Source organism: Homoserinibacter gongjuensis, from assembly GCF_030161875.1.
GTDB lineage: Bacteria > Actinomycetota > Actinomycetes > Actinomycetales > Microbacteriaceae > Homoserinibacter > Homoserinibacter gongjuensis.
Genome location: NZ_BSVA01000001.1, coordinates 1,347,494 through 1,574,810 on the forward strand (window position 1 = coordinate 1,347,494; position 227,317 = coordinate 1,574,810).

At 70.5% G+C, this 227,317-nt stretch carries 204 protein-coding genes, 1 tRNA gene and 34 pseudogenes (1 of these 239 only partly in view); 169 read left to right on the top strand and 70 right to left on the bottom strand.

The annotated features are described in order from the left end of the window. Positions 1–105: 105 nt before the first annotated feature. The 5 genes and pseudogenes from QQK29_RS07290 to QQK29_RS07310 all read left to right on the top strand — a co-directional run. A pseudogene (locus QQK29_RS07290) lies at positions 106–434 on the top strand (ABC transporter ATP-binding protein); the annotation flags it as partial. A gap of 440 nt (positions 435–874) precedes the next feature. Next, positions 875–1,087 carry a TOBE domain-containing protein gene (locus QQK29_RS07295; protein WP_284299095.1) on the top strand — a complete coding sequence of 71 codons (213 nt, stop codon included), beginning with the start codon at positions 875–877 and terminating at the stop codon, positions 1,085–1,087. Positions 1,088–1,319: 232 nt separating this feature from the next. After that, positions 1,320–2,327, top strand: a complete 1,008-nt coding sequence (locus QQK29_RS07300) for an extracellular solute-binding protein (RefSeq protein WP_284299097.1) — start codon at positions 1,320–1,322, stop codon at positions 2,325–2,327. Between the two features lie 72 nt (positions 2,328–2,399). After that, a complete protein-coding gene (locus tag QQK29_RS07305) occupies positions 2,400–3,197 on the top strand; it encodes an IclR family transcriptional regulator (protein WP_284299099.1) in 798 nt (265 codons plus the stop codon). Between the two features lie 18 nt (positions 3,198–3,215). Then, complete coding sequence (locus QQK29_RS07310) at positions 3,216–4,142, top strand: cyclase family protein (RefSeq protein ID WP_284299101.1); 927 nt, start codon at positions 3,216–3,218, stop codon at positions 4,140–4,142. Positions 4,143–4,156: 14 nt separating this feature from the next. Here the strand turns inward: QQK29_RS07310 and QQK29_RS18600 are convergent. Beyond that, positions 4,157–5,583 (bottom strand): annotated as a pseudogene (locus tag QQK29_RS18600) (NAD-dependent succinate-semialdehyde dehydrogenase). Beyond that, a complete protein-coding gene (locus QQK29_RS07320) occupies positions 5,580–6,812 on the bottom strand; it encodes an iron-containing alcohol dehydrogenase (RefSeq protein WP_284299103.1) in 1,233 nt (410 codons plus the stop codon). The pseudogene QQK29_RS18600 and the gene QQK29_RS07320 overlap by 4 nt, the downstream one beginning before the upstream one ends. Positions 6,813–6,884: 72 nt before the next feature. On the opposite strand from QQK29_RS07320, the gene QQK29_RS07325 reads away from it, so the two are divergent. After that, a complete protein-coding gene (locus QQK29_RS07325) occupies positions 6,885–7,613 on the top strand; it encodes an IclR family transcriptional regulator (RefSeq protein WP_284299105.1) in 729 nt (242 codons plus the stop codon). A 4-nt stretch (positions 7,614–7,617) separates the two neighbouring features. Here the strand turns inward: QQK29_RS07325 and QQK29_RS07330 are convergent, their stop codons facing one another. Beyond that, the gene (locus QQK29_RS07330) at positions 7,618–7,971 is read right to left on the bottom strand and encodes a hypothetical protein (protein ID WP_284299107.1); all 354 of its coding nucleotides are present in this window, start codon (positions 7,969–7,971) and stop codon (positions 7,618–7,620) included. A gap of 190 nt (positions 7,972–8,161) precedes the next feature. Here QQK29_RS07330 and QQK29_RS07335 point away from each other — a divergent pair, with 190 nt between their 5' ends. Then, positions 8,162–8,632, top strand: coding sequence for an SRPBCC domain-containing protein (locus QQK29_RS07335; protein WP_284299109.1), 471 nt, complete (start codon positions 8,162–8,164; stop codon positions 8,630–8,632). Continuing rightward, positions 8,629–8,943: an ArsR/SmtB family transcription factor gene (locus QQK29_RS07340; RefSeq protein WP_284299111.1), complete on the top strand. Its 315-nt coding sequence runs from the start codon at positions 8,629–8,631 to the stop codon at positions 8,941–8,943. Before QQK29_RS07335 ends, QQK29_RS07340 begins: the two co-directional genes overlap by 4 nt. On the opposite strand, the gene QQK29_RS07345 is transcribed toward QQK29_RS07340, so the two are convergent. Next, positions 8,918–9,850, bottom strand: coding sequence for a cation diffusion facilitator family transporter (locus tag QQK29_RS07345; RefSeq protein WP_284299113.1), 933 nt, complete (start codon positions 9,848–9,850; stop codon positions 8,918–8,920). The two genes, QQK29_RS07340 and QQK29_RS07345, sit on opposite strands and share 26 nt — an antisense overlap. Before the next feature lie 90 nt (positions 9,851–9,940). Between QQK29_RS07345 and QQK29_RS07350 the strand changes: the two genes are divergently transcribed. Then, positions 9,941–10,147: a hypothetical protein gene (locus QQK29_RS07350; protein WP_284299115.1), complete on the top strand. Its 207-nt coding sequence runs from the start codon at positions 9,941–9,943 to the stop codon at positions 10,145–10,147. Positions 10,148–10,152: 5 nt separating this feature from the next. Here QQK29_RS07350 and QQK29_RS07355 read toward each other — a convergent pair whose 3' ends face one another. Both QQK29_RS07355 and QQK29_RS07360 read right to left on the bottom strand, forming a co-directional pair. Continuing rightward, positions 10,153–10,914 carry an ROK family protein gene (locus QQK29_RS07355; RefSeq protein WP_284299116.1) on the bottom strand — a complete coding sequence of 254 codons (762 nt, stop codon included), beginning with the start codon at positions 10,912–10,914 and terminating at the stop codon, positions 10,153–10,155. Next, positions 10,845–11,093, bottom strand: a complete 249-nt coding sequence (locus QQK29_RS07360; RefSeq protein ID WP_284299118.1) for a hypothetical protein — start codon at positions 11,091–11,093, stop codon at positions 10,845–10,847. The genes QQK29_RS07355 and QQK29_RS07360 overlap by 70 nt, the downstream gene beginning before the upstream one ends. A gap of 196 nt (positions 11,094–11,289) precedes the next feature. On the opposite strand from QQK29_RS07360, the gene QQK29_RS07365 reads away from it, so the two are divergent. Further along, positions 11,290–11,469 (top strand): hypothetical protein, encoded by a 180-nt coding sequence (locus QQK29_RS07365; protein WP_284299120.1) that lies wholly within the window; start codon positions 11,290–11,292, stop codon positions 11,467–11,469. A 109-nt stretch (positions 11,470–11,578) separates the two neighbouring features. Here QQK29_RS07365 and QQK29_RS07370 read toward each other — a convergent pair whose 3' ends face one another. From QQK29_RS07370 to QQK29_RS07420, 12 genes and pseudogenes are all read right to left on the bottom strand, one after another. Continuing rightward, on the bottom strand, positions 11,579–13,126 hold the full coding sequence (locus tag QQK29_RS07370; protein ID WP_284299123.1) for an MBL fold metallo-hydrolase: 1,548 nt from the start codon (positions 13,124–13,126) through the stop codon (positions 11,579–11,581). A 295-nt stretch (positions 13,127–13,421) separates the two neighbouring features. Further along, positions 13,422–14,078 (bottom strand): hypothetical protein, encoded by a 657-nt coding sequence (locus tag QQK29_RS07375; RefSeq protein ID WP_284299125.1) that lies wholly within the window; start codon positions 14,076–14,078, stop codon positions 13,422–13,424. After that, on the bottom strand, positions 13,997–15,286 hold the full coding sequence (locus QQK29_RS07380) for a YML083C domain-containing protein (protein WP_284299127.1): 1,290 nt from the start codon (positions 15,284–15,286) through the stop codon (positions 13,997–13,999). The genes QQK29_RS07375 and QQK29_RS07380 overlap by 82 nt, the downstream gene beginning before the upstream one ends. A 71-nt stretch (positions 15,287–15,357) precedes the next feature. Next, positions 15,358–16,380: a LacI family DNA-binding transcriptional regulator gene (locus tag QQK29_RS07385; protein ID WP_284299129.1), complete on the bottom strand. Its 1,023-nt coding sequence runs from the start codon at positions 16,378–16,380 to the stop codon at positions 15,358–15,360. A 186-nt stretch (positions 16,381–16,566) separates the two neighbouring features. Further along, positions 16,567–16,710 carry a hypothetical protein gene (locus QQK29_RS17910; protein WP_348533941.1) on the bottom strand — a complete coding sequence of 48 codons (144 nt, stop codon included), beginning with the start codon at positions 16,708–16,710 and terminating at the stop codon, positions 16,567–16,569. A gap of 135 nt (positions 16,711–16,845) precedes the next feature. Beyond that, positions 16,846–18,344: pseudogene (locus QQK29_RS07390) on the bottom strand (ABC transporter ATP-binding protein); the annotation flags it as partial. After that, entirely contained in the window at positions 18,341–20,221 is a 1,881-nt protein-coding gene (locus QQK29_RS07395) for a YyaL domain-containing protein (RefSeq protein WP_284299131.1), read from the bottom strand. The pseudogene QQK29_RS07390 and the gene QQK29_RS07395, both read right to left, overlap by 4 nt. Beyond that, complete coding sequence (locus tag QQK29_RS07400) at positions 20,221–21,315, bottom strand: glycoside hydrolase family 38 C-terminal domain-containing protein (RefSeq protein WP_284299132.1); 1,095 nt, start codon at positions 21,313–21,315, stop codon at positions 20,221–20,223. The genes QQK29_RS07395 and QQK29_RS07400 overlap by 1 nt, the downstream gene beginning before the upstream one ends. Continuing rightward, positions 21,309–22,016 (bottom strand): alpha-mannosidase, encoded by a 708-nt coding sequence (locus QQK29_RS18605; protein ID WP_431308781.1) that lies wholly within the window; start codon positions 22,014–22,016, stop codon positions 21,309–21,311. Before QQK29_RS18605 ends, QQK29_RS07400 begins: the two co-directional genes overlap by 7 nt. Next, positions 22,011–22,870, bottom strand: a pseudogene (locus QQK29_RS18610) (glycoside hydrolase family 38 N-terminal domain-containing protein); the annotation flags it as partial. The gene QQK29_RS18605 and the pseudogene QQK29_RS18610, both read right to left, overlap by 6 nt. Further along, on the bottom strand, positions 22,836–23,447 hold the full coding sequence (locus tag QQK29_RS07415; protein ID WP_284299136.1) for a D-sedoheptulose-7-phosphate isomerase: 612 nt from the start codon (positions 23,445–23,447) through the stop codon (positions 22,836–22,838). The gene QQK29_RS07415 and the pseudogene QQK29_RS18610, both read right to left, overlap by 35 nt. Then, a complete protein-coding gene (locus tag QQK29_RS07420) occupies positions 23,440–24,411 on the bottom strand; it encodes an ROK family protein (protein WP_284299138.1) in 972 nt (323 codons plus the stop codon). Before QQK29_RS07420 ends, QQK29_RS07415 begins: the two co-directional genes overlap by 8 nt. Positions 24,412–24,535: 124 nt before the next feature. On the opposite strand from QQK29_RS07420, the gene QQK29_RS07425 reads away from it, so the two are divergent. The 5 genes and pseudogenes from QQK29_RS07425 (at position 24,536) to QQK29_RS07445 (ending at position 28,390) form a co-directional block, all read left to right on the top strand. Beyond that, the gene (locus QQK29_RS07425; protein WP_284299140.1) at positions 24,536–26,158 is read left to right on the top strand and encodes a protein O-GlcNAcase; all 1,623 of its coding nucleotides are present in this window, start codon (positions 24,536–24,538) and stop codon (positions 26,156–26,158) included. Between the two features lie 242 nt (positions 26,159–26,400). After that, a pseudogene (locus QQK29_RS07430) lies at positions 26,401–26,664 on the top strand (Gfo/Idh/MocA family oxidoreductase); the annotation flags it as partial. 152 nt (positions 26,665–26,816) lie between these two features. After that, positions 26,817–27,059: pseudogene (locus QQK29_RS07435) on the top strand (Gfo/Idh/MocA family protein); the annotation flags it as partial. Between the two features lie 3 nt (positions 27,060–27,062). Further along, positions 27,063–27,356: a hypothetical protein gene (locus tag QQK29_RS07440; protein WP_284302055.1), complete on the top strand. Its 294-nt coding sequence runs from the start codon at positions 27,063–27,065 to the stop codon at positions 27,354–27,356. Beyond that, positions 27,353–28,390, top strand: a complete 1,038-nt coding sequence (locus QQK29_RS07445) for a Gfo/Idh/MocA family protein (RefSeq protein ID WP_284299142.1) — start codon at positions 27,353–27,355, stop codon at positions 28,388–28,390. The genes QQK29_RS07440 and QQK29_RS07445 overlap by 4 nt, the downstream gene beginning before the upstream one ends. 132 nt (positions 28,391–28,522) lie before the next feature. Here QQK29_RS07445 and QQK29_RS07450 read toward each other — a convergent pair whose 3' ends face one another. The 5 genes and pseudogenes from QQK29_RS07450 to QQK29_RS18615 all read right to left on the bottom strand — a co-directional run. Further along, on the bottom strand, positions 28,523–30,010 hold the full coding sequence (locus QQK29_RS07450; protein WP_284299144.1) for an alpha-amylase family glycosyl hydrolase: 1,488 nt from the start codon (positions 30,008–30,010) through the stop codon (positions 28,523–28,525). A 38-nt stretch (positions 30,011–30,048) separates the two neighbouring features. Then, positions 30,049–30,723, bottom strand: coding sequence for an aspartate/glutamate racemase family protein (locus QQK29_RS07455; RefSeq protein ID WP_284299146.1), 675 nt, complete (start codon positions 30,721–30,723; stop codon positions 30,049–30,051). A 1-nt stretch (position 30,724) separates the two neighbouring features. After that, the gene (locus tag QQK29_RS07460; protein WP_284299148.1) at positions 30,725–31,618 is read right to left on the bottom strand and encodes a hypothetical protein; all 894 of its coding nucleotides are present in this window, start codon (positions 31,616–31,618) and stop codon (positions 30,725–30,727) included. Beyond that, the gene (locus QQK29_RS07465; protein WP_431308666.1) at positions 31,615–32,067 is read right to left on the bottom strand and encodes an FGGY-family carbohydrate kinase; all 453 of its coding nucleotides are present in this window, start codon (positions 32,065–32,067) and stop codon (positions 31,615–31,617) included. The genes QQK29_RS07460 and QQK29_RS07465 overlap by 4 nt, the downstream gene beginning before the upstream one ends. Before the next feature lie 371 nt (positions 32,068–32,438). Beyond that, positions 32,439–33,119: pseudogene (locus QQK29_RS18615) on the bottom strand (FGGY family carbohydrate kinase); the annotation flags it as partial. An 87-nt stretch (positions 33,120–33,206) separates the two neighbouring features. On the opposite strand from QQK29_RS18615, the pseudogene QQK29_RS07475 reads away from it, so the two are divergent. From QQK29_RS07475 to QQK29_RS07485, 3 genes and pseudogenes are all read left to right on the top strand, one after another. After that, positions 33,207–33,785: pseudogene (locus tag QQK29_RS07475) on the top strand (four-carbon acid sugar kinase family protein); the annotation flags it as partial. 125 nt (positions 33,786–33,910) lie between these two features. After that, positions 33,911–34,423, top strand: coding sequence for a nucleotide-binding domain containing protein (locus QQK29_RS07480; protein WP_284299152.1), 513 nt, complete (start codon positions 33,911–33,913; stop codon positions 34,421–34,423). Further along, entirely contained in the window at positions 34,420–35,040 is a 621-nt protein-coding gene (locus QQK29_RS07485) for a class II aldolase/adducin family protein (protein ID WP_284299154.1), read from the top strand. Before QQK29_RS07480 ends, QQK29_RS07485 begins: the two co-directional genes overlap by 4 nt. Positions 35,041–35,818: 778 nt before the next feature. Here the strand turns inward: QQK29_RS07485 and QQK29_RS07490 are convergent. From QQK29_RS07490 to QQK29_RS07505, 4 genes and pseudogenes are all read right to left on the bottom strand, one after another. Further along, positions 35,819–36,811, bottom strand: coding sequence for an FAD-dependent oxidoreductase (locus QQK29_RS07490; RefSeq protein WP_284299156.1), 993 nt, complete (start codon positions 36,809–36,811; stop codon positions 35,819–35,821). 104 nt (positions 36,812–36,915) lie between these two features. Then, positions 36,916–37,347, bottom strand: a pseudogene (locus QQK29_RS07495) (FAD-dependent oxidoreductase); the annotation flags it as partial. Continuing rightward, complete coding sequence (locus QQK29_RS07500; RefSeq protein ID WP_284299158.1) at positions 37,344–38,822, bottom strand: GH1 family beta-glucosidase; 1,479 nt, start codon at positions 38,820–38,822, stop codon at positions 37,344–37,346. The gene QQK29_RS07500 and the pseudogene QQK29_RS07495, both read right to left, overlap by 4 nt. Then, positions 38,755–41,400, bottom strand: a complete 2,646-nt coding sequence (locus QQK29_RS07505; RefSeq protein WP_284299160.1) for a glycosyl hydrolase 2 galactose-binding domain-containing protein — start codon at positions 41,398–41,400, stop codon at positions 38,755–38,757. Before QQK29_RS07505 ends, QQK29_RS07500 begins: the two co-directional genes overlap by 68 nt. A 94-nt stretch (positions 41,401–41,494) precedes the next feature. Here QQK29_RS07505 and QQK29_RS07510 point away from each other — a divergent pair, with 94 nt between their 5' ends. From QQK29_RS07510 to QQK29_RS07530, 5 genes and pseudogenes are all read left to right on the top strand, one after another. Next, on the top strand, positions 41,495–42,445 hold the full coding sequence (locus tag QQK29_RS07510) for a carbohydrate ABC transporter permease (RefSeq protein ID WP_284299162.1): 951 nt from the start codon (positions 41,495–41,497) through the stop codon (positions 42,443–42,445). Further along, a pseudogene (locus tag QQK29_RS07515) lies at positions 42,445–43,367 on the top strand (carbohydrate ABC transporter permease); the annotation flags it as partial. The gene QQK29_RS07510 and the pseudogene QQK29_RS07515, both read left to right, overlap by 1 nt. Positions 43,368–43,628: 261 nt before the next feature. Beyond that, complete coding sequence (locus QQK29_RS07520; RefSeq protein WP_284299164.1) at positions 43,629–45,008, top strand: ABC transporter substrate-binding protein; 1,380 nt, start codon at positions 43,629–43,631, stop codon at positions 45,006–45,008. A 74-nt stretch (positions 45,009–45,082) separates the two neighbouring features. Next, positions 45,083–46,153, top strand: coding sequence for a phosphotransferase (locus QQK29_RS07525; protein WP_284299166.1), 1,071 nt, complete (start codon positions 45,083–45,085; stop codon positions 46,151–46,153). Positions 46,154–46,247: 94 nt separating this feature from the next. Then, positions 46,248–47,582 carry a D-alanyl-D-alanine carboxypeptidase family protein gene (locus tag QQK29_RS07530; protein ID WP_284299169.1) on the top strand — a complete coding sequence of 445 codons (1,335 nt, stop codon included), beginning with the start codon at positions 46,248–46,250 and terminating at the stop codon, positions 47,580–47,582. Between the two features lie 9 nt (positions 47,583–47,591). Here the strand turns inward: QQK29_RS07530 and QQK29_RS07535 are convergent, their stop codons facing one another. After that, positions 47,592–47,918, bottom strand: coding sequence for a DUF7882 family protein (locus QQK29_RS07535; protein ID WP_284299172.1), 327 nt, complete (start codon positions 47,916–47,918; stop codon positions 47,592–47,594). A gap of 146 nt (positions 47,919–48,064) precedes the next feature. Here QQK29_RS07535 and QQK29_RS07540 point away from each other — a divergent pair, with 146 nt between their 5' ends. From QQK29_RS07540 to QQK29_RS07595, 12 genes and pseudogenes are all read left to right on the top strand, one after another. Further along, positions 48,065–48,457 carry a TraR/DksA family transcriptional regulator gene (locus QQK29_RS07540; protein WP_284299174.1) on the top strand — a complete coding sequence of 131 codons (393 nt, stop codon included), beginning with the start codon at positions 48,065–48,067 and terminating at the stop codon, positions 48,455–48,457. A 606-nt stretch (positions 48,458–49,063) separates the two neighbouring features. Then, positions 49,064–50,386, top strand: a pseudogene (locus QQK29_RS18875) (winged helix-turn-helix domain-containing protein); the annotation flags it as partial. Positions 50,387–50,457: 71 nt separating this feature from the next. Beyond that, positions 50,458–51,132 (top strand): LuxR C-terminal-related transcriptional regulator, encoded by a 675-nt coding sequence (locus tag QQK29_RS07550; protein WP_284299177.1) that lies wholly within the window; start codon positions 50,458–50,460, stop codon positions 51,130–51,132. Positions 51,133–51,167: 35 nt separating this feature from the next. Continuing rightward, on the top strand, positions 51,168–52,391 hold the full coding sequence (locus QQK29_RS07555; RefSeq protein ID WP_284299179.1) for an NAD(P)-dependent alcohol dehydrogenase: 1,224 nt from the start codon (positions 51,168–51,170) through the stop codon (positions 52,389–52,391). 29 nt (positions 52,392–52,420) lie between these two features. Then, on the top strand, positions 52,421–52,819 hold the full coding sequence (locus QQK29_RS07560; RefSeq protein WP_284299181.1) for a DUF4389 domain-containing protein: 399 nt from the start codon (positions 52,421–52,423) through the stop codon (positions 52,817–52,819). After that, positions 52,759–52,977, top strand: coding sequence for a hypothetical protein (locus tag QQK29_RS07565; protein WP_284299184.1), 219 nt, complete (start codon positions 52,759–52,761; stop codon positions 52,975–52,977). Before QQK29_RS07560 ends, QQK29_RS07565 begins: the two co-directional genes overlap by 61 nt. Next, a complete protein-coding gene (locus QQK29_RS07570; protein WP_284299186.1) occupies positions 52,977–53,138 on the top strand; it encodes a hypothetical protein in 162 nt (53 codons plus the stop codon). Before QQK29_RS07565 ends, QQK29_RS07570 begins: the two co-directional genes overlap by 1 nt. Beyond that, on the top strand, positions 53,135–53,806 hold the full coding sequence (locus tag QQK29_RS07575) for a DUF2306 domain-containing protein (protein WP_284299188.1): 672 nt from the start codon (positions 53,135–53,137) through the stop codon (positions 53,804–53,806). Before QQK29_RS07570 ends, QQK29_RS07575 begins: the two co-directional genes overlap by 4 nt. Then, positions 53,803–54,069 (top strand): putative antibiotic biosynthesis monooxygenase, encoded by a 267-nt coding sequence (locus QQK29_RS07580; RefSeq protein WP_284299190.1) that lies wholly within the window; start codon positions 53,803–53,805, stop codon positions 54,067–54,069. Before QQK29_RS07575 ends, QQK29_RS07580 begins: the two co-directional genes overlap by 4 nt. A gap of 78 nt (positions 54,070–54,147) precedes the next feature. Next, a complete protein-coding gene (locus tag QQK29_RS07585) occupies positions 54,148–54,402 on the top strand; it encodes a hypothetical protein (RefSeq protein ID WP_284299192.1) in 255 nt (84 codons plus the stop codon). Positions 54,403–54,495: 93 nt separating this feature from the next. Beyond that, on the top strand, positions 54,496–55,092 hold the full coding sequence (locus QQK29_RS07590) for a dihydrofolate reductase family protein (RefSeq protein WP_284301922.1): 597 nt from the start codon (positions 54,496–54,498) through the stop codon (positions 55,090–55,092). A 40-nt stretch (positions 55,093–55,132) separates the two neighbouring features. Then, entirely contained in the window at positions 55,133–55,429 is a 297-nt protein-coding gene (locus tag QQK29_RS07595; protein WP_284299193.1) for a DUF2277 domain-containing protein, read from the top strand. Here QQK29_RS07595 and QQK29_RS07600 read toward each other — a convergent pair. The 3 genes from QQK29_RS07600 to QQK29_RS07610 are packed head-to-tail and all read right to left on the bottom strand — an operon-like array spanning position 55,362 to position 56,534. Next, a complete protein-coding gene (locus QQK29_RS07600) occupies positions 55,362–56,099 on the bottom strand; it encodes a winged helix-turn-helix transcriptional regulator (RefSeq protein ID WP_431308667.1) in 738 nt (245 codons plus the stop codon). The two genes, QQK29_RS07595 and QQK29_RS07600, sit on opposite strands and share 68 nt — an antisense overlap. Before the next feature lie 4 nt (positions 56,100–56,103). Continuing rightward, positions 56,104–56,313 (bottom strand): VOC family protein, encoded by a 210-nt coding sequence (locus QQK29_RS07605; RefSeq protein WP_284299194.1) that lies wholly within the window; start codon positions 56,311–56,313, stop codon positions 56,104–56,106. Then, on the bottom strand, positions 56,310–56,534 hold the full coding sequence (locus QQK29_RS07610) for a VOC family protein (RefSeq protein ID WP_284299195.1): 225 nt from the start codon (positions 56,532–56,534) through the stop codon (positions 56,310–56,312). Before QQK29_RS07610 ends, QQK29_RS07605 begins: the two co-directional genes overlap by 4 nt. 156 nt (positions 56,535–56,690) lie before the next feature. On the opposite strand from QQK29_RS07610, the gene QQK29_RS07615 reads away from it, so the two are divergent. Continuing rightward, positions 56,691–57,845, top strand: coding sequence for a mandelate racemase/muconate lactonizing enzyme family protein (locus tag QQK29_RS07615; protein WP_284299197.1), 1,155 nt, complete (start codon positions 56,691–56,693; stop codon positions 57,843–57,845). 87 nt (positions 57,846–57,932) lie between these two features. Further along, entirely contained in the window at positions 57,933–58,610 is a 678-nt protein-coding gene (locus QQK29_RS07620; protein WP_284299199.1) for a FadR/GntR family transcriptional regulator, read from the top strand. A 9-nt stretch (positions 58,611–58,619) separates the two neighbouring features. On the opposite strand, the gene QQK29_RS07625 is transcribed toward QQK29_RS07620, so the two are convergent. The 8 genes from QQK29_RS07625 to QQK29_RS07660 all read right to left on the bottom strand — a co-directional run bounded on the left by QQK29_RS07625 (position 58,620) and on the right by QQK29_RS07660 (position 65,481). Further along, positions 58,620–58,958, bottom strand: coding sequence for an L-rhamnose mutarotase (locus QQK29_RS07625; RefSeq protein WP_284299201.1), 339 nt, complete (start codon positions 58,956–58,958; stop codon positions 58,620–58,622). Next, on the bottom strand, positions 58,955–59,824 hold the full coding sequence (locus QQK29_RS07630; RefSeq protein WP_284299203.1) for a carbohydrate ABC transporter permease: 870 nt from the start codon (positions 59,822–59,824) through the stop codon (positions 58,955–58,957). The genes QQK29_RS07625 and QQK29_RS07630 overlap by 4 nt, the downstream gene beginning before the upstream one ends. A 31-nt stretch (positions 59,825–59,855) precedes the next feature. Then, the gene (locus tag QQK29_RS07635; protein ID WP_284299205.1) at positions 59,856–60,794 is read right to left on the bottom strand and encodes a carbohydrate ABC transporter permease; all 939 of its coding nucleotides are present in this window, start codon (positions 60,792–60,794) and stop codon (positions 59,856–59,858) included. Between the two features lie 29 nt (positions 60,795–60,823). Beyond that, positions 60,824–62,176, bottom strand: a complete 1,353-nt coding sequence (locus QQK29_RS07640) for an ABC transporter substrate-binding protein (RefSeq protein WP_284299208.1) — start codon at positions 62,174–62,176, stop codon at positions 60,824–60,826. A 299-nt stretch (positions 62,177–62,475) separates the two neighbouring features. Then, a tRNA-Ser gene (locus QQK29_RS07645) sits at positions 62,476–62,562 on the bottom strand. 50 nt (positions 62,563–62,612) lie between these two features. Next, positions 62,613–63,605 carry a hypothetical protein gene (locus QQK29_RS07650; protein ID WP_284299210.1) on the bottom strand — a complete coding sequence of 331 codons (993 nt, stop codon included), beginning with the start codon at positions 63,603–63,605 and terminating at the stop codon, positions 62,613–62,615. Between the two features lie 34 nt (positions 63,606–63,639). Continuing rightward, entirely contained in the window at positions 63,640–64,812 is a 1,173-nt protein-coding gene (locus tag QQK29_RS07655; protein WP_348533834.1) for a class I SAM-dependent methyltransferase, read from the bottom strand. 180 nt (positions 64,813–64,992) lie between these two features. Further along, entirely contained in the window at positions 64,993–65,481 is a 489-nt protein-coding gene (locus QQK29_RS07660) for an FBP domain-containing protein (RefSeq protein WP_284299213.1), read from the bottom strand. Between the two features lie 188 nt (positions 65,482–65,669). On the opposite strand from QQK29_RS07660, the gene QQK29_RS07665 reads away from it, so the two are divergent. Next, positions 65,670–66,539 carry an LLM class flavin-dependent oxidoreductase gene (locus QQK29_RS07665; protein WP_348533835.1) on the top strand — a complete coding sequence of 290 codons (870 nt, stop codon included), beginning with the start codon at positions 65,670–65,672 and terminating at the stop codon, positions 66,537–66,539. A 173-nt stretch (positions 66,540–66,712) separates the two neighbouring features. Here QQK29_RS07665 and QQK29_RS07670 read toward each other — a convergent pair whose 3' ends face one another. Further along, positions 66,713–67,567, bottom strand: a complete 855-nt coding sequence (locus QQK29_RS07670) for an SDR family oxidoreductase (protein WP_284299215.1) — start codon at positions 67,565–67,567, stop codon at positions 66,713–66,715. Positions 67,568–67,680: 113 nt separating this feature from the next. Here QQK29_RS07670 and QQK29_RS18880 point away from each other — a divergent pair. The 4 genes and pseudogenes from QQK29_RS18880 (at position 67,681) to QQK29_RS07695 (ending at position 75,182) form a co-directional block, all read left to right on the top strand. Then, positions 67,681–68,585, top strand: a pseudogene (locus QQK29_RS18880) (LLM class flavin-dependent oxidoreductase). Positions 68,586–68,649: 64 nt separating this feature from the next. Further along, positions 68,650–72,555 (top strand): LuxR C-terminal-related transcriptional regulator, encoded by a 3,906-nt coding sequence (locus QQK29_RS07685; RefSeq protein ID WP_284299217.1) that lies wholly within the window; start codon positions 68,650–68,652, stop codon positions 72,553–72,555. 86 nt (positions 72,556–72,641) lie between these two features. Then, positions 72,642–74,243 carry a DUF7927 domain-containing protein gene (locus QQK29_RS07690; RefSeq protein WP_284299219.1) on the top strand — a complete coding sequence of 534 codons (1,602 nt, stop codon included), beginning with the start codon at positions 72,642–72,644 and terminating at the stop codon, positions 74,241–74,243. A gap of 231 nt (positions 74,244–74,474) precedes the next feature. Beyond that, a complete protein-coding gene (locus tag QQK29_RS07695) occupies positions 74,475–75,182 on the top strand; it encodes a GTP pyrophosphokinase (protein ID WP_431308782.1) in 708 nt (235 codons plus the stop codon). A gap of 15 nt (positions 75,183–75,197) precedes the next feature. Here the strand turns inward: QQK29_RS07695 and QQK29_RS07700 are convergent, their stop codons facing one another. Together QQK29_RS07700 and QQK29_RS07705 are read right to left on the bottom strand one after the other, a co-directional pair. Continuing rightward, positions 75,198–75,809, bottom strand: a complete 612-nt coding sequence (locus QQK29_RS07700) for a flavodoxin family protein (protein ID WP_284299221.1) — start codon at positions 75,807–75,809, stop codon at positions 75,198–75,200. Positions 75,810–75,855: 46 nt separating this feature from the next. Next, complete coding sequence (locus QQK29_RS07705) at positions 75,856–76,755, bottom strand: EamA family transporter (RefSeq protein WP_284299223.1); 900 nt, start codon at positions 76,753–76,755, stop codon at positions 75,856–75,858. An 85-nt stretch (positions 76,756–76,840) separates the two neighbouring features. Here QQK29_RS07705 and QQK29_RS07710 point away from each other — a divergent pair, with 85 nt between their 5' ends. Together QQK29_RS07710 and QQK29_RS07715 are read left to right on the top strand one after the other, a co-directional pair. After that, a complete protein-coding gene (locus QQK29_RS07710; RefSeq protein ID WP_284299225.1) occupies positions 76,841–77,293 on the top strand; it encodes a CinA family protein in 453 nt (150 codons plus the stop codon). Between the two features lie 37 nt (positions 77,294–77,330). After that, positions 77,331–77,885, top strand: coding sequence for a hypothetical protein (locus tag QQK29_RS07715; RefSeq protein WP_284299227.1), 555 nt, complete (start codon positions 77,331–77,333; stop codon positions 77,883–77,885). A gap of 3 nt (positions 77,886–77,888) precedes the next feature. On the opposite strand, the gene QQK29_RS07720 is transcribed toward QQK29_RS07715, so the two are convergent. Further along, complete coding sequence (locus QQK29_RS07720; RefSeq protein WP_284299229.1) at positions 77,889–78,668, bottom strand: DNA-formamidopyrimidine glycosylase family protein; 780 nt, start codon at positions 78,666–78,668, stop codon at positions 77,889–77,891. 87 nt (positions 78,669–78,755) lie between these two features. On the opposite strand from QQK29_RS07720, the gene QQK29_RS07725 reads away from it, so the two are divergent. Then, positions 78,756–79,379: a ClpP family protease gene (locus QQK29_RS07725; RefSeq protein WP_284299232.1), complete on the top strand. Its 624-nt coding sequence runs from the start codon at positions 78,756–78,758 to the stop codon at positions 79,377–79,379. Beyond that, positions 79,376–79,999, top strand: coding sequence for a ClpP family protease (locus QQK29_RS07730; protein WP_284299234.1), 624 nt, complete (start codon positions 79,376–79,378; stop codon positions 79,997–79,999). Before QQK29_RS07725 ends, QQK29_RS07730 begins: the two co-directional genes overlap by 4 nt. Positions 80,000–80,063: 64 nt before the next feature. On the opposite strand, the gene QQK29_RS07735 is transcribed toward QQK29_RS07730, so the two are convergent. Further along, positions 80,064–80,369: a helix-turn-helix domain-containing protein gene (locus QQK29_RS07735; RefSeq protein ID WP_284299236.1), complete on the bottom strand. Its 306-nt coding sequence runs from the start codon at positions 80,367–80,369 to the stop codon at positions 80,064–80,066. Positions 80,370–80,597: 228 nt separating this feature from the next. Next, positions 80,598–85,338: pseudogene (locus QQK29_RS07740) on the bottom strand (Lhr family helicase). Positions 85,339–85,399: 61 nt separating this feature from the next. Here QQK29_RS07740 and QQK29_RS07745 point away from each other — a divergent pair. From QQK29_RS07745 to QQK29_RS07765, 5 genes and pseudogenes are all read left to right on the top strand, one after another. Then, positions 85,400–85,933, top strand: coding sequence for a DUF2510 domain-containing protein (locus tag QQK29_RS07745; protein ID WP_284299239.1), 534 nt, complete (start codon positions 85,400–85,402; stop codon positions 85,931–85,933). Positions 85,934–86,046: 113 nt separating this feature from the next. Next, positions 86,047–86,973 carry an ABC transporter ATP-binding protein gene (locus QQK29_RS07750; protein WP_284299241.1) on the top strand — a complete coding sequence of 309 codons (927 nt, stop codon included), beginning with the start codon at positions 86,047–86,049 and terminating at the stop codon, positions 86,971–86,973. Next, entirely contained in the window at positions 86,970–87,776 is an 807-nt protein-coding gene (locus tag QQK29_RS07755) for an ABC-2 family transporter permease (protein WP_284299244.1), read from the top strand. The genes QQK29_RS07750 and QQK29_RS07755 overlap by 4 nt, the downstream gene beginning before the upstream one ends. 618 nt (positions 87,777–88,394) lie before the next feature. Next, positions 88,395–88,712 (top strand): annotated as a pseudogene (locus QQK29_RS07760) (sensor histidine kinase); the annotation flags it as partial. Positions 88,713–89,142: 430 nt separating this feature from the next. Continuing rightward, a pseudogene (locus QQK29_RS07765) lies at positions 89,143–89,831 on the top strand (response regulator). A gap of 7 nt (positions 89,832–89,838) precedes the next feature. On the opposite strand, the gene QQK29_RS07770 reads toward QQK29_RS07765, so the two are convergent. From QQK29_RS07770 to QQK29_RS07805, 8 genes and pseudogenes are all read right to left on the bottom strand, one after another. Next, complete coding sequence (locus tag QQK29_RS07770) at positions 89,839–90,477, bottom strand: alpha/beta hydrolase (RefSeq protein WP_284299246.1); 639 nt, start codon at positions 90,475–90,477, stop codon at positions 89,839–89,841. Between the two features lie 174 nt (positions 90,478–90,651). Continuing rightward, complete coding sequence (locus QQK29_RS07775) at positions 90,652–91,632, bottom strand: asparaginase (RefSeq protein WP_284299247.1); 981 nt, start codon at positions 91,630–91,632, stop codon at positions 90,652–90,654. A gap of 1 nt (position 91,633) precedes the next feature. Next, complete coding sequence (locus tag QQK29_RS07780; RefSeq protein ID WP_284299248.1) at positions 91,634–92,788, bottom strand: M20/M25/M40 family metallo-hydrolase; 1,155 nt, start codon at positions 92,786–92,788, stop codon at positions 91,634–91,636. Positions 92,789–92,796: 8 nt separating this feature from the next. After that, the gene (locus tag QQK29_RS07785) at positions 92,797–93,714 is read right to left on the bottom strand and encodes an ABC transporter permease (RefSeq protein ID WP_284299249.1); all 918 of its coding nucleotides are present in this window, start codon (positions 93,712–93,714) and stop codon (positions 92,797–92,799) included. Then, entirely contained in the window at positions 93,711–95,948 is a 2,238-nt protein-coding gene (locus tag QQK29_RS07790; RefSeq protein WP_431308783.1) for an ABC transporter permease subunit, read from the bottom strand. Before QQK29_RS07790 ends, QQK29_RS07785 begins: the two co-directional genes overlap by 4 nt. After that, positions 95,934–96,349: pseudogene (locus QQK29_RS07795) on the bottom strand (ATP-binding cassette domain-containing protein); the annotation flags it as partial. The pseudogene QQK29_RS07795 and the gene QQK29_RS07790, both read right to left, overlap by 15 nt. 119 nt (positions 96,350–96,468) lie before the next feature. Then, entirely contained in the window at positions 96,469–97,464 is a 996-nt protein-coding gene (locus QQK29_RS07800; RefSeq protein ID WP_284299252.1) for a BMP family protein, read from the bottom strand. Positions 97,465–97,517: 53 nt separating this feature from the next. Beyond that, positions 97,518–98,861 (bottom strand): amidohydrolase family protein, encoded by a 1,344-nt coding sequence (locus QQK29_RS07805; protein ID WP_284299253.1) that lies wholly within the window; start codon positions 98,859–98,861, stop codon positions 97,518–97,520. A 228-nt stretch (positions 98,862–99,089) separates the two neighbouring features. On the opposite strand from QQK29_RS07805, the gene QQK29_RS07810 reads away from it, so the two are divergent. The 7 genes from QQK29_RS07810 to QQK29_RS07840 all read left to right on the top strand — a co-directional run bounded on the left by QQK29_RS07810 (position 99,090) and on the right by QQK29_RS07840 (position 105,051). Next, positions 99,090–100,460 carry a GntR family transcriptional regulator gene (locus QQK29_RS07810; protein WP_284299254.1) on the top strand — a complete coding sequence of 457 codons (1,371 nt, stop codon included), beginning with the start codon at positions 99,090–99,092 and terminating at the stop codon, positions 100,458–100,460. Beyond that, positions 100,447–101,214: a hypothetical protein gene (locus QQK29_RS07815; RefSeq protein ID WP_284299255.1), complete on the top strand. Its 768-nt coding sequence runs from the start codon at positions 100,447–100,449 to the stop codon at positions 101,212–101,214. Before QQK29_RS07810 ends, QQK29_RS07815 begins: the two co-directional genes overlap by 14 nt. Then, a complete protein-coding gene (locus QQK29_RS07820) occupies positions 101,099–102,028 on the top strand; it encodes a fumarylacetoacetate hydrolase family protein (RefSeq protein ID WP_284299256.1) in 930 nt (309 codons plus the stop codon). Before QQK29_RS07815 ends, QQK29_RS07820 begins: the two co-directional genes overlap by 116 nt. Before the next feature lie 5 nt (positions 102,029–102,033). Beyond that, entirely contained in the window at positions 102,034–102,762 is a 729-nt protein-coding gene (locus QQK29_RS07825; protein ID WP_284299257.1) for an amidohydrolase family protein, read from the top strand. Between the two features lie 40 nt (positions 102,763–102,802). After that, positions 102,803–103,378 carry a dihydroorotase gene (locus QQK29_RS07830; RefSeq protein ID WP_284299258.1) on the top strand — a complete coding sequence of 192 codons (576 nt, stop codon included), beginning with the start codon at positions 102,803–102,805 and terminating at the stop codon, positions 103,376–103,378. Between the two features lie 17 nt (positions 103,379–103,395). Further along, positions 103,396–104,418 carry an amidohydrolase family protein gene (locus QQK29_RS07835; RefSeq protein WP_284299259.1) on the top strand — a complete coding sequence of 341 codons (1,023 nt, stop codon included), beginning with the start codon at positions 103,396–103,398 and terminating at the stop codon, positions 104,416–104,418. A gap of 69 nt (positions 104,419–104,487) precedes the next feature. Then, the gene (locus QQK29_RS07840; protein ID WP_348533836.1) at positions 104,488–105,051 is read left to right on the top strand and encodes an NUDIX hydrolase family protein; all 564 of its coding nucleotides are present in this window, start codon (positions 104,488–104,490) and stop codon (positions 105,049–105,051) included. Positions 105,052–105,824: 773 nt separating this feature from the next. Here QQK29_RS07840 and QQK29_RS17920 read toward each other — a convergent pair. Then, positions 105,825–106,790 (bottom strand): annotated as a pseudogene (locus QQK29_RS17920) (DEAD/DEAH box helicase); the annotation flags it as partial. Positions 106,791–107,022: 232 nt separating this feature from the next. Between QQK29_RS17920 and QQK29_RS07850 the strand changes: the two are divergent. The 4 genes from QQK29_RS07850 to QQK29_RS07865 all read left to right on the top strand — a co-directional run bounded on the left by QQK29_RS07850 (position 107,023) and on the right by QQK29_RS07865 (position 108,399). Continuing rightward, complete coding sequence (locus tag QQK29_RS07850; protein ID WP_284299261.1) at positions 107,023–107,250, top strand: hypothetical protein; 228 nt, start codon at positions 107,023–107,025, stop codon at positions 107,248–107,250. Next, positions 107,247–107,516 carry a hypothetical protein gene (locus QQK29_RS07855; protein WP_284299262.1) on the top strand — a complete coding sequence of 90 codons (270 nt, stop codon included), beginning with the start codon at positions 107,247–107,249 and terminating at the stop codon, positions 107,514–107,516. The genes QQK29_RS07850 and QQK29_RS07855 overlap by 4 nt, the downstream gene beginning before the upstream one ends. Before the next feature lie 167 nt (positions 107,517–107,683). Beyond that, positions 107,684–108,049 carry a dehydrogenase gene (locus tag QQK29_RS07860; RefSeq protein WP_284299263.1) on the top strand — a complete coding sequence of 122 codons (366 nt, stop codon included), beginning with the start codon at positions 107,684–107,686 and terminating at the stop codon, positions 108,047–108,049. A 38-nt stretch (positions 108,050–108,087) separates the two neighbouring features. Further along, positions 108,088–108,399, top strand: a complete 312-nt coding sequence (locus QQK29_RS07865) for a DUF427 domain-containing protein (protein WP_284299264.1) — start codon at positions 108,088–108,090, stop codon at positions 108,397–108,399. A 9-nt stretch (positions 108,400–108,408) separates the two neighbouring features. On the opposite strand, the gene QQK29_RS07870 is transcribed toward QQK29_RS07865, so the two are convergent. From QQK29_RS07870 to QQK29_RS07890, 6 genes and pseudogenes are all read right to left on the bottom strand, one after another. Further along, the gene (locus QQK29_RS07870) at positions 108,409–108,792 is read right to left on the bottom strand and encodes a RidA family protein (RefSeq protein WP_284299265.1); all 384 of its coding nucleotides are present in this window, start codon (positions 108,790–108,792) and stop codon (positions 108,409–108,411) included. After that, a complete protein-coding gene (locus QQK29_RS07875; protein ID WP_284299266.1) occupies positions 108,789–108,911 on the bottom strand; it encodes a CGNR zinc finger domain-containing protein in 123 nt (40 codons plus the stop codon). Before QQK29_RS07875 ends, QQK29_RS07870 begins: the two co-directional genes overlap by 4 nt. 77 nt (positions 108,912–108,988) lie before the next feature. Beyond that, a pseudogene (locus QQK29_RS18620) lies at positions 108,989–109,384 on the bottom strand (ABATE domain-containing protein); the annotation flags it as partial. A gap of 145 nt (positions 109,385–109,529) precedes the next feature. Continuing rightward, on the bottom strand, positions 109,530–110,000 hold the full coding sequence (locus QQK29_RS07880) for a SprT-like domain-containing protein (protein ID WP_284299267.1): 471 nt from the start codon (positions 109,998–110,000) through the stop codon (positions 109,530–109,532). A 2-nt stretch (positions 110,001–110,002) separates the two neighbouring features. After that, entirely contained in the window at positions 110,003–110,995 is a 993-nt protein-coding gene (locus QQK29_RS07885; RefSeq protein ID WP_284299268.1) for a PQQ-dependent sugar dehydrogenase, read from the bottom strand. Positions 110,996–111,170: 175 nt separating this feature from the next. Then, positions 111,171–111,991, bottom strand: a pseudogene (locus QQK29_RS07890) (spermidine synthase). A gap of 166 nt (positions 111,992–112,157) precedes the next feature. Between QQK29_RS07890 and QQK29_RS07895 the strand changes: the two are divergent. The 66 genes and pseudogenes from QQK29_RS07895 (at position 112,158) to QQK29_RS08225 (ending at position 176,823) form a co-directional block, all read left to right on the top strand. Further along, entirely contained in the window at positions 112,158–112,952 is a 795-nt protein-coding gene (locus QQK29_RS07895) for a head GIN domain-containing protein (RefSeq protein ID WP_284299269.1), read from the top strand. 348 nt (positions 112,953–113,300) lie between these two features. Further along, a pseudogene (rpoB, locus tag QQK29_RS07900) lies at positions 113,301–116,779 on the top strand (DNA-directed RNA polymerase subunit beta). 58 nt (positions 116,780–116,837) lie between these two features. Further along, positions 116,838–120,710: a DNA-directed RNA polymerase subunit beta' gene (locus QQK29_RS07905; protein WP_284299270.1), complete on the top strand. Its 3,873-nt coding sequence runs from the start codon at positions 116,838–116,840 to the stop codon at positions 120,708–120,710. 139 nt (positions 120,711–120,849) lie between these two features. After that, positions 120,850–122,145 carry a hypothetical protein gene (locus QQK29_RS07910; protein ID WP_284299271.1) on the top strand — a complete coding sequence of 432 codons (1,296 nt, stop codon included), beginning with the start codon at positions 120,850–120,852 and terminating at the stop codon, positions 122,143–122,145. Positions 122,146–122,331: 186 nt separating this feature from the next. Next, positions 122,332–123,471, top strand: coding sequence for a serine/threonine-protein kinase (locus QQK29_RS07915; RefSeq protein WP_284299272.1), 1,140 nt, complete (start codon positions 122,332–122,334; stop codon positions 123,469–123,471). Next, positions 123,471–123,965: a hypothetical protein gene (locus tag QQK29_RS07920; protein ID WP_284299273.1), complete on the top strand. Its 495-nt coding sequence runs from the start codon at positions 123,471–123,473 to the stop codon at positions 123,963–123,965. The genes QQK29_RS07915 and QQK29_RS07920 overlap by 1 nt, the downstream gene beginning before the upstream one ends. A 205-nt stretch (positions 123,966–124,170) precedes the next feature. Beyond that, entirely contained in the window at positions 124,171–124,590 is a 420-nt protein-coding gene (locus QQK29_RS07925) for a hypothetical protein (protein ID WP_284299274.1), read from the top strand. Beyond that, positions 124,563–125,258, top strand: a complete 696-nt coding sequence (locus QQK29_RS07930; protein ID WP_284299276.1) for an Ig-like domain-containing protein — start codon at positions 124,563–124,565, stop codon at positions 125,256–125,258. Before QQK29_RS07925 ends, QQK29_RS07930 begins: the two co-directional genes overlap by 28 nt. Then, positions 125,198–126,490 carry an Ig-like domain-containing protein gene (locus QQK29_RS07935; RefSeq protein WP_284299278.1) on the top strand — a complete coding sequence of 431 codons (1,293 nt, stop codon included), beginning with the start codon at positions 125,198–125,200 and terminating at the stop codon, positions 126,488–126,490. Before QQK29_RS07930 ends, QQK29_RS07935 begins: the two co-directional genes overlap by 61 nt. After that, positions 126,472–129,438 carry a hypothetical protein gene (locus tag QQK29_RS07940; RefSeq protein ID WP_284299280.1) on the top strand — a complete coding sequence of 989 codons (2,967 nt, stop codon included), beginning with the start codon at positions 126,472–126,474 and terminating at the stop codon, positions 129,436–129,438. Before QQK29_RS07935 ends, QQK29_RS07940 begins: the two co-directional genes overlap by 19 nt. Before the next feature lie 54 nt (positions 129,439–129,492). Beyond that, positions 129,493–130,458, top strand: coding sequence for an AAA family ATPase (locus QQK29_RS07945; RefSeq protein ID WP_284299283.1), 966 nt, complete (start codon positions 129,493–129,495; stop codon positions 130,456–130,458). Between the two features lie 5 nt (positions 130,459–130,463). After that, positions 130,464–130,655, top strand: coding sequence for a hypothetical protein (locus QQK29_RS07950; protein WP_284299285.1), 192 nt, complete (start codon positions 130,464–130,466; stop codon positions 130,653–130,655). Next, positions 130,616–131,830, top strand: coding sequence for a DUF58 domain-containing protein (locus QQK29_RS07955; RefSeq protein WP_284299287.1), 1,215 nt, complete (start codon positions 130,616–130,618; stop codon positions 131,828–131,830). The genes QQK29_RS07950 and QQK29_RS07955 overlap by 40 nt, the downstream gene beginning before the upstream one ends. Before the next feature lie 76 nt (positions 131,831–131,906). Next, positions 131,907–132,611 carry a hypothetical protein gene (locus tag QQK29_RS07960; RefSeq protein WP_284299289.1) on the top strand — a complete coding sequence of 235 codons (705 nt, stop codon included), beginning with the start codon at positions 131,907–131,909 and terminating at the stop codon, positions 132,609–132,611. Next, entirely contained in the window at positions 132,575–134,389 is a 1,815-nt protein-coding gene (locus tag QQK29_RS07965) for a transglutaminase family protein (RefSeq protein WP_284299291.1), read from the top strand. Before QQK29_RS07960 ends, QQK29_RS07965 begins: the two co-directional genes overlap by 37 nt. Further along, entirely contained in the window at positions 134,386–135,360 is a 975-nt protein-coding gene (locus QQK29_RS07970; protein WP_284299293.1) for a DUF5684 domain-containing protein, read from the top strand. Before QQK29_RS07965 ends, QQK29_RS07970 begins: the two co-directional genes overlap by 4 nt. A 61-nt stretch (positions 135,361–135,421) precedes the next feature. Next, positions 135,422–135,736, top strand: a complete 315-nt coding sequence (locus QQK29_RS07975) for an FHA domain-containing protein (protein ID WP_284299296.1) — start codon at positions 135,422–135,424, stop codon at positions 135,734–135,736. A gap of 19 nt (positions 135,737–135,755) precedes the next feature. Then, positions 135,756–135,956: a PP2C family protein-serine/threonine phosphatase gene (locus QQK29_RS07980; RefSeq protein ID WP_284299298.1), complete on the top strand. Its 201-nt coding sequence runs from the start codon at positions 135,756–135,758 to the stop codon at positions 135,954–135,956. After that, entirely contained in the window at positions 135,932–136,543 is a 612-nt protein-coding gene (locus tag QQK29_RS07985) for a PP2C family protein-serine/threonine phosphatase (RefSeq protein WP_284299300.1), read from the top strand. The genes QQK29_RS07980 and QQK29_RS07985 overlap by 25 nt, the downstream gene beginning before the upstream one ends. Positions 136,544–136,548: 5 nt before the next feature. Continuing rightward, positions 136,549–137,274, top strand: coding sequence for a hypothetical protein (locus QQK29_RS07990; protein WP_284299302.1), 726 nt, complete (start codon positions 136,549–136,551; stop codon positions 137,272–137,274). 152 nt (positions 137,275–137,426) lie between these two features. Next, entirely contained in the window at positions 137,427–139,082 is a 1,656-nt protein-coding gene (locus QQK29_RS07995; protein ID WP_284299304.1) for a GspE/PulE family protein, read from the top strand. A gap of 22 nt (positions 139,083–139,104) precedes the next feature. After that, positions 139,105–140,661, top strand: a complete 1,557-nt coding sequence (locus QQK29_RS08000; RefSeq protein WP_284299306.1) for a type IV pilus twitching motility protein PilT — start codon at positions 139,105–139,107, stop codon at positions 140,659–140,661. Beyond that, positions 140,661–141,917, top strand: a complete 1,257-nt coding sequence (locus QQK29_RS08005) for a type II secretion system F family protein (RefSeq protein ID WP_284299308.1) — start codon at positions 140,661–140,663, stop codon at positions 141,915–141,917. The genes QQK29_RS08000 and QQK29_RS08005 overlap by 1 nt, the downstream gene beginning before the upstream one ends. A 121-nt stretch (positions 141,918–142,038) precedes the next feature. Then, positions 142,039–142,479: a type IV pilin protein gene (locus QQK29_RS08010; protein ID WP_284299310.1), complete on the top strand. Its 441-nt coding sequence runs from the start codon at positions 142,039–142,041 to the stop codon at positions 142,477–142,479. A gap of 109 nt (positions 142,480–142,588) precedes the next feature. Next, positions 142,589–144,076 carry a type IV pilus modification PilV family protein gene (locus QQK29_RS08015; RefSeq protein WP_284299312.1) on the top strand — a complete coding sequence of 496 codons (1,488 nt, stop codon included), beginning with the start codon at positions 142,589–142,591 and terminating at the stop codon, positions 144,074–144,076. Between the two features lie 98 nt (positions 144,077–144,174). Then, complete coding sequence (locus tag QQK29_RS08020; RefSeq protein WP_284299314.1) at positions 144,175–144,846, top strand: hypothetical protein; 672 nt, start codon at positions 144,175–144,177, stop codon at positions 144,844–144,846. A gap of 11 nt (positions 144,847–144,857) precedes the next feature. Then, on the top strand, positions 144,858–146,699 hold the full coding sequence (locus tag QQK29_RS08025) for a hypothetical protein (protein ID WP_284299316.1): 1,842 nt from the start codon (positions 144,858–144,860) through the stop codon (positions 146,697–146,699). Then, a complete protein-coding gene (locus QQK29_RS08030) occupies positions 146,696–147,514 on the top strand; it encodes a prepilin peptidase (RefSeq protein WP_284299318.1) in 819 nt (272 codons plus the stop codon). Before QQK29_RS08025 ends, QQK29_RS08030 begins: the two co-directional genes overlap by 4 nt. Positions 147,515–147,582: 68 nt before the next feature. Continuing rightward, positions 147,583–148,428, top strand: a complete 846-nt coding sequence (pilM, locus tag QQK29_RS08035; protein ID WP_284299320.1) for a pilus assembly protein PilM — start codon at positions 147,583–147,585, stop codon at positions 148,426–148,428. A gap of 160 nt (positions 148,429–148,588) precedes the next feature. Continuing rightward, entirely contained in the window at positions 148,589–149,344 is a 756-nt protein-coding gene (locus QQK29_RS08040) for a hypothetical protein (RefSeq protein WP_284299323.1), read from the top strand. Continuing rightward, positions 149,341–149,853 (top strand): type 4a pilus biogenesis protein PilO, encoded by a 513-nt coding sequence (locus QQK29_RS08045; RefSeq protein WP_284299325.1) that lies wholly within the window; start codon positions 149,341–149,343, stop codon positions 149,851–149,853. The genes QQK29_RS08040 and QQK29_RS08045 overlap by 4 nt, the downstream gene beginning before the upstream one ends. Then, positions 149,853–150,002, top strand: coding sequence for a hypothetical protein (locus QQK29_RS08050; protein ID WP_284299327.1), 150 nt, complete (start codon positions 149,853–149,855; stop codon positions 150,000–150,002). The genes QQK29_RS08045 and QQK29_RS08050 overlap by 1 nt, the downstream gene beginning before the upstream one ends. Before the next feature lie 57 nt (positions 150,003–150,059). Next, complete coding sequence (locus QQK29_RS08055) at positions 150,060–151,445, top strand: O-antigen ligase family protein (protein ID WP_284299329.1); 1,386 nt, start codon at positions 150,060–150,062, stop codon at positions 151,443–151,445. Positions 151,446–151,724: 279 nt separating this feature from the next. Further along, a complete protein-coding gene (gene rpsL / locus QQK29_RS08060; RefSeq protein WP_284299331.1) occupies positions 151,725–152,093 on the top strand; it encodes a 30S ribosomal protein S12 in 369 nt (122 codons plus the stop codon). 5 nt (positions 152,094–152,098) lie between these two features. Then, positions 152,099–152,569 (top strand): 30S ribosomal protein S7, encoded by a 471-nt coding sequence (rpsG, locus tag QQK29_RS08065; protein WP_187675406.1) that lies wholly within the window; start codon positions 152,099–152,101, stop codon positions 152,567–152,569. An 87-nt stretch (positions 152,570–152,656) separates the two neighbouring features. Next, positions 152,657–154,771, top strand: a complete 2,115-nt coding sequence (fusA, locus tag QQK29_RS08070) for an elongation factor G (RefSeq protein WP_284299337.1) — start codon at positions 152,657–152,659, stop codon at positions 154,769–154,771. A 135-nt stretch (positions 154,772–154,906) separates the two neighbouring features. Then, complete coding sequence (gene tuf, locus QQK29_RS08075) at positions 154,907–156,100, top strand: elongation factor Tu (RefSeq protein ID WP_284299339.1); 1,194 nt, start codon at positions 154,907–154,909, stop codon at positions 156,098–156,100. A gap of 270 nt (positions 156,101–156,370) precedes the next feature. After that, complete coding sequence (locus QQK29_RS08080; protein WP_284299341.1) at positions 156,371–160,039, top strand: SdrD B-like domain-containing protein; 3,669 nt, start codon at positions 156,371–156,373, stop codon at positions 160,037–160,039. Continuing rightward, positions 160,036–160,443 carry an SdrD B-like domain-containing protein gene (locus QQK29_RS08085; protein ID WP_284299343.1) on the top strand — a complete coding sequence of 136 codons (408 nt, stop codon included), beginning with the start codon at positions 160,036–160,038 and terminating at the stop codon, positions 160,441–160,443. Before QQK29_RS08080 ends, QQK29_RS08085 begins: the two co-directional genes overlap by 4 nt. Further along, on the top strand, positions 160,440–160,913 hold the full coding sequence (locus QQK29_RS08090; protein WP_284299345.1) for an SdrD B-like domain-containing protein: 474 nt from the start codon (positions 160,440–160,442) through the stop codon (positions 160,911–160,913). Before QQK29_RS08085 ends, QQK29_RS08090 begins: the two co-directional genes overlap by 4 nt. A gap of 256 nt (positions 160,914–161,169) precedes the next feature. After that, positions 161,170–161,619, top strand: a pseudogene (locus QQK29_RS18625) (SdrD B-like domain-containing protein); the annotation flags it as partial. Between the two features lie 926 nt (positions 161,620–162,545). Next, positions 162,546–162,671, top strand: coding sequence for a hypothetical protein (locus tag QQK29_RS08105; RefSeq protein ID WP_284299352.1), 126 nt, complete (start codon positions 162,546–162,548; stop codon positions 162,669–162,671). 50 nt (positions 162,672–162,721) lie between these two features. Continuing rightward, positions 162,722–163,765, top strand: a complete 1,044-nt coding sequence (locus tag QQK29_RS08110) for a DNA topoisomerase IB (RefSeq protein ID WP_284299355.1) — start codon at positions 162,722–162,724, stop codon at positions 163,763–163,765. Between the two features lie 2 nt (positions 163,766–163,767). Then, entirely contained in the window at positions 163,768–164,676 is a 909-nt protein-coding gene (locus QQK29_RS08115) for a DMT family transporter (RefSeq protein WP_284299357.1), read from the top strand. Positions 164,677–165,003: 327 nt separating this feature from the next. Further along, a complete protein-coding gene (rpsJ, locus tag QQK29_RS08120) occupies positions 165,004–165,312 on the top strand; it encodes a 30S ribosomal protein S10 (RefSeq protein WP_120761912.1) in 309 nt (102 codons plus the stop codon). A 32-nt stretch (positions 165,313–165,344) separates the two neighbouring features. Then, on the top strand, positions 165,345–165,995 hold the full coding sequence (rplC, locus tag QQK29_RS08125; protein ID WP_284299359.1) for a 50S ribosomal protein L3: 651 nt from the start codon (positions 165,345–165,347) through the stop codon (positions 165,993–165,995). A gap of 2 nt (positions 165,996–165,997) precedes the next feature. After that, positions 165,998–166,669: a 50S ribosomal protein L4 gene (gene rplD, locus QQK29_RS08130; RefSeq protein WP_284299361.1), complete on the top strand. Its 672-nt coding sequence runs from the start codon at positions 165,998–166,000 to the stop codon at positions 166,667–166,669. Beyond that, entirely contained in the window at positions 166,666–166,965 is a 300-nt protein-coding gene (rplW, locus tag QQK29_RS08135) for a 50S ribosomal protein L23 (RefSeq protein ID WP_284299363.1), read from the top strand. The genes rplD and rplW overlap by 4 nt, the downstream gene beginning before the upstream one ends. A 15-nt stretch (positions 166,966–166,980) precedes the next feature. Then, positions 166,981–167,820 carry a 50S ribosomal protein L2 gene (gene rplB / locus QQK29_RS08140; protein WP_284299366.1) on the top strand — a complete coding sequence of 280 codons (840 nt, stop codon included), beginning with the start codon at positions 166,981–166,983 and terminating at the stop codon, positions 167,818–167,820. A gap of 12 nt (positions 167,821–167,832) precedes the next feature. Then, on the top strand, positions 167,833–168,114 hold the full coding sequence (gene rpsS / locus QQK29_RS08145) for a 30S ribosomal protein S19 (protein ID WP_187675414.1): 282 nt from the start codon (positions 167,833–167,835) through the stop codon (positions 168,112–168,114). A gap of 25 nt (positions 168,115–168,139) precedes the next feature. Further along, entirely contained in the window at positions 168,140–168,568 is a 429-nt protein-coding gene (rplV, locus tag QQK29_RS08150) for a 50S ribosomal protein L22 (protein ID WP_284299372.1), read from the top strand. Next, positions 168,568–169,314 carry a 30S ribosomal protein S3 gene (rpsC, locus tag QQK29_RS08155; RefSeq protein ID WP_284299374.1) on the top strand — a complete coding sequence of 249 codons (747 nt, stop codon included), beginning with the start codon at positions 168,568–168,570 and terminating at the stop codon, positions 169,312–169,314. The genes rplV and rpsC overlap by 1 nt, the downstream gene beginning before the upstream one ends. Before the next feature lie 2 nt (positions 169,315–169,316). Next, positions 169,317–169,736 carry a 50S ribosomal protein L16 gene (gene rplP, locus QQK29_RS08160; protein WP_284299376.1) on the top strand — a complete coding sequence of 140 codons (420 nt, stop codon included), beginning with the start codon at positions 169,317–169,319 and terminating at the stop codon, positions 169,734–169,736. Beyond that, the gene (rpmC, locus tag QQK29_RS08165) at positions 169,736–170,062 is read left to right on the top strand and encodes a 50S ribosomal protein L29 (RefSeq protein WP_284299378.1); all 327 of its coding nucleotides are present in this window, start codon (positions 169,736–169,738) and stop codon (positions 170,060–170,062) included. Before rplP ends, rpmC begins: the two co-directional genes overlap by 1 nt. Then, on the top strand, positions 170,062–170,394 hold the full coding sequence (gene rpsQ, locus QQK29_RS08170) for a 30S ribosomal protein S17 (RefSeq protein ID WP_284299380.1): 333 nt from the start codon (positions 170,062–170,064) through the stop codon (positions 170,392–170,394). The genes rpmC and rpsQ overlap by 1 nt, the downstream gene beginning before the upstream one ends. 3 nt (positions 170,395–170,397) lie before the next feature. Next, entirely contained in the window at positions 170,398–170,766 is a 369-nt protein-coding gene (gene rplN, locus QQK29_RS08175; RefSeq protein WP_130488199.1) for a 50S ribosomal protein L14, read from the top strand. Positions 170,767–170,768: 2 nt separating this feature from the next. Further along, positions 170,769–171,128, top strand: coding sequence for a 50S ribosomal protein L24 (rplX, locus tag QQK29_RS08180; RefSeq protein ID WP_284299387.1), 360 nt, complete (start codon positions 170,769–170,771; stop codon positions 171,126–171,128). Then, entirely contained in the window at positions 171,128–171,706 is a 579-nt protein-coding gene (rplE, locus tag QQK29_RS08185; protein ID WP_284299389.1) for a 50S ribosomal protein L5, read from the top strand. Before rplX ends, rplE begins: the two co-directional genes overlap by 1 nt. Positions 171,707–171,804: 98 nt before the next feature. After that, positions 171,805–172,203 carry a 30S ribosomal protein S8 gene (gene rpsH / locus QQK29_RS08190; RefSeq protein ID WP_284299392.1) on the top strand — a complete coding sequence of 133 codons (399 nt, stop codon included), beginning with the start codon at positions 171,805–171,807 and terminating at the stop codon, positions 172,201–172,203. A gap of 6 nt (positions 172,204–172,209) precedes the next feature. Further along, positions 172,210–172,746 (top strand): 50S ribosomal protein L6, encoded by a 537-nt coding sequence (rplF, locus tag QQK29_RS08195; RefSeq protein ID WP_284299394.1) that lies wholly within the window; start codon positions 172,210–172,212, stop codon positions 172,744–172,746. A 2-nt stretch (positions 172,747–172,748) separates the two neighbouring features. Further along, positions 172,749–173,096 (top strand): annotated as a pseudogene (rplR, locus tag QQK29_RS08200) (50S ribosomal protein L18); the annotation flags it as partial. A 76-nt stretch (positions 173,097–173,172) separates the two neighbouring features. Further along, positions 173,173–173,835, top strand: a complete 663-nt coding sequence (gene rpsE, locus QQK29_RS08205) for a 30S ribosomal protein S5 (RefSeq protein ID WP_284301929.1) — start codon at positions 173,173–173,175, stop codon at positions 173,833–173,835. Further along, positions 173,835–174,020 (top strand): 50S ribosomal protein L30, encoded by a 186-nt coding sequence (rpmD, locus tag QQK29_RS08210; RefSeq protein ID WP_187675426.1) that lies wholly within the window; start codon positions 173,835–173,837, stop codon positions 174,018–174,020. The genes rpsE and rpmD overlap by 1 nt, the downstream gene beginning before the upstream one ends. 128 nt (positions 174,021–174,148) lie before the next feature. Next, positions 174,149–174,810, top strand: a pseudogene (gene rplO, locus QQK29_RS08215) (50S ribosomal protein L15); the annotation flags it as partial. 88 nt (positions 174,811–174,898) lie between these two features. Next, complete coding sequence (gene secY, locus QQK29_RS08220) at positions 174,899–176,227, top strand: preprotein translocase subunit SecY (protein ID WP_284299396.1); 1,329 nt, start codon at positions 174,899–174,901, stop codon at positions 176,225–176,227. Further along, positions 176,224–176,823: an adenylate kinase gene (locus QQK29_RS08225; protein ID WP_284299398.1), complete on the top strand. Its 600-nt coding sequence runs from the start codon at positions 176,224–176,226 to the stop codon at positions 176,821–176,823. The genes secY and QQK29_RS08225 overlap by 4 nt, the downstream gene beginning before the upstream one ends. A 29-nt stretch (positions 176,824–176,852) precedes the next feature. On the opposite strand, the gene QQK29_RS08230 is transcribed toward QQK29_RS08225, so the two are convergent. After that, positions 176,853–178,739, bottom strand: coding sequence for a BglG family transcription antiterminator (locus QQK29_RS08230; protein WP_284299400.1), 1,887 nt, complete (start codon positions 178,737–178,739; stop codon positions 176,853–176,855). Positions 178,740–178,992: 253 nt separating this feature from the next. Here QQK29_RS08230 and QQK29_RS08235 point away from each other — a divergent pair. From QQK29_RS08235 to rplQ, 12 genes and pseudogenes are all read left to right on the top strand, one after another. Beyond that, positions 178,993–179,247 (top strand): annotated as a pseudogene (locus tag QQK29_RS08235) (PTS sugar transporter subunit IIB); the annotation flags it as partial. A gap of 52 nt (positions 179,248–179,299) precedes the next feature. Next, positions 179,300–179,574: pseudogene (locus QQK29_RS08240) on the top strand (HPr family phosphocarrier protein). After that, positions 179,571–181,253, top strand: a pseudogene (ptsP, locus tag QQK29_RS08245) (phosphoenolpyruvate--protein phosphotransferase). The pseudogenes QQK29_RS08240 and ptsP overlap by 4 nt, the downstream one beginning before the upstream one ends. 28 nt (positions 181,254–181,281) lie before the next feature. Next, positions 181,282–182,797, top strand: a pseudogene (locus QQK29_RS18630) (PTS mannitol transporter subunit IIBC). A 35-nt stretch (positions 182,798–182,832) separates the two neighbouring features. After that, entirely contained in the window at positions 182,833–183,273 is a 441-nt protein-coding gene (locus QQK29_RS08255) for a PTS mannitol transporter subunit IIA (RefSeq protein ID WP_284299402.1), read from the top strand. A gap of 89 nt (positions 183,274–183,362) precedes the next feature. Next, positions 183,363–184,616, top strand: coding sequence for an ATP-binding protein (locus tag QQK29_RS08260; protein WP_284299404.1), 1,254 nt, complete (start codon positions 183,363–183,365; stop codon positions 184,614–184,616). Positions 184,617–184,766: 150 nt separating this feature from the next. Continuing rightward, complete coding sequence (gene infA / locus QQK29_RS08265; RefSeq protein ID WP_087004899.1) at positions 184,767–184,988, top strand: translation initiation factor IF-1; 222 nt, start codon at positions 184,767–184,769, stop codon at positions 184,986–184,988. 62 nt (positions 184,989–185,050) lie between these two features. Beyond that, entirely contained in the window at positions 185,051–185,167 is a 117-nt protein-coding gene (gene rpmJ / locus QQK29_RS08270) for a 50S ribosomal protein L36 (RefSeq protein WP_055821300.1), read from the top strand. A gap of 206 nt (positions 185,168–185,373) precedes the next feature. Next, complete coding sequence (rpsM, locus tag QQK29_RS08275; RefSeq protein ID WP_284299412.1) at positions 185,374–185,754, top strand: 30S ribosomal protein S13; 381 nt, start codon at positions 185,374–185,376, stop codon at positions 185,752–185,754. Next, a pseudogene (gene rpsK / locus QQK29_RS08280) lies at positions 185,754–186,151 on the top strand (30S ribosomal protein S11). The gene rpsM and the pseudogene rpsK overlap by 1 nt, the downstream one beginning before the upstream one ends. Before the next feature lie 149 nt (positions 186,152–186,300). Beyond that, entirely contained in the window at positions 186,301–187,290 is a 990-nt protein-coding gene (locus tag QQK29_RS08285; RefSeq protein ID WP_284299414.1) for a DNA-directed RNA polymerase subunit alpha, read from the top strand. Between the two features lie 43 nt (positions 187,291–187,333). Next, on the top strand, positions 187,334–187,879 hold the full coding sequence (rplQ, locus tag QQK29_RS08290; protein ID WP_284299416.1) for a 50S ribosomal protein L17: 546 nt from the start codon (positions 187,334–187,336) through the stop codon (positions 187,877–187,879). Positions 187,880–188,534: 655 nt separating this feature from the next. Here rplQ and QQK29_RS08295 read toward each other — a convergent pair. Both QQK29_RS08295 and QQK29_RS08300 read right to left on the bottom strand, forming a co-directional pair. Next, positions 188,535–189,557, bottom strand: a complete 1,023-nt coding sequence (locus QQK29_RS08295) for an acyltransferase family protein (protein ID WP_284301930.1) — start codon at positions 189,555–189,557, stop codon at positions 188,535–188,537. Then, the gene (locus QQK29_RS08300) at positions 189,499–189,897 is read right to left on the bottom strand and encodes an acyltransferase family protein (RefSeq protein WP_284299418.1); all 399 of its coding nucleotides are present in this window, start codon (positions 189,895–189,897) and stop codon (positions 189,499–189,501) included. Before QQK29_RS08300 ends, QQK29_RS08295 begins: the two co-directional genes overlap by 59 nt. Before the next feature lie 29 nt (positions 189,898–189,926). Here QQK29_RS08300 and QQK29_RS08305 point away from each other — a divergent pair. The 5 genes and pseudogenes from QQK29_RS08305 (at position 189,927) to QQK29_RS08325 (ending at position 193,942) form a co-directional block, all read left to right on the top strand. Continuing rightward, a pseudogene (locus tag QQK29_RS08305) lies at positions 189,927–190,832 on the top strand (tRNA pseudouridine synthase A). A 133-nt stretch (positions 190,833–190,965) separates the two neighbouring features. Beyond that, entirely contained in the window at positions 190,966–191,412 is a 447-nt protein-coding gene (gene rplM / locus QQK29_RS08310) for a 50S ribosomal protein L13 (RefSeq protein WP_284299421.1), read from the top strand. Positions 191,413–191,441: 29 nt separating this feature from the next. Beyond that, a complete protein-coding gene (rpsI, locus tag QQK29_RS08315) occupies positions 191,442–191,930 on the top strand; it encodes a 30S ribosomal protein S9 (protein ID WP_284299423.1) in 489 nt (162 codons plus the stop codon). Between the two features lie 21 nt (positions 191,931–191,951). After that, complete coding sequence (glmM, locus tag QQK29_RS08320; RefSeq protein WP_284299425.1) at positions 191,952–193,319, top strand: phosphoglucosamine mutase; 1,368 nt, start codon at positions 191,952–191,954, stop codon at positions 193,317–193,319. 182 nt (positions 193,320–193,501) lie between these two features. After that, positions 193,502–193,942 (top strand): nitroreductase family deazaflavin-dependent oxidoreductase, encoded by a 441-nt coding sequence (locus tag QQK29_RS08325; RefSeq protein WP_284299427.1) that lies wholly within the window; start codon positions 193,502–193,504, stop codon positions 193,940–193,942. A gap of 82 nt (positions 193,943–194,024) precedes the next feature. Here the strand turns inward: QQK29_RS08325 and coaA are convergent. Further along, positions 194,025–194,923 (bottom strand): annotated as a pseudogene (gene coaA, locus QQK29_RS08330) (type I pantothenate kinase). 106 nt (positions 194,924–195,029) lie between these two features. Here coaA and glmS point away from each other — a divergent pair. From glmS to QQK29_RS08370, 8 genes are all read left to right on the top strand, one after another. Then, on the top strand, positions 195,030–196,880 hold the full coding sequence (gene glmS, locus QQK29_RS08335) for a glutamine--fructose-6-phosphate transaminase (isomerizing) (RefSeq protein ID WP_284299429.1): 1,851 nt from the start codon (positions 195,030–195,032) through the stop codon (positions 196,878–196,880). 2 nt (positions 196,881–196,882) lie between these two features. Then, complete coding sequence (locus QQK29_RS08340) at positions 196,883–197,239, top strand: holo-ACP synthase (RefSeq protein ID WP_284299431.1); 357 nt, start codon at positions 196,883–196,885, stop codon at positions 197,237–197,239. Continuing rightward, on the top strand, positions 197,236–198,321 hold the full coding sequence (gene alr / locus QQK29_RS08345) for an alanine racemase (protein ID WP_284299433.1): 1,086 nt from the start codon (positions 197,236–197,238) through the stop codon (positions 198,319–198,321). Before QQK29_RS08340 ends, alr begins: the two co-directional genes overlap by 4 nt. Further along, positions 198,318–198,767, top strand: coding sequence for a tRNA (adenosine(37)-N6)-threonylcarbamoyltransferase complex ATPase subunit type 1 TsaE (gene tsaE / locus QQK29_RS08350; RefSeq protein WP_431308670.1), 450 nt, complete (start codon positions 198,318–198,320; stop codon positions 198,765–198,767). The genes alr and tsaE overlap by 4 nt, the downstream gene beginning before the upstream one ends. 124 nt (positions 198,768–198,891) lie before the next feature. Then, positions 198,892–199,503, top strand: a complete 612-nt coding sequence (gene tsaB / locus QQK29_RS08355) for a tRNA (adenosine(37)-N6)-threonylcarbamoyltransferase complex dimerization subunit type 1 TsaB (RefSeq protein ID WP_284299435.1) — start codon at positions 198,892–198,894, stop codon at positions 199,501–199,503. After that, on the top strand, positions 199,500–201,062 hold the full coding sequence (gene tsaD, locus QQK29_RS08360; RefSeq protein WP_284299437.1) for a tRNA (adenosine(37)-N6)-threonylcarbamoyltransferase complex transferase subunit TsaD: 1,563 nt from the start codon (positions 199,500–199,502) through the stop codon (positions 201,060–201,062). Before tsaB ends, tsaD begins: the two co-directional genes overlap by 4 nt. An 87-nt stretch (positions 201,063–201,149) precedes the next feature. Next, complete coding sequence (locus QQK29_RS08365) at positions 201,150–202,007, top strand: DUF4190 domain-containing protein (protein ID WP_284299439.1); 858 nt, start codon at positions 201,150–201,152, stop codon at positions 202,005–202,007. A gap of 79 nt (positions 202,008–202,086) precedes the next feature. Further along, on the top strand, positions 202,087–202,647 hold the full coding sequence (locus tag QQK29_RS08370) for a DUF4190 domain-containing protein (protein WP_284299441.1): 561 nt from the start codon (positions 202,087–202,089) through the stop codon (positions 202,645–202,647). 6 nt (positions 202,648–202,653) lie between these two features. On the opposite strand, the pseudogene QQK29_RS08375 reads toward QQK29_RS08370, so the two are convergent. Next, a pseudogene (locus QQK29_RS08375) lies at positions 202,654–203,830 on the bottom strand (THUMP-like domain-containing protein). 209 nt (positions 203,831–204,039) lie between these two features. Between QQK29_RS08375 and groES the strand changes: the two are divergent. The 4 genes from groES to QQK29_RS08395 all read left to right on the top strand — a co-directional run bounded on the left by groES (position 204,040) and on the right by QQK29_RS08395 (position 208,194). After that, complete coding sequence (gene groES / locus QQK29_RS08380) at positions 204,040–204,336, top strand: co-chaperone GroES (RefSeq protein WP_284299443.1); 297 nt, start codon at positions 204,040–204,042, stop codon at positions 204,334–204,336. Positions 204,337–204,473: 137 nt separating this feature from the next. Next, positions 204,474–205,403: an EamA family transporter RarD gene (gene rarD / locus QQK29_RS08385; RefSeq protein ID WP_284299445.1), complete on the top strand. Its 930-nt coding sequence runs from the start codon at positions 204,474–204,476 to the stop codon at positions 205,401–205,403. A 10-nt stretch (positions 205,404–205,413) separates the two neighbouring features. Beyond that, positions 205,414–206,679, top strand: coding sequence for an ABC transporter substrate-binding protein (locus tag QQK29_RS08390; protein WP_284299446.1), 1,266 nt, complete (start codon positions 205,414–205,416; stop codon positions 206,677–206,679). Between the two features lie 165 nt (positions 206,680–206,844). Next, a complete protein-coding gene (locus QQK29_RS08395; protein WP_284299448.1) occupies positions 206,845–208,194 on the top strand; it encodes an ABC transporter substrate-binding protein in 1,350 nt (449 codons plus the stop codon). A 72-nt stretch (positions 208,195–208,266) separates the two neighbouring features. Here the strand turns inward: QQK29_RS08395 and QQK29_RS08400 are convergent, their stop codons facing one another. The 5 genes and pseudogenes from QQK29_RS08400 to QQK29_RS08420 form a co-directional block, all read right to left on the bottom strand. Further along, positions 208,267–209,271: a hypothetical protein gene (locus QQK29_RS08400; RefSeq protein WP_284299450.1), complete on the bottom strand. Its 1,005-nt coding sequence runs from the start codon at positions 209,269–209,271 to the stop codon at positions 208,267–208,269. Between the two features lie 148 nt (positions 209,272–209,419). Further along, on the bottom strand, positions 209,420–210,187 hold the full coding sequence (locus QQK29_RS08405; RefSeq protein ID WP_284299452.1) for an ABC transporter ATP-binding protein: 768 nt from the start codon (positions 210,185–210,187) through the stop codon (positions 209,420–209,422). 106 nt (positions 210,188–210,293) lie between these two features. Continuing rightward, a pseudogene (locus QQK29_RS08410) lies at positions 210,294–211,118 on the bottom strand (ABC transporter ATP-binding protein); the annotation flags it as partial. Between the two features lie 37 nt (positions 211,119–211,155). After that, positions 211,156–212,135, bottom strand: a pseudogene (locus tag QQK29_RS08415) (branched-chain amino acid ABC transporter permease). A gap of 5 nt (positions 212,136–212,140) precedes the next feature. Next, entirely contained in the window at positions 212,141–213,409 is a 1,269-nt protein-coding gene (locus tag QQK29_RS08420) for an ABC transporter permease subunit (protein WP_431308784.1), read from the bottom strand. Positions 213,410–213,708: 299 nt separating this feature from the next. On the opposite strand from QQK29_RS08420, the pseudogene guaB reads away from it, so the two are divergent. The 12 genes and pseudogenes from guaB to QQK29_RS08480 all read left to right on the top strand — a co-directional run. Continuing rightward, positions 213,709–215,210, top strand: a pseudogene (gene guaB / locus QQK29_RS08425) (IMP dehydrogenase). Between the two features lie 296 nt (positions 215,211–215,506). Next, positions 215,507–216,448 carry a type IV toxin-antitoxin system AbiEi family antitoxin domain-containing protein gene (locus QQK29_RS08430; protein ID WP_284299454.1) on the top strand — a complete coding sequence of 314 codons (942 nt, stop codon included), beginning with the start codon at positions 215,507–215,509 and terminating at the stop codon, positions 216,446–216,448. Positions 216,449–216,606: 158 nt separating this feature from the next. Beyond that, on the top strand, positions 216,607–217,728 hold the full coding sequence (locus QQK29_RS08435) for a GuaB3 family IMP dehydrogenase-related protein (protein ID WP_284299456.1): 1,122 nt from the start codon (positions 216,607–216,609) through the stop codon (positions 217,726–217,728). Positions 217,729–217,784: 56 nt separating this feature from the next. After that, the gene (locus tag QQK29_RS08440; RefSeq protein ID WP_284299458.1) at positions 217,785–219,473 is read left to right on the top strand and encodes a glycerol-3-phosphate dehydrogenase/oxidase; all 1,689 of its coding nucleotides are present in this window, start codon (positions 217,785–217,787) and stop codon (positions 219,471–219,473) included. An 85-nt stretch (positions 219,474–219,558) separates the two neighbouring features. Next, positions 219,559–220,887: a hypothetical protein gene (locus QQK29_RS08445; protein ID WP_284299460.1), complete on the top strand. Its 1,329-nt coding sequence runs from the start codon at positions 219,559–219,561 to the stop codon at positions 220,885–220,887. Positions 220,888–220,954: 67 nt separating this feature from the next. Further along, entirely contained in the window at positions 220,955–221,479 is a 525-nt protein-coding gene (locus QQK29_RS08450) for a cation:proton antiporter regulatory subunit (protein WP_284299461.1), read from the top strand. A 3-nt stretch (positions 221,480–221,482) separates the two neighbouring features. Then, complete coding sequence (locus QQK29_RS08455) at positions 221,483–222,970, top strand: cation:proton antiporter (protein ID WP_284299464.1); 1,488 nt, start codon at positions 221,483–221,485, stop codon at positions 222,968–222,970. Between the two features lie 68 nt (positions 222,971–223,038). Beyond that, positions 223,039–223,404 carry an SURF1 family cytochrome oxidase biogenesis protein gene (locus QQK29_RS08460; protein WP_284299466.1) on the top strand — a complete coding sequence of 122 codons (366 nt, stop codon included), beginning with the start codon at positions 223,039–223,041 and terminating at the stop codon, positions 223,402–223,404. Then, the gene (locus tag QQK29_RS08465; RefSeq protein ID WP_284299468.1) at positions 223,401–223,700 is read left to right on the top strand and encodes a hypothetical protein; all 300 of its coding nucleotides are present in this window, start codon (positions 223,401–223,403) and stop codon (positions 223,698–223,700) included. Before QQK29_RS08460 ends, QQK29_RS08465 begins: the two co-directional genes overlap by 4 nt. A 207-nt stretch (positions 223,701–223,907) precedes the next feature. After that, positions 223,908–224,354 carry a DUF3817 domain-containing protein gene (locus QQK29_RS08470; protein WP_284299470.1) on the top strand — a complete coding sequence of 149 codons (447 nt, stop codon included), beginning with the start codon at positions 223,908–223,910 and terminating at the stop codon, positions 224,352–224,354. Next, positions 224,351–225,931, top strand: coding sequence for a glutamine-hydrolyzing GMP synthase (gene guaA / locus QQK29_RS08475; protein ID WP_284299472.1), 1,581 nt, complete (start codon positions 224,351–224,353; stop codon positions 225,929–225,931). The genes QQK29_RS08470 and guaA overlap by 4 nt, the downstream gene beginning before the upstream one ends. 315 nt (positions 225,932–226,246) lie before the next feature. Further along, positions 226,247–227,317: the 5' portion of an MFS transporter gene (locus tag QQK29_RS08480; RefSeq protein ID WP_284299474.1), read on the top strand. It continues 231 nt past the right edge of the window; only the first 1,071 of its 1,302 coding nucleotides appear in the window; it begins with the start codon at positions 226,247–226,249; the stop codon falls past the right edge of the window.

Consider the following 227,317-nt stretch of genomic DNA (forward strand, 5'->3'; position numbering starts at 1 on the left):
GCGACGGGCGGCACCCGCATCCATCTCGAGCACGTCACGAAGGACTACGGCCTCGCCGTGCCCGCCGTCGACGACATCACGCTCACGATCGAGCCGGGCGAGTTCATGACGCTGCTCGGCCCCTCGGGCTCGGGCAAGACCACGACCCTCAACCTCATCGCCGGCTTCGAGAGCCTCACCGAGGAAGGATCGCCCTCAACGGCGCCGACGTCGGCAAGCTGCCGCCGCACAAGCGCGATCTGGGCATGCTGTTCCAGAACTACGCGCTCTTCCCGCACATGACCGTCGCGCAGAACGTCGCGTACCCGTTGCGGGAACGCCGGATGTCGAAGGAGCTGATCGCGCAGAAGGTCGCCGCCGTGCTCGAGCTCGTGCAGCTGACCGGTCGCGACGACCACTACCCCACGCAGCTCTCGGGCGGACAGCAGCAGCGCGTGGCGCTCGCGCGCGCGATCGTGTTCGACCCCAAGGCGCTGCTGCTCGATGAGCCGCTCGGGGCACTCGACCGCAACCTGCGCGGCGCGCTGCAGGCCGAGATCCGCCGCATCCACCGCGAGGTGGGATCGACGTTCGTGTTCGTGACGCACGACCAGGAAGAGGCCATGAACCTCTCCGACCGCATCGCCCTGTTCAACCAGGGCCACATCGAGCAGGTCGGCAGCCCCGAGGAGCTCTACCGCCGGCCCGAGACGCTCTTCACCGCGCGGTTCCTCGGCGACTCGAACGTCTTCGAGCTCGCCGGGGAGCGGATGGCGCACGCGTGGGCTGGGAGGACCGCGAGTGGGCCGTCGATCCCGCCACCATCGCGACGCATCCCGGCGTGCGGCGCCAGGCGGCGGTCGTGGTGCGACCCGAGGACATCGGGATCGCGACCGTGGGTGCCGCGCTGCCGGCGGATGCGAACTCGGTCGGCGCACGCGTGGTCGACCTCGAATACATGGGCGCGTACCGCACCGCCATGCTCGCCTTCGGCGCGGCAGGCGTGACGGGCCGCGCGCGGATCGACGCCTTCGACGCGTCGGTCGCGATCGGAGACGAGGTGATCGCGCACTGGCGCCCCGAGCGCCAGCGCCTCGTCGCTGCATGAGACGTCGCGGCCGACCTCGGTGGGCCGCGATCCCGACGGCTGGGACTCCGTCGAACATCCGCTTCCGCGGATGCCAACTCCAGAGAACACGTACACCCGAGTCCGGCGACCGCCGGACTCTCGACCCGGAGGAACAGACAACGATGTCCCGAATCACATTCCGAACCCGAGCCGGACGGCGCGCCGTCGTCTCCGGCGTGGGCCTCGTCGCGGCCGTAGGGCTGCTGGCCGGTTGCGCGGGCACCCCGCGCCCGCCGGCAGCGGCGGAGCCGACGACCCCGTCACCATCACCTACGTCGGCTACGGCGGCGCCGGGCAGGACGCACAGATCCAGGCCTGGCAGGTGCCCTACACCGAGGCGCACCCGAACGTGACCTTCGTCAACACCTCGCCGCCCGACGTGGCGCAGGTCAAAGCGCAGGTCGAGGCCGGCGCCGTGCAGTGGGACGTCATCGCGACGGCCCCCTACGCGGCCGAGCAGAACTGCGACACGCTCTTCGAGCCGCTCGACATCGAGCTCACCGTGCCAGAGGAAGACCTCATCCCGGGCTCGGTCGGCAAGTGCTACACGGCCAACTGGATCAACGCGACCCCGATGGCCTACCGCACCGACGCGTTCCCGAACGGCGGACCGAAGACCGTCGAGGACTTCTTCGACGTCGACAAGTTCCCGGGCCAGCGCGGCTTCGTCACCAACCTGCAGAACGGCATCCTGGAGTACGCCTCGATCGCCGCGGGAGCCGACCCGGAGAACCTCTACCCGCTCGACGTCGACAAGGCGCTCGACGAGCTCGAGAAGATCCGCGCGGTGACGACCTTCGCCCCGAACGTCGGGGCCCTGCAGCAGGCCGTCGCGGCCGACCAGGTTGACATGTTCTTCCTGCCCGACTCGCGCATCGTGCCGCAGCTGGCCGAGGGCGATGACCTCACCATCGTGTGGGATGTCACGGTCGCCTCGATCAACGCGTTCGCCGTGCCGAAGGGCTCGACGAAGAAGGCCGCCGTCGAGAAGTTCCTCGCGAGCGTCATGGAGCCGGGCCCCGTGGCCAAGATCTCGGAGCTGCTTGGTGTCGCACCCATCAACATGGCCGCGAAGCTCAACCTCAACGAGTACGCGAGCCAGGTCGAGGTCTACAACCCCAAGACCAACCCGGGGATCACGGTGCTGCAGGACATCCCCTGGTACGCCGAGAACTTCAACGACGCGTCGACGAAATTGACCAACTGGTTGGCCGGCTGAGTCCGCCAGAGAGTCGAGTCGAATCATGACGACCGCCGGGGAGGTGTTCCCCATGTGAACTACGATCAGGCGATGGCGAACACTGAACCCGGCGGCGAGACCTCGAACTTCGACATCCAGTCGGTGTCGCGGGTCGGGCAGATCCTCAGTCTGTTCGGCCCGCGGACCGTCGAGCTCACGGCGGCGGACATCGCCGAGCGTGTCGGCCTGAACCGCACCACGGCGTACCGCTACGCCATGTCGATGGTGACCGCCGGCATCCTGGAGCGCGGAACCCGCAAGGGCGCGTTCACGCTCGGAGGCCTCCTGCTGCAGCTCGGCATCCACGCCCTCCACCGGAAGCGGGTCGTCGACATCGCTCCCGGGTACCTCGACGAACTCGCCCGCACCTCCGGCGCGACGGCCGTCCTGAGCCTGTGGGGGATCGACGCTCCGGTCGTCGCCCTCGTGCAGGAGGACCCGGCCCGCACGGTCCACGTGACCGTGCGCCCGGGCACTCAGCTCGACCTCTCGGCGTCGCAGACGCGCGTCTTCCTCGCCCACCTCACCGACCATCTGACGGTCGAGAGGACGATGGAACCACTTCCGGCGCCTCAGCGCGCCGAGCTCGAAGCGGCGATCTACACCGCCCGCCGCACCGGCTACTACGTCTCCAAGCTCCCCGACGGGATCTACGGGGCGGCGGCGCCGGTGTTCGACGAGCACGGGATCTGCGCCACCGTGGCGCTGCTCGGCTCGGAGCTCGGCGCCGACCTCTCGCCCGGTTCCCCGCTCCTCTCGGCCCTCACCTCGACTGCGGCCGCGCTCGGCGCCGAGCTCGCCGGCCGCGAGGGAGCTCCGAATGCCCAGCTACGACGAGTTGCTGAATGAGCAGCCACCCGGCTCCAGTTGGAGCACCTTCGGTGCGGGCGACCAGCTCGGCACCGTCAACTTCCTGACGCCCGAGCGGGTCGCATCCGCCGCGCGGCTCATCCGCACGGGAAAGCGGTTCAGCCTCGACCATCCGCTCACCGCGTTCGAGCCGTACCCGACGGGAACCCGGCGCCCCATCGAGCACCATGTGTTCGCCAACAACGAGTTCCACCGCGACGACTGGATCGACTCCTTCTATCTGCAGTCGTCGTCGCAGCTCGACGCCTTGCGCCACATCGGCCATCCGCTGCACGGCTTCTACGGGGGCTCGCCCCCGATGACAACGCCGAGGGCTCGACCGCGCTCGGCATCCAGAACTACGCGGATGCCGGCATCGCCGGTCGCGGCGTGCTGCTGGACGTGCCGCGGTTCTTCGCCGATCGCGGCCTCGACTACGACACGGAGCGCACCATCCGCATCGACGCGCGCATGCTCGACGAGCTCGCGGCCTTCCACGACGTCGAGTTCCACGGGGGCGAGCTGCTGCTGCTGCGCACCGCCTGGGCCGAGCGCTACCTCGCGAAGTCCCCCGAGGAACGCGCCGTGACGCCGTGGCGGCTCTCCCCGGGCCTCGCGCAGGAGGAGGGCGTGCTGCGCTGGCTGTGGGAGCGCGAGATCGCGCTCGTGGCCGCCGACAACCTCGCGGTCGAGGCCGACCCGGTGCTCGAGAGCGACTTCCGCTACCCCGGTGAGACGCCTCCCGAGCGGGGCGTCGACCACTCGGGCATGCTGCATCGTCCGCTCATCGCGCTGCTCGGCATGGCGCTCGGTGAGCTCTGGAAGCTCGACGAGCTCGCCGCCGACTGCGCCGACGACGGCGTCTGGGAGTTCTTCCTCACGGTGAAGCCGCTCAACCTGCCCGGTGCCGCGGGCTCACCGCCCAACGCGCTCGCCATCAAATGACCACCGGTGCGCGCTCAGGCGGTGAGGGCGATGTACTTCTCCTCGAGGTACTCCAGGATGCCCTCGGAGGAGCCCTCGCGCCCGAGGCCGCTCTGCTTGACACCGCCGAAAGGCGCGGCGGGATCGCTCACGACGCCGCGGTTGACGGCCACCATGCCCGCCTCGAGGCGCCTCGCCACGGCGATCGCCTCGCGCTCCTCGCCGAAGACGTACGCCATGAGGCCGTAGATCGTGTCGTTGGCCATGCGCACGGCCTCGTCGACCTCGCTGAAGCGCACCACGCTCGTGACCGGGCCGAAGATCTCGGTCTCGGTGATGCGCGATCCGTGCTGCACACCGGTGAGCAGGGTGGGCGCGTAGAAGGCGCCGGTCTCGGATGCGGTTCCGCCGGTCACGACGACGGCACCCTCCGCGCGCGCGGCGTCGACGAGGGCGGCGACCTTGTCGCGCTCGGTCGTCGACACGAGCGCGCCGAGCTGGTTCTCGCGGTCGAGCCCCGACCCCACCCGGTAGGCGGCGAGCTCGGCTGCCATCCGCTCGACGAAGGCGTCATGCAGCGAGTCGTGCACGTAGAAGCGGTTCGCGGCGGTGCAGGCGGAGCCGCCGTTGCGCATCTTGGCCTGGAGGGCCCCGCGACCGCGGTCTCGAGGTCGGCGCCCGGCAGCACGACGACCGGCGCGTTGCCACCGAGCTCCATCGAGGCGCTCACGACGCGGTCGGCGCACGCGTGCAGCAGTTCGCGTCCCACCTCGGTCGAGCCGGTGAACGAGAGCTTGCGCACCTCGGGGCGCGCGAGCATGGCCGCCACGAGCGGGCCGGTCGGCACGGGGGTCACGAGGTTCACGACGCCGCGCGGCACGCCCACGCGGTGCAGCACGTCGACGACGTAGGCGGCCGTCAGCGGGGTCTCGCGAGCGGGCTTGAGGATCGTCGTGCAGCCCGCGGCGAGCGCGGGGCCGAGCTTGCGGGTGGCCATCGCGGCCGGGAAGTTCCACGGCGTGATGAGCAACGAGACGCCGATCGGCTGTCGATCCACGACGATGCGCTTGTCGCCGCCGGGCGAGAGCCGGTAGTCGCCCGAGATGCGCACGGCCTCCTCCGAGAACCAGCGGAAGAACTCGGTGGCGTAGCCGGCCTCGCCCATCGCGTCGCTCCACGACTTGCCGTTCTCGCGCACCATGATCTCGGCGAAGAGCTCGGCCTCCTCGACGAGCACCTCGTAGGCGGCTCGCAACAGTTCCCCGCGCGCGCGAGGGGCGGTGGCCGCCCAGGACTCCTGCGCGGCGGAGGCCGCGTCGACGGCCGCCATGCAGTCGGCCTCCGTCGCGATCGCGAAGCGCTCGATCACCGAGAGGTCGGACGGGTCGACCACGTCGAAGCGCTCGTCGCCGCCCCCGGCGCGCCACTGCCCGTCGATGTAGAGGTCGGCTCGCAAGGTCATCGGGTGCTCCGTTTCGTGAGGGTGCCCGCGTGGGCGCGGTGGAGGATCTCGAGCAGAAGCTCGGCGTCGGCACGCAGCGGCGACATCGAGACGAGACGCGCGGATGCCATGCCCAGTTCGGCGACGCGCGGCAGCTCGGCGGCGTCGAGGCCGAGCGCCGCGAGCGAGGGCGGCAACCCGATGCGCTGTCCCAGCTCGGCGGTCAGCGCGACCGCGTCGTCGATGCGGGCGGCCTCGGAGGTCGCCGTCGAGCCGAGCGCGCGCCCGAGCTCGGCGATGCGGGCGGCGGCGTCCGCATCCACGCGCACGGCGTCGAGCACATACGGCAGCAGCAGCCCGGTGCCCACGCCGTGGGCGGTGTGCGTGAGCGCCCCGATCGGGTATTGGAGGGCGTGGGAGAGATGAGTGCCGGTCGCACCGAACGACATGCCGCCCACGAGGCTGGCGTAGGCGAGGTGGCGCCGGGCCTCGCGGTGGTCGGGCTCGGCCACGGCGACGGGCAACCACCGGCCGATGCGGCCGGCCGCGTCGAGCGCGATCACGTCGGAGAAGACGTTGCGGCCCGTGAAGACGGGCAAGGCGGCATCCCAGTGAGCCCCGAGGGGCGCGGCGGTGTACGACTCGGCGAGGTGCACGAGGGCGTCGATCCCCGAGGCGGCGGTCACCCCGGCCGGCGCTCCCAGGGTCAGCTCGGCGTCGACGATCGCCGCGGCGGGCACGAGGTACGGACTCGAGACGCCCACCTTGAGCTCGCGGTCGGGGTCGGTGACGACGGCGACGGGCGTGGCCTCCGACCCGGTGCCCGCGGTGGTGGGCACGGCGACCAGCGGCGTGACGGGGCCGGGCACGAGGTTCTCGCCGTAGTAGCGGCTGAGGGGTCCGCCATGGGCGGCGAGCAGGGCCACCACCTTCGCGGCATCGAGCGCGCTGCCGCCGCCGATCGCGAGGATGACATCCGGGTGGGCCGCGCGCGCCCGCTCGGCGAGCGCGTCGAGCGAGGCGACCGGCAGCTCGGGCAGCACCTCGGTGGCGACGGTCAGCTGGGCGCCCTCGGCCTCGATCGCGTGCCGGATGCCGGCGAAGGCGGGCGTCGTGGCGACGAACGGGTCGACGATCGCGAAGACGCGCCGGCCGAACTCGGCCAGGAGCAGGGGCAGCTGGGCGCGGGCACCCTCGCCCACGTGGATACGGGGCGGCAGACGCAGGGTGCCAGAGGTCGTGTCGGTCACATCCCCGATCCTGGGCGGGGCGAGGCGGATGCTGCCAGAGGGCGTCCCGCGGACCGGGACGGATCGCTGTCGATGCTCGCGCGTGCCTTCCGCCTGCTCGACGCCTTCACGCCCGACCGCCCCGAGCTCAGCGTGCGGGAGCTCGCTGCTCGCGCCGGCGTGCCGCGTTCCACGACGCATCGCCTCGTCGGCGAGCTGCTCGCATGGGGCGCGCTCGAGCGGGGCGGACGCGGCGTGCGGCTCGGCGTGAAGCTCTTCGAGTTGGGGGCGATGGCGCCGACTCCGAACCGGCTCGTGGAGAGCGCATCGGCGCACCTGCACACCCTGCGCGAGGTGACGGGCCTCACCGCGAACCTCGCCATCCGCGAGGGCGACCACGTCGTGTACCTCGAGAAGATCGGGGCGCGCGATCTTCGGGTTCCGCACTCGCGACTGGGAGGCCGCGGGCTGCTGCATGCGACGGGACTCGGCAAGGCGATCCTCGCCTTCTCGCCGCAGGCCGACGTCGACACGTATCTCGAGCGGCCCCTCCTCTCCCTCACCCGGGCCACGATCACCGACCCGGATGCGTTGCGCACCGAACTCGCGCGCGTGCGGCGAGCGGGCGCCGCCTTCGATCTCGCGGAGTCGTTCGACGGACTGTTCTGCGTCGCGGCACCCGTGCGCGACCGGCGCGGGTTCGCCATCGCGGCGCTCTCGGTGACGGGCGCGACCGCGCGATCGCAGGCTGAGCGTTTCGCCCCGGCGGTGATCGCGACCGCACGGGCGCTCGAGCGCGCGCTCTCCTCGGCGGCGTCCTGAGCAGCTAGTCGGCCTTCTTGTCGATCTGCTCGAGGAGCTCCTTGAGTGCCTTCTCGATGCTCGTGTGGTCATACTGCCCGGCACGGCTCTCGCCCGAGATCACGGCGCAGCGATGCACCTTGGTGAAGTCGCCGTAGGGGAACAGGTAGCGGCCCTTGGTGCCCTCTGTCGCATCCGTGTCCTCGCCGAGGAACCAGCGGGCGTACTCGGCCATGCCGTGCTTCTCGATGAACGCATTGCCGTCGTCGGCTGAGGGCGCGTGCTCGCTCCAATCGTCGCGCTCGTCGGCCTCGAAGTCGCCGCCGCGGATGAGTCCGCGAGCGTGGGAGAGCGCGTCGTTGTTGAGTCGGATCGTCATGGGGTCTCCTTCCCTGTGCTCAGGTCTACGCCCGCCGTCCGCATGCCTCACACCCCTTGACAGCGGCCGGCGGGGGTTCGGCATGTGCAATCACAGGGTTGCGGATGCCGACCGTCAATGCAACTATGGGGTTGCAGTAAGCGCAACCAAAGAGTTGCATGAACAGCCTGAGGAGGCCACCATCATGAGCATGACCATCAACGCGCCCGCCGTCTCCGACGAGGAGACCTTCGCGGTGCGCCGCACCATCCGGATCGCCGCACCTCGCGAGAAGGTGTGGCAGGCAATCACCGAGCCGGCGCACATCTCGCGGTGGTTCGGTCGCACGGTGCTCGAGGGGCACGGGGTCGGCGCCACCGGCACGATGACCTTCGAGGGCTACGGAACGATTCCCATCCGGGTCGAGGCGATCGATGCGCCGCACTCGATCAGCTACCGCTGGTGCAACGACGATGCCGGTGAGCTGCCCGACCACCTCGTCGAGGAGACTTCGACCGTGTTCACCTTCAGCCTCACGGAGGTCGACGAGGGCACGCAGCTCACGGTGGTCGAGACCGGGTTCGAGGTCACGAGCGACCCGATCGCCAACATCGCCGCGCATCGCACCGGCTGGACCGACGAACTCGACAAGCTCGTCGCGTTGCTCGAAGGCGGCGCATGACCGACACTCTCGTCACGGTGTTCGCGGCGCTCGGCGACGAGACGCGGTGGAGCATCCTGACCGCGCTCGGCGAGGGCGACGCGTCGGCGTCCGCCCTCGCCGGCCGTCTGCCGGTGAGTCGGCAGGCCATCGCCAAGCACCTCGCGGTATTGCACGAGGTCGGGCTCGTCGAGCCCGTGCGCGCGGGGCGCGAGGTGCGCTATCGCGTGGTCGGCGCGGAGCTTGCCGCTGTCGCGCGCCGCCTCGAGGTCGTCGGGGTCGCGTGGGACCGCCGTCTCGCCGCGATCAAGGAGATCGCGGAGGGGTTGTAGCCACCTCGAGCGAAGGCTCGTCGGGAAGCGCGAGCGTGAGGGCGGCGATCGCGATGTGCTCCTCGCGCTCGAGGTCATCGGACACCTGCCGCAAGCGCACCGCCACGACCGACTCCGCCTCGTCGTCGACGAGGTCGACGGCGGCGATGAGCAGCAGGCGGCCGGGCCCGACGAACTCGAGGTGCAGGAAGGTGATGCGCGAGATCGCGACGTGCAGCTGCACCTGCCGCAGCACCTCCTGGCGCACCGAGTCGGGCGGCGTCATGCCGACGAGGAAACGGTGGTTGCGCTGGATGAGCAGCACGGCGACGACCGCGAGCAGCACGCCGATGAGGATCGATCCGACCCCGTCGAACGCCGCGATGCCCGTGACCTCGTGCAGCGCGAGCGCGAGGGCCGCGATCGCGAGCCCGATGAGCGCCGCGATGTCTTCGAACACGATCGCGCGCAACGTGGAATTCGAGCCGTTGAGCACGTACTCGACGGGCGCCGTGCTGAGCCGCGACGTCTCGCGTCGCACCTGGCGCAGCGACTGCACGAGCGAGCCGCCTTCGAGCAGCGCCGCGACGCCCAGCACGATGTAACCGATCAGATAGTCGGTCGCCTCCTCCGGGGCGAACAGCTCGCGCACTCCCGTGACGATCGACAGCACCGCCCCGATCGTGAACAGCCCGAACGCGGCGAAGAGCGACCAGAAGTAGACGTCGCGGCCGAAGCCCAGCGGATGCGCGCGGTCGCGTTGCCGCCGCCCCGCGCGTTCCGCGATCAGCAGGAACACCTCGTTGCCGGCATCCGCCCAGCTGTGCAGCGCCTCGGCCACGAGCGAGGCCGAGCCCGTGATGAGCGCCGCCGCGGTCTTGGCGATCGCGACGGCGATGTTGGCGAGGAACGCGATGACGACCGCCATGGCCCCATTCTGCTCCGGCGTCAACCCCGTGGCCCAGGCGCGGATGCCGACCTAGCGTGGCAGCACATCGACACCGCGAAGGAGACCGTCATGTCGAACAACCATCTCCCGCCCGTGCCCCTCGTGCCCGGTTCCGACGACGATGCGGACTCGGCCGAGATGGAGGTCAGTGACGAGACCACGCTCGACCCCGACGTCGATCCCGACCAGGTCAACAGCGCCGAGGCCGACCGTCTGGCCTCGGGTGCCGAGGAGCGCGACAGCCTGCTCGGCGACGACCCGCTCGAGCTGCCGTAGCGAGCTCAGCCGGCGTCGAGCGCGAGCACGCCCGCGCCGACGACGCACACCGCGTCGCCGAGGGCCGCGAGCTCGACGCGCACGGCGCGCGCGGCGGGCTCCATGGCGCCGTCGGCGACGATGCGGCGAACCGGATCGAGCACCTGCGCGCCGGAGCGGGTGACGCCCCCGCCGAGCACGACGACATCCGGCTCGACGATGTTCACGAGGTCGGTAACGGCCTGCCCGAGCAGTTCGACCGTCTCGGTCCAGATGGCCTGCGCGAGCGGGTCGCCGTCGGCGGCGGCGCGTGCGACCTGTTCGGCCGTCGCGGGCGCCACGAGTCGCGTCTCGAGATCGCCGACCGCGATGCGCTCGTCGGCGCGGCGGCCGATGAAGGTTCCGGAGGCGTAGGCCTCGAGGCAGCCGCGGCGGCCGCACAGGCACTCGCGTCCGCCGCGCACCACCGTGATGTGGCCGAACTCGCCGCCGTTGCCGGCGGCTCCGCGGTGCAGGCGGCCGTCGAAGACGGCTCCGCCGCCGATGCCCGTCGAGATCGTGAGGTAGATCGAGGAGCGGCTGCCGCGCGCGGCGCCGTGCCGGTACTCGGCGAGCGCCGCGAGCGTCGCGTCGTTCTCGAGATAGGCCGGCAGCCCGTACGCCTCGGTGGCGAGCTGAACGATCGGGATGTCGATCCAGCCCGGCAGGTGCAGCGGGTTCACGAGCACCCCCGCGGCAGCATCGAGGGGACCACCGCACGAGATGCCGACCGCCTCGACCCGACCCACGGCATCCGTCGCCTGGGCCATCGCGCGGCGCCCGAGCTCGAACAACCGGGGAGGATGACGTCCGGCCCCTGGTCGCGGTGGGTCGGCTCGACGGTGAAGCCGTGCACGGCGCCGTCGGAGGTCACGACTCCCGCTGCGAGCTTCGTGCCGCCGATGTCGAGGGCGAGCGCGGCGTCCATGGGTCTCTCCTCGCTCGGCCGTCTGGGCAGCAATGTGGTAACGATGCCACACGATGATAAGCGACCGCGGGCCGACGGTGCAATGAGACCGCTTGCATGTTGCGTCGTGTCACGCAAGTGGGTCGCGGGAAGTGTTCCGGCATCCGATGCTCGGTGTGCAGCCTCACGGATCTGCAGCGTCATGAAGGAGACTCCCATGCGGAATGCGCGCACTCCCCTCGCCGTCGGCATCGCACTCGCCGTCGCCGTGCCCGCGACCGTGCTCGTCACGAACATGCTCGACCGCCGACGTTCGCACGCGGGCGGAGGGCTGCCCGCACGGAGCGTGCCGACGTGGTCGCCCTCCCCGTGCCGCCGGAGCACCCTCATGCGCTGACGTAGGGGCGCGCTGATGTACGGCGCGCTGGGGCGGCGCGACGGCGGGGTTTCGAGACGCGTATCGCTGCGCGATGCGCTCCTCAACCACCTGGGTGCTGCGGCGGGCATCACCCCGCGACGTCGACGAGCGCCTCCACGTGCTGACCGAGGCGCAGCTCGCCGATCGTGACATCGAGCGCGACCCGCATCCGCCGGCCCGCCTCACCCGCCGTGACGGAGAACGTCACCTCGCGCTCCTCGCCGGCCGCGAGGGGCACGCTCGCAGTCGCGGGGGACGCCGTCCAGCCGTCGGGCACCACCGGGGTGAGCACGGCCTCCGCGTCGTACGCGTGCGGATTGCGCACCGTCGCGCGGTAGTCGAGGACAGCGCCGGTAGCCGCAGTCGCCCGATACGGCGCGAGCCGGCACAGCACGCCGTCGGCACCGAGGTCGAGCTCGTCGAGCGGAAGCAGGTCATGGTGCAGCTCGTCGAGGTTGGCGCCCGCCTGCAGCAGGTACTCGAGGTAGCCTGCGTCGGTCGTACGCGGCTCCCAGTGACCGCTGAGCAACAACCCGGGCGCGACGCGCTGGTAGAGCTTCGCGCTCGCGACGTAGTCGCCGAGCCGGAATCGGTTGCGGTACTGGTAGTTCAGGATCTCGCGGCGCTCGCCCGGCACGCCGAGGTTCTCCTGCTGGTCACCGGTGAACATGACGGTCACCCCGTCGACGCGCACCTCGAAGGCCGCCGCGAAGAGCGTGTGGCCCGGCTGGTCGTGCACGGTGATCTCGTACTCGTTCCAGCGCACCGTCTCGCCGAGCGGCAGCGAGCGGTCGACCACGATCGGCTCGTACCACTGACACGGCAGGTCGTGCTCCCAGGGGTCGGCGAGTACGGGCGCGACGTGCTCCGGCGCCCAGATCTCGGTTCCCTCGACATCGCGCAAGAGCGGCATCCCCGCGACGTGATCGTCGTGGTAGTGGGTCGCGAGCACGGCCGAGATGCGGGTCACGCCGAACTGCTGCTTGAGCGCGGGCAGCGAGGCGAGCCACGGCCGTCGGCTCGCGCGGTCCTGCCCGGTCGGCAGGCCCGTCGTCATGTCGTAGCCGTAGTCGATCAGCAGCGCCTCGCCGGTCTGCGAGAGCAGCACGTAGCTGCACGACAGGCTCGAGCGGTTGAGCAGCAGGTGGTCGGTGAGCTGCACGTACGGATGCCGCAGCCGGTCGACGAGGTCCCAGTCGTGCCAGCGGCGTGAGTCGACGTAGGCGTTCATGCGTTCGGCCAGCAGCGACAGCGCGCCGTCCGCATCCGCCATGGGCGCGCCGTGCGAGGGCAGCAGGCGGTCGGGATGCTCGTCGCCGAGCAGGTGGCAGCTGAGCACGGCCATCGCGGGGCCCTCGGTCGCGGTGTAGCTCCACTGCGTCGCCGCAAGCGACCACACCTTGCCGGGCGCGTAGATGAGGTCGCCCGTGAAGGCGAGACGCTCGCCGTCGCGGTCGAGCAGATAGCTCACCGAGCCGACGGTGTGGCCCGGGGTCGGGATGGCGCACAGCGTGATGCCGCCCGCGTGGAACCAGCGGTACTCGGGCACCGTCGCGTAGACCGGCACCGGCTCGAGCAGCGAGAAGCGGTCCTGCCGCAGGTTGTAGTCGTTGTCGAGCTGCCGGGTGGCCCACATCTCGTCGACGTGGGCGAACAGGTCGACCTCGACGGGGGCACGTGGATGTGCGCGCCGTGCTCGACCGCGCGCGGTAGGCCCTGCCCCTGATCGCGGTGATGGTGGGTCATGACGACGTCGGTGATGCGGTCGACGCCGAGCTCGGCCAGGTGATCGAGCACCGCTCCCGCGCCGAAATCGATCGTGATCGCGGTGCGCGCCCCGTCATCCGCCGGCTCGTCGGCGATCACCAGGTAGACGTTGCAGGTGTCGGGCACGAGCCAGACGCCCCGGGCGATCTCGCGTGGTGCCGTGCTCATGCTCGCGCCTCCCGGTAGGCCTGCCAGCTCGCGGCGACGGCGTCGAGGTCCGCGCCCTGGATGCGCTCGCCGCTGTTGTCGATCGCCTCGACGTAGTAGAGGGCGGGCACACCGTAGCGCGGCTGGGCGGCGATGTAGGCGAGCCACGACGCGCGATCCGGCATCGGCCACTGGTCGGTGTCGATGAGGTGGTCGGGCAGCACGCGTGAGGCGATGCCGTGGCGCAACTCGAGCTGATCGGTCACCGGCACCGGTTCGCGGTGCACGTCGCGCTCGGTCACGTCGTTGAGGCGCACCATATCGCACACATCGCCGAACGAGGGATGCACGGCGTGCGCCACGAGCAGCGCGTCGGGTTTGGTCTCGCGTGCGGCGGTGGCGATCGTCTCGAGCAGCAGATGAACGGCCGCGATGCCCCACACGCCATCGGTTCCGGTCAGGCTCGCGCCGCTCGGGCCGCGCTGGGTGAAGTCGATCTTGAAGCCGTCGGCGTCGAGCCCGTCGGGGCCGAGCAGGTGCCGCACGATGCCCGCGAGGCGGGCGCGGTATCCCGGATGCCCGGCATCCACCGTCACCGGGTCCCCCACCGCGTTGCGCACGCATTCCTCGGCGGGGATGCCCTCGGCATCCCACGCCTTCCACCACAGCAGCACCTTGCGACCTGCCGCGTGCTGCGCGTCGATCCAGCCACGCAGGTCGGGCCACTTCTCGGTGTCGACCTCACCCGTGCCGTACGCCGCCTGCCAGCGGTCGTCGATGACGATCGTGCCGGGGTCGACGGCGTGGGCATCGAGCCGGGCCAGGAAGGCGTCGTAGACCTCCTGCCGGGCGAAGTCGGGTGCGGCGCGCACCGTGGCCACGTCGTCCTCGACGGACATGAGGGCGCCGGTCGCGGCATCCGGATCGTCGTGGTGCAGTCGGTGCGCGGCGCGCGCGCACTGGGCGCCCCAGCCGCAGAACAGGGGCTCGTGCCACCAGTCGGCGGCGGCCCGAGGCGCGGGTGCGAAGCCGTGGGATGCCAGATCGTCGCGGTAGGCCTCGAGCACCCCCAACCCGTCTCGGCGGGGCGCAGCACGACGGTCGGCGAGACCCACTCGCCCCAGACGGGCGTGTGCCCCTCGTAGTCGAGCTGCAGCAGGAAGCCGCCGTCGAGCGGGGAGTAGCGCATGGCCGTCATGGTGAGCTCGTCCACCGGCGCGCGCAGCCACATGCCGAGCCAGTCGCCGCCCGGCGCGCGCGTGGCCCCGGTCGGCGCCTCGCGTGAGAGGCCGAAGGCGAGAGGCGGAGGCGAGAAGACCGCGTTCAGGCGTCCGGCATCCGCGTCGCCCACGACACCGAGCACGGCGGGGGAGCTCGACGGGCGCACGAACTGCACGGGCTCGGTCGCGGCCGGGGCGAGCACGCCGGCGAAGCGGATGTCGGAGCGGAACACGCCGCTCGCCGCGTTGGGCATGGCGCCGGTTCCCCCGAAGAGCGTGACATCGGCGAGAGACCCGGTGCCCTCGAGTTCGAGGCGCACCTCGATCGCATCCGCCGTGCACCGCAGAACAAGATCGCGCCGCAACCAGACGCTGCTGCGCGCGACCACGCGGAGTTCGACCGCCTCGTCCTGCTCGTCGGCGTCGATGCGCTCGATGTGCACGGTGTCGTCGGACGCGAGGCGGGTGTGCGCGGATGCGAGCAGGCTCAGGTACGACCAGGGCTCGCCGTCGGGGTCACTGAGGATCGCGACCGGGGCACGGAAGAGGGCGGCGGTCGTGTCGGGGATCTCGAGCCGGTAGCCGGCGGCGCGCACGGCGAGGCGCGTTCCGGACCGCTCGACATCGACGGCCCGCGCCGTCGTCGGGTCGGCGTAAGGCATGGGCCCATCGTATCTGAGATCGTTCCCAGAAAGGAGTACCACCCGGGATCCAGGCCCGGGTGCCGGATGGGTCAGTGGGCGGGGCGTGCCGTCGAGTCACGGCGGGCGAAGCCGGCCGACAGGGTCACGGTCTTGGGCGCAGCCTCCGGTGCTGCGAGTCGCGCGAGCAGCTGGTCGACGGCCGTGCGGCCCAACTCGGCGGCATCCTGGGTGACCGCCGTCACGCCGGGCGTCACCATGCTCATCCACGGGGCGTCGTCGAAGGCCACGAGGCTGAGGTCGTCGGGGATCGTGAGGCCGAGCCGCGTCGCCGCACGCCAGACGCCTTCGGCCAGCAGGTTGTTCGCCGCGAAAACCGCTGTCGGGCGATCGTCGGCCGAGAGGAGCTTCGTCGCGACCCGCTGGGCGGCCTCGGCGTCCCATCCCGCGGCGACGACGAGGCTCGGGTCGACGGCGACGCCGGCCGCGTTCAACGCGTCCGCGAAACCGGCGCGGCGCTCCTGTCCGGTCGTCCAGTCAGTCTCGTCGATCGCGAGGGCGATGCGGCGGTGGCCGAGGCTCAACAGGTGCTCGGTCGTGGTGCGTGCGGCGTGGCGGTTGTCGATGACCACGGCATCCGTGCTGCCGAACACGCGGTCGACCTCCACCACGGGAACGCGCTGGCGCTGCAGGAAGGCGACGGCGTCGCCCGCGACCGGCGTGAGCACGACGCCCGCGACCCGGGACGCGACGAACGCGCGCGCGGCCTCCAGCTCATCCTCGGGGCTGCCCCCGTCGTCGACGAGCAGCATCGTGTAACCGGCGCGGCGGGCGCGCTCGCCGGCGCCGAAGGCCAGGTCGGCGTAGAAGGCGTTGCGCAGGTCGGAGACGATGACGCCGATCACCCGGCTCGAGCGCTGCTTGAGGCTGCGCGCTGTCGCATCGACGACGTAGCCGAGATCGTCGGCTGCCTTGCGCACGCGCTGACGCACCGGTTCGGCGACATATCCGGTGCCCGCGAGGGCGCGCGATGCGGTCGAGCGCGACACCCCGGCCCGTTCCGCGACCTCTTTGATCGTCACGCGTCCGGGGATCGGGTGCTCGGATGCGCCCATGCGCTGCTCCCTCCCGTGTGGCGCCCGCGGCGGACGGGCTGGGACGCCAGCCTAGCGGGCGATCCCCGCGGCGCCGGTTTCGAGACGCGCCGCCGCTGCGCGCCGCCGCTCCTCAACCCGCTGAGTGGCAGGTGGTTGAGGAGCGCCGCGCAGCGCCGCGTCTCGAAACCGCCTGCAGCAGCGCCCTCACAACTGCTGCGCCCGCACGAGCCGGGCGTACAGGCCGTCCGCGTGCACGAGCTCCTCGTGCGGACCGACCTCCACCACGCGCCCGTGCTCGAGCACGACGATGCGGTCGGCCGAGCGGATGGTGCTCAGCCGATGCGCCACGACGAGCGTCGTGCGCCCTGCCCGCAGGCGCTCGAGCGCCTCCTGCACGGCCGATTCCGACTCCGAATCGAGCGCCGAGGTCGCTTCATCCAGCAGCAGCACGCGGGGGTCTCGGATGAGGGCGCGCGCGATCGCGAGCCGCTGGCGCTGGCCCCCGACATCCGGGCGCCGCGCTGGCCGACCACCGTGTCCCACCCGTCGGGCAGCGACTCGATGAGCTCCCACGCGTTCGCGTCACGCAGCGCCTGCTCGAGCTGCTCGTCGGGCACCGCGGGCAGACCGTAGGTGACGTTCTCGCGGATCGACCCCTCGAACATCACCGACTCCTGCGGCACGACCGAGAAGAAGCTCCGCACCTGGCGAAGGTCGAGCCCCGCCATGTCGCGCCCGTCGAGCAGGATGCGGCCGCGCGTCGGGCGCACGAAGCCGAGCACGAGGTTGAGCATCGTCGACTTGCCCGAGCCGCTCGGGCCGACGAACGCGACCGTCTCGCCGCGCTCGATCTGCAGGTCGACGTCGTCGAGGGCGAGGAGGCGATCGCCGGGATACGCGAAGCCCACGTGTTCGAGGCGGATGACGCCCTCCACAGCCTCCACCGTCGCCTTGCCCTGGTTGAGCTCGAGGTCGGGATCCTCGAGCACCTCGGCGATCGAGCGCACCGACTCACGGCCGCGGGCGAGTGTGGGAGCCAGGTTCAACAGCATGACGATGGCATTGGTGAGGATCGTGAAGTACGAGCTCAGCAGCACGACCTGCCCCGGCGTGATGTCGAGCAGCCCCGAGAGCGAGGCGAAGGCGGCGGCGCACAGGCAGAACATCGTGAGCAGCTGGAACATGAGCCACGAGACGGCGCCGAAGCGGCCGTTGAGCTGATCGAGCAGGTGGGCGGCGTCACGCACGTCCTCGACGCTGTCGACGACCCGTCGGGCGGCGACCTGCTCGAGACCGTGCGCGCGCGTCACCGGCATGAGCGTGGCCATCTCGCCGACGCGCGCCGAGAAGCCCTCCATACGGTGCCGGAACGCCTCGTTGCGCCGATGCGAGACGCGGCGCACCGCGACGACCAGCCCGACGCCGACCGGGATCGTGAGGGCGAAGACGGCGATAAAGGCGGGCACCTGGATGGCGGTCATGGTGACCGCGCCGATGAGGATGCAGATGCCCGACATGATCGGGGCGAACGAGCCCTGCAGCATCTGCTCGATGTTCTCGACGTCGCGCACGACCTTGGTCTGGATGACGGCCGAGCTCTTGCGGGTGTGGAAGCCGATCGAGAGGTTCTGCAGCCGCTCGACGAGGGCGTTGCGCAGGTCGGCGCCCACCTGGCGGAAGACGTGACTCCACTGGTCGTTGTAGAAGATGCCGACGGGGTAGTTCTGGCCGAGCACGAGCGCCGCGGCGAGGGCGTAGAGGCCGAGCGTCTGCACCGAGCCGCGGCTCGCGACGACGTCGATGACGGCACCCGTGATGACCGGCAGCAGCCACTGCGGGCTGTCCTTGATGACATACGCCGGGATGATCAACAGCATCCGCCGCCGGTGCCGGAGCACGAGGCTCAGCAGGCTGCGCATCGGCGGCCGCTGCGTCGGCAGGGTGATCGGCGCGGTGTGGTCCTCGGGTGGGCGTGCGGTCATCCCGCGTCCGCCTCCCGCGCGATCAGGTCCTCGGCGGCCAGCAGCAGCACGCCCGCCGACCAGGCGTGCGAGAGGGTCAGCATCATGCCCTTCGGTTGGAAGCACTCGGTCTGGTAGTAGCGCTCGGTGATCATGCCGCGGTAGGCGTTCAGCTCGCCGTCGTGCCGCGGCAGCAGCTGCCGGAAGCACGCGAAGCTCTCCTCGGCCCGAGTGCGGTACCAGTCGTCGCCCGTCCACTCGCTCAGCTGCAGCAGCTCCTCGGTGCAGATGAGGCCGTACGCGTGCAGGTGCTGGTTGGAGCTGGATGCCTGGTCGGCGCCGCGGGTGCGGAAGCCGTACGCCGCGAGAGGCGTGAGCGCCGGGAAGGCGACGTCGTAGGAGTAACGGAAGGTGAAGGTCCACTCGGCGGCGCGGCGGGCGAGGTCGAGCCAGCGCTCGGCGCCTGTCGCGCGGTAGAGGGCGCAATAGGCCATCACGGCGACGTAGCCGTCTTCGCTCGTCGGGGCGAGGTCGACGTCTTCCGGCGCGCCGTGCAGGTACTCGCGGCGCACGGCATCCGCGTAGTGGTCGCCCGCGCGCTCCGCGGCGGGCAGGTAGCGCGCATCCCAGTCGCGCGCGGCGACGAGCGCCGGCACCCAGGCGAGGGCGGCGGTGCCCTCCCACGAGAGCACCTCGCCTGTCGTCGCGTCGTGGATGAGCCCGAGCGCCCCGTCGGCGCGCTGCCGGGCGACCATGGCATCCAGGTTGGAGCGGGCGGCCTCGCGCCACTGCGGCCGATCCTCGAGGGCGATCGCCCGGATGAGGAAGTCGGTCGCCTCGCCGAGCGTGCGGGCGTGCAGGCCGTTGGGGATGCGGGTCCAGCTCTGGCTCCAGCCGCGGCCGCGATACCAGGTGCCCCAGAACGTGCCCGATGGCGAGAGCTCCGCGGTGCAGAAGTCGATCACGCGGCGGGCGGCGTCTGCTGCGGTCTCGTCACCGACGCGGATGCCGTGGCGCAGCAGCGCGGACGCCCACGGAATGCCGCTCACCCAGCCCACGTGCATCGCCTGCCGGTCGACGGGCCGGCCGTCGCCGCCCGAGATCTCGCGGTCGAAGCCGACCGTCTCGAGCAGCACGCCCGGGTCGGGGTCGAAGTGCCAACGCACGAGCCCCTCGGCGGCGATCGCGGCGGCCTCGCGCGCGTCCACCCAGGGATGCTGCGGGAAGCGCTCGCGGGATGCGGCGTGCAGCTCGCGCAGCACGCGGTCGTAGTCGTGCCGGTCGGCGGTGAGCGGCAGCACGCGCAGCTGCAGTCGTACGACCTCGCCCGGCTCGAACCGGTGCGTCTGCACCTCGGCGCGTCGGGGCTCACCGTCGCCGTAGTACGAGACGGGGTACTCGCGCGCAGGTGCCGTGAGGGCGAGCGTCGCGCGCGCGTCACGCACCGCGAAGCCGATCGACTGCTCGCCCAGCTCTCCGGTCTCCTCGGCGACGAGTGCAACGCCCGGAAGGCCCTCGCCCGCCCAGCAGAACACGGCGGGCGTCGCGGCGCGATCGGCGCGCAGGTGCCACTCGTCGCTCACCATCGCGGCGTGCTGCTCGGCGCTCGTCGCCCCGCGCTCGAAGCGTGGGAACACGCGGTCGTTGGCGGCGGGCCGGTTCTCGCCGTAGAACGCGCCCGGGATGAGCACCGAGGCGTCGGGGGCGGCCAGTTCGACCAGGACGCGGACCGCGGCGTGCACCGGGTGCGCACCTCGGTAGGCGACCTCGACCTCGTAGGCGGTGCCCGATCCGCTCGCCTCGGCGCGTACCTCGATCGCGAACGCCGCAGCATCCGCGTCGCGCACCTCGACGCGTGGCGGCGTCGCGGTGCCGGGTGTCGCACCGGGGGCGGACATCAGGCGTCGAGCGGCAGCTCGAGCAGGTCGAGCTCGACGATGTCGCCCTCGCGCGGCACGCGGAAGGTGCGGATGCGGTACGGCTCGAACGTGGCCTCGATCGTGCGGCCCACGAGCGGCAGCTCGATCGTGACGTCGACGCTCTCGCCACGTGTCTCGACCGCACGCACGATGAGCTCGGCACCGCCGGGTGCGTCGACCGCATCCTCGGAGCCCTTGATCGCGGTCACGAGCACCGAGCCGTGCCCGTCGTCGGCGAACGAGCCCTCGGGCCCGAGCGGCCCCTCGTGGAACGACTCGAGCATGGCGCGCACGCGCTGGCCGAGTTCGATCGCCCGGCGCGCGGGCTGCGCGGCGCGGTGGTCGCCCGCATGCGGCACGAGCTCGTAGCGGAAGCGCTGGATGCCCTGATCCTGGAAGGAGTAGATGCCCGACTCGTCGAGCAGGCGCGGGTCGTGCCACGAGTACACGGGGCTGCGCACCGCGGTGATGCCGATGCTCGGCCCTATGTCGCCGGCAGAGTCGCCCGGCGACACGTCCCAGCCGTGCTTGTCGGTCGCGACGACCGTGAGGCCCGCCGGGACGCCGTCGATCGTGCCCGTGAGGTCGACCCACGACTGGGCCGGCTCCTCCGCGCCGTCGACGGGACGCTCGAGCTCGCCGTAGGGGATCTCGTAGGTGGCCTTCGGATCCGTCAGCGCCGTGGGGAAGCGGAGCTTGAGCAGGTGCGCCTGCTCGCGCCAGTCGAGCGTCACCTCGACGCGCAGCGCCCGGGCGTCGTGACCGAGGATGAACTCCTCCACGAGCATCGAGCGCCCCCAGGAGCGTTCGATGCGGATGCTGGCCCGCAGCGCGCCGGACTGGCGCACGGCGATGCGGTCCACCGCCATCGGCGCGCCCTCCCACGCGTAGGAGATCACACGGTGACCCCAGGTGTCGGTCGGGTCGTCGCAGATCTGGGTGTGCGTGTCGCCGGCCGCGCCTGCGACGACGTCGACGCCGGTCTCCTTGTTGACCAGCGAGCGGAGCCACCCGGTGGCCGGGTCGAACTCGGCGCGCAGGAACTCGTTCTCGAGCGCGGTCTCGCTCACCACGAGGCCGCGCGAGGGCGCGGGGTCGAGGGCCGGCCCCGGGCGCAGGCGGTAGAGGCGATAGCCGAAGGGGGCAGGCTGGCACGGAAGGCGACAGCGCCGCGGCCCTTGTCATCCGTGGTGGCGACCGACTGCACGCGCTGCGAGACGGCCGTGACGCCCGTGCCGTCGACGACGTGCACGCCGGTGGGCTGCACGCCGTACTGCAGCTCGACGTCCTCCTCGACCGCCCAGGGGTGCGGGTTGAAGACGACGACCGGCTGGGTCGCGGCCTCGAAGGGGATGTCGATGCGCGCCGCGATGAGGTTGTGCGCGCGGGTGATGATGCGCTTCGAGATCGCGACGGCCTCGCCGAGCTGATCGCGCGCGTCGTCGTAGGACTGCTCGATCGCCGAGCCCGGCAGGATGTCGTGGAACTGGTTGAAGAGCACCTGCTTCCAGGCGCGCTCCAGATCCTCGCGGGGGTACTCGACGCCGGAGTCGAGGGCCGACACCGCCGCCCAGCGCTCCGCGTTCAGCACGTTGAACTGCGCGCGCCGCTGCCAGGCCTTGATGCCGGAGTGCGCGGAATAGCATCCGGGCGCGTGGTGCTGCAGATCGTCGCGGCGCACCCCGAGGTTCTCGAGGAAGGCCGGCCCACGGGCGAGCATCTCGTCGAAGTACTCACGCGGACTTGACATCTTCATCCTTCCGAAGGTGCCCATGCGGTCGTAGCGGTGGATCGAGTCGATGTTGGCCTTGGTCGGCCCGCCGCCGTGGTTGCCGACACCGTAGAACACCATGCCCTCCCCGAGCGAGGAGTCGAGCTGGGCGATCGACTTCTCGGTCTGCCAGGCGACGTCGCCCGGCGGGGAGCAGTACTCGAAGGGGATGCGGTAGGCCAGCACGCGGGAGCCGTCGGGCGCCTCCCACCAGAACAGCGAGTCGTCGAGGTCGGACTCGTGCTTGCCGGGCCGCAGGAACATGTAGGAATCCAGGCGCTGGCCGCGCAGGATCTGCGGCAGCATCCCGTTGTGGCCGAAGGGGTCGACGTTCATGCCGACCGAGGCCGCCGTGCCGAAGCGGCTCAGCAGGTAGCGCTGGCCGTAGAGGCCCTGCCGTGCGAACGACTCGCCCATCGGCATGTTGTTGTCGGGCTCGACCCACCAGCCCCCGCGTTGACCCAGCGGCCCTCGGCGACGCGCTCCTGGATGCGGGCGAAGAGCTCCGGGTCCTGCTCCTCCACCCACGACAGCAGCACGATCTGATCGCACGTGAAGATGAAGTCGGGGTACTCGTCCATGCGGTCGAGCACCGAACGGAACGTCGCGCGTGCCTCCTGGTAGCCCTCCTGCCAGGGCCACAGCCACACCGGGTCGAGGTGGGCGTTGCCGATCATGTGCAGCACGCGGTTCGGCGTCGCCGTCGGGCGCGGGGCCGCCGGTACCGTCTCGGGGCGGAAGCCCGAGGGGGCGTTCGAGAGGGGGCCTTCTGGGGTGCTCCGGATGTCGGCGGCTGCGTCGTCTGCGGCTGCTTCTTCGGGGTCACAGATACTCCTGGTCGTCGTCGGCCCACGCATCGATCATCTCGCTGATCGCGTGGAGCATGAAGGTGTGCATCTCCTGGATGCGGGGTGTCGTCGAGCTCGGCACGACGAGCGCGATGTCGGCGTGCTCGAGCGCGGGGCCGCCGTCGCCGCCGCCGAAGAGCAGGGTCGTCGCCCCGGCGGCGCGTGCGGCCGCGAGCGCGGTGACCACGTTCGCGCTGCGACCGCTCGTCGTGAAGGCGGCCACGACATCCGCGGGGCGCGCGAGCGCCTGCACCTGGCGGGCGAAGACGTCGTCGAAGGAGTAGTCGTTCGCGATGCACGTCATGGTGGTCGTGTCGGTCGAGAGCGTCACGGCAGGCAGCGGGCGGCGATCGCGCTTGTAGTGGCCGATGAGCTCGCCCGTGAAGTGCTGGGCGTCGGCCGCGCTGCCGCCGTTGCCGAAGGTGTAGAGGATGCCGCCCGCCGTGAACGCGGAGACGAGGGCGTCGGCGGCGCGGCGCACCTCGGGCAGCAAGGCCGCGGCGCGCTCGGCCACGTCGCGGTGGTCGGCGAGCTGCTCGCGCATCCACTGCGGCACGGTGGGCTCGGGGCGGGTCGATTCAGGCATGACTGGGCTCCTGACTGCGATCGGATGCGTGCACGGCGGCGCCCACGACGCACACGGCCTCGCCGAGCGCCGCGAACTCGATGCGCACGGCGGCCGCAGCGGGCGGCATCGCCCAGCGCGCGACATGCGCGCGCACCGGGTCGAGCAGCATCGCGCCGGCCCGCGTCACGCCGCCTCCCAGCACGACGACCTCGGGTTCGAAGGTGTTGACGAGGTCGGTGACGGCCTGGCCGATCACCTCCACGGTCTCCGCCCACAGCTGCCGGGCGAGCTCGTCGCCGGATTCCGCCGCGGCGACGACGTCTTCGGCGCGCACGGTCGCGAGGGCCGAGAGCAGGGTCGGGGTGCCCGCGGCGGCGACGGCCTCTCGCGCGCGGAGCGCGATCGAGGTGCCGGATGCGTAGCCCTCGAGGCAGCCGCGGCGCCCGCAGGTGCAGACGCGACCTCCGGGCCGCACCATGATGTGGCCGAACTCGCCGCCGTTGGCGGCGGCTCCGCGGTGCAGGTGGCCGTCGACGATGGCTCCGCCGCCGACCCCGGTCGAGAGCGTGAGATAGAGGGCGTCGCGTGTGCCACGGGCCACGCCGTGCCGGTGCTCGGCGATCATGCCCGCCGTCGCGTCGTTGACGAGATGTGCGGGCACGCCGAACTCCTCCGCAGCGAGCGGGCCGATCGGCACGGCATCCCAGTCGGGGAGGTTGAGGGGGCGGTGCACGATGCCGGCCTCGGCGTCGAGGGGGCCGCCGCAGCTGATGCCGACGGCGTCGATCTCGGGGTTGCCGACAGCGGCGAGGGAGGCGTGGGCGAGGTCGAAAAGCCGGCGCACGACGGCCGCGTGGCCGTCTTCCTTGCGCGTGGGCGTGATCCGCAGGCCGGTGACGACCCCGTGCTGATCGACGACGCCGACGGCGAGCTTCGTGCCCCCGATGTCGAGCGCGAGCGTCGAGCGCGTCGATGCGGTCATTCAGTGTCCTGCCTCGAATGGTGCGGATGCTCCGCGCGGTGGGCGGATTCTGACATCGTTCCCATATCCTATGGACGGTCGCCACGTCGGGTCAAGACACCCCGAACGGGTATCGTTGCCACACATGTCCACTGGGTTGTCGCTCTTCGTGCCCCGCAGTGGTGCTCTCGACGGAGCACGCATCGTGCCGCCAACCGTCTCGGTCATCGACGAGACCGACGCCCTCCGGGTGCCGCGCGACGCCTCCGGGCGGGTGCGCCCCGAGAGCTTCGCGATCACCGTGGAACCGTCCGCCGTGCGCATCGTCGCCGCCGATCGCATCGGCGAGCGTCACGCCCGCGCCCTCGTGGCCGCACTCGCCGCAGCAGGCGAGCTGCGCACCGGCGAGATCTCCGACTGGCCCGAGCTCGCCGACCGCGGCGTCATCGAGGGCTTCTACGGCGCACCCTGGACCCACGCGGAGCGCCTGCGCCTCGTCGAGGAGCTCGGACGCCTGCGCATGAACCGCTACGTCTACGCCCCCAAAGACGATCCCTACCACCGCCGACTCTGGCGCGAGAGCTATCCCGAGACCGAGGCGGCACAGCTCGCCGAGCTCGTGGCGGCGGCACACGAGGCGGGTGTCGAGATCGTCTACGCGCTGCACCCGGGCCTCGACATGGTGCACGCCGACGAGGCCGACCACGCGGCGCTGGCACGCAAGGCGCGCGAACTGCACGCCCTCGGCATCCGGCGCTTCGCCCTGCTCTTCGACGACATCGAGGAGGGGCTTCCGGATGCGCGCGACCGTGAGCGGTTCGGCGACGGTGTCGCGGGTGCGGGCCGCGCCCACGGCGAGAGTTGCACGCGGTTCGAGACCGAGGTGCTGTGGCCGCTCGGGCTCGGTGGGCAGCTGCTCATGGTGCCCACCGACTACGCGGGGTCGGATGCGAGCCCCTATCGGGAGGCGCTCGCGGCCTCGCTCGGTGAGGGCATCGGCGTGTGCTGGACGGGTGACGACATCGTGGTGGGCGCCGTCACCGATGACCAGGTGCGGCGCGCCTTCCGGGCGTTCGGGCAGCATCCGCTCGTCTTGTGGGACAACTTCCCGGTCAACGACTTCGATCGCTCGCGGGCGTTCCTGGGGCCGCTGCTGGGGCGGGATGCCGGCCTGGGCCGAGCGGGCCTGCACGGGATCGTCGCCAACCCGATGGTCGAGTTCGAGCCGAGCCGCTTCGCGATCCACACGGTCGCGGCGTGGGCATGGAATCCCGACGCCTACGACGCGGCGGTGGCGGCCGAGGCGGCCCTGCATGCGGTCGCGGGTGCGGATGCCGAGCTGCTGCGGCCGCTCGTCGCGGCTGCCTCGAGCTGGCCGCCGTCGGCACCGCAGCACCCGGAGCTCGCGGCGGAGGTGGACGCCGCGTTCGCCGACGGCGGCGTCGCCGGGCCGCGGCTGCGCGCGATGCTCGCCGAGCTCGATGCGCTCGCAGGGCTCGAGGAGTCGACGCCGCTGCGCGCCGCGCTGCGCCCGTGGGCCGACGCCGCGCCGGCCACGACCGCCGTCATCCGCGCCGCACTCGCTTACGCGCGGGGCGAGGGCGACGCGGATGCCGTGTCGGTTGCCTGGGAGACCGCGCGCACCGCGCGCCACGGCCTCGCGCGTGACGTGGCCCGTGCCGCCGCCGAGCGCGCCCTCGGCCGCACGCTGCCCGACCGCATCCGCCCCGAGGGTGAACCAGCCGCAGCGGAGGCGGCGGGCGACTAGGGGCCAACGGCCGGGGGCTTCGAGACGCGTGCCGCCTGCGGCGACGCGCTCCTCAGCCACCTCACACCGCGGCACGCAGGTGGTTGAGGAGCCGCGAAGCGGCGTCTCGAAACCGCCGCCGCCAGCGCGTACCCTGCGTGTGGTAACGTTGCCACATTTCTGGGCGGAACAGCGCGGATCGAGACACGAGGGAGTGCGGCGTGACGGAGCAGATCGGTGTCGGGATCGTGGGGTTCTGGCACGTGCATGCCGATGACTACGCACGCCAGGCCGCCGAGCATCAGCGCACCCGCGTCGTGGCCGGATGGGACGCCGACCCCGAGTTGCGCGCCGAGGGCACGGCCCGCCTCGGCATCGACGCCGCCGAGTCGCTCGACGAGCTGCTCGCTCGCCCCGACGTTGCCGCCATCACGGTGACGACCGCCACCGCCGATCACAGCGACGTCATCCGGCGCGCCATCCGCGCCGGCGTGCACGTCTTCACCGAGAAGCTGCTCGCGCCGACGGTCGCCGAGTGCGAGGCGCTCGTCGCCGAGGCCCAGGCGGCGGGTGTGGCGCTCGTCGTGTCGCTGCCGCGGCTCGCCGACCCCGCGGTCGCGACCGCGGCATCCTCATCGACGCGGGCGCGCTCGGCACGGTCACCTACGCGCGTGTGCGGATGGCGCACGACGGCTGGCTCGGCGGCTGGCTGCCCGAGCGGTTCGCGGATCCGGTGGCCGCCATCGGCGGTGCGTTCGCCGACCTCGGATGCCACCCCGCCTACCTCGTGCAGCGCTTCCTGGGTGCGCGGCCGGTGCGCATCACGGCCGCCTACGGCAGCGTCACCGCGCACGCCGTCGAGGACAACGCCGTGGTCGTGGCCGCATACGCGAACGGTGCCCTCGGTGTGGCGGAGGCGAGCTTCGTGACGACGCCCGGCGCATCCGCGTTCGAGGTGCGCGGCACGGAGGGCTCGCTCCTCTTCGGCTTCGGTCGCGAGGAGCTCATGGGCAAGGGCGGCGCGCTCGGCGAGGACTGGGCGGTCGTGCCGCTCGTCGACGCACCCGCCGCGCCGTTCGGCCTCTGGGTCGACGCCATGGCGGGCGGCGCCGACGTCGCAACCAACCAGCGCACAGCGGTGGAGCTCACGCGCTTCGTCGTGGCCGCGAACGAGGCGGCCGCCACCGGCCGCGCCATCGACATCGAGAGGGAACAGTGACCAGCACAGACAGCGCGAAGGTGCGCATCGGCCTCATCGGCGCGGGCGGCATCGCCGGCGCCCACGTGGCGGGCTACCGTCGCAACCCCGACACGGTCGTCTTCGCGGCGGTCGCCGACCCGGTGCGCGAGAGCGCCGAGAAGCGGCGCGGCGACGACGAGGGGGTCGCCATCTTCTCCGACTACCGCGACATGATCGCCGCGGGCGGTCTCGACGCCGTCGACATCTGCCTGCCGCACCATCTGCACGCGGATGCCGTGATCGCCGCCGCCGACGCGGGCCTGCACGTGCTGTGCGAGAAGCCGCTGTGCCTCACCCTCGAGCAGGCGGACGCCATCACGGCCGCCGCCGAGCGCAACGGGGTCACGATCATGTGCGCTCACAACCAGCTCTTCCAGCCGGCCGTCGCGGCCGCGAAGGAGCTCATCGACTCGGGCGTGCTCGGGCGGGTGTACGAGGTGCGCACGACCGACAGCTTCTTCAACGACTTCAGTCCCGAGAGCATGGGATGGCGCGCGCGCTCGGCGACGTCCGGCGGCGGCGAGCTGATCGACACCGGCTACCACCCGCTCTACCTGCTGCGGCACCTGGCCGGCGGCTCGCCCGTCGAGGTCGCGGCGATGCTCTCGCGGCACCGGCTCGCGTTCATGGAGGGCGAGGACTCGGCCCAGGTGCTCGTGCGCTACGACAACGGTGTGGTCGGCCACGTCACCACGAGCTGGGCGTACGAGCCGGCCGTCGGCACGGAGAAGTTCTCGCTCGTCGGCGAGAAGGGCTCGCTCAGCTCGGACGGCACTACGCTCGTCTCCCGCATCCGCGGTGAGGAGCCCGTGGTCACGGCGTTCGAGCCCGTGCACGAGTTCGGCGCCGAGGTGGCGCACTTCGCCGAATGCCTGCTCACGGGTGCCCGCCCGATCCAGACGCACCGCGAGGGCATCGACGTGCTCGGGGTGATCCTCGCGGCCTACGAGTCGGCGCGCACGGGCGCGATCGCGCGCGTGGGGGCCACGGATGCGGAGGAGCCCGCGGCGTAGCGAGCAGGCGTCATAGGGGCAAGCGTCGCAGATACAGGCTGGATCGAGCTGTTCAGGCGCGAACACTGCCCGCGGTGACGGTTCGGCCTGTATCTGCGACCCCGGGTCGGTAGCGCCGACATGGCCTCGCAGTCAGCTGTCGGCGAGTTCCTCCACCCCGCGCAGCACCCGCACGACCCCGTCGCGCTCGTCCGTGAGCACCGCGACGCGCGCACCCGGCGCGAGGTCCGCATCGAGCGTGAGCCGCGCATCCGGAGTCGCCCACTCCAGGCGCAGCGCGTGCTCCCCGGTGCGTACGAACGAGAACGCGCCGTCGAACGCCGGGTGGTCGCGTCGCAGCCGCGCGAGCGCGAGGATCGCGCGCGGCACGGGACGAGCGAGCGCGTCGTGCAGCTCCTCGGGCGGATACGCGTGCCGGTTCACCTCGCGGCCCTGCCCCGTGGCGAGGAACCGAGCCCGGTCGTCGCGCCCGTCGAGCAGGCCCACGTAGTAGACCTGCGGCTCTCCCGGCAGCAGCACCTGGATGGCCCGACACAGCACGTACGCCTCGTCGTCGGCCACCACGCTCGGGAAGGTCGCGTTGATCTGGTGCGGCATCGTGGCCCACTGCGGCACGACGGAGGCGAGCTCGGAGTGCCCGTCGGTGGCCACGGCCGCACGGTCGAAGATGGCGCGCATCTGGCCCTCGTCGATGAGCCCCGGCCGGTCGCCCGCGGGCCCGGCGTCGATGATGCCGATGCCGTCGTGCGTGTCGAGCACGGTCACGGCGTTCACCGGCCGGATGTCGAGCCAGCGCAGCAGCGGATCGATGTCGCCGTCGCCGAGCGCATGCAGCAGCGTGGGCGCGAGCGCGAAGTCGTAGACGAGATCCACGAGCGGCGCGATCGCGAGCTGCAGGCTGTGGTGGGCGTGCACCTCGACGAGCACGCGCATGCCGGCCGCACGCAGGCGCGCGGTGAGCTCCTCGACGAAGGCAAGGGTGGCATCCGTCATGAACGAGTCGCTGCTGGGGGTCTTCACGGCGTAGCCGACGGCGTCGAGCCGCACGACCTCGACGCCCGCCTTGGCGAGGGCGCCGACGATGCGGTCGAGGTAGGCGAGCGCCGCGGGATGCGTCACGTCGAGGTCGACCTGGCTCGGCATGAAGGTGGTCCAGATGAGCCGCCGCGTGCCCGCGACCGCGTAGGGCGTGAAGGGGAGCCCCGGGCGCGGGCGGTAGAACGCGGTGATGCCCGCCTCGTCGGCGCCGTCGGGGAACACGCGGTCGAAGGTCAGGAACATGCCCGCGTGCGGCGAGGCGTCGCCGTTCTCGACCCAGTCGAGGAACTCGGGCGAGGAGGCGGAGGTGTGGTTGACGATCACGTCGGCGGTCACCTCGCGCCGCGCGGCGATCGCGGCGAGGTCGTTCCAGTCGCCCAGGCGCGGGTCGACAGCCGTATGGTCCACCGGGTCGAAGCCCGCGTCGTCGCCGTCGTAGGGCGTGTAGAAGGGCAGGATGTGCACGCCCGCGAGGTCGGAGAGTGGCCCGTCGAGCACCTCGCCGAGGTGCCGCAGGTCGCCCCCGAGGCGATCGGCGTAGCAGAGCAGCCGTACGCCGCGCGTGGTGAGGGGTCGCAACATGCCCCCATGAGGGCCGTTTGAGCGCACTGTGCGACCCCTCACCGCGGGACCGCAGAGCCCGCGCCCTCGGCGGCGTCGAGCACAGCGCGGAGAGCGGATGCGGGTGAGGTCAGCACGGGCACGTCGACGTGCGCCTCGTCGGCAGCGGCAGCCATCGACGCCTGGGCGAGCACGATGACGTCGGCCTCGGCCGCCGCCTCGCGCACGGCCTCGGCGACGAGCCGATCGTGCCGCTCGACGTCGCCCGCCGACCGTGCCGCCGCGGCGTCGGGCACGACGTGCGCCCGCACGCTCGGCGGTTCGGCGGCATCCGCCGCGGCGCGCTCGAGCAGGCGCCCGGTGGGGCCGAGGGTGGCCTCGAGCGTCGCGAGCACGACGATGCGCCCACCCGCGCCCGCCGTCTCGATCGCGTCGGCCGCCATCCGGGTGTCGACCCGCACGACGGGCACCCGGGCAGCGGCTGCCGCCTTCTCGACCGACTCGCCGATCGACGAGCACGTGACGAGCACGGCATCCGCCCCCTCCGAGGCGAGGTGGGCGATGTGCTCGGCGACCGCCGCGTCGACGTGGGCGTCGACCCCCGAGCGGATCGCGGTGGCGAGCAACTCGGCGTCGACGACGTGCACCGCCGTGGCGTCAGGAACTGCGGATGCCAGGTCGGCGTCGAAGCGCGGCGCGAGCGCCGGCACGGTGTGTAGGAATCCGATGCGCATCTCAGGCCTCCGTCCAGGGGCGTGCGTGGGTGTCGACGATCTCGACCAGACGCTCGAGCCGGGGGCGCGAGCGCTCGCGCAGGGCGGCGGGCACATCGCCCGCGCCGACGACGTCGCTCCACAGCGCGCGCCCGGCGAGGAAGCCGCTGGCCCCCGCGCGGCAGGCGGCCTCGACGGCATCCGGGAACCGATCGAGCGCGACCCCCTGCGAGAGCACGACCCAGGGCCCGGTGATGTCGCGCGCCAGCTGCTCGCTCGCCGCGAGCTGCTCGGCCGCGTTCCCCGTGCCCGCAAGTGGCACCTGCACCTTGTAGAGCGACGAGCCGAGCGGCGACAGCTCGCGCGCGGCCTCGCGGATCGCGGCCTCGGCATCCCAGCTGCCGTCGGCGAGTTCCTCCGGGGTCGCTCGCACGACGGGCTCGAGCACCGAGAGCACCCCGCGCTCGCGCGCCTCGGCCACGAAGCGCTCGGCGAGCGCGATGCGTGCCTCGCGGTGGGCATCCCGTCGCCAGATGATGAGCAGCTTGATGGCCGCGACGCCGTCGGTGCGGGCGTCGTCGAGGGCCGCGTCGTCGAGGCCCGTCTCCTCGACGGGGCCGCCGGGCTCCTGCGTCAACGCGTCGGCGGCCAGGATGAAGCCGCAGTGGGGCGGCACGAGGCCGTCGCCGAGGATGCCGAGGCCGCCGAAATCGCGGTCGACGAGGAAGCCGCTCGCGAGGTGCGACAACTCGCTCGCGACGGCGCGCTTGAAGTCGATGAGCACCTCGTCGGCGGGCCGGCCGGCGCCCGCCAGGTCGAACATGTGGCGCAGGCTCTCGCGCTGGTCCATGGCGATCATCGCGAAGCCGCCGCTGGGGCGAGCGATGGCCGAGAGGGTCGGTTGGGGGATGGTCACGATGCTCCTTCGGGGATGGATGCGGCTGCGCGCGGTGCGGAGTCCGCTGACGATTCGGCGAGGGCGCGGGCGAAGCGCGCACGCAGCACGGGTGCCGCGAGGTGCGCCGCCGGCACGGTTCGGACGGGTGCCTCGCAGTGCGCGGTGAGCCCCTCGCGTTCGGCGGCGAGCGCGGCGGCGCCCGCGGCCACGGGCGCGTCGAGGTCGACGACCGGGAGGGGGCTTCCGGCCAGGGAGGCCATGAGCGCCGCGAGTCGGTCGTTGCGGCGCACCGGCGCGCCGGTCGCGACGATCCGTGCGGGCGGCGCGCCCGTGAGCTCGACGACGGTGTCGCGCATCCACGCGCCGTGGGCCGCGAGTCCGCGGAGGATGCCGCCCAGCTCCGTCGCGGGGTCGTGCGTGTCGGCGTCCACGAGCCGGTAGCCGGCACGGGGATCGGGGAGGGGCACTGCCGGCCTGCCGGGTAGGGCAGGGCGAGGGCGGATCCGCGTTCGTCCGGCTCTGCGGCGAGCAGCGCATCCGCATCCGCTCCCGCCGCGATCGCGCGTCGCCGCCAGTCGGCGATGAGCGCTCCACCGGCCGGGCTGCCGGCGAGCACGCCCTCCCGGTCGCCGTCGACGCCGCGCACGACGCTGATGCCGTGGGCGCCCGCGGCCGCGCGATCGACCGCGCGCCCGTCGGCCGCGAGGGCGAGCACCGCCTCGGTCGTGCCGAGCGAGTGCACGACGACGCCGGGTACCGTGGCGCCTGCCGCACGGGCGGCGACGGCGTGATCGTGCCCGGCGATCCGCACGACCGCGCCGCGGGCGTCGGGCAGGCCACGGTCGACGACGCCGACCGGCTCGTCAGGCGCGAGCACCGCACCGAGCAAGGTGCGGGGGATCCCGACGGCCGCGAGCAGTTCCTCATCCCAGTCGCCGGGGAGCGGCTCGCCGGGTGCGGGCAGGCGATAGGCGCCGCTGCGCCCCGCGAGCGTGTGGTCGGTCGCGAGGCGCCCGGTGAGGGCGGCGGCGACGAGGTCGGCGGTGAAGGCCCAGCGAGCGCCGTCGGGCAGGCCCTCTCGCACGAGCTCGGCCCAGCTCAGCAGGGGCAGCTTGGGGGTGAGGGGTGCACCTGTGCGTGCGTGCAGCCACGCGGGGTCGAGGTCACCCGCGAGCGCGAGACGAGCGCCTGCGTCGCCGCCGCGATCCCACCGGATGAGGGGTCCGCTCGGGCGGCCGCTCGCGTCGACGAGGGCGCCGGTCTCGGCCATGGAGGCGATGCCGATCAGGGCGACCGGGCCCGCGCAGGCGGCGAGGGCGTCCGCTGCCGCGGCGAGTGCGGTCGCGACGAGGGCCGCGGCGTCGAGGCCGGTGACGCTGCGACGCGCCACGGCCAGCTCGCGCACGCGACCTCCGTCGAGCGTGATGATCGCCGCCTTGACGTTGCTGCTGCCGACGTCGATCCCCATCGCCCGAACGGATGAGGTAACGTTCCCACATCCGGACATGCCGTCGAGCATGACACCGCCGACGGGTCGACGTCAAAGGGAGCGCACGTGACGGATCGCTGGGGCGTGATCGCCGACGACGTGACGGGCGCGTGCGACGTGGCCGCCGAGCTGCGCGAGCTCGGCCTCGAGGTCGCCGTCGTGCTCGGGGTTCCGGATGCCGCCGACATTCCGCGCGACGTCGATGCGGTCGTCGTGGGGCTCGGCACCCGCACGGCACCGCGTGAGGTCGCGGTCGCCGACAGCCTCGCCGCCGCGGCCGCGCTGCAGGAGGCGGGTGCCGGGCGCTGGTACCAGAAGTACTGCTCGACGTTCGACTCCACCGACGAAGGCATGATCGGTCCGGTGGCCGACGCGCTCGTCGACGCGGGCGGCTATCGCGCGAGTGCCGGAACGCCCGCGACCCCGCACTCCGACCGCACCGTCTACCGCGGCCATCTCTTCGTGGGCGACCGTCTGCTGAGCGAGAGCCCGCTCGCCCACCACCCGCTCACCCCGATGACCGACCCCGATCTCGTGCGGGTGCTCGGGCGGCAGACGCCGCGGCCCGTGACGCTCGTGGATCGCCGCGCGCTCGACGAGGGGGCGGATGCCGTGGCCGCCCGCCTCGCGAACGCGCGAGGCCACGTACTTGCCGACGCCCTCGACGACGGCGACCTCGACGTGCTCGCCGCAGCCATCGACCGGCCGGCGCTCGACGTGCTGCCGGGCGGCGGCGCGGGACTCATCACGGCGCTCGGGCGGCGCATCCGTGCCGCTCACACGGGGGCGACCCCGAGACCCCGGATGCGGGAGCGCGCCTCGTGCTCGCGGGCAGCGCGAGCGCCCGCACGCGCGAGCAGCTCGCGGCGGCGGGTGGGCCGACGGTGGTCGTCGACGCGGTGCGCGCCGCCCACGATCGAGCCGGGGCGGTCGCCGAGACGCTCGACGGCATCCGCGCCGACCTCGCGGCGGGGCGGCTGCCGATCGTGAGCGCGGGACACGATGCCGAGGCGATCGCGGCGGCGCAGACAGCGCTCGGCGTGGGTGCTGCCGCGGACGCAGTGGAGGCCGTGCTCGCCGAGGTGGCGCTCGCGGCCGTCGCGGAGCTCGGCGTGCGGGGGCTGCTCGTCGCGGGCGGCGAGACGAGCGGCGCGGTCACCCGGGCGCTCGGCGTGCGCGCCCTGCGGCTGACCCGCCGCGTCGACCCGGGTGTCGCCTGGGCCAGCGGCCGTGCCACGGCGGTCGCGGGCGAGCCTGTGCTGGGGGTGCTGCTCAAGTCGGGTAACTTCGGCGGCGTCGACCTGCTGACCCGCGCGTGGGAGGAGGCCCCATGACCCCGGATGCGCTCATCGCGGCGGCGCGCCACCTGGCGTCTCGCGGACTGTCGCCCGGCTCCTCGGGCAACCTCAGCATCCGTCTCGGCGACCGCGTGCTGCTCACCCCTACCGGTTCCTCGCTGTCGCGCGTCGAGGCGGGCGAGCTCGCCGAACTCGACCTCGACGGCACGCACCTCGGCGGCGGGGCGCCGACGAAGGAGTGGGCGGTGCACCTCGGTGCCTACGCCGCGGATGCCACGCTCGCGGCCGTCGTGCACCTGCACGCGCCCGCATCCACGGCGATCGCGTGCCTGCCGTCGGAGCGTGGGCTCGCGGCACTGCCCGCCTACACGCCGTATCGGGTGATGAGCCTCGGCGAGGTGCCGCTCGTGCCGTATGCGGCGCCCGGGGATGCCGCACTCGGCGCGGAGGTCGGCGCGCGGATCGCCGATGGTCACCGCGTGATGCTGCTCTCGCACCACGGCAGCGTCGCGGCTGCGGCCACCCTCGACCGGGCCGTCGACCTCGCCGAGGAGCTCGAGGCGAGCGCCGCGCTCGCCCTCACCCTCGCGGGCCGCGGCGCCCACGAGCTGACCCCCGCCCAGCAGGCCGCCCTCCGCCACCCACGCGCCTGACGAGCGGCCTGTCGAGGTGGCTGAGGAGCGCCGGAGGCGCGTCTCGAAGCCCGCCGCCGCAGCTGTTGGTGGTGACTCGACGAACGACGCTCGCGCAGTATCGCGTGCTGGGGGTTTCGATACGCAGCGCGCCCGGTGCGCGCTGCTACTCAACCCGCGGTGAGGGCCGCGCGTCTCGTCGAGGTGGCCTGCCGAGGTGGCTGAGGAGCGCCGGAGGCGCGTCTCGAAGCCGCCGCCGCGAGGGTCGCGACGTGGCGGCGATGACTCAGCGCACTTGGCCTCGCGCAGTATCGCGTGCTGGGGGTTTCGATACGCAGCGCGCCCGGCGCGCGCTGCTACTCAACCCGCGGTGGGGGCCGCGCGTCTCGTCGAGGTGGCCTGCCGAGGTGGCTGAGGAGCGCCGGAGGCGCGTCTCGAAGCCCGCCGCCGCAGCTGTTGGTGGTGACTCGACGAACGACGCTCGCGCAGTATCGCGTGCTGGGGGTTTCGTTACGCCGCGCGCCCAGCGCGCGCGGCTACTCAACCCGCGGTGGGGGCCGCGCGCCCGGTGCGCGCTGCTCCTCAACCCGCGGTGGGCCGCCCGCCCACGATCGTCGAGCGCAGCGGGGGTGGGGATCCGGTTTCGGGACGCTGGCATCGGGACTGGCGGGAGCGCATCGCCGCCAGGCGATACGCGGGGGCATGCGTCCCGAAACCGGATCCCCTCCCCGCAAAGCGTCGCGAGGAAGCGGGAGTTTCGAGACGCCGCTGCGCGGCTCCTCAACCACCGGCAGGGCCGCTACGGCCGCACCAGCACCGCCCCGTCGCCCACGAGCACCTCGCGCAGCACGCCCGCAGGCACCGCATGCACCTCGCCCGCACCCCGCACGGCGAGCGCCGCCGCCGTGCCCGCGGCCTGCCCGAGCATCTGGTACTGCGGCTCCATGCGGATCGACGAGAACGCCACGTGCGACGCCGACACGCACACCGCCGCGAGCAGGTTCGACGCCTCCGCGGCCCGCGGCAGCAGCGCCCGGTACGGGATGCCGTAGGCCGGCACCGCGACCGAGAGGTACCCCTCGTTCACGACGTGCGACTGCGCATCCGGGTGCTCCCACGCGGTGATCCAGCTGCGCTGCACCTCGCGGATGTCGAGGTGGTACGAACCGAGCGCGATCGTGTCATCCGGTACCAGGCCCGCCACGAGGTCGTGTTCCGTCAGCACCGTCTCGCCCACCATGCGCCGCGCCTCGCGCACGTAGAGCTGGTGCGGCAGGTGGTCGGTGTCGGCGAACTCGTCGGGCGCGAAGCCCCAGCGGCCGAGCTCCTCGCGGATGCCGCGTGGCACCGCCGGATCGCTCGACAGGAACCACAGGAACGAGAGCGCGTGCCGTGCGTGGTGCGCCGCGATCTCCGCGCGCTGGGCCGTCGAGCCCTCCGCCCATCCGAGCGCCGTGCCGTCGAGCACGCTGAGCGAGACGGGTCCGAGCGAGTTGGCGTCGCACTTGTCACCGGGCAGGTTCGGCTCGAGCCCGAGCCAGCGCCCCGCCGGTTCGTCGGCCCCGCCGACGGCGAGGTAACGGCGCCCGAGCTCCCAGTAGGCGGGGTCGTAGCCGTCCGGTTCGGTGAACGGGATGCGGTTGGCCGCGTTCGTGAGGCACAGCCGGTAGCCGTACGACATGACGTTGCCGTCGCCGGCCCCGACCTCGGCCATCGGCGCGGGCGCGAGCTGCGCGATGAGCGGCCCTCGCGCTCGCCGCTCGGGTCGTCGCGGAACGGCGAGACGCCCCACGGCATCGAGTGGCGCCCGGGTGCGATCTCGCGGCGTCCCGCGAAGCGCTCGCCGTAGAGCGCACGGTCCTCGCGCCCCACGCGCGTGGCGACGCCCGCGAGCGCGAGCACGTCGCCCTCGTACGTCGCGTCGACGACGACGCCCGCGCCCACGACGGGCCCGGATGCGAGCCGCAGCCCCGTCAGGCGCGTTCCGGACTTCTCGACCGACGCCACCGCCGCATCCAGCACCACCTCGACGCCGGCATCCTCGAGCCAGCGCCGCAGGATGCCCTCGGCGACGTGCGGCTCGGGCCCCGCGTAGTGGCCGACGGACACGCCATAATGCTCTGCCACGTCGCGCCGAAAGCGCGCCGCGAGCCCGCCCAGCACCCGCACGTCGCCGACATCGGTGTAGCCGAGCCCGCCCGACACCATGCCGCCGAGGTGCCGCCCGGCTTCGAGCAGCACGACCTGCGCGCCGTGCTCGGCCGCCGCGACGGCTGCTGCGACGCCCGCGGCGGTCCCGCCGACCACCACGACCTCGGCCGCGCTCATCCGAACGCCCCGAGCGAGTCGACGGCGCTCTCGGCCGCGGCGTGCTCGGGCACCGCCGCGAGGTCGCCGCCCGCCGCGACGAGAGCGGCATAGTGCCGGGCACTGTGCTTCACGATGCGCTCGCCCGTCGGGTAGTCGACGTAGACGAGCCCGAAGCGCGGGCGGTAGCCGAGCGACCACTCGAAGTTGTCGAAGAGCGACCAGTGCGTGTAGCCCACGAGCGGCACCCCCGCCGCCACGGCATCCGCCATCGCCGCCACGTGCTGGCGCAGGTAGCGGATGCGGCGCACGTCGTGCACCTCGCCGTCGTGCTGCGGCGTCTCGTTCGAGACGAGCCCGTTCTCGGTGATCATGAGGGGCACGCCGGGGTACTCGCGGTGCAGGCGCAGCAACAGCTCGCGCAGCGCATCCGGCACGATCTCGGTGCCCTCATCCGAGAGCCGAGACTCCTCGGGCGCGCGCACGACCTGCCACGGGAACGGCCGGTCGGGCCCCACTTCGGCGGCCTGCATGACGCGCCGCGTGTAGTAGTTCACCCCGAGGAAGTCGCTGCGCCCGCGGATGGCCGCCTCGTCGCCGTCGCGGATGACATCGAGCGGGCCGCCGGTCGCGCGCTCCCAGTGCTCGCGCATGTCGTCGGGGTAGCCCTGCCCGAGCAGCGGCTCGAGGAACCAGCGGTTGACGTAGCCGTCGCTGGCCCACGCCGCCGCCCGGTCCGCGTCGGAATCGGATGCCGGCACGCACGGCAGCAGGTTGGGCGCCGCCCCGATGCGGCCCGCCACGAGCGGCCGCATGGCGTCGTAGGCCGCGCCGTGCGCGAGCAGCACGTGGTGCCCGGCCGCGACGGCGGCGCCCAGGTCGGCGATGCCGGGCGCGTGGATGCCGAGCTGGTAGCCCAGCAGCTGGATGATCCACGGCTCGTTCTGGGTGATCCACCACGGCACACGGTCGCCGAGGCGCCCGGCCACGGCCTCCGCGTAGTGCACGAACGCGTCGACGCTCGAGCGGTCGACCCAGCCGCGACGGTCCATGAGGGCCTCGGGCATGTCCCAGTGGTTGAGGGTGACGACGGGCGCGATGCCGCGCTCGAGCAGGGCGTCGACGATGCGCTCGTAGTGGTCGAGAGCGCGCTCCTCGATGCGCCCGCGGCCGTCGGGCACGACACGCGACCAGCCGATCGAGAACCGGTAGGCGCGCATGCCGAGTTCGGCGAGCAGCTCGACATCGTCACGCCAGCGCCGGTAGGAGTCGACGGCGATCGACGCGTCGCCGCCGCCCTCGATCGCGCCAGGGCGCCGCACGAAGGCGTCCCACACGGAGGGGCCGCGACCGTCGGCCTCGAGCGAGCCCTCGATCTGGTACGCGCTCGTCGCGGCACCCCAGAGGAAGTCGGCGGGGAAGGGGTGGTCATGATGCTCCTCGGTTCTCGGATGCGGGGTCGGGGTTTCGAGACGCCGCCTTCGGCGGCTCCTCAACCACCTCGGTGGGGTTGGTGGTTTCAACCACCTCGGTGGGCGGTGGCAGCGGCACGGGGTCGGCGTTCCACGCGTCGACGACGAGCTCGCCCTCGCGTGGGGACCCGCTCACGAGTGGCAGGTCGCGCACCTCGTTCGGCAGCAGCGGCCGGGGGTCGGCGAGCGCCGCGATGAGGCGCGCGTCGTCGGGGGTGCGCACGTCGCGCGGGCCCCACGCGACGGCGGCGACCGGTCCCGTGTTGCGGATGCGCCATCCGCTCTCCGTCGCCTCGGCTGCGAGCGCCGTGCGGGGCAGGTGCCGCAGCGCGGCGAGGTCGGCGTCGCCGGTCTGCAGCACGGTCTCGTCGTCGACCGTCGCGCCGTCTGCGGCGAGCCAGCGTGCGCGCCACAGGAATGGGCCGTCGGGCGTTGGAGCGCTCAGCTCGCCCCGCGCACCCGGGTTCTCGACGGCGTCGAGGGCGACACTCGTCGCCGCGAGCTCCCGGCCCGTGAGGTCGAGCACCGACAGCTCGAGCCGTCCACCGGTGGGCCGCCCGGGCCGACTCCAGAGCCACGCCGAGGCTGACACCGACGCGTGCCCGCCCCACGCCGTGCGCTCTGTCACGAAGGTGACGCGCTCGCCGGCGAAGGCCCGTGCCAATACGCCGAGCGCGGGCTTCGGTTCCCCGTCGAAGCCGACGAGCGCGGTGCCCCAGGCGTTCGGATACGACTCCGCGAGCTGCCAGGGCAGCACCATCGAGGTGCGCGGCCAGCGGCGGCGGTCGGCCTCGAGCGCGATCGCGAGCCCCGAGACCTGCAGCCACTGGCTCGCGCGGCGCAGCTCGTCGAGCGCCATCCCCTCGCCGAAGAGCTGCTCGACCTGGGCCGCGTTGTTCCACCACTCGCCGAGGTGTCGCATGAGCGGGTTCGTGCGGTCGGCCGGCTCACGCGCCTCGCGCGGCACGAGGTGCTCGAAGAGCCGACGGTTGGCCATGCCCTCCACGCCGAACTCGGTGTGGGCGAGCGCCGTGCCCGCCGCCGCGAGGGTGTGCTGCGCCTCGGTGCCCTGGTACTCCCACGGGCCGTGCACGTCGTGTTGCGCCTCGGGGTCGCGTGTGATCACGTCGATCCGGTGATGGAACTCGGGGCCGCTCGGCGAGGTGGGCAGCCAGCCGCGCTCCGGGTCGAGCTCGTGCACGACGTCGGCGAGCGCGCGCAGCACGGCGCTGTCGTCGGTGCCGAGCGGGCCCTGCGCGCCTTGCAGCTCGTTGCCGCCTCCCCACAGCACGAGCGAGGGGTGATGGCGGCGCGCGGGAACGAGCAGCCGAGCGTCGGCCACGAACCCGGCCACGACATCCGGGTCGTCGCTCGGCGCGCTCTGGATGCCCGACGACGACTGCGAGAACTCCTGCCACACGAGCAGCCCGCGTTCGTCGCACGCCTCGAAGAACTCGGGGGTCTCCACGAGCCCTCCGCCCCAGACGCGCAGCATCCGGGCTCCGGATGCCTGAGCCAGGTCGAGCAGGTGCGCGAGCCGCTCGCGCGTCACCTCGCCGAACTGCGCATCGGCGGGCGCCCAGTTGACGCCCGTGAGCGGCACCGGCACGCCGTTGACCCGGAGGCCGTAGGGCAGCGCGTTGACGGGCGAGCCGGGCGTGCGCTCCCACGCGAGGTGCCGGAAGCCGATCCGCCGCACCTCCTCGTGGCTGCCGACCTGCACCCGCAGCTCGGCGAGGTGGGCGCCGCCCACGGGCCACCACAGCGGCGGGTGCGCCACCTCGATCGTGAGCGTCGCCGCGCCGTCCGCATCGATCGGCCCGGTCGCGTGCAGCTCCCGCCCGTCGCCGAGGTCGAGGCGCGCCGTCACCTCGCACCCGGATGCCGCCTCCGTTCCCACGCGCACGGTCACCGTGGCGCGCGCGAGCTCGGCGGTGGTCGCGCTCGCGACCTCGAGGGATGCGAACCGTGCCCCGCGCCGCAACCGCACCGGACGCCAGATGCCCTGGTGCGGGAAGGGCGGGCAGAAGTCCCAGCCGTAGCCGAGGCGGGGTGCGTGCCGGCGCACCGCATCCGTGCGGCCGACTTGTGGCACTCCGGCCGGCACCGGGTCGACGACGACGGCGAGCACATGGGTGCCCGGGGTGACCCGCAGCGGCAGGCGCAGCGGGCGGTAGAGCCCGTCGACGCGGCCGAGTTCCTCGCCATCCCAGAACACCCGACCGCCCGGGTCGATCCCGTCGAATTCGAGCACCGCATCCGCGTCGCGCCAGCTCTCGTCGAGCCCGACGAGCCGCCGCAGCACCCAGGAGCGGGCGCCGGTCCATTCGGCTGACCGGCTGCCCCAGCCGCGTCGCGGGTCGGAGATCGCGCCGGTGCCGGCAAGGGCGTCGACGACACTCCCGGGCACGCGGATCGGCGACCAGCCAGGCGCCCCGCTGTCGGGTGCGACGCTGTTGAGCGCGTCGGGCGGGGGTGCGGCCACGTACCAACGCCACGTTTCGCCGATCGACTCCCGCAGCTGCCAGGTCCCCTCGAGGGGCAGTTCGTCAATCCCTTGCAGCGGGAGCCCCGCGCGACCTATAGTCCTCACGACGCCCATGTGGAATCGTTACCACATTTCGGTGCCGGAGTCGATGTCGCCTCAGAGAGGAAGCCCCCGTGAAACCCACCCGCAGCAGCGTGGAGGTCACCTGATGGCCAACACCATGACGGTCGAGACCACCGCAGGAACCCGCGTGTTCAAGACCAGCAAGTACAACCGCCGAGAGGCCCTCGCGGGCTATCTGTTCATCTCGCCTTGGATCGTGGGATTCCTGATCTTCACGCTCGGCGCGATGATCTACAGCCTGGTGATCTCGTTCACCTACTACCAGCTCGCCACCAACACGGCGCGGCCGGCCGGACTCGCCAACTACGAGGCGCTGTTCGACGACCCGAAGGTGATGATGTCGCTCGGCAACACGCTCTTCTACGCCGTGCTCGCCGTGCCGCTCGAGATCATCTTCGCGCTCTTCCTCGCGATGCTGCTCAACAACGTCCGTCGCGGAGCCGGTGTGTTCCGCACCCTCTACTACCTGCCGAAGATGACCCCGGCGGTGGCGACGGCATCCGTGTTCTTCCTGCTGCTCAACGGCAACCAGGGCGCCATCAACAAGGGCCTCGCCGCGATCGGCATCCAGGGCCCGCAATGGCTGCTCGACCCCAACTGGGTCAAGCCGTCGATCGTGCTCATGACGCTGTGGGGCGTCAGCGGCACGATGGTGATCTTCCTCGCAGCACTCAAGACCGTGCCGCGTGATCTCTACGAGGTCGCCCAGATCGACGGCGCGGGGCCCGTGCGCCGCTTCTTCTCGATCACGCTGCCGATGATCTCGGGCGCGATGTTCTTCAACGTCATCGTGCTCACGATCGCCGCGCTGCAGACCTTCGACCAGGCGTACCTGCTGTTCTATCGCGATACAGGAACCGGGGCGCCGGATGCGTCGCTGTTCTACGCGATCTACCTGTTCCAGCAGGCGTTCCGGCAGTTCAACTTCGGCTTCGCCGCGGCCATGGCCTGGTTGCTGTTCCTGATCATCATGATCATCTCGCTCGTGCAGGTGAAGCTCGGCAACCGGTTCGTCTACTACGAGAGCGAGCGCTGATGTCCGTCGACACCTCCGCCCTGGCCCCGACCATCTCGAGCGCGGGCAAGGAGCGCCCCGCCATCGTCAAGCCGCGTCGCAGCATCGGCTCGATCCTCGGGCAGGTCATCCACTGGATCGTGCTGGTGTTCTTCGCGGCGCTGTTCCTGTATCCGTTCGCATGGCTGCTCGCCGCGAGCTTCAAGCCGCGCGGGCAGGTCTTCGACAACCTGCTGATTCCGAAGACATTCCAGCCCGAGAACTTCGTGCAGGTGTGGAACGAGCTGCCCCTGCTGGCGTGGGTCGGCAACAGCATCCTCATCGCCGTGCTCGCGGCCGGCTTCGTCACGGTGTCGAGCTCGCTCGTCGCCTGGGGGTTCGCCTACTTCCGCTTCCCGGGCCGCGGGATCCTGTTCGGCCTCGTGCTGGCCACGATGATGCTGCCCGGCGCGGTGACGCTCGTGCCGCAGTACCTGATCTGGAACAACATCGGGCTGGTGGGCACCAACATCCCGCTGTGGGGCATGAACCTCTTCGGCTCGGCCTTCTACATCTTCCTGCAACGCCAGTTCTTCCTGGGGCTGCCACGGGAGATCTTCGAGGCGGCTCGCGTCGACGGCGTGAGCTACTGGGGGATGTTCTGGAGGATGGCGTTCCCGCTGTCGATCCCGTCGTTCATCATCGTGTTCCTGTTCGAGTTCCAGGCGAGCTGGAACAACCTGCAGGCGGCGCTCATCTACCTGAACGCCGGCAGCGCCGAGGGCTACACGGTGCCGCTCGGTATCGCGTCGGCGATGACGAAGTACAGCCCCACGAACGGTGGTCACGGCGACTACCAGTACGTCATGGTGGCGGCGCTCCTCGTGACGTTGCCCATGCTCATCCTGTTCGCGTTCGGGCAGCGCTACTTCATCGAGGGGTGGCGACCCAGGGTCGCAAGGGCTGAGCGCGCATCGCGCGTCGCATCCGCCGCGGGCGGGTCGCACTGGGAACGATTCCAGCGCGACCCGCCCGCTTGCGTGCCGAGTGCAGCGCACTCAGCGGGCATGAATTCGCTGCACTTTCGCGAATGCTCGTCAACCCCTTGTCGCGGCGGCGTCTCTGAGGTACGGTCGCCGTGTGGGATGGTTCCCACATCTGGATCACGTTCCGAGTGCTCGATGGCGAGGACGCCGCGAGCTCGCAGCTCCGAGAGGACATTTCGATGAAGAGAACCAAGCAGATGCTGCTGGCCGCCACGGCCGGTGCGGCACTGTTCGCGCTCACCGCGTGCGGTGGCGGCGGAGGAGGTGGCGGCGGCACCGCCGCCGACTTCAGCAAGGACTACTCCGGCAGCCTCAACGTCTGGGGCTTCGAGAACGCGGATGAGGTCGGCACCTCGCGCGTCGACGTCGCCGACAAGACGGTCGGTGGCAACGACGTCAAGGTCAAGCTCGAGGCCGCGGCGTTCGACGCCCAGAAGTTCACCACGCGTGCGGCGAGCGGCAACGTGCCCGACGTCGTGCAGATGGACCGTCAGTTCGTCGCGACCTATGCCGCCCAGGGCCTGGTCATGCCGGTCGACAAGTGCTTCGCGCTCTACGACGTCGAGCCACGCGAGTACTGGTACCCGCAGGTGATCGACGACGTCGCGTACGGCGGCGACATCTACGCGGTGCCGCAGTTCTACCAGCCGCCGGCCATCCTGCTGAACACGCGGGTCATGGACGAGGTCGGGGTCACGATCGACGACATGAACACCTCCGATCAGGCTGCGTTCCTCGACGCCGTGAAGAAGATGACCGTCATGGACGGCGCCAACCCCAGCCGCATGGGCTTCGACCCGCAGGGCGTGTCGAAGGCCGGTCTCTGGATGCTGAGCTTCGGCGGCCAGACGATCGACAAGGACGGCAAGCCGGCGCTCGACAACGAGAACAACGTCAAGGCCATCGAGTTCCTCAAGGAGATCTACGACGCGCAGGGCGGCTACGCCAACGCGAAGAGCTTCGTGGACTCGTTCGACGTGTTCGGTGACAACAACTCCTACGTCGCCGACCAGGTCGGTGGCGCGGTGTTCGACCAGTGGTACCCGAACGTGCTCACCTCCTACGCCGACCAGGTGCAGCTGGGTGCGACTCCGGTCATGACCCAGGACGGCAAGCCGTTCACGGTCGCGAGCGGGTCGTCGTTCGTGATCCCCACCGCGGCGAAGAACCCGTCGGCCGCGTGCGCGTGGCTCATCTCGCTCACCTCGCCCGAGGCGTGGCAGGCGGCCGGTGAGGCGCGTGCCGAGACCACGGCGAACGACCCGGGCCGTCACGGCATCAACACCGGTCTGTTCACGGGTTCGCCCGAGTCCGACCAGGCGATCCGCGACGCCTACGTCAAGCCGAGCGACTACCCGGGCTTCGACCAGGTCATCGACACCTACTACACGGTGGCGGCGAACGGCCAGTCCTTCGGCTCCTCGCCGGCCGGTCAGCAGATCCAGACCGAGCTGCAGAACGCCGTGACCTCGGCGCTGCTGGGTGAGAAGGCGCCTGCCGACGCACTCAAGGACGCGCAGGACGCGGCCATGCGTGCCTACAACCAGGTCGCCGGCTGATCCTCAGTCGACCCGACGAGGGCGGGCGGTCCGATGGGCCGCCCGCCCTTCGGCGTGCGGGGGAGGATGAGGAGGTGGCCGCTGTAGACACCCTCGAGGCCGCCATCGCCTCCGCGATCGGAGCGGGCCGGGGTGCCCACGTGGCGATCGAGCAGGTGCAGCGCGGCGACATCGACTACGACGCCTTCCTCGCCCACCGCTCGGTGCACCGCATCCGCGGCACCGCCCGCCTCGACGGCGACCCGATCGAGTGGTCGCTCGTGGAGAAGGTGACCGAGGGGCAGGCGTTCGCCTCCGCGTATCTCGCCGACAACGCGCGACGGGAGTTGGCCGCCTACACCTCGGGGGTGCTCGTGCGTCTCGCCCCGCGCGTGCGCGCGCCGCGGCTGCATGGCTGGCTAGTCGAGGCAGACGGGCGCACCACGCTGTGGCTCGAAGACATCCCCTCTCCGTCGCGGCCGCTCGACGCGGATGCCCTGCTGCGCGCCGCCCGTGATCTCGGCGGACTCGCCGCTGCCTGGGTCGGGCGGGTGCCCGACGCGGAGTGGATCTTCGCCGGCTGGATCGAGCGACACGGCCAGCCCGGTGCGATCGACGCGGGCCTCGCCGCGCTGCGGCGACGGCATCCGACCGTCGTCGCGCGGATGGGCAGGCGGCTCGATGAGGCCGAGCGCCTGCTGCGCGCTCAGCCTCGGTTGCGCCGCGTGCTCGAGTCGCTGCCGCAGACGCTGTGCCACCACGACGCCGTGGGGGCCAACGTGTTCCCGACGCCCGGCGGCACCGTGCTCATCGACTGGGAGTCGGTGGGCTCGGGCACGGTAGGGGCCGACCTGGCCTCGCTGTTGTTCGCGTCCGTGCGGCGCGGTGATGCCTCGGTGCGCACGGTGCGGCAGGTGATGGATGCGGCGGTCGCCGCATACGCGGATGCTTGCGCCGGCGTCGTGTCGGCCGATGAGGTGCGCCGGGGCCTCGACGCCGCGATCGCGCTGCGGTGGAAGCTCGCGGTCGATGTCGCGGTGACCCTCGAGCGCGGCGAGCCGGCTCGCCGGGGAAGCGCTCCCGCGGAGTCGCCCGAGCAGGCTCTCGACGAGCTCGTGGCGCTCGTCGATCTGCTGCTCGATGCCGCGAGGCGGGCTCTCGACTGACCTGGCGGCAGCCGCGAGCGCCCATGAGTGGCAGAATGAGCGGCACTCAGACCGGGGAGGGCGTATGGCGCCGCACAACGGGTCGCCCGACGGCGTGACCCAGCTCAGCGCGATGTTGCGTGAGGCCGAGTACTCCGAGCCGCACGCGGACCACGAGCCGGTCGACCCGATCCGACGACGTCAGCAGCGCCGCCGCCGCGGGCTCATCGTCGGCCTCTCGGCGCTCGTGGTCGTGGGGATCGTCGGCGGATACGTCGGGGTGAGCCTCTCAGCACCGCTTCCCGCCCTTGCCGTCGAGACCACCGCGCTGCGCGCGCCCGAGCCGCCGGCTCCCGCGACGATCCTCACGCCGCCCGAGGGCGCGTGGGCGATCAGCGTCGCGGGGGCGGAGGAGTACCTCGGCGCGGATGCGGCCGGCATCTGGGCCACCTCGGGCGCCGACGAGTCGCGGCCCATCGCGAGCATCACCAAGCTCATCACCGCGCTCATGATCCTCGACGCGAAGCCGCTCGCGGCATCCGACGACCCGGGCCCCACGCTCACCTTCGATAAGGCCGATCACGACCTCTATGACAAGTACTACGTGCTCGGCGCGACGATCGCGAAGATGCCCACCGGCAGCTCGCTGAGCCTGCACGACGTGCTCGAGACGATGCTCGTGGTATCGGCGTGCAACTACGCCGAGGCCGCGGCCGGATGGGCCTTCGGCTCGCAGTCCGGGTTCCTCGCCGCCGCACGCAGCTGGCTCGCCGCCAACGGGCTGGAGCACACGACGATCGTCGAGCCCACCGGCATCGACGCGCGCAACGTGTCGACGCCCCGCGATCTGCTCGCGCTCGGCCGCCTCGCCATGGCGAACCCCGCGATCGCCGACATCGTCGCATCCGAGACACTCGACGTGCCGGGGCTCGAGTTCCGGTCGAACACCAACACCCTGCTGGGGGTGAGCGGCGTGTACGGCGTCAAGACCGGCACGCTCGAGGGCTCGGGGTCGAACCTGCTGTTCGCCGCCCGTCTCGCGACGGGAGCCGGCCAGCTCGACATCCTGGGTGTGCTGCTCGGCGGCACCTCACACGACGCGGTCGACCGCGAGATCCGGGCGTGGCTCGAGAGCATCGCGGCGGGCTTCCAGCGGGTAACCGTCGGGGAAGCCGGGCGCACGGTCGGAACCGTGTCGTCGGCATGGGGCGAGCAGGCCCGGATGGTGCTCGAATCGGGCGGATCGCTGGAACTCTGGTCGGATACCGAGATCGCCGTCTCGATGACGGCGCCCACGGTGACGAGCGCTGTCGCGGGCCAGCAGGTGGCGTCGGTCACCTGGACGGCGGGCCCGGAGGCCGCGACGGTGCCGGTGGTGCTCGATACGACGATCAGCGAGCCGGACGCGTGGTGGCGTCTCACCCACCCCGCTGAGCTGTTCGGCTGGTAGGCCGGCGACTCAGACGCTCGTGAGTTGCGGCACCTGACCCGTTGTCATGCTCTCGGCCGTCAGCTGGATGCCGCCGGTGGAGTTCGACGAGCGCAGGATGCTCTCGATCCATTCGCGGTGCAGCAGGGGAGCCTCGGGCTCCTCGAACTCGAACCGCAGCGGGATGGAGGGGTGCATCCAGATCGTCGTGCGCCCCGCGACCTCGTCGGGCGCGTGCGCCCACGACAACGTGAAGCTCTCGCCGCGGCGCAACTTGGTGACGGCCGCGACCTTGAGATGTGCGAGGGTGCGATCGTCGATCGCGATCGCCTGGTCGGCGTAATACAGAACGCCCATGATGGCCCCGTTTGGTGATGGCTCGTGATCGGCTCAGAACACCAAGGCGCTACGAGTTGCGAACATTCGCGGTGAATACTGCTCTTCCGCTGAGCGTATGTGATGATCCTGTATTTCGCGGGTGAAAAGTGAAAACGGTTCTCGACATGGGGCTCGATCTCCGCCCCCGGATGGGTGACGATGGGCACATGACGTCACCGGATGCTGCACTCGGCTGGATCGCCGCCCGGCGAGCGGTGGTCGCCGAGCGCCTCGCGGGCGTCGAGGCGCGACTCGACGCCGTGCGCACCGCCCGCGGCGACTGGATCGATGAGGAGCACGACCCGGAGGGCTTCGCCCTGACGTTCGAGTGGCAGCAGGCAGAGGGCTCGCGCACCGACTACCTGGCCGAGCTGGCCGAGCTGGATGCCGCCGAGGCACGCGTGCACGCCGGCACCTTCGGCGTGTGCGAGGTGTGCGGGCGGCCGATTCCCGAGGGTCAGCTCGAGCTGCGGCCCGCGCGCACGACGTGTGTCGCCTGCGCCGATGGGCGCCGGTGACGCGAGATGGACGGCCCCCTCCTCGCGACCAAGCTGCACCCGCCTGCGCGGCGGGCTGCCGTGGTGCCGCGACCCCGTCTCACGGAGCGACTCGGGGAACCCGCCCGCCTGGTGGTCGTGGTCGCCCCCGCCGGGTTCGGCAAGACGAGCGTGCTCGCCGAGTGGCTCGCCGATTCCGACGGCGGGCAGACCGCGTGGCTCTCGCTCGACGATCGTGACAACGACGCGACGCAGTTCTGGCGCTACGCGCTGACCGCGCTCGAACGTGCACATCCGGGTGTCGCATCCGCCGCCCTCGCCGTGCTGGATGCCGCGCCGCACTCGATCGAGACGGTGCTCGCCACGCTCGCGAACGCGTGGGAGAACGTGGACACCGAGGTGGCCCTCGTGCTCGACGACTACCACCTGATCGGGTCGTCGGCGGTGCACGAGAGCGTGACCTTCCTCGTCGAGAGCCTGCCGCGCACGGCGCGCCTCGTGATCGCGAGCCGGATCGACCCGCCGCTGCCTCTTGCGCGCTGGCGCGCTCGCGGGGAGCTGCGTGAGCTGCGCGCTGACCAGCTGCGGTTCACGCCGGACGAGACGTCGGTCTATCTCACCGAGACGATGGGCCTCGAGCTCGCCCCCGCCGATGCGGAGACCCTGGCAGATCGCACCGAGGGCTGGATCGCCGCCCTCCAACTTGCTGCGCTCTCGCTCGAGGGGCGCGATCAGCCGAGCGCCTTCATCGCCGATTTCGCGGGCGATGACCGCTACATCGTCGACTACCTCGTCGAGGAGGTACTGGGTCGCCAGTCGGATGCCGTGCGCGCCTTCCTGGTGCAGACTTCGGTGCTGGGGCGGCTGAACGGCGACCTCTGCGATGCGGTCACGGGAGTGGCGGGGTCTGCGGCGATGCTCGAGCAGCTGGAGCGCGCGAATCTGTTCCTGATGCCGCTCGACGCGCATCGCAGTTGGTATCGCTACCACCACCTCTTCGCCGAGATGCTGCGGGCGCGACTGCTCGCAGAGGCCCGCGACCGCATGCCCGGGCTGCACCGCCGCGCGAGCGACTGGTTCGCCGAGCACGAGCAGTTGCCGGATGCCGTCGATCACGCGATCGAGGCGGGCGCGTTCGATCGGGCGGCGGAGCTCATCAAGGCGGCGATGCCGGGGATGCAGCAGCAGCGGCAGGAGGTGGCGCTCGCCGCGTGGTTCGCCCGCCTGCCGGCCGAGTTCGTGCGGGCGGATCCGGACCTCGGGGTGGGTTTCGCGGGGGTACTGCTCTCCTCCGGACGCACCGAGGGCGTCGAACGGCTGCTCACCGAGGCGGAGGCGGCGCCCGGCAGCAGTCCCGACAGCATCCGGGCGGTGCGCAGCGGGATCGCGCTCTACCGGGCGGCCCACGCGCTCGCGAACGGCGAGCTCGCGACGGCCGACGAGCAGACCGAGATCGCGATGGGACTCGCGCAGGAGGGCACCCACCTCGACCGGGGTTCGGCGTACGGGCTTCACGGGCTCGTGCTGTGGGCGCGCGGCGACCTCGAGAACGCGCGACGCGCATGGCTGGTGTCTCTCGACGGGCTCGAGCGGGCCGGTCACCGTTCGGACGTGCTGGGCGGTTCGATCGCGGTCGGCGACATCCTGCTCGCGCAGGGTCGGCTGCACGACGCCGAGCAGCTCTACCGGCGTGGACTCGCGCTCGCCCAGACGAGCGCGCCGCCCCTGCGCGGGGCCGCCGACATGCACACGGGCCTTGCCGAGGTGCTGCGCGAGCGGGGCGACCTCGAGGGCGCGCGCGAGCAGCTGCGTGCCGCGGAGACACTCGGCGAGCATGCCGGCCTGCCACAGAATCGGCATCGGCGCCGGATGGCCACCGCGCGCCTCCTGCAGGCCGAGGGGCGCGCCGTCGACGCCATCCCTTTGCTCGACGAGGCCGAGGCGCTGTACACCCCCGACTTCTTCCCCGAGGTGCAGCCGATCGCCGCGCTGCGGGCCCGCCTGCTGCTCGCGGGGGTCGGGTGGCCGAGGCGCGCGACGCTCTGCGCGCTCGGCGGCTCGACCCCGACGACGAGCTCGACTACCTGCACGAATACGACCACATCACGCTCGCGCGGTTGCTCCTGGCCGAAGCCGACGGTGCCGACGACCTGGCCGGTGTGCTGCGGTTGCTCGACAGGCTGCTTGCCGCGGCGCAGGCCGGCGGTCGCCGCGGAGTGGTCATCGAGGTGCTCGTGCTGCGGGCGCTCGCCGCGCAGCGCGCGGGGCACACCGCCGAGGCACTCGAAGCCCTCGTAGGTGCGGTCGCGCTCGCCGAGCCCGAGGGCTACCTGCACGTCTTCGCCGACGAGGGCGAGCCGCTCGCGCACCTGGTCGCGGCACTCGCCAAGCGGTCGGGGGCCACCCGCTACCTCCGTCGACTGCAGGCCGCCGCGGGTGCCGCAACATCCGTGCCGCCGACCGCCGACGGACTCGTCGATCCGCTGAGCGAGCGGGAGCTGGAGGTGCTGCGGTTGCTCGCGACCGAGCTGTCGGGGCCCGACATCGCGCGTCACCTCGTAGTGTCGCTCAACACCGTGCGCACGCATACCAAGAACATCTACGCGAAGCTGGGGCCACCTCCCGCCGCGAGGCAGTGCGGCGTGCGGGGGAGCTCGGGTTGCTGGACTCACCCCGATGATCACCAGATGTGGTGATGACGACTCACCACATCCGTTTCTAGTTTGCGGGGGTGACCACATCTCCTGACCTTGATTCGCGGCTCTACGAGATCCGCGTCGCCTCGCACCTCGACGACCGCTGGGCCGCCTCCTTCGACGGCATGAGCCTCGTTCGCGAGCCCGGCGGCACCACGCTGCTGCGCGGCTACCTGCCCGATCAGTCCGCGTTGCACGGGCTGTTGGCCCGCTTGCGCGACGCCGGCGTGCCCCTGCTGTCGGTCGGAGCGGCATCTGCGCAATCCGCCGCCGAGATGCGCGCGGCCGTGCATCACCGCTTCGGCGAGCCTGAGGTCGTCGCCATCGAGACGATCCAGCGACCCGAACCCGCACCGGGCGAGTTGCTCATCCGGGTGCACGCGACGACGGTGAGCGCCGCAGACCATCGGGCGCGAGCACGCGACATCCCCGCCGGGCTCCTGCTGCCCAGTTCGCTCGTGCTCGGGTTCGTGCGTCCGCGACGCCCCGTGCTCGGGATGGATGCCGCGGGCGTCGTGGTCGCGGTCGGCCCCGGTGAGACCCGGGTCGCCGTCGGCGGCGAGGTCGTCGCGATGCTCGGCAGCCGATTCGGCGGGCACGCGGAGTACGCGATCGTCGATGCTGCGGGCGCCGTGGCCGTGAAACCGCCGGCCCTGTCGTTCGAGGCGGCGGCGGCGCTCGTTTTCGGCGGGATCACCGCTCGCGCCTACCTGCGGCAGGCCGACATCCGTCCCGGCATGCGCGTGCTGGTCAACGGTGCATCGGGCGCTGTCGGCACGGCAGCCGTGCAGCTCGCGCACGCGCTCGGTGCCCGGGTGACCGGGGTGACGAGCGCGCGCAATCGCGACCTCGTGCTCTCGCTCGGAGCCGAGCGGGTCATCGACCACGAGGCCGAGGATCTCGCCGCCGGCGCCGAGCGTTACGACGTCATCGTCGACTGCGTCGGAAACGCACCGCTCGCACGCGTGCGGGACCGCCTCGCCCCGCACGGCTCGTTGCTGCTGGTCGCGGCCGGGCTGCGCTCACTGCTCAGCGCGCGCCGTCAGGCGCGGCGCGAGGAGATCCGCATCGTCACCGGTCCGGGGCGGCTGCGCTCCGAGGACCTCGCGCACGTCATGGGGCTCGCGGAGGCGGGCAGGGTGCGGCCCGTCATCGACCGCATCTTCCCGTTCGAGCAGATCGCCGACGCGCACCACCTCGTCGATACCGGTCGCAAGCGCGGCAGCGTCGTCGTCGCCGTCGACGTCATCCCCGCCTGACATCCGCTTCCACAGAGAAGGAGACCACCATGCCCTCCCCCGTCGCCCTCACCGGGCACCCCGACGCGACGCCGTCGCGCTGGCTCTGGCTCGTGAAGATGCTGCTGGCCATCCCGCATTTCGTGGTGCTCGCAGCGCTCGCCGTGGTGTTCGTCGTGCTCACGTTCGCCGCGGGCGCCGCGATCCTCGTCTCGGGGCGCTACCCGCGGCCGATCTTCGCGCTGACACTCGGCATCCTGCGCTGGAACTGGCGGGTTGGCTTCTACGTGTACGCGGCCCTCGGCACCGACCGCTACCCCCATTCACGCTCGGCGAGGCGGACTATCCGGCCACACTCGACATCCGCTACCCCGAGCACCCCTCACGCGTGCTCGTGCTCGTCAGGTGGCTGCTCGCGGTGCCGCACCTGCTCATCGTGGGGCTCGTGACGGCCGACATCATGCTGTACCCGGTTCCCGCGCTCAACACGCTCGCGGGTCAGGCGGCGTTCGCCGGCGGGTACTCGGTGCTCAACCTGCTCGTCGTGATCGCGGGCTTCTTCCTGCTCGTGACGGGGCCTACCCGGCCGGTCTGTTCGACGTCCTGATGGGCATCAACCGCTGGAGCTATCGGGTGCTCGCGTATCTCGCGTTCCTGACGGATGAGTACCCGCCCTTCCGGCTCGACGCGGGTGCCGCCGAGCCGGACGCTTCGGATGCGGCGGCCGCGCCCGTGGTGCATCGCGGTGCCGAGGCGGTGCGGTCGTGAGGGGGTCGAGCCGGGCCTCGCGCGGCGGCGCGTGGGTCGCCGTCGGCCTCATCCTGCTCAATCTCATCCCGATCGTGTCGGGCTCGCTGCGGCTCACCCAGTTGGGTGGCGGACCGGAGCTGCTGCCCGAGGCCGCCCGGTTCACGAGCTTTCCGCTGCCGGTCGTGACGCACATCGTCGCGGCGACGCTCTTCAGTGTGCTCGGGGCGTTCCAGTTCCTGCCGGGTCTGCGGCGGGGCCGCCGCAGCTGGCACAAGCTCGTCGGTCGCGTGCTCATCCCCGCCGGATTCCTCGTGGCGCTCAGCGGCATGTGGATGGGCGCCCTCTCCGACCTGCCAGCCGGTGACGGGCCGGCGCTCCTGGTGCTGCGGCTCGGCTTCGGCGGCTACATGCTCGCGAGCCTCGCGCTCGGCATCCGCGCCATCGTGCGTCGACGGTTCGCGGTGCACGGCGCCTGGATGACCCGCGCCTACGCGATCGGCGTCGCCGCCGGCACGCAGGCGATCTTCCTCATCCCGGTCTCGATGCTGCTCGAGCCATCCCACCAGGCCGGTCGCGCCATCGCGATGGGACTCGCCTGGGTCGCCAACCTGGCCGTCGCGGAGGTGGCGATCCGCCGGCGCGGCGTCGCCGCATCCGCTCCTCGCCCCGTCGCCGACGGGGTGTGACCGCGCTCGATGCGCACCCCTACAGAAAGCAGAACCCTCATGGCACAGCCCCCTCGACCCACGTCCGCGCGATCATCACCTGGCTGGCGATCTTCCCGCTCGTCGCGATCGGCATGATGGCGATCGCGCCCATCTCGGCCGACTGGCATCCGATCCTGCGTGCGCTCGTGCTGACGCTCGTCGTCGTGCCCGTCGCGGTGTACCTCGTCGTGCCGCAGCTCTTCCGCGGGTATGCCGCCCTCCGCAGGCGCGGCACCGAGTAGGCGCGTGGACGTGTGTCGGCGACGCAGGCTACCGTCGTCGGCATACGCGGCTGCGACTCCGGCGAGAGGAACGACGACATGACGATTCGGATCATCGAGCAGTCCGAGCTCGAGCACGGCAATCTCGAGGGGTATCTCTTCGGCTCGAGCGTCTCGGTCATCTTCGAGCGCGTCACGCGGGAGGGCGTCGGACCGCGGTTGCACCGGCATCCCTACGACGAGACCTTCGTCGTCTACGAGGGGCGGCGCACTTCACGGTCGGTGACGACATCGCCGAGGTCACCGCGGGCCAGATCCTCGTGGCGCCGGCGCTCGTGCCGCACAAGTTCGTGACGCTCGGTGCGTACCGCGCGCACCACATCCACGCGAACGATCGTTTCGTCACCGAGTGGCTCGAGTAGGCGCAGACAGGCGAGGGAGATGCTCATGGGCAAGGTGTTCAGCGACCTCTCGGTCTCGGCCGACGGCTTCGCCACGGGCGTGGGCCAGCGCGAGGATGCGCCGTTCGGCGACATCGACGAGACGTGGTTGCACGGGTGGATGTTCGAGGCCGGTGAGGAGAACCGCGCCGAGGTCGACGCGATCGTCGACTCGGGAGCCACCATCATGGGGCGCAACATGTTCGGGCCCGTGCGGGGAGAGTGGAACCGCGACTGGCGGGGCTGGTGGGGGCCCAACCCGCCGTACCACAACGACGTCTTCGTGCTCACCCACTACCCGCGTGACTCTCTCGAGATGGAGGGCGGCACGACCTTCCACTTCGTGACCGACGGGATCCATGCGGCACTCGAACGGGCGCGCGCCGTCGCCGGCGACCGTGACATCTCGGTGGCCGGCGGAGCGCGCACCGTCAACCAGTTCCTCGCCGAAGGACTCATCGACGAGCTGCGACTGCACGTGACGGCCTGCGTGCTCGGGGCGGGAGAGCGCATCTTCGACGGGGTGCCGCCGCAGCGACTCGAGCGCGTCTCCGTGCGTGCGACGTCGCTCGTGACGCACGTCACCTATCGCCCGTTGCGCTGAGGCCTGGGCCGCGCGGACGATCCGGGCTACCGTCGTCGGCATGTGCCGCAACATCCGCTGCCTTCACAACTTCGACCCGCCCACGACCGACGACGAGGTGCGGGAGGCCGCGCTGCAGTTCGTGCGCAAGGTGAGCGGCTCGACCCACCCCTCGCGCGCCAACACGCCGGCCTTCGAGCAGGCGATCGACGAGATCGCCGAGGCCACCCGCCGGATGCTGGATCAGCTCGTCACGAATGCCCCACCGAAGAGCCGCGAGGCCGAGGCGCTCAAGGGACGTGCGCGGCACGAGAAGCGCATGGAACGCGAGGTGCGCATCCGCACAGCGTCGGCGTAGGGCGGCGGGCGGCCGACGGCCCGGGTACCTCAGGCGGCGAGGCGGAAGGTGCGCGCGAAGCGCTCGAGCAGGTCGTGGCGGCCCCCAGCACCTCGACAGCCCCGGTCGCGATCGCGCGCGGGGCGTCGAGCTCGCCCGCGATGAGCCGGTGGATGCCGGGACCCGCCGCGAACGACAGGTCAGCCGGGCCTGCACCACGGTTCACCTCGAGGCGCGGGCCGTCCACGCGGATGAGCAACTCATCCGCGTCGAGTCGCGCCGCGTAGGCGGTGGGCGGCAGCTCGAGCGCGACGTTCGCGCGGAACGCGCTGCGCAGGTCGATCGTCATCGAGTCGGGCGTGATCACCTGTTCGTCGCGCGGGTGCTCGAGGGCGCCGAGGCCCCAGGCGGCGAGGCCCAGCACGATCGGCTCGAGCTCGCGACCGTAGGGCGTCAGCTCGTAGATGACGATGCGCGAGCGCGGCGCGCGACGGATGATGCCCGCCGCCTGCAGCTCCTTGAGCCGTGTGGCGAGGATGTTGCTCGGGATGCGCGGCAGCCCGGCCGCGAGCTCGCCGTAGCGCCGCGGCCCGACCAGCAGGTCGCGCACGATGAGCAGCGCCCAGCGTTCGCCGACGAGCTCGACGGCGCGCGCGACGCCCCCGTACTGCCCGTAGTCGCGAGCCGCCACCGCGTCAGGCCTGCTCGGCGGCGGTCTCGACTTCTGCGTTCGCGGCCTCGGGATCCATCCAGCCGAACTCGAGCACGTGACCGTCGGGGTCGGTGAGCTGCCGCTGGTACATGAAGCCGTAGTCCGACGGCTCCTGCGTCTCGCGGCCGCCCGCGGCCAACCCATCCGCGATCCGCGCATCGACCGCGTCGCGGCTCTCGAGGTAGACGATCATGGCCCCCAGACCTGGCCGGCGAGTTCGACGATCGGCCGCTCGGTGAAGGTCTGGAAGAACTCGCGGGCGACGACCATGAAGTAGCTGTGCCCGTCTTCGATGACGAAGCAGGTGCCGTTGTGGTCGCTCATCGCGGGGTTGATGGAGAAGCCGAGTGCGGAGTAGTAGGCGTTCGAGCGCTCCAGATCGGCGACCGGGAGGCTGATGAACAGTTGGGTCATGATGCCCTCTTCTCGTGTGGTGCGCTAACACTTGCAAAAAACAAGTGGTGCCGTCAATACCCCCGTTTTCTCGCGCCGGGATCCCCTGATCCATATGACGTGTGATGTATGCTCTTTCGTGTGCGGGACAGGCCGCCGCGAACCTCGAGGACGACCATGAAGATCACTGGTTACCGCGCACTGACCACGCATCACGACTGGGGTCGCCCCATCGGTGACGTCAACGGTGTGGTCGCGGCGGGCGTTACGCCGGTGCCGGTCGTCATCCTCGAGACCGACGAGGGTCTCACCGGCGTGGGCCTCGGCTCCGTGCACGACATCGAGAGCGTCTTCCCGGCCATCGAGGGCGAAGACCCGCGCTCGGTCAGTGCGCTCTACGACCGGATGCTGGCACGCGTCTTCAAGGCGGGTCACGCGGGCGCCACCTTCGGCGCGATCGGCACGCTCGACTCGGCCCTCTGGGACCTCAAGGCCAAGCTCGCCGGAGAACCGCTCTGGCGTCTGCTCGGAGCACGCGAGCGGCATGTCGAGGGGTACGCCTCCGGGCTCGACATCGGACTGAGCGACGAGGAGCTCGCGGCCTTCTATGCGCGCATGGCCGAGCGCGGTTTCGTCGCGGGCAAGCTCAAGGGCGGGCGGAGCGTCACCGACGACGTGCGCCGGCTGCGCATCCTCGACGAGGCGTTGCGGGCCAATGCCGAGGAGCCCGCCCTCATGCTCGACGCCAACGAGTCGTGGAACCTCAAGCAGGCCACCCGCTTCGTGAGCGCCGTCGAGCGAGAGCTCGACCTGGCCTGGATCGAGGAGCCGCTGCGCCGCTGGGATGCTCGGGGTCACGCCCGCCTGAGCGCGGGCGTGCGTGCGGCGGTCGCGGGCGGCGAGAACCTGACCGGACTCGAGCAGTTCACGCCGCACTTCGACGCCGGCAGCCTCGACGTCGTGCAGGTGGGTGCCGTGTGGGGCGTCACCCACTTCCTGCGGGTCGCGATGGCGGCCCACAGCCGCGACCTGCCGGTGAGCCCCGTCGGCCTCACCGCGAACCCGGCGGTGGCCGCCGCGGCCGCCGCGGTGCCCAACCACCTCACCTCCGAAGTGCAGGATCTGGGCTCGCCGTTCGGGATCACGATCGACCAGGAGACGGTCGACGGGGGCGTGCTGCTGGGAGATCGCGCCGGTGCAGGCATCGAGGTCGATGAGGACGCGATCGCGCGGGCGTCGGTGAGCAGCGAGTGGATCATTCCCGCCGGTCCTCACGTGCGACCCACCCGAGCCGGGCTCTCGCTCGTGCCCGGAGCGAAAGACCTAAACTAACCGCATGGTCGATGTGGTCGAGCCGGCGCGGGCTGTCTTCGCTCCTCATCGGCTCGCACGCCCGCCGCGCGCCTCGGCGTCGCCGTCGTGCAGGATCTGGTCACGGCGATCGTCACCGGCGAGGTGCAGCCCGGTGACGCGCTGCCGACCGAGGCGCTCCTCAGCCAGCAGTTCGGCGTGAGCCGCACCGTCATCCGCGAATCGGTCAAGCGCGTCGAGGAGAAGGGTCTCGTGACCGTCGTGCAGGGCCGCGGCACCACCGTGAACCCGCCGAGCACGTGGAACGTGATCGACCCCGTCGTGCTGTCGGCCCTCGTCGACCACGACGACGACCTGGGTGTGCTGGATGACCTCACCGTCGTGCGCGCCTCGCTCGAGGCGTCGATGGCTCGGGCCGCCGCCGAACGGCGCACCGAGCAGCGTCAGCAGGAACTGCGCGATGCCTACGACCGCATGATCGCCACCATCGACGACGTCGACGCCTACAACGAGGCCGACCTCGATTTCCACTTCGTGGTCATGGAGCAATCGGGCAACCGGCTCGCTGCGAGCATCACCCAGATCCTCTTTCAGAGAGCACGCGGCAGCAGCCGCTTCACCGGCACCCCGGATGCCGAGGCGCTGCACCTCACCCTCGACGAGCACCGTGCGGTGCTCGAGGCGATCGAGCAGGGCGACCCGGATGCGGCTGACCGGGCGATGCACGATCACATCACGATCGCGTGGGAGCGTCGCCGCCCCGCCCGCGCTCCGCGCGAACCCTGACGCGCGTCGTCAGTCCTGGTGCCAGACCTCGGTGAACTCCTGCCAGGCGGCGCGTGAGCCCGCGTCGCCCTCGTCGACGAATGGCAGCTGGCACGGGTCGGTGCGCGCCCACCACTCACGCGTGACCGGGTCGTCCGCCATGCGGCGCTGGTCGGCCTCGTAGTCGTCGCCGACGTACTCGTAGTACCCGAAGAGCACACCGTCGCGTTCGAAGATCGAGAAGTTGCGGATGCCGCACTCGGTGATCGTCTGAGCCACCCCTGGCCAGACGGCCGAGTGGAGGCGCAGGTACTCCTCGCGCAGTTCGGGAACGAGTCGGCACGCCATGCCGAAGCGGCGGACGCTCACTCCTTCGTTCCGCCCGCCGTCATCCCGGTCACCAGGAAGCGCTGCGAGAACAGGAAGATGATGAGCACCGGCGCGACCGAGAACAGCGTCCCGAGCGCGAGGGCAGGCAGGTCGATCGTCGTCGAGGCGGCATTGGTCGGATTGAACTGCGGCACGTTGCTGAGCAGCTCGGCGAGCCCGACCTGGATCGGCGCCTTACGACCCGGCACCATCACGAACGGGAGGAAGTAGTTGTTCCAGTTGCCCGTGAAGGAGAAGAATCCGACGAGCGCGATCACCGGTGTCGCGAGCGGCATCGCCACTCGGGTGAACACGCGCAGTTCGCTCGCCCCGTCGATCCGGGCGGCATCCAGCAGATCGCGCGACACCGCGGTCGAGAAGTAGATGTAGGTGAGGTACACCCCGAACGGGAAGAACGAGAACGGCAGGATCACCGAGAGCGGCGAACCGACGAGTCGTACGGCGCTCAGTTCGAGGAAGATCGGCAGCACGAGCGCGGTGTTCGGAATCAGCATCACGACGAGGGTCGTGGCGAGCAGCGTGCGCCGTCCGCGGAAGTCGGTGAGGGCGAGTGCGTAACCCGCCGGGATGCTGATGGCGAGCGTCACGATGAGGGCCAGCCCCGAGTACATCGCCGAGTTGCCGAGCCAGGTCCAGATGAGCCCGTTCTGGTAGCTCGTCAGGTCCATCCAGTTCTGCAGCAGGCCGTCGAAGCTCCCCACCGTGAACGGGCCGTCGAGCAGCAGCTGACGAAGGGTCTTGGTCGGCGCCAGCAGCAGCCACACGATCGGCAGGGCGAAGAACACCACGAACGCCGCCATGACCACCCAGATGAGGGCTCGCCCGAGCCAGCGTCCGGGATCCACGGCGCCGCGCGCTGTGCGTGCGGTGCGGGCATCAATCGCGCTCAAACAGACCACCCCGGAAGACGAAGAACACGCTCAGCCCGAGCGCGACGACGAGCAGCAGGAGCGAGATCGCGGCGGAGCCGTTGAAATCGTTCTGCTTGAAGGCGAAGAGGAAGGCCAGCTGGTTCAGCGAGTAGTCCTGCGGCACGACGCCGCGACTGGCCTGGGAGAGCACGCGCGGCTCGACGAAGAGCTGCGTGCCCGCGGCGAGCGAGAGGATCACCATGTACGAGATCCACTTGCGCAGCAGCGGGATCTGCACGAACAGGGCCGTCTTGATCGGGCCGGCGCCGTCGATGCGCGCCGCCTCCATGACCTCGTTCGGGATGTTGTTGAGCGCGCCGTACATGATCACGATCCAGCCGCCCGCCCCGGTCCAGAAGGCGATGATGGCGAGCACGACCGGCAGTCGATCGATCTGGATGGTGTTCACGAAGCTGTCACTGCCGAGCAGGTTCAGCAGCCCCGAGACGGGGCTCACCGAGGGGTCGAGCACGAAGAGCCAGAGCAGCACGCTCGAGGCCCCCGCGAGCGCCCCGGGGATGTAGTAGATGAACCGCACCGAGGTCGAGAGTCGGCGGCTGCGCACGCCGTGCACGGCGAGCGCGAGCAGCACGACCAGCACGATCAGACTGATGAGCCACACGATGAGGTAGAGACCGACGTGGCCGACGGCCGGCATGAAGCGGTAGTCCTGCACGACGCGCACGAAGTTGTCGAGGCCGACGAAGGCGTTGTTCTTCGTGAAGGCGAGGTAGATCGCGTAGAGCGTCGGGAGCGCGCCGAAGGCGAGCAGGAAGAGCGTGTACGGAGTGACGAAGGCCACCCCCATCCGCGACTGACTGCGCGAGGGCAGCGGTGCGCGAACGGGGCGGGGCCGCCGCCCGCCCAGGGCGGTACGGGCGGCGGCCTCGGTGTGAGAACTCACGGATGTTGCTTTCTGTCGGGAACGGACGGTCAGCCGATGGTGTAACCCTGGGCCTGCGCCTCGTTCTGCATCTCCTTCTGCCAGTCGGCCGAGAGCTCCTTGATCGTCTTGCCCGAGGCGATACCCGGGATGATGATCTTGGTCCACGACGTCTCGGGCGAGAAGTTCGGGTAACCCCAACCGTTCCAGACCGAGCCGGCGGCCGTCGACACGGCGCCCGCGAAGTCACCGTCGTAGAAGCCGCTGCTGGCCTGGTCGCTGAGCCAGGCATCCGCTGCCGACTGGTACGCGGGGAGACCACCGGTGCCGGCAGTGCTCGGATCGCTCACGATGAACTCGAGGAAGGTCTTGACCGCCTCGAGGTTCTTCGAGTGGCTCGAGGCGTACCACATGCCGCCACCGACGTTGCCCGTGACGTCGCCGCCGTTCTCCCAGGTGAGCGGGTTGGCCGCGCCCCACTGGCCGGCAGCGGCGTTGACGCTGTCGGGGTTCTGGAACAGGGCGCCCGAGTACCAGGCGGGACCGGGGATCGCGACCAGGTGGTCGGCCTTGGCCACGAAGTCGGCGCCGAAGACGCTGTCCTGGGTGAGGGTGCCGTTGGCGACCATGTGGTCGAGCATCTCGGTGACCTTCATCGAGTTCGCGTCAGAGGTGTCCGAGTGGAACGTGTCGCCGTCGACTTGGTAGATCGGGGCCTCACCCGACCAGTAGAAGACGTAGGGTCCCGCGAAGCTGTCGCCCACCGTGCCGAGGAAGTAGTCGGGGTGATCGGATGCGAGCTTGTCGCCGAGCTCCTGGTACTCCTCCCACGTGGTCGGCACGTCGTACCCGAACTCGTCGAGCAGGGTCTTGTTGTACCAGAACAGCACGGGGGCGAGGTCGTTGCGGAGGCCGTAGACCGTGTCGTCGATCGTGACCGGGTCGAGGGCGCCGGGGGTGAACCCGCTCAGGAAGTCCTCGTCGAAGTAGCCCTTGTCGAGCGGCGCGGCGAAGGCCTGCACGCCGTTGGTCTCCTTAGCGGCCCACGAGGCGTCGTTGGTCTGCGTGGAGAACGCCACGTCGGGCCAGCCCTCGCCGGCCTGGTCGGCCAGGGCGATCTTGGTCTGCAGGGTCGCCGAGCCGTTGGCGGACCCGTCGTCGACCACGAGGTTGACCTTGACCTCCGGGTGCGCCTTCTGGAAGGCCTCGACCGCGGGCTGGCGGGTGGCATCCGCCCAGATCGTGATCTCGCTGTCGGGATTCTGCTCCGCCACGACGAAGCCGTAGTTCTCGTCGATCTCGCCCGCCGGACCCGAGCACGCGGTCAGCGCGGCGAGCCCCGCGATGGCGGTTGCGGTGATGAGCAGGCGGGAGACGGAGGTGCGATGGTGCTGTGGTGCCATGTCAGAACCTTTCTGGTCGACGTCGTTGACGACAGGGGTACGGCGGGGAGCCCGTCGCAATCGTAGTAGATCATACATATGACCTATCGCGCAAACGATGGAGTTCGAAGGGGGTGGGGTCGGCGGGGTGGGGGAATGGGAACGGGCGGCGCGGGGCCGGTGGGGAGACGGGGGTCGGGGAGCGGGGGTACCGGTGGCTTCGCGGTGCGGCGCCTGCGGCGCGCGCACGCTTCGTGCCACGTTGCCTGGCGGATAGTACGAAACGCCCGCCCCGAGGGGCGAGCGTTTCGTACTAGACGCGGTACCGGTGGGATTTGAACCCACGGATGGCGTGAACCATCACATGTTTTCGAGACATGCTCCTTCGGCCGCTCGGACACGGTACCGCCGAGAAGTCTAACGGACGTCGCGCGGTGGTCCAGACACGGATGCGCGGTCACCGCGGCGGCAGCAGGTGTGGCGGATCGTCCTCCCGCCACCATTGGATCGTCTGCGCGATCCAGAAGGCTGCGAACAGGGCGAGCGCCACCGCCTCGCATACGAGCACCCCGATTCCGGGCGCATCCGCCTTCACGATCGCCACCATCACGACCAGGTCGATCACGATGAGCGCCGGCACGAGCACGTAGACGACGGCATAGCGGGTCGGGATGCGGGTGTCGCCGCGTCGCCGCGCGGCCAGATACCGGATGACGTTGATCACCGGCACCGCCGCGAACGCGCCGAAGAACAGGATCGTCGCCGCGAAGTGCACGCTGATGCCGAGCCACGGGTTGAACGGGAACCCCGTTGAGATCGGGGGCACGAACGCCGCGAGGTTGAGCACGACCGCCACGAGCACGGCGACAGCGGGGGCGGTGAACGTCGACCACAGAGCCCAGGCACGGCCGGCGACCGCGGCATCCGCGCGTGTGCGCCACAGCATCCGCACGGTGTCGCGGCGGATCCAGAGGCTCAGCACCACGACGCACGCGAGCACGACCGTGTAGGTGATGACGCCCGTGTAGACGGCCTCCATGTTCTCGAGCGGCACGCAGTCCTCGTTCGGGGAGCACGGGCCGAGCGGGATGTCGTCTCGCGCGGTGATGCGTGCCAGCTGCGCGGCCGAGATGCCCGTGGGCACGAGCGCGATGAGCGGAGCGAACACTGCCGCGACATCCAGCAGCACCGTCTCGAGATCGCGGCCCGCGAGCGCGATGAGCGCGAGCGATGCCGCCACGAGCGAGGCGACGAACACGCCGCCGGCCGGCGTGTAGACGTAGTGGCTGATCGCCGGCAGCCACACGCCGCTGCGCGCGATCTGCACCCCGACGCCGACGAACAGCGCGAGCACCGCCACGGCGAGCGAGAGTCGCAGGTAGCGGTGCGAACGATGACCGGTCGCGGCCCGGTCGACCGTCACGAACGACGCGGATGCGGTCTCGGCCATGCTCGATTCTCACCCGGGCGGCGCGGAAGGCGGCTCAACGGCGCCGGGACGCCGTGACCGTGAACTTGCGGCCCCGCGCGAGCTGCCGCGTGGGACCGACCAGCCGCTCGAGCACCGGACGGTAGCCGAGGTGCGAGTTCCACACGACGCGCAGCTCGCCTCCGGGGCGCAGCACGCGGGCGGCATCCGCGAACAGTCGGTGCGCGATCTCGGTGGTCACGGCGGCGCCTGTGTGGAATGGCGGGTTGAGCACCACGAGGTCGGCGCTCGCGGCGGGCTCGGCCGAGAGGCCGTCGTCGTGCCGCGTCTCGACCGTGACGCCGTTCGCCTCGGCGGTGAGGCGCGCCGACTCCACCGCGATCGCCGAGACGTCGGTCGCGAGCACGCGGGCCCGGGGGTGTGCGCGCGCGAGGGCGACCGCGAGGATGCCGGTGCCGCACGCGAGGTCGATCGCGCGCTCGAAGGGCGGCAGCTCGTGGAAGGTCGCGAGCAGCTCGCGCGTGCCGATGTCGAGGTTCGCGCCCGCGAAGACGCCCGGCACGGCGACGACCGTGAGGGCGGCACTCGTGGCGGGGAAAACGACCTCGCGGCGGGAGTCGTCTCCCCCGCCACCCGGTTGCGGCTCCAGCCGCGCCATGACCGGGGCGGGCGGCGCGACGCCGGCGCGGGGGTCGCGGCCGACGATGATGCGCGACTTCGCGCGGGCATGGGTCACGTCCACGCGCGCGAAGCTCGCGGCGAGCACCTCGTTCTGGGTCGGCGTCATGTGCTTCACGCGGTTGCCCGCCAGCAGCACGAGTTGTGGCCCGGCCACGGCGGCGACCGCCCGCGCGACCGCATCGAGGCGATCGAGCGAGCGCGGCATCCGCAGCAGCACGAGCGAGGTGGCGGGGGTGACGACCGAGGAGAGCGGATGCTGTGCCGGCTCCGCGAGGCCCGTGCGGTGGGCGTTCCCCACGAGCGCGCGCTGCCCGACGATCGAGTCCTGATGCACCCGCACGGCCTCCGCGCCGAGCAGCTCGGCGCCGAGCGCGAGCGCCCCGTGCGTGTCGTCGATCACGGCGACCTCGCCGGCCAGCGCCTCCGGCCACGCGGCGGCCGCGTGCTCCAGCAGGTAGCGGTCGGCCGCATCCCACGCGCGCAGCTCGGCGCCACCGACATCCGGCTCCCGCGAGAGCGCGGCGAGCATCGCATCCAGGTCGGCCACGTGTCGACGGTACCGGTGCCCCGGTTCTCGCAACTCAGGACTGCGCCGGGAAACCGGCGGCATCCGGGCCGATTCGCCCGAGCGCTCCTGGGTCGCGGCAACAGACGGAGGCCGTGGCCGGGCCGGGCGGGGGCCGGGCCGCACTGCCCGGGGTCGCAGTGGGCGCGCAGCCCCCGCCGCCTACTCCTCGAGCACCCGAAGGGCGAACAGGGTCACCCGTTCACGCAGCGCCGCGATGCGTCGCTCGCGCTCGGCCTCGAGGTCGAAGCCGACGTAGGCGAGGGTGGGCCGGCGCCGCACGTTCGTCGAGCACTCGAAGTTCTCGCACACGAGGGCTCCGAGCGAGTCGCCCTTTCGGCCGGCCGCGCCGGCGCGCCGGGTGGAGAGCAGCACGACGTCGTTCGGCAGCTGCACGTCTTCGCACCACGAGCATTGTGCGCGCGCTCGCGGGCGCGCCTCGGCCTGGCGGGTGAGCATGCCGACGGGCTCGCCGTCGAGGTCGACGACGACGTAGCCGAGCTGCGGCGACTTCGGGTCGCGCCAGCCGAGGTAGTCGAGGCGCTCCCAGTCGATCTCGTCGATCGGGGCGGGCAGCTGCAGGTTCTTTCGCTCGCGGAGCGAAGCGTTGACGAAGGAGCCGCGGATCGCGGACTCGCTGAAGGCGTGCATGAAGGTGTCTTTCGTAGGTCGTCTCGCCGAGGCGAGGAATTCAGGGTCGGATGTCGTGCGCAGTTGCGCGACTACCTCGCGTCGGCGAAGTGAACGCCGACGACCTCCTGACGCCCAGTGGGCTGCGACGAGACGAAATGCACCCGCCGAGCCTACGCCCCGCGCGCCTTCGGGTGCAGGATCGAGGCATGACCGACTACGGCCACGACATCGAGTTCGGCACCTTCATCACCCCGGTGAACCGGCCACCGCGGCAGGCGGTCGAGCGCGCGCAGCTCGCCGAGCGCCTCGGTTTCGACCTCGCCACCTTCCAAGACCACCCGTATCAGCCGGCCTTCCACGACACCTGGACCCTCATCTCCTTCGTGGCCGCGAGCACCTCGCGCATCCGCCTCGCCGGCAACGTGCACAATCTGCCGCTGCGTCAGCCGGCGGTACTCGCGCGCTCGATCGCGAGCCTCGACCTGCTCACCGAGGGTCGCGTCGAGTTCGGTCTCGGCGCGGGCGGGTTCTGGGATGCCATCGAGGCCATGGGCGGACGCCGCCTCGCGCCCGCCGATGCGGTCACGGCGCTCTCGCAGGCCATCGACGTCATCCGCGGCGTCTGGGACGTCGACGGCGAGGGCCGCCTCGTCGCGGGCGGCGAGTTCCATCACGTCGACGGCGCCAAGCGCGGTCCGCGCCCCGCGCACGACGTGCCCATCTGGATCGGCGCCTACAAGCCGCGGATGCTGCGCCTCGTGGGCGAGAAGGCCGACGGGTGGCTGCCCTCGCTCGGCTACCTGCAGCCGGGCGACCTCGAGGCGGGCAACGCCCGCATCGACGAGGCCGCGCAGGCCGCCGGACGCGAACCGGGCTCGGTGCGTCGGCTCGTCAACACGGGGGCGCTCGGCGACACCGCGCAGCAGGTCGAGATCCTCACGACGCTCGCGCTCGACCACGGCTTCTCGGTCTTCATCGTGCCGGGCGACGACCCGTCCGCCCTCGAGGCCTTCGCCGCCGAGGTGGCGCCGCGGGTGCGCGAGGCGGTCGCCGCCGCCCGCCGCCCAGCGGGTTGAGGAGCCGCGCAGCGGCCACCCGAGTTGGTTGAGGAGCCGCGGAGCGGCGTCTCGAAACCGCCGACGTGCCCTGGGGTTTCGAGACGCGCCGCTTCGCGTCGCTCCTCAACCAGCTCGGGTGGCCGCTTCGCGTCGCTCCTCAACCAACTCGGGTGGCCGCTTCGCGCCGCTCCTCAACCAGCTGACCGCAACACCTCGACGAGCGGCGTCGTCGGTCGCCCGATGAGGCGCGACAGCTCGCCCGTGACCTCGCCGAGCAACCCCTCGCGGATGTTGCCGTCGAGCCCCACGAGGAAGCCGACCGTTCCCGCATCCAGCCCCGCCGCTGTGAGCGCCGCCGTCTGCTCCTCGGGCGTCTGCGCCACGTATGCGACGTCGCGCCCGAGCACCTCGCCGATCGCGTCCGCGAGCTCGGCGTGAGTCCACGCGACGTCGCCGCCGAGCTCGTACGTGGCACCCGCGTGTCCGTCGGTCGTCAGCACGACTGCCGCCGCCTCGGCGAAGTCGCGACGTGAGGCGCTCGCCACCCGTCCGTCGCCCGTGCTCGACGCCACGACGCCGGTCTCGCGTGCCTGCGCGAGCGTGCCGAGGTAGTTCTCGGTGTACCAGTTGTTGCGCAGGATCGTCGCGTCGAGTCCGGACGCCGCGATCGCCTCCTCCGTGGCCTTGTGCTCCGGCGCGAGCAACAGCGCCGAGGTCGTCGCGCGGGGCGCGCTCGTGTACACGAGCTGAGCGATGCCCGCAGCGACGGCGGCGTCGATCACCGTGCGGTGCTGCGCGACGCGCCTGCCCACCTCCGACCCCGAGATCAGCAGCACGCGCTCCACGCCGACCATCGCATCCGCCGCCGACGCCGGCTCGTCGTAGTCGAGCCGAACCGTCTGCACGCCGCGGGCCGCGAGGTCGGCGATGCGCCCGGTGTCGCGCGCGCCCGCTCGGATGTCGGATGCGGCGACGCCGCGATCGAGCAGGGCGCTGATGACGAGACGTCCGAGGTGGCCGGAGGCTCCGGTGACGAGCAGGGGCATGAGGATCCTTTCCATCGATACGCATGGAACAACGGTGCGTGCGCGCGGGCATTCCCGCTCATCCGGAATGACGCAGGGCTGCGGATGTCGCCCGCCTACGGCACGATCGAGCCATGGCTGAGATCGGTGTCGTCTTCCACCCCGAGGTCGAGCCCGAGGCGCTCCCCGGCTACGCGCAGGATGCGGAGGCCGCGGGCATCGACGAGCTCTGGCTGTGGGAGGACTGCTTCCGCGAGGGCGGGCTGGCCACCGCGACGGCCGCGCTCGCGCTCACCAGCAGCATCCGGGTGGCCACGGGCGTGCTTCCGATGCCGCTGCGCAACGTGGCGCTCACGGCGATGGAGGCCGCGACGATCTCGCGCCTGTTCCCGGGGCGCTTCATCCTCGGTGTCGGGCACGGCGTGCAGAGCTGGATGGGTCAAGCCGGCGTGCGCCCCGCGTCGCCGCTGACCCTCATGCGCGAGTACGTGCCGGCGCTCCGGGCCTTGCTCGCGGGTGAGCGCGTCACCACCTCGGGCCGCTATGTGAACCTCGACGACGTCGCACTCGACTGGCCCCCATCGCCCCGCCGCCGGTCTGGGCTGCGGGCGAGGGCGCGAAGACGCTCGCGCTCACGGGCGAGCTCGCCGAGGGCACGGTGCTCACCGGCGGCACCTCGGCCGACGTCGCGCGGGAGGCGGTCGCCGTCATCGGCGAGGGCCGGAGTGCGGCGGGGCACACGGGAGCGCACCCGGTCGCCGAGTTCATCATGGCCGTCTTCGCAGATGCCCCGGATGCCGTTCCCGCCGCCCGCGCGCGTCTGGAAGCCGCGTGGGATCACTGGGACATCGCACCCGAGCGCCGCGGCGGCGTCGTCGGCACGCCCGCCGAGGTCGCGCAGCAGCTGCAGCCGTGGCTCGACGCCGGCGTCACCCACCTCGTGCTCCAGCCGATGGAGGATGCCGACCGCACGGCGTTCGTGCGCGGCGCGGGAGAGGTGGCCGCTCTGCTACGCGCCAGCACCACCCCACGTGGCTGAGTAGTCTCATCCATGTGGGGGACTCGGGGAAACTCACGGGAGGCACAGCGCGGCGTGCGATCCCGTGCGTCGCATCATCCGCGAGGGCGACCTCGGCGAGATCGCGCGCCTGAGCGACGAGTTCTGGTATCACCTGCCCGACCGCTACGGGCCCGAACTGCTCGAGCGAGTTGCCCGCACACCGGCCGCCGAGCTCGAGCGGCGCCCGCGGGTGTTGTACGCCTCCCGTCTGGCGGCGGAGTTCAGCGAGGACTCGCGCGATCCGACGCTCCGTCGGGTGATCGACTTCCACCGTTCGGTCGGCGCCCGCTACGCGAGCCGGTTCGAGATCTTCACGGATCCCGGCGACGTGCTCATCGCCGGCACCACGGCATCCATCGGGGCGCGACTGGAGGGCGACCTCGACGAGGCCGAGCGCATCGCCGCCCGGGTGCAGGCGCGCCTCGACGAGCTCGAGGTGACCGAGGCGACCTCGTGGCATGCCACCATCGCGGGCGGCCGACCGGGATGGCTGCCGCACCAGCGCTCGCTCACGCTCATGCTCGCGGGCGACTACGACGGCGCCATCCGGCACGCGACGGCGGCGTTCGTGCAGTCGGGCCCGGCCCCGCACCACAACTGGAGCGCCTCGGGCGCCGCAGCGCACCTCGCCCTGCTCGCCGCCATCCGGGGTCATCGCACGCTCGCCGAGGAATGGCTGGACCGCCTGTTCGAGAAAGGTCCCGTGCACCCGCGGGTCGAGCATCTGACGACGCTCGGCGCGAAGCTCGCGCGCGCCCACCTCGCCATGGACCGCCTCGACGCGGATGCGGCGGCCGGCGAACTGGAGGCCGCGGGGTCCGCGACCGAGCCCGTCGAGCTGTGGCCCTTCGTCGCCCATGCCGAGGCGCGGTACGGCAAGCTCTTCGGCGACCCGCACGCCGCGCTCGTGCGACTCGACGCGGCGCGATTCGCGCATGGCATCGACGACCGCCATTGGGCGCGCGGCGGATACGTGCTGGCACGCGCCCGTGCCGACCTGCTCGCGGAGCTGGGTGACGTCGCGCGCGTCACCGCCATCGTGCAGCAGCATCCCGAGATCGCGACCCTGCTCGTCGCTCTTGCCAGAGCGCACCTGCTCGCCGGCCGGTGGAGCGCTGCGGCCGAGGTGGCTGAACGCGGGCTGCGCGGTGCCTCGGTACGCGACGCCGTCGACCTGCGCGTCATCATGGCGGCGGCGCTCCTGCATCTGCACGACCCGGATGCGGCTCGCGAGCACTTCGCGATCGCACTCGCGACTCGCGCAGGTGACGACCATCGTGCACCGTTCGCGAGTGTCGATGTCGCGGATGCCACCGAGCTCTTCCGGCAGGCGGGGCTCACCGGGCCCTTCGTCGGCGACCCACCCGCGCGCGCTGTGCGGCGGGTCACGCACGACGCCGCCGCAGAGGCGCCGTACGTGACGGATGCCGTGGCTCGGCCGCGTCTCCTGCGCGTGCTCGACGAGGGCGGCCGGCTCGTGGTGCTCCGCGCGGGCGCGGGGTCAGGCAAGACCGCAGTCGCCTCCGAGTGGGTCGCCGAGCGACGACGGCACGGACGCCAGACGGTGTGGCTCCAGGTGGATGCCGTCACGGCGCCGCGCGTCGGCTTCTGGCGCCGCGCCGTGGCGGTGCTCGAGGAGCACGGCCGGTTGCGCGCCGATGGCGATCTCGCGCGTTTCGTGGCGGGCGACGTTCCCGTCGAGGCTGTGCCGGGACTCGTCGTGGAGCTGCTCTATCAGTACAACGGCGCGGTGCGCGTGGTCGTCGATGACATCCACCTGCTGGCGCCCGAAGCGGTGCGCGACATCATCTGGGTGCTCGAACGGGCGCCGCAGCTCATCCTCGTCGCCACGAGCCGGGGCGGCACGCTCGTCGACGACCCGCACGTGTTGGCTCGCTTCGGCGGCAGCGTCATCGACGCGGGGGAGCTGGCTCTGACTCCTCGTGAACTGCGGGAGCTCGCGGGCCGTGAGGGACTCACGCTCGACGGGCGCGAACTCGAGGTCCTGTCGATGCTGACGCGCGGCAATCCGCTCACGGCGCGACTCGCGGTCGCGGCGGTGGCCCGGGCCGAGAGCACCCGTCCGATCGACGCCGAGCGGCTCGCCGACACCCTCGCGGTGGCGGTTTCGAGTGAGGTGCTCGCCGAGTTCCCGCACGCAGACGAGAGGGTCGCGGCCGTGCGGCTTGCCGTCGTGCCTGCTGTCGATCTCGAGCTGGCCGCGGAGCTCGCGGAGCTCACCGACGTCGCCGCGGCCCGGCACCTGCTCCGCTCCTTCCGTGACCGCGGACTCGGCGAGCTCGACGAGAGTGACGGCAACACACGCTTCGGCTTCCACGTGCTCGTGCGCCATGTGCTGCGTCGGGAGAGTGAGCGCCGGCTGGGGGCGGCGGAGCGCGAGCTGTTGCTTCGCCGAGCGGCGACGCATGCCGAGGAGCGGGGCGACCCGGTGACGGCGATGGGCCTGCTCGTCGAGGCACACGCCTATGACGTGGTGTGGGCCGTCTTCGTGCGGAACTTCTCGGAGCTGGCGACCAACCGTGTCGACGACATGATCGCGGTGCTCGGTCGCATCCCCGCCGCCGACCTCACGGAACACGGCACGCTGGGCATCGCGTTGGCCATCATGCTGAGCGAGCGCGAGTCGACGCCGTCTGGTCGCGTGCGGCGGCTCGTCGCGACAGGTCTACGTGCGTTGCATCGCCTGCCGCCTCCGCGCGACGAGACGGAACGTCACGAGAGACTGCTCGCCGAGTTCGGCGCGCTGCGGGCCGCGCGGCAATATGAGCGCGCGGCGGGCGTGGGCGAGGCGATCGCTGCTCAGCAGCGCGCAATGGGCGGCGCCGATGAGCAGGTGCGCGAGATGTTCGCCGTGGGGATGATGCAGGTCGTCGTCACGGATGTGCTGGCGGGTGCCTTCCCTGCGGCAGTCTCGCACGCGGCGGAGCTCGCGCACGACGATCACCCGGGACGCTCCACGCACCGCCGCTCCGTGCTCGCCGAGGCGCATGCCATCGAGGGTGATGTGGACCGTGCGACGCCCTTGGCTCGGTCGCTCAGCGAAGAGGCCACCGCGGAGTGGGCGTCCTCGCTCTACGCGAAAGGCTGGCACGTCGCTCGCGCTCTGCTCGCGATCGAGGCAGGCGATCCGCGTGCCGCGCTCAGCGCTCTCGAACCGGTGGAGCGCACGGAGTTCACCGAGCACTGGGCTTACGGCCTGTGGGTGAGCGGGCTCGCGCACCTTCTCGCGGGCACGCCACAGCAGGGCCTCGACGCCTTCGAGTTGAGTTTCCGGAGCCAACGGGGTCGCGGGATGAGTCGCTATGCCGCCGACCTGCTGACGGCAGTGCGGGCCGATCTCGCACTCGCCGCGGGCGACGTCGCGCGTGCCGACGCGGTGCTGTCGGGTCGCGGCGCCAGCGCACCGCTCGCGCTGGCGCGCGCGCGAGCGGCCCTCGCCCGCGACAACTCCGGCCACGCACTGCGCGCGCTGGAGGAGGTCGACTGGTCCACTGCGACCCGCAGGCACTTGGGTGAGAGCCTGCTGCTCGCCGCGGTCGTGCATCTCCGCGAAGACAACCGCAGCTCGGCGGAGTTCGCTCTCGCGCGCGCCGTCGGCATCCTCGGCCGCTCGCACCTGACGTCGCCCTTCGCACTCGTCCCGCGCCGCGCCCTCGAACAGCTCGGCGCGGAGCTGCCTGTCGCACTCGCGGGGCTCGCCGATCCGTTCGCGGCGCTCGGTGGCCGCGTGGCGCTCAGCCCTCGCGAGCGGGCGGTGCTGGCGCAACTCGTGACCGCGGGCTCGGTGGTGGGCATCGCCGAAGCGCTCTTCGTGTCGCAGAACACGGTCAAGACGCAACTGAGGAGCATCTACCGGAAGCTCGGCGTCTCGTCGCGTGACGAGGCTGTGCGGGAGGCCCGACGACAGGGGCTGCTCGGCGAGCGTTGAGCGCTCGGTGGCCATGGCACCTGCGGGTGAACGGCCGGGGTGAAAAACGGCCTCGTCCCCTCGTCCTCCGGCCATGATCAGCGTGAGTGCATCCCGAAGCACCACTCGGCGCGAGCGATACGACGCTCGTCGAAGACATTCTGCTGCCCGCGGGCGGCTCGCACAGCTACAGCGTGCGTGTCGTGGCCGACTCCGGCTCGCTGCGCGGCAGCGACACGGCGGCCGACTGCGTGATCGACGGCGCCGAGACGGGCACGGGGTTCCTCAACCGGGCGATCGTCGGCAGCACCGTGGCGCAGACGGATGCCGAGGCCTGTGCACGCATCTTCGACCCGGCGGTCACGAAGCTGGTCTCCGGCCAGCCGACGCAGCAGGCCGACGGCTCGTGGCTCGTGAGCTACACGATGACGGTGAGCAACCCGTCGACGATCGACCTCAGCTATGGCCTCGAAGATGAGCTCGACTACCCGGCCGGAGCGGTCGTCACTGTCGAGTCGGCGGCCTCGCGTGCGGGTGGTCCGGCGGTCGTCGCCGGATGGAACGGCGGCACCCAGCTGCAGCTCGTGGCCGAGGGCACCCCGCTCCCGGCCTCCGCGGTGCACGTCTTCGACGTCACGCTGCGCGTGGTCTTCCCGGTGGGCCAGGGCTCTGTCGCCAACGCGTTCAGCAACACGGCGACCGTTGAATCCGGTGCGGGCGGCGTGATCCGCACCGACGCCGACGCGACGGCCGACCTGCTCGTGCCGTCGCTCGAGATCGAGAAGAACGTCACGGCCGACGTCGTGTCGCGCATCGGCGCGACGGTGAGCTACGAGATCGTGGTGAGCAACGTCGGTCAGGGCGCCTACACGGCGCTCTACCCCGCGGTCGTCTGGGACGACCTCGCGGGCGTGGTCGACGACGCCACCGTCGACGGCCCCATGACGGCGACGCCGAACGTGGGAGCCGTCGTCGCGGATGCCGAGCGCACCTCGTGGCGCGGGCCGCTCACGTCGGGAGCCACGGTGACCCTGGAATACACGGTGACCGTGACCGGTGGCGGCGACGCCGTGCTGAACAACATCGCCTTCGGCGCACCGGCATCCATGACCGACCCGGCCACGCCGGACGGGATCAATTGCGATGCAGCTGACGACTGCGCGTCGACGCGCACGGCTCTCCCTGCCGTGCACATCGCGAAGTCGGCGAGCGTGAGCTCGACGACGGCGGGCGGCATCGTCGAGTACACGGTGCTCGTCACGAACACCGGCGAGGTCGATCTGCCGTCGGGTGACCCGGCGACATTCACCGACGACCTGAGCGGCGTGCTCGACGACGCCCGCTACCAGGGCGACGCGAGCGCCGACACGGGCACCGTCGACGTCACCGGCACGACGCTTGCCTGGACGGGCGCCCTCGCTGCAGGCGACACGGCCACCGTGCGCTACTCGGTGCGGGTCGCCGACCCGATGTCGGGCGACGCGTTGCTCGTGAACCTCGCCGTTGTCGATCCGACCCTGCCGACGCTCGCGCTCAGCCTCGACGGTCCGTCCGACCGCAGAGTCTCCACGCGGACCCCGGTGCTCACGATGGCCTCGACCGGGCTCGAGCCGGGCACCTGGATGGTCGGGCTCGCGGCCCTCCTGCTGATCGTGGCGGGAGCCGTCGGAATGATCGTCGCGCGACGTCTGCGTCGCCGACGGGCCTGAGGGCCGGGGGCCCTCGGCCAGCCGTCCCTCCGCGGCCGCACCGCGGAGGGACGGCGTTCCGAGCGCGCGCACAGCATCCCCCCAGCGCATGACAGGCGCAGGGGATAGCGTCGCAGGGTGACCGACACCGCCGTCCCCGCCACCACCGCCGCATCCGTCGCCGCGACCGCCGCATCCGCCACGACCCCTTCGACCGCCGACTTGGCGGTGTACCGCGGGCTGTTCCAGTCGATGACGGGCTACGACGACACGATGGCGGATGCCGACGGCGCGGTGCCGCTGCAGACCATCAAGACGCTGCAGAAGCGCGTCGCCGCCTTCCACCTCTCCTACAAGTTCGCGATCGACGAGCTCACCACCAAGATCGAGATCCTGCAGGAGGAGTTCGAGCACACCCACGACTACAGCCCCATCGAGCACGTACGTACACGGCTGAAGTCGATGGACTCGATCATCGAGAAGGTGCAGCGCATCGGGTGCCCACCCGACGTCGAGAGCGTGCGCGCCCGCATCCGCGACATCGCCGGGGTGCGCATCACGTGCGCCTTCGTGGCCGACGCCTACTGGGTCGCCGACATGCTCACGGCGCAGGCCGACCTCGAGGTGCTCGAGATCAAGGACTACATCGCGCATCCGAAGCCCAACGGCTACCAGAGCCTGCACCTCATCGTGACAGTGCCGGTGTTCCTCAGCGATCACACCGAGCTCGTGCCGGTCGAGATCCAACTGCGCACGATCGCCATGGACTTCTGGGCGAGCCTCGAGCACAAGATCTACTACAAGTACGACCGCGACGTTCCGGCCGCGCTCGTCGCCGAGCTCACTGAGGCGGCGGATGCGGCGCGTGCGCTCGACGCGAAGATGGCGCGCCTGCGCGAGCAGATCCGGGGCGCCGAGGGCGCGCCTCCCGCGCCGATCGTGCACTCGGCGCCGGCCTGAGCCGCTGCCCGCGCGCTAGTTCCCGGGAACGGGATAGGCGGATGCCGCGAGCAGCCCCGCGAGGTGTGCCGCGTTCGCCGCCGAGACGGCGGTGGCGGAGTCGGTCTCCGTCACGGGGGACGTCAACTCGACGTAGTCGGTCGTGTGCATCGCCTCGCCGTTCCAGTAGGTGACACCCTGCGCCGGGATCGTGTAGCCGACGTCGTCGAGCGCCTGGAACACGTCGGCGCTGATCTTGTGTGCGCCGTCCTCGTTGCCCACGACGGCCACGATCGCGACCTTGCCGAACAGCGTGGGGCGACCCGCGGCATCCGTCTCCGAGAGCTCGGCGTCGAGACGCTCGAGCACCCGCTGCGCGACGCTCGTCGCGTGGCCCATCCAGGTGGGCGTGGCGAACACGAGGATGTCGGCCGCGAGCACGCGCTCACGCAGCGCGGGCCAGGCGTCGCCCTCGCCCATATCGGTCTGCACCCCGGGTCGGACGTCGTGGTCGACGACCCGTACGAGGTCGCCCGTCACGCCGTGCCGAGCGAGTTCGCCGAGCACCTCGCGCGCGAGCTTCTCCGTGCTCGAGGTCGCCGGGCTCGGCTTGAGGGTGCAGTTCAGAGCAAGTGCTGTCAGTGCCATGCTTCGACGCTAGGCACCGCATCCGCGCCCGACGAGGGGGTTGACACTAGGTGAGCCCCTCGGCCGTCTGCTCGAGGTCCGACACCGGCGCCGGCCGCTGCGTGGCGATCGCGACGCCCGCCGCGACGCACACGAGCAGGATCGCGAGAAGCTGCACCCAACCGAGACGCTCACCCAACACGATCCAGCCGAAGACGGCCGCGACGACCGGCCCGAACGAGGTGATGATCGCGTACAGCCGCGCGGTGATGCGGCGCAGGATGAAGGTATCGAGCGCGTAGGGCAGGGCCGACGAGAGGATGCCGATGCCCACGAGCAGCGCGACGACCGGCCACGAGAACGCGGCGCCCGGCAGCGTGAACGCGGCGATCGGGAGGATGAGCGCGAGGCTCACGATGCTCGCCACCGTGAGTCCCTCGAGTCCCGGCAGCCCGAGGGCCACGCGGCGGGTCAGCAGGATGTAGGCGGCCCACGCCGCCGCCGCGATGAGGGCCAGCGCGACGCCCCACACGTCGATCTGCCCCTCGAGGCCCGTCAGCAGCACGACTCCGGCGCCGGCGACCACGACGCATCCGACGTCGAGCAGTCGCCTGGAGGTCGCGAGCGCGAGCAGCAGCGGACCGAGGAACTCGATCGTCGCCGCGATCCCGAGCCCCAACAGGTGCACCGACTCGTAGAAGGTCAGGTTCATCACCGCGAGCGTGACCCCGAGGGCCACCGCGGGCCAGAGCCGGCGCCAGGTGAGCAGCGTCCGCCGCGGGCGGTAGAACGGCAGCAGCACGGCGACCATCACGAGCTGCCGCGCCGCTACGACGATGGGCGAGCCCACGAAGGGGATCGCAACCCCCGCGAGCGCCGAACCGAGGTTGATCGACACCTCCGTGCCGACCTGCGTGCTCGCGCCGACGAGCGTGCGTCGCCTGCCTGTCCCGATCCCCTCGCTCACCTCCCCATTCTGAGGCGTCGCTTCGTGTCGCGCGCGCGCCCTGGCGGGCCACCCGAAATGACGCCTCACGCGGCAGACTGTGACCATGACGACCGACGCCGAGGCCATCGCCCGCACCGCTCTTCGTCGCGGCATCACCGTCGCGGTCGCGGAGTCGCTCACCGGAGGCGGGCTCGCCCAGGCGCTCGCCGCGGCCCCGGATGCGAGCGAATGGTTCGCCGGGGGCGTCGTCGCCTACACGGTGCGCACCAAGGCGCGCGTGCTCGGCGTGCCGGAGGGGCCGGTCGTGACCGCCCCGACCGCGCGACAGATGGCGGAGGGTGTGCGCGAGCTGCTCGGCGCCGACATCGCCGCCGCCGTCACGGGCGTCGGCGGCCCGAGCGACGAGGAGGGGCGGCCGCCCGGAACCGTGTTCCTCGCGATCGTGACGGCCGATTCCGCCCGCATCACCGAGTTCGCCTTCGACGGCGACCCGGCATCCGTGGTCGCCCAGACGATTGACGCGACGCTGCACGAACTGCGGGTCGACCTGGGCTGACGAGACATGGGCGCGGACGCGCCCCTATGCTCGACGCATGGCAGAGCAGCCCGAGATCGACCCGAGGTACGACCCCGCCTTCCAGCGCGGGTACGACGGCACGGTCGCCACCGGCAGCCGGTCCGAGGCCGCCGTGCGTCGCACCACTCCGCACGTGACGAGCGCCTTGCAGCGCCCGCCCGCCCCACCTCGTGCCGAACGGCCCGCAGAGGGATCATTCGACCATGTGGTCGGCCCGCCGCCCGGCGCATCCGCAACGCCCGAGACGGATGCCGCCTCCGCCGCATCCGCACCTCCCGTCGTGCAGGTGGCCGGTCCCGCGCTGCGGGCCCCGTGGACGAACCCGTTCGCGATCATCGTGACGATCGTCGGCATCGGGGTGCTCGGCGTCGGCGTGTGGCTGCTGCAGGAGACGTTCCAGATGACGCAGTCGGAGACCGGCTTCCAGACGCAGGCCGACTACTGGTTCATGCAGTGGGGCATGATCGCGGCGCCCATCTTCGTGGGACTCGGCGTCGCGATCCTCGTCGCGGTGCTCATCATGTGCGCCGTGTACTGGGGTCGCCGCCCCGAGCCCGGCGCGACCGACTGACGCCTAGCGCTGGCACCGGGGGCACCAGCTCACCACCCGCTCCTCCCCGGGCACGCGCCCCAGCTCGCCGCCCTCGAGCGGCGTACCGCAGCGCAGGCACGGCTGGCCGGTGCGTCCATACACCCAGGTGCGCCGGCCGGGCCGCAGGTCGCCCGTCGTCGTGCGGGTCCAGCGTCCGCGGTTGGCCATGAGCATCCGCTGGGCGAGCGACACGAGCGCCGACACGTCATCGACCTCGCTCATCGGCCGAGTGGGCAGCAGGCCGCGCACGAAGCACAGCTCGTTGGCGTAGACGTTGCCGATGCCCGCGAGATTGCGCTGGTCGAGCAGGGCCGTGAAGACCGGCACGCCGGGATCGCTCGCGATGCGCCGGGCCGCCTCTGCAGCATCCCAATCCGCCCCGAGCAGATCGGGACCGAGGTGCCCCACCACCCGCTCCTCCTCGGCGGTCGGCAGCACCTCGAGCACGCCGAGCTCGAAGCCCACCGACTGCGTGTCATCGGCGGTGAGCACGGCGCGCGCCTGGAAGGCGGGGCGCGTCCAGCGCTCGCCGCGACGGAAGATGCGCCAGGCGCCCTCCATCTTGAGGTGCGAGTGAACGGTCCACTCGCCCACGCGATGCAGCAGATGCTTGCCGCGCGACACCACCTCGCGCACCGTCTCGCCCGCGAGGTCGACGGTCGCGAACTCCGGAACACGGAAGTCGCTCGCGGTGAGCACACGTCCGGCGAGCGCGTCGTGCTGTTGACGCGCCGTGCGGTACACGGTGTCACCCTCGGGCACCTTCGCAACGTACCCCATCCGCCTGCGGCAGAACCGCCCTCAGCGGATACCCGCCCGCAGCTCGCAGCCGCGTCACAGGCTGGCTGCATGAGTGATGAAACCCGCCCCACCCGATTCACCGACACCGTGCGCCGTGAGCTGTACGAGCAGCGCGTGCTCGTGCTCGACGGTGTGCTCGACGACGACAACGGCACGCTGCTCGCCTCGCAACTCGTGGCGCTCGCGGCGGCGGATGCGACATCCGACATCGCGCTGTGGATCCACTCGCCGGGCGGCTCGGTTCCGGCGATGCTCGCCATCCGCGACCTCATGCGCCTCGTGCCGTGCGACGTCTCGACGCTCGCGATCGGACTCGCGTGCAGCGCGGGGCAGTTCCTGCTGTCGTCGGGCACGCCCGGCAAGCGACGGGCGCTGCCGCATGCGCGCATCCTGATGCACCAGGGCTCGGCGGGCATCGGCGGCACCGCCGTCGACGTCGAGCTGCAGGCCGCCGACCTGCGCTACACGCGCGACGTCGTGCTCGGGCTCATCGCATCCGACACGGGGCAACCGTTGGAGCGCGTCTTCGACGACTCGCTGCACGACCGCTGGTACTCGGCAAAGGAGGCGCTCGCCTACGGCTTCATCGACGAGATCGTCGACGACTTCGCCCGGATCGCGCCGCCGCGCCACACCCGCGGCACCGGCTTCACGGTGGGGAGCGTGGCATGAGCAGCTACACGATCCCCAACGTCATCGCGCAGCATCCGCGCGGCGAACGCATCATGGACGTCTACTCGCAGCTGCTCACCGAGCGCGTCGTCTACCTCGGCACACCCATCGATGCGGGCGTCGCGAACGTGCTCGTGGCGCAGCTGCTGCACCTCGAGGCCGACAACCCCGACCGCGACATCCAGCTCTACATCAACTGCGAGGGCGGCGACCCGAGCGCGATGCTGGCGGTGTACGACACGATGCGCTACATCCGTCCGCAGGTCGCGACGACGGTCGTCGGCCAGGCGGTCGCCGTCGGGGCCGTGCTGCTGGCGGCCGGCGCGGAGGGCAAGCGGGCGGCGCTGCCGCACGCGCGCGTGGTGCTGCACCAGCCCGTGTCGCAGGGGCGCGGGGCGATCCCCGACCTCATCCTGCAGGCGGACGAGGTGGTGCGTGTGCGCGCCGACATCGAGGGGATCCTCGCGCGGCACACAGGGCAGACCCTCGAGCGGCTGCGGGCCGACACCGACCACGACCGCGTGTTCACCGCATCCGGCGCGCGCGACTACGGCCTCGTCGACGTCGTGATGACTGAGCGAGGGTCAAACGCTGTAGCGGTTGGCCGAGAGCGCCCGTGATTCCTGTGGCGCCCGGTCGAACGCTGCAGCGTTTGTGACGGGAGGAAGGGAGGTCGGGCGCGGCTCAGGCGGCGAGGGCCAGGGTGGCGCGCACGCTCGCCTGGGCCTGCTGGGCGGGGGCGAGTTCGCGCAAGCGTTCGGAGACGCCGAGGGTGAGATCGACGAGGCTCGTGTCGAGGGCGCCGGCGACGGCCGCGATCATCTCGCTCGACGGCTCCTTGAGGCCGCGCTCCATCTCCGAGAGGTACTGCGGCGAGACGCCCGCGCGTCTGGCCGTCTCGGTGAGGGTCTGGCCGCGGTCCTGTCGGATGCCACGCAGCTCGTCGCCGAGAAGGTGCCGCCACAGCGGCTCAGGTCCGGTGCTCGCCATGGCCTCACCCTAGGTGCGAGCCCGCCGCGGTGTCGCGCCCGTCCGCTCACAGCAGACGCCGCATCCGGTGTCTGCAATGTCGAAAATGCAGGAGTCTCGACGGCGACTTCCCGCCATTTCGGGGTTGAGGTGGCCGACACACCCGGACTTTCCTGCATTTTCGACATTGAGTTGTGGACGGATGCGGCGGGGCGGATGCGGCGGCGGGCGGCGGCAGGGCGCGGCCGGCTAGCGCAGGCGGAGCCCCTGCGGAGTGGGCGCGAAGCCGGCGCGCTGCAGGGCGTCGCCGAGCGGGGTGCCCACGGCGAAGGCGCCGTCGATGCGCTCCACCCGCAGCCGACCGTCGGCAGCGCGCACCGTGGAGGCGAGGGATGCCGCGGCCGCCTCGCGAGCCGCCTCGGCATCCGCGTCGAGGAAGTCGAGCACCGTCTTGCCGCCCTTCTCGACGTAGAGGCCGAGCGCGCCGTCTACGAGCACGACGAGTGCGCCCGCCTTGCGCCCGGGGCGGTGCGTGCGCGCGCGCTCACCGTCGTCGGAAACCGACGGCCACGAGAGCGCGGCACCGTACGGGTTCGCCGGGTCGGTCGCCCCGAGGGTCACCGCGACGAGCGGCGCCTCGTCGCCACGGTCGGTGTGGAACGCGCGCAACCGGTCGACAGTCGCGGGCGTCGCGAACTGGGCCGCGCCGAGCTGCTCCACGAAGTACCCGCGTCGCACGCGCCCGGTCTCCTCCAGGCTCGAGAGCACCTTGTAGACGAGCGCGAACCCGCCCTCGACCCCCTCGGCCTGCACCGCGCCGCGCGTCACGACGCCGTAGCGCTCGAGCAGCTGCTCCGCGAGCGCCGTCGCGCGGGCGGTCGGCACGGCATCCGGAGCCGGCAGCAGGCTCCAGCGCCCCGCGACGGTCGGGGGAGCGGATGCGGCAAGCGAGGCCGCCACGCGAGCGCGCGCCCGGTGCGCCCGGCTGCGCGGCGTCGCTCGAGCCCGCGTTGTGGTGGCGCCGAGCCGCGCGCGCAGGGCGGTGAAGGTGTCGCCCGTGACCCGCCCCGCCCACACCAGATCCCACAGGGCTCGCGCGACGTCCGTGTCGGTCAGCGGCTCCGCATCCGGCTCCGCAACGGCCGTCGCGAGCTGCCGGAAGAAGTACCCACCGCCGCCCGCGAGCGCGGCGAGCAGGCGGTCGCGCAGTGCATCCGGCTCGAGCGCGAGCGGCTCGGGCAGGGTCAGCGGTGCGGCCTCGGCGAGGTGCAAGCTCACCCAGCCGTCGCCGCCGGGCAGTTCGCCGCGCCCCGCCCAGAGCACCTCGCCGGACGCCATGAGCTCATCGAGCATCGCGGGGCTGTAGTCGCGCACGCGGCTCGGCAGCACGAGGCTCTCCCAGCTGGTGGCGGGCAGCGGCAGGCCGGCGAGCTGGTCGATGGCGGAGACGAGGCCGTCGATCCCCCTGAGGCCACCGCGCTCGGATGCCACATGCTGCCAGTCGGGAAGGAACCGCCCGAGCGCCGCTTGCGGCACCGGCTCCACCTCGCGTCGCAAAGCCGCGAGGGAACGCGCCCGCAGCCGCCGCAGCACCTCGGGGTCGACCCACTCCGTGCCCGAGGCCCCGGGCCGGAACTCGCCCTCGACGGCGCGCCGGTCGGCCGCGAGACGCCGCAGCGCATCCGTCACGACCGCGACGCCGAGACCGAGCCGGGATGCCGCATCCGTCGCCGTGAAGGGACCGTGCGTGCGCAGGTAGCGGCTCACGAGGTCGCCGACCGGATCGGCGACGGGCTCGAGGAAGGCGGTCGGCACCCCGATGGGCAGCGGGACCCCGAGCGCGTCGCGGAGGCGCGCGGCGTCTTCGATGACCGCCCAGCGCTCGACGCCCGCGATCTGCACCCGCAGCACGCGGTTCGCACGCGCGAGCTCCTGCAGCAGGTCAGCTGGGCGAGGAGCGCCGCCCGCAGGGCGACGCGTCTCGAAACCAGCGTCCTCGTGGGCGGGGTCTCGAGACGCGTCCGGCTCCGCCGGTCGCTCCTCGACCGACTGATGAGCGAACCGCGCTGCCACCTCCTCCACCGACAGCGGCCCCAGCACCCGCAGCAGGTCGACGATCCCCTCGGCATCGCGCGCGCGCCGCTCGGGGTCGATCCGTTGCAGCTCTCTCTCGACCTGCGCGATCACCTCGGGGTCGAGCAGCTCGCGCAACTCGGCGCGACCCAGCAGTTCCGCGAGCAGGGCCGGGTCGAGCGAGAGGGCGGCCGCGCGGCGCTCGGCGAGCGGGGAGTCGCCCTCGTAGAGGAACGCGGCCACGTAACCGAACAGCAGCGTGCGCGCGAAGGGCGACGGCGCATCCGTCTCGACCTCGACGAGCCGCACCTGCCTGCCGGCGATCGACGAGGTGAGCTCGCGCAGCGACGGCAGGTCGTAGACGTCCTGCAGCACCTCGCGCACCGTCTCGAGGATGATCGGGAAGCTCGGGTACTTGCGCGCCACCTCGAGCAGCTGCGCCGAACGCTGCCGCTGCTGCCAGAGCGGCGAGCGCTTGCCGGGGTTGCGGCGTGGCAGCAGCAGGGCGCGCGCCGCCGACTCGCGGAAGCGCGCGGCGAAGAGCGCCGAGCCGCCGACCTCCTCGGTCACGAGCGTCTCGAGCTCGTCGGGCTCGAAGGCGAACAGCTCGGCGCCGGGCGGGTCGGCATCCGTCTCGGGCAACCGCACGACGATGCCGTCGTCGCCCGCCATCGCCGAGCCGTCGACGCCGAGACGCTCGCGGATGCGGGCCGCCACCGCGAGCGCCCACGGCGCGTGCACGGGGGTGCCGAACGGGGAGTGCAGCACGAGCCGCCAGTCGCCGAGCTCGTCGCGGAAGCGCTCGACGAGCAGCGTGCGGTCGCTCGGCACGACACCCGTCGCGGCCTTCTGCTCGGCCACGAACGCGAGCAGGTTGCGGGCCGCGCGCTCATCCAGCCCGTCCGACTCCAGCCGCGACGCGCTCACGGTTCCGGATGCCAGCTCGGCCTGGAACGCCCCGATCGCCCGCCCCAGCTCGGCCGGCCGCCCGAGCCCGTCGCCCTTCCAGAACGGCACGCGCCCCGGCTGGCCGAACGCAGGGCTCACGAGCACGCGATCCGAGGTGATCTCCTCGATGCGCCAGCTCGTGGCCCCGAGCGCGAACACGTCGCCGACGCGCGACTCGTAGACCATCTCCTCGTCGAGCTCGCCCACGCGACGCGCGCCGTCATCCGTGCCCACGATGAACACCCCGAACATGCCGCGATCCGGGATCGTGCCGCCGCTCGTCACCGCGAGCCGCTGCGCACCGGGGCGGCCCGAGATGGTGCCCGCCACGCGATCCCACACGATGCGCGGCCGCAGCTCCGCGAACTCGTCGGATGGATACCGCCCGGCGAGCAGGTCGAGCGTCGCCTCGTAGGCACTGCGTGGCAGCGTCGCGAACGGCGCCGAGCGCCGCACGGTCTCGAACCACTCCTCCACATCCACGCTGTCGAGCGCGACGGCGGCGACCGTCTGCTGGGCGAGGATGTCGAGCGGGTTCTGCGGAACGGAGATGGCCTCGATGAGGCCCTCCCGCATCCGCTCGGTCGCGATCGCGGTGTGCAGGAGGTCGGCGCGGTGCTTGGGGAACAGCACGCCCTTCGAGATCTCGCCCACCTGGTGGCCCGCACGGCCGACGCGCTGCAGGCCGCTCGCGACGCTCGGCGGCGACTCCACCTGGATCACGAGGTCGACGGCGCCCATGTCGATGCCGAGTTCGAGCGAGCTCGTCGCCACGACGCAGCGCAGGCGGCCCGACTTGAGGTCGTCCTCGATCTGGGCACGCTGCTCCTTCGACACGGAGCCGTGGTGGGCGCGCGCGAGCACGGGTTCGGCACCCGAGGTGGAGCCGGATGCGCCCATGAGCTGTGCGGGAATGCGTGGTGGCTGAGGAGCGCCGCCGGAGGCGACGCGTTTCGAAGCCTGCGGATCGCTCCTCAACCCGCTCGCACTGTCAGCTGGTTGAGGAGCTGCCGCAGGCGGCGTCTCGAAACCATCGCCGAGCGTCTCGAGGTAGATCTCGTTCATCGACGCCGTGATGCGCTCGGCGAGCCGTCGCGAGTTGGCGAACACGATCGTCGAGCGGTGCCGCAGCACCTCTTCGACGATGGCCCGGTCGACGTGCGGCCAGATCGAGCCGCCGGAGGCGAGGGCCTTCTCGTCTCCCTCGAGCGCCTCATCCGTCGCGCGCGCCCCGAGTTCGGTCATGTCCTCCACAGGCACGACGACCCGCAGCTCGAAGGTCTTCTCGATGGGCGGCGACACGACCTCGACCGCCTCGCGCCCCCGAGGAACCGCGCCACCTCCTCGAGCGGACGCACGGTCGCCGACAGGCCGATGCGCTGTGCCGGCTTCGGCAGCAGCGCGTCGAGCCGCTCGAGCGACACCGCCAGGTGCGCCCCGCGCTTGGTCGCCGCGACCGCGTGGATCTCGTCGACGATGATCGTCTCGACCCCCGCGAGCGTCGAGCGTGCGGCGCTCGTGAGCATGAGGTAGAGCGACTCGGGCGTCGTGATGAGGATGTCGGGCGGCTCGCGCAGCAGCAGGCGCCGGTCGGCCGCGGTGGTATCGCCGGACCGCACGCCGACCGTGATACCGGGGGCGTCATCCCGAGCCGCTTCGCCGTCTGGGTGATGCCCACGAGCGGCGAGCGCAGGTTGCGCTCGACGTCGACGCCGAGCGCCTTGAGCGGCGAGATGTAGAGCACGCGGGTTCTGCGAGCGGGGTCGGCAGCGGATGCGGTGAGCAGCCGGTCGAGCGACCACAGGAACGCCGAGAGTGTCTTGCCCGACCCCGTGGGGGCCACCACGAGTGCATGCCGCCCCGACGAGATCGCCTCCCACGCTCCGGCCTGCGCGGCGGTCGGCTGCGGGAACGCGCCGTCGAACCACTCCCGCGTGGCCGGGGAGAAGCGCTCGAGGGCAGCATCCATCCCCCATCTTCGCGCCCACCCCCGACCTCCGGCAGCGCGAGGCCGTCGCTAGCATGGCGGCGTGGACGAGGGGTGGTACCCGGACCCGGAGCGCGAGGGCATGGAGCGCTGGTGGGACGGCCTGGCGTGGGCCGAGTTCCGCCGCCATGCGGTGTCGCCCGCGGCCCGGCGCGTGGTGGAACGCGAGCCGCTCGTGCATCGGCCCGACGACGCCACCCGGGCGCTCTCGGTGATCGTCGGCTCGCCCGTGTGGGTGGGAGGCCTCTACTGGCTCGTCTCGATGATGTCGGTGCCGCTGCTCCTGCGGATGCCGGAAGCGCAGCGTCCGCTCGTGAAGCTCGGCTTCCTCGCCGTGATGCTGCTCGTGCTCACCGCCGTCGCCGTGTTCGACGCACGCGCCCTGCGCGAGCGGGGGTTCGCATCCGTTCCGAGCCCGCTGTGGAGCCTCGCGACCCCGATCGCCTACCTCGCCCGCCGTGCCCGTGTCGACGGCGCCGACCGCGGGCCGCTCCTCATCCACCTCGTGCTGCTGGGTGTCTCGTTCTTTGGCATCCTGCTCGGCATCGCGCTGGGCATCGGGCACCTCGCGATGTAGCACCGGCGTCATCCTTCCGAGGTACACACTCCCGCACAGATACCTCCGCTGGGGGCCGAGCCGACCCGGCCGCTCTTCCTACCGTCGAGACGTACCCCGACGAAGGAGGAACCATGATCGAGGCACGAGGCCTCAGCAAGAGGTACGGCGACCGGGTCGCCGTCGACGACATCAGTTTCACGATCGAACCCGGGCACGTCACCGGCTTCCTCGGCCCGAACGGCGCCGGCAAGTCCACGACGATGCGCATGATCGTCGGCCTCACCCGCCCCACCAGCGGCAGCGTGACGATCGCCGGACGGCGCTACGCCGAGCTGCGCTCGCCGCTCACCACGGTCGGCGCCCTGCTGGATGCCAAGGCCGTGCACAGCGGCCGCACCGCCTACCACCACCTGCTGGGACTCGCCGCGACCCACGGCATCCCGACCGCTCGTGTGCGCGAGGTGATCGAGCTGACGGGGTTGGATGCCGTGGCCGGCAAGCGCGTCAAGGGCTTCTCGCTCGGCATGGGGCAGCGCCTCGGCATCGCCGCGGCCCTGCTGGGCGACCCGCAGGTGCTGCTCTTCGACGAACCCGTCAACGGGCTCGACCCGGAGGGCGTGCGCTGGGTGCGCAACTTCGCGCGCTATCTGGCGAGCGAGGGCCGCACGGTGTTCCTCTCCAGCCACCTCATGAGCGAGGTCGCGCTCACCGCCGACCACGTGATCGTCATCGGCAAGGGCCGCATCCTCGCGGATGCCCCGGTCGCCGACTTCGTGGCGGGCGCCGGTCGTCAGGCGGTGCGGGTGCGCACCGATCGGGCCTCGGAGCTCGCGGAGCTGCTCGCCCGCAGCGGCGCCACCATCGCATCCGAGCAGACGGGTGTGCTCGAGATCTCGGGGCTCGAGGCCGGCGACATCGCCGCGTCCGCGGTCGCTGCCGGTATCGTCCTGTCCGAGCTCACCCCGCTCACGACGTCTTTGGAGGACGCGTACATGGCACTCACCGACGATGCGGTCGAATACCGCACGAGCGCGGTTCCCGCGGGGGTGGCCCGATGAGCGCGACGACCGCGACGCGGCCCGAGACGGGCCTGCGCCCCACCTTCCCGCGCCTGGTGCGCGCGGAGTGGATCAAGCTGCGCTCGCTGCGCTCCACCCTGTGGACCTCGATCGCGACGATCCTCATCATGACGGCCTTCGGCGCCCTCTTCGCGTGGGCGATGACGACCTTCCCCGAGAGCCCATCGCGCGACATCTCGTCGGCGATCGTCGGCTATCCGATCGCGCAGCTCACGATCGCCGTGCTCGGTGCGCTCATCATCACGGGTGAGTTCACGACGGGCGCCTACCGCTCCACCCTCGCCGCCGAGCCGCGGCGGCTGCGGGTCGTCGGTGCCAAGGGCCTCATCGTGCTGCTCACCGGCCTCGTCGTGGGCACTCTCGCCGTGGCGGCGGCGATCGGGGCCGCGGTGCCGATCCTGCTCGGCGCCGGCGCGGGCATCGATGTGCCGGCCGAGGCGCTGGAGGCGATCATCGGCACGGTGCTCTACCTCACGGTGTCGGCACTGTTCGCCTACGGCATCGGGCTCATCGTGCGCAACTCGGCCGGTGCCATCACCGCGACCGTCGGTGTGCTGTTCGTGCTGCCGGTCATCGTGCAGATCGCGGCGGCGATGACGAACGCGGACTGGCTCTGGAAGACCTACGAGTACCTGCCCTCGACCGCCGGCTCGGCCATCACCGGGTTCGGCATGGGCGGCGCCAGCTCGCTCGAGCCGTGGGCCGGCTTCGCCGTGTTCGGCGGCTACACGGTGGTCGCGCTCCTCATCGGCGCGTTCTCCTTCGCGAGACGGGACGACTGATTCCCGAGTCCCAGCGCCCGGCGGCGCCACGTTCGATTCCGGATGTGGCGCCGCCGTCGCGCGTGCTCGCGCGGCTGAAGAGGTGGGTGCGTCCGGTTTCCGCGGCAAGTGCCGACGGACCGTTCACCGAGCTCGACGCCCGACGGCTGGGGCCGTCCGCCGCTACTTCGTGCGGCATCCGGTGGTCATGGATGTCGTCGTCGCCCTCTGGTACGCGATTCCCGCGACCGTCACGGCCCTCCTTGTGGCGGCGGGGGAGCGAACGCGACCGCGGGCCCGCAGCCCGCGCTCGGCATGGTGCAGCTCGCGGCCGCGGTGCTCGGCGGCCTCGTGCTGCTGCGCCGACGGCACGAGCCCGTGCTGACCGTCGCCGCGCTCGCCGTGCTCGCGGTCGTCTCGCTCGTGCTCGTGCACGAGGCCAACGGGCTCGAGTTCGCGCTCGCCCTCGGGATGTATGCGGTCGCGGCCGGACGCACACCCGCGGTCACCTGGATCGTCGAGCTCGCGATGGTGCTCGTGGTGGGCGCCGCGAACATCCTGTGGCTGCGCGCCGCGGTGGGGGAACCGATCGAGCAGAGTGCGGAGATCGTCGTGCCGGCGATCGCGTTGCTCGTCGTCATGAGCGTCGTCGCGATCGCGATCGGTGTGAGCGTGCGGGGGCGGCGCCAGCACATCGACGCACTCATCCAACGCGCCAACGCCCTCGCGCACGATCGCGAGCAGCAGGCGGCGCTCGCCGTCGCCGAGGAGCGCACGCGCATCGCGCGCGAGCTGCACGACGTGGTCGCCCACTCGCTCACGGTCATGGTGGCCCTCGCCGACGGAGCCCGGGCGGCATCCGGAAGCGATCCGGCGGGCGCCGAGCGCGCGCTCGACGCCCTCACCGAGACGGGCCGCTCGGCGCTCGCCGACATGCGCCGCGTGCTCGGCGTGCTGCGGGATCCGTCCGATGACGCGCCGCTCGAACCGGAGCCCGACGTCGGGCTCGAGGAGCTCATCGAGCGGTTCCGCACGGCGGGGCTTCCCACCCGCCTCGTGCGCAGGGGTGCGCTCGATCAGCTGCCGATCGCGGTGCGCCGTTCGATGTGGCGCATCGTGCAGGAGTCGCTCACCAACGTGCTGCGCCACGCGCCCGGGTCGCCTTTCGTGCTCGTGGAGCTCGAGCGGCTCATCGACGAGCGTGGTGACCGCGTCGAGGTGCGCATCACGAACGAGCTCGGGCCTGTCGCCGTGGACGCGGCCGCGGGCACGGGCCGCGGCATCCTCGGCATGCGTGAACGGGCCGCCTCGCTCGGCGGTAGCGTCGAGGCGGGCGCGCACGAGCGCGGCTGGCAGGTGCGGGCGGTGCTGCCGCTCGCGGAACCGGATGCGAACGTGGGGGCGGCAGGTGACCGACGACATCCGCGTGCTGCTCGTCGACGACCAGTCGATGCTGCGGCTCGGCTTCCGCATGGTGCTGTCGGCCGAGGAGGGCATCGAGGTCGTCGGCGAGGCGGGCGACGGCGCGGCCGGGCTCGCGATGACGAAGGCGCTGCAGCCGGACGTCGTGCTCATGGATGTGCGCATGCCGGGCGTCGACGGCATCGAGGCCACCCGCCGCATCATCGCGGAGGCACCGGGCGCCCGAGTCATCATCCTCACGACCTTCGACCTCGACGAGTACGCCTTCGCTGCCCTGCGGGCGGGCGCGAGCGGGTTCCTGCTGAAAGATGCGCGCCCCGCCGAGCTCGTGGCCGCGATCCGCTCCGTGGCCGCGGGGGACGCCGCGGTCGCGCCGCGCATCACCCGCCGGATGCTCGAGCTGTTCGCCGAACGACTGCCGGATGCCGGGGCGGCGCCCGCTGCCGACGCACGTCTCGCACCCTCACCCCGCGCGAGCACGAGATCTTCGCGGCGCTCGGTGAGGGGCTCAGCAACGCCGAGATCGCCGAGCGGTTCGTGCTCTCGGAGGCGACCGTCAAGACGCACGTCGCGCGCGTGCTCGGCAAGCTGGGCCTGCGCGACCGCGTGCAGGCCGTCGTGCTCGCCTATGAGACGGGCGTCGCCGGCCGCTGACGCTGCGTCAGCGCCGCGCGCGGAGGAACTCGGCGACGTCGCGCAGCATCTCGTCGCTCACCGAGTGACCGAGGCCCGGGTAGACAGCCCCCGTGAGGCTCGTGTGGTGCGGCAGCCACTGCTCGGCGCGGTGGATGAGCTCGGGGGTGAAGAACGGGTCGACGGCGCCGCGACCCCAGTAGGCCGGTGGGCGCGCAATCGCGAGTGCCGCATCCGCGGGGTGCGAACCGCCCACGACGAAGCCTGACATGTTCACGGCGAACGACACGATGCCGTGGCCTTGCCGCAGCAGGTGGGTCGCGAGGGCACCGCCCTGCGAGAAGCCGAGGGTGCCCACGGTCGTCGGGCGCCACGGAAGTCGACGCAGCCATGCGAGCACGGCATCCGCCATGGCATCGGCCGAGGCCAGGCGCGGGTCGCCCGGCGGCTCTGCGTCGTCGTCGAACCACGCGAAGCCCGGCCCGTACTCGTACGGGGCCCGCAGCGAGGCGTAGGTGAACCCCGATGGCAGCAGGCTGAACAGCGAGGCGAGGTCGCGCTCGTCGGAGCCGCGTCCGTGCATCACGATCACAAGCGGATGCTGGTCACGCCCTTCGGGCTCGGTGCTCCAGACCACCAGTTCGGGATCGATCGCGATGTCGGCCACGCCTCCATCCTGCCCCCTTTGTCGAAAATGCAGGAGAGCCCCCGTGTCGAAAATGCAGGAGAGTTGGCGCCCGGATGCTGTGGTTGCGGGCGTCGACGGGCCGACACGCCCGAGGTCTCCTGCATTTTCGACACGGCGGTCGGGGGCGCCGCACGCGCGGATGCCGGGCAGGCGTCAGCGACCGCCCCCGAAGGCGTGGAACACCGCGGCGAGCTCGCCCGGCGTGAGCCCGCACGCGAGGGCCAGGGTGAGCAGCACGCGCGCCTTGAGCGGCGTGAGGGTGCCCGCATACAGTGCCCCCGCCGCGCGCCAGGTGCTGCTGCCGCCGTCGAATCCGTAGCCGGAGGTCACGGCCCCCGAGGCGCAGCGGCTCGCGAGCACGACGGGTCGCCCCGCCGCCATCCACTCGCGTGCGGCGGCCAGGATGCGCGCGTCGGTGTTGCCGGCGCCCATCGCCGCCACGACGAAGCCGGCCGCGTGCTCCGGGCCCGGGATGTCGTCGTCGTGCAGCGAGAGCGCCGCGGTCACGAGTGCGACACGCGCGTCCGCCGCCACGGGGATGCTGCCCAGCCGCACCGGCGTGCGCCTGCGGGCAAGGTGCACACCATCGGTTCCGACGTGGCCGAGAGCGCCGTGGTTCGGGCTCTGGAAGGTGGCGTAGGCCGTCGTGTGGGTCTTGGTCACGTCATCCGCGCCGAGCAGCTGGCCGCTCATCGCGACGAGCACGCCGAGTCCGCGCAGACGCGGATCGGCCGCCGCCAGAATCGCGTCGCGCAGGTTCTGCGGTCCGTCGAAGCCGGGCTGGCTCGCGTTGCGCATCGCGCCCACGACGATGACGGGCACCTCGGTCAGAACGAGCAGATCCCAGGCGAAGGCCGTCTCATCGAGGCTGTCGGTGCCCTGCACCACGACGACGCCGTCGACCTCCGGGTCGTCGGCTTCACGCTGCACGAGGCGCGCGATCTCGAGCACGTGCGACATCCGGAAATGGGATGCGGGCAGCTTTCCCCAGTCGATCGTGCGGGTCGGAGGCAGTTCGTCGGCGATGGCCGCGAGCAGTGCATCCCCCGCGAGCGACGGCGAGGCGGCGCCGGTCTCGGGGTCGATCGTCATGGAGATGGTGCCGCCCGTGAAGATGAGCGAGATCACGCCCATCTCAGCGCGCGCCGAGCATGAGGTCGACCGCCGTGAGAGCGAGGATCTTGGAGGCATCCGCGAACGCGCGATCCCCATCCGGCGACCCCGCCGCCTCGCGGAACTCGTGGCTGTGCTCGCCGAGCGGGGGCGTGCCGATCGAGAGCGACAGCGGGGCGGTGGGCACCCGCTGGCTGATGCGCCCCGAGTCATTCGAGGCCCACAGGATCGGCTCGTCCTCGACGAGCTCGACGCCCACATAGGCGGCCGCATCGCGCATCAGCTCGCACACCTCGGGGTCGGGGCGCACCGACTCGTAGGGCAGCCGCTCCGGTTCGGGGAAGGTGACCTCGCAGTTCGCCGCCTCGGCAGCAGCGCGCGCCGCCTTCTTCACCATCTCCACGAGCTCCTCGGCATAGGAGCGCTCGACCGCGCGGCACACGTACTCACTGCGCACGTAATCCGGGATGTTGGCGGGCGTGTCGCCGCCGTGCGTCACGATCCCGTGGATGCGCGCGTCGTCGTGCAGCTGCTGACGCATCGTGCTGATCGAGACGTACATGTTCACAAAGGCGTCGAGCGCGTTGCGTCCGCGGTAGGGGAACGCCGCGGCGTGCACGGCGTGCCCATGGAACTCGATCACGAGCGGCAGCAGGGTGAGCGAGCGCTGGCCGACGGTGTTGATGTCCTTGGGGTGGAACATCAGCAGGGCGTCGAGGCCCTCGAACAGTCCCGCATCCTCCATGTACATCTTGCCGCCCGCGGTCTCCTCCGCGGGCGTTCCGAACACCGTGAAGCGGCCCGTGAGCTCGTCGGCGCACGCCAGCAGCCCGGTGAGCGCCCCGATCGTCGAGGTCGAGATGAGGTTGTGCCCACACGCCTGGCCGAGCCCCGCGACCGCGTCGTACTCCGCCATGGTGGCCACGTGGGGTCCCGGGCGACCGGTGTCGAGCGTGATGCTGAAGGCGGTCTCGAAGCCGCCGATGCCCTCCGCGATGCTGACCCGGTCGCCGAGGTGCCGCGCGTGCTCGAGGATCGCCGCGACGGCGCGGTGCTCCTGCCAGCCGAGATCGTCGCACTCCCATACGGCGTGGCTCAGCTCGCGGAGCCAGGCGTGGCGCTCGTCGATCGTGGCGACGGCGGTCTCGCGCAGTCGCGTGCGCACGGTGTCGTCCATGGTCACTCCTATTTCTCGAAGTTGATGGCGAGCGCTGCCGGCGGCCGCATCTTCGACACGAAGAGCGCGAGCGCGAGCAGTGTCACGACGTACGGCAGCGCGACGAGCAGCTGGTAGGGCACGGGCAGGCCGAGCGCCTGGGCGCGGATCTGGAAGGCGTCCACGAGGCTGAACAGCATCACGGCCCCGAACGCGCCGACGGGCTTCCACCGGCCGAAGATGACCGCCGCGAGGGCGATGAAACCGATGCCCTTCGTGATGTTGGGCGTGAACACGCCGAGCCCGCCGAGGGTCAACAGCCCTCCGCCGATCCCCGCGAGCGCCCCGCAGAGCAGCAGCGCGATCCAGCGCGTCCGCACGACGTCGACGCCCATCGCCTCGGCTGCCGCGGGCTTCTCGCCGACCGACTTGAGGGTCAGCCCGAAGCGCGTCTTCGCGATGAGGTACCAGACGACAGGCACCGCGAGGTAGGCGAGGTAGACGACGATGTTCTGCGAGAACAGCGCCTTCCCGATGAGGGGGATGTCCGACAGCAGCGGGATCGGCAGCGGCGTCAGCGTCACGACCGCGCGGGTCACGTCGGCGCCGAGTGCCGAGACGAGCAGGAACGTCGTCGCGCCGAGGGCGAGGATGTTGAGCACGATGCCCGCGACCACCTGGTTGGCGCCGAAGATGAAGCACGCGACGCCCTGCAGTGTGGCGACGAGCACGCCGCCCACCAGGGCCGCCGTGAACGCCACGATCAGGTCGCCCGACATCAGGGCACCCGCGACGCCGGTGAACGCGCCCACGAGCATCATGCCCTCGAGCTCGATGTTGATGACGCCCGCCGTCTCGGAGATCACCTCGCCGAGGGCCGCGAACAACAGCGGTGCTGCGAGCGGCACCGCGGCCGCCAGCAGGAGGGCGAACCATTCGATCGTCATCGTGCGTCAACTCCCGTCGAGACCTGCTGGGCGCTCGCCGCTGCTGCGGCGTTCACGAGGGCGCGTCTCGCCGCCCGGCGCTTGGCGCGCTTGTCCATGTAGCCCATGCCGACGAGCACGTAGCCGACGCTGAGGCCGGCCGCGACCATCACGATCGCGGAGCTCACGCCGCGCGCGCTCGTCTGCAGTCCGGCGCCACCCGCATCGAGGGCACCGAACAGCAGCGCCGCCGCGACGATGCCCGCCGGGTGCAGGCGTCCGAGCAGGGCGATGGCGATGGCCTCGAAGCCGAACCCCGGCGAGAAGCCCTCGATGAGGCGACCGCGGATGCCGATCGTCTCCACGGCTCCCGCGACACCGGCGAAGGCACCGCTCACCGCCATCGTGGCGATGATCATGAACTTCACCTTGATGCCGAGGAACCCGGATGCGATCTCGTTCCCGCCGAGCGAGCGCAGTTCCAGCCCGAACCGCGTGCGATCCACGAGGAACCAGCTGAGTGCGACGCCGACGAGCACCACGAAGATGCCGGCGTTGAGCACCGTGCCGGGGATCAGCACGGGCAGCTTGGCGTGCGCCTCGAACGGTGCCGTCGCCGGGAACGTCGACATCGGCACCGCCCACGGCCCCTCGAGCAGGTACTGCGTGATCTGGATGCCGACGTACACGAGCATGAGCGAGGTGATGACCTCGTTGATGCCGCGGTGCGCCCGCAGGAAGCCCGGGATCGCGCCCCACGCGGCGCCCGCGAGCCCACCGGCCACGATCGCGACGATCGGCACGAGGGGCTGAGGCAGTGCAGGCAGGGCGAGCACCATGCCGGCGGCGGCGGTTCCGCCGATGTAGATCTGGCCCTCCGCGCCGATGTTCCAGAGGTTGGCGCGAATGGCGATCGCGATGCCGAGCGCCGCGAGGAGCCGCGGCATCGCCTTGATGATCGTCGCGCTCACGGCGTAGGGGCTGCCGAACGCGGCGTTGATCATGCTCGCGTAGGCGGTGAGCGGGTTCGCACCGACGATGAGCAGGATGATCGCGACCGTCGCGAGCGCCAGCAGCACCGAGATGAGCGGCACGAGCAGCCCCTCGGCGATCCGCCTGCGGCTGCCGAGCGATTGACTGACGGTACGCAGCGCGTCCGTGATCCGGGCCATCATGCTGCCTCCTCCTCCCATGAGCAGCCCGAGCTTCTCGCTCGTGGCCTCGCGAGCGTCGAGGATGCCCGCGACGCGACCCTGATACAGAACGAGGATCCTGTCGGACAGCGTGAGCAGTTCGTCGAGGTCCACGGATGCGAACGCGATCGCCGCGCCCTTCGCGCGCATCGTGCGCACGCGGTCGTGCACGGCGGCGATCGACGCGAAGTCGAGCCCGCGGGTGGCGAAGCACGACAGGATGACGGACGGGTTCCGCGAGAACTCGCGCGCCACGACGACGCGCTGCTGGTTGCCGCCCGAGAGCGTGCCGGCCAGGACATCCGGCCCCGCCACCCGGATGTCGTACTGCTCGATGAGCTGCGTCACGTGCTGGCGGATCGCCGCGCGACGCAGCACCCCGCCTCGGCTGAACTCCGGCTCGTTGGCGACCGGCAGGATGAGATTGTCGGCGACCGAGAGCGTCGCCACGAACCCGGCGGCGTGCCGATCGGCGGCGATGTGGGCGATGCCGCGACGTTGCCGCTCGCGCACGCTCAGCCGGGAGATGTTCTCGGAATCGAGGTGCACCGAGCCGCCCGACAGCGGGCGAACCCCGGCGAGTGCCTCGATGAGTTCCACCTGGCCGCTGCCTTCGACGCCGGCGATCCCGAGCACCTCGCCCGGGTAGAGCTCGAGCGAGACGTCGTGCACGTCACCGCGCATGCCTTCGGCGCGCGTCGAGATGGCCTCCGCACGCAGGCGGGGCGTCTCGCCGCGCGGTGCGTGCTCGTGGCGCTCGGTGTCGATGATGCTGAGCGTGCCGACCATCATCTCGGCGAGCTGCGCCTGGGTGGTGCCTGCGGCATCCAGGGTGGCGACGAGCCTGCCGCGACGCAGCACGGTCACGCGGTCGACGAGGCGCAGCACCTCTTCGAGCTTGTGGGAGATCAGGAAGATGCCCATCCCGTCGGCGGCGAGCTGCGCGAGCAGCCCGATGAGCTCCTGCGCCTCCTGCGGGGTGAGTACCGAGGTCGGCTCGTCGAGGATGAGCACGCGTGCGTCGCGCGCGAGGGCCTTCAGCAGCTCGGCACGCTGCTGCATGCCGACGCTGAGCGAGCCCACGACCGCGTTCGGCGGCACGCCGAGTCCGTAGCGCTCCGAGAGGGCGCGCACGCGCTCGGCCCCTGACCGAGCGAGATCTTCTCGCCGGAGTTGCTGAGCGAGAGCACCATGTTCTCGGCGACCGTGAGGGTCGGGATGAGCGAGAAGTGCTGCTGCACGAAACCGATCCCGTGCGCGAGGGCCTCCTTCGGGCTGCCGAGCGCGATGGGCGCGCCGTCGAGTTCGATGGTGCCCGCGTCGGGAGTGGTGAGGCCGTAGATGATCGCCATGAGCGTCGTCTTGCCCGCGCCGTTCTCTCCGAGGACGCCGTGGATCTCGCCGGATCGCAGATCGATCGAGACGTCGTGGTTCGCGACGACGCCGGGGTAGGTCTTGGTGATCCTCGGGCGGCGAGGAGCGGGGTGCTCTCGGTCATCGGGTCTTTCCGTTCAGTTGGCGGATGGAGGTCGAGGGTCCCGCCCTGCCGCACGCGCGGATGCGGCAGAGCGGGACGAGGGGATCAACCGGGGCAGGTCTCGTCGCGCACCACGTCGAGCTCGCCGCTGGCGATCTTGGCCTGCACGTCGAGAGCGTCCTGGTAGACGTCATCCGGGATGTCCGCGGTCTTGAAGATCGCGGGGCCCCAGTCCTCGGGAAGGAAGAACCGCTCGTGCTCGCCCTTCCAGGTGCCGTCGAGGATCTGCTGCACCTTGACGCCGACGAATCGCGCGTACGACTTGTCGACGCCCGAGAGGATGACACCGGGCGCGTCGGCGCTGTTGTCGAGCCACTCGGTCACGACGCCGACGCCCGGGCTGGCCTTGGCCGCCTGCACTACGCCGTAGACGCCCTGGTTGAGGTTGGTGGCGAGCATGTCGGCGCCCTGGTCGATCATCGCCTGGGCGGCCTGCTGGGCCTTGGTCGGGTCTTCGAAGTCACCCGTGTACGTCGCGAGCCACTCGATGTCGGGGTTGGCGTACTTGGCACCGTCGCGCGTGCCGTTCTGCCCGGATGCCGTGCTTGCGAAGCACTGACCGCTCACCTGACCGACGACGCCGGTCTTCGAGAGGCGACCCATGAGGTAGCCGCCCACGAAGTGCCAGTCCTCGAGCGCGGTGTCGTACGACGCGAGGTTGCTGCCGTTCTCGACGGCACTGCTCACGACGAGGAACTTCGTGTCGGGGAACTCCTCAGCGGCCGCGACAGCACCATCGCTGAACTGGCCACCCCATCCGACGACGAGGTCGTAGCCCTGCTGGGCGTACTGCCGATAGACGTCCACCTGCTGGGCCGGGTTGACGCTCTCGGTGAGGGTCGCCTCGGCACCGAACTCCTTCTCGAGCAGTTCGACGGTCTGCTCACCGGTCTTGTTGAAGCCCTTGTCGGTGGTCTCGCCGGGAAGGATGACCGCGACCCGCAGTGTGGGTTCGTCTCCGTTGTCGCCTCCTTGCGGCGCTCCGTCGGACGTGCACGCGGTGAGCGCGAGCAGTGCCGAGAGAGCGAGGACCGGAAGCATTTTTCGTGTTCGCATTGCCTCTCCTGGGTGTGTGTTCTTTCTGGTGTGGGATGTCAGCGTCGCCAGTGCTCGGAGACCCGGCGGCGGATCCCGGCACGGTCGATCGCTTCAGACGCGCGAGCGCGCGCCTCCGCGCGAATCGCCCGCTCATCGAGCGGTACGAGTAGTTCGCCCTCGCGCAACAGCAACTTGCCGTTGACCATCACGGTGTCGACGTCGGTGCCGTGGGCCGAGAAGACGAGGGCCGATACGGCGCGGTTGGGCACCGTGATGTGCGTGCGATCGAGGTCGAAGGCGACGATGTCGGCGCGCTTGCCGACCTCGAGCGAGCCGATGAGGTGGTCGAGGCCGAGTGCCTGGGCGCTGCCGATCGTGGCCATCTCGATCACGCGCTCGGCGGTCATGAAGGCCGGGTCGAGATGCGTGACGTTCTGGATGAGGGCGGCGAACTTCATCTGCTCGACCATGTCGGGGGAGCAGTTGACGTAGGTGCCGTCGGTGCCGAGCCCGACCGTGAGCCCCGCCTGGAACATCTTCGCGAGCGGCGTGATGCCGTCGGCGCTGTAGGCGTTGCTCACCGGGTTGGTCACGACGCTCACGTTCTCGCGCGCCATGTGGTCGATCTCGCGATCGGTGAGCCAGAGGCAGTGGATCATCACCCAGTTGGAGGTCAGCGCGCCGAGGCGCACGAGGTAGTCGATGTCGCCGCCGCCGGTCATGTCGCGCAGCTCCTTGATGGAGAGCCACGAGCTGCCGGCGGAGCAGTGGTTGGTGATGCGCAGGTTGTGGCGCTGGGCGAGTTCGACGCCGTCGAGGATGATCTCGTTCGAGGTCGAGTTGTGCAGCAGCCACATGGCGCCCGTCTCGATCGCGAGGCCCATGTGGATGATGCCGCCGGCGCCGTCCCACTGCGTCACGAGGCTCTCGGCGAGCGCGATCTCCTCGGCGCGCGAGCGCGGGTAGTGGTGCGGCGGATGCTGAGTCGAGAACACCGGATCGGGTGCGTCGCGCAGCTCCTTGGCCACCAGCTGGCGCACGCCCACCTCGAGCACGGGCTCGATCGTGGCGCGGATGGTCTCCTCGTCGTTCTCGTTGTTGAGGTGGTTGAGCGAGGTGGTCGTGCCGGTGCGCAGCTGCTCGAGGGCGCCGAGATAGGCGGCGATCCGGAGGTCTTCGGTGCGCAGCGCGCCCTTGAGCGGGAACGTGACCTCGTCGATCCATTCCTCGAGCAGCAGGCCGTCGCCTGTGTTCTTGAACAGCGAGCCCCAGAAGTGGTTGTGCCCGTTGATGAGGCCGGGCATCACGAGCATGCCGTGCATGTCGAGCACCTGGTCGGCCTCGGGCAGCGGGTCGTCCGCGGAGCCGATCGCGGCGATCGTGTCGTCGCGGGTGAGCACCCAGCCCCCGGCAGAACACGGCGATCGGCGTCGACGGTCACCACGTAACCGTTGCTGAAGAGAACTGTCGGCACTGCTTCGGGCCTTTCCGTCGTTGGATGCTGTATACCGTAGGTGACCGGCAGGGGACTGTCAACATCCCCGTATTTACAGGGATTTTTGCGAGGATCGGCGCCCCGCCGTCGCGAGTACTCGACAGCCAGAGGCAATTTCGGATACCGTACAAGCGTGACAGAGACAGACCACGATCGCGTCGCAGAGGCGCCGCGTCTTGCGGTGGCACCCGTGTCGCGACCGCCCTTGCTCGCCGAGCAGGCGTTCGACCGACTGCGCGAGGGACTCCTGCCCGGAGGCGACCTCTGGGTGCTCGAGCAGCTCGTCGAGGAGGATCTCGCCGAGCGGCTCCAGATGAGCCGCACGCCGATCCGCGAGGCGCTCAACCGCCTCTCGATCGTCGGCATGATCGAAGACAACCGCGCGGGTGGGTATGTGCCCCGCCGGTTCACGACGAAGGAGATCGTCGACCACTACGAGGCACGCCTCGCCCTCGAGCCGCTCGCCGTCGAGTGGGCGTGCCGTCGTGATGCGGAATCCCGCCGGCTGGCCCTCGCCGATCCCGACCTGGCCCCGAGTCATGCGTCGGCCGCCGCCGACCGCGCGTTCCACAAGGCGGTCGGGCACGCCGCCGGCAGCCGCCCGCTCTCGCGGCTCATCACGCAGTTCGTCGACCGCCTCGCTCGCGAGGGCATCCACGCCTCGGGCGACCACGACGACGAGCAGCGGCTCGCCGTGGGCCACGAGCTCGTCGTCGCCGCGATCCGCGCAGGCGACGTCGCGAGCGGCGTCGAGGCGATGCGCGAGCACATGAGCCTGCTCGTTCGCCTCATCCCGCGCGGTCGTACCCCCGCGCACGGCGCCGATGCCCGTCGCCCAGCGGCGCGCCTCTCGCTCGCCGACCAGTCCTACCACGCGCTCAAGCGCGCGATTCTGGCGGGTGAGATCGCGGTGGGCACCTCGCTCACCGAGGCCGTCACGGCCAAGTCGCTCGAGGTGAGCCGCACGACCGCTCGTCAGGCCATGCATCGTCTCGAGCTCGAGGAGTACCTCGATCGCGACGCGCGCGGGCGGCTCACCGTGCACCGCACGACCCGGGCCGAATTCGATCAGGAGTGCGCCATCCGTTCCGCTCTCGACACCATGGCGGTGCGGCTCGCCGCGGAGCGCATCTCGGACGACGAGCTCGACCGCCTCGAGGGCCTCGTGGCCGAAGACGCCGAGGCGCTGCGAGAGGGCGACGACGGCCGGCGCGCCGCGGTCAACACCCGCATCCACCGGGCGATCTCCGTCGCATCCCGCAACCGGGTGCTCGTGGAGGCGAGCGAAGACCTGCGCGAGCGCACCTTCGGCTTCGGCCGGGTGCCGTTCGCCGTGGGCACCCGCCGGGACCGCAAGGAGTTCGCGACGGAGCACGCCGAGATCGTGGCGAGCCTGCGCTCGGGCGACGGCGACCACGCCGCCGAGGTCGTGGCGGCCCACATCGAGCGGTCGCACCGGCTATTGCGGGAGCGCATGGACGAGGACGGCAATGTCGACAACTGAGATCAGCGCGGTCGTCGCCCCCGGCCCGCTGCTGCCCGCAGGCGATGCGCACGCACGCCGCTATCGCGAGTTCCACGTCAAGCCCGCCTCGGTCATCGATGGGAGTCGGACGGTCGACGTGCGCGGGCTCGGAGGTGTCGGCTATCGCGTGCAACTCGGGCTGACCTTCGCGGGTACGCCCATCGGTACGCCCGCCGATCGCATCCTCGACACGCTCGCGAGCTGTCGCCTCGTGATCGAGCTCATCGCGGCGGACCGTCTCACGATCGGGTGGGAGGGGCCGCGGTGGCACGTGCGCTATGCGGAGGGTGTCGCCTTCGACGGCGCGTGCCGCGTGGGAGAGCCCGGCGACGCACACGCCCGTCCCGGCGACGAACTCGAGCTCCGGCACTCCGAAGGGCGAGAGGTCATCTCGTGGGCGGAGGTCGCCGACTTCGCCGCCTTCGTCAACCGCGGCCTGGAACTCGACCGCAGCATCCTGCTGCTCGCCGGAAGCCTCAGGGGCCCGCCCTCGAGTTCGACGGGCGCCCGGAACTGCGGCACATCGGCCGCGTCGACCACACCGCGGGCCAGACCCTGTGGGCCGAAGCGGACGGTCTCGGACGCGTCGAAGCGCAGCTCGTGGACGGACTCGTCTCATGAGCGGATTCCTGCGCTATCGGCACGGCGGACGCGAGGTGCTCGGTTGGGGAGACGAGGCCGGCGTCACCCCCGTCGCGCCTGTTCTCGATGCCGCGGGGTTGCCACCGGTTGAGGATCTCGGCGAGCTCATCGCGCAGGGCCCGGTATACCGTGCCGCAGCGGTGCGCGTCCTCGGGGCATCCGCGCGACGTCATGCCCTCGCGGAGGTCGAGCTGCGGGCGCCTCTCGCGCCGAGCGCGATCATCTGCGCGGGAGCCAACTTCGACGACCACCTGCGTGAGACCAGCCGCGAGCGCGCGACGGAGGTCGAGTTCTTCTTCGTGACGCCGAGCTCCGTCGTCGGACCCGGCGCGGACGTGCGCATGGTCGAGGGGTTCACGAAGTACGACTACGAGGTCGAGCTCGCGATCGTGATCGGCTCGCCCGCACGGAACGTCTCGCTCGACGACGCCCTCGCGCACGTCTTCGGCTACACGATCCTCAACGACGTCTCGGCGCGCGACCACCAGATCCTGCTCGACGACGACGGCACCTCGCAGGGCCGATTCGGAGCCGGCAAGTCGTTCCGCGACTCCAGCCCGATCGGCCCGTGGGTCGTGCCCGTCGAGCAGCTCCCCGACCCTGACCGGCTCGCGCTGCGCACCACCGTCGACGGGGAGCTGCGCCAGAACAACACCATGGAGTCGGCGATCTGGGGTGTCGCCGAGCTCGTCTCGTACTACTCGCGCTGGGTCACTCTGCAGCCCGGATGGGTCATCGCGTGCGGCACCCCCGGCGGGCCCGCGCTCGGCTCGGACCCCGAGCTGCGCGCCGACCCCTACAAGCGCGACGACGGCGTGCGCAGAGGCGCGTACGTCCAGCCAGGCCAACTGGTCGAGTGCACGATCGAGTCGATCGGCACACTCGCCAACCGATACGTGAGGTGACAGAGATGTTCGATCTGGGAATCGAGGGCGGAACGCTCGTGACGGGCGCGGGGCGGATGCCGGCGCACCTGTACGTGAGCGGCGGCCGGATCGCCGCGGTCTCGGCGGAGCGCCTCGAGGCGCGCGAGCGCGTGGACGCGAGCGGCCTGCTCGTCATGCCGGGCATGATCGACACGCACGTGCACCTCATGGACCCGGGCGACGAGACGCGCGAGGACTTCCCGAGCGGCACCGCGGCCGCGGCCCGTGCAGGCGTCACGACGATCATCGAGCACACGCACTCCGGTGCGGTGCGCGAGGTAGCGGATCTGCAGGCCAAGGTCGCCCACCTCGCCGACCGCTCGCGGGTGGACTTCGGGCTCGCCGCTCACGCGTTCCCCGACCGCATCGATCAGGTCGAGCCCTCTGGCGCGCCGGGGCGACGTTCTTCAAGGCGTTCACGTGCACGACCCACGGCATCCCGGGCTTCGACGCCGCGCGGCTGCGTGCCCTCTTCACCGAACTCGCGCGGGTGGGCGCGCCGGCCCTCGTGCACGGCGAGGACGACTCCATCACTGCGGAGCTCGAAGCCGAGCTGCGCGCTGCGGGTCGCGACGACAACGGCGTCATCCCCGAGTGGCGGCATCCGGATGCCGAGCTCGTCGCGCTCTCGGTGGTGGCGACGCTCGCCAAGACGAGCGGCGCACGCATCATCTCCGCCCACCTCAGTCGCCCGGATGCGATCGAGACCGTGAGCGCCGCCCGCGCGACGGGGGCCGCGATGTGGGCCGAGTCGTGCCCGCAGTACTTGACCCTGCTCGCCGAGGAGGTGCTGCGCGAAGGCGCCCTGCGCAAGTTCACGCCCCCGCCCGTGCGGGCGACGAGAGCGACCTCGAGCACATGTGGGCGGCGCTCGCCGCGGGCGAGATCACCCATATCTCCTCCGACCACGCCCCCTCCACGCGCGAGCAGAAGGCCGACGGGTCGATCTGGGACGTGCACTTCGGGCTGCCCGGCATCGACACGACGATGCCGATCCTGCTCGACGCCGCCGCCCGTGGCCTCATCAGCTACGAGCGTCTCGTGGCCTGCTACTCCGAGGAGCCCGCGCGCATCTACGGCATCGCCGGCAAGGGACGCCTCGAGCCCGGCGCGGATGCCGACGTCATCCTCGTCGACCCCGCGCACCGCTGGACGGTGACGGCATCCGAGCTCTCGTCGAAGGCCGGGTGGTCGCCGTTCGAGGGGCGCGAGCTGACGGGGCGCACGGTGCGCAGCTACCTGCGGGGCGAACTGATCGCCGGAGACGGCTTCCTCGCGGAGCCCGGGGTGGGGCGGTTCCTGCCCGGCGCCGGTGCCCGCTCCGAATGAACACGACAGGAGACCTCATGGCGACGCCCGAGCTCATCGACGCCCACACGCACATTTATCCCCGCAGCTACATCGAGCGGCTGCGCGCGCGGCCGACGATCCCGCGGGTCAAGGAGCACGAAGGCAAGGAGTACTTCGTGATCTTCGCCCACGAAGACGCGCCGGGCCCCGTGCCTGGGCGGGAGTTCGGGGTCGAGTACACGAGCCTCGACGCCAAGCTCGCGCACATGGACCGCAACGGCATCGACCGCAGCGTCGTGAGTCTCGGCAACCCCTGGCTCGATCCCTTCGACGGCGACGACAGCCCGCAGATCGCCCGCGAGCTCAACGCCGAGCTCGCCGGCTACGGCGAGGCCACCGGCGGACGCGTCGTGGGCATGGGCGTGCTGCCGAGCAACAGCGTCGCGGATGCCGTGGCGATCGCTGCCGAGATCGCCGCGACCCCCGGGCTGCACGGGGTGATCGTCGGCTCGCGGATCTGCGGACGCACCCTCGACGACGTCGAGCTCGAGCCGCTCTGGGCGGAACTGGCCCGCACCCGCCTGCCGGTGTTCCTGCACCCGCACTACTCGGCGGCCCCCACCGAGCTCACCGGCTTCGGCCACGCGGTGCCCGTGAGCGTCGGCTTCCCCTTCGAGACCACGATCGCGCTCACGCGCTTCATCTTCTCGGGCGCGCTGCACCGGCATCCGGAGCTGCGGCTCATGGCGGCGCACGGAGGCGCAGGCGTGCCGGTGCTCGCGGGGCGCATGGATGCCGCCTGGCGCTCGGACCCCACGACCCACGAGCGGCTCCCGGTGCCGCCGAGCGAGTGCATCGCCCGCCTGCATCTGGACCTCGTGCTGTACCACGAGCACGCGATGCACCTCGCGCGCGACACCGTCGGGCTCGACCGCCTCGCCTACGGCACCGACAACCCGTTCTCGGTGTCGGACCCGGTGGTCAACGGCGCCGCCCTCGTGCGCGCCTTCACCCCCGACGAGCGCGAGACGATCGCGGCGGGCACCCGCACGCTGTTCGACCTGCCCGAACGCCCGTAGCGGGCAGCGCTTTCCGGGGCGCCGAGGGCGTCGCCGGGGTCGGACGTGCGTCGTGAGCCACAATGGAGCATGAGCACCGTCGGCGCCGGCATCCCCGAACCTCCCCGCGAGGAACCCAACTCGGCCTGGCTCACCGATCAGGAGCTCGAGTGGGCGCGCGGTCGCATCCCGCTGCTCTATGTTGAGGCGGTGCCCGTGCGGGTCGACGGTCTCGGCGTCGTGACCCAGGTGGGCGTGCTGTTGCGCGCCAACGCCGCGGGCGAGATCACCCGCACGCTCGTGTCGGGGCGCGTGATGTACGGCGAGACGATCCGGGATGCGCTCTTCCGCCACCTCGAGAAGGACCTCGGTGCGATGGCGTTCCCGCTGCTTCCCGCGAGCCCCGTGCCGTTCCAGGTGGCGGAGTACTTCCCGATCCCGGGGCTCTCGGCGTACCTCGATGAACGCCAGCACGCCGTGTCGCTCGCCTTCGTGGTGCCCGTGACGGGCACGTGCGAACCACGTCAGGATGCGCTCGAGATCACCTGGGTGACCCCGGCCGAGGCGTCATCCGCGGCCTTCCACGCCGAGCTGGAGGGCGGCCGCGGCACCCTCCTGCGCGCCGCGCTCGCCTCGGTCGGCGTGCTCGGCTGACTTCGCGGCACCCGACTCCGCGCCGCCCGGGTCCCCGCTCTGCCCAACTCAAGGAGCGTCCTGCCCAAATCAAGGAACGGATGTGACTCACGTCGGTTTCTGGGGCGGATGGGGCCACCAGCAGCCCCGCGTTCCTTGATTTGGGAGCGATGTTCCTTGACTTGGGAGCCGCGTTCCTTGATTTGGGCGACGGGCCGCGCCGCGTCAGGGCCGCCGGATGCCTCAGCCGGCGGGGCGGTTCGCCCGGCGTCCGCCGCGGCGGGGTTGCCCTGCGGCGCCGAGCTCGACGAGGTGTAGACGGGCGTGCTGCCGCTGCGCGGAGCCGCCGAGCGACCCGAGCCCGAGCCCGAGCGGCCGGAGCTCGAGCGAGCCTGGCCTCCCGCGTTCGAGCGCTGGCCCGAGGCGGCGGGGCGACCCGAGCGGTCGCGACGGGGACGGTCCGCGTGCTGCAGCTGTGCGGCATCCCGCTCACCGCGCGCCGCGCGCTTGCGTTGTGCGTTGGCGCCCTGGCTGCGTCCGCCGCCGCCCTGCTGCTGCTTGGGCGCGCGCGGCTCGGGCTTCACGTACGCCGCGATCTCGCCGACGAGCGTGGCGACCGGCGCGGCATCCGCGGTGACCTTGCGGATGGTGGCCTCGATGCCGGCCTTGCGCATGAGCTGTGCCACGTCCTTCTCCTGCGCGGGCAGCACGAGGGTCACGACGTCACCCTCGGAGCCGGCGCGGGCCGTGCGCCCCGAACGGTGCAGGTATGCCTTGTGCTCGGTCGGCGGGTCGACGTGCACGACGAGATCGACGTCGTCGACGTGCACCCCGCGCGCTGCGACATCCGTGGCCACGAGCACGCGCACCGAGCCGTCGGAGAACGCCGCCAGGTTGCGGTCGCGCTGCGGCTGCGAGAGGTTGCCGTGCAGGTCGACCGCCGGGATGCCGGAGGCCGTGAGCTGCTGCGCGAGCTTCTTCGCGTGGTGCTTGGTGCGCATGAAGAGGATGCGACGCCCGGTGCCCGAGGCGAGTCGCTGCACGAGCTCCTTCTTCGCCTCGACGCCCTCGACGCCGAACACGTGGTGGGTCATCTTCACGGGCGGCTCGTCGATCTCGTTGACCGAGTGCATGACGGGGTTGTGCAGGAAGCGCTTCACGAGCTTGTCGACCCCGTTGTCGAGGGTCGCCGAGAACAGCAGCCGCTGGCCACCGGCGGGGGTCGCCGCGAGGATGCGCGTGACGCCCGGCAGGAAGCCGAGGTCGGCCATGTGGTCGGCCTCGTCGATGACGGTGATCTCGATGGCGTCGAGGCTGATGAGCCGCTGCCCCATGAGGTCCTCGAGCCGGCCCGGGCAGGCCACCACGATGTCGACGCCCGCCTTGAGCGCCGCCACCTGGCGGTTCTGCGAGACGCCGCCGTAGATCGTGGTCACGGTGAGGTCGTAGGCGTCCGCGAGCGGCGTGACGACGGCCGCGATCTGGGTCGCGAGCTCGCGCGTCGGGGCCAGGATGAGGGCGAGCGGCAGGCCCGGACGGCGCGCGCCGCCGGCGAGGCCGGTGCCGAGCCGCGCCACGAGCGGAAGCGAGAATGCGAGAGTCTTGCCCGAGCCGGTGCGGCCGCGGCCGAGCACGTCGCGTCCGGCGAGCGTGTCGGGCAGGGTGTCGATCTGGATCGGGAACGGAGTCGTCTTGCCGTCGGCCGCGAGGGTCGCGACGAGCGGGGCGGGCACGCCGAGCGTGCCGAAGTCGGTGGTCATGTGGTGCTTTCGAGTGATCCGCGCGCGAGCATGCGCAAGCGGGAAAGGGCGAGCGTGCCGGTCGGCACGTCGGTTCGCCGTGAAGGAATGTCATCGCGCGGGGCGTGAGAGCACCGGGCGGGAGGAAGCGTTCGACGACGCAGGCGCATGAGCGCCTCGGCAACCCTAGCCCATGTCGGGATGTGACACCTCGTTTCGAGGCGGATGCCCAGCCGTCGCTACCCTCGGGGGCATGACGTCGCCGCGCACGCAGAGCTACTACCAGGTCCGGTTCGAGTGGGGTGCCGAGGGTGCGCGCGCCGTCGCCGACGGAGTGCACGCGATCGTCTGGGTCGACGAGCTGGGCTCCGAGGAGGTGCCCGAACTCGGCGTCGAGGTGGTTGCGGGCGCGCTGCGCAGCGCGGATGCCGTGGCCCGCTGGTCCCTGGAGCGGCAGGCCGAGCTGGGGGTCGATTCGTGATCGCGGTCGTGGCTGCGGGTGCGCGCCAGAGCGACGGCTCGCTGCGGTTCACGGTCGAGGACCTGCTGGCATCCGGGGCCATCATCGAGGCGATCTCCGACCTCGGCATCGACCACACCTCGCCGGAGGCTGCGGCGGCCATCGCCGCCTACGCGGGGCTGCGCGGCGCGACCCGCCATCTGCTCACGGCATCCGTGTCGGCGCGCGAGCTCGGTGTGACCCAGCTCGACCTCGAACCGGCGACCGAGGTCGAGCGGCTGCGCTGAGCCGACGACCCGCGACCACCGCCCGCGACCACCGCCCAGGGCCGTCGCCGAACTGCGACAATGGAAGCTGATCGGAACAGGCGGTGATCGGTGTGGACGCGACGAGAGACGGTGTCGCGCCGGCGGGCGCGCACGAACACACGCTGGGCAGCTGCCCGGAGTGCTTCGTGGAGTTGCAGCGCGACGGCGAGTGGTGGCGTGCGCGGCCCGAGGGCGCGCGGCTCGTAGGGCTTGTCGTGGCGCGCGACGACCTGCCGCCGATCGTCGAGCAGCGCGCCGACCTCGCGCGGTTCGGCGTTTCGATTCACGACTTCCGGCATCCGGCTCCCGAGACGCACGAGACCTGGGAGCAGCGGCTCGAGCGCTCCTTCGGGCGCCTCGAGCGCGGCGATGTGCTCGTCGTGGCGAACCGCCACGCCCTCGGTCGGGGGCTCGACGAGGAGGCCCGCACGATCGCCTCGTTGCGCTCGCGCGGCGTGGTCGTGAAGGTGCTGCGGCACGGGGCGAACCACCTCGCCGACGTCGAGGTCTGATCCAGCGCGAGCCGCGTGGCGGGGCGTAGCCTCGAGCCATGTTCCAGGCGAAGCTCGGAGACCAGGTGATCGCGGAGGCCGACGAGGCCGACGTCGTGCACATCGAAGGCAATGTGTACTTCCCACCATCGTCGGTGGCGGAGGGCGTGCTGCGGGACAGCCCGACCCCGTACACCTGCCCGTGGAAGGGCGAGTGCCAGTACTACAGTGTGCGTTCCGGGGATGACTGGCTCACCGACCGCGCCTGGGCCTACCCCGAGCCGTATCCCACGGCCATCGACAAGGTCGGGCGTGACTTCAGCGGCTTCGTGGCGTTCTGGAAGGACGTGCAGGTCTCCCAGACCGCGTAGCGCCCGAGCTCAGCCGAGCGCGGCGATCGCCTCGACGCCGACGAGCGCTTCCGGCCGCCCGAGCGAGGCGACCTTGAGCACAGTCACGGCGGTGGGGTTCATGCCCCACACCTCGGCGGATGCGCGATAGGCCTCGTTGGGGTCGACCGACTCCGCGAGGTAGATCGTGAGCTTCACGACATCCGTGACGCTCGCGCCGCCTTCTTCGAGCACGGCCAGCACGTTGCGCAGCGCCTGAGCGGTCTGCTCTTCGAGACCGCCCCTGATCTGGCCGGTGGCGTCCGTGCCGTTCTGCTCGCCGACGTACAGTGTGCGGCCGGCGGGCGCGATGGTGCCCTGCGAGAAGGCGGGGTTGCGGTGCAGCGCGGCGGGGTTGAGGTGGGTGACGGTCATCGTTCCTCCTTCTGGGCGTGGGTGCGCGCTCGGTGCGCGCGCACCTTGGCTCGGTTGCCGCAGCGCTGCATGGAGCACCAGCGGCGGTTGTTGGTGCGTGATTCGTCGCGATAGACCATGCGGCAGTCGTCGGCGTCGCAGCGTCGGATGCGACCCTCGGGCGCTCCGAGATTCGCGACGGCCTCACGGGCGAGGGTCGAGAGAGCCTGGGCGACGCGGATGCGACCCGCGCCGGCCTGTCGGCGCCCGCCGTCGAGCGCGGGTGGGATGTCGGGTGTCGCCGCGAAGAGGTTGAGGGTGTCGATGTCGTCGGGAGCGGGGGCTCGCCGTCGGCAGCGGCGACGTAGAGCCGCGTGAGGGCGCCGCGCAGGATGAGCGCGTCGGCGAGGTCGCGTTCGTTCGCGTCGTCGGCCTGGATGTGCCCGACGTGTTCCGCGAGCCAGGCGCCGAGGTCGTGCGGGGTGCGCATCCGCTCCCACTCGGGCACGCCGCGGCCCATGTCTCCGGTGTACGCGAAGTCGAGGCTCTCGGCACCCGCGTCGAAGAACCACGGGGAACCGTGCGCGGGGTGCATCCACTGACCGGTGCTCATGTAACTAGCATAGGGGTTTCTGGGCCGCGGAGGCTTCGAGACGCGTCGTGCTGCGCACGGCGCTCCTCAGCCACCTCGGCAGGCCTCCCGCTCGGAGCGGCCACGTCGGCGAGGCCTCCCGCTCCGAGCCGGCGCATCGACAGCCCTACCGCCGCACCCAGTTGATCTTCAGCGCGGGGTCGAAACGTCGCGAGCACTTGCCGCACGAGGTCACCCGGGTCGGGCGTCGGTACCGGTAGGCGACGTGCCCGTTGGGACACGTGCCGACCCACGGCGCGAGCTCGTGCGGCACGGGGCCGTCGTGCGTGCGCCCGCCGACGTAGCCGAGTTCGGCCGCCATGCGCTTCCACTCGGGACCGTGCCCGGCCTTCGGGCCGACGATCGCGTGCGCCACCTCGTGCAGCAGCGTCTGGTGCACCTCGTCGTCGTCGGAACGCAACGCGATGTGCCGGGAGACCGAGATGCGCTTGGCGGTGTAGTTGCAGAGCCCCGCGCGGGTCTTCGCGTGATCGAAGGAGAACGTCCAGCTGTCGTCGAGGTGCATGCGGATGAGCGCGTCGGCCCACACCCGCACGCGCGCCAGGCGCTGCGCCGGATTCTCGGAGCTGTCGGCCATGCTCAGCCCTCGACCAGCTGGGTGAGCCGCACCGAGAGGATGCGATCGTCGTCCGCGGCCGGATCACCGCGCCCGTCGGTGTTGTTCGTCACGAACCAGAGCGATCCGTCGGCGGCCGGCAGCACCTCGCGGATACGCCCGAACTCGCCCGTGAACCAGGCGACGGGATCGAGCCCGCCGTCCATGGTCGGATAGAGCGCCCAGACGCGCGCGCCCCGCAACGCCGCAAGGAAGAAGGTGCCGTCGACGTACGTCAGCGCGCTCGGGCTCGCCTCGCTCGTGGGCCACTGCACCACGGGATCGACATAGCCCGCGACGCCACCCTGGCCCTCCACGATGGGCCAGCCGTAGTTGCCGCCCGCCTCGATGCGGTTGACCTCGTCCCAGGTGTTCTGCCCGAACTCGGCCGCCCACAGCTGGCCCGCACCATCCCATGCCAGCCCCTGCGGGTTGCGGTGCCCGAGCGAGTAGACGAGCGACCCGGCGAAGGGGTTGTCAGCGGGCACCGCGCCCTCGGGCGTCATGCGCAGGATCTTGCCATTGAGGTTCGACGGGTCTTGCGCGCGATCCGGCACCGCCGCGTCGCCGACCGTCGCGTAGAGCATGCCGTCAGGCCCGAAGGCGATGCGCCCTCCGTCGTGGTTGCCGGCCTTCGCGAGCCCCGTCAACACGTCGTTCGGTGCCCCGAGCGCGAGGTCGTCGCCGAGCGGCATCCGCACGATGCGGTTGTCGGATGCCGTGGTCAGATACGCGTACAGCCAACGGCTCCCGGCCTCGTCGAGCAGCGCGAGTCCGAGCAGGCCGCCTTCGCCCTGGTGCACGACGCCCGGCACGGTGCCGATCGGTGCGAGCGACCCGTCGGCGGAGAGGTGCTGCACGACGCCCGTGTCGCGCTCGCTCACGAGGGCCTCACCCGGCGCCTCGGGAAGCAGCACGACCGACCACGGGCTCGTCAGCCCGGACGCGATCACGACCGGATCGCCCGCGGGCTGCACGGGCCCCGCGGATCCTTCCGGCGGCGTCGCCAGACCCCACCCGATGTCGCGCCCGGCGGAGGTGGGGCGACGCACCCGGACACCAGCGCCACGGCCAGGACGGCGGCCGCGGCAAGCGGAGTGCGGGAGGTCATGCCCCCATTCCAGCACCGCGCGCCGACACCCGCGCGGTGCGTCATCGTTTCGGGGGAATCTGGAACACCCCGCGCCCCGGGGGAGGAGAGGCCACGGCCGTCGCGTCCGTCACGACCGGAGCTCCCGCGATCCAGGCGCGCAGGGTCGACCCGTGCACGAGCTGGGCCGGATGCGGTCCCCCGCGAGCAGCCGCGGCATCCAGTCCAGCGGCAGTCCGGTCGCGGAGGCGGCGAGCACGAAGTTGCCGAAACGCCGCCCCTTGATCACCTGCGCCTCGCCCAGCACCGCGACATCCGCGAACACCATGCCGAGCGTGGCGGCCTGTCCGCGAGCGAAGACCGCGCCCTGCCCGTCGGCGATGTTGGCGAGCAGCACGCCATCGGGGGCGAGCAGGGCCGCGCATTCGGTATAGAACTCGACGCTCGTCACGTGCGCGGGCGTGCGCGCGCCCGAGAACACGTCGACGACGAGAAGATCGACGGCACCGCGCAGCCCCGCGGGCAGCCGACCGAGCACCTCGCGCGCATCGCCGTAGCGCACGCGGATCGATGCGTCACGCGGCAGCGGCAGTTCGGCCCGCACGAGCTCCACGAGCGCGGGTTCGAGCTCGACCACCTGCTGACGTGAGCCCGGTCGCGTCGCCGCGATGTAGCGCGGGATCGTCAGGGCACCCGCCCCGAGATGAACGGCCGTGATCGGCTCACCCGGATCGCGCAGCTCGTCGATGACGTGCCCCATGCGCGCGATGTACTCATAGAAGAGGTGTGTGGGGTCGTCGAGATCCACGTGCGACTGCGGCGTTCCGTCGACCACGAGCTCGAAACCCGAGGTGTACCGGTCGGGGCGCACCACGGCGCGCATCCCGTTCGACAGACGTGCGCTCGGCAGCTCCTCCACGCGCCCATTCTCTCCCGCGTCGACGACCCGAGGGCGGATGCGGGGGTCAACCCCACCCGCGCGGGGGTCTGCCGCATGTCGCGCGGCGACGCCACCGGCGAGGCTCGAGGAGGAACGAGAGGAGACCCCCATGAACACCACCACCCAGAACGAGACCCCTGCCCCGACCCCCGACCAGGACCCCCGCAGCGCCCACCCCGCATCCGGCCGCCGCCGCCGCGCGCTCGTCGGCATCGCCGCGGTCGCCGTCGCGGGCCTCGCTCTCGCGGGCTGCGTGCGCCTGCCGGGCGTCGCATCCGGCCCCCGCGTCGAGACGGAGCACGAGGTGTCGGATGCCGTGCACGCCTTGCGCCTGGAGACCGCCGGCGACGTCACCGTCGAGCTCGGCGACGAGCCGGGCCTGACCGTCCGCGCGCCGAAGTCGGTGAGCGACCGCCTGACCGTCGACGAGGAGGACGGCACGCTCGTGCTCGGAATCCGCGGCCCCGGCTGGACCTCCGGCAAGGTCAGCTACACGCTCACGGTGCGATCCTTCGACGAGCTCGACCTTCAGGGTGCGGGTGATGTCACCGCCGACTTCTCGGATGCCGACGAGGTCGAGATCACCGTCTCCGGCGCCGGAGACGTGCGCGCCACGGGTGTCGACGCGGCGCGCGTCGAGGTCGAGATCAGCGGTGCGGGCGATGTGCGCATCGAGGGCACCGCGGATGAGGGCGAGCTGAAGGTCGGCGGAGCCGGCACCATCCGCGCGTCGAAGCTCGTGCTCACGCGCGCCGAGGCCGAGGTCTCGGGCGCGGGCGACATCCACGTGCACGCGACGGCGACGCTCGACGCCGAGGTCTCGGGCCTGGGCGACATCCACGTCTCGGGCGATCCGCGCATCACGCGCGAGGTCTCGGGTCTCGGCGACATCGTCGAGGGCTGACGCGCCACCGGGCGGCGCAGCGGTCACGCGGCGGGGGCAGTTGCTCCCGCCGCGTGCTGCATCCCCGCCCGCGCGTGCGGCTGCTCCCGCCGACCGGATGACGTCGGCCGCCGGGCTTTATAGACCCGACGGGAAGCGATGTCAAGGAATAAGTAGACACGGCGCGTCGTTTCGACCTATAGTTGTTCTTTGCGCTCCCCTACACCTGTGCCCTCATATTGCGGTCGGCCGATGTGTGCCCGGAGGCGGATCCCGAAAATGGCGGCGGGATCGCCCACCTGTTGCGGAGCGCCTCCTCACTGACCGACACGAACTGAGACCGACGGGTCTCACGGAGGTTATTTTCCCTTGGCTGCTGCGCGCTCCGCATCCACCCAGAACTCCCCGAAGAACGGTCGCGGCGCATCCCGCCTCTCGTTCGCCAAGATCACGGACACCCTGACGGTTCCTGATCTGCTCGCCCTCCAGACCGAGAGCTTCGACTGGCTCGTCGGCAACGACGCCTGGAAGGCCCGCATCGCGGGGACCCCACGGCGTCGACGACGACCGGCCTCGACGAGATCTTCGAGGAGATCTCCCCGATCGAAGACCTCGGCGAGACGATGCAGCTCAGCTTCTCGAACCCCGAGCTCGAGGAGCCCAAGTACTCCATCGAGGAGTGCAAGGAGCGCGGCAAGACCTTCGCCGCTCCGCTGTACGTCAACGCCGAGTTCATGAACCACATGACGGGCGAGATCAAGACCCAGACGGTCTTCATGGGCGACTTCCCGCTCATGACCGAGAAGGGCACCTTCATCATCAACGGCACCGAGCGTGTCGTGGTGTCGCAGCTCGTGCGCAGCCCGGGCGTGTACTTCGAGCGCACGCCGGAGAAGACCTCCGACAAGGATGTCTTCTCGGCTCGCGTGATCCCGAGCCGCGGTGCGTGGCTCGAGTTCGAGATCGACAAGCGCGACCAGGTCGGCGTGCGCATCGACCGCAAGCGCAAGCAGTCGGTCACCGTCTTCCTCAAGGCGCTCGGCATGACGAGCGAGGAGATCCTCGAGGCCTTCGCCGGCTACGAGTCGATCGCCTCGACGCTCGAGAAGGACGCCATCCTCACCAAGGAGGAGGCGCTCAAGGACATCTACCGCAAGCTCCGTCCGGGCGAGCAGGTGGCCGCCGAGGCCGCGCGCGCGCTGCTGGACAACTTCTACTTCAACCCGAAGCGCTACGACCTGGCGAAGGTGGGTCGCTACAAGATCAACCGCAAGCTCGGCCTCGACGCGCCGCTGTCCGACTCGGTGCTCACGATCGACGACATCGTCGCCACGATCAAGTACCTCGTCGCGCTGCACGCCGGTGAGACGACGCTTCCGGGCGTGCGCGACGGCAAGAGCATCGAGCTGCGTCTCGACACCGACGACATCGACCACTTCGGCAACCGCCGCATCCGTGCCGTCGGCGAGCTCATCCAGAACCAGGTGCGCACCGGCCTCAGCCGGATGGAGCGCGTCGTGCGCGAGCGCATGACGACGCAGGACATCGAGGCGATCACGCCCCAGACGCTCATCAACGTGCGTCCGGTCGTCGCCGCGATCAAGGAGTTCTTCGGAACGAGCCAGCTCTCGCAGTTCATGGACCAGAACAACCCGCTCGCCGGTCTCACGCACAAGCGTCGCCTGAGCGCTCTCGGCCCCGGTGGTCTGAGCCGTGAGCGGGCCGGCGTCGAGGTGCGCGACGTGCACCCCAGCCACTACGGCCGCATGTGCCCGATCGAGACCCCGGAAGGCCCGAACATCGGCCTCATCGGCTCGCTCGCGACGTTCGGACGCATCAACGCGTTCGGCTTCATCGAGACGCCGTACCGCAAGGTCGTGAACGGCAAGGTCACCGACCAGATCGACTACCTCACCGCATCCGAGGAGGACGAGTACCTCGTCGCCCAGGCCAACGCGCCGCTGGATGCGAACGGCAAGTTCGTCGAGGACAAGGTGCTCGTGCGCCCCAAGGGCTCCGACGTCGTGCTCGTCGACCCGAGTGACGTGCAGTACATGGACGTCTCGCCGCGCCAGATGGTGTCGGTGGCGACCTCGCTCATCCCCTTCCTCGAGCACGACGACGCGAACCGCGCCCTCATGGGTGCGAACATGCAGCGTCAGGCCGTGCCGCTGCTGCGCTCGGACTCGCCGCTCGTCGGCACCGGCATGGAGGGCTACGCCGCGGTCGACGCGGGCGACGTCATCTCGGCGCAGAAGGCCGGCGTCGTGACCGAGGTCTCGGCGGATGTCGTGACCGTCCAGCTGGACGAGGGCGGCACGCAGGAGTACTTCCTGCGCAAGTTCGACCGCAGCAACCAGGGCACGAGCTACAACCACCGTGTCGTGGTCTCGGCCGGTGATCGCGTCGAGGTCGGCGAGGTCATCGCCGATGGCCCCGCGACCGAGAACGGCGAGCTCGCGCTCGGCAAGAACCTGCTCGTGGCGTTCATGCCGTGGGAGGGTCACAACTTCGAGGACGCGATCATCCTCAGCCAGCGTCTCGTGGCCGACGACGTGCTCAGCTCGATCCACATCGAGGAGTACGAGGTCGACGCGCGCGACACGAAGCTCGGCAAGGAGGAGATCACGCGTGATCTCCCGAACGTGAGCCCCGAGCTGCTGGCCGACCTCGACGAGCGCGGCATCATCCGCATCGGCGCCGAGGTGCGCCCCGGCGACATCCTCGTCGGCAAGGTCACGCCGAAGGGCGAGACCGAGCTGAGCGCCGAGGAGCGCCTGCTGCGCGCGATCTTCAACGAGAAGAGCCGCGAGGTGCGCGACACCTCGCTCAAGGTTCCGCACGGTGAAGAGGGAACCGTCATCGGCGTCAAGGTTTTCGACGCCCAGGACGGCGACGACGAACTCGGCTCGGGCGTCAACCAGCGGGTCGTGGTGTTCATCGCGCAGAAGCGCAAGATCACCGAGGGCGACAAGCTCGCGGGCCGTCACGGCAACAAGGGCGTCATCTCGAAGATCCTGCCGGTGGAGGACATGCCGTTCCTCGCCGACGGAACGCCGGTCGACGTCATCCTGAACCCGCTCGGCATCCCCGGCCGCATGAACTTCGGCCAGGTGCTCGAGACCCACCTCGGGTGGATCGCGAAGCAGGGCTGGAAGGTCGAGGGCAAGCCCGAGTGGGCCGCTCACCTGCCGAAGGGAGCCCTCGAGGCCGCCCCCGGCACCAAGGTCGCGACCCCGGTGTTCGACGGCGCGGCAGAGGAGGAGATCGAGGGTCTGCTCGACTCGACCCTGCCGAACCGCGACGGCGTGCGCATGATCGACTCCTCCGGCAAGACGCGTCTGTTCGACGGCCGGTCCGGCGAGCCGTTCCCGCAGCCGGTCTCGGTCGGGTACATGTACATCCTCAAGCTGCACCACCTCGTGGACGACAAGATCCACGCCCGCAGCACGGGCCCCTACTCGATGATCACCCAGCAGCCGCTCGGTGGTAAGGCGCAGTTCGGCGGCCAGCGCTTCGGTGAGATGGAGGTGTGGGCGCTCGAGGCCTACGGTGCCGCGTACGCGCTGCAGGAGCTGCTCACGATCAAGTCCGACGACATCCTCGGCCGCGTCAAGGTGTACGAGGCGATCGTCAAGGGCGAGAACATCCAGGAGCCCGGCATCCCCGAGAGCTTCAAGGTGCTGATCAAGGAGATGCAGTCGCTCTGCCTGAACGTCGAGGTGCTCGGCGCGGATGGCTCGGCGCTCAGCCTGAAGGACACGGATGACGAGGTCTTCCGTGCCGCGGAGGAGCTCGGCATCAACATCTCCACCCGCTTCGAGTCGTCGTCGATCGACGACATCTGAGCCGGGCCCACAGGATTCACAGCTTTAGAGACATAGAGAAGAAGCGAGAGAGAACTCAGTGATCGACGCAACCACTTTCGATCAGCTCCGCATCGGCCTTGCCACCAGCAAGGACATCCGCGAGTGGTCGTACGGCGAGGTCAAGAAGCCCGAGACCATCAACTACCGCACCCTCAAGCCCGAGAAGGACGGTCTGTTCGGCGAGCAGATCTTCGGACCGAGCCGCGACTGGGAGTGCTCGTGCGGCAAGTACAAGCGCGTGCGCTTCAAGGGCATCGTCTGCGAGCGCTGCGGCGTGGAGGTCACCAAGAGCTCCGTCCGTCGTGAGCGCATGGGCCACATCGAGCTCGCCGCCCCGGTGACGCACATCTGGTACTTCAAGGGTGTGCCGAGCCGCCTCGGCTACCTGCTCGACATGGCGCCGAAGGACCTCGAGAAGGTCATCTACTTCGCCGCGTACATGGTGATCGACGTCGACGAGGAGGGCCGCCACGCCGACCTCCCCGGACTCGAGAACGAGCTGCGCCTCGAGATCAAGAACCTCGAGCAGCAGCGCGACGACCGCATCAACGCGCGTCTCGTGCAGCTCGAGGGCGACCTCGCCGCGCTCGAGGAGGAAGGCGCCAAGGCCGACCAGAAGCGCAAGGTGAAGGACGCCGGCGAGAAGGAGATGGCTCAGGTCCGCAAGTCGTTCGACGAGCAGATCCGCCAGCTCGAGGAGGTGTGGGACCAGTTCCGCAACCTCAAGGTCGGCGACCTCAAGCCCGAGGACTCGGTCTTCCACGAGCTGCAGGACCGCTTCGGTCTGTACTTCGAGGCCCACATGGGTGCCGAGGCGATCAAGCGTCGCCTCGAGTCGTTCGATCTCGAGGCCGAGGCCGAGCTGCTCCACGAGCAGATCTCGGGCGGCAAGGGTCAGAAGAAGATCCGCGCCATCAAGCGCCTCAAGGTCGTCAACTCCTTCCTGCAGACGGGCAACTCGCCCGCAGCGATGGTGCTCGAGGTCGTGCCGGTGATCCCGCCGGAGCTGCGCCCCATGGTGCAGCTCGACGGCGGCCGCTTCGCGACCTCCGACCTCAACGACCTCTACCGTCGTGTGATCAACCGCAACAACCGTCTGCGTCGTCTGCTCGACCTCGGGGCCCCCGAGATCATCGTGAACAACGAGAAGCGGATGCTGCAGGAGGCCGTCGACGCGCTGTTCGACAACGGTCGTCGTGGTCGTCCCGTCACGGGCACCGGCAACCGCGCGCTCAAGTCGCTCTCCGACATGCTCAAGGGCAAGCAGGGCCGGTTCCGCCAGAACCTGCTCGGCAAGCGCGTGGACTACTCGGGTCGTTCGGTCATCATCGTGGGCCCGCAGCTCAAGCTGCACCAGTGCGGTCTTCCGAAGCAGATGGCGCTCGAGCTGTTCAAGCCGTTCGTCATCAAGCGCCTCATCGACCTGAGCCACGCGCAGAACATCAAGGCCGCCAAGCGCATGGTGGAGCGTTCGCGTCCGCAGGTGTGGGATGTGCTCGAGGAGATCATCCGCGAGCGCCCCGTGCTGCTGAACCGTGCGCCCACGCTGCACCGTCTCGGCATCCAGGCGTTCGAGCCGCAGCTCGTGGAGGGCAAGGCGATCCAGCTGCACCCGCTCGTATGTGCCGCGTTCAACGCCGACTTCGACGGTGACCAGATGGCCGTGCACCTTCCCCTCTCGGTGGAGGCGCAGGCCGAGGCACGCATCCTCATGCTCGCCTCGAACAACATCCTGAAGCCGTCGGACGGCCGCCCGGTGACCCTGCCCAGCCAGGACATGATCATCGGTCTGCACCACCTGACGACCCTCACCGAGGGCGCCGTCGGCGAGGGCCGCGCGTTCTCGTCGATCGCCGAGGCGATCCTGGCGAAGGACGAGGGCACCCTCGACCTCAACGCCAAGGTGCGCATCCGTCTCGAGGGCGTGTACCTCGAGGATGCCCCGGAGGGCTTCGTGCAGGGCTCGAGCAAGCTCGTCGAGACCACGCTCGGCCGCGCGCTGTTCAACCAGGCGCTTCCGGCCGACTACTGGTACGTCGAGGCGCTCGCCGACAAGGGCAAGATCTCGGCGATCGTCAACGATCTCGCCGAGCGCTACCCCAAGGTGGAGGTCGCGGCCGCGCTCGACCGCATCAAGGACGCGGGCTTCCACTGGGCCACGCGTTCGGGTGTGACCGTCGCGCTCTCGGACATCGTCACGCCGAAGGACAAGCCGGCGATCGTGGCGAAGCACGAGAAGCAGGCCGCCAAGATCCAGTCCGAGTACGACAAGGGTCTCATCGACGACGCGACGCGCCGCAAGGAGCTCATCGACATCTGGACCGACGCGACCAACGAGATCGCCCGGTCCATGCAGGCGAGCTACCCGAAGGACAACAACATCTACCGGATGGTGTCGTCGGGCGCCCGTGGTAACTGGCTGCAGATCCGAAACATCTCGGGTATCCGTGGCCTGGTCGCCAACCCGAAGGGTGAGACGATCGCTCGTCCGATCATCTCCTCGTACCGCGAGGGTCTGAGTGTGGCGGAGTACTTCATCGCCACGCACGGTGCCCGTAAGGGTCTCGCCGACACCGCTCTGCGTACCGCGGACTCGGGCTACCTCACGCGTCGTCTCGTCGACGTCTCGCAGGATGTCATCATCCGTGAGGACGACTGCGGCACGACGAAGGGTCTCGAGATCCGGATCGCGGCGAAGGTCGGCGACGAGCTGGTGCGCGACGAGAACGTCGAGAACTCGGTGTTCGCGCGCGCCCTCGCCGAGGACGCGGTCGACGCCAAGGGCACCGTGGTGGCCGCGGCCGGCACCGACGTGGGCGACGTGCTGATCAACACGCTCATCAAGGCCGGCATCGAGACCGTCAAGGTGCGCTCGGTGCTCACCTGTGAGTCGGCGGTCGGCGTCTGCGCCGCCTGCTACGGCCGTTCGCTCGCGACCGGAAAGCTCGTCGACATCGGTGAGGCGGTCGGCATCATCGCCGCCCAGTCGATCGGTGAGCCCGGAACGCAGCTCACGATGCGTACCTTCCACCAGGGTGGTACCGCCGGTGCGGACGACATCACGCAGGGTCTGCCGCGTGTCACCGAGCTCTTCGAGGCTCGCACTCCGAAGGGCGCGAGCCCGATCGCGGAGGCCGCGGGCCGCATCGAGATCAAGGACACCGACAAGCGCCGCGAGATCATCCTCACGCCCGACAACGGCGAGGAGCCGCAGATCTACCCCGTGCTCAAGCGCGCCACCCTCCTCGTGGAGGACGGCCAGCACGTGGAGCTGGGTCAGCAGTTCGTGGTCGGCAACCTCGACCCGAAGGAGGTGCTGCGCGTGCAGGGCGTCCGCGCCGTGCAGCAGCACCTGGTCGACGGCGTGCAGGGCGTCTACCGCAGCCAGGGTGTGCCGATCCACGACAAGCACATCGAGGTCATCGTGCGGCAGATGCTGCGCAAGGTGACCGTCGTGGAGCACGGCGACACGGATCTGCTGCCGGGTGAGCTCGTGGACCGTTCGCGGTACACCGAGATCAACCGCGCGACGATCCTCGAGGGCAAGAAGCCCGCGTCGGCGCGTCAGGAGGTCATGGGAATCACCAAGGCCTCGCTCGCGACCGAGTCGTGGCTGTCGGCGGCCTCCTTCCAGGAGACCACCCGCGTGCTCACGCAGGCCGCCATGGAGGGTCGCTCCGACCCGCTCATGGGCCTCAAGGAGAACGTCATCATCGGTCAGCTCATCCCCGCCGGAACCGGACTCTCGAAGTACCGGAACGTGTCGGTGGATGCGACCGAGGAGGCGAAGGCGGAGCGGTATCCCAACCGCATCTTCGCCGACGACTCGGCGTTCTCGGAGGCCGACCTGAGCTTCGTCGACTTCGACAGCTTCAGCTCGGACGACTTCCAGCCCGGCACCTACAGCTGAGTCGAAACCCGGTGGGTTGAGCAGCCGCACAGCGGCGTGTCGAAACCACAGCGAAGGCCCCCGTGTCAACGGGGCCTTCGTCGTTCCCGCCGCGCGGTCGGCTCGCTAGGCTGGGAAGCCCCACGCGAAGGAGCACGCCATGGCCCAGCCCACTGAGCCCACCGACTCGTCCGAGCCCGTGGAGGCCGAGACCGTCGAGCCCACGGCTCCCGTCTCCGCCGCCGAGCACGTGGGCGTCGACCCGGTCGTGCCCGAGGTGGATGACGACGGGGTCGTCGACGACGTCGAGCGTCCCGTGACGGTCGAGCCGGTCGTCGCGGAACCGGTCGCGGAGCCGGTCGTCGCGGAGCCGGTCGTCGCGCAGCCCGCCGAGCCGTTCGTGGCCGAGCCGATCGTGACCGCGCCCGCCCCTGCGGCCGCGCCCGTCGCATCCGCTGCATCCGTCGCCGACGCGCGCGAGGTCGTCTACGTGCAGGCGCCCACGCCGCCCGCACCGCGGCACAACCGTGGCTTCGGTGTGCTGATCTCGCTGCTCGGCACTGTCGCCTTCGCGCTGTTGTACATGGGTGCCGCCGCGATCGTCTTCGCGGTGACGCCCGGCACGCGCCTCGAGTCGACCTTCAGCGGCTTCCTCGCGAGCGACGCCTTCTGGGTGCCGGTGGCGGCATATGCGGTCTTCTCGATCGTGTTCGCCCTCATCGTGAACCGGGCCGCATGGTGGGCGCATGTCGTCGGCAGTCTGTTCGTCGCCGTGCTCACCTACGCCGTGTCGCTCGGCGTGATCGCGCTGCTGCACAACGTGGTCGCCATGACACCGGATGAGGCGGCGGTGTTCTTCCGCTCGCTCGCCGGCAATGCGCTCATGCTCGCGGTGCTCGTGATCGCGCGCGAGGCCGCCCTGTGGTTCGGGCTCGCGATCTCGGCGCGCGGCCGGCGGGTGAAGGCACGCAACGCCGCCGACCGTGCCGCCTTCGAGCAGAGCGTCGCGGATCGCCGGGCCGAGTATGAGCGAGCCCACCCTCCGTCTGAGCGACCGCGGCATCCGGAACGCGTCGCCGGGCTCTTCGTCGCCGTCGTCTGGGGCGCGCTCGCCTTCGCCGTATTCGGCGCGCTCGCCGTGCTGCTCGATCGCGACCCCGTCGAGCAGCAGGTCAGCCCGTTCTTCGGACTCGCCGCGATCCTGCTCGCGCTCGTGGTGGTCTATCTCGGCATCGTCTTCACCGTGCCCGCCCGCACGCCCTGGCTCGGTGCGGTCGCGACGGCTGCCGGGGTGTACCTCGTGGTCGTCGGCGCGGCGTTCGTGGTCGACACGGGGCTCACGCTCGAGCAGGCCGTGAGCCCGTTCGTGCTCGCGGCGGCGCTGCTGGCCCTCGCGCCCCCGATCGCCTGCTGGGTGTGGTTCCAGCGAGCGGATGCGGCGCGCCGGCCGCGCTGACCGCATCCGTCCGCCGGCCCGCATGGGCACCCCTCCACCATTGGGGGATACGACCCGCCCGCGCACAGCGGTTACCCTCGATGCGGGAAGGCTCCTCACCATCGTCGCCGTCGAGCGGCGCGGGAGCCACGCATTCGGAGCGGCAGGGCTGGGCCATGTCGCCGGGGGAAGGAAGAGGTCGCGACCGTGGCCCGACGCACGACCGCGCCGCCGCCCGTGCTGCCCGGCTACAGCTACATCCGGCCGCTCGGCTCCGGCGGCTTCGCGGATGTCTTCCTCTACGAGCAGGACATGCCGCGCCGCGTCGTGGCCGTCAAGGTGCTGCTCGACGACGCGATCAACCCCGAGGTGCAGCGCACCTTCAACGCCGAGGCCGACATCCTCGCGCGGCTGAGCGCCCATCCCTCGATCGTCACGATCTACCAGGCGAGCATCTCGGCCGACGGGCGCCCGTACTTCGTCATGGAGTACTGCCCCGACAACATGAGCGCGCGCTACAAGAAGGCGCCGCTGCCGGTCGGCGAGGTGTTGGATGCCGGGGTGCGTATCGCGGCGGCGCTCGAGACCGCGCACCGCAGCGGCGTGCTGCACCGCGACATCAAGCCGTCGAACGTGCTCGTCTCGAGCCTCGGCACCCCCGTGCTCGCCGACTTCGGCATCGCGGCGGCCCTGGCGCGCGCCGACGAGGACCCCGAGGTGTTCGCGATGTCGATCCCGTGGAGCTCTCCCGAGGTGCTGCAGGAGAAGGTCTCGGGCTCGGTCGCGAGCGAGATCTGGAGCCTCGGCGCGACTCTCTACACGCTGCTGGCCTCGCGCAGCCCGTTCGAACCGGCCACCGGCGAACGGATTCCGCGCGACCAGCTGCAGAGCCGCATCATCCGGGGCAAGCTCGTGCCGACGGGTCGCGACGACGTCTCGGAGCGGGTCGAGGCGGCGCTCGCCCTCGCGATGGCGCCCGAGCCGGGGAACCGCTACGACTCGATGTACGCGTTCGCCGAGGAGCTGCGCTGGGCGCAGTACGACCTCGGCCTGCCGCCGACGGCGCTCGAGGTGGCCGCCCCCGAGTGGGCCGGGGCCGCGGCGGCCGTCGACTTCTCGACCTCCGCGCCGCGCGGACCGGTGATCTCGACCGTGCGGCAGGACTCCCGCCGCGCCGCCCGCGCCGAGACCCTCGCCTCGGCCCAGCGCCGTCGCGATGAGCTCGCCGCCGTGACACCGAAGAAGAGGCTCTCGCCGCTCGCGGCCGCCGTGATCGGCGCGGGCGCCGGAATCGTCGTGGTCGGAGGCGGCGTGGTCGCGATCCTCGCGGCCGCGGGGGTGCTGTAGTGGCGGGTCGCACCGAGCCGCGCCGGCGACCGTGGGGGCCTGTCGGCAAGGTCGTGGCGGGCGCGACGGTCGCCGCCACGGTCATCACGCTCGCGATCGTGGCTCAGGGCTATGACGCGCAGGAGATTCCGCGGCTCGAGACCTCGGTGTGGGTGACGCGAGCCGACGGGCAGTACGGCCGCGTCAACACCGACCTCGCCGAACTCGATACCGTGCGCGCCGTGGCCGATCCGAGCGGCGTCGTGCAGGCCGGCGACTCGGGTGTGGTGTTCACGCAGGGCTTCGGGCAGGCCTGGGCGATCGATCCGGCCGCGCCGGTCGACCTGGGGGCGGGCGATGACGAGCAGGGGCGGGGCCGGCGGGCGCGGCGACCCCGGCCGGAACGCGGGAGATCGCGACAGCGGGAGACCGCATCCTGTATCTCACGAGCACGGGCGAGCTGTACCTCGGCGGCTTCTCGGTCGACGGTGTGCTCGAGAGCCCCGCGCAGCTGAACCCCTTCGCCGGCGCGGAGGTCGAGCAGGGCGAGGAGCCGCCGCGCTACGTCGCCACGGCTGCGGCGCTGGATGACACCGGACGGGTCGTCGTGTACTCCGCGCTCGAACATGGCGTGCGCAGCTACGACGCCGCATCCGGCCGCTTCTCGGGGAGCTCGTCGCGGTTCCCGACCCGCCCGACGACGACGCCCAGCTCGAGCTCGTGCTCGCCGGCGGACGCTGGGCCCTCTCCGACGCGAGCGAGGGGCTGCTCTGGATCGAGGGGCTCCCCGCGCCCGTGCAGACCGGCCGCGGCGCCGACGCGCGGCTGCAGGCGGGTGCGTCGGCCGACCCCCGCGTGCTGCTGGCCGACTCCGATGCACTCGTCGCGGTCGCCACCGGCGACGGCTCGGTGACCACGCTCGCCGAGGGTGCGGGCAACCCTGCCGCGCCCATCGTCGTGGGAGGTGTCGCCTACGCCGCCTGGCTCTCGACGGCCGGGGGACGCTCTGGTCGAGCGAGGCGGATGCGCCCATCGCCCTCGCCCTCGACGGTGACGAGCTCGACGACGCGCGCACGATCGAGCCGATCTTCCGCAGCAACGGCGACCGGGCCGTGCTCGTGGAGAACTCCACCGGCATGATCTGGACGGTGCCCGACGGCCGCCTCGTGCCCGTCGAGGAGTGGACCCCGCTCGACGACAGCACGCAGCAGGAGGGAACCGTCGACGTCGACGACGTCATCGAGCAGGAGCCGCCGATCGCGGAACCGGATGCCTTCGGCGTGCGTCGCGGCGCTCTCGTGAGCCTGCCCGTGCTGCTCAACGACCACGATCCCAACAAGAAGGACGTGCTCACGATCGACCCGGCGTCGCTCACAGCGCTGAGCGACGCGAGTTTCGGACAACTGGGGCTCGTCGCCGACGATCAGGCGGTCGTGGTGCGGGTGAGCGCCGCGTCGGGATCGGCGACCTTCAGCTACGCGGTGACCGACGGAGCAGCCGTCTCGGCGACGGCCACGGTGACGCTCACCGTCGTGCCCGAGGGGCAGAACACGGCCCCCGTCTGGTGCGGCGTCGAGGGCTGTCTGCAGGAATGGCCGACGCCCCAGGTGGCGCCCGGCGGGTTCGTCTCGGTGCCCGTGCTCGCCGGCTGGGTCGACCCGGAGGGCGACTCCGTCTCCTCGCCGCGGCGCGCGCCGACGACCCGAACGCCCCCGTCACGGTCGTTCCCACCGCCGACGGACGCGTCGTGGTGCGACACCAGGATCCGAACGCGGCCGACGCCGTCATCCCGATCACGGTCACCGTGAGCGACGCCTCCGGGGCCACCGCGACGCTGCCGCTCGAATTGCGGGTGACACCCTCGCCCGCCCTCCGCGCCTCGCCGGCGGCGCTCGCGGCGGGCGCAGGGGAGAAGCGTCAGCTCGCGATCGCCGATTCGGTGGTCGGCGGCTCGGGGTCGTACCGACTCGCGGATGCGGTGGCCGTGACGGGTGCGGCCGACGGGTTCACCGTGGCTCCGAGCTCGGCCACGGGCACGATCGAACTCACGGCCGATCGCCCGGGGCGCTACCTCGCGAGCTACACCGTGCAGGACACCGTGACCCTCGCGCGGCAGACCGCCGTCATCCGCTTCACGGTCTCGGAGGGGGACCGGGCGCTCGCCCTGCCGCCGCTCACGGCCTTCGTGCGCCCAGGGGAGGACGCGACCGTCGACGTGCTCGCCGCCGCGCAGAACACCACCGGGCGCGTGCTCATGGTGTCGCAGGTGACGAGCTCGGGGCCGGGCCTCAGCGCGAGTGTCATCGGCCAGTCGTACGTGCGGGTGAGCGGCAGCACCGACGACGGACTGCCCGGCCGGGTGGGTGTCGTCGAGGTGCAGGTCGCCGACGGCACGGGCGCGACGGCGACGACGCAGCTCACGGTGTTCCTGCTCGCCCCCAGTCACGGCGTCGGGCCGATCGCGGTTCCGGATGCCATCTCGGCGCGCGCGGGGGCGCAGGTCGACATCCCCGTGCTCGCGAACGATGTGAGCCCGCGCGGCGAACGCGCCCAGCTGCATCCGGAGGTCGAGGGCTCGGGAACCGAGGGCGAGCTCGCCTTCGCCTCGGGAGACCTCGTGCGCTATCTGGCTCCTGAGACGCCCGGCGTCTACACGGTGCGCTACTCGAGCTACCTCGAGAACGACCCGGGCCGGCTCGACTCCGCCGCCGTCACGATCACGGTGCTGGGACCGGGCTCGAACCGCGCGCCGCAGCCGCCCATCCTGACCGCACGCGTTCTCGCGGGGCAATCGGTCGCGGTTCCCGTTCCCGCCACCGGGCTCGATCCCGACGGCGATGCGGTCGTGCTCGCCGACGTCGACCAGCCGCGCGCCGGTGCGGGCGTCGCCTCGATCGACGCGGCGGGATCGACGATCCTCTACCGTGCTCCCGCGGGCGGGGTGCCCGGTGGCCAGGTCTCGTTCGCCTATTCCGTGCGGGATGCGGGGGCGAGCAGGCATCGGGCATCGTGCGCGTCGGGGTGCTCTCCGGCGAACTGAGCGACGTGGCGCCCGTGACCTACAGCGACTACGTGGCGGCGCAGCTCGGTTCGACCTCGCCCGTCACCGTGAGCCCGCTGCGCAACGACCGCGACCCCAAGCAGGGCGAGCTCACGATTATCGACATCGTGCCGAACGCGCCCGCGGGCTCCGCCGACTACGAACGCCTCGCCGCCCTGCTCGACGACGCCGCGAGCTCGTTCGCCGACGGCACGATCGTGCTGCGCCCGGGCGATGTCGAGGGCACCCACTCCTACGTGTACACGGTGCAGTCGTCGGCGACCTTCAGCACGGCCGAGGGCCTCATCGTGGTCGGGGTGAGCGACACCCCCGCCCCCGACCACCCCGTCGTGAGCGACACGGTCGTGACGGCGCAGACGCGGCACGAGCTCGCATCCGGCATCGATGTCGTCACGGGCAAGGTGCAGTGGCCGACGGGCGACCTCGACACCCTGCAGCTCAGTCTGTGGGGCGACACCCCGGGCTTCACCGTCGACGGCCGGCGGATCTCGGGCGAGGCACCCGCGGCGGGGATCATCGTGCCCTTCACGCTCACGGGAACGGATGCGGCGGGTGCCGCCGTCACGAGCTACGGGTTCCTGCGGGTTCCCGCCTTCGACGACATGCGCGTGCAGCTGCGTTCGGGCATCGACCCCGTGGAGGTCGGCGAGGAGAAGACCGTCGAGGTCGCCGTCGGCGAACTGCTCGACCTCGACGCCGCCGACCGCGTCGAGGTGCGTGCCGACGATGCGCTCGCGGTGCAGCGCGCGAACGCGTCGTGCGCGACCACCGGGGGCGGCCATGTGAGCTACACGGCGGGCCGCGAGGCGCCGTGGAGCGACACCTGCAGCGTCTCGGTGCGCCTCGCCGGGCAGAAGCGCTGGAGCGTCGTGGCGGTGCCGTTCGCGATCCTGCCGAAGGACCCGCAGGCGATCCTCAACCCGATCAGCCGCACCGTGCCGCCCGGCGAGACGCAGACGATCGACCTGCTCGGCGAGACCGTCGGCTGGGAGGGCGGCCGCGTCGGCGACGTCAGCGTGCTCGACTTCGCCTCCGCCTACGGCGGCGGCTCGTTCCTCGTGACGCTCGCGGGTGATTCCCTCACGGTCGAGGCGCGGGCGGATGCGCGTCCCGGCACGCGTGAGACGGTGCGCCTCTCGGTGAGCTCCTACGGCGGCCTCACGAGCACGATCACCCTCGTCGTGGGCATCGCGGCACCGGATGCGCCCCGCGGCGCCACCTTCGGCTTCACGTGCGACGTGTCGAAGGGCGCGACGTGCCTCATCCCGGCGGTCGGGCGCGTGGGGGAGTACGACCCGTTCGCGGGCAAGCCGGGCTCGGGCCTGACGATCGTCTCGGTCGGCACCGCGGGCTCGGTCGTGTGCCCCGTGACGACCGTGACGCTCGCGGGCCCCACCCAGCTCGCGGCGAGCTGGCCCGCCGGGCAGAAGCCCGTCGGCGGCGAGTGCGTCGTCGTGTTCACCGTGCAGGATGCGCAGGGTCGCACGGGCCAGGGGCAGCTGACCCTCGACGTGCTCGGCTACCCGCAGACGCCCGCGAGCATCACGACGCAGAGCTACACGGCGTCGTCGGTGCGGGTGCTCGTGACGCTCGGCAACGCCGCCCAGGCCCACCCCGCCGTGACGGGCGTGACGATCCTCGAGAACGGGGCGCCGATCGCCGCCGATTGCACGCGCGGTGCCGTCGGCTTCGGATGCGTCATCGCGGGCCTCGTGAACGGCGAGAAGCACAGCTACACGGCCCGCGCCGTGAACAGCGTCGGCGAATCGCTCGACACCACCGCCGTGACGAGCTGGGCGTATCAGCCGCCGGTGGCCTCCGGGCTCACCGCGACACCCGTCTTCGACGCGGCGACCACCTCGGATGTCAAGGGCGCCGTCGAGGTCTCGGTCGACTCCGCCGCCGACACGGCCGGTTTCCGCGTGCTCAACACGGGGCAGTACGTGGCCCGCTCGGGCGCCACGACCGTGTTCGACATCCAGCTCGACGTCGGTCCCCGCACCGTGCAGCTCGTTCCGGTGAGCCGGTTCCAGCCGCCGACGACGGGCGGGTCCGACGGCGACCAGCTCTCGGTGGGCGTACAGGTCGCGGGACGCCCGCGCTACGACGCCCCGGGTGCTGCCACGGCATCCGCGGAGCAGGCGACGCTCACGGGGGCGGCCTTCAACGCCAACTTCAGCACCAAGCCCGCCTCGCAGGTCTGGGGCGCCTGGCTGAGCGGCACTCCGACGTGCAGCATGACGCCCGCAGGCGAGGCGACGCTCACGGGTGCGGGGGTCGTCACCTCGACCTCGAACGTCATCGACGGGCTCACGCAGTACAAGCAGTACAAGGTCGCGGTGTGCGGCGCGGCGGGCTTCGGCGCGGCGCTCTCGAGCCCGCAGGAGGTCATCACCTGGGGGGCGACGGGTGCGCCGGGCGGCACGCTCACGTACACGATCGCGACGACGCCGACGCATCCGCAGGCCAACGTCGACTTCTTCGGCATCGCGAGCGCACCGTCGCCGACGGTCGGCCCCGCATTCACGCCGAGCTACTTCGCCAACGGCTTCGGCTGGACGAGCGACTTCCAGCTCGACGAGAACCTCACGCCCGGCGCCATGGTCAGGGGGTGCCTGGCCTTCAACTCCACGTACTGCACCGAGACGGCGCCCCTCACCGCGACGACCGCTCCGAACATCGTGCGCGTCACGTTCCCGGTGGCCGAATGCGTCGCGTTGGACGCGCTGCCCGCGGCCAACGTCAGCAACGGCGTCGGCACGGTGACCCCCGACACCGTCTCGGTGCCCGGATCGGTCGTCTACCGGGTCGTCTGGGGTGCCGGGTACGACATGCTCAGCACGTCCGAACGGGTGTACCCCGTCTGCACCCCCGAGCCCGACCCGGGTGGTGGCGACCCGCCGCCCGACCCGCCGCCCGGCGGCTGAACGCCGACCCGGCCACCGCATCCGACTTCATCCGCCCCTCGAGAGGACAACCCCATGACGATCTCGCCCGAACAGACGGCGTGGTTCACCGAGACCTTCGGCCTGCTCGCCGACAACGTGGAGCAGGCGATCCTGGGCAAGCGCCACGTGATCGAGCTCGTGCTCGCCACGGCGCTCACGGGCGGCCACGTGCTGCTCGAAGACGTGCCGGGCACGGGCAAGACCGCGCTTGCGCGCACCCTCGCCCAGACGGTCAAGGGCAGCTCGTCGCGCATCCAGTTCACGCCCGACCTGCTGCCGGGGGACGTCACGGGCATCACGATCTACGACCAGAAGCGCGGCGAGTTCGAGTTCCACGCGGGGCCGATCTTCGCCAACATCGTGCTCGCCGACGAGATCAACCGCGCGAGCCCCAAGACCCAGTCGGCGCTGCTCGAGGTCATGGAGGAGGGCAACGTGACCGTCGACGGCGTGACGCGCCCGGTCGGCAGCCCGTTCCTCGTGATCGCCACCCAGAACCCCGTCGAGCAGGCCGGCACCTACCGCCTGCCCGAGGCGCAGCTCGACCGCTTCATGATCAAGACCTCGATCGGCTACCCCGACGACGGCGCGACGCTGCGCATCCTGCAGGGGGTGACCGAGCCCGCGCGGCAGGTGGCGAGCATCGTCACCCCCGACACGCTCGTGACGATGCAGCAGCTCGCGCGCACCGTGCACGTGAACCCGCTCGTGTCGGACTACATCCTGCGGCTCGTGGACGCCACCCGCCGGGCCTCGGAGGTGCGGCTCGGGGTGTCGGTGCGCGGCGCCATCGCGATCGCCCGGCTCGTCATGACGTGGGCCGCGGCGCACGGGCGCAGCTACGTGACGCCCGACGACGTGCGCGACCTCGCGGTGCCAGCGCTCTCGCACCGCATCATCCTGCATCCCGAGGCCGAGTTCGACGGCGTCACGGCGGCGGATGTCGTGGGCCAGGTGCTGCTCGACGTCGTGCCTCCGGCTGAGAACGGGGCCGCGTGAGCTAGGTGAACGACAGCACCGAGGTCCGGTACGGCCGCACGGCGACCGTCACCGGCACCCGCACCCGCGGATCGACGGTCACCCGGTACGCCACCGAGCGCACCGGGTTCGCCGCGAGCGTGGAGGAGGACGACGCGCCGCGACGCGCGTCGGCACGGTGCTGCGCGCGGGCGGTCGCTGGCTCGCCGAGACGGTGAGCCCGGCCGGGTGGCTGCTGCTGGGGGCCGCGGTCCTGGGCCTGACCGCCGCCCTCCTCTGGGGTTGGGCGGAGGCGTGGGTCGCCGCCGCCATCGCGACCGCTCTGCTCGTGGTCTGCGTGCCGTTCCTGCTCGGACGCCACGACTACGCCATCCGGCTCACCCTCGACCGCGACCGGGTGATCGCGGGCTCCGAGGTCACGGGCGAGCTCGACGTGACCAACCGCGGCGGCCGGGCCGCCCTGCCGGTGCTGCTCGACATCCCGGTGGGCGAAGGCCTCGTCGAGGCCCACATCCCCCTGCTGCGCGCGGATGCGGAGCACCGTGAGCACATCACGATCGCCGCGACTCGGCGCGGGGTGATCCCGGTGGGACCCATGACGATCTCGCGCGGTGATCCGCTCGGCATCCTGCGGCGCGAGCAGGCGTGGCCCGAGGTGCAGACCATCTACGTGCATCCCGTGACGACGCCCATCCCCTCGACGAGCGCGGGGCTCATGCGGGATCTGGAGGGCGCGGCCACCTCGAAGATCGTCGACTCCGACCTCGCGTTCCACGCCATCCGCGACTACCTGCCGGGCGATTCGCGGCGGCACGTGCACTGGAAGTCCACGGCCAAGACCGGCCAGCTGATGGTGCGCCAGTACGAGGAGACGCGCCGCTCGCGCATCGCCGTCGTGCTCGACCTCGATGCCGCGCGCTACACGAGCGACGACGAGTTCGAGCTCGCCGTAAGTGCTGCCGCATCCCTCGCCCTGCAGGCGGTGCGTGATGGGCGCGAGGTGCTGATCACCACGAGCGCCGAGATCCCCGAGCACTCGCTCGGCATCGTGCACTCGATCCGCGAGCTGCCCACCCTCACCCCGCGCGCGATGCTCGACGGCATGAGCGAGCTCGACGCGAGCGTGCTCGTGATGCCGCTCGAGCAGGTGGCCCGGATGACGGCGCAGTCCTCGCCGCACGTCTCGATGGTGTTCGCCGTGACCGGCAGCCTGCAGCCCGTCGAGCGCCTGCGTGCGACCGCCGTGGCCTTCCCGAGCGACGTGGCGGTGATCGCGGTGCGCTGCGAGCCGGGTGCCGAGCCGACCCTGCGTTCCGCGCGTGAGCTGCGCGTCATCACGATCGGGATGCTGCACGACCTCGGGCAGCTCATGGCGCGCGGGGCGGCGTCGTGAGCGGCCAGCTCGGCGGCGGCACCGGCATGGCCGCAGCCACGGGCATCGGTGCGGCCCGGCGGTCGACGGTGCAGCTGTGGTGGGGGTCGGCGCCGTCGTGCTCTCGGCGGCGCTCGCGGCGCTCGCGGCCTGGCCGGTCTACGAGAACGGGCGCGTCGCGCTCGTCATGGGCGTCGGCGTGCTGCTGGGGGCCGGGTCCGTGCTGCTCGGGTGGTTCCTGCGGCTGCGCTGGGGCTGGACGGCGGGCATCGCGGCGCTCGGCTACCTGCTCGCCGTCGTGCCCGTCGCGATCCCCTCCGCACTCGGCGACACGGGCCGGATCGTGCGCGGCGTCATCGACGGGGTGCTCGGGATCGCGATCGGCTGGAAGCAACTGCTCACGGTCGACCTGCCGGCATCGGACTATCAGGCGGTGTTCGTGCCCCTGCTCGTCGTGATCGGAGGCGGAACGCTCGCGGCGACCGCGCTCATCGTGCACGGCGGACGCTGGGCACCGCTCGCGGTCGTGCCGCTGCTCGCGATGCCGCTGTTCGGCGCGGCGTTCGGTTCGCGCGAGACGGGCGCGGATGTCGTGCTCGGCCCGGTGCGCATCCCCGCCCCGCTGCACGTGCTGCTCGGCGTCGCCGCGCTCGCCGTCTGCGTCGTCTGGCTCGTGGGCCGCGCGCGCATCACCCGCATCCGGGCGTTGCGCGCCGTGCGCGATCAGGCCGCGACGGTGCGGCAGGGCGGCGAGTCGCTCGCGGGGTGCTGCGGCGCCAGGTGCTCGCCGCGGGTCTCGTGATCGTGGCGCTCGCGGCAGGCGCCCTGGCCGCGCCGCTCGCGAGCGGCTTCGGACCGCGTGAGGTGCTGCGGCAAGGGGTCGACCCGCTGCTCGTGCTCGCGCGCCAGCCGAGCCCGCTCGCGGCCTACCGTGGATGGTTCGCGGGCGACGCCTATGGCGCCGAGCTGTTCCGCGTCTCGGGAGCCGGGGAACTCGACCGGCTGCGCATCGCGACGCTCGATGACTATGACGGCGAGACCTTCCGCGTCTCCACGGGCCAGGAGGGCACGGATGCCGCGCGCTTCACGCGCGTGCCCCGCACCGCAGGCGAGGAGGCGAGCGCGACCATCACGATCGGCGCCGGCTACTCGGGGGTGTGGGTGCCGCTCGCGGAGGCGGGCGATGTCGCCCCCGTCTTCACGGGCCCGAACGCCGAAGCGCTCGCCGACGGCTACTACGCGGACGCCGCCCTCGACGCCGCGGTCGTCGTCACCGACGCCGTCGGCGGCGGGCTGCAGGAGGGCGACAGCTACCGCATCCCGGCGACGCGGTCGAACTCGACCTCCGGCTTCGCCGCGACCGTCGGGGGCGACCCGAAGCTCGACGAGGATGCCCACCCCGCGCTCGCCGCCTGGGTCGAGCAGCAGGATGTCGGACGCAGCGGTGCCGATCTGATCGAGCTCGTGGAGCGGCTGCGCGCGCGGGGCTACCTGAGCCACGCGCTTCGTGCCGGCGACGCGGCGTCCGACTGGATCGCGGCGCTCCAGGCGCGCGCCGACTACGAGTTCACCGCGAGCCGGGCGGGGCACTCGACCTCGCGCATCGAGGAGCTCTTCACCTCGCTCGTCGAGCAGCAGCGTCGGGCCGGCGACGACGCGCCCGAGCCCCTGCTCATCGCCGGCATCGGCGACGACGAGCAGTTCGCCACCGCCGCGGCCCTGCTCGCGCGCTCCCTCGGCTTCGAGTCGCGCGTCGTCGTGGGGGTGCGCCTCGGCGACACCGGGTCCGACACGGGCGTCGAGCCGTGCGCGGAGGTGTGCACGGGTGCCAACGTGACCGCGTGGGCGGAGGCGCGGGCGGCATCCGGCGGCTGGGTCGTGTTGGATGCGACGCCCCAGTTCGCCGAGGCCCCGTCGACCGTGAGCCCGAGCGAGGAGCCGCCGCAGAACCCCACGGTGCCGCGTGAACCCGCCGCCGGGGTGCTCGACCCGCCCGCCGCTGCGAGCGACGACCGCTCCTCGTCGGAGACCGCCGAGACCGCCGAGGCGAACTGGCTCGACGCCGTGCTGCCCATCGTGGTGACGGTCGCGGTGTCGGTGCTCGCGCTCGCCCTGCTCGCGCTTCCGTTGCTGGTCTTCCCGATCGCCAAGGCCGCTCGCCGGCGCTGGCGCCGCTCGGCGAGTTCCGAGGTCGCCGTCGTCGGGGCCTGGCACGAGCTGCTCGACCACTACATCGACTACCGGCAACCGGTGCCCCGCGGACTCACGCGCACCGAGACCGCCGACGCGGTGCGGCATCCGAGCGCGCTCGCGCTCGCCGAACTCGTCGATCGGGCGGTGTTCGGCGAGCACGCTCCCGCCGCATCCGACGGGGATGCGAGCTGGCGCCTCGTCGACGAGGAACGCCGCCGCCTCGCGCGAGAGGGCGGGTTCTGGGTGCGGCTGCGCGCCGTGCTGACCCCGGCATCCGTGCTCGGACGGATGCCCGCCGCGCGTTCCACGGCCGGCGCCCCCGGCCGCCGCCCACCCCTGACTCGACAGCGACCCCTGATCCGACAGCAACAGAAGGACCACCGATGACCCCACTGAGCGATGCCGGCCCCGCGATCGCGGCGGTGATCGGCCTGCTGATCTGGCTGCTCGTCGCGGTCGGGCTGTACCTCTGGTACGCGTTCGCGCTCGCGAAGCTCTTCCCGAAGCTCGGCGCGGAGAGCTGGAAGGGCTGGGTGCCCGTGCTGAACGACATGGAGATCCTGGTGCGCGGGGGAGTGCCGGGATGGTCGATCGTGTTCGCCTTCATCCCCTTCGTGAGCTTCTACTACCTGTACCTGCGGATCGTCGCGGCCCACCGCATCGGCGTGCGCTTCGGCCGGGGCGCTGGCACCACCGTGTTCGCCGTTGTGCTGCCGCCGCTGTGGGCCACGCTGCTCGCATCCGCGCAGCCCGTGACGGGCGAGCCGCTCGAGCATCGGGTGGCGGGGTACGCGGGGATGCCGGCGGAGCCGGTGTCAGCGCCCGCCGCGCCGCCCGTCGTGGCCGCGCCGCCTGTGCCTCCCGTGGTCGCTGCGCCTCCGGCTCCGCCTGCGCCTCGGGTGCCACCTGCGCCGCCTGCACCGCCTGCACCGCCGGTGGTCGCGGCGCCGCCCGCCCCGCCGGCGCCCCCCGTGCCGCCCGTCGTCGCCACGCTGCCCGCGCTGCCCACCCCGCCGGCGCTGCCCACCGCCCCGGTCGCGTCCGCGGCACCCGCGCCCGTCGCCCCGCCGATCGGCGAGCCGCCCGCTCTCATCGAGCCGCAGGCTCCCGCGCCGTCCGCGGTTCCCGTCGTGCGGCCCGCGCCCCCGGCGCCCGCCGCGCCCGCGGCACCCGCCGCATCCGCACCGCCCGCGCCTGCGCCGGTCGTGCGGCCCGCCCCCGAGGTGCCGATCACCACTCCGGTGGAGCAGGCGCCATCCGCGGCTCCGGCGCCGGTGACGGTGCGCCCCGTTCCCCGAGTCCCGCTGTCGGTGCGCCCTCCGCGGCACCGACGGCATCCCCGCCGAGAGCGCGGATGACGACGAGTTCGGCGAGACGATCGTCGTCGACCGGCGGCCCCGCATCCGGGCGCTGCTGCAGGTGGAGGGCGGTCCGGCGATCCCGCTCACGGCCGACCGGGTCGTGCTGGGCCGAAAGCCCGCCGGCGGCGCGCCGGGCACGCAGGACGTCGCGGTGCCCGACACGACGCGTACGCTCTCGAAGGTGCACGCACGCGTCGAGCGCGGCGAGGAGGGCTGGATCATCACCGATCTGGAATCGACGAACGGCGTCGTCGTGGTGGCATCCGACGGCACCGAGACGCTGCTCGACCGCGGGGCGAGCTCGCCCGTGACGGGGCGTTTCATCCTGGGCAAGGTCGCGATGTCGATCGTCGAGGAGGGCGCGTCGGCATGACGACGATCCCCTCGGTGCGGTGACGCTCAACGTCGCCGCGGTGACCGACCGCGGACTTCGACGCGAGGCGAACGAGGACTCCTTCTTCGCCGAGGGTCCGGCGTTCATCGTCGCCGACGGGATGGGAGGATACGAGTCGGGCGACCGCGCGAGCGCGGCGGTCGTGGATGCCTTCCGCGAGCGTTTCGGGGTCTCGTGCTCGGCGAGTTCGCCGGGGTGAGCGACGCCTTGCTGGATGCCGATGACCGGGTCGCCGAGGTCGCCGCGGCCACCACGCGTGGTGCCGGCAGTACCGCGACGGGCGTCGTGCTCGTGTCGCACGAGGGCGTGCCGTTCTGGCTCGTGTTCAACGTCGGTGACTCCCGCGTGTACCGGCAGGCGGGTGGCACGCTCGAGCAGCTCACGACCGACCATTCGCTGGGGCGCGAACTCGTCTCGCGCGGCCAGTTGCGCGAGGACGAGCTCGCGACGTTCGCGAACCGCAACGTCATCACGCGCGCGATCGGGGCCGTCGACAGCCTGGCCGACAGCTGGCTCGTGCCGGTCGTCGACGGCGACCGGCTGTTGCTGTGCTCGGACGGGCTGTACGGCGAGCTCGACGACGAGGCGATCCGGGCGATCCTTACGATGAACGGACAGCCGGAGGTGGCCGCACGCGTGCTCGTGGAGCGCGCGAACGCGAACGGCGGGCGTGACAACATCACGGTCGTGGTGATCGACGTGCTGGCCGGCGGCGGCGTGATGCCGGGCGACGACACCACGGGCGGCGCGGCCGCTCTGCTCGAAGACACGCTGCCGGTGAGGTGAGACCCATGGAGCACGCGGATTCGGAGCTCGACGACACGATCGTCGTGGAGCGCACCGAAGACGCCGACCTCGATCGCACGATCGTGCGCCCGCGTCGCCGTGCCCGCGCCGCCGCGGAGCCGCTGACCGCTGAGGCCGACGCCGACGCTGACGCCGACGCGGTCGACGAGACGATCGTCGTCGACCGCTCGGACTCGGGAGACGAGCAGACCATCGTCGTCGATCGTCGGCCCCGGCTGCTCGGCATCGAGGATGATGACGACGACGACACCGACCGCAGCGCGACACGTCCGCCCCTCGAGGCGGAGGACGACACCGATCGCACGGTGGCGAGGCCGCGCGACGACGACGCCGACGACGACGAGACCATCACGGTCGACCGAGCCGCGCCATCCGTGAAGCTGCCTCCCGTGCCGAGCCTGCGCCCGGCGCGCGTGCAGCGGCGTCGGGGCATCGCTCCGCCGCCCGTGCCGGTCGGGTTCGCGCCCGCCGCCCGAGCGGCGGTCGGGCCGGGGGCGGTCGACCACTACCGTCGCCGCGAACTCGCGGTGCCGCCCGCGGTGCGCGCGGCTCCGGACGGCGGGATCGAGTCGACGCGCGTGATCGACCCGGACCTGCCGTCGGTCGCCCGGCGCGCCCGGCGTACCGCCGTCGTCGCGCTCGCGGCGTTCGTGGGGGCCTGCATCGTCTCGGTGACCGGCCTCACCCTCATCCTGCTCTGGGTGTTCTGACGCCCCCATTGCGCCTATCCCCCGGATGCGGGGGTCGTTTCCGGCATCCCCAGCGGTTAGCCTGACGATCTCAGGGATGTGGGGTCTCTGATCGTGGTGTCGCTCGGGGGGAACGACGCCGCGGAACACCGTGCAGACACCTAGGGGGTGGCATGGCCTCCCTGTCTGAGATTCTGATCATCCGCGGCCAGCTTCCGATCACGTCCATCGATGCCGCCGCGAGCGACGACGAGACGCAGATCCGCGAGCTCGTCTCGCAGGGCCTGCTGAGCGAGAGCCAGGTGGCCTCGGCTCGCGCCGCGCAGCTCAACCTTCCGTTCGTGGATCTGACCGAGTACCCGGTCGATCACTCGGCGGTGGCCCTCGTTCCGATCGGCCTGCTGCGCCGACACGAGGTGCTTCCGATCGGCCGCGACGGCGACCGCCTGCTCGTGGCGATGGCCGACCCGAACAATGTCGTCGCCCTCGACGACATCCGCGCCGCCGTGCGGTTCTCGGTGCGCGCCGTCGTGGCCGAGCGGCAGGACCTGCTCAACGCGATCGCCCGCTTCGTGCGTGCCGACAGCGAGCTCAACGACCTCTCGAGCGAGATCGAGAGCGACGCCGAGCCGACCGGCACCGAGCTCGAACGCGCCGAGGTCGAAGACGACGCGCCGATCGTGCGCTTCGTCAACCTGCTCATCAGCCAGGCGATCCAGGACCACGCATCCGACATCCACCTCGAGCCCGGCGAGCACGAGATGCAGGTGCGCTACCGCATCGACGGCGTGCTGCACGAGATGCAGCGAGCGCCGAAGTCGATCCAGAACGGCGTGATCAGCCGTCTCAAGATCATGAGCGACATCGACATCGCCGAGCGCCGCAAGCCGCAGGACGGCCGCCTCTCGGTCATGCACGGTGGCCGCAAGATCGACCTCCGTGTCGCGACCCTGCCGACGGTGTACGGCGAGAAGGTCGTCATGCGTATCCTCGACAACTCGGCGACGCAGCTCGGCATCCAGCAGATGGCGATGCTCGATCACAACCTCGAGCGCTTCAAGCGGTCGTACTCGAAGCCGTACGGCATGATCCTCGTGACCGGGCCGACGGGTTCCGGTAAGTCGACCACGCTCTACACGACCCTCAACGAGGTCGCGAAGCCTGAGATCAACGTCATCACCGTCGAGGACCCGGTCGAGTACCGCATCGCGGGCATCAACCAGGTGCAGGTGAACGTGAAGGCGGGGCTGACCTTCGCGAGCGCGCTGCGCAGCATCCTGCGTTCCGACCCGGATGTCGTGCTGATCGGTGAGATCCGTGACCAGGAGACGGCGCAGATCGCCATCGAGGCCTCGCTCACCGGTCACCTCGTGCTGAGCACGCTGCACACCAACGACGCCCCGAGCGCGGTGACGCGTCTCATCGAGATGGACATCGAGCCGTTCCTGGTCGGTTCCGCGCTCGACTGCGTGGTCGCCCAGCGTCTCGCGCGCCGACTGTGCGACAAGTGCAAGCAGCCGTACCACGCGAATCCCGACGAGTTGCAGGCTCTCGGCTTCGCGGTCGACCCGCGGATGGGCGTGCCCACGCTGCACCGGCCGATCGGATGCCAGCACTGCTCGAACACGGGCTACCGCGGCCGGATGGCGTTGCACGAGGTCATGTCGGTCACCGAAGACATCGAGCGCCTCGCCGTCTCGCGCGCCTCGAGCGCCGAGATCGGTCGGGCAGCCGTGCAGCAGGGCATGTACACCCTGCGCCAGGACGGGTGGGGCAAGGCCCTGCTCGGCATGACGAGCATCGAGGAGATCCTGCGCGTCGTCGCGTGACGATGCGTTTCGGAGGTTCCGCATGGAGGAGGACCAGAGCGTGAACAACATCTACGAGATCCCGTTGACGGATCCCGCAGCACCGCCGTTCGGCGTGCCGGGCACGGCGGGCACGATGCCGCCGCCTGCCGGCGTGCTGCCACCGGACGCCGAACCCACCGTCGACTTCTCGCAACTGCCTCCGCCGGTGGCTCCGGGCACCGAGACGATGCCGGATGTCACGCCTGCCGCGGCGCCCTCGGCACCGCCCGCAGGCCCCACCTCCGACAGCCCGGTCTTCGCCGACCCGGACTTCTCCGGTCAGGGCTTCCCGCCACCCGCCGCGGTGCCCGGCTTCACGCCGCCTCCCGCGCCCGACCTGCGGGTGCCGAGCTTCGATGCACCCGCCGTGGGGGCGCCGACACCCGTCGCGCCGCCCGCCGTCGCGAGTGCCGAGTCGGTGCTCGATGACGAGTTCGCGCGCGCGGCTCGTGCCAACGCCGACCCCGACCTGCTGCACTGCCTCAACGAGGTGCTGCTGGCCGGGGCGTCCGACCTCCACATCTCCACCGGCACCTCGCCGCTGCTGCGCGTCGACGGCACGCTCACACCGGTGCACGAGCAGCCCGTCTGGGATCGCGAGAAGACCGCGACCGCGCTCTACAGCATCCTGTCGCCGTCGCAGCGGGCGAAGTTCGACGAGGTGCTCGAGCTCGACTTCGCCTTCACCCTCTCGGCGAACGCCCGTTTCCGCGTGAACTTCTACCAGCAACGCGGCGCGATCGGCGGGGCGTTCCGTATCATCCCGACCGAGATCAAGAACCTCGGGCAACTCGGCGTGCCGAGCCAGGTCGGCGAGTTCGCGAAGCTCCCGCGTGGGCTCGTGCTCGTGACGGGCCCGACCGGTTCCGGTAAGTCGACGACGCTCGCGGCCCTCATCGACCTCGTCAACTCGACGCGTCGCGACCACATCGTGACGGTCGAGGACCCGATCGAGTTCCTGCACACCAACAAGAAGTCGCTCGTGAACCAGCGCGAGGTCGGGGCCGACACGCACAGCTTCGGCAACGCGCTCAAGCACGTTCTACGTCAGGACCCGGATGTGATCCTCATCGGCGAGCTCCGCGACCTCGAGACGATCTCGGTGGCCCTGACCGCGGCCGAGACCGGCCACCTCGTGTTCGCGACTCTGCACACCCAGAGCGCCGGCTCGACGATCGACCGTGTCATCGACGTGTTCCCACCGCATCAGCAGGACCAGATCCGCGTGCAGCTCGCGGCCACCCTGCAGGGCGTGGTCTGTCAGACGCTCGTGAAGCGCGCGAACGGCCGCGGCCGTGCGGTGGCCACGGAGGTGATGTTCATCACGCCGGCCATCGCGAACCTCGTGCGCGAGGGCAAGACGTACCAGGTGACTTCGGCGCTGCAGTCGGGAGCGGCGGCGGGAATGCACACCATGGACCAGCACCTCGCCGAGCTCGTCAACGGCGGCGATGTGCCCTACGACGCCGCGATGGAGAAGGTGCAGGACCCGGAGACCTTCAACCGGCTCGTGACGCGGCGTGACCTTGCCGGGTCTGGCGCTGGAAGGAGCATCTGATGGCAGCGGGCAGTGCAGCGGTCGCGGCTGGTCCGCGCAACTGGGAGTATCGCGGGCGCAACAACGCCGGCAAAGTCGTCAAGGGGCGGCTCGACGCACCCACAGAGAGCGCAGCGATCGACCGCATGCGCACGATGGGCCTCGCGCCCATCAAGGTCACCGAGGCGGCCGCGGGCACCGGTCTCAACAAGGAGATCGAGTTCGGCATCGGGGGAGGGGTCAAGCTCAAAGATCTCGCTGTGCTGTCGCGGCAGGCCGCGACGATGGTCGCGGCAGGCCTCTCGTTGCTCAAGACGCTCAACATCCTTGCCGAGCAGACCGAGAACAAGAAGCTCCGCGAAACGCTCGGCATAGTTGCGCGTGACGTCGAGGTGGGGGCGGCCCTGTCTGATGCGCTCGGAAAACACCCCCGCGTCTTTCCACCGCTCATGGTGAACATGATCCGCGCGGGCGAGATCGGCGGCTTCCTCGACGGCGCGCTCAACACGATCGCGGTGAACTACGAGAAGGAAGCCAAGCTCCGCGATCAGATCAAGTCCGCGATGACCTATCCCGTGATGGTGCTCATCATGTCGCTCGTCGCCGTGGTGATCATGCTGACCTTCATCGTGCCGATCTTCCAGGAGATGTTCGCCGGAATGGGGGCGGACCTGCCGCTTCCCACGCAGATGCTCGTCTGGTTGAGCCAATCCATGGTGGTGGTCGTTCCCGTCGGAGTTATCGCGGGAATCGCTTTCGCTGTCTGGTGGAACGGCAACAAGAACACCGAGCGGGTGCGCAAGTTCGTCGATCCCATCAAGCTCAAGCTGCCGATCTTCGGCAAACTCATCGGGAAGATCGCGATCACGCGTTTCTGTCGCAACCTCGCCGACATGGTCAACGCCGGTGTGCCCATCCTGCAGGCGCTCAGCATCGTGGGAGAGGCGTCGGGAAACTGGGTGATCGAGAACGCCTCGCACAACATCGCCAATTCTGTGCGGGTCGGAAAGTCGCTCTCGGGCCCGCTCTCGGAAGAGCCCGTCTTCCCGCCGATGGCCGCGCAGATGATCTCGGTCGGCGAAGACGCAGGAGCCCTCGACACCATGCTCTCCAAGGTCGCCGACTTCTACGACGACGAGGTGAAGGCCACCACCGAATCCCTCACCTCGATCATCGAGCCGCTGCTCATCGCCTTCCTCGGTGTTGTCGTCGGCGGCATGGTGATCGCGCTCTACATGCCCATCTTCAGCATGATCAGCGTCGTCAACGGCGGCTGATCCGTGGCCCCCTCTCGCGGGATACCGCGAGAGGAATTCTCGGGCCAGCATCGAAACGTCGAGTCATCACCGTTGGGGGGACGGCTCGCGACCATAACAATCAAGTGGAAACGGAAAAATAATGACTCGCATCATGAAGGCCCTCGGGGCCAAGCGTGAGCAGCTCGCCAAGAAGGACGAGGGCTTCACCCTCATCGAGCTTCTCGTCGTCGTCATCATCATCGGCATCCTCGCCGCGATCGCGATCCCGGTGTACATCGGGGTGCAGAACTCCGCGAAGGACTCCGCGGTCAAGTCGGACCTGGGCAACGCCAAGACGGCTGTCGTGGCCTACTTCACGCAGAACAGCGGTGCCTACCCGACCATCCCCACCGATGACAGCGGTACCCTGGCCGACTCCGGCTACCCCGGGCCCAGCCTTGACTACGGCAGCGGCTCGGCTCCGGCCTACGACGCGGCTCCGACCGCCAACGACAGCGAGTTCTGCATCCAGGCGACGAGCCCGACCGGTGCTGAGTTCCACGTCGGCCAGTCCGGTGGCGTCGAGGACGGCCTCTGCTAAGTAGTACCTGCGGCCTCAGGCCGTAGCGGTGGGGCACCGCACGACAGCGGTGCCCCACCACCACACTTTCAACCGTGGGGGCGGTTTCGTGAATCGACGCAGTGGGGTCTTGCGCCATCTCAGGCGCGCGCGACTTGACGACTCCGGCATCTCCATCGTCGAGGTGCTCGCCGCGACCCTCATCTTCATGCTCCTCTTCGTGGGCATCGCCCAGGGCCTCGTCACGGTTATCCGGCTGGCCGGCGATCAGAAGAACCGCATCACAGCGCTCAGTCTCGCCGCCGGCGAAATCGACCAGGTACGCGCCTACCAGAGCGTCTTCGACGTCAAGGACGACGAGCGCGACGTCACGCCCGACACCGCCGATGGCACGGTCTTCACTGTCCACCGCACGACTGCCTGGGTCGATTCGGCAGGAAATGACGTCTCGTGCAGCGGCGGGAGCGGCACAAACCTCGTGATGCTCCGCATCAACATCACCGTTACATGGCGGGGTCAGATGACGCCGCTCAAGACCGTTCAGACCGACACCTTGCTCGCTCCCAACGGCTCCCTCAACGACCCCAATCGGGGCGTGCTCATCCTCGCCGTCAAGGGCGCTGACGGGTTCGGCGTCCAGGGTGTCTCCGTCGACCTCACGCCGTCCGGCAGCGTCGACGGCACCGTGCCCGTGCCGAGTGTGACCGATGGCAACGGTTGTTCCTTCGCGATCGGCGTGCCGGTCGGCGATTACAAGATCACTCTTTCCAAGGACGGCACCTACGTCGACCTCGAGGGCAACCCCGAGCCGATCCTGCTGGCCGGTGAGGACACCGCCGCGCACACGTACAAGTTCACGGCAGGCACGACGAAGTCGCTCACCGCGTTCATGGCGAAGGGCGCGCTCTACAGCGTCTGGTGGGATACCGGTGATCCCGCCCTGAGCGCCGACCTCAACTCGTCCTCGCCGACCCGGCAATGGGTGTGGCCCGGGACCAAGTCGATCACGCTCTTGCCCCTCAGCTCCACGACATCGAAGACCCGCACGTTCACCGGCAACCCGCTACGCGTGTTCCCGGATTCGGCCGGGTACTCGGTCGTCTACGGCAATTACTCGGAGCCCAACCAGGCCGGCAGCGGAGGCTGCCTGGCACCCAACCCTGCGAAGTGGCAAGCGGGGTCGGGCCTGCAGGCGGGCGTGCTGGACGCCGTGCCGGGCTCGAGTGACACCGCGTCTTCGATGCGTGTCGGCGTCGGCGTCGTGCATGTGAAGCTCGAAGCGTCGCGAAGTGGGAACGGTTCGAGCAACTCGGGTGCGCCTGCGCAGAGGGTCGGCATCAGGGCCACGATGCTCGGCTCCGGCGGCGGTGAGAATCCCGGATGCGTCATCACGACATCGGTGACGACCGCGGATTTGGCGATGGGCGAGTTCGACCTGGTGTTGCCGTTCGGCGCTTGGGACCTGACAGTGACCGATGAGTGGAGCAGTCAGTGGACCTGCGGTGGCAACTGGTGGTCGCCGCAGTACTGCGCCTGGAAGTACTCCGCCAACTTCTCGAAGGTGACGGAGGGGTCGATGAGCGGCGCCACCGTCGTGCTCGATCCGAGGCGATCATGAGTGCCCGCCGCGTCGCTCGCGCTCTGAACGCTGAGAAAAGAGACGAGGGCGTCAGCCTCATCGAGCTCCTGGTGGTCATGCTGCTCAGCGCCCTCATCGTGAGCGTCGTGGTCACGCTTTTCGTGAATGTCGCACGCAAGACCACGGAGGGGATCGACCTGCGCAGCAGCACGGCCGATGCGAGCAACATCATGAACGCTGTGTCGACAACCGTGCGCGGCTCGATTCCCATCGACGTGCAGCCGCAGAGCAACGGCACACCGAATCCGCCGAAACCCGCCATCAAGACGGCCGAAGCCAACACGCTCGTCGTCTACAGCTACACCGATGCCGGCCCGAGTTTCCCCGTGCCGTTGCAGGTGCGCTATCGGGTCGATTCGCAGGGACGCATGGTCGAGGATCGCTGGGCCGCTAGTGGATGCTCGTTGTCGAACCCGTCGGCCTGTGTAGCGACGTACCCGACCTATGCGGCCACCACGACGACGCCGCAGGCGAGCCGCATCCTCGGCAACATCGTGGTGAACGTCACCCAGTGTGCGAGCGGTGACACGACGTGTCAGCTGGAACCGCTCTTCCGCTACTACGACATTTGCGGCACGCAGCTCGGAAGCGATAGCGCAGGCGCGCAGAGCCGTATCGACGACATCGCCTGGATCGAGTTCAACGTCCGCGTGCGGGCGTCCGATTCGCAGGAAGACGTACGCCTGGTGAACCGCATCGGACTGGGTAACTCGGGTGACCGCATTCCCGTAGGAGGGTGCCCCACATGAAGCGGATGACGATGCGCCTTGAACGAATCCGAGAGCGTGAATCGGGCTACGCGCTGCTCGTCGTGATCGGGCTCGGCGCGGTGATGGCATTGATGATCTCGACGGCCCTCGTCTTCACAGTGAGCGGCACCCAGAAGGCGCAGACGGAGGTCGACTGGACCGGGGCGCTGGCCGCCGCGAACGCAGGGGTCGAGGACTACCGAAGCCGTATCCAGAACGACATCCGCTATGTGAAGTACGGCAACAAGAATGCCCCGTTCACGAAGAACACGGTGCCGGCTCCCGGACGTCCTGACCTGAACGACAAGCTCGAGCTCGATCCCGCGAACCCCGCGTGGGGCATCGGCGCCGACGGCACGTGGGCAACAGTGCCGGGGTCGAACGGCACCGCCCAGTTCCGTTACGCGGTGAGCGTTCAGAACTACGGCGGCACCGGCGTTGTGCAGCTGCAGGCGACTGGCAAGGTGGGCGACGCCACCCGCTCGATCGTCGTCGAGCTCAAGCAGCAGGGTCTCACCCAGTTCGTCTACTTCTCCGACTACGAGGTCTCGGATCCGTCGATCAATGGCGACCCGGATTGCAACTCGTACCGTTGGCAGTCGCCGCGCAGGAACCAATCGGCCAACTCCTGCGACATCACCTTCACAGGAGACCCGAGTAATCCGACGTCGGGCGACCAGATTCTCGGGATGATCCACAGCAATGACCAGATCGTGGTCTGTGGTGCGACGTTCGGCGAGGTCGTTGAGGCCTGGGCCGATGACACTCGGGACCCCACCGTGACGACATGCGGGACGAACGGTGTCTACAAGGGCGGGGTCGTGCACGGGCCGAAGTATGAGCTCAAGCAGTCGACCGCCGAGATGAAGGCGGAGACGACGCTCAACGACCCAGCTGCGGTGCCTTCGCCTGGCTGTCTTTACACAGGACCTACGACTGTCAAGCTTGAGAACGACGGCTGGATGCGTGTGTGGTCGCCGCTCAGCAAGGAGACGCAGGTTTACACCGACGCGGACGGCAAGGCGACGGGTGGCGCCGGCGCTGCCGACGACACTTTGTGCGGAGCCGCCGGCGACCTCCAATCATCGGCGGGCGCCCACATCAAGGTGCTCGACATGAACCTCATGTATGTGCAGGCGGTTCCGGGAAGCTCAACGGACGTCAACTACTGGTCGACCTCGGCGATTCGCACGAAGATCAATTGCAACTCGAGCGGAACGAGCTGGAGCTTCGCGACCGACCAGGTGCAGCCGAACCCGGCCGGTTGGACGACGAGTCAGAAGCGGGTCATCCAGCATCCGCTCACAACGAGCACCGAGAGCATGTCGACCGGTATGACGCCGGGCTACTCGTGCAGTCAGGGTGATGTGTTCGTGAGCGGCACCCTGTCAGGCCGCATGACGATTGCGGCCGACCGCTACTTCTGGGTGACGGGCAACATCACCTACACCAACCCCAACGCCGATCTGCTCGGCATCGTGGGACAACAGGGTGTTGTCATCTGGAATCCGATCGACCGTTACAGCAACAATCTGGTCAACACCAACACGGGTCGTGAGGTGTATGGCGCGCTCACCTCGAACCAGCACACCATCCAGGTGCAGAACTACAACAGGGGCGACAAGCTGGGCAAGCTGCACATCTACGGTTCGATGGCGATGAAGTACCGAGGGCCCGTCGCGACTGGCTCGGCGACCTCGATCTCCACCGGATACGTCAAGTACTACGAGTACGACGCGAAACTCATCGCGACCAACCCGCCGAAGTACAAGGTATCGACGGTGTCGACATTCCTGGTGACCCGTACGGCTGCGGTTCCCGCTGCCTACAACGCGGACGGTTCGCCGCGATGACAGCGCTCGTCGTCGGCTTCGCAGCGGTGCTCGGCCTCGTGATCGGCTCGTTCCTGAACGTCGTCATCTACCGAGTCCCCGCCGGGGTGTCGCTCGTCGCGCCGGCATCCGCGTGTCCGCAGTGCGGGCACGGCATCCGCGCGCGAGACAACGTGCCGGTGCTCTCGTGGCTCCTGCTGGGGGCCCGCTGCCGCGATTGCCGCACGCGCATCCCGGTGCGGTATCCGGCGGTGGAGCTGGGCACCGCGCTGGCCTTCGCCGTGATCGCGTGGGCAGTCGCGGGGCAGATGCAGTTCGTCTCGATTGACGCGGTACACCTGCTCGAGCTCGTGGCGTTCCTCTATCTCGCCGCGATCAGCATCGCGCTCGCGGTGATCGACCTCGACGTGCGCAGGCTTCCGAACGCGATCGTGCTTCCCGCGTACTTCGTCGGAGCAGCGATGCTCACGCTCGCAGCGCTGTTCGCAGGTGACCCGCAGCGGCTCGTGGTGGCGGGCGTCGGAGCGGTCGCGTCGGTCGTGTTCTACGGCCTTCTGTGGTTCGCCAAGCCCGGAGGCATGGGCCTCGGCGACGTCAAGCTCGCGGGAGTGCTCGGCATGTATCTCGGCTACCTCGGGTGGGCGCAGCTCGCAGTCGGGGTCGCCGGTGCCTTCCTTCTCGGGGGAGTGTTCGGCATTGCGCTGATGCTCCTCGGGCGGGCGGGCCGCAAGACAGCTGTTCCGTTCGGGCCCTGGATGTTGACGGGCGCCTGGATCGGAATCGCGGCCGGGGCCCCCGTGGCCGCCGGCTACCTCGACATGGTCGGCCTCGGCTGATCGATCGAGGACAACGGGAGGAGATAGGAAATGGCATCGACCATTGTGGGGCTCGACTTCGGTCGGGGGTGATCAGAGCCGCCGAGGTGATGGGGGCGGGAACCGCTCGGCCCACGCTCGTGCGCTACCACCAGATCGCCGTGCCCACTTCTGCGCTCGATCGCGGCGAGGTCACCGAGAAGGAGACCATCGTCGCGGCTCTCAAGCAGTTGTGGGTACAGGGCAAGTTCAAGACGAGGAAGGTGATCGTCGGCGTCGGCAACGCCCGTGTGCTCGTGCGCGAGCTGTCGGTGCCGCGGATGCCGATGAACCGCATCCGCGAGACGCTTCCGTTCCAGGTGCAGGACATTCTTCCTGTGCCGGTCAACGAGGCGCTGCTCGACTTCTATCCGGTGTCGGAGGCGGACGAGGAAGGCAAGCCGGTCGTTCAGGGTCTTCTGGTCGCCGCCATCAAGTCGGGTGTGCTGGCGACCGTGGAGGCCGTCGAGGCGGCGAAGCTCGAGCCGGTCGATGTCGACCTCGTGCCATTCGCGTTGAGCCGCGCACTTCTGTCCGGGCCGATCGCCCACGGCAACGTCGCGCTCATCCACATCGGTGCAGAGACCACCATCGTGACGATCGCCGTCGACGGGGTTCCCCGGTTCGTACGCATCGTGCAGAACGGCAGCGATGACGTCAACAAGGCTCTCACCTCGCGTCTCGGAATGGACGAGTACCAGGCCGAACAGATCAAGCGCCGCTTCGGGTTGTCGACCCAGGGTGCCGGGGCCGAGCTTCGGCCGGCGTTCGAGGTGATCTACGAAGTGACGGGAGACCTCGTGGTCGCCATCCGCAACACGCTCAGCTTCTATCTGTCGAGCCGTGGAGGCGCCGCGATCGAACGCGTGATCCTGTCGGGGGCGGAGCCGAGTTGAACGGCTTCGCGACCGCGCTCGCCGATGCGACACGGTTGCCGGTGCGCGCACCCGCGGCACTCGAGAGCGTCTCGATTGCGCGATCGGTCGAACCCGACCAGTTGGCGGCAGGCGCTTCCGGCCTCCCGGTCACGGTCGGGCTGACGCTCGGGAGCAAGGCATGACCGCCACGACGACGGCGCCGGCCGTGAGCAAGCGCGACGCAGCCGCAGCGCGCAAGTCGGTACCGCTCGGGGCCTCACCCCGAGTCTCTCTGCTGCCTCCCGAACTGGGTCTGCGCAACAAGGCACTGGGAACTCAGCGAGCCCTGCGCTTGCTCATGTTCGGCGTCGTACTCCTGACCGTTGCGGCGATCGGTGGCGCCTGGTACCTCGCGTTCTCCAGCCAGCTCGCACTCAGCAATGAGCAGCAGCGCACCCAGGACCTGCTCGCCGAACAGCAGCAGTACGCGGATGTGCAATTCGCCGTCAACATGGTCGACGTCGGCGAAGCCGCCCTTCGCGTCGGAGGGTCGACGGAGATCGACTGGCAGGACTACCTCGGGCGCGTGCAGGCATCGCTTCCTGCGGGAGTGGTGCTCAACACGTTCTCTGTCGATGCGTCCACCGTGACATCGCAGTACCCGCAATCGGGCATCCCGCTGCAGGGCGCCCGCATCGCGACACTGCAGTTCACCGCGACGAGCGCGACCCTTCCTGAGATCCCCGACTGGCTCAACCGTTTGCGCGATCTGCCCGGATTCGTCGATGCCAACCCGGGCAGCGTGTCGCTCGACGACGCCAGCGGGTACGTGGCGAGCATCACGATGCACATCGATGCGCAGGCCTACTCGAACCGATTGACCGCAGACGAGAAGGCGGCTGACGCAACTTCGGGTCAGGATGACGCCGCGGACGGCGAGGAGACGGCACAATGAAGCTCGGAACCCAGGTATGGGGCCTCATCGCATTCGTGGTGAGCGCCGCCGTTCTCGCGGCGGGATGGTTCCTCGGAGCCTCACCGCTTCTCGATGCCCGAGCGCAGGCAGACCAGCAGCTCGCGGATGCCGTCTCCCAGAACGAGGGAATCGCCGTCAAGATCTCCACGCTCAAGCAGCAGAAGGAGAAGCTCGAGGACTATCAGAAGCGGGCCGAGGAGCTCGAGGTGATGATCCCCAGCGGCATCAAGGCGGCTGACTTCATCCGTTCGCTCAACGACCTGGCCGGTGCGAGCGGGGTGCAGATCGAGTCGATCACGCTGAGCGACCCGCTGAAGTACGCAGCGCCGGCGGGAGAGCCCGCGGATGCAGAATTCGCACCCAACCCGCTGACCGATTCCCGCATCACTCCGGACAACTTCCTTCTGGTGCCGGTCACCGTGGGAGTCAAGGGGGCTGGAACGAGGTGCTCGCGTTCACCCACGGGGTGCAGACCAGCGCTCGACTGATGCTCGTCACGACGGTGAACACGAGCGAGGACCAGGGCGTCTTCACCACCACGCTCGCCGGAACGATGTATGTGCTCGTCCGCCCCGAGGCGCCGGCCTCTGCCGCCGACGACACCGCATCCGACTCGGACGCGCCCGCTGAGGGCTGACGAGACCGCCGGCGGCCGCGTCCCTCCCGTCGCGGTCGCCGGCCCTTCGAGGGCATCATGTCTGACGTCAGCGCGCGCTCGCGCGGCCTTCAGGTGGCCGAGGTCGTCAGCGTTCTCGTCGCGTTCGTCGGAGCCGCCCTCGTCGCGCGATTCGACGCCGGGCTGTCCGGTGCCTGGGTGCTGATCGGGGTCGCCAGCGCGATCCCGCTCTATGTCGTCGCACGCGGATGGCGGCTTCCCTGGTGGCTGCATCTCGGGGCCGCGTGGCTGCCGGCCGCCGTGGTCATCGCCTCGGCGATCCACGGATACGGCGACGGTGCATCGCGCGCGTCGCGCTACGCCTACGGAGCGATGATCCTGCTCGCGATCATCGCGTGGGCGCGCGATCCCGCGCGACGTCTGGTCGCCGCGTCCGGTGTCATCCTGCTCACCGCCGATACCTACCTCACGGCGTGGTGGCCGTGGTGGGGGTCGAACGACGCGATCAAGTCGATGTTCGGCAACTACTACACCCAGAACGTGTTCGCGATGGCACTCGTCATCGGGGCGGCCGTCGCGATCGGCATCGTCGTGGCCGGAAGCAGGCTGTTCGTGTTCGCCGGCTTCATCGTCACCTGTCTTGCGGGCGCAGGTGTGCTCGCATCGGGCTCCCGTGCCGGGCTCATCCTGCTGGGTGTCGCCCTTCTCGCCGGCCTCGCCCTCGGCATCATCGCGCGCGGCTGGCGCGGTGCGGTCCGCGCAGCGGTGCTCGCGATCGCCATTCCCGCGACGGCGTGGTTCATGACGAGTCCCATCTTCTTCTCCAACAGCGGCAGCTTCTTCGGCGTCACCCGCCGCATCGAGGACGCCGGTGCATCGATCGCGGGTCGGATCAGTTTCTGGAACGACGCCATCCGTCTGGGCGCCGAGGCGCCGCTCACCGGACACGGACTCAAGTCGTTCGGCCCACTCGTGCAATGCCTCGGCTCGGCGCGATACTCCTCGAACGCGCACAACGAGACCCTGCTCGCCTGGGCGGAGACGGGGATCATCGGGGTGATCCCCTTCCTCGCACTCATCGGGGGAGTGGTGCTCGTGGTCGTCAGGTCACTCCGGCCTGCACCGGTGACAGAGCGTCGCCTCCGGTGGGTACCCTCACGGGCGGAGGTTCTGGACGACCCGGCGCGGTGGGGTGCGCTCGTCGCGCTCGTGCTCGCGCTCGTCCACCTTCACTTCGACTTCGATTGGGCCTACCCCGCGATCATCGGCCTCACGGGGTTCGTCGCAGGCATCGCGGCGGCGCCGGTCGTGCCATCGCGGTCGGCCACGCGTCTCCGCGCGACGCTCGCCGTGGCCCTCGGCGTCGTGCTGGTCGCCTCGGCGGTGGCCGGCTTCGCCATCGACCCGTATCCGGGCGACCCGCTCCTCCCGATCAGTCTCGAGCGTGCGGGGTGCCGCCCCTAGCCGACCCCGCCCCGACATTGCGGCGGATTACGCACTTCGCTACACTTGGACCTCGTGTGTGCATTCGCACGCGTCTCCCCTGCCATCGTGAGTTCCCTCTCGGGGTGCCCGCAGGCTCGAAGGCGTAGCGGATGCGGCGCTGGGCCAGGCCCCGACACCCGTCGCGGCTGACCCCCACGGCATATCCGCCGGCAGTCCTCGCGGGGATCCTCTCGAGGCGGCGGGTACCGATGGATCCACCATCACGCTGTCACCGTGCAGCATGAGCAAGGAGCACTTTTGCCCACCATTCAGCAGCTGGTCCGCAAGGGCCGGCAGTCCAAGGCTGCCAAGACCAAGGCGCCGGCCCTCAAGGCCAACCCGCAGCAGCGCGGCGTGTGCACCCGTGTGTACACGACCACCCCGAAGAAGCCGAACTCGGCTCTCCGCAAGGTCGCCCGCGTGAAGCTCTCCAACGGCACCGAGGTCACCGCCTACATCCCCGGCGAGGGCCACAACCTGCAGGAGCACTCGATGGTGCTCGTGCGCGGTGGTCGTGTGAAGGACCTGCCCGGCGTGCGCTACAAGATCGTCCGCGGCGCCCTCGACACTCAGGCCGTCAAGAACCGCAAGCAGGCCCGTAGCCGCTACGGCGCGAAGAAGGGTTGAGTTAGATGCCTCGCAAGGGACCCGCCGCCAAGCGGCCTGTCGTCGCCGACCCGGTCTACAGCTCGCCGGTCGTCAGCCAGCTCGTCAACAAGATCCTCCTCGACGGCAAGAAGGACCTCGCCCAGCGCATCGTCTACGGCGCGCTCGACGGCGTGGCCACCAAGTCCGGTCAGGATGCGGTCGTCGTTCTCAAGAAGGCGCTCGACAACGTGCGCCCCACCCTCGAGGTCAAGAGCCGCCGCGTCGGTGGCTCGACCTACCAGGTGCCCGTCGAGGTCAAGCCGCACCGCGCGAACACCCTCGCGCTGCGCTGGCTCGTGAGCTACTCGAAGTCGCGTCGTGAGAAGACCATGACCGAGCGCCTGCAGAACGAGATCCTCGACGCCTCGAACGGCCTGGGTGCCGCGGTCAAGCGCCGCGAAGACACCCACAAGATGGCCGAGTCGAACAAGGCGTTCGCCCACTACCGCTGGTAAGCATCCGGGTCGTCCGGATGTTGTACCCCCTGAGGGTCCGCATCCGGACGACCTGAACTCTCCGATTCCCGAAAGAAGGAACACCCCGTGGCACAAGACGTGCTCACCGACCTCACGAAGGTCCGCAACATCGGCATCATGGCGCACATCGATGCCGGCAAGACGACGACGACCGAGCGCATCCTCTTCTACACGGGCGTGAACCACAAGCTCGGCGAGACGCACGACGGCGCCTCGACGACCGACTGGATGGAGCAGGAGAAGGAGCGTGGCATCACGATCACCTCCGCTGCCGTCACCTGTTTCTGGAACAAGAACCAGATCAACATCATCGACACGCCCGGACACGTGGACTTCACGGTCGAGGTGGAGCGCAGCCTCCGCATCCTCGACGGCGCGGTCGCCGTCTTCGACGGCAAGGAGGGCGTCGAGCCCCAGTCCGAGACGGTGTGGCGCCAGGCCGACAAGTACAACGTGCCGCGCATCTGCTTCGTCAACAAGATGGACAAGCTCGGTGCCGACTTCTACTTCACGGTCGACACCATCATCAACCGCCTCGGCGCCAAGCCGCTCGTGGTGCAGCTCCCGATCGGTGCCGAGTCCGACTTCGTCGGCGTCGTCGACCTCGTCGAGATGCGCGCGCTCGTCTGGGAGGGTGACTCCAAGGGCGACGTGACCATGGGCGCCAAGTACGAGGTGCAGGAGATCCCGGCCGACCTCGTCGAGAAGGCCAACGAGTATCGCGCGGCGCTGCTCGAGACCGTCGCCGAGACCGACGACGCGCTGCTCGAGAAGTACTTCGGCGGCGAGGAGCTCACGGTCGCCGAGATCAAGGGCGCGATCCGCAAGCTCACCATCGCCTCCGAGGTCTACCCCGTGCTCTGCGGCTCGGCGTTCAAGAACCGCGGCGTGCAGCCGATGCTCGACGCCGTCGTGGACTACCTCCCCAGCCCGCTCGACGTGCCGGCCGTCCAGGGCCACGACGTCAAGGACCCCGAGGTCATCCTCGAGCGTCACGCGGATGCCACAGAGCCGTTCTCGGCGCTCGTCTCGAAGATCGCGGTGCACCCGTTCTTCGGTCGACTCACCTACATCCGCGTCTACTCGGGCTCGCTCGAGTCGGGCGCGCAGGTGATCAACTCGACCAAGGGCAAGAAGGAGCGCATCGGGAAGATCTTCCAGATGCACGCCAACAAGGAGATCCCGGTGCCCTCGGTCACCGCCGGCCACATCTACGCCGTCATCGGCCTCAAGGACACCACGACCGGTGACACCCTGAGCGACGCGGCCAACCCGATCATCCTCGAGTCGATGACCTTCCCGGAGCCCGTCATCGAGGTCGCGATCGAGCCCAAGACCAAGGCCGACCAGGAGAAGCTCGGCACGGCGATCCAGAAGCTCGCCGAAGAGGACCCGACGTTCCGCACCGAGCAGAACATCGAGACCGGCCAGACGGTCATCAAGGGCATGGGCGAGCTGCACCTCGACATCCTCGTCGACCGCATGAAGCGCGAGTTCAACGTCGAGGCCAACGTCGGCAAGCCCCAGGTGGCGTACCGCGAGACCATCCGCAAGACGGTCGAGAAGTACGACTACACCCACAAGAAGCAGACGGGTGGCTCCGGCCAGTTCGCCAAGGTGCAGATCACCCTCGAGCCTCTCGAGGTGACCGCCGAGGTCTCGTACGAGTTCGTGAACGCCGTCACCGGTGGTCGCGTGCCGCGCGAGTACATCCCGTCGGTCGATGCGGGCATCAAGGATGCGATGCAGGTCGGTGTGCTCGCCGGCTTCCCGACGGTGGGCGTCAAGGCGACGCTCGTCGACGGTGCTGCTCACGACGTCGACTCCTCGGAGATGGCGTTCAAGATCGCCGGCTCGATGGCCTACAAGGAGGCCGCGCGCAAGGCGAGTCCCGTTCTGCTCGAGCCGCTCATGGCGGTCGAGGTGCGTACGCCCGAGGAGTACATGGGCGATGTCATCGGCGACCTCAACTCGCGGCGCGGTCAGATCCAGGCCATGGAGGATGCGACCGGCGTCAAGGTCGTTCGCGCCCTCGTGCCGCTGTCCGAGATGTTCGGCTACGTCGGTGACCTGCGCTCGAAGACCTCGGGTCGTGCGGTCTACTCGATGTCGTTCGACAGCTACTCGGAGGTCCCGAAGGCTGTTGCCGAAGAGATCGTCCAGAAGAGCAAGGGCGAGTGAGCTAGCTCACTCCTCCGCGGTCGAGAAGCGCCGAGAGGCGCGCATCGAGACCACCAACTAAAGTAAATCGAAACCACGCAATCGCATCCGGAATCCATCCGGATGCCTGCACACGAGTCCTGAGGAGGACACCAAGTGGCCAAGGCCAAGTTCGAGCGGACCAAGCCGCACGTCAACATCGGAACGATCGGTCACGTCGACCACGGCAAGACCACGCTTACCGCCGCGATCTCGAAGGTGCTCGCCGACAAGTACCCGTCGGCCACCAACGTTCAGCGCGACTTCGCGTCGATCGACTCCGCTCCCGAGGAGCGCCAGCGCGGTATCACGATCAACATCTCGCACGTCGAGTACGAGACGCCGAAGCGCCACTACGCGCACGTCGACGCCCCTGGTCACGCTGACTACATCAAGAACATGATCACCGGTGCCGCTCAGATGGACGGCGCGATCCTCGTGGTCGCGGCGACCGACGGCCCGATGGCGCAGACGCGTGAGCACGTGCTGCTCGCCAAGCAGGTCGGCGTGCCCTACCTGCTCGTCGCGCTCAACAAGTCCGACATGGTCGACGACGAGGAGATCCTCGAGCTCGTCGAGCTCGAGGTGCGCGAGCTGCTCTCCTCGCAGGACTTCGATGGTGACAACGCCCCCGTCGTGCGCGTCTCGGGCCTCAAGGCTCTCGAGGGCGACGAGAAGTGGGTGCAGTCGGTTCTCGACCTCATGCAGGCCGTCGACGACAACATCCCCGACCCGGTGCGTGACAAGGACAAGCCGTTCCTCATGCCCATCGAGGACGTCTTCACCATCACCGGTCGTGGAACGGTCGTCACCGGCCGCGCCGAGCGTGGCACCCTCGCCATCAACTCCGAGGTCGAGATCGTCGGCATCCGCCCGACGCAGAAGACCACGGTCACGGGTATCGAGATGTTCCACAAGCAGCTCGACGAGGCCTGGGCCGGCGAGAACTGTGGTCTGCTCCTCCGCGGCACCAAGCGCGAGGACGTGGAGCGCGGTCAGGTCGTCGTCAAGCCGGGTTCGGTCACGCCGCACACCCAGTTCGAGGGCACCGCGTACATCCTCTCCAAGGACGAGGGTGGGCGTCACAACCTGTTCTACGCGAACTACCGTCCGCAGTTCTACTTCCGCACCACCGACGTCACCGGCGTCATCACGCTGCCCGAGGGCACCGAGATGGTCATGCCCGGCGACACCACCGACATGACGGTCGAGCTCATCCAGCCGATCGCCATGGAGGAGGGCCTCGGCTTCGCCATCCGTGAGGGTGGCCGCACCGTGGGCGCCGGCAAGGTGACCAAGATCCTCAAGTAACACCTCTTCCTTCGGGATCCTCGACGGGGTCGGGCCTTCGGGTCCGGCCCCGTCGTCGTATCTGCGCGGCCCGCGCCCGAGGGTGAATGCCGAGGGTGATATTCGACGTCGGCGGTGACCCCGCTCGATATAGTCCGAAGTGGAGCCCTCCGCATCGCCCGATGGTGAGCGGATACGAGGGGCTGGATGTGATTCCGGGGGAGTCCTGTGGGCGAGTTGTCCGTTGCAGGTGGTCAGTTGTCGACGAGGGGCGTACGACGTCGGGCGGGGATGATCGCAGCAGCGATCACGGCGCTCGCGCTCGTCGTCACGGGCGTGATCATGCCGACCGGCGAGGCTCAGGCGGCGACGTTCACGCTCACCGCGACGCGCGCCAGCTCCGGCACGGTGGCCGCGGACGCGGCATCCATGTGTCCGACGCAGGGTTCGCCCGCCACCGAGCACTGCGCGGGCTACGACGTCTCGCTCGCGGCGACCGACCAGATCCTCCGCACCGGCGACACGGCCGACGTGCGCTTCGACTTCGCCTTCGACGCAGCGGACACCGGTGTCGTGTTGCGGGCGACCTTGCCCGAGGCGAACGGGGGAGCGGCGGCCATCTGGATGTCGATCCCCGCCGCGTGCGCCGCGGGCTCGACCCGAACCGATGGCAACCGCACGCTCAACTGCCTCATCGCGAACCCGCAGGGTCCCGGTGACGGCTCGGTGACGGCGACCCTGCGCCTCGAGGCCTACGCCTACGACGGCTATACCTTCACGGTGCCCGCCACGATCACCTCGGCGACGAGCGGCGACATCGCAGCGACGTCGACCGCGACGTTCACGTCCTCGAGCGCGCCGCTGTGGAACCTCCGCAAGAACGTGAGCTCCAACACGCTGCCGGGGCCCTTCTTCTACCGGTCGGCCAGCGGCGAGCCCGGATTCGCGATCCCCACCTCCACCGGCGTGGCCGCGCAGAAGGTCGGCGGCTACTCGCCGATCGTGGGCCCCGTCACCTGGACCGAGACGATGACCTCCGCCGAGGTCGGGACGTCCGACTACCGGCTGCTCAACTGGGGAAACTACGGCGACGGCTGCGCGAGCCAGGGCCAGGCCGCGACCCCCGCGAACCCCGGCTACACGAACCTCGTCGTGGGCATCAGCAACCAGGTCGGACCGGTCGCCGCGAGCAATTATGACTGCGCCCAGCCCGGCGGACCCGGTACCCCGGTCGAGGTGACGTGGCAGAACCCGCCCATCGCGGCCGCGGGGTACGCCGCGAACATGTGGATCCTGCTCTGGGTGCCCGTCGACGACATCCCGATCGGAACCACGACGGCGCCGACCATGACGGTCTCCGACTTCGACCCGCTCGACATCAACGGCGTCAGCAACTACTTCGCCGACGTCGATCCGACGGCCGACAACGCTCGTGCTCACGGGCGGATCATCAACGCCGACAACCGGAGCGTCGTCAAGCGGCCCATCAGCGACGTGGCGAACCCGTACGCCAGCTTCGCGCCGGGCGCCGACAACAGCACCCTCCGCGAGGAGTCGTTCGCCTCGCTGGTTACCTTCAGCAACATCGGCACGGTGTCCCAGAGCCCGGTGCAGCTGTGCGACGTGATCGACGTCACGACGCAACGATTCACGCCGTTCACGGCCAACGCGAACGTGCCGGCGGGCAGCTACGTGGTCGCGACGACCCGGGGACCGCTCGGGGATCCGATCCTCGCGCCGCCGTACCACCCGGCCGCGAGCTACAACAACACCAACTCCTTCGGCATCGACCCCTCGGCGTACATCGTCGAGTTCGCCGCCGGTGAGCTCGGGGGCGCCGTGCCCACCGAGGCTCCCGCTGCGGACTCCGCCTACGCGGGCCTCGGCTGCGGCGATGCCGACACGGCCACCGGCTGGCACAGCGACCCGAACGACGCCGCGTTCACGAGCTACGCCGCGAGCCTCGGGCTGTCCGACCCGTTCGACGTCATCAACCGCGTGCGGGTCACCTTCGTCGGCGGCGCCATCGAACCGGATGTCGAGGTCGCCATCAAGGTGCATGCCACGACGCGTGCCACCTACCGCGCAGCGACCTCGCAGGCCGGCCAGATGATCTACGCGACCACGCGCATCCGCGACGTCGCGGTCTACGACTACCCGCAGATCTCGATCGACCACTGGACGCAGACCGGCATCACGGGCCCGACGGTGGCCGGCCGCATCAACGTCGACACCAACGTCTCGATCGTGAGCGCCACCCCCACGACGGTGCAGGCGGGTGCCCCGGGCCAGAACCGCACGACGTTCGTGCTGCGCGGTTCCGTGGCCTTCGGTGAGAACGTCGCCACGACGCAGCCGTTGCGGGTGATCCACTACCTGCCATACGGCCTGCGCTATGTCGCGGGCTCGGCGAGCATCGAACCCGATCATGTGCTTCCGCAGCCCGACGGCTCGACGGCGATCGTCTGGGATCTGGGTGAGATCAGCGGCACCACGAACGGCATGACGATCACGCCCGACTGGTCGTTCACCGCCGAGGCCGATCCCCTCGCTCCCACTCCGAGCGTCAACTACAGCACCGCGGTCGCAGAATCCGTCTCGCCGACGGGTGAGCAGATCGACCCCGACCTCCCGATCGTGTCGTGCACGGTCGCGATGCAGCTCACGATCCCGCCGACGCCGAACGTGCCCGTCGAGTCGGTCTCGCTCGTGCCGCCGCCCGCCAACTACAGCGGATGCTTCGGCCAGGGCCGCGCGCGTCGCATGGACTACCAGCCCATCACGATCGGCAACGCCTTCCTGTCGCTCGCCGCACTGAAGACGGCCCTCCAGCCGCTCGTCGAGTCGGGTGCGGATGACGGGGTCGCCGGCGCCGAGGTCGGATGGGAGCTCGTGTACCGCAACACGACGAGCAACGACTTCCCGGGCGTGGACATCGTCGACGTGCTGCCCTATCCGGGTGACGGGCGCGACCCCGAGTCCGACTTCTCGGGCACCATCCAGCTCAGCAGCATCGCGACCACGGACGCTCTCTCGGTGACTCCGAATGCACTCCCCGTCTCGGCGACCGTGCAGGGTCCCCGCACCGGCACGACCTTCTACGTGACCGATGTGCCCGCCGCCTCCGTCGAGCGCGACCCGTACGCGGCGAGCAACCTCCAGGGCGGCTCGACCACCTGGTGCCTGCTCGCCGACCTCGGCGACCCCGGCTGCCCGGTGGATCTCGCGGGCGTCACGGCGATCCGCGCGATCTCCGGCGAGCTGCCCACGGGCGACGAGGAGACCATCCGTATCGGACTGGCGACCGAGGGCGCCACAGCCGGTGACCTCATCACGAACTCCGCCACCGCACGCGTGATCAGCGTGCTCACCCCCGTCGAGATCGCGGGCGACAGCATCAGCTTCGCCGCCTCGAGCATCGCCGGCACGCTCTGGCAGGACGACAGCGCGGACGGCGTGATCGACGCGGGCGAGACCGTGCGGCTGGGAGGGGTCACCCTGAACCTCACGGGCACGGCCACGACGAGCGGGGCGACCGTCAGCCGCACCGTGACGACGGAACCCGACGGCAGCTACCTGTTCGCGGGTCTCCCGGCGGGCGCTTACACCGTGACCGTCGACCAGGCCAGTGCACGCGCGATCGACGCCGCCTACGGCGTCACGTCGGATCCAGATGGGGCGGGATCCGCCGACGGCGTGTTCACCGCGACGCTCACGCTCGGAACGGATGTGATGGGTCGCAACATCGGATTCGCGACGTCCTCGCTCGCGGGAACGGTGTTCGGTGACGACGACAACGACGGCTCGATCGACGCCACCGAGGCCGGCATCGCGGGCGTCACCGTCACGCTCACGGGAACCGACGACCTCGGGGCGACGGTGTCGCGCACGACGACGAGCGACGGCTCGGGCGGCTACGCCTTCCCGGCCTGCGCCCGGGCGACTACGAGCTCACCGTGACACCCCCGACCGGACGGTTCGGCGGGCAGAACGTTCCCGGAAGCGCCGGGGGGACCGGTGGCGCGGTCGGCACGAACGCCACTTCCGACATCGCGCTCGTGGCCGGACGGAACGGCGTCGGCTACCTGTTCGGACTCCTCGAGCCCGAGATCATCGAAGGCGTCGTCTACGAGGACACGAACGGCAACGGCACGCGCGACGTCGGCGAACCGGGCATCGCGGGCGTGACCATCACGCTGAGCGGTGACGCCGACCTCGTGACGCAGACGCTGCCCGACGGGCGGTTCGTGTTCGCGGGCCTCGCACCGGGCGAGTACACGATCACCGAGACGCAGCCCTCGGGTTACGCGGATGGCGTCGTGGCGACCGGGGATCCTCCGGCGCCGTCTCCGGCGACAGCGTGACGGGCATCGTCGTCGGCGACCCCGACCCGACCGACTCCTACAGCTTCGGGGAGGTGCCGCTCGCGGCGATCGCGGGCGTCGTCTACGACGACCTCGACGGTGACGGAACGCGGGACCCCGGCGAGCCCGGCATCGCGGGAGCTCAGGTGTCGCTGTCGGGCGACGCGACGCAGGGACCGCAGACGACGGGCGCTGACGGAGTCTTCCGCTTCGACGGCCTCGAGCCCGGCGAATACGTGCTGACCCAGTCGGAGGCCACCGGCTTCATCGACGCCAGGGAGACTCTCGGATCCGCCGGCGGCACCCTCGTGGCGCCGAACCGCATCGAGAGCATCGTCGTCGCGGCGGGCGAGCTCGCCGACGGCTACCTCTTCGGCGACGTGCGTGCGGCATCCTCTCCGGTGTCGTCTTCGTCGACACCGACGACGACGGCACCCAGGATGCGGGCGAGGCTGGAATCCCCGGCGTGACCGTGACCCTCACCGGCACCGACCTGTTCGAGCAGCCGTCTCGCTCGTCGAGACGAGCGGCCTGGACGGCGCCTACTCCTTCACCGATCTGCTCCCCGGCACCTACACGGTCACCGAGACGCAGCCGGGCGGGTATTTCGACGGCACCGACGCGGCGGGCAGCGCGGGCGGCACGGTCGCCGATGATGTCATCTCCGGCATCGTCCTCGGGTCGGGAACGTCGGCCACGGGATACCTCTTCGGCGAGCTCGCGGCGGTGTCGATCGGCGGCACGGTCTTCGCCGATCTCGACGGCGACGGCATCCAGGACGCCGGGGAGTCCGGCATCTCGGGCGTGACGATCGACGTCACCGGTCCCGGCGGGACCGTCTCGGCTGTCACGGGCGCGGACGGCTCGTGGTCGATCTCGGGGCTGGTGCCCGGCACCTACTCCGTCACCGAGACCGGCCAGCCGCTTGCGGGCTACGCCGACGGAGCCTCCATCGCCGGCACCGCCGGAGGAACGGCGGCACTCAACACCATCACGGGCATCGTGCTCGTCGGGGCGGCCGACGGCTACGACTTCGCCGAGATCCCGCTGTCGATCATCCGCGGCATCGTCTGGCATGACGCGAACGACGACGGTGTCGTCGATCCCGGTGAGACACCGCTGCCCGGCGTCGAGGTCGTACTGGGCGGCAGCGCCTCGCGCACGACGGTGACGGATGCGACGGGTGCGTTCGTGTTCGGAGGCCTGTCGGCCGGAACGTACACGCTCACCGAGAGCGACCTCGCGAGCTGGTCCGATGGCGCGACGCTCGTCGGACCGAACGGCGGCACGGCGGGTGTCAACACGGTCACCGACATCGTGCTGGGTGCAGGCGTCGACGCATCGGGCTACGGCTTCGGCGAGCGCGCCGCGGAGCTGCAGCTCACGGTGAGCGCGCAGACGCTCGACGCTCAGCTCGAGACCGGTCCGTACGTCGGCGTCGGCGACCCGGTGCGCTTCGTCTACACCGTGACCAACAACGGCGACACCTCGATCGACGGCATCGAGATCGTCGACGACGTGCTCGGTCCGGTCGTCTGTGCGAGCGACGTGCTCGCCCCGCACAGTTCGATGGACTGCGAGCTGCAGGCGCCGGCCGAGGCGGGTCAGCAGGCCCACACGGGCAGTGTGACCGCATCCGTCGTGCCGAGCACGGCGGGCGGTGCGGGCGGCTTGGCCGTGACCACGCTCAGCGCCTCGGACGTCGCGCACTACTTCGGCGCATTGACGAGTGTCGAGCTGAGCGCCGAGGTCAACGGGGATGCGTCGACGACCTCTCCGGGACCGGTGTTCCTGAGCGGCGCGTCGCTCGCGATCGTCATCACCGTCACCAACACGGGCAACGTGCCGCTCGACCTCGGCACTCTCGACAGCGGCGGGCTCGGGCCCATCGATTGCGGCACGACCGCGCAGCTGCTGCCGGGGGAGTCGGTGGACTGCACGGCGACCCGCGCACCGGCGGCCGGCAACTACGCGTTCCCGCTCGCCATGACCCTCACGGGTCCCGAGGCGACGGATATCGACGGCGCGCCCGCGGCGATGTCGGCGACCGCTGCGGCGACGCTCTTCTTCCAGGTGCTGGAGCCCGGCGTACAGCCCCCGAGGTGGCGCTCACGGGTGCGTCGCTCGATGCGGCGACGATCATGTTCGCGTTGCTGGCCCTGCTGCTGGGAGCGGGTCTCGTGGCCGTCATCGCGATCGTGCGCCGTCGCTCGGCCCGAGAAGGGTGACGTCAGCGGAAGCACGGAAGGGACGGAGCCGCACGGCGTAGGGTCGCACCATGGTGCGGCTGAAGCGCTCGAACCCCGGGAGCGGGGGCATCCGTCGGGTGCGTCGCGGGCGCGGGTTCGCGTACCTCGACGAGCGGGGACAGGCGATCACGGATGCCGCGCTGCGGGAGCGCATCGAGGCGCTCGTGATCCCTCCCGCGTGGACCGAGGTGTGGATCTGCGCGTATCCCAACGGCCACATCCAGGCGACCGGCATCGACGCGGCAGGCCGCACGCAGTACCTCTACCATCCGCAGTGGCGCGAACAGCGCGATCGGCTCAAGTTCGATCGCGCCCTCGCCCTCGCCGAGTCGCTGCCCGCCGCTCGGCGCGGCGTCACGATCGATCTGCGGCGCGAGGGGCTGCCGCGCGAACGGGTGCTCGCCGCGGCCTTCCGCATGCTCGACGCCGCCCACTTGCGCGTCGGATCCGAGCAGTACGCGCTCGAGCACGGCTCGGTCGGCCTCTCGACCCTGCTCGGCGCCCACGCCCGTGTCGAGGGCGGCACCGCGGTGCGCCTCGAGTTCCCCGGCAAGAGCGGCAAGGAGTGGGCGTCCGAGGTGACGGATGTCGACCTCGCCGCCGTCGTGGCCGCACTGAAGCGCCGCGGGCCGCGTGCTCGCCTGCTCGCCTGGCGCGATGAGCGGGGAGCGCATCCGCTGCGTCCCGCCGAGATCAACGCCGACATCCGCGAACGCACGGGCGGCGACTTCACCGCGAAGGACTTCCGCACCCTGCACGGCACCGCGGCCGCCGCCATCGCTCTCGCGCGTTCCGGGCCGAAGCGCTCGCCGTCCGCTCAGGACCGCGCCATCGCGGCGGCCGTGCGTCACACGGCCGAACTGCTCGGCAACACGCCCGCGGTCGCACGGTCGAGCTACATCGACCCTCGGCTGCTCGACCTGTACCGCGCGGGCGTGACGATCGACCCGGCGCGCACGGCCTCGGTCGAGTCCGAGCTGCGGGGCTGTTGTTCAGCTAGCCCACGTACGGCGTCGGCGGCACCCGGCACGCCGTGTCAGCCACGGATGTCCGCGGTTTCCGCCAGGATGTAGCGGTGAGAACGCGCGGCTGGGTGCTGTTCGCGGCGATGTCGCTGCTGTGGGGTATCCCGTACCTCTTCATCAAGGAGACGGTCGAGACCTTCACGCCGTTCGCCATGGTCGCCGGCCGCACCCTCGGCGGTGCCCTCATCCTGCTGCCCTTCGCGCTGCACCGGCGGGCGCTGCGTCCCGCGCTTGCGAAGTGGCCCTGGGTGCTCGCGTTCGGGGCGATCGAGATGGCCGGCCCGTTCCTGCTGCTGGGGCACGCCGAGCAGTCGCTGCCGTCGGGCACCACGGGACTGCTCGTGGCGACCGTGCCGCTCGTGGCCGCGATCATCGCCGTGCTGCGGGGCGATCGCACGGTGCTGAAGCCGCTGCGGATCCTCGGGCTCGTCGTCGGCTTCGGTGGCGTGGCCGTGATCGTCGGCGGGCACGGTTTCGCCGCCGACCCGGGCGACCTGCTCGCCGTCGGCGAGGTGCTCCTCGTCGCCGTGCTGTACGCGATCGCGCCGTTCATCGTCGCTACCAAGCTCGTCGACGTGCCATCCCTCGGGTCGATCACGCTCGCGCTCACCGCCGTGGGCCTCTTCTACCTGCCCTTCGCGCTGCTCGTGCCCGGCGAGCCGCCGACGCTGCGCAGCACGCTCTCACTGGCCGGGCTCGCGGTGCTGTGCACGGCACTCGCGTTCATCGTCTTCTTCGCCCTCATCGACGAGGTGGGCCCCGCGCGCGCACCGCTGTTCACCTACGTCAACCCGGTCGTCGCCATCGCGCTCGGGGTGCTGCTGCTGGGCGAAGAGCTCAGCCTCGGACTGCTGGTGGGCTTCCCGCTCGTGATCGTGGGATGCTGGCTCGCCGCCACCGGCGGACGCCTGCGTCAGCGGCGCGACGTGGGCATCCCGGAGGCCGTTCCACCCCTGTGATCAGGCGCGACACGCCCGGGTTGCAGCAAATGCCGTCGTGTGGCAGACTTTCATGGTTCAACACGCCGCGCATTCGTGTGCGGCTCACTGTCCTGGCAGTGCACAGCCCCCGGCTGAATCCCGCAAGGGATGGATCGGAAGCGGCTGGGCCGCGGACAGCAGGACGAAGCTTCAATCGAATCCCGAAAACCCTCCGGGGTGACGTGTGCCCTGCGCGCGTTACGCCGGGGTCCAGGTGATTGACAGAAGAACAGCGGTGCGCGTCGAAGGGCGCGCGGATGTGCGGGCCGAGACGGTGCCGTACGGGAACAAGGAAGAGAGCTGACCATGGCGGGACAGAAGATCCGCATCCGGCTGAAGTCGTACGACCACGCCGGCCTCGATGCATCGGCGCGCAAGATCGTCGACACCGTGACCCGTGCGGGCGCGACCGTCGTCGGCCCCGTGCCGCTCCCGACGGAGAAGAACGTGGTCGTCGTGATCCGTTCGCCGCACAAGTACAAGGACAGCCGCGAGCACTTCGAGAAGCGCACCCACAAGCGCCTCATCGACATCATCGACCCGACGCCCAAGGCCGTCGACTCGCTCATGCGTCTCGACCTGCCCGCCGACGTCAACATCGAGATCAAGCTCTAGTCCGAGCTGAACCCGGAAGCCAAAGGAAACCCATGTCTGCAGTGAAGACGACCAAGGGTCTGCTGGGCACCAAGCTCGGCATGACCCAGGTCTGGGACGAGAACAACAAGCTCGTGCCCGTGACCGTGGTCCAGATCACCCCCAACGTCGTGACCCAGGTGCGCACGGCCGAGAAGGACGGCTACGAGGCCGTCCAGATCGCCTACGGCGCCATCGACCCGCGCAAGGTCAACAAGCCCGCCGCCGGTCACTTCGACAAGGCGGGCGTCACGCCTCGCCGGCACCTCACCGAGGTGCGCACCGCGGATGCCGCCGACTACACGCTCGGTCAGGAGCTCGCGGTCGACATCTTCGAGGCCGGCCAGCTCGTCGACGTCGTCGGCACCAGCAAGGGCAAGGGCTTCGCGGGTGTCATGAAGCGCCACAACTTCGCCGGCGTCTCCGCCTCGCACGGTGCCCACCGCAACCACCGCAAGCCCGGCTCGATCGGTGCCTCCTCGACCCCCAGCCGCGTGTTCAAGGGCATGCGCATGGCGGGCCGCATGGGTGGCGAGCGCGTCACCGTGCAGGGCCTCAAGGTCCACTCGGTCGACGTCGAGAAGGGCCTCCTGCTGGTCAAGGGCGCCGTCCCCGGCGCGCGTGGCCGCATCGTCTTCGTCCGCAACGCCGTGAAGGGTGCCTGATCATGGCCGCTACCACTCTCGACGTCGTCGACACCACGGGTAAGAAGGCCGGTTCGGTCGAGCTGCCCGGTGCGATCTTCGACGTGCAGACCAACGTCCCGCTCATCCACCAGGTCGTGACAGCCCAGCTCGCTGCGGCGCGTCAGGGAACCCACTCGACCAAGGGTCGCGGTGAGGTCTCCGGCTCCGGTGCCAAGCCGTTCAAGCAGAAGGGCACCGGCCGCGCCCGTCAGGGTTCGGTGCGGATGCCGCAGCACACCGGCGGTGGCATCGTGCACGGGCCGACCCCGCGCGACTACGGCCAGCGCACCCCGAAGAAGATGATCGCCGCAGCCCTGCTCGGCGTGCTCTCCGACCGGGCCCGCGGCGAGCGCATCCACGTCGTGGAGTCGTTCGGCGTCGACGCCCCGTCGACGAAGGCCGCCTCCGAGGTGCTCTCCGCTCTCGGCGCCACCAAGAACGTGCTCGTCGTGCTCGACCGCGCCGACGAGAACGGCGCGCTGAGCGTCCGCAACCTCGAGCACGTGCACGTGATCTACGCCGACCAGCTCAACGCGTACGACGTCGTCGTCTCCGACGACATCGTCTTCACCAAGGCCGCGTTCGAGGCCTTCGTGTCGAGCAAGGCCTCGGTCGACTCGACCACCGCTTCTGATGAGGAGGCTGCCAAGTGAGCGGCTACAGCAAGGACCCCCGCGACATCATCATCGCGCCGGTCGTGAGCGAGAAGAGCTACGGGCTCATCGATGAGGGCAAGTACACCTTCGTCGTCGACCCGCGCGCCAACAAGACCGAGATCAAGCTGGCCGTCGAGAAGATCTTCGGCGTCAAGGTCGCCTCGGTGAACACGATCAACCGCGTCGGCAAGACCCGCCGCACCCGGTTCGGCATCGGCAAGCGCAAGGACACCAAGCGCGCCATCGTCACGCTCAAGTCCGGCTCGATCGACATCTTCACGGCTGTCGGCTAAGGACCAGGGAGAAACATGTCCATTCGCAAGTACAAGCCGACGACCCCGGGTCGTCGCGGCTCGTCGGTCGCCGACTTCGCGGAGATCACGCGCTCGACGCCCGAGAAGTCGCTCGTCAAGCCGCTTCCGAAGTCCGGCGGACGCAACAACACCGGTCGCATCACGACCCGCCACATCGGTGGTGGGCACAAGCGCCAGTACCGCGTCATCGACTTCCGTCGCAACGACAAGGACGGCGTCAACGCCAAGGTCGCGCACATCGAGTACGACCCCAACCGCACCGCGCGCATCGCGCTCCTGCACTACATCGACGGCACGAAGCGCTACATCCTCGCGCCGGAGAAGCTCAAGCAGGGCGACATCGTCGAGAACGGCGCAGGCGCCGACATCAAGGTGGGCAACAACCTGCCGCTGAAGAACATCCCGGTCGGTACCGTCGTGCACGCGATCGAGCTCAAGCCCGGTGGAGGCGCCAAGCTCGCCCGCTCGGCCGGCTCATCCGTGCGCCTCGTCGCCAAGGACGGCCCCTACGCCCAGCTGCGACTGCCCTCGGGCGAGATCCGCAACGTCGATCTGCGCTGCCGCGCCACGATCGGCGAGGTCGGCAACGCCGAGCAGTCGAACATCAACTGGGGCAAGGCCGGCCGCAAGCGTTGGAAGGGCGTCCGCCCGACCGTCCGCGGTGTCGCGATGAACCCCATCGACCACCCGCACGGTGGTGGTGAGGGCAAGACCTCCGGTGGTCGCCACCCGGTCAGCCCGTGGGGTCAGCCCGAGGGCCGTACCCGTCGCCCCAACAAGGAAAGCGACAAGCTCATCGTCCGTCGTCGCACCGTCGGCAAGAAGCGCAAGTAGAGGTAGTAGAAGATGCCGCGCAGTCTCAAGAAGGGGCCCTTCGTCGACGAGCACCTGTTCCGCAAGGTTCAGGCTCAGAACGAGGCGGGTTCGAAGAACGTCATCAAGACGTGGTCACGTCGCTCGATGATCGTGCCCGCCATGCTGGGTCACACGATCGCCGTGCACGACGGCCGCAAGCACATCCCGGTCTTCGTGACCGAGACCATGGTGGGTCACAAGCTCGGCGAGTTCGCGCCGACGCGCACCTTCCGTGGACACGAGAAGGACGACAAGAAGGGTCGTCGCCGCTGACGCGGTGACGCGAGGAGGAAGAGAAATGGTGGAGTCGATCGCCCGCGTGCGACACATCCGCGTGACGCCTCAGAAGGCCCGTCGTGTCGTGGACCTCATCCGCGGCAAGCAGGCCCAGGAGGCGCTTGCCATCCTGAAGTTCGCGCCGCAGGGTGCGAGCGAGCCGGTGTACAAGCTCGTGGCGGCCGCAATCGCGAACGCCCGCGTGAAGGCGGATGCCTCGAACACGTTCCTCGACGAGTCGGACCTCGTCGTCGCCCGCGCGTTCGTCGATGAGGGCACCACGCTCAAGCGGTTCCAGCCGCGTGCCCAGGGCCGCGCGTTCCGCATCAACAAGCGCACGAGCCACATCACCGTCGTGCTCGCTACGCCCGACGAGCTCACGGCAGCGGCTCCGGCCGCCAAGCCGGCGAAGGTTTCGTCAAGCTCAACCCAGCGGAAGGCAGGTAAGTAATGGGCCAGAAGGTCAACCCGTACGGCTTCCGTCTGGGCATCACCACCGACCACACGTCGCGGTGGTTCTCGGACTCGACCAAGGCCGGTCAGCGTTACGCCGACTTCGTGGCCGAGGACGTCAAGATCCGCGAGATGCTGAAGACGAAGCTCGACCGCGCCGGTGTGGCGAAGATCGAGATCGAGCGCACCCGTGACCGCGTCCGCGTGGACATCCACACGGCACGCCCCGGCATCGTCATCGGCCGCCGTGGTGCCGAGGCCGAGCGCATCCGCTCCGACCTCGAGAAGCTCACCGGCAAGCAGATCCAGCTCAACATCCTCGAGGTGAAGAACCCCGAGGCCGAGGCCCAGCTCGTCGCGCAGGGCATCGCGGAGCAGCTCAGCGCCCGTGTCGCGTTCCGTCGCGCCATGCGCAAGGGCCTCCAGGGTGCCCAGCGCGCCGGCGCCAAGGGCGTCCGGATCCAGGTCTCGGGCCGCCTCGGCGGCGCGGAGATGAGCCGCTCGGAGTTCTACCGTGAGGGTCGCGTGCCGCTGCACACGCTCCGCGCGAACATCGACTACGGCTTCTACGAGGCCAAGACCACCTTCGGTCGCATCGGCGTGAAGGTCTGGATCTACAAGGGCGACATCACCAACAAGGAACTCGCTCGCGAGCAGGCGGCTCAGAAGTCGTCGCGCCCCGAGCGTCGTGACGGCGCGCGTCGTGGCCCCCGGGCCGAGGCCGCCGCAGGAGTTGAGGCGTAACCATGCTCATCCCCCGTAAGGTCAAGCACCGCAAGCAGCACCACCCGGGTCGTTCCGGGCAGGCCACCGGCGGCACGAAGGTCACCTTCGGCGAGTGGGGCATCCAGGCCCTCACCCCCGCCTACGTGACCAACCGCCAGATCGAGTCGGCGCGTATCGCGATGACCCGTCACATCAAGCGTGGCGGAAAGGTGTGGATCAACATCTACCCCGACCGTCCGCTCACCAAGAAGCCCGCCGAAACCCGCATGGGTTCGGGTAAGGGCTCGCCGGAGTGGTGGGTCGCGAACGTCAAGCCCGGCCGGGTCCTCTTCGAGGTCTCCGGCGTCAGCGAGGAGCTCGCCCGCGGCGCGCTCACCCGGGCGATCCACAAGCTGCCGCTCAAGGCACGCATCATCAAGCGCGAGGAGGGCGACGCATAATGGCCGTCGGATCCAAGGAGCTCGCCCCGGCGGAGCTCGACACCTTCGAGGACGACCGTCTGATCGACGAGCTGAAGAAGGCCAAGGAGGAGCTGTTCAACCTGCGCTTCCAGGCCGCGACCGGTCAGCTCGAGAGCCACGGCCGCCTGCGTGCCGTGAAGCGCGACATCGCGCGCATCTACACCGTCATCCGTGAGCGCGAGCTCGGCATCCGAGCCACCCCGGCTCCGGTCGAGGTGCCCGCGAAGACAACCAAGAAGTCCACCAAGAAGACGGATGCCGCTGAGGCTCCCGCCGAAGACACCGCTGAGGAGGCGAACAAGTAATGGCCGAGACCAAGAAGGCCGCCGCGAAGCCGGCGAAGGCGGGTCATGAGTCCGCCGCTCACGACGTCAAGGACGCCGGCGCCCGCGGGTACCGCAAGGTGCGTCGCGGTTATGTGACGAGCGACAAGATGGACAAGACCATCGTCGTCGAGGTCGAGGACCGCGTGAAGCACCCGCTGTACGGCAAGGTCATCCGCACGAGCTCGAAGGTCAAGGCACACGACGAGAACAACTCCGCCGGCATCGGCGACCTCGTCACGATCACGGAGACTCGCCCGCTGAGCGCCACCAAGCGCTGGCGCCTGGTCGAGATCAACGAGAAGGCGAAGTAAGCCATGCTGCAGCAGGAATCCCGCCTCAAGGTCGCCGACAACACCGGCGCCAAGGAGCTGCTCACGATCCGCGTGCTCGGGGGCTCCGGTCGTCGTTACGCCGGACTCGGCGACGTCATCGTGGCCACCGTCAAGGACGCGATCCCCGGCGGCAACGTCAAGAAGGGCGACGTCGTCAAGGCGGTCATCGTCCGCACCAAGAAGCAGACGCGCCGCCCCGACGGCTCGTACATCAAGTTCGACGAGAACGCCGCCGTCATCCTGAAGAACGACGGGGACCCCCGTGGCACCCGCATCTTCGGACCGGTCGGCCGTGAGCTTCGTGACAAGAAGTTCATGAAGATCATCTCGCTGGCCCCGGAGGTCATTTAGTCATGGCAAAGATCAAGAAGGGCGACCTGGTCCAGGTGATCAGCGGTCCCTCGCAGGCGCGCGGTGGAGACCGCGGCAAGCAGGGTCGCGTCATCGAGGTGCTCGTCGACCAGAACCGCGTCGTGGTGGAGGGCGTCAACTACGTCACCAAGCACGTGCGCGTGGGTCAGACGCAGCGCGGCACCAAGACCGGCGGCATCGAGACCCACGAGGCCCCGATCCACGTGTCGAACGTGGCGGTCGTCGACCCCAAGACCAAGAAGCCGACCCGCGTCGGTCACCGCGAGGAGACCGTCGAGAAGGACGGCGTGAAGAAGACCGTTCGCGTGCGTTACGCGAAGAAGTCCGGAGAGAAGCTGTAATGGCGAACGCGACTGCCGCGCAGACTGGTCGGAACCAGCCGCGCCTCAAGCAGAAGTACCGCGAGGAGATCACGAAGACCCTCACCGAGCAGTTCGGGTACACCAACCCGATGCAGGTGCCGGGGCTCGTGAAGATCGTCGTCAACACCGGTGTCGGCGAGGCCGCCCGTGATTCGAAGGTCATCGACGGTGCCATCAAGGACCTGACCCTCATCACCGGTCAGAAGCCGCAGGTCACCAAGGCCCGCAAGTCGATCGCGCAGTTCAAGCTGCGTGAGGGCATGCCGATCGGCGCGCACGTCACCCTCCGTGGTGACCGTGCCTGGGAGTTCCTCGACCGCCTGCTGTCGCTCGCGCTCCCGCGCATCCGCGACTTCCGCGGCCTCAACCCGAACCAGTTCGACGGCAACGGCAACTACACCTTCGGTGTGCAGGAGCAGTCGATCTTCCACGAGATCAACCAGGACCAGATCGACCGCGTCCGCGGCTTCGACATCACGGTCGTGACCACCGCCAAGACGGATGACGAGGGCCGGGCGCTGCTCCGCGCCTTCGGCTTCCCGTTCAAGGCGGAGTAAGCCCGCAACCGCGGGGACATCAACCAGGTCGACATCCGGTCCGTGCTCTTGAGGAGCTAGCGGATGCCGAAACCGATTGAGATAAGGAAAACCAAGAAATGACGATGACAGATCCGGTCGCAGACATGCTGACCCGTCTGCGCAACGCGAACCGGGCGTACCACGACTCGGTCTCGCTCCCGAGCAGCAAGCTCAAGACCCACATCGCCGAGATCCTCAAGCGCGAGGGCTACATCGCCTCGTGGAAGGTCGAGGACGCGCGCGTCGGTCAGACGCTCACGATCGACCTCAAGTACGGGCCGAACCGCGAGCGCTCGATCGCCGGCATCAAGCGCGTCTCGAAGCCGGGTCTGCGCGTCTACGCACGCTCGACCGAGATCCCCACGGTTCTCGGCGGACTGGGCGTGGCGATCCTGTCCACCTCCTCGGGCCTCCTCACGGACCGCGAGGCGAGCAAGAAGGGCGTCGGCGGGGAAGTCCTCGCCTACGTGTGGTGACCTGAGATGTCTCGTATCGGACGCCTTCCCATCGACGTTCCCGCGAACGTCACCGTGACGATCGACGGACAGAACGTCGCCGTCAAGGGCCCCAAGGGCGAGCTCGCGCTCACCGTGGCGAGCCCCATCGAGGTCAAGCTCGAGGACGCCCAGGTGCTCGTCACCCGTCCCGACGACGAGCGCGAGTCGCGCTCGCTGCACGGCCTCACCCGCACCCTGATCGCGAACCAGATCATCGGCGTGACCGAGGGCTACTCCAAGAGCCTCGAGGTCGTCGGCACCGGTTACCGCGTGGCAGCGAAGGGCAGCTCGGTCGAGTTCGCCCTCGGCTTCTCCCACTCCATCACCGTCGACCCGCCCGCCGGCATCACCTTCGAGGTCGAGGGCAACAACAAGCTCCACGTCCGCGGCATCGACAAGCAGGCCGTGGGCGAGGTGGCCGCCAACATCCGCAAGCTGCGCAAGCCCGAGCCCTACAAGGGCAAGGGTGTGCGGTACGCGGGCGAGGTCGTCCGCCGCAAGGCCGGAAAGGCTGGTAAGTGATCATGGCTGGCATCAGCAAGTCGGCGCAGCGCAACCGTCGTCACGCGCGCCTGCGCAAGCGCATCGTCGGCACCGCCGAGCGTCCGCGTCTCGTCGTCACCCGTTCGGCCCGCCACGTCTTCGTGCAGGTCGTCGACGACGCCAAGGGCCACACCGTGGCATCCGCGTCGACGCTCGAGGTGGACCTGCGCACCTTCGACGGTGACAAGACCGCCAAGGCGAAGAAGGTCGGCGAGCTCGTCGCCGAGCGCGCCAAGAAGGCGGGCATCGACGCGGTCGTGTTCGACCGCGGCGGCAACAAGTACGCCGGGCGCGTCGCGGCTATCGCCGAAGGCGCCCGCGAGGAGGGCTGGAGCTGTGAGCGACGCCACCGAAGCGCCTACGGGCGCCGAGAACAAGGAGAACCAGGACGTGCAGTCCGAGGAGATCGCCGAGGGGCAGGTCGTGGAGACCGCCGCGGGCACCCAGCAGGCTCAGGAGCCTCGCGAGGCCCGTCGCGGCAGCCGCGAGCGCAACCCGCGCAACGACCGCGGTTCGCGTAACCGCGAGGAGAGCCAGTTCCTCGAGCGCGTCGTGACCATCAACCGCGTGTCGAAGGTCGTCAAGGGCGGCCGTCGCTTCAGCTTCACGGCGCTCGTCGTCGTGGGCGATGGCAACGGCATGGTCGGCGTCGGCTACGGCAAGGCCCGCGAGGTGCCGCTGGCGATCTCGAAGGGCGTCGAGGAGGCGAAGAAGAACTTCTTCCGCGTGCCCCGCGTCGCTGCCACCATCCCGCACCCCGTGCAGGGTGAGGCCGCCGCCGGTGTCGTGCTGCTTCGCCCGGCCGCTGCCGGTACCGGTGTCATCGCCGGTGGTCCGGTGCGTGCCGTGCTCGAGTGCGCCGGTATCCACGACGTGCTGTCGAAGTCGCTCGGCTCGTCGAACACGATCAACATCGTCCACGCGACGGTCGAGGCCCTCAAGCAGCTCGAGGAGCCCCGTGCCGTCGCCGCCCGCCGCGGCCTCGAGTTCGAGGACGTCGCCCCGGAGCGCCTGATCCGCGCCGAGGAAGAGGCACGGCAGGCCGCTACCGCGAAGGTTGGTGCCTGATGGCCGCCCGTCTCAAGGTGACCCAGATCAAGTCCGTTATCAGCGAGAAGCAGAACCAGCGCGACACCCTGCGCAGCCTGGGCCTCAAGCGCATCGGCGATGTCGTCGTGCGCGAGGACACCCCGGCGAACCGCGGGTACGTGCGCACGGTTGCTCACCTCGTGAAGGTCGAGGAGATTGACTAATGGCTGACGAGAAGAAGCCGGCCGAGAAGGCCGCCGAGAAGAAGGCTCCTGCCAAGGCTGCCGCCCCGAAGGCTGCTGCCGAGAAGAAGCCGGCCGCTGAGAAGAAGCCCGCGACTTCGAAGGCTGCCGCCGAGAAGAAGCCCGCCGCCGAGAAGGCCGCCCCCAAGGCGACCGCTTCGAAGGCCGCTGCCGACAAGCCGGCCGCCGAGAAGAAGGCGCCCGCCAAGGCTGCAGCCCCCAAGGCTGCTGCTGCGGCGAAGGCGGATGACGCGGTCGCCGAGAAGAAGCCGGCTGCCAAGAAGTCGGCCGCCAAGAAGTCGGCCGCCAAGAAGTCGGCCGACGTCGCAGCGCGCCCGCAGGTGCTCAAGGCCCACCACCTCCGCCCCGCCGAGGGTGCGAAGAAGGCCAAGACCCGCGTCGGACGCGGTGAGGGCTCCAAGGGCAAGACCGCCGGCCGCGGCACCAAGGGCACCAAGGCCCGCTACCAGGTGCGCGTCGGGCTCGAGGGCGGCAACCTGAACCAGGTCATGCGCGCTCCCAAGCTCCGCGGATTCAAGAACCCGTTCCGGGTCGAATACCAGGTCGTGAACCTGGATCGCCTCGCCGAGCTCTACCCCAAGGGGGCGACGTCACCATCGGTGATCTGGTCGCCAAGGGCGCCGTTCGCAAGAACGAAAAGGTCAAGGTTCTCGGCACAGGCGAGATTGCGGTTAAGCTGAACGTCGCGGTCGACAAGGTCTCGAGCTCTGCGGAGCAGAAGATCGTCGCCGCCGGCGGCTCCGTCAAGTAGCCATCGGGAAGGTGGCCCCACCCGGGGCCACCTCCTCGCCGCACCGACCCGTGTGCGGCTTGCGTCACAATCTCACCCGGGAGGCGTCGTGTTCAGAGCCGTCGCGCGGATCTTCCGCACGCCGGACCTCCGCCGCAAGATCGCGTTCACGCTGGGCATCATCGCCCTGTTCCGGCTCGGGTCGTTCGTACCCGCGCCCTTCGTCGATTTCGGCAACGTCCAGCTGTGTCTCGCGGGTAACGCGAACGCCGGAGGTCTCTACGACCTCGTCAACCTGTTCTCCGGCGGCGCCCTGCTGCAGCTCTCGATCTTCGCGCTCGGCATCATGCCGTACATCACCGCGTCGATCATCGTGCAGCTGCTGCGTGTGGTCATCCCCCACTTCGACACCCTCTACAAGGAGGGTCAGGCGGGTCAGGCCAAGCTCACGCAGTACACGCGCTATCTGACGATCGCGCTCGGCGTGCTGCAGTCGACCACGCTCATCACCGTCGCCCGCTCCGGCGCGCTCTTCGGCACGAGCGGCGTCGCGGAGTGCTCGCAGCTCATCGTCGAAGGCGGCGACACCTGGTACGGCATCCTGCTCATGGTCGTCACCATGACGGCCGGCACCGGCGTCATCATGTGGATGGGCGAGCTCATCACCGAGCGCGGCGTCGGCAACGGCATGTCGCTGCTGATCTTCACCTCGATCACCGCGACCTTCCCCAACGCGCTCGGCCAGATCGCCGCCCAGCACAGCATCGAGACGCTGTTGATGGTGATCGTCATCGGGATCGGCATCGTGTTCGCCGTGGTCTTCGTCGAGCAATCGCAGAGACGCGTGCCCGTGCAGTACGCCAAACGCATGGTCGGGCGGCGTACCTACGGCGGCAACAGCACCTACATCCCGATCAAGGTCAACATGGCCGGCGTCATCCCGATCATCTTCGCGTCGTCGCTGCTGTACCTGCCCGCGCTCATCGCGCAGTTCAACCAGCCGCGGCAGGGCGAGACGATGCAGCCGTGGGTGCAGTGGATCTCGACCTACCTCACGCGTGGCGATCACCCGATCTACATGGTGCTGTACTTCCTGCTCATCATCGGGTTCACGTACTTCTACGTGGCGATCACCTTCAACCCGGATGAGGTGGCCGACAACATGAAGAAGTACGGCGGCTTCATCCCCGGCATCCGTGCCGGGCGACCGACGGCCGAGTACCTCGACTACGTGCTCACGCGCGTGACCCTCCCCGGGTCGCTCTACCTGGGCATCATCTCGCTCATCCCGCTCATCGCCCTCGTGCTCGTCGGAGCGAACCAGAACTTCCCGTTCGGCGGCGCGTCGCTGCTCATCATGGTGGGGGTCGGCCTCGAGACGGTGAAGCAGATCGACTCGCAGTTGCAGCAGCGCCACTACGAGGGCCTGCTGCGATGACCGTCCGGTTGCTCATCGTCGGCCCTCCGGGGGCGGGCAAGGGAACTCAGGCGGCACGGATCGCCGAGCGCTTCGGCATCCCCACGATCTCGACCGGTGACATCTTCCGCGCGAACATCGCGAACGAGACCGAGCTGGGCAAGCGCGTCAAGGAGATCGTCGACGCGGGAGACTACGTGCCCGACTCGCTCACCAACGAGCTCGTGAGCGATCGTCTCTCGGAGGCGGACGCCACGACCGGCTTCCTGCTCGACGGGTACCCGCGCACACCCGACCAGGTGCGGTTCCTCGACGAACTGCTCGCCTCTCGGGGGCACTCGCTCGACGCCGTGCTCCGGTTGAAGGCCGACCAGGACGAGATCGTGCGGCGGCTCACCAAGCGCGCCGTCGAGCAGGGCCGTGCGGATGACTCGGAGGACGCCATCCGGCACCGCCAGGAGGTCTACCGTCGTGAGACGGCCCCCGTGCTCGAGATGTTCCGAGACAAGGGCCTGCTCATCGAGGTCGACGGTCTCGGCACGGTCGACGAGGTGACCGAGCGCATCTGGAACGCCTTCGACGACGCCGGCATCGGCGCCGTGGAGACCTCGGCCTGAGGCACGTCCCCGACGGCGTCAGTCGTCGATCAGGCGCGTGAGCTCGGCGACGAGCGACGGCACGTCGGTCGCGCGGGCGACCAGACTGCGCACGTTCTCGCGATCGGAGAACACCTCCACGAGCTGGTCGAAGACCTCCTGGAACGAGGCCCGACCGGATTCGCTGAAGGCGATGAACGCGACGACCTCGACCCGCGCATCCCCCACGGCATCGAGGTGGAGTTGAGCACGAGCGCGATCGTCGTACGCTCGGCCGTCATCTCCATCGCGTGCGGCATCGCGAGCCCCTCGGTGAAGGCGGTCGACGACAGCCGCTCGCGCTCGATCGCGCCGGTGACGTAGGCCTCGTCGATCACACCGGCCTCGACCATCCGGGCGCCGAGGGTGCGGATCATCGACTCCTCGTCGGGCGCGTAGACCTCGCGGAGGAAGAGTCGCTCGTCGAAGTACGACGCGAGCCGCTCCGCGAGCCGCGTGCGGCGGCGCTGACGTCGTACGCGGGCGATGGCCGCGTGCACGGTCTGCGCATCCGCCTCACCGAGGAACGGGTGCACCACGATGACACGCTCGCTCGGCGTCGGCGGATCGATGACCGAGATGACGAGGTCACCCGGCAGGGCGTCCCAATCCACGTCCGAGCGCGTGTCGAGCTGCTCGATCCGCAGCTCTGCCCCCACGGACGCCTCCACCCGTCGCAGCAGCTCGAGGTGCAGGCGGTGGTAGGCGGGGGCGACGATCGTGGCGGTCACGGCCTGGTCGGCCTGCCGCTGCTCCTCGAGCCGCGCGCCGAGGTGCATCGCCAGGTAGGCGATCTCGTCTTCGGGCACCGCGATACCGGAGTCGAGTTGCAGCTCACGCGCGAGGTACACGGCGAGCTCGTAGATCATCGGATACCCCGACTTGATCGATCGGGTCAGCGGGTTGCGCGAGAACGACCCCTCCTGCGCGCGCCGTTGCAGCTGCCGGATGTGCATCGCCAGCCGCAGCAGGAAGTCGCCATCGCCCTCGAGATCGACGAGGTACTCGCGGGCGGCCTTGTCGACGATCGTGCGCACCCGGGCGAGCTCGTCGTCGTCGAGCGGCGGGGGCATCGTGTCGACGGGGGCGACCGCGACGCGGGTGCCGAGCAGGAAGCCGAGATAGTCGAGGTCACCGGGCGCGAGTCGCACGTCGAAGTGCAGGGCGACGAGTTCGTCGAGCAGGGCCGCGAACACCCGCTCGTCGCCGCTCGTGCGGTCCGGCAGCGTGTGCCGCGCCTGGGTGCGGTCGACCGCGATCGCGAGATGCAACAGCACGGTGCCGAGGCCGTAGTCGTTGATCTCGTAGCCGTCGGCCACGAGTCGCGCGATGAGCGCCGTCTTGAACGCCGTGAGGTCGCCCGCCGCGAACCAGCTCTCGATCCGATCCACCTCGCGCATGCCACGCGTGGCCTCGTCGCGGAACAGCGCCCCGATGAGTCGACGCCGCGAGCTCTCGGCACCCTCGAGCTGCACGTGCTCGCGGGTGCGTACGATCGTGAGCCCCACGGCCCCGGCGCGCGAGCGTGCCCGCGCGAGATCCGACTCGAGCGTCGAGTCGCTCACGTGCAGCCGCTCCGCGAGCGCGTAGACGTCGACCCCGTCGGAATCGGGGGCCGCATCGAGCAAGGCGCGCAGGATCGCCGAGACGCGGGCCGCAGGCGTCGCGACCTCGTCATCCGGCTCCGCCCGCATCCGGCGCCCCCACTCGGAGCGGTCGAGGCGATACCCCGATGGGCCCGAGTCGATGAGCGGCGCGATGCCTGCGGCGTTGAGCGCGGCCACGTAGCCGCGGATGCTGCGGTCGGTGACCCCGAGGCGCGCCGCGAGGTCGGCCGCGGTCACCCAGCCGCCGTGCTGGGCGAGCGCATCCGTGAGCTGCTCGTGCCGATCGACCACGCGACTCTCCCTTGACGCCGTAGGGGCGCTCCTTCGAAGCCGAACCCACCCAGTCAAGCAAAGTCCCGGATGCCGTGGGCCGCTTCCGCGGTAATTTCCGGGGGTGCGGAAGCCCCCGGGCTGGCACCCCGTGCCCGCGCGAGGCACACTGGCCTCGCCCGCCGGGAGAGGGAACCGGCGGGCCCCGAACGGGAGTCCGGGGAGGCAGCGTGGCCGTGGATGCCGCGGCGGGAGAGACGGAGAGGTCGTGCGGGTGCTGATCGTCTGCGGCGCGGGTGCGTCGAGCACGTTCCTCGCCCAGCGCCTCCGTCGCGCCGCCATCGCGCGTGGGGTCGATCTGACGCCCGTGCCGACATCGTCCGCTGCCGCCCCGGAACTCGTGCCCGCATCCGATGTGGTGATCGCGGGCGCCCACCTGGGCGCCGCGATCGCCGCACTCGGTTCTGCCGCGGCCGCCGCCGACGTGCCCTTCGTGGTGATCGCCGACGCGGCGCGGGAGGATGGCGACACGCTCCTCGATACGACCCTGGCGGCCTTCGCCGTCGATCACGGAAGGACCCCTGATGGAACGCACGGTCACGATCGCCTCCGGACACGGCTTGCACGCCCGCCCCGCCAAGCTCTTCACGCAGGCTGTGGCGGCATCCGGGCACCAGGTGACGATCGCGCGACCGGGGGCAAGGCGGTCAACGCGGCGAGCATCCTGGGCATCATCGCCGCCGGCTTCGAGAACGGCGACGAGGTGGTGCTGAGTGTTGAGGGCGACGAGGCCGAGCGTGTGCTCGACGAGCTCGCCGCGTTCCTCACGACCGACCACGACGAGGCCGCCGGATGATCGAGGTGCACGAGCTGCGCGGCGTCGGCATCGGCACGGGTGTCGTCGTGGGTCCCGTGCTGCACGTCGCCCGGCAGACGGCTGCCGCGCCCAGCGATGTCGCGAGCACGATCGGCGCGGATGCCGAGCTCGGGCGCGCCCGTGAGGCTCTCGCCTCGGTGTCGGAGCAGTTGCGCGAACGGGCGGCGCAGGCGGATGAGGCCACGCGCGACGTGCTCGAGGCGCAGGCGCTCATGACCGACGACCCCGCCCTGCTCGACAGCGTCACCGCGAAGCTCGAGGGCGGCATCACCGCCGAGAAGGCCGTCACCGACGCCTTCGCCGAGTTCGCCGCGATGCTCGCCGAGGCGGGGAGTACTTCGCCGAACGCGCCGCCGACCTGCACGATCTGGCCGACCGTACCGTCGCCGTGCTCCAGGGGCGGTCGACGGAACTCGTCGTCGACCCCGGTCATCCCTACGTGCTCGTGGCGCGCGATCTCGCGCCCGCCGACACCGCCGTGCTCGATCTCGAGCGGGTGCTCGCCTTCGTCACGAGCGAGGGCGGCCCCACCTCGCACACGGCGATCCTCGCCCGCCAGCGCGGCATCGTGGCGATCGTCGGGGCGGCGGGCGTGGAGTCGTTGCCCGACGGCACCCAGGTGGTGGTCGACGCGGAACGGGGTCGCGTGTACGCCGATCCGGATGCCGCCGAGCTCGCCGACGCCGAGGCGCGGATCGCCGCACGCGTCGCCGCAGCCGATGCGCCGGCCGGCCCCGGAGCGCTCGCCGACGGAACCTCCATCAAGTTGCTCGCGAACCTCGGCAAGCCGGGGAGGCGGCGGAGGCCGTCGAACTCGGCGCCGAGGGTGTCGGTCTGTTCCGCACCGAGTTCCTCTTCCTCGACGACGACGCCACGGCTCCCACCGTGGAGAGCCAGCAGGAGAGCTACCGCGAGGTGCTCGCCGCGTTCCCGGGCAAGCGCGTCGTCGTGCGGCTGCTGGATGCGGGAGCCGACAAGCCGCTCGCCTTCCTCTCGCTGGGCGAAGAGGAGAACCCCGCTCTCGGTCGACGCGGGCTGCGCGCCCTGCGGGCGTCCGAGTCCGTGCTGCGCGACCAGCTCACCGCTCTCGCACGGGCCCAGGCCGACACCGACGCCGAGCTGTGGGTCATGGCACCCATGGTCGCCACCGTCGAGGAGACGGCGTTCATCACGCGCGCCATCCACGACGCGGGGATCCGCACGGCGGGCGTCATGGTCGAGATCCCCTCCGTCGCGCTCATCGCCGACCGGGTGCTGGCACGCACGGACTTCGCTTCCATCGGCACCAACGACCTCACGCAGTACACGATGGCCGCGGACCGCCAGCTCGGCTCCGTGGCGGCGCTGCAGGACCCCTGGCATCCGGCGGTGCTGCAGCTCGTCAAGTCGGTCGGTGCCGCGGGTGCCTCCTCCGGCAAGCCGGTCGGCGTGTGCGGCGAGGCCGCAGCCGACCCCTTCTCGCCGTGGTGTTGGCCGGGCTCGGTGTCACGAGCCTGTCGATGTCGCCCACGGCGCTCGCAGATGTCCGCGTATCCCTCGCGCGGTACAGCCTCGACGACGCAACCGCGATCGCCGAGGCAGCCCTGGCGGCCGACGAGGCCGCCGATGCCCGAGAGGCGGCCCGCGCGGCCGCCGACACCATCACCGCCGGGCGCTAGTCCGGCATCCGAGCCAGGAGGCACAACCATGACGACGACGTCACAAGCGACGACTTCGCGGGGCGGGGAGCCCGCGTCGCCGTCCAGAGATTCGGCACCTTCCTTTCCGGCATGATCATGCCCAACATCGCGGCGTTCATCGCCTGGGGCATCATCACGGCGCTCTTCATCCAGACCGGCTGGGTGCCATTCGCGCCGCTCGGCGGCTTCGAAGACGCCGACGGCGTCTCGTGGCCGGGCCTGGTCGGCCCGATGATCACCTACCTGCTGCCGCTGCTCATCGCCTACACGGGTGGCCGGATGGTCTACAACGTGCGAGGCGGTGTCATCGGTGCCGTGGTGACCATGGGTGTCATCATCGGCGCTGCCGGCACCGTCATGTTCCTCGGTGCGATGATCTGCGGCCCGCTCGCCGCGTGGATTCTGAAGCAGGTCGACAAGATCTGGGCCGGCCGGATCCGCCCCGGATTCGAGATGCTGGTCGACAACTTCTCGTCCGGCATCCTGGGCTTCCTGCTCGCGCTGGGTGCGTTCTTCGGTCTCGCACCGGTGATCAAGTGGTTCAGCGACGTACTGGGCGGCGCGGTCGGATGGCTTGTCGACACGGGGCTGATCCCGCTGGCGTCGATCATCGTCGAGCCGGCGAAGGTGCTGTTCCTCAACAACGCGATCAACCACGGCGTCTTCACCCTCTCGGGACGGAGCAGTCGCTCGAGCAGGGCAAGAGCCTGCTGTTCCTGGTGGAGGCCAACCCCGGACCGGGCGCGGGCCTGCTCATCGCCCTCACGCTGTTCGGCGTGGGTGCTGCGCGCGCCACGGCGCCGGGCGCGTTCATCATCCAGTTCCTCGGCGGCATTCACGAGGTGTACTTCCCGTATGTGCTCGCGAAGCCGCTGCTCATCGTCGCGATGATCGGTGGTGGCGCCACGGGCGTGCTCACCAACGTGATCTTCCGATCGGGGCTCGTCGCCCCGGCCGCCCCGGGCTCGATCTTCGCGGTGCTCGCGCAGACGGAGCGCAACAGCTACATCGGTGTGATCCTGTCGGTCGTGCTCGCGGGCGCGGTGACCTTCCTCATCGCGATGCCGATCCTGCTGGCGAGCCGCAAGCGAGACCTGCTGGCAGAGTCCGAGGCCGACGCGCGGCTCGCGGCATCCGTCGCGCAGACCACCGCGAACAAGGGCAAGCAGAGCTCGGTGCTCTCCGGCCTGGCAGCGAGCGTCGGCTCCGGGGACGTCGCGACGAAGACGATCGAGAAGGTCGTATTCGCGTGCGACGCCGGCATGGGCTCGAGCGCGATGGGCGCCTCGGTGCTGCGCAACAAGTTCAAGAAGGCGGGGGTCGAGGCGGATGTCTCCAACGCCGCGATCGCGAACCTGACGGGCGACGAGGATCTCGTCATCACCCAGGCGGAGCTGACCGAGCGCGCGCGGCAGAAGTCGCCCAACGCGGTGCACGTGTCGGTCGACAACTTCATGAACTCGCCGAAGTACGACGAGGTCGTGGAGCTCGTGAAGAACCAGAAGAACGGGGCCGCCGAATAGGCCCGTGGGGTCCGGCGGCGAGAGAGGAGCACACCATGAGCGACGACATCCTGACAGCGGAGCGCGTGGTGCTCGCCGACCGGACCCCGACCCGCGAGGAGGCGATCCGCGACGTCGGACGCCTCCTCGTGGACGCCGGCGCGGTGCAGCCGGGCTACGTCGACTCGATGCTCGCCCGGGAGGCGACCGTGTCGACCTCGATGGGCAACTATCTCGCGATCCCGCACGGCACCAACGAGGGGCGCGAGTTCATCGACCGGACGGCGCTCGCCGTCATCCGCTACCCCTCCGCCATCGACTGGGGCGGAGACGAGGTGCGCTTCGTGGTCGGCATCGCGGGCCGAGAGAACGAGCACCTCGAGATCCTCGGCCGGATCGCCGTGCTGTTCTCCGATGACGACGACGTGCAAGCCTTGCTGGCGGCGCCGGATGCCACGGCCCTGTTCGAGATCATCTCCGCCGTCAACGAGGCCTAGGGCGCCAGACCGCGATATCGCGTAAGTGCGATATCCGAATCAACGTAATAATGATATCGAAATTAACGTAATACTGATATCGTTGACTGGTGGCCGAGTATCGAAAACGACTGGCGGATCGGGCGATCGATAGCGCCCTCGCGACCTTCGGGGCCGTGATCATTGAGGGGCCACGCGCTGTGGGGAAGACCACGACCGCGCTACAGCACGTGGCGAGCGCGGTCAGGCTCGACTCAGGACCCGAACTTGCAAATCTCGCCGAGGTATCGCCATCTCTCGTGCTTGCCGGCGACGTCCCGCGCCTTGTCGATGAATGGCAGCTCGCACCGAGCATATGGAACGCAGTTCGGCATGCCGTCGACGAGCGGGGGCGGCCCGGGCAGTTCATCATGACCGGATCGGCTGCTCCGACAGACGATGTCACGCGCCACAGCGGTGCGGGGCGCTTCCGGCGTGTGATCATCCGCCCGATGTCGCTCATGGAGAGCGGAGACTCGACGGGAACTGTCGACTTTGTCGATCTGTTCGCAGACGGTCCAGTTGCGGGACTCGGCGGCCCGACTGTAGCGGACTATGCGCGGCTGATAGTTCGCGGTGGATGGCCTGCCCTGGTGGCCCAGCGCGGGCGGTCGCCCGGGGACTACCTCGGCTCGTATCTTGACGACGTGGCGCGGGTCGACATTCCGGCGCTCGGTTCGCGCGTCGACCCGATGCGAATGAAGGCGTTGATTCGCTCGCTCGCACGCAACTCAGCGACCGAGGCGCCGGCCACGCGCCTCGCCGCCGAGGCGGAGGTCGATGACGGAGGAGTGTCCCCGCAGAGCGTCCGAAAGTACCTTGATGCGCTGGCGCGGGTCTACGTGTTGGAAGAACAGCCCGCCTGGCTTCCTCACCTTCGCTCTGCCGTGCGACAGCGAGTGCGCCCGAAGTGGCACCTCATCGACCCGTCCCTCGCCGCGGCGGCGCTTGCCGCATCGGAGACGGTGCTGCTTGGTGAACCGAAGACGCTCGGCTTCCTTTTCGAGTCGCTCTCCATCCGCGACCTTCGCATCTATGCAGACGTAGTGGGCGGGACGGTGTCGCACTATCGCGATGAGCAAGGGCTCGAGGTTGATGCGGTCGTTGAACTCCCTGACGGACGGTGGAGCGCATTCGAGATCAAGCTCGGCGGACAGGCGAGCATCGACGCCGCCGCGACCAACCTGAAGAAGCTCGTCGCCCGCGTGACCGAGTCGCGCGCCGCCGCATTGGCGCGGCTCGTCGTGCTCACCGCTGGCGCCACGAGTTACGTGCGCGACGACGGGGTGGCAGTGGTGGCGTTGGGGCACCTCGCGATTCGCTGACCCGCGATCGCTGCGGAGATGCACGCTGGCGATTAATCAGCTAGGATCGATCTTTGGTGCCTTGTGCCCACTGGCTTTCGGCCGGTCGGGCCGTCCGCACCACATCAATCACCCGCATGACCGAGCGTCATTGATAGCGACTACGAGGGTATGGCCAAGAAAGACGGCGTCATCGAGATCGAGGGATCTGTGATCGAGGCTCTGCCGAACGCGATGTTCCGCGTCGAGCTGAGCAACGGGCACAAGGTTCTCGCCCACATTTCGGGCAAGATGCGACAGCACTACATCCGGATCCTCCCCGAGGACCGCGTGATCGTGGAGCTGAGCCCCTACGACCTGACCCGCGGCCGTATCGTCTACCGCTACAAGTAACGCTCGGAAAGTAACGGCCGACGCCCCGCGGGGTGCCGGTACGAGGACAGCGAGAAGGAAACATGAAGGTCAACCCGAGCGTCAAGCCCATCTGCGACCACTGCAAGGTCATCCGTCGCAACGGCCGCGTGATGGTCATCTGCAAGTCGAACCCGCGCCACAAGCAGCGTCAAGGATAAGAAAAAGGTCCTTTCGGACCTTTTTCCTTGACGCCGAGGCCCTCTGGGCCTCGGACATACTGCCAACCGCGGTAGACCACAACTCAATAGACAAGAAGCACCGCCAAGAACCTCCCGCTCCCGGCGAGAGGCGACACCTCGGGTCGGAGGCCCGGGCACCGGCGGATGCTCCACACCTCCGAACGACTCCTGAAGGAGAAGCCGCCATGGCACGTATCGCCGGCGTCGACATCCCACGCGACAAGCGCGTGGAAGTCGCCCTGACGTACATCTACGGCGTGGGACGCACTCGTGCGCTCGCGACCCTCAAGGACACCGGGATCTCCGGCGACGTCCGCGTGAAGGATCTGACCGACGACCAGCTCGTCGCCCTTCGCGACTACATCGAAGGCAACTACAAGGTGGAGGGTGACCTGCGCCGCGAAGTGCAGGCCGACATCCGCCGCAAGGTCGAGATCGGCTCGTACGAGGGTCTCCGCCACCGTCGCGGCCTGCCCGTCCGCGGTCAGCGCACCAAGACCAACGCACGCACTCGCAAGGGCCCGAAGCGCACCGTGGCCGGCAAGAAGAAGGCAGGTAAGAAGTAATGGCTGCTCCGAAGGCCGCCGCGCGCAAGCCGCGCCGCAAGGAGAAGAAGAACATCGCGGTGGGCCAGGCCCACATCAAGTCGACGTTCAACAACACGATCGTCTCCATCACCGACCCCGCGGGCGCTGTCATCAGCTGGGCCTCGTCGGGCGCCGTGGGCTTCAAGGGCTCGCGCAAGTCGACCCCTACGCCGCGCAGCTCGCCGCCGAGTCGGCCGCGCGCCAGGCGCAGGAGCACGGCATGAAGAAGGTCGACGTCTTCGTCAAGGGACCGGGCTCCGGTCGCGAGACGGCTATCCGTTCGCTCCAGGCCGCGGGCCTCGAGGTCGGCACGATCAACGATGTGACGCCGCAGGCGCACAATGGCTGCCGGCCCCCGAAGCGTCGCCGGGTCTGATCTCGTCATCCGGATGACCGGGAGCCCCTGCGCTCCGGTCGTCCGGATGCGTCGCGTTTTCCCATAACTCAACAAGAACGGCGGCCCAGCCACCCGCCGCATCTGTCGTGGGCGTCATATGGCGGACGCCCTCGCCGAAAGGAAACCACGTGCTCATTGCACAGCGTCCCACCCTCTCCGAAGAGGTCATCTCGGAGTTCCGCTCCGCGTTCGTCATCGAGCCCCTCGAGCCCGGCTTCGGCTACACGCTCGGCAACTCGCTGCGTCGCACGCTGCTGTCGTCCATCCCGGGCGCTGCGGTCACGAGCATCCGTCTCGACGGCATCCAGCACGAGTTCGACACCATCCCCGGTGTCAAGGAGGACGTCGTCGAGATCGTCCTCAACATCAAGAACCTGGTCGTCTCGAGCGAGCACGACGAGCCCATCACCGCCTACCTGCGCAAGACCGGCGCGGGCGAGGTGACCGCCGCCGACATCTCGGCGCCGGCGGGTGTGGAGATCCACAACCCCGAGCTCGTCATCGCGACCCTCAACGACAAGGCGAAGTTCGACCTCGAGCTCACCATCGAGCGCGGTCGCGGCTACGTCTCGGCCACCCAGAACCGCAGCGAGTTCAGCGAGGCCGGCCAGATCCCGGTCGACTCGATCTACTCGCCCGTGCTGAAGGTCACCTACCGCGTCGAGGCCACCCGTGCCGGTGAGCGCACCGACTTCGACCGCCTCGTGGTCGACGTCGAGACCAAGCCGGCCATCTCGCCGCGTGACGCGATCGCATCCGCGGGTCGCACGCTCGTCGAGCTGTTCGGTCTCGCCCGCGAGCTCAACACCGCGGCCGAGGGCATCGAGATCGGGCCCGCCCCGGTCGACGCCGTGCTCTCGACCGAGCTGTCGATGCCGATCGAGGACCTCGACCTGTCGGTGCGTTCCTACAACTGCCTCAAGCGCGAGGGCATCAACACCGTCAGCGAGCTCGTCGCCCTCTCGGAGACGCAGCTCATGAACATCCGCAACTTCGGACAGAAGTCGGTGGATGAGGTGAAGGACAAGCTCGTCGAGCTCGGCCTCTCGCTCAAGGACAGCGTGCCCGGCTTCGACGGTGCGCACTTCTACGGCGGATACGACGACGAGACCGTCTGAACCCCGCCACTGACCTGATTCATTTTCTGGAGAACGACTGATCATGCCCCAGCCCACCAAGGGTCCCCGTCTCGGCGGCGGTCCGGCGCACGAGCGCCTGCTGCTCGCGAACCTCGCCGCGGCCCTCTTCACCCACAAGAGCATCACGACCACCGAGACGAAGGCCAAGCGCCTGCGTCCCCTGGCTGAGCGCCTCATCACCTTCGCCAAGCGTGGCGACCTGCACGCGCGTCGTCGCGTGCTGTCGGTCATCCACGACAAGTCGGTCGTGCACGAGCTCTTCACCGAGATCGCGCCGCTCGTCGCCGAGCGTGAGGGTGGCTACACCCGCATCACGAAGACCGGTTACCGCAAGGGCGACAACGCGCCGATGGCCGTCATCGAGCTCGTGCTCGAGCCGGTCGTGAAGAAGCCTGCGTCGTCGAAGAAGTCGGCGGCGCGCGTGGAGACCCCGAAGGCTGCTCCGGTCGAGGAGACCGAGACGCCCGCCGAGGAGTCGACGGAGGAGACCGCGGAGGTCGAGGCTAAGGCCGACGAGACCCCCGCCGAGGAGTCGAGCGACGCCGCCGAGGAGTCCGAGGAGAAGTAACTCCCCGCATCCGCTGTGCGCCGAGAGGCCCCGCTCACCCGAGCGGGGCCTCTCGCGTTGGAACCAGCCCCAGCTCCCGCCGGCCCCTCACACTCAAGCGCCACGAAACGCGAGCACGAGCGGGTCCGATCACACCGGGCGGGGAGGGACTCGTTCGCGACCTCGTCACGGAGCGGCGGCAGCGCCGCAAGGCGCTGCAGCGCCTCGGTGATGGTGGCGGTGAAGATCGTGGCGCCCACGTGCCCGAAGTGCACCTGGTCTCGGGCCAGCTCGCCGAGATGCGGCTGGATCGCCGTGTACCAGTCCGCCAGCTCGACATTGCGGTACTGCCACGCGAAGGCGGCGAGCTTCTGGTTGACGCCCGGGATCCATCCGCGGGGCGCCTGCGCCGTCACGAGCACGAGCTCACGCTGCGGACCGATGATGTCGCGGATCGCGCCGAGCGTCTCATCGCCCACCGAGCCGTTGGTGCCGAGCGCGACGATCACGACGGGTCGCAGCGCCCCCGCGTCGCGCAAGCCGCGCAGGATGTCGGGAGCCGTCGACATCTGCCGAGAGACTGTCGCATCGATCTGGATGCCGGGGTAGGCCGCCTGCAACTCGGGCACCGCGGCGAGCATGACCGAGTCGCCGACCGCCGTGATCTGGTCGCCGCTCAGCTGCGCGGGGGCGCGGAGGGATCGGATGTCGCATCCGGCGTCGGCGTCGGGCTCGGCGTGGGCGTCTCGCGGATCGCCTGCTGTCCGGCTTGCACGCGCTGCTCGACCTCGCTCGAGTCCGGCTGCAGCACGAGCGCCGCCGCGGTGCCCGCGATCCCGCCGGCCACCAGCACGAGCACGACGGCGCTTGCGACCGCCGCGAGCCGCGACCGACGCCATCCGCCCGCCCAGCGCTGCCAGCTCGCGCGGAAGCCGTCGCGCCGGATCGGCGTCTCGACGAAACGGAAGCTCAGTGCCGCCGCGCCGAAGGTGATCACCGCGGCGACTCCGCCGAGTGCCCAGGCGAGCCCCGCATCCCGAGTCCAGGTCGGGAACGCGGCTGCCAACAGGACGAACACGGGCCAGTGCCACAGGTAGATGCCGTAGCTGCGCTCACCGACCCACCGCATCGGGGCGACGTCGATCGCGCGCGCGAGCGGCGACGCGGGCACCAGGAAGGCGGCGATGAGCACCGCGGTGAGTACGGCGACCGCGAACAGTCCACCGCGATAGCTCACGTCGGCTTCGCCCGGCATGACGACCGTGAGCGCGAGCAGGCCGGCGAGCGCCACGATCCCCGCGATGCCCAGGCCGCGCCGGGCCGCGCGCGGCCACTCCAGCGCGCGCGTCGGCCACCAGCGGCTCACGACCGCGAGCAGCGCGCCGAGCGTCAGTCCGAAGGCGTGCGTTCCCGTGCCGTAGTACACCGAGGTCGGCGAGCCGGGCACGAGCAAGAGCCCCATGGCGACCGCGGACGCCGCCGTCACCACCGCGAGCAACGCGATCCGCGCGCTTCGCGAGACCCGCAGCACGATGAAGAGCAGCACGAGGGGCCAGAGCAGATAGAACTGCTCCTCGACCGCGAGCGACCACAGGTTGCGGAAGAGCTCGGGGCGGAGCCCGCGAAGTAGTCCGAGCCGGTCACGATGAAGTACCAGTTGCTCGAGAAGGTGAGCGACGAGGCCAGCTGGCCCCCAGATCCACGAGCACGTCGCCGCCCACGGCGAGGGCGGCCGTGCAGCACACCAGCAGCAGCAGCACGAGCGCCGGCAGCAGACGGCGGGCCCGCCGCACCCAGAACGCACCCAGTCGGATGCCACCCGTCGAGACATGCTCGATGAGCAGCAGCCGCGTGATGATGAAGCCGGAGACGACGAAGAAGATGTCGACGCCGAGGTAGCCGCCGATCGCGAAGCCGGGCGTCAGGTGAAACAGCAGCACGACGATGACCGCGATCGCGCGCAGACCGTCGAGTCCCGCCACGCGGGCGAGCGGGCGGGTCGCGGGCGCGTCGTCGGGAGCGGTCGGTGCAGCGGTCATGGCAACGCATCCCAGCCTAAACTCGCTTCGTGACCAGCCCGGAAGCCACCACCCGCATCCGGCTCGATCTCGCCTACGACGGCACCGACTTCACGGGCTGGGCGCGTCAGCCGGGGTTGCGCACAGTGCAGGGGTGCTCGAGGAGGCGCTCGCGACCCTGTTCGGTCGGGCCGGTGTCGAGCCGCCGCGGCTCACGGTCGCCGGGCGTACGGATGTCGGGGTGCACGCGATCGGTCAGGTCGCCCACCTCGACCTGGCAGCCGAGCAGCTCGAGCAGCTCGCTCGGCGGCCCAGGGGCGCGGTGCGGGTGCTGCCGGGGCCGAGTCGCTCGCCCGCCGCATCAACGGCATCGTCGGGCAGGCGGCCGATGTGCAGGTGCTGCGCGCGAGCGAGGCGCCGCCGGGGTTCGACGCCCGCTTCTCGGCGGTCTGGCGCCGCTATGAGTACCGCATCGCGGATGCCGTGGCGCTGCGCGACCCGCGCACGCGCGCCTTCACGCTGTGGCATCCCGCGGCCCTCGACCTCGACGCGATGGATGCCGCGGCCCGGGGTTGCTGGGACTGCACGACTTCGCGGCGTACTGCCGTCCGCGGGAGGGGGCGACCACCATCCGCACCTTGCAGGATTTCGGCTGGCGGCGCGACCCCGACGGCGTGCTCGTGGCCGCGGTGCGCGCCGACGCGTTCTGCCATTCGATGGTGCGCGCCCTCGTCGGCGCGTGCGTCGCGGCAGGCGAGGGGCGCTTCGCTCCCGAACGTGCGGCGGGCATCCGCGACGAGGCGCGACGGGGCAGCGAGTTCATCGTCATGCCGTCGCGCGGCCTGACGCTCGTCGAGGTCGGCTACCCGCCGGATGCCGAACTCGCGGCGCGCGCGGAGCAGACGCGGGCCAAGCGGGTGGCCGGCGGTTTGCCGGATGAGGCACCCATCGACTAGTCTGTTGAGGTTGTCTGCGCGCCGCGCGGACGACCAGTTGGGCCCTCCACCGTCGGGTTCCGCATCCCTCGGATCACGGAACGCACACCGGAGCGGGATTCACGAACATCACCGACCAGAATTGAGTCATTTCATGACGCGTACGTTCAGCCCCACGCCGGCGGATGTGAAGCGCGAGTGGGTCGTCATCGACGCGACCGACATCGTGCTCGGCCGCCTCGCGAGCCACGCCGCCGCCATCCTCCGCGGCAAGCACAAGTCGACCTTCGCTCCCCACATGGACATGGGCGACTTCGTGATCATCGTCAACGCCGAGAAGGTGGCCCTCACGGGCCAGAAGCTCGAGAAGAAGAAGGCGTACCGCCACTCGGGCTACCCGGGCGGCCTCACCGCGACCACCTACGTCGAGATGCTCGAGAAGCACCCGACGCGCGCGGTCGAGAAGGCCATCCGCGGCATGCTGCCGAAGAACTCGCTGGGTCGTGCCCAGATCAAGAAGCTGAAGGTGTACGCCGGCGCCGAGCACCCGCACGCCGCGCAGCAGCCCAAGCCCTACACCCTCACCCAGGTCGCGCAGTAAGCGCCGAGAGACTTCCAAGGACATCACTGATGGCGAAGATCGAAGACACCGTGTCGGACGAGGTTCTCACCTCCTTCTCGACCGAAACCCCGGCTGACGAGGCGCCCCGCGCCCCGCGCGCCGTGCTCAACGTGCCCGGCGCTGCCGTGGGCCGCCGCAAGGAGGCCATCGCGCAGGTGCGTCTCGTTCCCGGCGGCGGCGAGTTCGTCGTGAACGGCCGCTCGCTCGAGGAGTACTTCCCGAACAAGCTGCACCAGCAGCTCATCAACGACCCGTTCAAGGTGCTCGACCTGCTCGGCTCCTACGACGTCAAGGCCAAGATCACCGGTGGCGGCCCCTCGGGTCAGGCGGGCGCCCTGCGCCTCGCGATCGCCCGCGCGCTCAACGAGATCGACCGCGAGAACAACCGCCCCGCGCTCAAGAAGGCCGGCTTCCTCTCGCGCGACGCCCGCGTCATCGAGCGCAAGAAGGCCGGTCTCAAGAAGGCCCGCAAGGCGTCGCAGTTCTCGAAGCGCTAAGCGCGCACACGGGTTTCGCGCATGCCGCGTCTCTTCGGTACTGACGGGGTGCGGGGGCTGGCGAACGGTGAGGTGATCACCGCCGACCTGGCCCTCGGCCTCGCTCAGGCCGCCGCTGTGGTGTTGACGCAGGGTCGTCACGCCGAGTCCGTGCGTGGCGAGGGGCGTCACCCCCGCGCCGTGGTCGCTCGCGACCCGCGCGTGTCGGGCGAGTTCATCGCCGCCGCCGTCTCGGCGGGTCTCGCGAGTTCGGGCATCGACGTGCTCGACGCCGGGGTCATCCCGACGCCGGCCGCCGCGTTCCTCGTGGCCGACGCCGACGCCGACTTCGGCGTCATGGTGTCTGCGTCGCACAACCCGGCACCCGACAACGGCATCAAGTTCTTCGCGCTCGGCGGCGTCAAGCTGCCCGACGAGGTCGAAGACCGCATCGAGTTCGCCCTCACCCAGCCCAAGCTCGCGCCGACCGGGGCGGGCGTGGGCCGCATCCGACGCTTCGCCGACGCCGAAGATCGCTACCTGCTGCACCTGCTCGGCACGCTCGACGTGCGCCTCGACGGGCTCAAGGTCGTGATCGACGCGGCCCACGGTGCCGCGGCGGGGGTCTCGCCGCAGGTGTTCGCGGATGCGGGCGCGCAGGTCACCGTGATCGGTGCCGACCCCGACGGCCTCAACATCAACGACGGCGTCGGCTCGACCCACCTCGAGCGGCTGTGCGAGACGGTGCGCCTCACGGGTGCCGACCTCGGTATCGCGCACGACGGTGACGCCGATCGCTGCCTCGCGGTGGATGGAGCGGGCAACGTCATCGACGGCGACCAGATCATGGCGATCCTCGCCGTCTCGTTGCAGCGTCGCGGGCGCCTCGCCCACGACACCCTCGCGGTGACCACGATGAGCAACCTCGGGCTGCGCGTCGCGATGGAGGAGCACGGCATCCGGATCGTGCAGACGGCGGTCGGCGACCGCTACGTGCTCGAGGCGATGACGCAGCACGGGCTCTCACTCGGTGGCGAGCAGTCGGGGCACATCATCTTCAGCGAGCACGCGACGACCGGCGATGGCGTGCTCACGGGCCTGCAGATCGCAGCCGAGATGGCGCGCACCGGCAAGACCCTCGCCGAGCTCGCGTCGGTCATGACGGTCTACCCGCAGGTGCTCGTGAACGTGCGCGGCGTCGATCACCACGCCCTCGCATCCGACGAGACGATCGCGGATGCCGTGCGCGGTCACGAGGCGGAGCTCGGCGACACCGGTCGGGTGCTGCTGCGTCCCTCGGGAACCGAACCGCTCGTGCGGGTCATGGTCGAGGCGGTCGACGCCGTCGAGGCTCAGCGCATCGCGGACGATCTCGCGGGAATCGTGCGCGAGCGTCTCGCGTTGTCGTAACCGGGTCGTCGCGCCGCGTCACCGCCTCTGCTCCTACCGACGTCATGTCGAAAATGCAGGAGAACTCGGGCGTGTCGTGCGTGAGGGGCCCGGATGCACGGGACATGACCGTCGGGACTCCTGCATTTTCGACATGGGATGCGGGCGTCAGCGCGGCAGAACGAGACACAGGGAGCAGCAGGATGCCGTTGACAGGGGAGTACGCACCGAGCACCTCGGAGTGGGCACGCACACAGGCGGAGACCTTCGAGGCCTCGGCCGGCGCCGAGGCGAACGAGTTGCGGGGCAAGCCCATCATCGTGCTCACCTCGGTGGGCGCCCGAAGCGGCAAGCTGCGCAAGAACGCACTCATGCGCGTCGAGCACGACGGGGCGTACGCGGTCGTGGCGTCGAAGGGCGGCGCACCGCAGCATCCGTCCTGGTACTTCAACCTCGTCGCGAACCCGGATGTCGAGCTCCAGGACGGCGCGGTCAAGCGCGACTACCGCGCACGGCTCGTGAGCGGTGAGGAGCGCGCCGTGTGGTGGGCACGCGCAAACGAGGTGTGGCCCGATTACGACGGGTATCAGGCGAAGACCGAGCGTGAGATCCCCGTGTTCGTGCTGGAGCCGGTGGCGGGCTGAGACTCGCCGGGGGCGCCGCGGGCGGGATCTCGATACGCCCCGCTAGGGCTGGGCTACTCGATCTTGACGCGCTGGGAGCGCGTCAAATCTTGCGGATGAGCACGTTCGAGACCGTGTGGTCCGCCGCCTTGCGCAGCACGAGCGAGGCACGCGCCCGCGTCGGCGCGATGTTCTGCTCGAGGTTCGGACCGTTGATGCTCTGCCATATCGAATGGGCGAGCGCGATGGCGTCGTCCTCGTCGAGGGCCGCGAAGCGGTGGAAATAGGAGCGGGGATCCGCGAACGCTCCGCGCTGTAGGCGGAGGAAGCGCTCGACGTACCAGCGCTCGATGTCGACCGTGCGTGCGTCGACGTACACGGTGAAGTCGAAGAGGTCGCTCACCGCGAGGCGTGCGCCGGGGGCGGGTGGCTGCAGCACGTTGAGGCCCTCGACGATGAGGATGTCGGGCCGCCGCACGACGATCTCGGCATCCCGGACGATGTCGTAGTGCAGGTGCGAGTAGACCGGCGCACGCACCTCTTCGACGCCGCTCTTCACGCGGCTCACGAAGCGCAGCAGGGCGCGCCGGTCGTAGCTCTCGGGGAAGCCTTTGCGCTCCATGAGGCCGCGGCGCTCCAACTCGGCGTTCGGCAGCAGGAAGCCGTCGGTCGTGACGAGCTCGACGCGCGGGGTGTCCTCCCATCGCGCGAGCAGCTCGCGCAGCAGTCGGGCGGTCGTCGACTTGCCCACCGCGACCGATCCGGCCACCCCGATCACGAACGGCGTGGGCTCGTCGTTCTGCCCGAGGAACCCCGGGTCGAGCGGTGCAGTTCGCGGGCGCCCACCGCGTAGAGGTTGAGCAGGCGGCTGAGCGGAACATAGACATCGGCCACCTCGCGCAGGTCGAGCGTGTCGCCGAGACCCCGCAGCCGAACGAGCTCCTGCTCGCTGAGCGGATGCGCGGCCGTGGGGGCGAGGGCCGCCCAGGCCGCGCGGTCCATCTCGAGGAACGGGGTCGCGTGTGCATACCGCTCGCCGTTCTCAGCCACCCCCGAGCGTAGTCCGCCGCAGGCATCTGTCAGGTCGCGCTCATCTAGGATCGAGTGCATGTGCGGAATCGTGGGATACGTCGGCCCGGGCAGCAGCCTCGAGGTGCTCGTCGGGGGTCTGAAGCGGCTGGAATACCGCGGTTACGACTCCGCAGGCGTGGCCGTGCTGTCGCGCGACGGCGAGCTCGGCGCCCGCAAGCGCTCCGGCAAGCTCGGCATGCTCGTCGACGAGCTCGCCGAGAACCCCATCCACGACGGCGGCACCGGCATCGGCCACACCCGCTGGGCGACGCACGGCGGCCCCACCGACGTCAATGCGCATCCGCACTTCGGCGACGGGGGCAAGCTCGCCCTCATCCACAACGGCATCATCGAGAACTTCTCCGAGCTCAAGGCCGAGCTCGCGGATGCCGGTGAGGTGTTCGAGAGCGAGACCGATTCCGAGGTGGCCGCGCTGCTCGTCGGCCGCGCCTACCGGGAGACGGGCGACCTGACCGAGGCCATGAGGCGCAGCGTCGCCCGGCTCGACGGCGCCTTCACCCTGCTCGCGGTGCACCAGGACGCCCCCGGCGTCGTGGTCGGCGCCCGCCGCAGCTCCCCGCTCGTGATCGGTCTGGGCGAGGGCGAGAACTTCCTCGGTTCGGATGTCGCCGCGTTCGTCGAGCACACCCGCCGCGCCATGGAGATCGGCGAGGACCAGATCGTGACGATCCGGCCCGACAGCGTCGAGGTGATCGACTTCGCCGGCGCGCCCGCCGACTCGAAGGAGTTCGAGGTCGCCTGGGACGCATCCGCTGCCGAGAAGGGCGGCTGGCCGAGCTTCATGAAGAAGGAGATCTCGGAGGAGCCCGAGGCGGTCGCCAACACGCTGCTCGGTCGCGTGCACGACGGCGCCGTGACGCTCACCGAGCTCGACGGCGTCGCGGAGGCGCTCGCAGGCGTCACCCGCGTCGTGATCCTGGGCTGCGGCACGGCGTCGTATGCCGGCATGGTCGGCAAGTACGCGATCGAGGCGTGGGCACGGATCCCCGTCGACGTGGAGCTCTCGCACGAGTTCCGATATCGCGACCCGGTGATCGACGAGAAGACGCTCGTGGTGTCGGTGAGTCAGTCGGGCGAGACCATGGACACCCTGATGGCGGTGCGGTACGCGCGCCAGGCGGGTGCCCGCACGCTCTCGATCTGCAACACGCAGGGCGCCACGATCCCGCGCGAGTCGGATGCCGTGCTCTACACGCACGCCGGCCCGGAGGTCGCGGTGGCCTCGACGAAGGCCTTCGTGGCTCAGGTCACGGCGCTCTACCTGCTCGGTCTGCACCTCGCGACCCTGCGCGGCACGCTCACCGAGGCCGAGATCGCCGGGCAGCTGACGGAACTCGAGGCGGTGCCCGCCAAGATCGGCCAGATCGTCGAGTCGGCGTCGGGTCGCATCGCCGAGCTCGCCCACTGGATGAGCGACACCCAGTCGGTGCTGTTCCTCGGCCGGCACGTGGGTTACCCGGTGGCCCTCGAAGGGGCGCTCAAGCTCAAGGAGCTCGCCTACATCCACGCCGAGGGCTTCGCGGCGGGCGAGCTCAAGCACGGACCGATCGCGCTCATCGAGCCCGGTCAGATCGTGTTCGTCGTGGTGCCGAGCCCGCGCGACCCGAAGTCGCTGCACAAGAAGGTCGTCTCGAACATCCAGGAGATCCGCGCGCGCGGCGCACGCGTGATCGCGATCGCCGAGTTGGGCGATGTCGCGGTGGTGCCGTTCGCCGACGAGGTCGTGCGGGTGCCGCTCGCCGAGCCGTTCTTCGAGCCGCTGCTCTCGGTCGTGCCGCTGCACATCTTCGGCATGGAGCTCGCGACCGCGAAGGGCCTCGACGTCGACCAGCCGCGCAACCTCGCGAAGTCCGTCACGGTGGAGTGACCGTGATCGTCGGACTGGGCGTCGACGTGGTCGACCTGGCCCGGTTCGAGCGCGCCGTCTCGCGCACACCCCGATTGCGCGACAGGCTGTTCGCTGAGAGCGAACGCTCGCTGTCGTTGCGCTCGCTCGCAGCGCGGTTCGCGGCGAAGGAGGCCCTCGTGAAGGCACTCGGCGATGCAGAAGACGTGCACTGGGTCGACATGGTGATCGCCTCCGACCACACGGGCAACCCCTCCTTCGTGGTGAGCGGCCCGCTCGGCGGGCTGCTCGAGCGTCGCGGCATCGCGGCCCTGCACGTGTCGATGAGCCACGATGCGGGTGTGGCGGTGGCCACCGTCGTGGCGGAGGCCCGCGGATGACGTCCCCGCGACGCGAGGCCCGCATCCGTCTCGAGGCGCTCGCCGGCAACGTCGAGACACTGCGTCGCACCGTGGCGCCCGCGCAGCTCATGGCCGTCGTCAAGGCCGACGCCTACGGGCACGGGGCGCTGCCCATCGCGCGCGCGGCCGTCGATGCGGGGGCGGACTGGCTCGGGGTCGCCGACCTGGATGAGGCGCTCGCCTTGCGTGCGGCGGGCATCACGGCGCCGCTGCTGGCTTGGCTGCACGGGGCCGAGCCCGACTTCGGCGCGGCCGTCGATGCGGGCATCGAGGTGGGGGTGTCGACCCCGGCCCAGCTCGAGGCGGCGGCGACGGCCAGCGCCACCGTGCACCTCAAGTTCGACACGGGGCTCAGCCGCAACGGCATCGCGTCCGCCGACGTCGCGGGGGTGCTCGGCCGGGCCGCCGAACTCGAGCGCGCCGGTCGCCTCCGGGTGCGCGGGCTCATGAGCCACCTCTCCGGCGCCTCCGAGGCCGACGACGACGCTCAGCGGGCGGTCTTCGAGGGCATCGTGGACGCCGCACGAGCCGCGGGTCTCGAACCCGAACTGCGGCATCTCGGCTCGAGCCTCGCCGCGCTCACGCGTCCGACGTCGCGCTTCGAGCTCGTGCGCGTGGGCATCGCCCTCTACGGCGTCTCGCCCGACCCCACGATCGACCCGCCGGCCTGGGGCCTGCGGCCCGTCATGCAGCTCGCGACCGAGGTCGTCGCCGTCCGGCGGGTGCCGTCCGGCACGGGCGTCTCCTACGGGTACACCCACCGCGCGGGCGCCGAGACGACGCTCGCCCTGATTCCCCTCGGCTACGCCGACGGCATCCCGCGACAGGCCTCCAGCCGCGCGCACGTCGCGATCGGCGGCGCGCGGTTCCCGGTCGTCGGCCGCATCGCCATGGATCAGTTCATCATCGACGTGGGCGATGCTCCCGTGCGCATCGGCGACGAGGTGATCGTGTGGGGCGAGGGCGGGCCGAGCGCCGACGAGTGGGGCGCGGCCGCCGACACGATCGGCTACGAGATCGTCACGCGCGTCGGGCCGCGGGTCACGCGGGTGCCGGTGTGAGTCTCGAGCTGACGCCCGGTGCCGTGGTCGAACTCGTGGTGCCGGATGCGGATGCGATGGAGGCGCTCGGCGCGCGGCTCGCTGCCGCGCTGCGGGCCGGCGACCTCGTGCTGCTGAACGGCGAGCTCGGCGCGGGCAAGACCACCCTCACGCGCGGACTGGGCGCCGCGCTGGGCGCCCGCGGTGCCGTGACGAGCCCGACGTTCGTGCTCGCTCGCACGCATCCCACCGCATCCGGGGTCCCGCTCGTGCACGTCGACGCCTACCGGCTCGCCTCGGCTGCAGAGGTCGAGGACCTCGACCTCGATCTCGCGGGTTCGATCACTGTCGTCGAATGGGGGCGGGCAAGCTCGACGGAGCGGTCGAGGCGTGGCTCGAACTCGACATCGAGCGCCCCGTCGGCGGCGACCCGGAGGCGGACGACGCACCCCGCCACGTGCGGCTGACGTCCCACGGTGAGCGGTGGGCGGGCGTCACCCTCTGAGGCCATGCGAGGCGAGGGTGTGTCGTCTGCGGCCCAGCAGTGCGCTCGTCCGGCTCGGTCACCCGCGCGCGCCGTAGGCTGGTGCGGTGCTGCTCGCGATCGACACCTCGACGGGAACGAGCGTCGCCGTCGTCGGCCGCACCGGCACCCTCGCCGAGCGCACGAGCGCCGACACCCGGGGGCACGCGGAGGTGATCGGCACGTTCATCACCGAGGTGCTCGCCGAGGCGGATGTGGCGCCTCCCGCCCTCGAGGGCGTCGCGGTGGGCATGGGGCCGGGCCCGTTCACGGGCCTGCGCGTCGGCATCGCGGCCGCCCGGGTGTTCGCGCTCGGCATCGACCGCCCGGTGCTGCCCGTCGTGTCGCATGACGCTGTCGCCTACGGCCGCAGCGAGCGGGTGCTCGTGGTGACGGATGCGCGCCGCCGCGAGCTCGCCTGGTCGCGGTACGCCGCCCCGGGCGCCGATGGTCTGCCCGTGCGGGTCGAGGGGCCGGCGCTCACGCCTGTCGCGGAGTTCGACACGGTGACCTCCGTCGCCGGTTACGTGCGCATCGACGCCGCCACGATCGACGCGGGGCTCCTGGGCATCCTCGCCCTGGCCCGCCGCGACGCGGGGCTCCCGCCCGGCCCGAGCGCGCCCGTGTATCTCAGGGCGCCCGACGTGACGCTCGCCGCGCCGAAGAAGGTCACCCCGTGAGCTGGACGCTCCGGCCGGCCGCCGCATCCGATCTCGACGCGATCGACGCCCTCGAACACGCCACGTTCCCGAGCGACGCATGGTCGCGCGACATGCTCGCCATCGAGCTCGCGGGCGAGCACACGCACTACCTCGTGGCCGTCGACGACGCGGATGCCGTGCTCGGTTACGCGGGCCTCCTCGCCCCTCGTGGCAGCGGCCAGGGCGACATCCAGACGATCGCGGTCGCCGCATCCGCTCGCCGCCGTGGGATCGGGGCGGCGCTGCTCGACGCGCTGCTCGCCGAGGCGCGCTCCCGCGACGCACGCGAGGTGTTCCTCGAGGTGCGCGCCGACAACCCGGTGGCCGAGGCGCTCTACGCGAGCCGCGGCTTCGAGCGCATCGCGGTGCGCCCCGCCTACTACCAACCCGACGGCGTCGATGCGGTCGTGATGCGCAGAATCGTGCCAGGTGGTCGAAACGAGGCCCCGGAATCGGCCAACTTGCACGATTCTGGGCCCCGTCGCCCGCTTGTGCTGGGCATCGAGACGAGCTGCGACGAGACCGGCATCGGCATCGTGCGCGGCGACGAGATGCTCGCCAACGTCATCGCGAGCTCGATGGACGAGCACGCCCGCTACGGCGGCGTCGTGCCCGAGATCGCGGCGCGCGCGCACCTCGAGGCTCTCGCTCCGGCGATCGAGCAGGCGCTGCAGGAGGCGGGTGTCGCCCTCGACGAGCTCGACGCCGTGGCCGTCACGAGCGGCCCGGGCCTCGCCGGCGCCCTCATGGTCGGCGTGGGTGCGGCGAAGGCGCTCGCGATCGCCACGGGTGCACCCTTCTATGCGGTCAACCACCTCGTGGGTCACGTCGGAGCCGACGTGCTCAACCACGAGCCGCTCGTGGGCGACGGCGGCCTCGAGCTGCCGACCGTCGCGCTGCTCGTCTCGGGCGGGCACACCTCGCTGCTGCTCGTGCGCGACCTCACCTCGGATGTCGAACTGCTCGGCGAGACGATCGACGACGCCGCGGGCGAGGCCTTCGACAAGGTGGCGCGACTGCTCGGGTTGCCCTACCCCGGGGGCCCCGAGATCGACCGGGTGGCCGCCGACGGAGACCCGCACGCCATCCGGTTCCCGCGGGGACTCACGGCGGCCAAAGATCTCGAGCGCCACCGCTACGACTTCTCGTTCTCGGGGCTCAAGACGGCCGTCGCCCGCCACGTGGAGGCGGCGCAGGCCGCGGGAGAGTCGGTTCCCGTCGCGGATGTCGCGGCGAGCTTCCGCGAGGCCGTCGTCGACGTGCTGCTCACCAAGGCGCTCGCCGCGTGCCGCGACCTCGGCGTTCCGCGTCTCCTCCTCGGCGGTGGGGTCGTCGCCAACCGTCGGCTGCGGGATGCGGCCGTCGAGCGATGCGCTGCCGCGGGCGTCGCCCTGCGCATCCCGCCGTTGCGGCTGTGCACCGACAACGGGGCCATGATCGCGTCGCTCGCCGCCCAGCTCATCGCGGCCGGACATCCGCCGTCCAGACTCGATGTGGGCGCCGACTCGACGCTGCCGGTCACCGTCATCCAGGCGTAGGCGTTCGCGGATGCCGCCCTCCCCGAACGGGCGGGTTGCCGCCCGTCGGTCGCGGCTGCCAGCATGGCGGAGACACCGAGGAGAAACATGCCCGACACCGGGAACCAGCACGGCGACGCGCCCGAGCCCACCGCATCCGACGACGCCGGCCCCGCGGCACCCTCTGCCGACGCGCCCTCTGCCGACGCGCCCTCTGCCGACGCGCCCTCTGCCGACGCGCCGGTCGCGGATGCGTCGGTCGTCGATGCACCCGTCGCCGTCGACGAGAACTACGTCGCCCCGAACGAGTACACACCGGTCGCGCCCTACGTGGCGAGCGACCCCTACGCCGGGCAGAACGCCTACGCGGTGCAGAACCCCTACGCAGCGCCGAACCCGTACGCGACTCAGAACCCCTACGCCGCGCCGAACCCGTACGCGGCGCAGCCCGAGTACGTGCAGCAGGCGCCCTATGCGCAACAGGCGCCCTATGCGCAGCAGGCGCCCTATGCGCAGCAGGCGCCCTACGCGGAGCAGGCGCCCTACGCGGAGCAGGCGCCGTATGCGCAGCAGGCCCCGTATGTGCAACAGGCGCCGTACGTCGCGCAGGGCGGTTCGCCCGCGAACACGCCCGCCTACCAGGCCGTGCCCACGACACCGCCGCCGCAGCTGCTCACGCCGTACACGACCGCGGGTCAGGCGTACGTCTACACCGCGCGCACCAACTCCCTCGCAATCGCGTCGCTCATCGTGTCGCTCGGATCGCTGCTCGTCGGCGTGCTCGCCGCCGTGGTCGGAGTCGTGCTCGGCCACATCGCCCTCAAGCAGATCGCTCAGCGCGGCGAGGCGGGCCGGGGTCTCGCGCTCGGGGGACTCATCACCGGATATGTCCTGGGCGGCATCCTGTTGCTCTTTACGATCGCCTATTTCGGGCTCCTCCTCTCGTTCTTCACTGCCTGGAGCTAGCGAATCCCTTCCCGGATGCGTTGACACTCCCCGGAGGCGCTGCGAGCATGGGCGAGTCCGAACGTTGAAGGAGCTCCTCATGTCCGATCCCACGACTCCCGCCACGCCTGAGGAACCCGCACCCCAGACCTCCGCCCCCGAGACCCCCGCCCCGGAGACGCCCATCGTGCCCGAGCCGGCCGCCGCCGAGCCCGCGTCGCCTGCCGTCGCATCCGACCCGCTGCACGTGGCGCAGACCGAGGCCCCGAGCGCGACGCCCTACGTCGCCCCGGTCGCGCCGGAAGCCCCGGCCGCGCCCGCCGCGCCTGCGGCGAACCCCTACGCGGCTCCCGCCGCTGCCGCGGCACCCGCGGCGAGCACCGGCGGCAAGAGCCCCGTGTTGAGCATCATCTCGCTCGTCGCCGGCATCATCGGCATCGTCGGCTTCGCGATCGTGTTCATCCCCTTCATCGGCGGGGTGCTGCAGCTGTTCATTCCGGCGGCGGCGGTCGTGCTCGGTTTCCTCGGCAAGGCCAAGGAGCCGTTCGCCCCGAAGGGTCTGTGGCTCACCGGCGTCATCCTGGGCTTCGTCGGCATCGGCATCGCCCTGCTGTCGCTGCTGCTGTGGACGCTCGCCTTCTCGAGCTACACCTACTACTGAGCCGGCTCAGCCCACGCGGTCGACGAGCAGGGCGGTGCGTCGGCCCGCGAGGCGGGTCAATACGAGGGTCGCGACATCGGAGCCGCGGAGCGAGAGCCGTGTGCGCAGCTTCGCGGGGTCGACGTCCACGCCTCGCTTCTTGATCTCGAGCGTGCCGATGCCGCGCTCGCGCAGCGCCGACTTCAGACGTCGCTCATCGAACGGCAGTTCCTCGCGCACGCGGAAGACCTGACCGAAAGGTGTCTGGGGCGGCGCGTCGCAGGTGATCCAGGCGATCGTGGGGTCGAGCATGCGTCCGTCGACGCGCCGCGCGAGTTCCCCGATGAGGCGGGCACGGATGACGGCGCCGTCGGGTTCGAGCAGGTACTCGCCCAGCGCGCCGACCGGGGCATCCGGCGCGGCCTCGGCTCCCGTCAGCTCCGTCGCTCCCGCGCCCGTGAGCAGCAGTGCTGCGCGGCCCACGCCGGCGCGCGCGAGCGCCCCCGTCCACACCACGAGCTCGACGACCTCGCGGTCCACCGAGACCCACTGCGCCTCGACCCCTCGGGCAGCAGCGCGTGGTCGAGCGCAGGGCCGAGCTTGACGCCCGTGGGGCGCTCGGCGGCCCGCGCGAACACGGCATCCAGCGGTGGCGACCAGTCGGCGGGGTCCGCGTGGCGGCGACCCCCTGCGCGCCGGGCGGGATCGAACCAGAGCGCGTCGACATCCGCGGGTTCCGCCTCGAGTGCGTCGCCGTTCACCACCCGCGCCTCCGGGAAGGGTGCGAGGTTGTAGGCCGCGATCGCCGCCGTCACCTCGTCGCGTTCGACGGCGACGACGCGCAGGCCGAGGCTCGCGAAGGCGAGCGCATCCGCTCCGATACCGCAACCCAGGTCGGCGACGGATGTCATGCCGGCCCGCGCGAAGCGGCCCGCGTGCTGCGCGGCGACCTGCAGGCGCGTCGCCTGCTCGAGTCCGTCGGGGGTGAACAGCATGCGGTCGGCGAACTCGTGGAACCGCGATCGCGCTCGGGTGCGCAGGCGTGCCTGAGTGAGCACCGCAGCGACGAGGGCGGGGAGTGGCCCGCCGCCCGCAACCGCGACACGATGCGCACGACATCCGCATCGGCCGTCACCGCACCCACCTCGTCGAGCAGCCGCAGACCCTCCGGGGTCAACAGGGCGCGCAACTCCTCGGGCGTCATGCCCTCACGCTAGTTGCCAAACGCTGTAGCGTCGTGCCCCGCGCGCCCGTCATCACTGGCGCGGGAGGCCAACCGCTGCAGCGTTTGCCGTCACATCCGGGCGGGTAACTGGCAGTCGGATTGAATGAGTGCTAACTCACGCCCTATAGTTGTTCTGGCACTCTCGAAGTGAGTGTGCCAAACCCTGAGTCTTCAGAAAGAGGTCACACGTGTCGGTCTCCATCAAGCCGCTCGAGGATCGCATCGTCATCAAGCAGGTCGAAGCCGAGCAGGTCACCGCGTCGGGTCTGGTCATTCCGGACACCGCCAAGGAGAAGCCGCAGGAGGGCGAGGTCATCGCCGTGGGTCCCGGCCGCATCGACGACAACGGCAACCGCGTTCCGCTCGATGTCGCCGTGGGCGACAAGGTGCTCTACTCCAAGTACGGCGGCACCGAGGTCAAGTTCGGTGGCGACGAGTTCCTCGTGCTCTCCGCTCGCGACGTGCTGGCGGTCGTCGTCCGCTGAGTCGTCTCGCGCTGTGGTCACCGCAGCGCAGGGCGTCCGGATGCCGCCTCCGCGACATCCTGCCGAAAGGCCCCATGGCTCTGCCATCGGGGCCTTTCTCGTCTTCTCGGTGCATTCGCGCCCACTAGCCTCGAGTGATGAGTGCCGAGCCGACCCGACGACGCGGCGGCGGCACCGGCCTCGTCTTCGCGATCGGGGCGTACGTACTCTGGGGCTTCCTTCCGGGCTTCTTCCTGCTGCTGGAACCCGCGAGCGCGTGGGAGATCGTGGCCTTCCGCGTGCTCATGTCGCTCGTGTTCTGCGCCGTGCTGCTCACCGTCACGCGCGGGTGGCGCGGCCTCTTCGGTCTCTCCCGCCAGCCGCGGGTGCTGTTCACCATGGCGCTCGCGGGCGCGCTCATCTACGTGAACTGGCAGGTGTTCGTGATCGCGGCGCTGACCGGCCACGTCGTGGAGGGCTCGCTCGGATACTTCATCAACCCCGTCATCACGGTCGCCCTCGGTGTCGTGCTGCTGCGCGAACGGTTGAGGCCGCTGCAGTGGATCGCGGTCGGGGTGTCGGTCGTCGCGATCCTCGTGATCGCGATCGGGTACGGCGCCTTCCCGTGGATCGCCCTCACGCTCGCGCTCTCCTTCGGCTTCTACGGCTTCATCAAGAAGCGGGTCGGCGCCCAGGTCGACGCCGTCTCGGGGCTCACCCTCGAGACCGCGTGGCTCGCGCCGGTCGCGGTCGTGCAGCTCGCCGTCACGGGTGCCGTGGTCGGGTTGTCGTTCGGCAGCCTGGGCCCCGTGCACCTCGCACTCATGATCGCCACGGGTGTCGTCACGGCCGTGCCGCTGCTGCTGTTCGCAGCCGCCGCCCGGCGTCTGCCCCTCGTCGCGCTCGGCCTCACGCAGTACCTGACGCCCGTGCTGCAGTTCCTGACGGGCGTCTTCCTGCTGCACGAGCCGATGCCCACAGGTCGCTGGATCGGCTTCTGTCTCGTCTGGCTCGCGCTCGTGCTGCTCACGATCGACATGATCCGGGCCGCCCGCGCCGGTCGCCGCGCCTCCCTTCCCGTGGCGTGAGCGCGCGATAGTGTCGCCGCGTGCCACGTCGACGCCGTCCCGCCCTGCTGACTGCGGCATCCGCGCTCGCCCTCGCCGCCGTGCTCGCCGGCTGCACCGCCGCCCCGATGCCGGTGCCCACGCCCACCCCGAGAAGACCGTCGCGCCGAGCGGTGACGGCGTGCTGCGCATCGGCACCCTGTTCCCCACGACGGGTGCCACCTCGTTCCTCGGGGCCGCGCAGGTCGCGGGCGTGAACGCCGCCGTGCGCGAGATCAACGCCGCGGGTGGATTCGACGGCGCACCGGTCGAGGTGGTCAACCGCGACTCCGGTGACGCGACGACCGAGAAGGCGGAGGAGTCGTTCGCCGCGCTCGTCGAGAAGGGCGTCGACGTCATCATCGGACCGAGCTCCTCGGTGCTTGCGGAGCGCCTGCTGCCTCGCGCGATCGAGGCCGGCATCCCCCTCATCTCGCCCGCCGCCACCTATCCGGGAGTGGGGACGGATGCCGAAGGCTTCTTCGCCCGCACCGTCCCGGCCTACCCGCTGCAGGGTGTCGCGCTCGGCGAGCTCCTGACGGCCCAGAAGGCTGCCGAGGTCGCCCTTGTCGTCGGCACCGACGACGTCTCGGGCTCGATCACCCCCACCCTCACCGAGTCGCTGAGCGCGAACGGGGGCGAGCTCGTCGTGACCGCAACGGTCGCCGATGCCGCGGCGGTCGCATCCGCGGTCTCGAAGGTCACCACCGCGAAGCCGGATGCCGTCGTGCTCGCCACCCCCGACAACGGCGACGTCACCAAGGCCCTCATCACGGCGCTCGTGAAGGCCGGTTACGGCGGCACGAAGCTGTGGCTCACGAGCCAGAACCTCGCCGACTACTCGCAGGCGCTGCCGGCGGGCACCCTGAAGGATGTCAACGGCGTTCTCGAAGGTGGCCGGCCCGATGACGCCTTCATCGCGAAGCTCAAGGTCGAGGACCCCGGACTCGGCGACGTGCGCTATGCGGCCGAGGCCTACGACGCGACGGTCATCGCGGCCCTCGCCGCGATCCTCGCGCACGACGACGGCGGGGCGTCGATCGCGTGGAAGCTCGGCGCTGTGACGCAGGAAGGCATCCGCTGCTCGAGCTTCGGCGAATGCGCCGACGTGCTGAGCACCGAGCCCGACATCGCCTACGAGGGTGTCGTGGGGCCGCTGCGCTTCGACGCCGCGGGGGATCCCACGCGGGCGCGGTACGACGTGCTCACCTACAACGGCGAGAACAAGGCCGCGCGAACGGCGACGACCGAGGGCTGAATCGTCGCGGCGGTGCGGATGCAGTGGTCTCGGGGCGTCAAATGTAACGATTCGGTCGCTTTACAGACCGTTAACACATCGCAACACCGGTGACACCGGGTGGCAAGTAAGTTTGAGCAACCGGGGAGGCCGGTAGGCCGCCCCACGGAACCAACAAGGAGCACAATGAGCGTCTTCACGCGTTCACGCCGCGCGAGCATCCTGGGCGCTGTCGCCCTGGTCAGCGCGGGCGCACTCGTCCTCGCCGGCTGTTCGACGGGCGGAGGAACCGAATCCGACCCGGAGGCCGACGCCTTCGACTTCCCGATCGACTGCGACGAGGCGGCGCCCGCGTCGTACACGCCGACGTATTCGTCGACGTCGACCGGTCCCGCGAGCGGCCTGACCTACAAGATCGGTACGGCCCTGCCCGCGACCGGAAACCTCGCGTTCCTCGGACCGCCCGAGATCGCAGCCACCGAGTACGCGGCATCCGTCGTGAACGAGGCGAACAAGGGCATCACGATCGACCTCATCCAGGGCGACTCGGGTGACACCGACAACAAGGCCTACGAGACGGAGATCCCGCGCGTCCTCGGCGAGGGCGCCACCGCCGTCGTCGGCGCCGCGTCGTCCGGTGTCTCGCTGCAGTTCATCGACCAGGTGATCGCAGCGGGCGCCATCCAGTTCTCGCCCGCGAACACCTCGGCTGCCTTCACCGGCTACGAGGACAACGGCCTGTACTGGCGCACCGCCCCCTCCGACGTGCTGCAGGGCGAGGTGCTCGGCAACCTCATCGCTGCGGACGGCGCTGAGACCCTCGGCATGCTGATCCTCAACGACTCCTACGGAACGGGCCTCGCCTGCTTCGCCAAGGCTGCGTTCGAGTCGGCGGGTGGCTCGGTCGTCTCGGCTGCGCTCTACAACACCGGCGACACGAACTTCTCGTCGCAGGTGGAGGACGTGCTCGCCGCCGACCCCGACGCCATCGCCCTGATCACCTTCGAAGAGGTCAAGACGATCATCCCGGAGCTGCTCGGAGCCGACTTCCCCGCCGACAAGATGTACCTCGTCGACGGCAACCTGGCGAACTTCGGTGACGAGTTCGACCCGGGCACGCTCGAGGGCGCCAAGGGCACCTACCCGGCAGTCGACCCCGCGTCGATCGCCGAGTTCCGCGACAGCCTCCAGGCCTTCTGGACGGGTGCCGGCAACGAGGAGCTCAAGGACTTCACCTACGGACCCGAGTCGTTCGACGCCGTGATCCTGCTCGCCCTGGCGGCCCTCGAGGCCGGCTCGACGGCTGGTCCCGACGTGGCGGCGCACCTGCAGCAGGTGTCGGGTGGTTCCGGTGACGGCACCAAGTGCACCACGTACGCCGAGTGCGCCGACATCATCATCGGAGGCGGCGTCGCCGACTACGACGGTGTGTCGGGCCCGATCACGTTCAACGAGGTCGGCGACCCCACGGAGGCGTCGATCGGCGTCTTCCAGTACGGGAGCGACAACAACTACTCGTTCCTGAACGTGGGCTGATCCACACACAGCACGTCGCGGCCCCGGTCTTCGGACCGGGGCCGCTTCGTTTGTGCGGGGTGGTTGTCCGACTCAGCGCGATCCTGGCACCCAGCCGCCGCGAAGGAGGGCGTCACGCACGAGGGTCACGCCCCGCTCCGGATGCTGCCGGACCTGAATGCCTGTGAGGCGCACGGTCTCGTAGCCTTCAGCCGCGTATGCCGCCTGCTTCTCGATGTCTCGTGCCCACTGACGCCTGTCGGTGCGGTGATGGTCGCCCTCGACTTCGATCAGTACGCGAAATCGCGGGTACCTCATATCGGCGATGCCGCGGAGTCGGCCCCCAACACTCCGGATCTCCACGTCGAGCTCCGGTTCCGGCAGGCCCGCGTCCTCGGCGTTGAGGCGCACGTCCGTCTCCAGCGGCGACATACTGCCTACTCGGACGCGGGCCAGGGCTCTGCGGAGGCGCGCGGTTCCCGGACGGCGCCCGATGTCGACGGCGGCGCGGAGTTCATCGAGCGTTGCGAGGCGCCATTCGGGGCGAGGGACGCCGCGGTCGTCGCGGGGAACACGCACGATCGCGTCCCCGAGTCGCACGAGGTCCCGTTCGCTCATTTCGCTGCCGAGCATCGTCCACGCGGACGCCGGGCTCGCCACTCGCAGGTCGTCGCGCACCTGGACGTCGACATACGCGGCATTCAGTGCTCGCCCGCGGATCCCGCGACCTCGCGGTGCCCGCCGCGGGGCGAACACTCCCACCTCGAGTTCGGCGCCATGAGGCGCAGGGAGGCCGAGCAGAACGGCCGCGGTGCGGCCGGCGAAGAACGCGCCCGGCGACATCACCGCGGCATAGGAACGTGCGTCTCGAATAACGCGCGCCCGCATCGCGCGGTCCCGCGCGAGCGGTGCGTCATCTGCACGCCCGGGTGGCGCATCGGCCCTTCGTCGACGTACGCCGTAGAAGGGCGCATCCAGGTCGCGCGCCCGCAGGCGCCGTGCACTCACGCCGGCTTGCCGCGCGAGCGAGTAGGAGAAGCTGTCGTCAAGCGCGGCGGGCAGCTCGCCAGGTGACCTGGGCATGCCCCAGACGACCACGTCGGGAACTCAACATGCCCCTGCCGAGTAGTTGTCCACATCCGCTGCCCCAGCGTCGTGTGTGTGCAGGAGCAGTGCCACAACTCCACTCGTCACAGATTGTTGCTTCCGCCCTCTCTAGGCGGCAATCTGCGACGAGCGAAGCGGGTCAGCTGCCCAGGGTGCCGAGGTAGAGCCCGATGACGTTCGGGTCGTTCAGCAGCTCGCGGCCCGTGCCGGTGTAGGCGTCGCGTCCCTGGTCGAGCACGTAGCCGCGGTCGCAGATCTGCAGGCAGCGCCGCGCGTTCTGCTCGACCATGATCGTCGTCACGCCCGCCTTGTTGATCTCCGAGACCCGGATGAACGCCTCGTCCTGGCGAGACGGCGAGAGCCCGGCAGACGGCTCGTCGAGCAGCAGCACGTGCGGGTCCATCATGAGCGCGCGGCCCATCGCGACCATCTGGCGCTCGCCGCCCGACAGGGAGCCGGCCCGCTGCTGCAGGCGCTTGCCGAGGTCGGGGAAGATCGAGGTCACGAAATCGATGCGCTCGGCGACGATCTTGGGCCGCTGATAGGCGCCCATCTGCAGGTTCTCGGCGATCGAGAGGCTCGGGAAGACGTTGTTGGTCTGCGGCACGAAGCCCACGCCTTTGGCGACGAGCTTGTTGGCGCGCAGGCCCGTGATGTCCTCGCCGTTGAGCTTGACGACCCCCGAGCGGATCTTCACCTGCCCGAAGATCGCCTTGAGCATGGTGGACTTGCCGGCGCCGTTCGGCCCGATGATGCCGATCAGCTCGCCCTTGGCGGCCGTCAGGCTCGCCCCGTTGAGGATGTTCACGCCGGGCAGGTAACCCGCGACGACGTCGTCGAGTTCGACGACGTACTCGGTCGGTTCCGGCGCGGTCGTGGCGGCGACCGAGGCCTGGGTGTCGCTCATCGGGCGTCCTCCTCGCCGTGGGATTCGGCATCCGCTTCGATCGCGGCGTCGACCTCGCCGGCCTCTTCGGCGAGTTCGCGCCCTCGGCGCTCAGCTCACCGGCGTGGCGGCCCGTCACGACGCCGAGGTCGACGTCCTGGTGGGCGCCGAGGTAGGCGTCGATCACGGCCTGCTCCTTCATGACCGACTCGGGCGGCCCCTCGGCCACGACCCGACCCTCGGCCATCACGACGACCCAGTCGGCGATGTGCCGCACCATGTGCATGTCGTGTTCGACGAACACGACAGTCATGCCGAGGTCCTTCAGGTCGAGGATGTGGTCGAGCAGCGACTGCGTGAGGGCGGGGTTCACGCCCGCCATCGGCTCGTCGAGCATGACGAGCTGCGGGTCGCTCATGAGGGCGCGCGCCATCTCGAGCAGCTTGCGCTGGCCGCCCGAGAGCGAGGCGGCGAAGTCCTTCTCCTTGGTGTCGAGCTTGAAGCGCGCCAGGAGCTCGCGCGCCTTCTCCTCGATCGCGGTCTCCTGCCTGCCCCACAGGAAGGGCAGGAGGCCGGCCCAGATGCGCTCGCCGGTCTGCTTCGTCGCGCCGAGCTTCATGTTCTCGAGCACCGTGAGCAGGCCGAGTGACTTCGTGAGCTGGAAGGTGCGCACCTGACCCATGCGCGCGGTCTTGTAGGCGGGGATGCCGGAGATCGCGGTGCCGTCGAACGACCAGCTGCCGGCGTTGGGCTTATCGAAGCCCGTGAGCAGGTTGAACAGCGTGGTCTTGCCCGCCCCGTTCGGCCCGATGAGCGCCGTGATGGCGTTGCGGGGGATCTCGAGGTGCTCCACGTCGACAGCCGTCAGACCGCCGAACACGCGGCGCACGCCGTCGATGACGATGATCGGGTCGACCTTGGCGACACCGGGACGGATATCGCCCGTGTGCAATCCGGTGGTCTTGGGGCGCGGGGTCGGGGGTGCGACGTCAGCGGACAAAGGTCAGCTCCTTCTTGTTCCCGAGGATGCCTTGCGGGCGGAAGATGACCAGCAGCATGAGGGCGACACCCACGAGCACGAACACGAGCATCTGGCTCTGCTGGGTGGTGAGGAAGGGCAGCCAGCCGATCTGCACGAGCGCGGGCAGCAGGTTCGACAGGAACGCTCGCACGACCCAGAACAGCACGGCGCCCAGCACGGGCCCGAAGATCGTGGCGGCGCCGCCGAGCAGCAGGGCGGTCCACACGTAGAAGGTCTGCGAGGTCACGTAGACGTTCGGGTTGACGTTGGTGCCCATGGCCGTGACGATGCCGCCCGCGGCGATGATGATGCCGCCCACGATGAGCGCCTGCATCTTGAACGCGAAGACGTTCTTGCCGAGCGAGCGAACCGCATCCTCGTCTTCGCGGATGCCGCGGATCACGCGACCCCAGGGGCTGCGCATGAGCATCCACACGAGCAGCACCGCGATCGCGATGAGCGCGAGGCCCACGACGATGACCCACCACTGGTCGGACTGGTACCTCCACGGACCCCAGCCCCACTTGCCGGGGGCAGCGGATTGCTCGCGCGGAAGCCGTTCTGGAAGCCCGAGAGACCGTCGGCCGAACCCGTGACGGTGCGGAACGTCGAGGTCAGGAACAGCAGGCGCACGACCTCCGCCGCCGCGATCGTCACGATCGCGAGGTAGTCACCGCGCAGCCGCAGCGTCGGGATGCCGAGGATGAGCGCGAAGATCACCGCAGCGATGAGGCCGATGATCGCCGCGAGCGGCCACGGGATGCCGAAGGTGAGGATCGAGATCGCGAAGCCGTATGCGCCGATCGCCATGAAGCCCGCGACGCCCATGTTGAGCAGGCCCGCGAAGCCGAAGTGCACCGAGAGCCCGATGGCGGCGAGCACGTACCCGAGCGTCGCCGGCGCGAGGATCTGCGCAGCGGTGAGGGACAGGATCTGCAGGAAATCCATCGTCGTTATCCGATTCTCTCTTTACGCCCGAGGATGCCTTGCGGGCGGAACAGCAGCACCACGATGAGCACGACGAGCGCGCCGACGTACTTCAGGTCGGACGAGATCCACAGCGTCGAGATCTCCACGAGCAGGCCGACGATGATCGATCCGACGAGCGCTCCGAAGGCCGTGCCGAGGCCGCCGAGCGTGATCGCGGCGAACATCAGCAGCAGGATGCTCGTGCCCATGTCCCACTTGATGCCGGGGCGGAAGTACGCCCAGAGCACGCCCGACAGGCCGGCGAGCGCGGCAGCGATGATCCAGACGATGCGCACCACGGCATCCACGTCGATACCGCTCGCGGATGCGAGAGACGGGTTGTCGGAGACGGCACGCGTCGCGCGACCGATGCGGGTGCGCATGAGCCACCAGGCGAAGACGAGGATCACGATGACCGAGATCGCCATGCTGATCACGTCGGTGAGCGTCAGCCGGATCGGGCCGAGGCCCGGGATCGTCTCGGTGACGGCGCCGGGCAGCTGCTGGGTGCGTCCGCCGATGAACATCTGGATGACGTAGCGCAGCGCAAGCGAGAGACCGATCGACACGATCATGACTTGAACCAGCCCCAGGCCCTTTCGCCTGAGCGGTCTCCAGATGCCCGCATCCATCCCGAGCCCGAACAGCGCCGAGACGATGACCGCGAACGGCACCGCGATCCAGATCGGCATCACCCCGGACGCCAGCAACGCCACGAGGGCGCCGAAGGTCACCATCTCGCCGTGGGCGAAGTTGGCGAGGCCCGTCGTGCCGTAGACGAGGGTGGCGCCGATCGCCGCGAGGGCGAGCATGAGTCCGAAGTTGAGGCCGTTCACGGCGCGCGAGAGGAACTGCTCCCAGAAACCGATCGTGTCGCGCTCGGCCGCACCGAGCGTGAAGTTGCGCGTCACGGTGCTCGTGGCTCCGAACTCGGCCTCCGTCGTGAACGAGAAGCCCTCGGGCACCTCGACGCCCGCCGGCAAGCTCGACTCGACGAGTTCGACGGTCCAGACGCCGTCCTTGCTCGGCACGGGCACACGCCAGGTGCCCTTCGCATCCGTCGTGTCTTCGCCCTCGAATCCGTCGCCGCCGGTGACGCGGACGGTTGCGCCCTCGACGGGCTCGCCCTCCGTGCGCACGTTGCCGGCGATCGCCTGAGGGAAGTCCTCGGTGAGCACGCCGGTGTCGGCAGCCGCGGGACCGGCGATGCCCATGAGCAGCGCCCCGCCGAATGCGCTGGCGAGCAGCGCCATGAGTGCGCGCCGCCAACGGATGTCCGTGTGCGATTTCCGGGTGATCGCCACCGGCACCTCCTGTGTGATCGGTCGACGCCGCGGAACCCGGAGGCGGCCACGGCGACACCTGAACGTAGTCAGCGGATGTTGCCTTCGTGTTTCGAACGCATCATCGCGTTCGAACAGTATGGACGCGTCATGGGCATCCGTCCAACGCGAGGCGCGCGCGGAATGCCATCGCCGCCGAACCGTTAACATGGATTACCGGTCTTCGATGCTGCAGCCGGGCTCACCTCATCGCGACCTCAGGGGACACCATGGACCAGCCCGATCCGTTCGGTTTCGTCGGACTCACCTACGACGACGTCATGCTGCTGCCCGGGCACACCGACGTCATCCCGAGCGAGGCGGACACGTCCTCACAGCTGACCCGCCGCATCCGAGTGAGCGCACCGCTGCTGTCGAGCGCGATGGACACCGTGACCGAGTCGCGCATGGCGATCGCGATGGCGCGCCAGGGCGGCATCGGCATCCTGCACCGCAACCTCTCGATCGAGGATCAGGCCACGCACGTCGACAAGGTCAAGCGTTCCGAGTCGGGCATGATCACGAACCCCGTCACGACGACGCCCGACGCGACGGTCGCCGAGGTCGACGAGCTGTGCGGCAAGTTCCGGGTCTCCGGGTTGCCGGTCGTCGAGGGCGACGGGATGCTCGTGGGCATCATCACCAACCGCGACATGCGCTTCGTCTCGCCCTTCGAGAAGTCGACGACGCTCGTGCGCGATGTCATGACGAAGACCCCGCTCATCACGGCACGCGAGGGCATCGACCCGGATGAGGCGGTCGCGATCTTCGCGCAGCACAAGATCGAGAAGCTGCCGCTCGTGGACGGCGAGGGCGCCTGCGCGGGCTCATCACGGTCAAGGACTTCGACAAGAGCGAGCAGTACCCGAACGCGACGAAGGACGAGGAGGGCCGCCTGCGGGTCGGCGCCGCGATCGGCTTCTTCGGCGACGCGTGGGAGCGCGCGGGCGCGCTGCGGGATGCCGGCGTCGACGTGCTCGTGGTCGACACCGCGAACGGCGACTCGGCGGGGGTGCTCGACATCATCCGGCGTCTGAAGAGCGACGCGGCCTTCGCGGGCATCGACGTGATCGGCGGCAACGTCGCGACCCGCTCGGGGGCGCAGGCGCTCGTCGACGCGGGCGCGGATGCCGTGAAGGTGGGTGTGGGACCGGGATCGATCTGCACGACGCGCGTGGTGGCCGGGGTCGGCGTGCCGCAGGTGACCGCGGTGTACGAGGCATCGCTCGCGGCGCGCGAGCGTGGCATCCCCGTGATCGCGGATGGCGGCTTGCAGTACTCGGGCGACATCGCGAAGGCCCTCGTGGCGGGTGCCGACACGGTCATGCTCGGATCGCTGCTGGCCGGCACCGACGAGTCGCCCGGCGACCTCGTGTACGTGGGCGGCAAGCAGTTCAAGAACTACCGCGGCATGGGCTCGCTCGGCGCGCTCTCGGATCGCGGCAAGAAGACGTCGTACTCGCGTGACCGCTACTTCCAGGCCGATGTGCCCTCGGATGCGCAGCTGATCCCCGAGGGCATCGAGGGTCGCGTGGCCTACCGCGGCTCGCTCGGGGCCGTCGTCTACCAGCTCGTGGGCGGCCTGCGCCAGTCGATGTTCTACGTGGGCGCTCGCACGATCGACGAGCTCAAGCAGCGCGGCAAGTTCGTGCGCATCACTCCCGCGGGCCTCAAGGAATCCCACCCCCACGACATCCAGATGGTCGTGGAGGCCCCCAACTACTCGCGCTGAGGTCGCGGCTCGTCACCCCCGGGCCTCTTGCGCGTAGAGGTTCCGTCCTCGGCGCCGAGTCCGTCGGCGGGAGCAACCACACCGTCGGCGGGAGCAACCGCGGGCGCGGGCGGCGAACGACACAGGCGGCGGGAGCAGTTGCTCCCTCCGGCCGACCGCTTCTCCGCCCGATGCCGCGCTCTGTCGGCGCACGGCGGCGTCTTCCGAGCGTTTCCACAGAGAACGTGTCTGCGGTTTTTCCACAGATCGACCGTGGGCGGCTCCGGTGCCGGCTGCGGGCGTAGATCCTGCTCGGCATGGACCTCACCTCAATCGCAACGTCGCACGGCCTTGTCTTCACCTCCGATTTCCTCCGCATCGGCTCCGATACGCGCGAGCTGGCGCGAGCGGTTGCGCGTGGTGAACTCGTCAAGCTGCGGCGAGGCGCTTATGTGCGTTCCGCGGAATGGGAGGCGGCTGACGAACGGTGGCGCCACCTGTTGCGCGCGGAGGCGGTCGCGCGTGACGCTCGCCGGGAACTCCCATTCGCCGGCGCGACCGCGGCGGCCGTGTGGGGGATGTGGCAGCACAGCTACCCGGATGACGTCGTCTTCCTCGACAGGTGGAAGGGCGGCGGGCGCTCCGAACCCGGCGTCCGGCGGATCACCGCAGCAGCGAGCACGGCGCGCCTCCGACGTGTCGAGGGACGCCTCGTCACGGATGTTGCTCGCACCGCCATCGACGTCGCGCGGTCTGCGGACTTCATGACGGCCGTCGGCACGCTCGATTGGACCCTCTGGCGTCGGAACCCCTTCCGTGTGACCCGCGAGCAACTCGCCGCCGAGCTTGAGAAGTTTCCGCCGACGCTGCGGCGCCGCTTCGTTGAGCGCGCCATCATGTTCGCCTCGCCGCTTTCGGACTCCTATGCCGAATCGTTCGCGCGCGCTCTCATGTTCGAGCTCGGGTACGAGTTGCCAGAGCAGCAGGTCGAGTTCCCGCACGCGACCGGGGTGTATGCCGTGGACTTCGCCTGGCGACGGCTTCGGGTGATCGCCGAGATAGACGGGTTCGGCAAGTACCTCGATCCGTCGATGAACGGAGGCGACCCCGCGCGGGTGGTGCTAGCCGAGAAGCTGCGCGAAGACGAGCTTCGACGCCAGGGTTACACCGTCATCCGGCTCTACTGGTCGGATCTCATGAACCCGGCGGCGCTCATGGCGAAGCTCGACGCCGCCGGCGTTCGGCGCGGGCGGCGATGACGCGACGCGGAGTGAGTAGTTGCTCCCGCCGCTCGAACGGAATGCCGCCCGCGGCGGCGATTGCTCTCGCCGAAGGTGCGGTTTCCCCCGCCGCTGGGTCACCGCTCCCGCCGCGCCACGGACGGGTCGGGCGCCCGCACCCCGGGTAGGGTGGAGCGGTGAGCGACATCGAGATCGGCCGGGCGAAGCGCGCGCGCAGGGCGTACGCGTTCGACGACATCGCGATCGTGCCGAGCAGGCGCACGCGCGACCCGCAGGACGTGAGCATCAGCTGGACGATCGACGCGTTCACATTCGACATCCCGGTGCTCGCGGCCCCCATGGACTCGGTCGTGAGCCCCGCCACGGCGATCGCGATCGGGCGGTTGGGCGGCCTCGGCGTGCTCGACCTCGAGGGCGTGTGGACGCGCTACGAGAACCCGGAGTCGGTGCTCGCCGAGATCCGCGAGCTCGCGCCGGAGGACGCCACGGTTCGCATGCAGCAGCTGTACGCCGAACCGGTGAAGCCCGAGCTCATCAAGGAGCGGCTCGCCGAGATCCGCGAGGCCGGCGTGCCGGTGGCCGGCGCGCTCAGCCCGCAGCGCACCCAGGAGCACTACAAGACCGTGGTCGACGCGGGCGTCGACCTCTTCGTCATCCGCGGCACGACCGTGAGCGCCGAGCACGTGAGCAAGGCCGTCGAGCCGCTCAACCTCAAGAAGTTCATCTACGAACTCGACGTGCCGGTCATCGTGGGCGGCGCGTCCACCTACACCGCGGCCCTGCACCTCATGCGCACGGGCGCGGCGGGCGTGCTCGTCGGGTTCGGCGGGGGAGCCGCGAGCACCACGCGAACGAGCCTCGGCATCCACGCGCCCATGGCGACGGCGGTGGCGGATGTCGCGGGCGCGCGCCGCGATTACCTCGACGAGTCGGGTGGCCGCTACGTGCACGTCATCGCCGACGGCGGTCTCGGCACGAGCGGCGACATCGTGAAGGCGATCTCGATGGGCGCGGATGCCGTGATGCTCGGATCGACGCTGGCCCGCGCCGAGGAGGCACCGGGTGGCGGCTTCCACTGGGGTCCCGAGGCGCACCACCCCGAGCTGCCGCGCGGCAACCGCGTGCAGGTCGGCACCATCGCGCCTCTCGAGCAGGTGCTCTTCGGGCCGTCGTCGCATCCCGACGGCCAGGTCAACCTCATGGGCGCCCTGCGGCGCTCGATGGCGACCACGGGCTACTCCGAGCTCAAGGAGTTCCAGCGCGTCGAGGTCGTCGTCGCGCCCTACCTGCAGAGCTGAACGCCTGCCACGGCTCCAGCCGCGCCATGAAGCCGGCCGCGGCCTAGGCTGGACCCATGGCGGAGCTGAGCCCCGCGGGGCGGCAGGCGGCACTCGCGGCGATGCGCGAGCAGCAGCTCGACGTGCTCGTCGTGGGCGGGGGCATCGTGGGCGCGGGCACGGCGCTCGAGGCCGTGACGCGCGGCCTGAGCACGGGCATCGTGGAGGCGCGCGACTGGGGCTCCGGCACGAGTTCGCGCAGCAGCAAGCTCGTGCACGGCGGCATCCGCTACCTCGAACAGCTCGACTTCCGTCTCGTGCGCGAGGCGCTCATCGAGCGCGGCTTGCTGTTGCAGCGCATCGCCCCGCACCTGGTCAAGCCCGTCAAGTTCCTCTACCCCGTGACGGTGCCCCTCGTCGAGCGCGCCTACATCGGCGCGGGCATGACCCTCTACGACCTCTTCTCCTGGACCGGCGGCCGCGAGCCCGGCGTGCCGCACCACCGCCACCTCACCAAGCGGCAGCTCGCGAAGGCCGCGCCCGATCTTCGGCCGGATGCCTTCCGCGGCGGCCTGGTCTATTACGACGCCCAGGTCGACGACGCGCGCTACGTCGCGAGCCTCGTGCGCACGGCTGCCGAGTACGGCGCCCATGCGGCGAACAGGGTGAAGGTCGAGGGTCTGCTGCGCGAGGGCGCCCGGGTCGTGGGGGTCGAGGCGGTCGATCGCGAGACGGGCGAGCGCCTCGAGATCCGCGCCCGCGAGGTGGTCTCGGCGACGGGCGTGTGGACGGATGAGCTCCAGGCGATGGCGGGAGTGCGTCCGTTCCGCGTACGCGCGTCGAAGGGCGTGCACCTCGTGGTGCCGCGGGATCGCATCCGGGGCACCCTCGGCCTGCTGCTGCGCACCGAGAAGAGCGTGCTGTTCCTCATCCCGTGGGGACGCCACTGGCTCATCGGCACGACCGACACCGACTGGGAGCTCGACCTCGCGCATCCGGCGGCCACCGCTGCCGACATCGACTACCTGCTCGCGCACATCAACTCGGTGCTCGCGACTCCGCTCACGCGCGACGACGTCGAGGGTGTGTACGCGGGTCTGCGCCCCCTGCTCGCGGGCGAGAGCGACGAGACGAGCAAGCTCAGCCGCGAGCACATCGTGGCGACGCCGGTTCCCGGCTTCGTGTCGGTCGCGGGCGGCAAGCTCACGACCTACCGCGTCATGGCGAAGGACACCGTGGATGCCGTGGCGCGCGGGATCGAGCGCCCCACCCCGCCGTCGGTCACCGAGCACATCGGGCTCACCGGCGCCGAGGGTTATCCCGCTGCCTGGAACCGCCGCGGTCGCATCGCCCGCAAGCACGGACTCACGCCCGGCGCGGTCGGCCACCTGCTCAACCGCTTCGGCACCCACGCGCGCGAGGTGCTCGCGCTCATCGACGCGCGCCCCGAGCTCGGTGCGTTGCTGCCGGGCTCGGAGGACTACCTCGCCGCCGAGGTCGTCTACGCGGTCACCCACGAGGGCGCCTTGCATCTGGACGACGTGCTGGCCCGCCGCACGCGGATGTCGATCGAGGCGTGGGATCGCGGCGTCTCGGCCGCGCCGGTCGCGGCACGTCTCATGGGCGAGGTGCTGGGCTGGGACGACGCCCGGGTCGACCTCGAGGTCTCCCGCTACCTCGAGCGGGTGGAGGCCGAGCGCGCCAGTCAGCTCGAACCGGATGACGCATCCGCCGATCGCGTGCGGCTCGCCGCCCGCGAGGTCTAGCCCCCGTCCGGGGCGGACCGGTTGCTGGATGAGGACCACTCGGCTACCGTGGAAAAGCGCCTTCTGGCCTGAACGGAGAACCCGAGTGTCTCGCAACCGCCGCACCCTGTCCGCTGCGCTCGTCGGCGCCCTCGTCGTCTCCGGGTCGGTGCTCCTCGCTGCACCCCCGGCCGCCGCCGCCACCACGCACGTACCGGCAACCGCTATCGCGCCGGATAGTACGAGCTACTTGGGCTGGCACGCAGAAGCCGGAACCTTCGCGGATGCCTGGAACGGCCTGCGAGTCGGCGCCGGAGCCGACAGCTACATCCTGAACGGACTCGTGGCCAGCGGTGCCCCCGGCCTCACCACCACGGGGACGGCGCTCGGCGCCCTCATCACGAGCGCCTCCATCACGGGAGTCGGGAGCGTGCAGATGGAGGTGCCGATCTCGGTAGGCGCCGTCAATCCGCCCGCGAGCGACTCCTGGGCCACGCTGTACTCCCGGTACTCCGTCATCGGCGCCTCGCCGCAGCTGACCGACTTGTGGATCTCGTCTCGCGCGATCACCCTCAACGGCGCGAACGTGCCCGCCAACGCGCCCCTCCCGCTCGGCGACATCCTGGCCGAGCTCGACGTCGCGGGAGACGTCAAGTACTCGGGCTACGGCTTCTACGCCGCCGACCAGAGTCCTGCGGCGGCCGTCGCGAGCATGACGTTCGGTGCCGACACGACCACCTTCGGCCGTATCGTCTCGCCGGTCGCCGCATCGTCGACCGTCGCCGTCGCGTCGTCCGACATCCGTCCGGATGAGACGAGCTACCCCGGCTGGCACGAGGGCTACGCGAACGCGACGCCCGCCTTCGCGGTGGACAGCGACGGCCTTCGTCTCGGCATCGGTGCGAACTCGCAGATCATCAACGGCCTCGCGACGCCGCTCGCGACGACCGACCCGTTCTCGCTGCTCGTCTCCGCGTCGGTGACCGTGGCGTCCGGCGAGGCGTTCCTGCAGGTGCCCGTGTTTTTCGGGCCCGGCACCGACTTCGCCACCCTGCGCCCCGCGGCGGGGGCGGGCGCAGGTACCACCGGTGTCGCTCTCACCGACCAGTGGATGTCGAGCCGTGCGATCCCTGCGACGGCGGCGACCCCGGCGATCGCGGCCAACACCCCCATCGTGCTCGGCGACCTGCTCGAGGCGTTGCTGGCCCAGGGCGGATCGCTGCGGGTGCTCGCGTTCGGTGTGCTGGCTCAGGCGACTGCGCCGACCGTCGTCACCGCCATCGTCTGGAACGGGGTCACCTACAGCTTCGTTCCCACCCTCGCGGCGACGGGCGTGCAGGGTCTCGTGCTGCCCGCATCCGCGGCCGGCGCGGCGCTTCTCCTGGGTGGCCTGCTGCTTCTTCTGCGACGTCGTCTCGCGCGCCGCGGGGTGTAATCAGAACCAGCGCTCGAGTTCCGCCCCTTATAAGGTGGACGGGTTCCGAACGAGCGGAGGGGTCGCGATGGTCGACGTGCGGCGGGTCAAGCTTCCCGGAGTGGGAGTGTTGCACACCTTCGTCACGGTCGACGGCGGCAAGGTGGGCGTCATCACGCACCGTTCGGGCGCATCCGATCTGTTCTGCTTCTCCGACGCGGAGGACGGCGAGGCGCACAAGGTGACCGTGCGGCTCGACGACGACGAGGCCCATACTCTCGCCGAGCTGCTCGGCGGCACCCGCATCACCGAGTCGCTCAGCGGCCTCGAGCAGGTTCCCGGGCTCTCGATCGACTGGTTCCACGTCGACTACGACCATCACGTGGCCGGTCAGCCGCTCGGCTCGATGACCGATCGCGGGCTGCCGGGCGTGACCGTCGTGGCGGTCGTACGCGGAGACTCGACGAATCCCGCCCCCGATGCCGACTTCAAGGTATTCCCGGGTGACACCCTTGTGGTCGCGGGCGCCCCCGAGAAGGTCGCGAAGGCGTTCCAGTTCTACCGCACCGGCGAGTTCAAGCCGCGCACCCCCGACGCCCCGCCGGGCGGCTGAGCCGTGGACGGGCACCTCGGCGAGGAACTCATCACCCTCGGCGTCCTGTTCCTCATCGCATACGCACTGGGGCGCCTGGGGAAGCTCATCGGATTGCCGACGATCCCGATCTACATGCTCGTCGGGCTGATCGCGAGTCCGAACTTCCACCTCTTCCCGCTGTCGTTCGAGTCGGATTACGTCGCGCTCATCGCCGTGTTCGGGCTGCTGTTGCTGCTGTTCAACCTCGGACTCGAGTTCGACCAGGACGAGTTCTTCGGCAACGCGGGCAAGATGCTGCTCTCGGGCGGCAGCTACGTGCTCGTGAACCTGAGCGTCGGGTTCGGGTTCGGCATGCTCGTGGGGTGGGGCACGCGCGAGGCGCTCGTGATCGCCGGGATGACGGCGACCTCGTCGAGCGCGATCGTCACCAAGCTGCTCATCGAGCTGCGGCGCCTCGCGAATCCCGAGACCCCGATGATCCTCGGGGTCACGGTCGTCGAGGACATCTTCATCGCCATCTACCTCGCGATCGTGTCGGTCGTGCTCTCGGGCGAGACCGACTTCTGGGCGGTCGTACTCAAGCTGCTCGTGGCGTTCCTCTTCCTCGCGGTCATGATCGCCGTGGCCCGCTGGGGCGGCCGGGTCGTCTCGCGACTCGTGCAGACCCGCGACGACGAGCTCTTCGCGCTGCTCATCTTCGCCCTCGCCGTGACCTTCGGCGGCATCGGCGATCTGCTGGGAGTCACGGATGCCATCGGCGCCTTCCTCATCGGACTCGCCCTGGGTGCCACCCGCTTCCGGGCGCGCATCGAGGCCCTCGCGACGCCTTTGCGCGACGTGTTCGCGGCGTTCTTCTTCCTCAACTTCGGATTGCTGCTGGATCCGACGACATTCGGCGACGTGCTGCTGCCCGTGGGGCTCGCGATCCTGCTGACCCTGACGCTCAACCTCATCGCCGGTCAGGTCATCGCTCGCGTCAACGGTTTCGGTCCCCAGGCGGGGCTCAACACGGCCGTCATCCTCGTGAACCGCGGCGAGTTCGTGCTCATCCTCGCGACCCTCGCCGCGACGGCGCCCGGCGGTGGGCTGGACGCCCGCCTCACGCCGTTCGCGGGCCTCTACGTGCTTGCGATGGCGCTGCTCGGTCCCGTGCTCGCCTCCAACTCGGAGCGCATCGGCGGCCTGTTCCGGCGGAATCGGCGTTCGGTGCGGCGTCAGCGCGCGGTCGATGGGGAACGTGAGCGCACGATCGCGCTCGCGGAGGCGGCGATGGCGGGGGAGCCGGCGGCCGACGAGGTCGCTGCCGGATCGGCCGACGGCCAGGCGGCGGGCGCCGCGGAGCTCGCTGCTCCGGACACCGAGGCGGTCGCCGTGCTCGAGGAGACGGCTCCGGATGTCGAGTCGGCCCGCGAGCGCGAGCAGCGTCTCGCCGACGCGGCTCGCGAGCAGGCGGAGACCCTCACCGAAGACGACGTGCGCCGCTCCCGCCAGATCGATCCCGAGTACTGAGCCGGCCCCTGCCCCGCACGCGTGCGCGATCGGGCCGGTGTCCAGCCGAGACCTGGCAGAGTGAGAGGGTGACCGAGGCCCCCGTCGACCGTGATGCGCGCCCGCCGCGGCCGACCCTCGCCCAGTTCCTGAGCGTCGCGCGCCGGCCCCGCTGGATCGGCGCCCTCGTGCTGTCGCTCGCGATCGCATCCGGATTCGCCGCCCTCGGCCAGTGGCAGCTCGACCGCAGCGTGCAGAACGCGACGGTGCCCGAGGTCGAGACCGAGACTCCGGTGCCCCTGGAGACGGTGGCGCGCCCGCAGGCGCCGATGACCGATCCGGCGATCGGCCAGCGCGTCACCGCATCCGGAACCGTCGTGCCGGGCGATTTCAGCGTGCTGAGCCCGCGCGACAACGACGGGGTCGAGGGGCGTGGCTCGTCGCGCACGTCGTGACCGACGAGGGCGTCTCGCTCGCCGTCGGGCTCGGCTGGGCGCCGGATGCCACTGCCGCACACGCCGCGGAGGCCCGCGTTCCCGAGACGCTCGAGATCGCCGGGCGCTACCTGCCGAGCGAGTCGCCGACGCTCAACGAGGTCGAGAAGGGTGAGCGGCGCGCGCTCTCGATCGCCGAGCTGCTCAACGTGTGGGCCGATCCGGGCCCCGTCTACGCCGGCTACGTCGTGCTCGTGGAGCCGACGCCCGGGCTCGACGCGATCCACCAGCCGCCCCCATCCGCGATACGAGCCTGAACTGGCTCAACGTCTTCTACGCCGTCGAGTGGGTGATCTTCGCGGGCTTCGCGGTCTTCCTGTGGTACCGCCTCGTGCGCGACGTCTGGGAGCACGAGCAGGAGGGTCAAACGCTGTAGCGTCTGGCCCGGCGCGCCCGTCATCCCTGCCGCCCGGTGGCAGGCGCTACAGCGTTCGACACCAAGGTGAGCCGTCTAGGCTGGGGGCATGCCCGCTGGTCCCCGTCCCTCCGACGTGCCTCGACTTCGCACCGCTCTCAAGGTCTACCGCGTCTCCGCAGCCATCACGGGAACCTTCCTGCTGCTGCTCGTCGTCATGATGGTGCTGCGCTACGGCTTCAAGGTCGACATCGAGCTGGGCGGCCCCTTCGGCTTCCTCGCGCTGACGCCCGTGGGACAGATCACCGCGATCAACCTCTCCATCGTGATCCTCACGGTGCACGGCTGGCTGTACGTGCTCTACCTCGCGTGCGACTTCGTCATGTGGCGGCTCGCCCGCTACAGCTTCGGGCGCTTCCTGTTCATCGCGCTCGGCGGCATCATCCCGTTCCTCAGCTACTACTTCGAGTTCCAGGTGCCCCGCTACATCACGGGTCGCATCCAGGCGACGACCGAAGCGGATGCGGCCCCCGCCGCCAAGGAGGTCAGCGCGTGAGCGAAACGGCTCAGCGTCCCGTGCTCGTCGTCGACTTCGGCGCCCAGTACGCCCAACTCATCGCGCGGCGCGTGCGCGAGGCGGGCGTCTACAGCGAGATCGTGCCGCACACCATCACCGCGGCGGAGCTCGCCGAGAAGAACCCCGTGGGCATCGTGCTCTCGGGCGGGCCCTCGAGCGTCTACGAGCCCGGCTCGCCCGACCTCGACGCCGGCATCCTCGAGCTCGGGGTTCCGACCCTCGGCATCTGCTACGGCTTCCAGGTGATGGCCCGCCAGCTCGGCGGCGAGGTGGCCCAGACCGGCGCGCGCGAGTACGGATCGACCGAGGTGCGCCTCGTCGGCGGCACCGACGGCGGCATCCTGCTCGCCGAACAGCCGATCGAGCAGACCGCGTGGATGAGCCACGGCGATTCCGTGGTGAAGGCTCCCGACGGGTTCGAGGTGCTCGCCGCATCCGACTCCACCCCAGTCGCCGCGTTCGCCAACGACGAGCGCGGACTCTATGGCGTGCAGTGGCACCCCGAGGTCAAGCACTCCGCCTTCGGGCAGCGGGTGCTCGAGAACTTCCTGCACCGTGCGGCGGGCATCCCCGCCGACTGGAACAGCGGCAACGTCATCGCCGAGCAGGTCGAACGCATCCGCGCCCAGGTCGGCTCGGGGCGCGTGCTCTGCGCCCTCTCGGGCGGCGTCGACTCGGCGGTCGCCGCGGCACTCGTGCACAAGGCCGTCGGCGACCAGCTCGTGTGCGTCTTCGTCGACCACGGCCTGCTGCGCGCGGGCGAGCGCGAGCAGGTCGAGCAGGACTACGTCGCCTCCACGGGCGTGCGGCTCGTGACGGTGGATGCGCGCGAGCGGTTCCTCACGGCGCTCGCGGGGGTCAGCGACCCCGAGCAGAAGCGCAAGATCATCGGACGCGAGTTCATCCGCACCTTCGAGGCCGCGCAGGGCGAGCTCGTCGCCGAGTTCGCCGCCGAGGGCGACCCCATCCGCTACCTCGTGCAGGGCACGCTGTACCCGGATGTCGTGGAGTCGGGAGGCGGAAGCGGAACCGCCAACATCAAGTCGCACCACAACGTCGGCGGTCTGCCCGACGACCTGCAGTTCGAACTCGTCGAACCGCTGCGCACCCTCTTCAAAGACGAGGTGCGCGCGATCGGCCGCGAGCTCGGACTGCCGGAGGAGATCGTCGCCCGGCACCCGTTCCCGGGTCCCGGCCTCGGCATCCGCATCGTGGGCGAGGTCACGGAAGACCGGCTCGAGACCCTGCGCGCCGCCGACCTCATCGTGCGCACCGAGCTCACGGCGGCAGGCCTCGACGCCGAGATCTGGCAGTGCCCCGTCGTGCTGCTCGCCGACGTGCGCTCGGTCGGCGTGCAGGGCGACGGTCGCACCTACGGGCACCCCATCGTGCTGCGGCCCGTTTCGAGCGAAGACGCGATGACCGCCGACTGGACGCGCCTGCCCTACGAGTGGCTCGCGCGCGTATCCAACCGCATCACCAACGAGGTGCCGAACGTCAACCGCGTCGTGCTCGACGTCACGTCGAAGCCGCCGGGGACCATCGAGTGGGAGTGACGGGGGCCTCTCGGCGCGCTGCCGGGTCAGAGATTCCGTCCTGAGCCGCATGCCCTCGCGTATCGCCTGACGGCGATGCGCTCCCGCCCGACCCGGTGCCAGCGGCTCAGAACGGAATCTCTGACCCGTCTGCGCTCGACAACCCAGCTGGGTGAGGAGGGGCGCGCGCAGCGGACGCTCGAGCCCTGACCCCGGTCGGCTCCCTGCTCAGCTGGTTGAGGAGCGCCGCGCGTAGCGCGACGCGTCTCGAAACCAGCGTCGTCTCTCCGCCGAATGGGGGAGGCGGATGTCGGAGCCGGGTGCGAGGATCGTGCGGTGAGTGGGGAGACAGCTGTGCCGCGGGCCGGGTGGAGGCGCGACACCGCCGTGTTCCTGTCGGGGCAGACGGTGTCGATGTTCGGGTCGATGCTCGTGCAGTACGCGATCATGTGGCACCTGACGCTCGAGACCAAATCGGGCGTCGTGCTCATGGCATCCGCGGTGTTCGGCATGCTGCCCCAGGCGATCGTTTCGATCTTCGGCGGGGTGTGGGCCGACCGGCTCAACCGCAAGACGCTCATCATCGCCGCCGACGCGTCGATCGCGGTCACGACCCTCGCGCTCGCGATCTTCATGATGAGCGGCTACCAGGAGCTGTGGCTCATCTACCTGACGCTCGCGATCCGCTCGACGGGCGCCGGCATCCAGCAGCCCGCCGTCATGGCGCTCATCCCGCAGCTCGTGCCGACCGACAAGCTGCTGCGCGTCAACGGTGTGTTCCAGTCGATCCAGTCGGCCATGATGCTCATCGCGCCCGCCGCAGCGGCCGGCATCTACGCCTCGATGTCGATCGTCGCGATCTTCTGGGTGGATGTCGTCACGGCGATCATCGGCATCGGCCTGTTGCTGCTCATCGCCGTGCCCACGGTGCGCACGGTGGTCGACACGGGCTACTTCACCGATCTCGCCAAGGGTGTGCGCTACACCTTCACCCACGCCTTCGTGCGCTGGCTGCTTGTGCTGTTCGCGATCGTGTTCGTGCTGACGGTCGCCCCCTCGATGCTCACGCCGCTCATGGTGGTGCGCAACTTCGGTGCGGAGGTGTGGCTGCTCACCGTCAACGAGCTCGCGTTCAGCGTCGGGATGCTGGTCGGCGGCGTGCTCGTCGCCGTCTGGGGCGGCCTGAAGAACAAGGTCGTCACGGTGCTCATCGCATCCGTGCTGTTCGGTGCGCTCACCCTCGCCCTCGGCCTCTCGACGAACGTGTGGGTGTTCTTCGGGTTCATGCTGCTCGTGGGCGTCGCGGTGCCGTTCTTCTCCACGCCGTCGACGACGCTGCTGCAGCAGCGCGTCGAGCCCGCGTACCAGGGTCGGGTGTTCGGCTTCGTCGGCGTGGTCATGGCGACC

Excerpts from the sequence above, each read along its gene's own strand:
- QQK29_RS07305 (WP_284299099.1), top strand. The coding sequence starts at position 2,400 with ATGGCGAACACTGAACCCGGCGGCGAGACCTCGAACTTCGACATCCAG.
- QQK29_RS07325 (WP_284299105.1), top strand. The coding sequence starts at position 6,885 with ATGCTCGCGCGTGCCTTCCGCCTGCTCGACGCCTTCACGCCCGACCGC.
- QQK29_RS07330 (WP_284299107.1), bottom strand. The coding sequence starts at position 7,971 with ATGACGATCCGACTCAACAACGACGCGCTCTCCCACGCTCGCGGACTC.
- QQK29_RS07335 (WP_284299109.1), top strand. The coding sequence starts at position 8,162 with ATGACCATCAACGCGCCCGCCGTCTCCGACGAGGAGACCTTCGCGGTG.
- QQK29_RS07340 (WP_284299111.1), top strand. The coding sequence starts at position 8,629 with ATGACCGACACTCTCGTCACGGTGTTCGCGGCGCTCGGCGACGAGACG.
- QQK29_RS07345 (WP_284299113.1), bottom strand. The coding sequence starts at position 9,850 with ATGGCGGTCGTCATCGCGTTCCTCGCCAACATCGCCGTCGCGATCGCC.
- QQK29_RS07350 (WP_284299115.1), top strand. The coding sequence starts at position 9,941 with ATGTCGAACAACCATCTCCCGCCCGTGCCCCTCGTGCCCGGTTCCGAC.
- QQK29_RS07360 (WP_284299118.1), bottom strand. The coding sequence starts at position 11,093 with ATGGACGCCGCGCTCGCCCTCGACATCGGCGGCACGAAGCTCGCAGCG.
- QQK29_RS07365 (WP_284299120.1), top strand. The coding sequence starts at position 11,290 with ATGCGGAATGCGCGCACTCCCCTCGCCGTCGGCATCGCACTCGCCGTC.
- QQK29_RS07370 (WP_284299123.1), bottom strand. The coding sequence starts at position 13,126 with ATGTGGGCCACCCGGCAGCTCGACAACGACTACAACCTGCGGCAGGAC.
- QQK29_RS07380 (WP_284299127.1), bottom strand. The coding sequence starts at position 15,286 with ATGCCTTACGCCGACCCGACGACGGCGCGGGCCGTCGATGTCGAGCGG.
- QQK29_RS07385 (WP_284299129.1), bottom strand. The coding sequence starts at position 16,380 with ATGGGCGCATCCGAGCACCCGATCCCCGGACGCGTGACGATCAAAGAG.
- QQK29_RS07395 (WP_284299131.1), bottom strand. The coding sequence starts at position 20,221 with ATGTCCGCCCCCGGTGCGACACCCGGCACCGCGACGCCGCCACGCGTC.
- QQK29_RS18605 (WP_431308781.1), bottom strand. The coding sequence starts at position 22,016 with ATGGGCACCTTCGGAAGGATGAAGATGTCAAGTCCGCGTGAGTACTTC.
- QQK29_RS07415 (WP_284299136.1), bottom strand. The coding sequence starts at position 23,447 with ATGCCTGAATCGACCCGCCCCGAGCCCACCGTGCCGCAGTGGATGCGC.
- QQK29_RS07420 (WP_284299138.1), bottom strand. The coding sequence starts at position 24,411 with ATGACCGCATCGACGCGCTCGACGCTCGCGCTCGACATCGGGGGCACG.
- QQK29_RS07425 (WP_284299140.1), top strand. The coding sequence starts at position 24,536 with ATGTCCACTGGGTTGTCGCTCTTCGTGCCCCGCAGTGGTGCTCTCGAC.
- QQK29_RS07450 (WP_284299144.1), bottom strand. The coding sequence starts at position 30,010 with ATGTTGCGACCCCTCACCACGCGCGGCGTACGGCTGCTCTGCTACGCC.
- QQK29_RS07455 (WP_284299146.1), bottom strand. The coding sequence starts at position 30,723 with ATGCGCATCGGATTCCTACACACCGTGCCGGCGCTCGCGCCGCGCTTC.
- QQK29_RS07485 (WP_284299154.1), top strand. The coding sequence starts at position 34,420 with ATGACCCCGGATGCGCTCATCGCGGCGGCGCGCCACCTGGCGTCTCGC.
- QQK29_RS07505 (WP_284299160.1), bottom strand. The coding sequence starts at position 41,400 with ATGGGCGTCGTGAGGACTATAGGTCGCGCGGGGCTCCCGCTGCAAGGG.
- QQK29_RS07510 (WP_284299162.1), top strand. The coding sequence starts at position 41,495 with ATGGCCAACACCATGACGGTCGAGACCACCGCAGGAACCCGCGTGTTC.
- QQK29_RS07520 (WP_284299164.1), top strand. The coding sequence starts at position 43,629 with ATGAAGAGAACCAAGCAGATGCTGCTGGCCGCCACGGCCGGTGCGGCA.
- QQK29_RS07535 (WP_284299172.1), bottom strand. The coding sequence starts at position 47,918 with ATGGGCGTTCTGTATTACGCCGACCAGGCGATCGCGATCGACGATCGC.
- QQK29_RS07540 (WP_284299174.1), top strand. The coding sequence starts at position 48,065 with ATGGGGCTCGATCTCCGCCCCCGGATGGGTGACGATGGGCACATGACG.
- QQK29_RS07560 (WP_284299181.1), top strand. The coding sequence starts at position 52,421 with ATGCCCTCCCCCGTCGCCCTCACCGGGCACCCCGACGCGACGCCGTCG.
- QQK29_RS07570 (WP_284299186.1), top strand. The coding sequence starts at position 52,977 with ATGGGCATCAACCGCTGGAGCTATCGGGTGCTCGCGTATCTCGCGTTC.
- QQK29_RS07585 (WP_284299192.1), top strand. The coding sequence starts at position 54,148 with ATGACGATTCGGATCATCGAGCAGTCCGAGCTCGAGCACGGCAATCTC.
- QQK29_RS07590 (WP_284301922.1), top strand. The coding sequence starts at position 54,496 with ATGGGCAAGGTGTTCAGCGACCTCTCGGTCTCGGCCGACGGCTTCGCC.
- QQK29_RS07595 (WP_284299193.1), top strand. The coding sequence starts at position 55,133 with ATGTGCCGCAACATCCGCTGCCTTCACAACTTCGACCCGCCCACGACC.
- QQK29_RS07605 (WP_284299194.1), bottom strand. The coding sequence starts at position 56,313 with ATGATCGTCTACCTCGAGAGCCGCGACGCGGTCGATGCGCGGATCGCG.
- QQK29_RS07610 (WP_284299195.1), bottom strand. The coding sequence starts at position 56,534 with ATGACCCAACTGTTCATCAGCCTCCCGGTCGCCGATCTGGAGCGCTCG.
- QQK29_RS07615 (WP_284299197.1), top strand. The coding sequence starts at position 56,691 with ATGAAGATCACTGGTTACCGCGCACTGACCACGCATCACGACTGGGGT.
- QQK29_RS07640 (WP_284299208.1), bottom strand. The coding sequence starts at position 62,176 with ATGGCACCACAGCACCATCGCACCTCCGTCTCCCGCCTGCTCATCACC.
- QQK29_RS07650 (WP_284299210.1), bottom strand. The coding sequence starts at position 63,605 with ATGGCCGAGACCGCATCCGCGTCGTTCGTGACGGTCGACCGGGCCGCG.
- QQK29_RS07660 (WP_284299213.1), bottom strand. The coding sequence starts at position 65,481 with ATGCACGCCTTCAGCGAGTCCGCGATCCGCGGCTCCTTCGTCAACGCT.
- QQK29_RS07665 (WP_348533835.1), top strand. The coding sequence starts at position 65,670 with ATGACCGACTACGGCCACGACATCGAGTTCGGCACCTTCATCACCCCG.
- QQK29_RS07670 (WP_284299215.1), bottom strand. The coding sequence starts at position 67,567 with ATGCCCCTGCTCGTCACCGGAGCCTCCGGCCACCTCGGACGTCTCGTC.
- QQK29_RS07695 (WP_431308782.1), top strand. The coding sequence starts at position 74,475 with ATGACGGGCTACGACGACACGATGGCGGATGCCGACGGCGCGGTGCCG.
- QQK29_RS07700 (WP_284299221.1), bottom strand. The coding sequence starts at position 75,809 with ATGGCACTGACAGCACTTGCTCTGAACTGCACCCTCAAGCCGAGCCCG.
- QQK29_RS07710 (WP_284299225.1), top strand. The coding sequence starts at position 76,841 with ATGACGACCGACGCCGAGGCCATCGCCCGCACCGCTCTTCGTCGCGGC.
- QQK29_RS07715 (WP_284299227.1), top strand. The coding sequence starts at position 77,331 with ATGGCAGAGCAGCCCGAGATCGACCCGAGGTACGACCCCGCCTTCCAG.
- QQK29_RS07725 (WP_284299232.1), top strand. The coding sequence starts at position 78,756 with ATGAGTGATGAAACCCGCCCCACCCGATTCACCGACACCGTGCGCCGT.
- QQK29_RS07730 (WP_284299234.1), top strand. The coding sequence starts at position 79,376 with ATGAGCAGCTACACGATCCCCAACGTCATCGCGCAGCATCCGCGCGGC.
- QQK29_RS07735 (WP_284299236.1), bottom strand. The coding sequence starts at position 80,369 with ATGGCGAGCACCGGACCTGAGCCGCTGTGGCGGCACCTTCTCGGCGAC.
- QQK29_RS07750 (WP_284299241.1), top strand. The coding sequence starts at position 86,047 with ATGATCGAGGCACGAGGCCTCAGCAAGAGGTACGGCGACCGGGTCGCC.
- QQK29_RS07755 (WP_284299244.1), top strand. The coding sequence starts at position 86,970 with ATGAGCGCGACGACCGCGACGCGGCCCGAGACGGGCCTGCGCCCCACC.
- QQK29_RS07775 (WP_284299247.1), bottom strand. The coding sequence starts at position 91,632 with ATGGGCGTGATCTCGCTCATCTTCACGGGCGGCACCATCTCCATGACG.
- QQK29_RS07780 (WP_284299248.1), bottom strand. The coding sequence starts at position 92,788 with ATGGACGACACCGTGCGCACGCGACTGCGCGAGACCGCCGTCGCCACG.
- QQK29_RS07785 (WP_284299249.1), bottom strand. The coding sequence starts at position 93,714 with ATGACGATCGAATGGTTCGCCCTCCTGCTGGCGGCCGCGGTGCCGCTC.
- QQK29_RS07790 (WP_431308783.1), bottom strand. The coding sequence starts at position 95,948 with ATGCAGCAGCGTGCCGAGCTGCTGAAGGCCCTCGCGCGCGACGCACGC.
- QQK29_RS07800 (WP_284299252.1), bottom strand. The coding sequence starts at position 97,464 with ATGCTTCCGGTCCTCGCTCTCTCGGCACTGCTCGCGCTCACCGCGTGC.
- QQK29_RS07815 (WP_284299255.1), top strand. The coding sequence starts at position 100,447 with ATGTCGACAACTGAGATCAGCGCGGTCGTCGCCCCCGGCCCGCTGCTG.
- QQK29_RS07820 (WP_284299256.1), top strand. The coding sequence starts at position 101,099 with ATGAGCGGATTCCTGCGCTATCGGCACGGCGGACGCGAGGTGCTCGGT.
- QQK29_RS07825 (WP_284299257.1), top strand. The coding sequence starts at position 102,034 with ATGTTCGATCTGGGAATCGAGGGCGGAACGCTCGTGACGGGCGCGGGG.
- QQK29_RS07835 (WP_284299259.1), top strand. The coding sequence starts at position 103,396 with ATGGCGACGCCCGAGCTCATCGACGCCCACACGCACATTTATCCCCGC.
- QQK29_RS07840 (WP_348533836.1), top strand. The coding sequence starts at position 104,488 with ATGAGCACCGTCGGCGCCGGCATCCCCGAACCTCCCCGCGAGGAACCC.
- QQK29_RS07850 (WP_284299261.1), top strand. The coding sequence starts at position 107,023 with ATGACGTCGCCGCGCACGCAGAGCTACTACCAGGTCCGGTTCGAGTGG.
- QQK29_RS07865 (WP_284299264.1), top strand. The coding sequence starts at position 108,088 with ATGTTCCAGGCGAAGCTCGGAGACCAGGTGATCGCGGAGGCCGACGAG.
- QQK29_RS07870 (WP_284299265.1), bottom strand. The coding sequence starts at position 108,792 with ATGACCGTCACCCACCTCAACCCCGCCGCGCTGCACCGCAACCCCGCC.
- QQK29_RS07875 (WP_284299266.1), bottom strand. The coding sequence starts at position 108,911 with ATGGTCTATCGCGACGAATCACGCACCAACAACCGCCGCTGGTGCTCC.
- QQK29_RS07880 (WP_284299267.1), bottom strand. The coding sequence starts at position 110,000 with ATGGCCGACAGCTCCGAGAATCCGGCGCAGCGCCTGGCGCGCGTGCGG.
- QQK29_RS07895 (WP_284299269.1), top strand. The coding sequence starts at position 112,158 with ATGAACACCACCACCCAGAACGAGACCCCTGCCCCGACCCCCGACCAG.
- QQK29_RS07910 (WP_284299271.1), top strand. The coding sequence starts at position 120,850 with ATGGCCCAGCCCACTGAGCCCACCGACTCGTCCGAGCCCGTGGAGGCC.
- QQK29_RS07945 (WP_284299283.1), top strand. The coding sequence starts at position 129,493 with ATGACGATCTCGCCCGAACAGACGGCGTGGTTCACCGAGACCTTCGGC.
- QQK29_RS07970 (WP_284299293.1), top strand. The coding sequence starts at position 134,386 with ATGACCCCACTGAGCGATGCCGGCCCCGCGATCGCGGCGGTGATCGGC.
- QQK29_RS07990 (WP_284299302.1), top strand. The coding sequence starts at position 136,549 with ATGGAGCACGCGGATTCGGAGCTCGACGACACGATCGTCGTGGAGCGC.
- QQK29_RS07995 (WP_284299304.1), top strand. The coding sequence starts at position 137,427 with ATGGCCTCCCTGTCTGAGATTCTGATCATCCGCGGCCAGCTTCCGATC.
- QQK29_RS08000 (WP_284299306.1), top strand. The coding sequence starts at position 139,105 with ATGGAGGAGGACCAGAGCGTGAACAACATCTACGAGATCCCGTTGACG.
- QQK29_RS08005 (WP_284299308.1), top strand. The coding sequence starts at position 140,661 with ATGGCAGCGGGCAGTGCAGCGGTCGCGGCTGGTCCGCGCAACTGGGAG.
- QQK29_RS08010 (WP_284299310.1), top strand. The coding sequence starts at position 142,039 with ATGACTCGCATCATGAAGGCCCTCGGGGCCAAGCGTGAGCAGCTCGCC.
- QQK29_RS08025 (WP_284299316.1), top strand. The coding sequence starts at position 144,858 with ATGCGCCTTGAACGAATCCGAGAGCGTGAATCGGGCTACGCGCTGCTC.
- QQK29_RS08030 (WP_284299318.1), top strand. The coding sequence starts at position 146,696 with ATGACAGCGCTCGTCGTCGGCTTCGCAGCGGTGCTCGGCCTCGTGATC.
- QQK29_RS08040 (WP_284299323.1), top strand. The coding sequence starts at position 148,589 with ATGACCGCCACGACGACGGCGCCGGCCGTGAGCAAGCGCGACGCAGCC.
- QQK29_RS08045 (WP_284299325.1), top strand. The coding sequence starts at position 149,341 with ATGAAGCTCGGAACCCAGGTATGGGGCCTCATCGCATTCGTGGTGAGC.
- QQK29_RS08050 (WP_284299327.1), top strand. The coding sequence starts at position 149,853 with ATGCTCGTCACGACGGTGAACACGAGCGAGGACCAGGGCGTCTTCACC.
- QQK29_RS08055 (WP_284299329.1), top strand. The coding sequence starts at position 150,060 with ATGTCTGACGTCAGCGCGCGCTCGCGCGGCCTTCAGGTGGCCGAGGTC.
- rpsG (WP_187675406.1), top strand. The coding sequence starts at position 152,099 with ATGCCTCGCAAGGGACCCGCCGCCAAGCGGCCTGTCGTCGCCGACCCG.
- QQK29_RS08080 (WP_284299341.1), top strand. The coding sequence starts at position 156,371 with ATGATCGCAGCAGCGATCACGGCGCTCGCGCTCGTCGTCACGGGCGTG.
- QQK29_RS08110 (WP_284299355.1), top strand. The coding sequence starts at position 162,722 with ATGGTGCGGCTGAAGCGCTCGAACCCCGGGAGCGGGGGCATCCGTCGG.
- rpsJ (WP_120761912.1), top strand. The coding sequence starts at position 165,004 with ATGGCGGGACAGAAGATCCGCATCCGGCTGAAGTCGTACGACCACGCC.
- rplC (WP_284299359.1), top strand. The coding sequence starts at position 165,345 with ATGTCTGCAGTGAAGACGACCAAGGGTCTGCTGGGCACCAAGCTCGGC.
- rplD (WP_284299361.1), top strand. The coding sequence starts at position 165,998 with ATGGCCGCTACCACTCTCGACGTCGTCGACACCACGGGTAAGAAGGCC.
- rplB (WP_284299366.1), top strand. The coding sequence starts at position 166,981 with ATGTCCATTCGCAAGTACAAGCCGACGACCCCGGGTCGTCGCGGCTCG.
- rpsS (WP_187675414.1), top strand. The coding sequence starts at position 167,833 with ATGCCGCGCAGTCTCAAGAAGGGGCCCTTCGTCGACGAGCACCTGTTC.
- rplV (WP_284299372.1), top strand. The coding sequence starts at position 168,140 with ATGGTGGAGTCGATCGCCCGCGTGCGACACATCCGCGTGACGCCTCAG.
- rpsC (WP_284299374.1), top strand. The coding sequence starts at position 168,568 with ATGGGCCAGAAGGTCAACCCGTACGGCTTCCGTCTGGGCATCACCACC.
- rplP (WP_284299376.1), top strand. The coding sequence starts at position 169,317 with ATGCTCATCCCCCGTAAGGTCAAGCACCGCAAGCAGCACCACCCGGGT.
- rpmC (WP_284299378.1), top strand. The coding sequence starts at position 169,736 with ATGGCCGTCGGATCCAAGGAGCTCGCCCCGGCGGAGCTCGACACCTTC.
- rpsQ (WP_284299380.1), top strand. The coding sequence starts at position 170,062 with ATGGCCGAGACCAAGAAGGCCGCCGCGAAGCCGGCGAAGGCGGGTCAT.
- rplN (WP_130488199.1), top strand. The coding sequence starts at position 170,398 with ATGCTGCAGCAGGAATCCCGCCTCAAGGTCGCCGACAACACCGGCGCC.
- rplX (WP_284299387.1), top strand. The coding sequence starts at position 170,769 with ATGGCAAAGATCAAGAAGGGCGACCTGGTCCAGGTGATCAGCGGTCCC.
- rplE (WP_284299389.1), top strand. The coding sequence starts at position 171,128 with ATGGCGAACGCGACTGCCGCGCAGACTGGTCGGAACCAGCCGCGCCTC.
- rpsH (WP_284299392.1), top strand. The coding sequence starts at position 171,805 with ATGACGATGACAGATCCGGTCGCAGACATGCTGACCCGTCTGCGCAAC.
- rplF (WP_284299394.1), top strand. The coding sequence starts at position 172,210 with ATGTCTCGTATCGGACGCCTTCCCATCGACGTTCCCGCGAACGTCACC.
- rpmD (WP_187675426.1), top strand. The coding sequence starts at position 173,835 with ATGGCCGCCCGTCTCAAGGTGACCCAGATCAAGTCCGTTATCAGCGAG.
- QQK29_RS08225 (WP_284299398.1), top strand. The coding sequence starts at position 176,224 with ATGACCGTCCGGTTGCTCATCGTCGGCCCTCCGGGGGCGGGCAAGGGA.
- QQK29_RS08255 (WP_284299402.1), top strand. The coding sequence starts at position 182,833 with ATGAGCGACGACATCCTGACAGCGGAGCGCGTGGTGCTCGCCGACCGG.
- infA (WP_087004899.1), top strand. The coding sequence starts at position 184,767 with ATGGCCAAGAAAGACGGCGTCATCGAGATCGAGGGATCTGTGATCGAG.
- rpmJ (WP_055821300.1), top strand. The coding sequence starts at position 185,051 with ATGAAGGTCAACCCGAGCGTCAAGCCCATCTGCGACCACTGCAAGGTC.
- rpsM (WP_284299412.1), top strand. The coding sequence starts at position 185,374 with ATGGCACGTATCGCCGGCGTCGACATCCCACGCGACAAGCGCGTGGAA.
- rplQ (WP_284299416.1), top strand. The coding sequence starts at position 187,334 with ATGCCCCAGCCCACCAAGGGTCCCCGTCTCGGCGGCGGTCCGGCGCAC.
- QQK29_RS08300 (WP_284299418.1), bottom strand. The coding sequence starts at position 189,897 with ATGACCGCTGCACCGACCGCTCCCGACGACGCGCCCGCGACCCGCCCG.
- rplM (WP_284299421.1), top strand. The coding sequence starts at position 190,966 with ATGACGCGTACGTTCAGCCCCACGCCGGCGGATGTGAAGCGCGAGTGG.
- rpsI (WP_284299423.1), top strand. The coding sequence starts at position 191,442 with ATGGCGAAGATCGAAGACACCGTGTCGGACGAGGTTCTCACCTCCTTC.
- glmM (WP_284299425.1), top strand. The coding sequence starts at position 191,952 with ATGCCGCGTCTCTTCGGTACTGACGGGGTGCGGGGGCTGGCGAACGGT.
- QQK29_RS08325 (WP_284299427.1), top strand. The coding sequence starts at position 193,502 with ATGCCGTTGACAGGGGAGTACGCACCGAGCACCTCGGAGTGGGCACGC.
- glmS (WP_284299429.1), top strand. The coding sequence starts at position 195,030 with ATGTGCGGAATCGTGGGATACGTCGGCCCGGGCAGCAGCCTCGAGGTG.
- alr (WP_284299433.1), top strand. The coding sequence starts at position 197,236 with ATGACGTCCCCGCGACGCGAGGCCCGCATCCGTCTCGAGGCGCTCGCC.
- QQK29_RS08365 (WP_284299439.1), top strand. The coding sequence starts at position 201,150 with ATGCCCGACACCGGGAACCAGCACGGCGACGCGCCCGAGCCCACCGCA.
- QQK29_RS08370 (WP_284299441.1), top strand. The coding sequence starts at position 202,087 with ATGTCCGATCCCACGACTCCCGCCACGCCTGAGGAACCCGCACCCCAG.
- rarD (WP_284299445.1), top strand. The coding sequence starts at position 204,474 with ATGAGTGCCGAGCCGACCCGACGACGCGGCGGCGGCACCGGCCTCGTC.
- QQK29_RS08395 (WP_284299448.1), top strand. The coding sequence starts at position 206,845 with ATGAGCGTCTTCACGCGTTCACGCCGCGCGAGCATCCTGGGCGCTGTC.
- QQK29_RS08405 (WP_284299452.1), bottom strand. The coding sequence starts at position 210,187 with ATGAGCGACACCCAGGCCTCGGTCGCCGCCACGACCGCGCCGGAACCG.
- QQK29_RS08420 (WP_431308784.1), bottom strand. The coding sequence starts at position 213,409 with ATGGCGCTGCTCGCCAGCGCATTCGGCGGGGCGCTGCTCATGGGCATC.
- QQK29_RS08430 (WP_284299454.1), top strand. The coding sequence starts at position 215,507 with ATGGACCTCACCTCAATCGCAACGTCGCACGGCCTTGTCTTCACCTCC.
- QQK29_RS08440 (WP_284299458.1), top strand. The coding sequence starts at position 217,785 with ATGGCGGAGCTGAGCCCCGCGGGGCGGCAGGCGGCACTCGCGGCGATG.
- QQK29_RS08450 (WP_284299461.1), top strand. The coding sequence starts at position 220,955 with ATGGTCGACGTGCGGCGGGTCAAGCTTCCCGGAGTGGGAGTGTTGCAC.
- QQK29_RS08470 (WP_284299470.1), top strand. The coding sequence starts at position 223,908 with ATGCCCGCTGGTCCCCGTCCCTCCGACGTGCCTCGACTTCGCACCGCT.